The organism is Mycobacterium florentinum (genome assembly GCF_010730355.1).
GTDB classification, from domain to species: Bacteria; Actinomycetota; Actinomycetes; order Mycobacteriales; family Mycobacteriaceae; genus Mycobacterium; species Mycobacterium florentinum.
Window position 1 is genome coordinate 6,003,464 of the sequence record NZ_AP022576.1, and the last position, 216,396, is coordinate 6,219,859.

198 protein-coding genes and 11 pseudogenes (1 of these 209 running past the window's edge) are annotated in these 216,396 nt (G+C 64.5%); 115 read left to right on the forward strand and 94 right to left on the reverse strand.

The window, feature by feature from the left end:
- The 4 genes from G6N55_RS28325 to G6N55_RS28340 all read left to right on the forward strand — a co-directional run.
- Positions 1-634, forward strand: partial view of a PEP/pyruvate-binding domain-containing protein gene (locus G6N55_RS28325; protein WP_085221575.1) — the final stretch only. It extends 2,129 nt beyond the left edge of the window; 634 of the gene's 2,763 nt are visible here — the last part of the coding sequence; its start codon lies beyond the left edge, outside the window; the stop codon is at positions 632-634.
- A gap of 65 nt (positions 635-699) precedes the next feature.
- A complete protein-coding gene (locus G6N55_RS28330; protein ID WP_264002046.1) occupies positions 700-1,413 on the forward strand; it encodes a tyrosine-protein phosphatase in 714 nt (237 codons plus the stop codon).
- A gap of 28 nt (positions 1,414-1,441) precedes the next feature.
- Complete coding sequence (locus G6N55_RS28335; protein ID WP_085221577.1) at positions 1,442-2,095, forward strand: TetR/AcrR family transcriptional regulator; 654 nt, start codon at positions 1,442-1,444, stop codon at positions 2,093-2,095.
- Entirely contained in the window at positions 2,041-2,712 is a 672-nt protein-coding gene (locus tag G6N55_RS28340; RefSeq protein ID WP_139826776.1) for a TetR/AcrR family transcriptional regulator, read from the forward strand. Before G6N55_RS28335 ends, G6N55_RS28340 begins: the two co-directional genes overlap by 55 nt.
- A 22-nt stretch (positions 2,713-2,734) precedes the next feature.
- On the opposite strand, the gene G6N55_RS28345 is transcribed toward G6N55_RS28340, so the two are convergent.
- On the reverse strand, positions 2,735-3,520 hold the full coding sequence (locus G6N55_RS28345; protein WP_085221579.1) for an enoyl-CoA hydratase/isomerase family protein: 786 nt from the start codon (positions 3,518-3,520) through the stop codon (positions 2,735-2,737).
- A gap of 156 nt (positions 3,521-3,676) precedes the next feature.
- Here G6N55_RS28345 and G6N55_RS28350 point away from each other — a divergent pair, with 156 nt between their 5' ends.
- The gene (locus G6N55_RS28350; protein WP_139826777.1) at positions 3,677-5,314 is read left to right on the forward strand and encodes a PEP-utilizing enzyme; all 1,638 of its coding nucleotides are present in this window, start codon (positions 3,677-3,679) and stop codon (positions 5,312-5,314) included.
- A gap of 32 nt (positions 5,315-5,346) precedes the next feature.
- Here the strand turns inward: G6N55_RS28350 and G6N55_RS28355 are convergent, their stop codons facing one another.
- A complete protein-coding gene (locus tag G6N55_RS28355; protein ID WP_085221727.1) occupies positions 5,347-6,132 on the reverse strand; it encodes an SDR family NAD(P)-dependent oxidoreductase in 786 nt (261 codons plus the stop codon).
- Between the two features lie 198 nt (positions 6,133-6,330).
- Between G6N55_RS28355 and G6N55_RS28360 the strand changes: the two genes are divergently transcribed.
- From G6N55_RS28360 to G6N55_RS28370, 3 genes are read left to right on the forward strand one after another with little or no spacing between them, the layout of a single operon-like run.
- Positions 6,331-7,461 (forward strand): acyl-CoA dehydrogenase family protein, encoded by a 1,131-nt coding sequence (locus G6N55_RS28360; protein ID WP_085221581.1) that lies wholly within the window; start codon positions 6,331-6,333, stop codon positions 7,459-7,461.
- A complete protein-coding gene (locus G6N55_RS28365; protein WP_085221582.1) occupies positions 7,458-8,450 on the forward strand; it encodes an acyl-CoA dehydrogenase family protein in 993 nt (330 codons plus the stop codon). Before G6N55_RS28360 ends, G6N55_RS28365 begins: the two co-directional genes overlap by 4 nt.
- A gap of 37 nt (positions 8,451-8,487) precedes the next feature.
- A complete protein-coding gene (locus tag G6N55_RS28370) occupies positions 8,488-9,252 on the forward strand; it encodes a crotonase/enoyl-CoA hydratase family protein (protein WP_085221583.1) in 765 nt (254 codons plus the stop codon).
- A 16-nt stretch (positions 9,253-9,268) separates the two neighbouring features.
- Here the strand turns inward: G6N55_RS28370 and G6N55_RS28375 are convergent, their stop codons facing one another.
- From G6N55_RS28375 to G6N55_RS28390, 4 genes are all read right to left on the reverse strand, one after another.
- Positions 9,269-9,571 (reverse strand): hypothetical protein, encoded by a 303-nt coding sequence (locus G6N55_RS28375; protein WP_085221584.1) that lies wholly within the window; start codon positions 9,569-9,571, stop codon positions 9,269-9,271.
- A 100-nt stretch (positions 9,572-9,671) separates the two neighbouring features.
- Positions 9,672-10,424: a hypothetical protein gene (locus G6N55_RS28380; protein ID WP_085221585.1), complete on the reverse strand. Its 753-nt coding sequence runs from the start codon at positions 10,422-10,424 to the stop codon at positions 9,672-9,674.
- Position 10,425: 1 nt separating this feature from the next.
- Positions 10,426-11,544: a phosphotransferase family protein gene (locus G6N55_RS28385; RefSeq protein WP_085221586.1), complete on the reverse strand. Its 1,119-nt coding sequence runs from the start codon at positions 11,542-11,544 to the stop codon at positions 10,426-10,428.
- Positions 11,545-11,585: 41 nt separating this feature from the next.
- Positions 11,586-12,632, reverse strand: coding sequence for a DUF7064 domain-containing protein (locus G6N55_RS28390; protein WP_085221587.1), 1,047 nt, complete (start codon positions 12,630-12,632; stop codon positions 11,586-11,588).
- A gap of 196 nt (positions 12,633-12,828) precedes the next feature.
- Here G6N55_RS28390 and G6N55_RS28395 point away from each other — a divergent pair, with 196 nt between their 5' ends.
- Entirely contained in the window at positions 12,829-13,506 is a 678-nt protein-coding gene (locus G6N55_RS28395) for a TetR/AcrR family transcriptional regulator (protein ID WP_085221588.1), read from the forward strand.
- A gap of 51 nt (positions 13,507-13,557) precedes the next feature.
- Here the strand turns inward: G6N55_RS28395 and G6N55_RS28400 are convergent, their stop codons facing one another.
- Positions 13,558-14,181, reverse strand: coding sequence for a TetR/AcrR family transcriptional regulator (locus G6N55_RS28400; RefSeq protein ID WP_085221589.1), 624 nt, complete (start codon positions 14,179-14,181; stop codon positions 13,558-13,560).
- Between the two features lie 66 nt (positions 14,182-14,247).
- Between G6N55_RS28400 and G6N55_RS28405 the strand changes: the two genes are divergently transcribed.
- Positions 14,248-15,516 (forward strand): hypothetical protein, encoded by a 1,269-nt coding sequence (locus tag G6N55_RS28405; protein WP_139826778.1) that lies wholly within the window; start codon positions 14,248-14,250, stop codon positions 15,514-15,516.
- Complete coding sequence (locus G6N55_RS28410; protein ID WP_085221591.1) at positions 15,513-16,769, forward strand: sulfotransferase family protein; 1,257 nt, start codon at positions 15,513-15,515, stop codon at positions 16,767-16,769. The genes G6N55_RS28405 and G6N55_RS28410 overlap by 4 nt, the downstream gene beginning before the upstream one ends.
- Before the next feature lie 44 nt (positions 16,770-16,813).
- Here the strand turns inward: G6N55_RS28410 and G6N55_RS28415 are convergent, their stop codons facing one another.
- Positions 16,814-17,566, reverse strand: coding sequence for a hypothetical protein (locus G6N55_RS28415; RefSeq protein WP_085221592.1), 753 nt, complete (start codon positions 17,564-17,566; stop codon positions 16,814-16,816).
- Positions 17,563-19,161, reverse strand: coding sequence for a phytoene desaturase family protein (locus G6N55_RS28420; protein ID WP_085221593.1), 1,599 nt, complete (start codon positions 19,159-19,161; stop codon positions 17,563-17,565). Before G6N55_RS28420 ends, G6N55_RS28415 begins: the two co-directional genes overlap by 4 nt.
- 70 nt (positions 19,162-19,231) lie before the next feature.
- On the opposite strand from G6N55_RS28420, the gene G6N55_RS28425 reads away from it, so the two are divergent.
- From G6N55_RS28425 to G6N55_RS28435, 3 genes are all read left to right on the forward strand, one after another.
- Positions 19,232-19,858 (forward strand): TetR/AcrR family transcriptional regulator, encoded by a 627-nt coding sequence (locus G6N55_RS28425; protein WP_232078857.1) that lies wholly within the window; start codon positions 19,232-19,234, stop codon positions 19,856-19,858.
- A 239-nt stretch (positions 19,859-20,097) separates the two neighbouring features.
- Positions 20,098-20,916: a hypothetical protein gene (locus G6N55_RS28430; RefSeq protein ID WP_085221594.1), complete on the forward strand. Its 819-nt coding sequence runs from the start codon at positions 20,098-20,100 to the stop codon at positions 20,914-20,916.
- Positions 20,917-20,921: 5 nt separating this feature from the next.
- Positions 20,922-21,638: a hypothetical protein gene (locus G6N55_RS28435; RefSeq protein WP_085221595.1), complete on the forward strand. Its 717-nt coding sequence runs from the start codon at positions 20,922-20,924 to the stop codon at positions 21,636-21,638.
- Position 21,639: 1 nt separating this feature from the next.
- On the opposite strand, the gene G6N55_RS28440 is transcribed toward G6N55_RS28435, so the two are convergent.
- Positions 21,640-23,250, reverse strand: coding sequence for a PEP-utilizing enzyme (locus G6N55_RS28440; protein ID WP_085221596.1), 1,611 nt, complete (start codon positions 23,248-23,250; stop codon positions 21,640-21,642).
- A gap of 45 nt (positions 23,251-23,295) precedes the next feature.
- On the opposite strand from G6N55_RS28440, the gene G6N55_RS28445 reads away from it, so the two are divergent.
- The 4 genes from G6N55_RS28445 to G6N55_RS28460 all read left to right on the forward strand — a co-directional run bounded on the left by G6N55_RS28445 (position 23,296) and on the right by G6N55_RS28460 (position 27,536).
- The gene (locus G6N55_RS28445) at positions 23,296-24,393 is read left to right on the forward strand and encodes a spirocyclase AveC family protein (protein ID WP_085221597.1); all 1,098 of its coding nucleotides are present in this window, start codon (positions 23,296-23,298) and stop codon (positions 24,391-24,393) included.
- Positions 24,394-25,014: a TetR/AcrR family transcriptional regulator gene (locus tag G6N55_RS28450; RefSeq protein ID WP_085221598.1), complete on the forward strand. Its 621-nt coding sequence runs from the start codon at positions 24,394-24,396 to the stop codon at positions 25,012-25,014.
- A complete protein-coding gene (locus G6N55_RS28455; protein ID WP_085221599.1) occupies positions 25,011-26,405 on the forward strand; it encodes a protoporphyrinogen/coproporphyrinogen oxidase in 1,395 nt (464 codons plus the stop codon). Before G6N55_RS28450 ends, G6N55_RS28455 begins: the two co-directional genes overlap by 4 nt.
- Before the next feature lie 258 nt (positions 26,406-26,663).
- Complete coding sequence (locus G6N55_RS28460; RefSeq protein WP_085221600.1) at positions 26,664-27,536, forward strand: hypothetical protein; 873 nt, start codon at positions 26,664-26,666, stop codon at positions 27,534-27,536.
- A gap of 46 nt (positions 27,537-27,582) precedes the next feature.
- Here the strand turns inward: G6N55_RS28460 and G6N55_RS28465 are convergent, their stop codons facing one another.
- Positions 27,583-28,470 carry a hypothetical protein gene (locus G6N55_RS28465; protein ID WP_085221601.1) on the reverse strand — a complete coding sequence of 296 codons (888 nt, stop codon included), beginning with the start codon at positions 28,468-28,470 and terminating at the stop codon, positions 27,583-27,585.
- Positions 28,471-29,125: 655 nt separating this feature from the next.
- Here G6N55_RS28465 and G6N55_RS28470 point away from each other — a divergent pair.
- The 4 genes from G6N55_RS28470 to G6N55_RS28485 all read left to right on the forward strand — a co-directional run bounded on the left by G6N55_RS28470 (position 29,126) and on the right by G6N55_RS28485 (position 33,742).
- Positions 29,126-30,322: an aminoglycoside phosphotransferase family protein gene (locus G6N55_RS28470; protein WP_139826779.1), complete on the forward strand. Its 1,197-nt coding sequence runs from the start codon at positions 29,126-29,128 to the stop codon at positions 30,320-30,322.
- A complete protein-coding gene (locus tag G6N55_RS28475; protein WP_085221603.1) occupies positions 30,323-31,237 on the forward strand; it encodes an LLM class flavin-dependent oxidoreductase in 915 nt (304 codons plus the stop codon).
- 104 nt (positions 31,238-31,341) lie between these two features.
- Entirely contained in the window at positions 31,342-32,913 is a 1,572-nt protein-coding gene (locus tag G6N55_RS28480) for a class I adenylate-forming enzyme family protein (protein ID WP_085221604.1), read from the forward strand.
- 16 nt (positions 32,914-32,929) lie between these two features.
- Positions 32,930-33,742, forward strand: a complete 813-nt coding sequence (locus tag G6N55_RS28485) for a hypothetical protein (protein WP_085221605.1) — start codon at positions 32,930-32,932, stop codon at positions 33,740-33,742.
- Between the two features lie 10 nt (positions 33,743-33,752).
- Here the strand turns inward: G6N55_RS28485 and G6N55_RS28490 are convergent, their stop codons facing one another.
- Complete coding sequence (locus tag G6N55_RS28490; RefSeq protein ID WP_085221606.1) at positions 33,753-34,529, reverse strand: hypothetical protein; 777 nt, start codon at positions 34,527-34,529, stop codon at positions 33,753-33,755.
- Between the two features lie 292 nt (positions 34,530-34,821).
- Here G6N55_RS28490 and G6N55_RS28495 point away from each other — a divergent pair, with 292 nt between their 5' ends.
- Entirely contained in the window at positions 34,822-35,838 is a 1,017-nt protein-coding gene (locus G6N55_RS28495) for a spirocyclase AveC family protein (RefSeq protein ID WP_163667621.1), read from the forward strand.
- Positions 35,839-35,869: 31 nt separating this feature from the next.
- Here the strand turns inward: G6N55_RS28495 and G6N55_RS28500 are convergent, their stop codons facing one another.
- Entirely contained in the window at positions 35,870-37,459 is a 1,590-nt protein-coding gene (locus G6N55_RS28500; RefSeq protein WP_085221729.1) for a phytoene desaturase family protein, read from the reverse strand.
- A gap of 238 nt (positions 37,460-37,697) precedes the next feature.
- On the opposite strand from G6N55_RS28500, the gene G6N55_RS28505 reads away from it, so the two are divergent.
- The 3 genes from G6N55_RS28505 (at position 37,698) to G6N55_RS28515 (ending at position 40,318) form a co-directional block, all read left to right on the forward strand.
- Positions 37,698-38,264 carry a TetR/AcrR family transcriptional regulator gene (locus G6N55_RS28505; RefSeq protein ID WP_085221608.1) on the forward strand — a complete coding sequence of 189 codons (567 nt, stop codon included), beginning with the start codon at positions 37,698-37,700 and terminating at the stop codon, positions 38,262-38,264.
- 93 nt (positions 38,265-38,357) lie between these two features.
- Positions 38,358-39,431, forward strand: a complete 1,074-nt coding sequence (locus G6N55_RS28510) for a spirocyclase AveC family protein (RefSeq protein WP_163667626.1) — start codon at positions 38,358-38,360, stop codon at positions 39,429-39,431.
- A gap of 215 nt (positions 39,432-39,646) precedes the next feature.
- Complete coding sequence (locus G6N55_RS28515; RefSeq protein ID WP_139826780.1) at positions 39,647-40,318, forward strand: TetR/AcrR family transcriptional regulator; 672 nt, start codon at positions 39,647-39,649, stop codon at positions 40,316-40,318.
- Positions 40,319-40,328: 10 nt separating this feature from the next.
- Here the strand turns inward: G6N55_RS28515 and G6N55_RS28520 are convergent, their stop codons facing one another.
- On the reverse strand, positions 40,329-41,033 hold the full coding sequence (locus tag G6N55_RS28520) for a TetR/AcrR family transcriptional regulator (RefSeq protein WP_163667629.1): 705 nt from the start codon (positions 41,031-41,033) through the stop codon (positions 40,329-40,331).
- 78 nt (positions 41,034-41,111) lie between these two features.
- Between G6N55_RS28520 and G6N55_RS28525 the strand changes: the two genes are divergently transcribed.
- The 3 genes from G6N55_RS28525 to G6N55_RS28535 are packed head-to-tail and all read left to right on the forward strand — an operon-like array spanning position 41,112 to position 44,091.
- On the forward strand, positions 41,112-42,467 hold the full coding sequence (locus G6N55_RS28525) for a protoporphyrinogen/coproporphyrinogen oxidase (protein ID WP_163667632.1): 1,356 nt from the start codon (positions 41,112-41,114) through the stop codon (positions 42,465-42,467).
- Complete coding sequence (locus tag G6N55_RS28530; protein WP_085221612.1) at positions 42,464-43,288, forward strand: hypothetical protein; 825 nt, start codon at positions 42,464-42,466, stop codon at positions 43,286-43,288. Before G6N55_RS28525 ends, G6N55_RS28530 begins: the two co-directional genes overlap by 4 nt.
- On the forward strand, positions 43,285-44,091 hold the full coding sequence (locus G6N55_RS28535; RefSeq protein ID WP_085221613.1) for a hypothetical protein: 807 nt from the start codon (positions 43,285-43,287) through the stop codon (positions 44,089-44,091). The genes G6N55_RS28530 and G6N55_RS28535 overlap by 4 nt, the downstream gene beginning before the upstream one ends.
- Here the strand turns inward: G6N55_RS28535 and G6N55_RS28540 are convergent.
- Together G6N55_RS28540 and G6N55_RS28545 are read right to left on the reverse strand one after the other, a co-directional pair.
- Positions 44,088-45,278 carry a spirocyclase AveC family protein gene (locus G6N55_RS28540; protein ID WP_085221614.1) on the reverse strand — a complete coding sequence of 397 codons (1,191 nt, stop codon included), beginning with the start codon at positions 45,276-45,278 and terminating at the stop codon, positions 44,088-44,090. The genes G6N55_RS28535 and G6N55_RS28540 overlap by 4 nt on opposite strands.
- Before the next feature lie 44 nt (positions 45,279-45,322).
- On the reverse strand, positions 45,323-46,819 hold the full coding sequence (locus G6N55_RS28545) for a carotenoid oxygenase family protein (RefSeq protein WP_085221615.1): 1,497 nt from the start codon (positions 46,817-46,819) through the stop codon (positions 45,323-45,325).
- 374 nt (positions 46,820-47,193) lie between these two features.
- Between G6N55_RS28545 and G6N55_RS28550 the strand changes: the two genes are divergently transcribed.
- Positions 47,194-47,724 carry a MarR family winged helix-turn-helix transcriptional regulator gene (locus tag G6N55_RS28550; RefSeq protein ID WP_085221616.1) on the forward strand — a complete coding sequence of 177 codons (531 nt, stop codon included), beginning with the start codon at positions 47,194-47,196 and terminating at the stop codon, positions 47,722-47,724.
- Positions 47,725-47,745: 21 nt separating this feature from the next.
- On the opposite strand, the gene G6N55_RS28555 is transcribed toward G6N55_RS28550, so the two are convergent.
- On the reverse strand, positions 47,746-48,381 hold the full coding sequence (locus G6N55_RS28555) for a TetR/AcrR family transcriptional regulator (RefSeq protein ID WP_179968105.1): 636 nt from the start codon (positions 48,379-48,381) through the stop codon (positions 47,746-47,748).
- A gap of 206 nt (positions 48,382-48,587) precedes the next feature.
- Here G6N55_RS28555 and G6N55_RS28560 point away from each other — a divergent pair, with 206 nt between their 5' ends.
- Positions 48,588-49,649 carry a spirocyclase AveC family protein gene (locus tag G6N55_RS28560; protein WP_163667635.1) on the forward strand — a complete coding sequence of 354 codons (1,062 nt, stop codon included), beginning with the start codon at positions 48,588-48,590 and terminating at the stop codon, positions 49,647-49,649.
- An 81-nt stretch (positions 49,650-49,730) separates the two neighbouring features.
- Positions 49,731-51,263: an AMP-binding protein gene (locus G6N55_RS28565; protein WP_232078858.1), complete on the forward strand. Its 1,533-nt coding sequence runs from the start codon at positions 49,731-49,733 to the stop codon at positions 51,261-51,263.
- On the opposite strand, the gene G6N55_RS28570 is transcribed toward G6N55_RS28565, so the two are convergent.
- Together G6N55_RS28570 and G6N55_RS28575 are read right to left on the reverse strand one after the other, a co-directional pair.
- A complete protein-coding gene (locus tag G6N55_RS28570; protein WP_163667640.1) occupies positions 51,248-52,177 on the reverse strand; it encodes an acyl-CoA thioesterase in 930 nt (309 codons plus the stop codon). The genes G6N55_RS28565 and G6N55_RS28570 overlap by 16 nt on opposite strands.
- A 16-nt stretch (positions 52,178-52,193) precedes the next feature.
- Entirely contained in the window at positions 52,194-53,024 is an 831-nt protein-coding gene (locus G6N55_RS28575) for a mycofactocin-coupled SDR family oxidoreductase (protein WP_085221621.1), read from the reverse strand.
- Between the two features lie 142 nt (positions 53,025-53,166).
- Here G6N55_RS28575 and G6N55_RS28580 point away from each other — a divergent pair, with 142 nt between their 5' ends.
- The 4 genes and pseudogenes from G6N55_RS28580 (at position 53,167) to G6N55_RS28595 (ending at position 57,810) form a co-directional block, all read left to right on the forward strand.
- Positions 53,167-54,369 (forward strand): cytochrome P450, encoded by a 1,203-nt coding sequence (locus G6N55_RS28580; protein WP_085221622.1) that lies wholly within the window; start codon positions 53,167-53,169, stop codon positions 54,367-54,369.
- A 29-nt stretch (positions 54,370-54,398) separates the two neighbouring features.
- A pseudogene (locus G6N55_RS28585) lies at positions 54,399-55,603 on the forward strand (alpha/beta hydrolase).
- 82 nt (positions 55,604-55,685) lie between these two features.
- Entirely contained in the window at positions 55,686-56,723 is a 1,038-nt protein-coding gene (locus G6N55_RS28590; RefSeq protein WP_085221624.1) for an LLM class flavin-dependent oxidoreductase, read from the forward strand.
- Between the two features lie 97 nt (positions 56,724-56,820).
- Positions 56,821-57,810: a spirocyclase AveC family protein gene (locus tag G6N55_RS28595; RefSeq protein ID WP_139826781.1), complete on the forward strand. Its 990-nt coding sequence runs from the start codon at positions 56,821-56,823 to the stop codon at positions 57,808-57,810.
- 18 nt (positions 57,811-57,828) lie between these two features.
- Here the strand turns inward: G6N55_RS28595 and G6N55_RS28600 are convergent, their stop codons facing one another.
- Complete coding sequence (locus G6N55_RS28600) at positions 57,829-58,446, reverse strand: TetR/AcrR family transcriptional regulator (protein WP_163667643.1); 618 nt, start codon at positions 58,444-58,446, stop codon at positions 57,829-57,831.
- 212 nt (positions 58,447-58,658) lie between these two features.
- Here G6N55_RS28600 and G6N55_RS28605 point away from each other — a divergent pair, with 212 nt between their 5' ends.
- From G6N55_RS28605 to G6N55_RS28640, 8 genes are read left to right on the forward strand one after another with little or no spacing between them, the layout of a single operon-like run.
- Positions 58,659-59,396, forward strand: a complete 738-nt coding sequence (locus tag G6N55_RS28605; protein ID WP_139826782.1) for a hypothetical protein — start codon at positions 58,659-58,661, stop codon at positions 59,394-59,396.
- A complete protein-coding gene (locus G6N55_RS28610) occupies positions 59,393-60,454 on the forward strand; it encodes a phosphotransferase (RefSeq protein ID WP_139826783.1) in 1,062 nt (353 codons plus the stop codon). The genes G6N55_RS28605 and G6N55_RS28610 overlap by 4 nt, the downstream gene beginning before the upstream one ends.
- Positions 60,451-61,554, forward strand: coding sequence for a TIGR03857 family LLM class F420-dependent oxidoreductase (locus G6N55_RS28615; protein WP_085221629.1), 1,104 nt, complete (start codon positions 60,451-60,453; stop codon positions 61,552-61,554). Before G6N55_RS28610 ends, G6N55_RS28615 begins: the two co-directional genes overlap by 4 nt.
- Complete coding sequence (locus G6N55_RS28620; protein ID WP_085221630.1) at positions 61,551-62,759, forward strand: cytochrome P450; 1,209 nt, start codon at positions 61,551-61,553, stop codon at positions 62,757-62,759. The genes G6N55_RS28615 and G6N55_RS28620 overlap by 4 nt, the downstream gene beginning before the upstream one ends.
- Positions 62,756-64,378: a PEP-utilizing enzyme gene (locus tag G6N55_RS28625; RefSeq protein WP_085221631.1), complete on the forward strand. Its 1,623-nt coding sequence runs from the start codon at positions 62,756-62,758 to the stop codon at positions 64,376-64,378. Before G6N55_RS28620 ends, G6N55_RS28625 begins: the two co-directional genes overlap by 4 nt.
- Positions 64,368-65,423, forward strand: coding sequence for a hypothetical protein (locus G6N55_RS28630; RefSeq protein WP_085221632.1), 1,056 nt, complete (start codon positions 64,368-64,370; stop codon positions 65,421-65,423). Before G6N55_RS28625 ends, G6N55_RS28630 begins: the two co-directional genes overlap by 11 nt.
- 4 nt (positions 65,424-65,427) lie before the next feature.
- Positions 65,428-65,835, forward strand: a complete 408-nt coding sequence (locus G6N55_RS28635; protein WP_085221633.1) for a hypothetical protein — start codon at positions 65,428-65,430, stop codon at positions 65,833-65,835.
- Complete coding sequence (locus tag G6N55_RS28640) at positions 65,823-66,158, forward strand: hypothetical protein (protein ID WP_085221634.1); 336 nt, start codon at positions 65,823-65,825, stop codon at positions 66,156-66,158. The genes G6N55_RS28635 and G6N55_RS28640 overlap by 13 nt, the downstream gene beginning before the upstream one ends.
- Here G6N55_RS28640 and G6N55_RS28645 read toward each other — a convergent pair.
- The gene (locus G6N55_RS28645) at positions 66,155-66,922 is read right to left on the reverse strand and encodes a hypothetical protein (RefSeq protein ID WP_139826784.1); all 768 of its coding nucleotides are present in this window, start codon (positions 66,920-66,922) and stop codon (positions 66,155-66,157) included. The two genes, G6N55_RS28640 and G6N55_RS28645, sit on opposite strands and share 4 nt — an antisense overlap.
- A 193-nt stretch (positions 66,923-67,115) precedes the next feature.
- Between G6N55_RS28645 and G6N55_RS28650 the strand changes: the two genes are divergently transcribed.
- From G6N55_RS28650 to G6N55_RS28660, 3 genes are read left to right on the forward strand one after another with little or no spacing between them, the layout of a single operon-like run.
- A complete protein-coding gene (locus G6N55_RS28650; RefSeq protein WP_085221731.1) occupies positions 67,116-68,333 on the forward strand; it encodes an enoyl-CoA hydratase-related protein in 1,218 nt (405 codons plus the stop codon).
- Positions 68,334-68,336: 3 nt separating this feature from the next.
- Positions 68,337-69,494, forward strand: coding sequence for an acyl-CoA dehydrogenase family protein (locus G6N55_RS28655; RefSeq protein WP_085221636.1), 1,158 nt, complete (start codon positions 68,337-68,339; stop codon positions 69,492-69,494).
- Positions 69,495-69,508: 14 nt separating this feature from the next.
- Positions 69,509-70,819: a phytoene desaturase family protein gene (locus G6N55_RS28660; RefSeq protein WP_085221637.1), complete on the forward strand. Its 1,311-nt coding sequence runs from the start codon at positions 69,509-69,511 to the stop codon at positions 70,817-70,819.
- Positions 70,820-70,867: 48 nt separating this feature from the next.
- Here G6N55_RS28660 and G6N55_RS28665 read toward each other — a convergent pair whose 3' ends face one another.
- The 4 genes from G6N55_RS28665 to G6N55_RS28680 all read right to left on the reverse strand — a co-directional run bounded on the left by G6N55_RS28665 (position 70,868) and on the right by G6N55_RS28680 (position 74,947).
- Positions 70,868-71,521 carry a TetR/AcrR family transcriptional regulator gene (locus G6N55_RS28665; protein WP_085221638.1) on the reverse strand — a complete coding sequence of 218 codons (654 nt, stop codon included), beginning with the start codon at positions 71,519-71,521 and terminating at the stop codon, positions 70,868-70,870.
- Positions 71,522-71,891: 370 nt separating this feature from the next.
- Positions 71,892-73,040, reverse strand: a complete 1,149-nt coding sequence (locus G6N55_RS28670) for an acyl-CoA dehydrogenase family protein (protein ID WP_085221639.1) — start codon at positions 73,038-73,040, stop codon at positions 71,892-71,894.
- A 3-nt stretch (positions 73,041-73,043) separates the two neighbouring features.
- Complete coding sequence (locus G6N55_RS28675) at positions 73,044-74,195, reverse strand: acetyl-CoA C-acetyltransferase (RefSeq protein WP_085221640.1); 1,152 nt, start codon at positions 74,193-74,195, stop codon at positions 73,044-73,046.
- Positions 74,196-74,254: 59 nt separating this feature from the next.
- Positions 74,255-74,947, reverse strand: a complete 693-nt coding sequence (locus tag G6N55_RS28680; protein WP_085221732.1) for a TetR/AcrR family transcriptional regulator — start codon at positions 74,945-74,947, stop codon at positions 74,255-74,257.
- 306 nt (positions 74,948-75,253) lie between these two features.
- On the opposite strand from G6N55_RS28680, the gene G6N55_RS28685 reads away from it, so the two are divergent.
- The gene (locus G6N55_RS28685; RefSeq protein WP_085221733.1) at positions 75,254-76,276 is read left to right on the forward strand and encodes a MaoC family dehydratase; all 1,023 of its coding nucleotides are present in this window, start codon (positions 75,254-75,256) and stop codon (positions 76,274-76,276) included.
- A gap of 40 nt (positions 76,277-76,316) precedes the next feature.
- Here the strand turns inward: G6N55_RS28685 and G6N55_RS28690 are convergent, their stop codons facing one another.
- The 3 genes from G6N55_RS28690 to G6N55_RS28700 all read right to left on the reverse strand — a co-directional run bounded on the left by G6N55_RS28690 (position 76,317) and on the right by G6N55_RS28700 (position 79,921).
- Positions 76,317-76,958 carry a TetR/AcrR family transcriptional regulator gene (locus G6N55_RS28690; protein ID WP_085221641.1) on the reverse strand — a complete coding sequence of 214 codons (642 nt, stop codon included), beginning with the start codon at positions 76,956-76,958 and terminating at the stop codon, positions 76,317-76,319.
- Positions 76,959-77,397: 439 nt separating this feature from the next.
- Positions 77,398-78,804, reverse strand: coding sequence for an aldehyde dehydrogenase family protein (locus tag G6N55_RS28695; RefSeq protein ID WP_085221642.1), 1,407 nt, complete (start codon positions 78,802-78,804; stop codon positions 77,398-77,400).
- A gap of 187 nt (positions 78,805-78,991) precedes the next feature.
- Positions 78,992-79,921: a LacI family DNA-binding transcriptional regulator gene (locus G6N55_RS28700; RefSeq protein WP_085221643.1), complete on the reverse strand. Its 930-nt coding sequence runs from the start codon at positions 79,919-79,921 to the stop codon at positions 78,992-78,994.
- 286 nt (positions 79,922-80,207) lie between these two features.
- Between G6N55_RS28700 and G6N55_RS28705 the strand changes: the two genes are divergently transcribed.
- The 4 genes from G6N55_RS28705 to G6N55_RS28720 all read left to right on the forward strand — a co-directional run bounded on the left by G6N55_RS28705 (position 80,208) and on the right by G6N55_RS28720 (position 86,177).
- The gene (locus G6N55_RS28705; protein ID WP_085221644.1) at positions 80,208-80,531 is read left to right on the forward strand and encodes a hypothetical protein; all 324 of its coding nucleotides are present in this window, start codon (positions 80,208-80,210) and stop codon (positions 80,529-80,531) included.
- Positions 80,532-80,670: 139 nt separating this feature from the next.
- Positions 80,671-81,531: a lytic transglycosylase domain-containing protein gene (locus tag G6N55_RS28710; RefSeq protein WP_085221734.1), complete on the forward strand. Its 861-nt coding sequence runs from the start codon at positions 80,671-80,673 to the stop codon at positions 81,529-81,531.
- A 180-nt stretch (positions 81,532-81,711) separates the two neighbouring features.
- Positions 81,712-85,848 carry a SpoIIE family protein phosphatase gene (locus tag G6N55_RS28715; RefSeq protein WP_085221645.1) on the forward strand — a complete coding sequence of 1,379 codons (4,137 nt, stop codon included), beginning with the start codon at positions 81,712-81,714 and terminating at the stop codon, positions 85,846-85,848.
- Positions 85,848-86,177 (forward strand): STAS domain-containing protein, encoded by a 330-nt coding sequence (locus tag G6N55_RS28720; RefSeq protein ID WP_085221646.1) that lies wholly within the window; start codon positions 85,848-85,850, stop codon positions 86,175-86,177. The genes G6N55_RS28715 and G6N55_RS28720 overlap by 1 nt, the downstream gene beginning before the upstream one ends.
- 14 nt (positions 86,178-86,191) lie before the next feature.
- Here the strand turns inward: G6N55_RS28720 and G6N55_RS28725 are convergent, their stop codons facing one another.
- Positions 86,192-86,905: a Type 1 glutamine amidotransferase-like domain-containing protein gene (locus G6N55_RS28725; RefSeq protein ID WP_085221647.1), complete on the reverse strand. Its 714-nt coding sequence runs from the start codon at positions 86,903-86,905 to the stop codon at positions 86,192-86,194.
- A 238-nt stretch (positions 86,906-87,143) separates the two neighbouring features.
- On the opposite strand from G6N55_RS28725, the gene G6N55_RS28730 reads away from it, so the two are divergent.
- Positions 87,144-87,881: a hypothetical protein gene (locus G6N55_RS28730; protein ID WP_085221648.1), complete on the forward strand. Its 738-nt coding sequence runs from the start codon at positions 87,144-87,146 to the stop codon at positions 87,879-87,881.
- Positions 87,882-88,084: 203 nt separating this feature from the next.
- On the forward strand, positions 88,085-89,686 hold the full coding sequence (locus G6N55_RS28735; RefSeq protein ID WP_232078860.1) for an MFS transporter: 1,602 nt from the start codon (positions 88,085-88,087) through the stop codon (positions 89,684-89,686).
- Positions 89,687-89,723: 37 nt separating this feature from the next.
- On the opposite strand, the gene G6N55_RS28740 is transcribed toward G6N55_RS28735, so the two are convergent.
- Positions 89,724-90,263 (reverse strand): GNAT family N-acetyltransferase, encoded by a 540-nt coding sequence (locus G6N55_RS28740; protein WP_085221649.1) that lies wholly within the window; start codon positions 90,261-90,263, stop codon positions 89,724-89,726.
- A 185-nt stretch (positions 90,264-90,448) separates the two neighbouring features.
- Complete coding sequence (locus G6N55_RS28745) at positions 90,449-90,610, reverse strand: hypothetical protein (RefSeq protein WP_163667078.1); 162 nt, start codon at positions 90,608-90,610, stop codon at positions 90,449-90,451.
- 376 nt (positions 90,611-90,986) lie between these two features.
- Here G6N55_RS28745 and G6N55_RS28750 point away from each other — a divergent pair, with 376 nt between their 5' ends.
- A complete protein-coding gene (locus tag G6N55_RS28750) occupies positions 90,987-92,792 on the forward strand; it encodes an N-acetylglutaminylglutamine amidotransferase (protein WP_085221650.1) in 1,806 nt (601 codons plus the stop codon).
- Positions 92,789-94,573, forward strand: coding sequence for an N-acetylglutaminylglutamine synthetase (gene ngg, locus G6N55_RS28755; protein WP_085221651.1), 1,785 nt, complete (start codon positions 92,789-92,791; stop codon positions 94,571-94,573). Before G6N55_RS28750 ends, ngg begins: the two co-directional genes overlap by 4 nt.
- Before the next feature lie 3 nt (positions 94,574-94,576).
- On the opposite strand, the gene G6N55_RS28760 is transcribed toward ngg, so the two are convergent.
- The 3 genes from G6N55_RS28760 to G6N55_RS28770 all read right to left on the reverse strand — a co-directional run bounded on the left by G6N55_RS28760 (position 94,577) and on the right by G6N55_RS28770 (position 106,290).
- Positions 94,577-96,412 carry an aldehyde dehydrogenase family protein gene (locus G6N55_RS28760; protein ID WP_232078861.1) on the reverse strand — a complete coding sequence of 612 codons (1,836 nt, stop codon included), beginning with the start codon at positions 96,410-96,412 and terminating at the stop codon, positions 94,577-94,579.
- Positions 96,409-105,513: a BTAD domain-containing putative transcriptional regulator gene (locus tag G6N55_RS28765; RefSeq protein WP_264002009.1), complete on the reverse strand. Its 9,105-nt coding sequence runs from the start codon at positions 105,511-105,513 to the stop codon at positions 96,409-96,411. The genes G6N55_RS28760 and G6N55_RS28765 overlap by 4 nt, the downstream gene beginning before the upstream one ends.
- A gap of 120 nt (positions 105,514-105,633) precedes the next feature.
- Positions 105,634-106,290 carry a glycoside hydrolase gene (locus G6N55_RS28770; protein WP_139826795.1) on the reverse strand — a complete coding sequence of 219 codons (657 nt, stop codon included), beginning with the start codon at positions 106,288-106,290 and terminating at the stop codon, positions 105,634-105,636.
- A gap of 191 nt (positions 106,291-106,481) precedes the next feature.
- On the opposite strand from G6N55_RS28770, the gene G6N55_RS28775 reads away from it, so the two are divergent.
- Positions 106,482-107,405, forward strand: coding sequence for a class I SAM-dependent methyltransferase (locus G6N55_RS28775; RefSeq protein ID WP_085221736.1), 924 nt, complete (start codon positions 106,482-106,484; stop codon positions 107,403-107,405).
- Here G6N55_RS28775 and G6N55_RS28780 read toward each other — a convergent pair.
- A complete protein-coding gene (locus G6N55_RS28780) occupies positions 107,377-108,672 on the reverse strand; it encodes a glycosyltransferase (RefSeq protein WP_085221655.1) in 1,296 nt (431 codons plus the stop codon). The genes G6N55_RS28775 and G6N55_RS28780 overlap by 29 nt on opposite strands.
- 288 nt (positions 108,673-108,960) lie before the next feature.
- Positions 108,961-109,731 (reverse strand): class I SAM-dependent methyltransferase, encoded by a 771-nt coding sequence (locus G6N55_RS28785; RefSeq protein ID WP_085221656.1) that lies wholly within the window; start codon positions 109,729-109,731, stop codon positions 108,961-108,963.
- Positions 109,732-110,094: 363 nt separating this feature from the next.
- On the opposite strand from G6N55_RS28785, the gene G6N55_RS29510 reads away from it, so the two are divergent.
- Together G6N55_RS29510 and G6N55_RS28795 are read left to right on the forward strand one after the other, a co-directional pair.
- Positions 110,095-110,376, forward strand: coding sequence for a hypothetical protein (locus G6N55_RS29510; protein ID WP_139826786.1), 282 nt, complete (start codon positions 110,095-110,097; stop codon positions 110,374-110,376).
- 9 nt (positions 110,377-110,385) lie between these two features.
- A complete protein-coding gene (locus G6N55_RS28795) occupies positions 110,386-111,018 on the forward strand; it encodes a class I SAM-dependent methyltransferase (protein ID WP_085221659.1) in 633 nt (210 codons plus the stop codon).
- A 15-nt stretch (positions 111,019-111,033) separates the two neighbouring features.
- Here the strand turns inward: G6N55_RS28795 and G6N55_RS28800 are convergent, their stop codons facing one another.
- Both G6N55_RS28800 and G6N55_RS29995 read right to left on the reverse strand, forming a co-directional pair.
- Positions 111,034-111,735, reverse strand: a complete 702-nt coding sequence (locus G6N55_RS28800) for a histidine phosphatase family protein (protein WP_163667802.1) — start codon at positions 111,733-111,735, stop codon at positions 111,034-111,036.
- A gap of 156 nt (positions 111,736-111,891) precedes the next feature.
- A complete protein-coding gene (locus G6N55_RS29995; protein ID WP_085221660.1) occupies positions 111,892-112,602 on the reverse strand; it encodes a chitin-binding protein in 711 nt (236 codons plus the stop codon).
- 376 nt (positions 112,603-112,978) lie between these two features.
- On the opposite strand from G6N55_RS29995, the gene G6N55_RS28810 reads away from it, so the two are divergent.
- Together G6N55_RS28810 and G6N55_RS28815 are read left to right on the forward strand one after the other, a co-directional pair.
- Complete coding sequence (locus G6N55_RS28810; RefSeq protein WP_085221738.1) at positions 112,979-113,764, forward strand: acyl-CoA thioesterase domain-containing protein; 786 nt, start codon at positions 112,979-112,981, stop codon at positions 113,762-113,764.
- Positions 113,761-115,317: a class I adenylate-forming enzyme family protein gene (locus G6N55_RS28815; protein WP_085221661.1), complete on the forward strand. Its 1,557-nt coding sequence runs from the start codon at positions 113,761-113,763 to the stop codon at positions 115,315-115,317. Before G6N55_RS28810 ends, G6N55_RS28815 begins: the two co-directional genes overlap by 4 nt.
- A gap of 87 nt (positions 115,318-115,404) precedes the next feature.
- On the opposite strand, the gene G6N55_RS28820 is transcribed toward G6N55_RS28815, so the two are convergent.
- A complete protein-coding gene (locus G6N55_RS28820) occupies positions 115,405-116,025 on the reverse strand; it encodes a TIGR03085 family metal-binding protein (protein ID WP_085221739.1) in 621 nt (206 codons plus the stop codon).
- Positions 116,026-116,096: 71 nt separating this feature from the next.
- Between G6N55_RS28820 and htpG the strand changes: the two genes are divergently transcribed.
- Entirely contained in the window at positions 116,097-118,022 is a 1,926-nt protein-coding gene (gene htpG / locus G6N55_RS28825; RefSeq protein ID WP_085221662.1) for a molecular chaperone HtpG, read from the forward strand.
- Positions 118,023-118,094: 72 nt separating this feature from the next.
- Positions 118,095-118,307 carry a hypothetical protein gene (locus tag G6N55_RS28830; RefSeq protein WP_085221663.1) on the forward strand — a complete coding sequence of 71 codons (213 nt, stop codon included), beginning with the start codon at positions 118,095-118,097 and terminating at the stop codon, positions 118,305-118,307.
- A 22-nt stretch (positions 118,308-118,329) separates the two neighbouring features.
- Here the strand turns inward: G6N55_RS28830 and G6N55_RS28835 are convergent, their stop codons facing one another.
- Positions 118,330-120,096, reverse strand: coding sequence for a DUF3556 domain-containing protein (locus G6N55_RS28835; protein ID WP_085221664.1), 1,767 nt, complete (start codon positions 120,094-120,096; stop codon positions 118,330-118,332).
- 417 nt (positions 120,097-120,513) lie between these two features.
- On the opposite strand from G6N55_RS28835, the gene G6N55_RS28840 reads away from it, so the two are divergent.
- The gene (locus tag G6N55_RS28840; RefSeq protein ID WP_197747375.1) at positions 120,514-121,707 is read left to right on the forward strand and encodes an MFS transporter; all 1,194 of its coding nucleotides are present in this window, start codon (positions 120,514-120,516) and stop codon (positions 121,705-121,707) included.
- Here G6N55_RS28840 and G6N55_RS28845 read toward each other — a convergent pair.
- Positions 121,661-122,341: a PadR family transcriptional regulator gene (locus G6N55_RS28845; RefSeq protein ID WP_085221666.1), complete on the reverse strand. Its 681-nt coding sequence runs from the start codon at positions 122,339-122,341 to the stop codon at positions 121,661-121,663. The genes G6N55_RS28840 and G6N55_RS28845 overlap by 47 nt on opposite strands.
- Before the next feature lie 69 nt (positions 122,342-122,410).
- Here G6N55_RS28845 and G6N55_RS28850 point away from each other — a divergent pair, with 69 nt between their 5' ends.
- Positions 122,411-123,490, forward strand: a complete 1,080-nt coding sequence (locus tag G6N55_RS28850; protein ID WP_085221667.1) for an NAD(P)H-dependent flavin oxidoreductase — start codon at positions 122,411-122,413, stop codon at positions 123,488-123,490.
- 135 nt (positions 123,491-123,625) lie between these two features.
- Positions 123,626-124,009, forward strand: a complete 384-nt coding sequence (locus G6N55_RS28855) for a VOC family protein (RefSeq protein ID WP_163667646.1) — start codon at positions 123,626-123,628, stop codon at positions 124,007-124,009.
- A gap of 213 nt (positions 124,010-124,222) precedes the next feature.
- Here the strand turns inward: G6N55_RS28855 and G6N55_RS28860 are convergent, their stop codons facing one another.
- Positions 124,223-125,842: a GMC family oxidoreductase gene (locus G6N55_RS28860; RefSeq protein WP_085221669.1), complete on the reverse strand. Its 1,620-nt coding sequence runs from the start codon at positions 125,840-125,842 to the stop codon at positions 124,223-124,225.
- A gap of 128 nt (positions 125,843-125,970) precedes the next feature.
- Here G6N55_RS28860 and G6N55_RS28865 point away from each other — a divergent pair, with 128 nt between their 5' ends.
- The gene (locus G6N55_RS28865) at positions 125,971-126,588 is read left to right on the forward strand and encodes a TetR/AcrR family transcriptional regulator (RefSeq protein ID WP_085221670.1); all 618 of its coding nucleotides are present in this window, start codon (positions 125,971-125,973) and stop codon (positions 126,586-126,588) included.
- Between the two features lie 70 nt (positions 126,589-126,658).
- On the opposite strand, the gene G6N55_RS28870 is transcribed toward G6N55_RS28865, so the two are convergent.
- From G6N55_RS28870 to G6N55_RS28890, 5 genes are all read right to left on the reverse strand, one after another.
- Entirely contained in the window at positions 126,659-127,513 is an 855-nt protein-coding gene (locus G6N55_RS28870; RefSeq protein WP_085221671.1) for a GNAT family N-acetyltransferase, read from the reverse strand.
- 153 nt (positions 127,514-127,666) lie between these two features.
- Positions 127,667-128,284, reverse strand: coding sequence for a hypothetical protein (locus G6N55_RS28875; protein WP_232078862.1), 618 nt, complete (start codon positions 128,282-128,284; stop codon positions 127,667-127,669).
- 1 nt (position 128,285) lies between these two features.
- A complete protein-coding gene (locus tag G6N55_RS28880) occupies positions 128,286-128,792 on the reverse strand; it encodes a DUF2505 domain-containing protein (protein ID WP_085221673.1) in 507 nt (168 codons plus the stop codon).
- A gap of 84 nt (positions 128,793-128,876) precedes the next feature.
- Entirely contained in the window at positions 128,877-129,632 is a 756-nt protein-coding gene (locus G6N55_RS28885; protein WP_085221674.1) for a sensor domain-containing protein, read from the reverse strand.
- 190 nt (positions 129,633-129,822) lie between these two features.
- Positions 129,823-130,575: a sensor domain-containing protein gene (locus tag G6N55_RS28890; RefSeq protein WP_085221740.1), complete on the reverse strand. Its 753-nt coding sequence runs from the start codon at positions 130,573-130,575 to the stop codon at positions 129,823-129,825.
- A 95-nt stretch (positions 130,576-130,670) separates the two neighbouring features.
- Here G6N55_RS28890 and G6N55_RS28895 point away from each other — a divergent pair, with 95 nt between their 5' ends.
- The gene (locus G6N55_RS28895) at positions 130,671-131,030 is read left to right on the forward strand and encodes a bleomycin resistance protein (protein WP_139826797.1); all 360 of its coding nucleotides are present in this window, start codon (positions 130,671-130,673) and stop codon (positions 131,028-131,030) included.
- Here G6N55_RS28895 and G6N55_RS28900 read toward each other — a convergent pair.
- The 4 genes from G6N55_RS28900 to G6N55_RS28915 form a co-directional block, all read right to left on the reverse strand.
- Positions 131,001-131,912 (reverse strand): DMT family transporter, encoded by a 912-nt coding sequence (locus G6N55_RS28900; RefSeq protein ID WP_085221676.1) that lies wholly within the window; start codon positions 131,910-131,912, stop codon positions 131,001-131,003. The genes G6N55_RS28895 and G6N55_RS28900 overlap by 30 nt on opposite strands.
- Before the next feature lie 11 nt (positions 131,913-131,923).
- Positions 131,924-132,313 (reverse strand): DoxX family protein, encoded by a 390-nt coding sequence (locus tag G6N55_RS28905; protein ID WP_085221741.1) that lies wholly within the window; start codon positions 132,311-132,313, stop codon positions 131,924-131,926.
- A gap of 34 nt (positions 132,314-132,347) precedes the next feature.
- On the reverse strand, positions 132,348-133,406 hold the full coding sequence (locus G6N55_RS28910) for a cupin domain-containing protein (protein WP_085221677.1): 1,059 nt from the start codon (positions 133,404-133,406) through the stop codon (positions 132,348-132,350).
- A 201-nt stretch (positions 133,407-133,607) separates the two neighbouring features.
- Positions 133,608-134,738, reverse strand: a complete 1,131-nt coding sequence (locus tag G6N55_RS28915) for an NDMA-dependent alcohol dehydrogenase (RefSeq protein WP_085221678.1) — start codon at positions 134,736-134,738, stop codon at positions 133,608-133,610.
- 146 nt (positions 134,739-134,884) lie between these two features.
- Here G6N55_RS28915 and G6N55_RS28920 point away from each other — a divergent pair, with 146 nt between their 5' ends.
- Positions 134,885-136,060 (forward strand): thiolase family protein, encoded by a 1,176-nt coding sequence (locus G6N55_RS28920; protein WP_085221679.1) that lies wholly within the window; start codon positions 134,885-134,887, stop codon positions 136,058-136,060.
- Positions 136,061-136,137: 77 nt separating this feature from the next.
- Here the strand turns inward: G6N55_RS28920 and G6N55_RS28925 are convergent, their stop codons facing one another.
- A complete protein-coding gene (locus G6N55_RS28925) occupies positions 136,138-136,728 on the reverse strand; it encodes a hypothetical protein (protein ID WP_085221742.1) in 591 nt (196 codons plus the stop codon).
- A 159-nt stretch (positions 136,729-136,887) separates the two neighbouring features.
- Here G6N55_RS28925 and G6N55_RS28930 point away from each other — a divergent pair, with 159 nt between their 5' ends.
- From G6N55_RS28930 to G6N55_RS28940, 3 genes are all read left to right on the forward strand, one after another.
- Positions 136,888-137,616, forward strand: a complete 729-nt coding sequence (locus G6N55_RS28930; protein ID WP_085221680.1) for a 3'(2'),5'-bisphosphate nucleotidase CysQ — start codon at positions 136,888-136,890, stop codon at positions 137,614-137,616.
- Between the two features lie 161 nt (positions 137,617-137,777).
- A complete protein-coding gene (locus tag G6N55_RS28935) occupies positions 137,778-138,686 on the forward strand; it encodes a metal-dependent hydrolase (protein WP_085221681.1) in 909 nt (302 codons plus the stop codon).
- A gap of 10 nt (positions 138,687-138,696) precedes the next feature.
- On the forward strand, positions 138,697-139,827 hold the full coding sequence (locus G6N55_RS28940) for a DUF7802 domain-containing protein (RefSeq protein ID WP_085221682.1): 1,131 nt from the start codon (positions 138,697-138,699) through the stop codon (positions 139,825-139,827).
- Here G6N55_RS28940 and G6N55_RS28945 read toward each other — a convergent pair.
- Positions 139,799-141,055, reverse strand: coding sequence for a sulfotransferase family protein (locus G6N55_RS28945; RefSeq protein WP_085221683.1), 1,257 nt, complete (start codon positions 141,053-141,055; stop codon positions 139,799-139,801). The two genes, G6N55_RS28940 and G6N55_RS28945, sit on opposite strands and share 29 nt — an antisense overlap.
- Before the next feature lie 79 nt (positions 141,056-141,134).
- Between G6N55_RS28945 and G6N55_RS28950 the strand changes: the two genes are divergently transcribed.
- Positions 141,135-142,283 (forward strand): DUF1214 domain-containing protein, encoded by a 1,149-nt coding sequence (locus G6N55_RS28950; protein WP_085221743.1) that lies wholly within the window; start codon positions 141,135-141,137, stop codon positions 142,281-142,283.
- On the opposite strand, the gene G6N55_RS28955 is transcribed toward G6N55_RS28950, so the two are convergent.
- The 3 genes from G6N55_RS28955 to G6N55_RS28965 all read right to left on the reverse strand — a co-directional run bounded on the left by G6N55_RS28955 (position 142,280) and on the right by G6N55_RS28965 (position 144,606).
- Entirely contained in the window at positions 142,280-142,960 is a 681-nt protein-coding gene (locus G6N55_RS28955; protein WP_085221684.1) for a TetR/AcrR family transcriptional regulator, read from the reverse strand. The two genes, G6N55_RS28950 and G6N55_RS28955, sit on opposite strands and share 4 nt — an antisense overlap.
- 91 nt (positions 142,961-143,051) lie before the next feature.
- The gene (locus G6N55_RS28960; protein ID WP_085221685.1) at positions 143,052-143,507 is read right to left on the reverse strand and encodes a hypothetical protein; all 456 of its coding nucleotides are present in this window, start codon (positions 143,505-143,507) and stop codon (positions 143,052-143,054) included.
- A gap of 193 nt (positions 143,508-143,700) precedes the next feature.
- The gene (locus G6N55_RS28965) at positions 143,701-144,606 is read right to left on the reverse strand and encodes a haloalkane dehalogenase (protein WP_085221686.1); all 906 of its coding nucleotides are present in this window, start codon (positions 144,604-144,606) and stop codon (positions 143,701-143,703) included.
- 114 nt (positions 144,607-144,720) lie between these two features.
- On the opposite strand from G6N55_RS28965, the gene G6N55_RS28970 reads away from it, so the two are divergent.
- Positions 144,721-145,449: a DUF2652 domain-containing protein gene (locus G6N55_RS28970; RefSeq protein WP_085221687.1), complete on the forward strand. Its 729-nt coding sequence runs from the start codon at positions 144,721-144,723 to the stop codon at positions 145,447-145,449.
- 25 nt (positions 145,450-145,474) lie between these two features.
- On the opposite strand, the gene G6N55_RS28975 is transcribed toward G6N55_RS28970, so the two are convergent.
- Together G6N55_RS28975 and G6N55_RS28980 are read right to left on the reverse strand one after the other, a co-directional pair.
- Complete coding sequence (locus G6N55_RS28975; RefSeq protein WP_085221688.1) at positions 145,475-146,674, reverse strand: MalY/PatB family protein; 1,200 nt, start codon at positions 146,672-146,674, stop codon at positions 145,475-145,477.
- 33 nt (positions 146,675-146,707) lie between these two features.
- A complete protein-coding gene (locus G6N55_RS28980) occupies positions 146,708-147,805 on the reverse strand; it encodes an NAD(P)H-dependent amine dehydrogenase family protein (RefSeq protein WP_085221689.1) in 1,098 nt (365 codons plus the stop codon).
- 211 nt (positions 147,806-148,016) lie between these two features.
- Here G6N55_RS28980 and G6N55_RS28985 point away from each other — a divergent pair, with 211 nt between their 5' ends.
- From G6N55_RS28985 to G6N55_RS28995, 3 genes are read left to right on the forward strand one after another with little or no spacing between them, the layout of a single operon-like run.
- Positions 148,017-148,997 carry an LLM class flavin-dependent oxidoreductase gene (locus G6N55_RS28985; RefSeq protein ID WP_085221744.1) on the forward strand — a complete coding sequence of 327 codons (981 nt, stop codon included), beginning with the start codon at positions 148,017-148,019 and terminating at the stop codon, positions 148,995-148,997.
- Complete coding sequence (locus tag G6N55_RS28990) at positions 148,997-150,058, forward strand: NAD(P)H-dependent amine dehydrogenase family protein (protein WP_085221690.1); 1,062 nt, start codon at positions 148,997-148,999, stop codon at positions 150,056-150,058. Before G6N55_RS28985 ends, G6N55_RS28990 begins: the two co-directional genes overlap by 1 nt.
- A 19-nt stretch (positions 150,059-150,077) precedes the next feature.
- Positions 150,078-151,052 (forward strand): LLM class flavin-dependent oxidoreductase, encoded by a 975-nt coding sequence (locus tag G6N55_RS28995; RefSeq protein WP_085221691.1) that lies wholly within the window; start codon positions 150,078-150,080, stop codon positions 151,050-151,052.
- A gap of 82 nt (positions 151,053-151,134) precedes the next feature.
- Here the strand turns inward: G6N55_RS28995 and G6N55_RS29000 are convergent, their stop codons facing one another.
- Positions 151,135-151,920 carry a spirocyclase AveC family protein gene (locus G6N55_RS29000; RefSeq protein ID WP_085221692.1) on the reverse strand — a complete coding sequence of 262 codons (786 nt, stop codon included), beginning with the start codon at positions 151,918-151,920 and terminating at the stop codon, positions 151,135-151,137.
- Positions 151,921-152,128: 208 nt separating this feature from the next.
- Between G6N55_RS29000 and G6N55_RS29005 the strand changes: the two genes are divergently transcribed.
- On the forward strand, positions 152,129-152,770 hold the full coding sequence (locus tag G6N55_RS29005; protein WP_036470071.1) for a TetR/AcrR family transcriptional regulator: 642 nt from the start codon (positions 152,129-152,131) through the stop codon (positions 152,768-152,770).
- A 15-nt stretch (positions 152,771-152,785) separates the two neighbouring features.
- Positions 152,786-153,988: a cytochrome P450 gene (locus G6N55_RS29010; protein ID WP_085221693.1), complete on the forward strand. Its 1,203-nt coding sequence runs from the start codon at positions 152,786-152,788 to the stop codon at positions 153,986-153,988.
- 51 nt (positions 153,989-154,039) lie between these two features.
- On the opposite strand, the gene G6N55_RS29015 is transcribed toward G6N55_RS29010, so the two are convergent.
- The 7 genes from G6N55_RS29015 to G6N55_RS29045 form a co-directional block, all read right to left on the reverse strand.
- Complete coding sequence (locus tag G6N55_RS29015) at positions 154,040-155,254, reverse strand: MFS transporter (RefSeq protein ID WP_085221694.1); 1,215 nt, start codon at positions 155,252-155,254, stop codon at positions 154,040-154,042.
- A 54-nt stretch (positions 155,255-155,308) separates the two neighbouring features.
- Positions 155,309-156,808, reverse strand: coding sequence for a PPE family protein (locus tag G6N55_RS29020; RefSeq protein ID WP_163667649.1), 1,500 nt, complete (start codon positions 156,806-156,808; stop codon positions 155,309-155,311).
- A gap of 258 nt (positions 156,809-157,066) precedes the next feature.
- Positions 157,067-158,056, reverse strand: coding sequence for an alpha/beta fold hydrolase (locus G6N55_RS29025; protein ID WP_085224061.1), 990 nt, complete (start codon positions 158,054-158,056; stop codon positions 157,067-157,069).
- Positions 158,057-158,115: 59 nt separating this feature from the next.
- Positions 158,116-158,634 carry a lipoprotein LpqH gene (locus tag G6N55_RS29030; RefSeq protein ID WP_085224062.1) on the reverse strand — a complete coding sequence of 173 codons (519 nt, stop codon included), beginning with the start codon at positions 158,632-158,634 and terminating at the stop codon, positions 158,116-158,118.
- Positions 158,635-158,732: 98 nt separating this feature from the next.
- The gene (locus G6N55_RS29035) at positions 158,733-159,458 is read right to left on the reverse strand and encodes a hypothetical protein (RefSeq protein ID WP_085224064.1); all 726 of its coding nucleotides are present in this window, start codon (positions 159,456-159,458) and stop codon (positions 158,733-158,735) included.
- On the reverse strand, positions 159,455-160,336 hold the full coding sequence (locus G6N55_RS29040) for an LLM class F420-dependent oxidoreductase (RefSeq protein ID WP_085224066.1): 882 nt from the start codon (positions 160,334-160,336) through the stop codon (positions 159,455-159,457). The genes G6N55_RS29035 and G6N55_RS29040 overlap by 4 nt, the downstream gene beginning before the upstream one ends.
- A complete protein-coding gene (locus G6N55_RS29045) occupies positions 160,333-161,115 on the reverse strand; it encodes an SDR family NAD(P)-dependent oxidoreductase (RefSeq protein WP_085224068.1) in 783 nt (260 codons plus the stop codon). Before G6N55_RS29045 ends, G6N55_RS29040 begins: the two co-directional genes overlap by 4 nt.
- Before the next feature lie 172 nt (positions 161,116-161,287).
- Between G6N55_RS29045 and G6N55_RS29050 the strand changes: the two genes are divergently transcribed.
- Entirely contained in the window at positions 161,288-161,800 is a 513-nt protein-coding gene (locus G6N55_RS29050) for a TetR/AcrR family transcriptional regulator (protein ID WP_232078863.1), read from the forward strand.
- Positions 161,801-161,809: 9 nt separating this feature from the next.
- Here the strand turns inward: G6N55_RS29050 and G6N55_RS29055 are convergent, their stop codons facing one another.
- Positions 161,810-162,643, reverse strand: coding sequence for an alpha/beta hydrolase (locus tag G6N55_RS29055; protein WP_085224070.1), 834 nt, complete (start codon positions 162,641-162,643; stop codon positions 161,810-161,812).
- Positions 162,644-162,711: 68 nt separating this feature from the next.
- Here G6N55_RS29055 and G6N55_RS29060 point away from each other — a divergent pair, with 68 nt between their 5' ends.
- Complete coding sequence (locus G6N55_RS29060; protein WP_085224072.1) at positions 162,712-163,599, forward strand: 5'-methylthioadenosine/S-adenosylhomocysteine nucleosidase family protein; 888 nt, start codon at positions 162,712-162,714, stop codon at positions 163,597-163,599.
- Position 163,600: 1 nt separating this feature from the next.
- On the opposite strand, the gene G6N55_RS29065 is transcribed toward G6N55_RS29060, so the two are convergent.
- Positions 163,601-164,455, reverse strand: a complete 855-nt coding sequence (locus G6N55_RS29065) for a sulfurtransferase (protein ID WP_085224074.1) — start codon at positions 164,453-164,455, stop codon at positions 163,601-163,603.
- A 111-nt stretch (positions 164,456-164,566) separates the two neighbouring features.
- Between G6N55_RS29065 and G6N55_RS29070 the strand changes: the two genes are divergently transcribed.
- On the forward strand, positions 164,567-165,031 hold the full coding sequence (locus G6N55_RS29070) for a hypothetical protein (RefSeq protein WP_232078864.1): 465 nt from the start codon (positions 164,567-164,569) through the stop codon (positions 165,029-165,031).
- Between the two features lie 153 nt (positions 165,032-165,184).
- Here the strand turns inward: G6N55_RS29070 and G6N55_RS29075 are convergent, their stop codons facing one another.
- The 5 genes and pseudogenes from G6N55_RS29075 to G6N55_RS29095 form a co-directional block, all read right to left on the reverse strand.
- Positions 165,185-166,318: a glycosyltransferase gene (locus G6N55_RS29075; protein WP_085224075.1), complete on the reverse strand. Its 1,134-nt coding sequence runs from the start codon at positions 166,316-166,318 to the stop codon at positions 165,185-165,187.
- 199 nt (positions 166,319-166,517) lie between these two features.
- Positions 166,518-167,312, reverse strand: a pseudogene (locus G6N55_RS29080) (AAA family ATPase); the annotation flags it as partial.
- Positions 167,313-167,346: 34 nt separating this feature from the next.
- Positions 167,347-168,933 (reverse strand): Na+/H+ antiporter, encoded by a 1,587-nt coding sequence (locus G6N55_RS29085; RefSeq protein ID WP_085224077.1) that lies wholly within the window; start codon positions 168,931-168,933, stop codon positions 167,347-167,349.
- A 91-nt stretch (positions 168,934-169,024) separates the two neighbouring features.
- Positions 169,025-170,110, reverse strand: coding sequence for a DUF5685 family protein (locus G6N55_RS29090; RefSeq protein ID WP_085224079.1), 1,086 nt, complete (start codon positions 170,108-170,110; stop codon positions 169,025-169,027).
- Between the two features lie 50 nt (positions 170,111-170,160).
- Positions 170,161-171,615 carry a thioredoxin family protein gene (locus G6N55_RS29095; RefSeq protein ID WP_139826959.1) on the reverse strand — a complete coding sequence of 485 codons (1,455 nt, stop codon included), beginning with the start codon at positions 171,613-171,615 and terminating at the stop codon, positions 170,161-170,163.
- Positions 171,616-171,676: 61 nt separating this feature from the next.
- Between G6N55_RS29095 and G6N55_RS29100 the strand changes: the two genes are divergently transcribed.
- The 5 genes from G6N55_RS29100 to G6N55_RS29115 all read left to right on the forward strand — a co-directional run bounded on the left by G6N55_RS29100 (position 171,677) and on the right by G6N55_RS29115 (position 174,172).
- Entirely contained in the window at positions 171,677-172,120 is a 444-nt protein-coding gene (locus tag G6N55_RS29100; RefSeq protein WP_276072328.1) for a protease inhibitor I42 family protein, read from the forward strand.
- Between the two features lie 40 nt (positions 172,121-172,160).
- On the forward strand, positions 172,161-172,640 hold the full coding sequence (locus G6N55_RS29105; protein ID WP_139826960.1) for a hypothetical protein: 480 nt from the start codon (positions 172,161-172,163) through the stop codon (positions 172,638-172,640).
- A gap of 116 nt (positions 172,641-172,756) precedes the next feature.
- Positions 172,757-173,443 carry a mycothiol-dependent nitroreductase Rv2466c family protein gene (locus G6N55_RS29110; protein WP_139826961.1) on the forward strand — a complete coding sequence of 229 codons (687 nt, stop codon included), beginning with the start codon at positions 172,757-172,759 and terminating at the stop codon, positions 173,441-173,443.
- 113 nt (positions 173,444-173,556) lie between these two features.
- Positions 173,557-173,787: a FitA-like ribbon-helix-helix domain-containing protein gene (locus tag G6N55_RS30420; RefSeq protein WP_085224087.1), complete on the forward strand. Its 231-nt coding sequence runs from the start codon at positions 173,557-173,559 to the stop codon at positions 173,785-173,787.
- On the forward strand, positions 173,741-174,172 hold the full coding sequence (locus G6N55_RS29115) for a type II toxin-antitoxin system VapC family toxin (RefSeq protein ID WP_232078865.1): 432 nt from the start codon (positions 173,741-173,743) through the stop codon (positions 174,170-174,172). The genes G6N55_RS30420 and G6N55_RS29115 overlap by 47 nt, the downstream gene beginning before the upstream one ends.
- Before the next feature lie 5 nt (positions 174,173-174,177).
- Here the strand turns inward: G6N55_RS29115 and G6N55_RS29120 are convergent, their stop codons facing one another.
- The 4 genes from G6N55_RS29120 to G6N55_RS29135 all read right to left on the reverse strand — a co-directional run bounded on the left by G6N55_RS29120 (position 174,178) and on the right by G6N55_RS29135 (position 179,955).
- Complete coding sequence (locus tag G6N55_RS29120) at positions 174,178-175,194, reverse strand: TIGR03617 family F420-dependent LLM class oxidoreductase (protein ID WP_085224090.1); 1,017 nt, start codon at positions 175,192-175,194, stop codon at positions 174,178-174,180.
- Positions 175,195-175,219: 25 nt separating this feature from the next.
- A complete protein-coding gene (locus G6N55_RS29125) occupies positions 175,220-177,487 on the reverse strand; it encodes a putative bifunctional diguanylate cyclase/phosphodiesterase (protein ID WP_163667652.1) in 2,268 nt (755 codons plus the stop codon).
- Between the two features lie 237 nt (positions 177,488-177,724).
- The gene (locus G6N55_RS29130) at positions 177,725-179,110 is read right to left on the reverse strand and encodes an FAD-binding oxidoreductase (RefSeq protein ID WP_085224093.1); all 1,386 of its coding nucleotides are present in this window, start codon (positions 179,108-179,110) and stop codon (positions 177,725-177,727) included.
- Positions 179,110-179,955 carry a phytanoyl-CoA dioxygenase family protein gene (locus G6N55_RS29135; protein ID WP_085224200.1) on the reverse strand — a complete coding sequence of 282 codons (846 nt, stop codon included), beginning with the start codon at positions 179,953-179,955 and terminating at the stop codon, positions 179,110-179,112. The genes G6N55_RS29130 and G6N55_RS29135 overlap by 1 nt, the downstream gene beginning before the upstream one ends.
- Before the next feature lie 70 nt (positions 179,956-180,025).
- Between G6N55_RS29135 and G6N55_RS29140 the strand changes: the two genes are divergently transcribed.
- On the forward strand, positions 180,026-181,294 hold the full coding sequence (locus tag G6N55_RS29140; RefSeq protein ID WP_232078866.1) for an adenylate/guanylate cyclase domain-containing protein: 1,269 nt from the start codon (positions 180,026-180,028) through the stop codon (positions 181,292-181,294).
- Between the two features lie 60 nt (positions 181,295-181,354).
- Here the strand turns inward: G6N55_RS29140 and G6N55_RS29145 are convergent, their stop codons facing one another.
- On the reverse strand, positions 181,355-182,605 hold the full coding sequence (locus tag G6N55_RS29145) for a cytochrome P450 (RefSeq protein WP_085224095.1): 1,251 nt from the start codon (positions 182,603-182,605) through the stop codon (positions 181,355-181,357).
- Positions 182,606-182,652: 47 nt separating this feature from the next.
- Here G6N55_RS29145 and G6N55_RS29150 point away from each other — a divergent pair, with 47 nt between their 5' ends.
- The 9 genes from G6N55_RS29150 to dcm all read left to right on the forward strand — a co-directional run bounded on the left by G6N55_RS29150 (position 182,653) and on the right by dcm (position 194,135).
- Positions 182,653-183,105 carry a VOC family protein gene (locus G6N55_RS29150; RefSeq protein ID WP_085224097.1) on the forward strand — a complete coding sequence of 151 codons (453 nt, stop codon included), beginning with the start codon at positions 182,653-182,655 and terminating at the stop codon, positions 183,103-183,105.
- A gap of 427 nt (positions 183,106-183,532) precedes the next feature.
- Positions 183,533-183,793 carry a hypothetical protein gene (locus G6N55_RS29155; RefSeq protein ID WP_085224203.1) on the forward strand — a complete coding sequence of 87 codons (261 nt, stop codon included), beginning with the start codon at positions 183,533-183,535 and terminating at the stop codon, positions 183,791-183,793.
- A 53-nt stretch (positions 183,794-183,846) separates the two neighbouring features.
- Complete coding sequence (locus G6N55_RS29160; protein ID WP_232078867.1) at positions 183,847-186,462, forward strand: Z1 domain-containing protein; 2,616 nt, start codon at positions 183,847-183,849, stop codon at positions 186,460-186,462.
- Positions 186,459-187,454 carry a PD-(D/E)XK motif protein gene (locus G6N55_RS29165; RefSeq protein WP_085224099.1) on the forward strand — a complete coding sequence of 332 codons (996 nt, stop codon included), beginning with the start codon at positions 186,459-186,461 and terminating at the stop codon, positions 187,452-187,454. The genes G6N55_RS29160 and G6N55_RS29165 overlap by 4 nt, the downstream gene beginning before the upstream one ends.
- Before the next feature lie 44 nt (positions 187,455-187,498).
- A complete protein-coding gene (locus G6N55_RS29170; protein ID WP_139826962.1) occupies positions 187,499-189,445 on the forward strand; it encodes a hypothetical protein in 1,947 nt (648 codons plus the stop codon).
- 440 nt (positions 189,446-189,885) lie between these two features.
- Positions 189,886-190,335, forward strand: coding sequence for a hypothetical protein (locus tag G6N55_RS30000; RefSeq protein ID WP_232078868.1), 450 nt, complete (start codon positions 189,886-189,888; stop codon positions 190,333-190,335).
- On the forward strand, positions 190,332-191,540 hold the full coding sequence (locus G6N55_RS29180) for a hypothetical protein (protein WP_085224103.1): 1,209 nt from the start codon (positions 190,332-190,334) through the stop codon (positions 191,538-191,540). Before G6N55_RS30000 ends, G6N55_RS29180 begins: the two co-directional genes overlap by 4 nt.
- 52 nt (positions 191,541-191,592) lie before the next feature.
- Positions 191,593-192,099: a very short patch repair endonuclease gene (locus G6N55_RS29185; RefSeq protein WP_264002012.1), complete on the forward strand. Its 507-nt coding sequence runs from the start codon at positions 191,593-191,595 to the stop codon at positions 192,097-192,099.
- Positions 192,100-192,191: 92 nt separating this feature from the next.
- Positions 192,192-194,135, forward strand: a complete 1,944-nt coding sequence (dcm, locus tag G6N55_RS29190) for a DNA cytosine methyltransferase (RefSeq protein ID WP_085224107.1) — start codon at positions 192,192-192,194, stop codon at positions 194,133-194,135.
- On the opposite strand, the gene G6N55_RS30005 is transcribed toward dcm, so the two are convergent.
- Complete coding sequence (locus G6N55_RS30005; protein WP_232079118.1) at positions 194,132-194,557, reverse strand: hypothetical protein; 426 nt, start codon at positions 194,555-194,557, stop codon at positions 194,132-194,134. The genes dcm and G6N55_RS30005 overlap by 4 nt on opposite strands.
- Before the next feature lie 284 nt (positions 194,558-194,841).
- On the opposite strand from G6N55_RS30005, the gene G6N55_RS30010 reads away from it, so the two are divergent.
- A complete protein-coding gene (locus G6N55_RS30010) occupies positions 194,842-195,087 on the forward strand; it encodes a hypothetical protein (protein ID WP_232079119.1) in 246 nt (81 codons plus the stop codon).
- On the opposite strand, the pseudogene G6N55_RS30015 reads toward G6N55_RS30010, so the two are convergent.
- Positions 195,022-195,417: pseudogene (locus G6N55_RS30015) on the reverse strand (ATP-binding protein); the annotation flags it as partial. The gene G6N55_RS30010 and the pseudogene G6N55_RS30015 overlap by 66 nt on opposite strands.
- Positions 195,418-195,640: 223 nt before the next feature.
- Here G6N55_RS30015 and G6N55_RS29200 point away from each other — a divergent pair.
- From G6N55_RS29200 to G6N55_RS29230, 7 genes and pseudogenes are all read left to right on the forward strand, one after another.
- The gene (locus G6N55_RS29200; RefSeq protein ID WP_139826963.1) at positions 195,641-196,294 is read left to right on the forward strand and encodes a hypothetical protein; all 654 of its coding nucleotides are present in this window, start codon (positions 195,641-195,643) and stop codon (positions 196,292-196,294) included.
- Between the two features lie 253 nt (positions 196,295-196,547).
- Entirely contained in the window at positions 196,548-197,585 is a 1,038-nt protein-coding gene (locus tag G6N55_RS29205) for an EcsC family protein (protein ID WP_085224110.1), read from the forward strand.
- A gap of 64 nt (positions 197,586-197,649) precedes the next feature.
- Entirely contained in the window at positions 197,650-198,120 is a 471-nt protein-coding gene (locus tag G6N55_RS29210; protein ID WP_085224112.1) for an HD domain-containing protein, read from the forward strand.
- A 36-nt stretch (positions 198,121-198,156) separates the two neighbouring features.
- Positions 198,157-199,029: a dioxygenase family protein gene (locus G6N55_RS29215; RefSeq protein WP_085224114.1), complete on the forward strand. Its 873-nt coding sequence runs from the start codon at positions 198,157-198,159 to the stop codon at positions 199,027-199,029.
- Positions 199,026-199,547, forward strand: a complete 522-nt coding sequence (locus tag G6N55_RS29220) for a carboxymuconolactone decarboxylase family protein (RefSeq protein WP_085224116.1) — start codon at positions 199,026-199,028, stop codon at positions 199,545-199,547. The genes G6N55_RS29215 and G6N55_RS29220 overlap by 4 nt, the downstream gene beginning before the upstream one ends.
- A pseudogene (locus tag G6N55_RS29225) lies at positions 199,544-200,097 on the forward strand (carboxymuconolactone decarboxylase family protein). The gene G6N55_RS29220 and the pseudogene G6N55_RS29225 overlap by 4 nt, the downstream one beginning before the upstream one ends.
- 18 nt (positions 200,098-200,115) lie before the next feature.
- A complete protein-coding gene (locus G6N55_RS29230; RefSeq protein ID WP_085224120.1) occupies positions 200,116-200,715 on the forward strand; it encodes a TetR/AcrR family transcriptional regulator in 600 nt (199 codons plus the stop codon).
- On the opposite strand, the gene G6N55_RS29235 is transcribed toward G6N55_RS29230, so the two are convergent.
- Together G6N55_RS29235 and G6N55_RS29240 are read right to left on the reverse strand one after the other, a co-directional pair.
- Positions 200,716-201,885: an acyl-CoA dehydrogenase family protein gene (locus tag G6N55_RS29235; RefSeq protein WP_085224122.1), complete on the reverse strand. Its 1,170-nt coding sequence runs from the start codon at positions 201,883-201,885 to the stop codon at positions 200,716-200,718.
- A gap of 218 nt (positions 201,886-202,103) precedes the next feature.
- On the reverse strand, positions 202,104-202,868 hold the full coding sequence (locus tag G6N55_RS29240; RefSeq protein WP_085224124.1) for a cutinase family protein: 765 nt from the start codon (positions 202,866-202,868) through the stop codon (positions 202,104-202,106).
- Between G6N55_RS29240 and G6N55_RS29245 the strand changes: the two genes are divergently transcribed.
- Both G6N55_RS29245 and G6N55_RS29250 read left to right on the forward strand, forming a co-directional pair.
- Positions 202,827-203,084, forward strand: coding sequence for a hypothetical protein (locus G6N55_RS29245; RefSeq protein WP_163667081.1), 258 nt, complete (start codon positions 202,827-202,829; stop codon positions 203,082-203,084). The two genes, G6N55_RS29240 and G6N55_RS29245, sit on opposite strands and share 42 nt — an antisense overlap.
- On the forward strand, positions 203,081-203,857 hold the full coding sequence (locus G6N55_RS29250; RefSeq protein ID WP_085224126.1) for an Rv3717 family N-acetylmuramoyl-L-alanine amidase: 777 nt from the start codon (positions 203,081-203,083) through the stop codon (positions 203,855-203,857). The genes G6N55_RS29245 and G6N55_RS29250 overlap by 4 nt, the downstream gene beginning before the upstream one ends.
- 30 nt (positions 203,858-203,887) lie before the next feature.
- Here G6N55_RS29250 and G6N55_RS30425 read toward each other — a convergent pair.
- The 3 genes and pseudogenes from G6N55_RS30425 to G6N55_RS29260 form a co-directional block, all read right to left on the reverse strand.
- Positions 203,888-204,024, reverse strand: a pseudogene (locus G6N55_RS30425) (hypothetical protein); the annotation flags it as partial.
- A gap of 55 nt (positions 204,025-204,079) precedes the next feature.
- The gene (locus G6N55_RS29255; RefSeq protein ID WP_085224128.1) at positions 204,080-204,412 is read right to left on the reverse strand and encodes a DUF202 domain-containing protein; all 333 of its coding nucleotides are present in this window, start codon (positions 204,410-204,412) and stop codon (positions 204,080-204,082) included.
- On the reverse strand, positions 204,409-204,720 hold the full coding sequence (locus G6N55_RS29260; RefSeq protein ID WP_085224208.1) for a YidH family protein: 312 nt from the start codon (positions 204,718-204,720) through the stop codon (positions 204,409-204,411). Before G6N55_RS29260 ends, G6N55_RS29255 begins: the two co-directional genes overlap by 4 nt.
- Before the next feature lie 176 nt (positions 204,721-204,896).
- Between G6N55_RS29260 and G6N55_RS29265 the strand changes: the two are divergent.
- Positions 204,897-205,621 (forward strand): annotated as a pseudogene (locus G6N55_RS29265) (haloacid dehalogenase type II).
- Positions 205,622-205,625: 4 nt separating this feature from the next.
- On the opposite strand, the pseudogene G6N55_RS29270 reads toward G6N55_RS29265, so the two are convergent.
- From G6N55_RS29270 to G6N55_RS29280, 3 genes and pseudogenes are all read right to left on the reverse strand, one after another.
- Positions 205,626-206,121 (reverse strand): annotated as a pseudogene (locus G6N55_RS29270) (hypothetical protein).
- Between the two features lie 35 nt (positions 206,122-206,156).
- Positions 206,157-206,719 (reverse strand): annotated as a pseudogene (locus tag G6N55_RS29275) (ester cyclase).
- A 28-nt stretch (positions 206,720-206,747) separates the two neighbouring features.
- Positions 206,748-207,788, reverse strand: a complete 1,041-nt coding sequence (locus tag G6N55_RS29280) for a phosphotransferase family protein (protein ID WP_085224136.1) — start codon at positions 207,786-207,788, stop codon at positions 206,748-206,750.
- 87 nt (positions 207,789-207,875) lie between these two features.
- On the opposite strand from G6N55_RS29280, the gene G6N55_RS29285 reads away from it, so the two are divergent.
- Complete coding sequence (locus G6N55_RS29285; RefSeq protein WP_085224210.1) at positions 207,876-208,751, forward strand: alpha/beta fold hydrolase; 876 nt, start codon at positions 207,876-207,878, stop codon at positions 208,749-208,751.
- Here the strand turns inward: G6N55_RS29285 and G6N55_RS29290 are convergent.
- The gene (locus G6N55_RS29290; protein WP_163667655.1) at positions 208,711-209,268 is read right to left on the reverse strand and encodes a TetR/AcrR family transcriptional regulator; all 558 of its coding nucleotides are present in this window, start codon (positions 209,266-209,268) and stop codon (positions 208,711-208,713) included. The two genes, G6N55_RS29285 and G6N55_RS29290, sit on opposite strands and share 41 nt — an antisense overlap.
- Positions 209,269-209,354: 86 nt before the next feature.
- Between G6N55_RS29290 and G6N55_RS30020 the strand changes: the two genes are divergently transcribed.
- Positions 209,355-209,609 carry a hypothetical protein gene (locus tag G6N55_RS30020; RefSeq protein WP_232078870.1) on the forward strand — a complete coding sequence of 85 codons (255 nt, stop codon included), beginning with the start codon at positions 209,355-209,357 and terminating at the stop codon, positions 209,607-209,609.
- Positions 209,540-210,250 (forward strand): metal-dependent hydrolase, encoded by a 711-nt coding sequence (locus G6N55_RS29295; RefSeq protein ID WP_232078871.1) that lies wholly within the window; start codon positions 209,540-209,542, stop codon positions 210,248-210,250. Before G6N55_RS30020 ends, G6N55_RS29295 begins: the two co-directional genes overlap by 70 nt.
- 59 nt (positions 210,251-210,309) lie before the next feature.
- On the opposite strand, the gene G6N55_RS30025 is transcribed toward G6N55_RS29295, so the two are convergent.
- Together G6N55_RS30025 and G6N55_RS30030 are read right to left on the reverse strand one after the other, a co-directional pair.
- A complete protein-coding gene (locus G6N55_RS30025) occupies positions 210,310-210,531 on the reverse strand; it encodes a hypothetical protein (RefSeq protein WP_232078872.1) in 222 nt (73 codons plus the stop codon).
- Positions 210,532-210,549: 18 nt separating this feature from the next.
- Entirely contained in the window at positions 210,550-210,702 is a 153-nt protein-coding gene (locus tag G6N55_RS30030) for a hypothetical protein (protein WP_232078873.1), read from the reverse strand.
- Between the two features lie 200 nt (positions 210,703-210,902).
- Between G6N55_RS30030 and G6N55_RS30035 the strand changes: the two genes are divergently transcribed.
- Complete coding sequence (locus G6N55_RS30035; RefSeq protein WP_232078874.1) at positions 210,903-211,418, forward strand: hypothetical protein; 516 nt, start codon at positions 210,903-210,905, stop codon at positions 211,416-211,418.
- 44 nt (positions 211,419-211,462) lie between these two features.
- On the opposite strand, the pseudogene G6N55_RS29305 reads toward G6N55_RS30035, so the two are convergent.
- Both G6N55_RS29305 and G6N55_RS29310 read right to left on the reverse strand, forming a co-directional pair.
- Positions 211,463-212,739, reverse strand: a pseudogene (locus G6N55_RS29305) (cytochrome P450); the annotation flags it as partial.
- A pseudogene (locus G6N55_RS29310) lies at positions 212,739-213,079 on the reverse strand (MmpS family transport accessory protein). The pseudogenes G6N55_RS29305 and G6N55_RS29310, both read right to left, overlap by 1 nt.
- 92 nt (positions 213,080-213,171) lie before the next feature.
- Here G6N55_RS29310 and G6N55_RS29315 point away from each other — a divergent pair.
- Positions 213,172-214,237: pseudogene (locus tag G6N55_RS29315) on the forward strand (NAD(P)H-dependent amine dehydrogenase family protein).
- Positions 214,238-214,374: 137 nt separating this feature from the next.
- On the opposite strand, the gene G6N55_RS30430 reads toward G6N55_RS29315, so the two are convergent.
- Positions 214,375-214,611 carry a hypothetical protein gene (locus G6N55_RS30430; protein WP_163667659.1) on the reverse strand — a complete coding sequence of 79 codons (237 nt, stop codon included), beginning with the start codon at positions 214,609-214,611 and terminating at the stop codon, positions 214,375-214,377.
- A gap of 133 nt (positions 214,612-214,744) precedes the next feature.
- Here G6N55_RS30430 and G6N55_RS30435 point away from each other — a divergent pair, with 133 nt between their 5' ends.
- Entirely contained in the window at positions 214,745-215,188 is a 444-nt protein-coding gene (locus G6N55_RS30435) for a hypothetical protein (protein ID WP_163667662.1), read from the forward strand.
- An 8-nt stretch (positions 215,189-215,196) separates the two neighbouring features.
- Complete coding sequence (locus G6N55_RS30440) at positions 215,197-215,517, forward strand: hypothetical protein (RefSeq protein ID WP_163667665.1); 321 nt, start codon at positions 215,197-215,199, stop codon at positions 215,515-215,517.
- The last annotated feature ends 879 nt before the right edge of the window (positions 215,518-216,396 follow it).

Consider the following 216,396-nt stretch of genomic DNA (forward strand, 5'->3'; position numbering starts at 1 on the left):
CGAGCTTGCGCGTCGGGCCCGCGAACGCGGTCTGCTGGCCGGTGAAGACGATCACTTCTTCCTCACCAAGGACGAGTTCTACGAGGTCCTCGACCAGCGCGCCAGTATGCCGTTGGTACACGCGAAGATCACTGCGCGTCGCCATAACTGGGAACGCAACGAGAATAAGGTCGCTAATTTGCCGTTGTTCATGCGTCATGGCCGAGCAGTCGATGTCGGTGTCGAGGAAGTCCTGGTCGGGGACGGCCCGCTACAGGGAATCCCGACCAGCCGCGGCACGGTGACCGGCAGGGCGCGCGTGGTGCGCACGCAGAAGGAGATCGGCATCGTCCGGTCTGGGGAGATTCTGGTCTGCAACAGCACGGATCCGGGTTGGACGCCGGTGTTCGTGGTTGTCGGTGGCGTGGTCACCGAGACCGGAGGCATGTTGTCTCACGCTTCATGCCTATCTCGGGAGTATGGGCTGCCCGCGGTGCAAATCGCCTCGGCGATGCAACGCATCCCCGATGGTGCGACCATCACCGTGCACGGCGACACCGGTCAGGTTGTCATACACGATGCCGACGTGTCTGCCGCTGCCGATTCTCGGCCACTCACCGGCGAACCGGCATTGGCGTTGGAAGGTGTCTCCTGAGCGCGGATGCACGCTACGAAGGATCGGAGATCGGGACGGCTTCCGGCCGACCGTCGTTCCAAGACATAGGCGGGCAGCGGGTTGCGACGGGAGGGCTGGTCGCGCCGGGTAGCGTCTACCGTATTGGGGGTTCGTTGGTTTCCGACGACGATCTTGATGCGTTGGACGCCTTACGGCTGCGTACGATCATCGACCTTCGTGGATCGGGCGAAGACCGCTCGGTCATGCAAGGTTTCGCGTCGCAGCGATCGATCATGTATGGGAACATCCCGATTCGCGTCGCAACAGTCGGGCAACTCGCCTCGGTGCCAAGCTCGGTCGAAGGTGCACGCGCCTTCATGGAGCGCGTGTATCGACAGTTGGTCGAGACCCACGGACCACAGTTGGCAGCAGCTATATCCGCCCTAGACTCGCCGTCTCCCATCGGCGTCGGCTGTGCTGCCGGTAAAGATCGCACGGGTGTGTTGATAGCACTGTTACATGAAACGCTTGGCGTACCAAGGGAAGTCGCTTTGGCCGAATACCTTCGGTGCGCTCCCGACCCGGCCCTCGTCGGAGACCGGTTAGTGCGGTTGATGCCGGCAGGCTATCGGGTCACTCCCGGCTTCCGTTGCATTCTCGAACCTCGCCCGGATGCCCTCCTAGCGGCCCTGACCTGGATCGACGACACCCACGATGGCGTCGAGGGCTACCTGACCACCGTCGGCGTCGCGCCGGCCACCATAAAGCGTCTGCGCCGCACCATGGTGCGGCCTCCCGATGCGCCGCAGGCGGGATAAGCCGCCGGGCGCCGATACCCTTACGTGAATGAAGGAGAACCAGCTTCGTCGGCGATGGCGTGAGCACTCAGGTGACAGCAGCCCCGAGACGGCGATCTTCGCTGCCATGGAGCGTCTGCTGATCGACCAGCCGTTGCACGAAGTGAGCGTGGAGAAGATCCTGCAGGCTTCCGGGGTTTCACGCGCGGCGTTTTACTATTACTTCTCGTCGAAGTACGACGTGGTCGCCTCCTTGGCCGAGACGGTGCTCGACGAGATCTATCACCTGCTCGACGCGTGGGCTGACAGTGGTGGTGAACCCTCGCCGGCACTGTTGCAGCGTGGCCTGCGCAGCGGTGTGGATATGTGGACCACGCACGGTCCGCTGCTGGCCGCGATGATCGAGAACATGCACGCGGCAGGCGGTCTAAAAGAGTCCTGGGTGGGCTTTCTCGACCGGTTCACCCAAACAGTCGCCGCCAAGATCGAGGCAGACCGAAGAGACGGGACGGCACCTGGCGGGCTGCCGGCGGACGCTGTCGCCGGCGCCTTAGTGTGGTCGTCCGAACGCCTGCTCTATCTGGGGTTGCGCGGACTCGATCCCGCGATTCCGACGGTCGAGGCGGCCGGAAATGCGTTGATCGTCCTGTGGACCACGGCAATATACGGCGAAGTCGACATGCAGAACTCGGGCACCTCATGACGACGAAAACGAAGAATGGCAATCCGCAAACCCGCCAGGCCATCCTCGACGCGCTCGAGCGCACGCTGGAAAACCGTCCGCTGGGCGAAATCGCCGTCACCGACATACTTGCCGAGGCCGGCCTATCGTCGCGCACCACGTTCTACCAACATTTCGGTGGCCGCGACGAAGCATTCGTCGCGCTCGTTGGTCGTGCGCTCAACGAAATCGGCAACGAGGTCACGGCCGTCATCCACGATGCCAGCGTGCGCCGAACGCCGTTGCTGCGCAAAGCCGTCGATCGCTGGATGGTCCGCGGCGGTCGTCACTGGCACCTTGCCCGCAATATGCTGCTTGAATGGCCACGGATACCTGAATTCAGAGAGATCTTCGTGGCTTTCATGACCGGACTCTCTGAGCAACTCGCTGCCGCGATCGACGAGGATCGTCGGGCTGGACTGGTCGTGACCGCCGCACCGAGCAGCACGGCCGCGTCGATGGCGCTCTGGTCGGCCGAGCGCGCGATGCATGCGACGATGGTTGGTGCCTATGGCTTTGCGAGTTCCGCGGCCACCGCCGATGCGCTGGTGGCGCAACACCTGGCGTTGGTCTATGGCGTCAACCCGACCGCGAAATAGACACGGACAATGGGGTTTTCGCCTAACGGCCGCGGAAAGCGGGCTTAGCGCCCGGCCCATGGGCGAGCAGCGTTTCGACGCCAATCGCCGCATCTTCGCTGCTGAGCACCGGTCCGGCCAGGTCGGGCGTTGCGGCGTCGGCCGCCGCGACGCCGCGATCGCGGGCCAGCTTGATGATCTGCTTGGCGATTCCGGTGGCCATGGTCGGTCCCGCCGCGAGTTCGGCAGCGAATTCGCGGGCCCGGGCGAGCAATTCGGGTCCCGGCAGCACCTTGTCGACAACCCCCCAGTCATGCAGCACAGACGAGTCGTACGTGCGGCCGGTGATGACCATTTCGGTCGCGTGCGCCACCCCGGCGCGGGCCACCAGGCGCTGAGTGCCCCCGGCGGCGGGCGTGATGCCCACCCGGGCCTCGACAAGCCCCATGCTCGCCTCCGTGGCTGCCCAGATGAAGTCGCACGCCAACGTCAGTTCGAGGCCGATGGTGAGGTTCAATCCGTGGACGACGGCGACGGTGGGCAGCGGCAGCTGCTCGATCCGCTGAATCAGGCCGAGCAGGCGGCGACTGAACTCCGTGCCGGCCGCCGCATCCATCGTGGTGAATTGCTGCGCCTGCACCCCGGCGCAGAAAACCGTGCCTTCGGCCCGCAGGATCAGCGCACGCACGCCGTTGGGAAGTTCGTCCAGGACGGCGTCGTACGCGTCGGCGACGTCGGGGGTGAACAGGTTGAGTGCTGGCGCCGCCCATACGATCTCGGCCACGTCGCCGTCGCGGTCTAGCCGAAGATCGCCGTGCCGGATGGTCATGTGCGGAGCGTACTGACGTCGGACGCAGTTAATCAAGCACTGTTTGTATAACCGGACCGAGTAGCCATCGAACGCCATGTACAGTCATTCGGACACTGTGTTCGACCGGGGGGTGAAGACGGAAGCGGGTAGCAGGTGGCCGTAACCAACAGTCCGGTGAACAGCCGATCCGGCGCGCAGACCGCGTGGTCGAGAGTCAACTTCTCCGAGGCGATCCAGGGTGTACAGACCCCGCTGAGTTGGACCTTCTGGCAGCTTGCGATGGAGACTGCGGTGCGCCGCGGGTTCGGGGCGCTGGGCGTGCTCACTCGCGCGGAAGTTCCGCCTCCAGTCAGCCCGGACGATCGCATCAGCGCGGCGTTCTATGGACTTCCGGCGGGCAACCTCAACACGTTTCACCGCATCGGCCAGCGGATGCCCGGTACCGATGGCGACACCGTTGTCCAACAAATGTTCGGTGAACCCCGCGGCAGCGTCGGTGCGAGGCACTCCGTGGTTGCGCGTGTACGCGCCACGCTGCGGTATCCGGCGATCCTGGCGGGCACGGTCTCCAGTGCTTACCTGCATCGCAAACGAATCCGCCCCGCCCGCGAGAATATTCGGGTCTGGTGGCGGCGTCGCACCGTCGATGCTCCACCCGCCGACATCGCCGGTGCCCAGCGGCTGCTACAGGAGGCGGCCGAGAAATTCGTCGAGATCGGCACCATGCACACCACCCTGTCACTGGTGGGGCAGGCGCTCGGCGAGCAGGTGGAGTTGCTCGCGTTGGCCGCATTCGGTACTCGCGAACGAGCGGCCGAACTGATGACGGGCTACGGCCGCGTCGATGAAACGGAGGTCATCGCCGACCTGTGGTGCTTGGCCAACGGTGCGCTACCAATGACGGAATTTGTTGCGCGGCACGGCTATCACGGACCGAGTGAAGGAAATCTGCCCAGTCGGGTCTGGCGTGAAGACCAGACACCGGTGTGGTTGCTGGCCAACCGCTACCGCTGCCGTGATGCGGTGCACCCCGACGAGGTATGGCAGCGCCAGCGCCAGATTCGGCTCATCGCGGAGCGCGACGTCTTGGCAAAACTCAACGTCATCAATAAGATTCGCGCTCGGTTGGTGCTAGCGCTGGCGGCCGAATACATTCCGATCCGCGAAGTCGGCAAGGCCGGCTTTCTGCACTGCGTTGACGCGGCCCGGTGCGCGGCCCGCGTCATCGGGGACACCTTGGCCACCACCGGCCAACTGGCGGATCCCGAAGATGTGTTCTTTTTGACCTACGACGAACTGGTCGGCGACGCCCCGGCCCGCCCGGCGGGAGAGTTGCGCGCACTGGTGCTGGCCCGAAAGACCGACCACGAGTACTTTCGGCGCCTCGATGTGCCGGACCACTGGGTCGGCAATCCGGTGCCGACCCAGACATCGACGCCCGTCGAGGAGGATCGACGCGCGGTGGCCGAACTCACCGGCATCGGCGTCTGCGGTGGCGAGGTGACCGGCACCGCGCGGGTGATCTTTGATCCCGACCACGCCGACCTCGAAGACGGTGACATTCTGGTGTGTCCAACTACCGATCCCAGCTGGACGCCGTTGTTCATGCTGGCCGAGGCGTTGGTGATCGATACCGGTGGAGTGATGAGCCACGGTGCGATCGTCGCCCGCGAGCTCGGCGTCACCTGTGTGATCAACTCCAAACACGGCACCCGCGATATTCCGGACGGTGCGCAGATCACCGTGGACGGCACCTCGGGTCGTGTCGTCATCCACGAGCCACTGGGGGCCTCGGAGCTCAACAGCGGTTGACGCCGCGCAATTCGCCGGTGCGCGAACGGGTCTCAACGAGGGAATTGCCCGTCGTCCACCTTGACGATGGTCCCGGTGACGAACTCCGAGGCCGGCGCGGCCAGGTAAAGCAGCGTGCTGTCGAGCTGGGCTGGATCCCCGATGCGCTTGCGCGGCAGGTCGTCGGTGAAATCGCCGACGCGTGCGATCCGCCCTTCCATCATCTCGGTCATGAACGCGCCGGGAGCGATCGCGTTGACATTGATTCCGTAGCGGACCCACTCGACCGCGAGCGCCTCGGTCATCCGGTTGATGGCGGCCTTGGTTACCGAATACAGCGCGGCGCCGTCGCCCTGGTAGTGATATGCGCCCATCGACGAAAGATTGATGATCCGCCCCGGTAGCTTTTCGGCCATCAGGCGCCGAGCCACCTCGCAGGTAAGTACGAATGGCCCGCGCAGGTTGGTGTCGATCACCGCATCGATCAACTCCAGCGACATCCGATGTGCCCGTTGGGCATCCGGGATCGCTGCATTGTTGACCAGCGTCGTGATGGTCCCGAATTCCTGCTCGGCACGATCCAACGCGTCGCTCAATACAGCGGGCCGCGACACATCCATCGCCACCGCCGCACAACGATGTCCGCGCTCGCTGATCGCCGTGGCGACCTGCTGGAGGAGTTCGAGGCGGCGGCCGGCCACCACCACGGCCGCACCGGCGCCGGCGAGCACCGCGGCGAAGCGGCGTCCGAGTCCGGCGCCGGCGCCCGTCACCAACGCCACCTGGCCGTTGAGGTCGACCGAGTCGTGCGGAAGCGGAAACCTGTTGGGCGGGTTCATGATGGGCACCATCGCTATTTCTCTTGTCATGCTCCGGGATCGAGCGGGCCGAACCTAAGCCACCAGCCTAGTGGCTTTAGGTTACCGCTCTGGTTTCGGCCCGCGGGGACTGATTTGAGACACTGAAACTCAAAATGCTATGGTGGCGTCCGTGCGCCACTCGGAGACGGGCCCGCGGGCATGACGGACACTGCCTCTATGACGGAACATGACCTGCGAGCCGACGACGACGCGACGCAGCGGCTCGCCGCGCTGCGTCAACAGGTGCGTGAGCTGACCGCTTCGTGGCTGGCTGAGGGCCGTTACACGCCGCGCAGCGATTGTTGGCTGCGCTCCTTCGATCTCGAGTTCAGTCGCGCACTCGCCGCGCGTGGGCTCATCGGCATCACCTGGCCGGTGGAATTCGGAGGGGGCGGACTCGACGCTCGCTCACGCCTTGTGGTTACCGAGGAGCTGCTCCGTGCCGGAGCGCCCGTCGCGGCCCACTGGATCGCCGATCGTCAGATTGGTCCGGCCATCCTGCGCCACGGCACCCCTGAGCTGCAGAAGGAACTGCTGCCGGGCATCATCCGTGCCGACTACATCTTCTGCTTGGGCATGAGTGAGCCGGAGGCCGGCTCGGATCTGGCCGCCGTGCGCACGACCGCGAAGAAGGTCGACGGCGGCTGGGCGGTCACCGGTCGCAAGATATGGACCAGCGTCGCGCATCGCGCGACGCACGCCTACCTGTTGGCTCGCACGGATTCAAGCGGCAAAAAGCACGAAGGCCTGTCGGAGTTCGTCGTGGACATGTCCACTCCCGGGATCGAGGTTTCGCCGATCGTCGACATGTCGGGGGAGCACCATTTCAACGAGGTCACCTTTACCGACGTCTTCGTTCCTCACGACCGACTGCTCGGGACCGAGGGAAACGGCTGGCGTCAGGTGATCGAGCAACTGTCGTTCGAACGCGGCGGTCCTGAGCGGGTGTTGAGCACGTATCCGCTGCTGGCCGAAACACTCGACCACCTGCGCCGTACGTCTGATGACCGCCACGATGTGGAACTCGGCGCGCTGATCGCCCGTCTGGCCACGCTGCGGCGGCAATGCTGGGAGATCGCCAACGCCATGGATGCCGGGCGCGCGCCTGTCGTGGAGGCGGCGAGTTTGAAGTATCTCGGCACGGAGTTCGAGAACGACGTCATCGAATTCGCCCGACGAGTGGGGTTGCCGACCTCACGCACCGATCCATTGGCGGAAGCGCTTTTGGCCTCACCCGGGTTCACGCTGCGCGGCGGCGCCTCCGATGTGCTGCTTTCGATCGTGACGAAAAGCGAGACCAGGCCATGAGTGAATTTGCCCGCGAATTGACCGACCTCATCGCCAACGTCGCAGCGGACGCCGACGATCCGGGTTCAGTGTGGGGCCAGGTCTGCGAACTGGGGCTCGCCGGTATTGGAATGCCCGAGGACAAGGGCGGTTCGGGCGGGAGCCTGGCCGACCTGGTGGTCGTCGTTCGTGAGTTGGCACGTGCCGGACTGAACACTCCGATCGTCGAGGCGTCGACGACCTCGTACGCCGTTGACTCCGTAACCGGTGGAGAAGGTTACGACACCATCGTCGTCGTTCCCGAGCTGGATGTCTCGTCAAAAGCCGTCACCGCCAACTTCACTCAGGTGCCGTTCGCCGATCGAGCTGCCGGGCTGGTGATCGTGACGACATCATCGGTCGTGACCGTCCCGCTGGCGGGGGAGTCGGTCGCCGTGGAGCCCAGCCGCGACATCGCCGACCTGCCCGGCGCACGGGTAAATCTTGCCGGCGCCTCCGCCGCGCATATATCGGGCGGACCTGGTGTCGCGCAGGTCATCGACCGACTGGCCCTGGCCCGGTCGGCCGCATTGCTCGGCACCGCTTGGGGGGCTTACGAACTCACCCGTAAGTACGTGACCGAGCGTGAGCAGTTCGGGGCGCCGCTGGTGAAGATACCCGCCGTGTCGACCGCGTTGGCGCAGATGGCGGTGCGTACCAGGTTCGCCCAGTCGGCGCTCGACCGGGCAACGGCGGCATGCGCGGATGCTGGCACGCCCGAGCCGCACCGGTTCGGCGCGGTGTCGGCGGCTCGCATCACCGCGGCGACCGCGGCGACCCTGGTGGCACGGACCTCGCACCAACTGCACGGGGCGGTGGGCATCACCGCCGAGTACGACTTGCATCGCTACACCAGCAAGTTGTGGGCACTGCGGGACGCCGATCAGTCGGAATTCGCCTACAGCCGCCAACTCGGGGCGCGGGTGCGCGACGAAGGCGAAATTGAGCTTTGGGAAAGCATCTCGGCTTGACAAGCCGCGGCGCCGGCGAAACTTCAGGAGGCAAGCAATGACAGACACCGTCCTGGTCGATACGGCCGATCGCGTCATGGTGATCACGATCAACCGTCCGCAAGCCAAGAATGCGATCGACAGCTCGGTCGCCACCGGTATCGCCGCGGCGATCGACGACTTGGAATCCCGCGACGATCTTACGGCGGCAATCCTGACGGGTGCCGATGGAACATTCTGCGCCGGAATGGATCTCAAGGCATTCCTGAGAGGCGAATCGCCATCGATCCCGGGACGCGGTTTTGCCGGGCTCACCGAAAGTCCCCCGACGAAGCCGTTGATCGCGGCGGTGGAGGGCTGGGCGCTGGCGGGCGGCTGTGAACTGGCCCTGAGCGCCGACATCGTGGTGGCCAGCACGGCCGCCAAATTCGGTTTGCCCGAAGTCAAGCGAGGACTGGTCGCCGCTGCCGGCGGGCTGCTGCGGCTTCCGAAGGCATTGCCCTACTCCCTGGCGATGTTGACCGCGTTGACGGGCGAACCGATCACTGCCCAAGACGCCGAGCGCCACGGGCTCGTCGCCGTGCTCACCGAGCCGGGCCAAGCGCTCGCGACGGCGCGTGAAGTCGCGACCAAGATCGCCGCGAATGGGCCACTGGCAGTCAAGGCGACGAAGAAGATCCTTGCGCATCAAAGCAACTGGACTGATCTCTCCGCGTTCGAGTGGCAGCTTGCAATCACTTCAGAGGTGCGGAAATCGGCCGATGCCAAGGAAGGTGCGCTGGCCTTCGCGGAGAAGCGCGCACCACAGTGGCAGGGCAAGTAACTTTGGGCCGAGCGTCCTAACCGCCGCTTTGGCTGACACCGGGTTGGCCACCGGGCCCACCATGCCTGGTGTCAGCGGGCCCACCTTGCCTGGTGTCAGATTGTGTGAAGGCGCTTTGCCCGTCGGTGGGTCCGTTGGGATCTTGGGTCAGATCAATGTCGTGGTCAAGGTCGGGCATCATTGGGACCATCCGACAGATCGGATTGAACATCGAGTGACACGGGTCGTAGCCAGGATCGGCGCCCGCGGGAACCGCGAAATTGAGACCGGCCACCACGGTGCCAAGCAGCACGATCGCGGTCTTCCGCAAGGTGGGCATGAAGCCTCCCTCCCCGTCGTCTCAGTGGCAGGCTGACCTTCTCTATGAGATCGGGCCAGTATATTGAGACGTCAAATCTCACACAACCCCGCTGGGTGAGCTACCTGGGCGTCGTTTCGCGAGTCAGCGACTCGTGGCGCTGGGCCTCATCGGCAGCCTGAGTTTCGCGGGCCTCGGAGTTGATGGCCTTGATGAGGAATGTCGTGTTGACGATGAACAGGGCAGTGAAAACCGTCGCCGGCATCCAGAAAACGAACAGTCCGTTCCAGGCGAATGGGCCGGACTTGAAGAACGGCAGCACGGTCGCGGGAGTGAACATCAGCTCGACCCAGATGTTGAAATACGCGAGCCACCGCGGGAACAACGGCTGCGGCCTCTGATCGGACAAGATCGCGAAGGCGAAGGAGAAGTACTGGGGCATGAACGGCGTCCAGGGCATCACCAGCATGATCCAGCTCATGTCATTGAGCATCAGGGTCGCGTCGGGTGAGCGATCGGGACGAAACGCGGTGATCGCGAACATCAGTGCCGGCACCAAAAATGTCACTCCGGCGAATGCGCCGGCGGCCAGCGACGCGTTGACCACCGTGGGATGTACCCCCGGTATCCGCCGCATCTGTCCGGCGATCACCGCGGTAAACCACACATAGAACATCGAGCTGAGGAAGATCAGCCCCGCGCCTAACCTGATGCCGCTGGTGTGAGCCTGATAGTGCGCCGCGATTTGCGCCGCGGACATTCCCGGGGATAGCGGCGGCAGAAAGCCGGCGGCGACGAAACCGCCAAAGAACAGCAGTACACAAATGATGCCACTGAACGCACAGAATTTCTGAAAAGCCGCCTGAGCGTTCACTTTATTGGCCTCGGTTGCCGATGAAGCTGGTCGTGTCCCCGGTAGGGGCCGGCAGGTCAAGGAGCTTCGCAACAAGCTGGCTAGCCGGATTACTTTGCGACATAGGGGATTCCGGCGGCAGCAGTCCGGCGCCGATCATCATGTGCGCGGCGCGGACCATCAGAATGGAAAGTCGGGTGCCGGCCAGCACCTCGTAGTAGTCGAGGTCGCGCAGTGTGTGACCCGTCGTCTGCTCGTAGTAGGCGATCGTCTCGTCGCGGTCGGGAATGCCTGCCGGCAGCTCGAGGCCGACGCCCTCGGTGTGGTGGCGCATCAAGAACAGCCACCAGCCGAGGTCTTGCTCGCGGCTGGCCAGCGTCACCATTTCCCAGTCGAGCACGCCCGCGGCGGCGAGTTCGGCGGAGAAGATGATGTTGCCCACCCGGGCATCGCCCCAGTTGAGCACCTTGGGTTCGTCATGCTCGGGACGGTGCTCGTCCAACCAGCGCAGCGCCGCGTCCAGCGTCGGGTTCGGCTCGCCCTCGGCGGCCCAATCGAAGGTGCGTCGCCAATGGGCGAGGCCCGCGTCGAGACCGCTTTGGTTTTCCGGTGTATCAAGGAAATCCAATCCGAGCGCTCGCCAGTCCACGTGGTGAATCTGTGCCAGCACGTCGAGGCTGTTGTGCCACATCCGCTGTCGCTGATCCGGTGTCAGGTCGAGCACCCATCCGGCCGCGGTGAACGGCGGGTCGTCGGCGGGGATGCGGCCGTCGATCCGCTGCATGACCAAGAAGGGCGACCCGAAGACGGCGGGGTCCTCTTCGTAGAAGTAGACCTGGGGCACCGGTACCGGCGTGTGGTCGGCAAGCGCTTTGATGACGGTCGCTTCCTTGCTCAAGTCGTAGTCGGGAAACACGCCGGGGCCGTCGGGCTGTACGCGCGCGACCATGCCCCGCGTCTGCTCACCCTCGGCGTCGCGCCAGTTCGCCGTGAAAAGAACCGTCTCATTGGACAACCCCCCTGCGCCGGGTACCTGGACATCGGTCACGGTGATGTCCTGTGCATCGGGATGTTTCGATGCCAGCCAATCGGCGAGCCGCTTGGCGGCCAACTCGGTGTCGATAATGTTCTTCAGGGCCATTGCTTGCTCCTCTTTGAGTCAAATGCCTGCGGGACAACGCGTCATGGATGAACGGTGGCCAGCGCTCGGCGCTTCATCTTCCGCTGGTATTCGTCGAACCAAATCTCTTGATACGTCGAGTGAGTGGTGCGGCCTTGTTCGTCGGTCCAGCGGTACACGCTGTCGTGGAACGAGGTGTTGGGCCAGGCCGGCAGCGGCGCGCACGCGATTGCCTCACCCTCGAACCGGTACAGCTCTCCGGTTTCGTCCTCGGCGGCGATCTCCTGGCGCATGGGGAGGTGAATGCGTGGGTGATACTCGAAGACGTTGCGGCGCACCCACTTAATCGATCGGGTTTCCTCGCCGCGCTGAATCCAGGCGTAGTGATGCGATGGACGATCCCCGACGTCATAGAGGCCGGCCCAGGCGGGGTCCGTATCCAGCGGTTCGAAACTGATTTGGTTGAAGATGAGATCGGGGCCGAAGTACATCGGCGACCAGCCGACGGGCGGAACCGGCACCGCGCCACGGCGTTCCACCCGGATCTGGCGCCAGGAGCGGTCGCGCGGGGCGTAACAGTCGACGGGATAGGTCGTGCCGTCCAGCACCAATTCACCGGTCATGTGCATGAATTGCTCGGTGCCGCCGGGCTCGCGTGCCACGTCGTGATGGTCTTCCTCGCCCGGCATCACATGTCCTCGGGCCAGTAGCGGGGTTACGGCTTCGGCGACGACGTCGACGGAGGTGGCACCGTCACCGCTGCGGTAGGTGATCCGCGCGGTCCGGCCCGGCTCCAGGAAGTCGATGGTCAGGCCGTTGTCGGTGGTGATCGTGTTGCCCTCGATCCGCGGCCACGGCATCGTGACCTCGTAATCGAGGAATGCCATGTCGGTGTGTTCGACATTGTCGGTGCCCTGGAAGATGCAGACGCCACCCTGCGACAGCGGGAACGCCGGCTGGTAACGAATGTAAAGGAAGGCGCCGATCGCCGCTTCGGGAATGCTGAAGCCGAAGTAGTGGGTATGGATCAGATGCGGATCCCAGTGCTCGCCGGCCGCCGGCAGCGGCAGCAGCAGGTCGGTGTCACCGGAATGTGTGCCAAGCGCCATGCCTGTTTCGCTCCTATGCCTTGACGGATTGCGGAATTGTCGGCTCCGCGGGCGATCCCGAGATTGCTTTGGGCTTGTGCCACAACGCCTCCGACTGCGGGTGTGTCGGCTCGCCGCGACCGCGCATCGTCACATCGCCGCTCCGTCAGCTGTGAGCCAGTTCACCCCCGTGGGTCTAAGCTAACAAACAATGAATATGATTTCAAGGGTGAAACTTAATTCATTCGGTAATAATCCGGGTGTGAAGTCCGAGACCGAGGCCAAGGCGACGACGCGCGTCGAACGCCAGCGGCTGCGCACCCGCCGCCTGCTGCTGGACGCCGGCCGGACGCTGATCGCCGCCAAAGGGGTTGCGAGCCTGCGCATCCAGGACATCACCGAAGAGGCGGATGTTGCGCTGGGCTCCTTCTACAACTACTTCCAGTCCAAGGAGGAGCTCCTCGAGGCGGTGATCACCGAGAGTTTGTCCGACTTGACGTCGGCGATCATCACCGATGTCGAGGACGACACCGACCCGGCCGAGGTCGTGGCACGGGCCAATCTTCGCGTCATTCGGCTCGCCTACGACGAGCCCGACTTCGCCCGGTTGATCGTCAACATCGGGCACTCCGAGGAACTGTTCGGCGACGCCGTCCACAACCCCGCGCGCATCGCGGTCGAGCGCGGAATCGAAAGCGGCCGTTTCGTCGTCGCCGACATCGAGGTCTTGCTCACCGCGGTGATCGGCGGCGCCTTCGCCCTCATTCGGGAAATACTCAACGGTCGTCATGGCGCGAGCGCCCACCAGGCCTTTGCCCGTCATGTGTTGGGATCACTTGGGTTGTCACCAACAGAGGCCGAAGCGATCGTCACCGCGGCGGCCGACCGGGAGTAGCTACGCGCCGCGGCCCCTGAATTGGTGGACATCGCTTCTACTTTTAGCGGCTCAAGCTTGGCCACGGGCGGATCCGTAGATCAGCCGCCAGCCGGCCTCTGAGATCGACCGAGCGAACTTTTTGTCGGCCGAAGCGGGGGCGGTGGCTATGTGCTGTGCGGTGAGCCGTTCGAACCCGTAGACGATGAACTTCGCGATCGTCTGCGCATCGAGGTCAGCGGCCACCGAGCCATCGCGCTGCCCGTTGCTGATCCTCGTCTGCATCACGGTGACGACGGCTTGCATCCGATCGTCCCAGATTGCTGCTAGTTCGGGTTGGTATGCTGCGGCTTCAAAATAAGCCCGCAACAGCGGCGCGTGCTCGCGCCAGACCCGCACGGTGTTCCAATGCGCGGCGGCCATGGATTCCAGTCCGCCCGTACCGGCGGCCCAGGCGCACGCCGTGTCGAACAGGTCGGCCGTCGCGTCGGCAACGACCCTGCGCAACAGATCGGTCTTGTCGGCAAAGTTCTTGTAAAACGCCGACCGTGCGACACCGGCTTCCTCGCAGATCCGCTGGATCCCCAAGCTGGTGACGCTCTCCCCGGCCGAGAGGCAGCGCACGGTTGCGTCGATGACGTCACGGGTAACACCGTTGCGGCGAGTCCGGCCACTGGAAACCTTGCGCGTTGACACCCGGGAATTTTAACGTGCCCCTCCAATTAATAGACAGTATGTCTCTTTATGGGTAGGGTGACGGCCATGTTCCCTTCTGTTGCGGGCAATCCGCTGGCCACAATTGAGCAGCGTGACGGCGAAGCTCTTGCCATGCGCGCCTTTGCAACTGATGCGGTAGCCCAGGCACGCGAGCTGGTGGCAATGCGCTGGAAAACCCTCGCCGGGCGAGGCGCTCCGCAAGAGGCGTGGGGACTTCGGTTCGACGAGCTGGTCGACGAGTTCGCGTTCAACTACTGCCTCAAGGCGGCTGCCGGGGACGCCAACTACCCGATCGCGTTGGGGATGCACTACTGCCCTCCACACGAGTGGTTCGGCACGAAGGTGCCCGGTTCACGCGGTTCGGGAGGCGATGGGCCCGACCAGCACTACGTGCTGGTGCCGGTCAGCTACGGCGCCCATTACGAGATCGAGGGCCAACGTTTCGACCCAGTGCCCGCCGACATTCCCTTGACAGTCATCGGAAACCCCTCGATCACAATGACATTGGGCAGTCTAGATCTGTTGGGCATCAAGGTCGGCGACGACGGCCGGTATCGATTGACTGTTGGCCCGGAACCGGCGAATGGCGATCCCAACCACGTACACGTTCCTCCGGGCGCCCTGTACCTGTTCAATCGGGAATGCCGATCGGATTGGCGCCAGGTGCCCGGCAGTTGGACCGTACGCAGGCTTGACCCACCCAGTGCGCCGCAGTGGACCGAGGAGCAAGTGGCCGCCCGCGCGGCAGCCATGATGGTCGAAGACGTGCCGCCCATGTACTGGTTCCTCAGCCTCTTCGACAACATGGAACCCAACACGGTGTCCCCGCTGTTCAATACCGGCCGGGTTGGCGGGCTTGTCTCGCAGACAATCATGTTCGCCCGCCTGCTGATCGACGAATCGCATGCTTTCGTCTTCACGATCGGCCCCGCTGATGCGCCGTATCGCAACATCGTCCTGCACGACTACTGGTTTCGCACCATCGACTATTGGGAGCGGCAGAGCTGCCTGAACAACGGGCAGTCGGTGCCCAACTCCGACGGCTCGGTCACTTACGTTGTCGCTCAGGAAGATCCAGGAGTAGCCAACTGGCTGGACCCCTGCGGCTACTCGCACCTGCTGGTGGTCAACCGCTGGCAGGGCATGCGCGGGGGAGAAGAACCGACCGCCGCTGGCCGGCATGTCCCGATAGCCGACCTGGAATCCGCGCTGCCCACCGATGTGCCTCGTGTGACACCGGAAGAGCGAGCCGCGCACTTGCGTGAGCGACGCGAAACTTTTCTGCTGCGTTTCTCCAGTGAAGGGGCATCATGAACGAACGAACCTCGCAATGGGAGCCGCCGGCACGGCCCGAGTGGGTTCAGCGCATCAACGAAGAGGGTGCGCAGATGAACATCAAAGGCGTTGTGCCGCTGGATCCGGAGTCGTTGATCTCCGGCGCTCAACGCACCACCGGACTGACCGATTTCGGCGATGATCTCTGGCGCGAACCGCTCGAGATCTTATGCAAGTCGATGGACGAGGAAGCCGACCTCAATCTGATGGGCAGGTTGCGAACCCGTTCTGAGATGTTGCAATTGCTCGAGGGGCGATTGCAGATCGAGGACTGGTACGCCCGGCATCCCGAAATCGACGACGAAGTGGTCAGCGAACCGATCTTCGTGATCGGACAGGGTCGCTCGGGGACCACGATGCTGGTGAACATCCTCGATCGCCATCCCGACAATTGTGCGCCGAAACACTGGGAGATCATCTTCCCGTGTCCACCTCCGGAAGCCGCCAGCTACGAGACCGACCCGCGGATCGAGCGCGGGCATTTCCTGATCGACCAATGGAACCGAGTCACGCCGACCATAGTGTCGATGCACGAATTTGCCGGCTGGCTGCCGATGGAGTGCTGCCAGATCCTCGGATTCGCCTTTCGTTCCTCGACGTGGTTCGACAGCCTTGGTCAGGTACCCAGCTATCAGGCGTGGCTGGCGGGCCAGGATCCACGTATCGCGCTGGCTTATCACAAGCGTGTCCTCAAGCTCTTGCAGTGGCGAAATCCCCGCCAGCACTGGGTCTTGAAAGACCCCATGCACCTCGATCGCATGCCCGAGATGCTCGAGGTATACCCGGATGCCCGGTTTGTCTGGCCGCACCGCGATCCGACCCGGGCGCTCGCATCGGCGGTCAGCCTGCTGGGGACCGTGCAATGGGGCCGAACGGACCATCCGTTCCAGTTCGGTGCGTTCGACTACGTCACCGACCCTAACCTGTCCGCAACGCGCTTCAACGCCGTGATCGATCAGATCGATTCCGGTGCCATCCCGAAAGATCGCTTGCACCACATGCTTTACGCCGATCTGGTCGACGACCCCATTGCCGCGATCGCTGCGATGTACGGTGCGTTCGGTCTGGAGCTGACCCAGGCCGGTCGCGACGCGATGCAGCACTACGTCGATACCAATCCCAGGGGTACCAGGCCGGTGCACAAGCTGAATCTCGGTACCGACGAGATGAACTCTCGCGACCGGATCGCATTCGCGCGCTACCAGGAATACTTCGCAATTCCGTTCGAGTAGACCGGAATTCAGGCCTGACGCCTAACCGGTGCTCACGCGAAATGCTAAGCGGCTGAACGTGCCGCACCTGCATCGGATGCCGCCTCGTCACGAATGGCCCGCAATAGGACGATGGTCATCACGATGTACCAGACACCAAAGACGGCCGCGGGTATCCAGAACCCGATCACGCCGGTCCACGCGAAGGGACCCGTCTTGAAGAAGATGATCATGCTCGCCGGAAGCAGCAACAGCGCGACCCACAGATTGAAGAAACCGAGCCAGCGCGGGAACACCGGCGCTGCGCTGCGGTCGTGGAAGATCGCCACGATGAGCGCGCCGAGCTGGCCGAAGATCGGGGGCCACGGGAGGATGAGCATCACGTAGGACAGATCGTTGACGAGCTTCGTCAGTTCCGGTGGGCGTTCAGGCCGAAACAACCCACCGATGAACAACAGCATCGGGATGATCAGCACGACGGTGACGATGATCCCGGAGGCGAACTGCAGAATTGCCAGACTGGGCACGCGCAACTCGGTGCGCCGGATCTGCATGCTGATCGCGAAGAAGAAGGGGATCGTCAAGAAGATGCCGATCAACGCGAGCAGCGTTCCAAGCCGGTGGACGCTGACGCTCTCGCCGTAGGCCGCCGCCACCTGCTCAGCTTGGTATGATGGTGGTATGAGCGGAATGAATCCGCCCATCAAGCCCCATCCGCCGAACAACAGGACCACAAACGCGGGACCACACCACGCGCAGAAAGTCTGGATCCGGCGCGACAATTCGATGTCACGCAGCAGCGCATCGGGCGCTGTCATTGCTTCCTTTGGTCCCGAATCGCTGTCTGGGCGGCGAGCTTGCCCGGCAGTGCGCACACCCCGCCCACGGGGTGGGTGCCGGCGCCACTGAGGTAGAGCCCCTTGACCGGTGTCCGATAGCCGCCCAGTCCGGCTGCGGGCTTCAGCGGCCCGAACCGCGTGATCAGCGGGTCGACGTGGTAGACGTTGCCCGCGGGGGCATTGAACCTCGTTTCGAGGTCGGGTCCGCCGAGTACGGCCCGATCGATCTCGAGCTTGTCGAGTCCCTCGTAATACTGTGCGGTATCCCGCAATACAGCGTCGCCGACCTTGTCACGGACGTCGTCCCATGGCTCTTCCGGTGTCACCGGGATAACGCCGGACCACAGCCACAAATTGTCACGTCCCTCGGGCGCCTGGGTGGGATCCACCGCGGTGGGGATGATCGCGCAGCTCACCGGCACCGGGTCGGGCCATTGGCCACGAACAACGGCGTTCCAGGCATCGTCCTGTTCCTTGAGGGTGTGCCAGGCAATGAGGTACTTGCGGAGGTCCAGGCCGTCGCCGCGCCAATCCTCATGCTTCTTCATCGTCACGCGGCCCTCGAGGGCGACGTTGATCTTCAGCGACGTCGCATGCGTCTTCCGAATCGGAATGTCCTTGGCGCGCGCGGAAAGTTTAGTATCCAGCGTGCCTTCCGGCAGCAGTTCGTTGAGCGTGACGACCGGGTTGCAGGTCGTCAGAACGCCCTTGCGCGCCGCGACGAACTGGCCGGATTCCAGCTGCACGCCCGTCACCCGGTCGTTGGATACGGCAAGCTGCTGCACTCGGGTATCGGTGTGTACGGTGCCGCCCAGCGCGGTGAGGCAGCGATGCAGCGCAGCGGGCAGCGCGCCGGTGCCGCCGACCGGCATTGCGTTCGCAACCTTTTGCACGACACCGAGATAGATCATCGCCCAGGCGGTCGCGTCGAGGCGCATCTGCGAGAAGGCGGCCATGGCTGCCAGCGCGCCCTTGGGCAGTTCGGTTTCGAAGGTTTCCTCGAGGAATTCGGTGTGTGACGCGGTGATCATGTTCCGCAGCCCGGCGATCTTCTTGAGGTGGCGAGTGGCGCCGAACAAAGAGCCGGCCATCTCGCGATTGAACGGGCGCAGTGGATGCGACTTCATGTAGGCCACGACCACATCCATGATCGGGTCCAGCGCATTGGCCATGTCCAGCCACGCTCGAGCGTCTTTCGGTGAAAAGCGCCGCAGTTCGTCGGCGGTGCGACTGGCGTCCTTCCAGATCGCCAGCGAGCTTCCATCCGGTGCCAACTGGATGTGTGCGGGGTCCACCGAGATTCGTCGCAGCCCGTACTTGTGTAGCTCGAGGTCCTCGGCCACGCCGGAGAGCTGGAAGATCCCGGTCAACTGGATCGCGCCCTCGTTGAAGTAGTGGCCCGGAGCCTTCGCCAGGGTGGCGTTGGTGGAGGTCATGCCGCCAACGGTGGGCGACGCTTCCAAGACGGCCACCCGAAATCCAGCCCGGGCCAGGTAACACGCGGCAGTCAACCCGTTGTGTCCGGCTCCGATGATCAAGTAGTCGGCGTCGGTGGGCAGATTATTTTCCGTCATATCTGTGATCCTGATCGAACTCGATTACAAAATCAAGATTGAGATAGCGATCGAATGCGATACTGCTGTCGTGACACTTCCCGCTGCCCCGATGGGGCGCCGCGATCGGCGAAAGGCCGAGGCCCGGCAACGGCTCCTCAACGCGGCCCATCGGCTGATCGCCGAGAACGGGGTGGCGGACCTTCGAATCGGCGATGTCACCGATCTTGCCGATCTGGGCTTCGGCACCTTTTACACCTATTTCCCGTCCAAGGACGCGCTCCTCGAGGCGGTCGTGGCCGACTTGCTGGCGGGCCTGGCCGCGAGGATTGGTTCCGACGCGCTCGAGTTCGCCGACCCCGCCGAGGCGGCGTCGGCGTCCTACCGGCGTTTTCTGCGGTTCAGTCGGGACGAACCCGAACTGGCCCGGGTGTTGGTCGAGCTCGACCGGGTCAATGCGATTTTCGAGGACGCCGTGACACCGTGGGCGATGGAGACCCTGGCCCGCGGCCGCAAGTCTGGCCGATTCGCTATCGACGATCTGGAGCTGGCCCTGACATCTATTGTGGGTGCCGCGCTGGCCGCCATCCGGTCGATCCTGGCCGGCCGATTGCCCCCGGGCCCCAAGACGGAGTCGCGCGGCGCGGAGATGATGCTGCGCGGCTTCGGCGTCGACCCGGCCTCCGCGCGAGAGATCGCGCGCCGGAAGCTGCCGTAGCTGGACGTCCGCCGCCTTTGGCGATCTGCCATACATAGTGGTTCTAACGCACGGGATTTCGAGTTCATCGGCAATGATGACGCCGTTGCGCAGTGGTCCGTCTGCCGTGCGCGCGGCACGGTCTCGGCGGCCCCGCCCGATCGTTCGGCAGCGGATTGGGCACTGAAATCTATTTCAGGATTGAAAAAAATTTCAGCGAGGATTAGTTTGGTAGTCGCCGTCCTTAAGGAGTCGCCGTCATGGCAGTGCAACACGACCTTGGCCACGAGACTGTCCGTGAAATGGCGAAATCGGCAAGTTCGGGCGACCCGCTCAGCGCGTCGGGATTGTCCGCGACCGGGGTCCAGCGAACGTTCCAGCGTGTATGCGCTCTTAGCGGAATCGTCTGCCCGCTGTTGTTCTTTGGCGGCCTGCTGCTGTGTGCGTTCTTGCCACCACTGCGGCCCGGCGCATCGGCGATCGAGATCGCCGCGCACTACCAGCAGCACGCAACCGGAATCCGGTTTGGTACGGCGCTGATCCTTCTCGCGTCGATGTTCTACATCGCCTACTCGGGAGCGATTTACGGTCAAATTCGCCGTATCCCCGGCTCCGGTCACACCGCGGCCGGCATTGCTCTGGCCGGGGGAGCGGTGGCCGCGGTGACGTTCATGATCCCCGCGATGTTGTGGGCGGTCACCGCGTTTCGTCCGGACCGGTCACCGGAGGCCACGCAGACGCTGAACGACGTGGCTTGGTTCATCGTGGTGATGCCGTGGGCGCCGTTCATGGCGCAGAACTTTGCGTTCGCGTTTGCGATCCTCACCGACTCCCGACAGAGGCCCCTGTTTCCGCGTTGGCTTGGTTACCTCAACATCTGGGCCACCCTCGTCTATACCCCGGCAATCGTGTTGCAGTTCTTCAAGGACGGTCCGTTCGCGTGGAACGGCATCTTCGTATTCTGGTTGCCTGCGGTGGTATTCGGCATTCAGTTCGTCGCAAACACTGTCTGGCTGCTCAAGGCGGTGACCTATCCGACCTCCTCGGTCGGCGACCACGTCGACCGCGATAGCGCCTGACTGCAATGAACGATGCGCGGCTGCTGAAGGTTGGCATCTGGAGCGGGCCCGCGATGGCAGTTGTCACCCTGGTCGGCGCTGTCCTAGTCGGACGATTCATTCCGCCGTTCATGGAACCGTCGAGTGCCGCGGCCGTGGTAGCGGCAAAGTACGCCGAACACGCTACGAGCGTGCGCATCGGCGCGATCGTCTCGGCCATCGGGCTGGCGCTCATCGCACCGTTCGGTGCCGCGCTGGCGGCGCAGACGCGGCCGGCCGAAGGTGCGCGTCCGTTTCTCACCTACGTACAGATCGCGTCCGTCGCGGTCGCCAGTGTCTTTGTCGTACTGGCCTGCACGATCTGGGCGCTCACCGCGTTTCGCCCCGGCGACTATCCGCCCGAGATTGTGCGGTACAGCAACGATCTCGCGTACTTCCTGTTCATCTTCACCTGGCCTCCGTTCACGGTCTGGTTTATCGCGATCGCGCTTGCGGCGTTCAAAGACGGCGAGCGGGCGCCGTTTCCGCGGTGGTCCGGGTATCTGTGCCTCTGGCTCGCGGTGCAAATCTCGGCGGGCGCCTTGATCGCGTTCTTCAAGGCGGGGCCGTTCGCGTACAACGGGCTGTTCGCTCTCTACCTTCCCGTCGCACTCTTCTTCGTCTGGGTCGTCGCGATGACCTTCGTGATGCTGCGGAACCTCTCCGGCGAGCGCCGGGTCACCGAATACCAAACAGGACCTTAGATTACGGCCGCACCCGGACGGTGCCCGCATCGCCGTCGACCGTCACCCGGTCACCGGTGCGCAACCTGCGGCTGCCGTCCACAGTATTGATTACACAGGGGATTCCGAGTTCGCGGGCGACGATCGCGCCGTGTGATAGCGATCCGCCGATGTCAATGACCACCGCCGCGGCCACCGAGAGTAGCGGAGCCCAAGACGGATCGGTGATGCGGCACACCAGGATTTCTCCGGGTTCGAATTCATCAGCCTGGTCGTCGTCCGCGTCGTGGACGACCCGCACCGTGCCTTCGATTGTCCCGGGGCTGACACCCATGCCCGAGACGATCTCAACACGTTCGGTCGACGGGGCGCCGCGGTCTAACGGCAGCGGTGTGGGGTTGCCCTGCCAGGTCGGCGGCAGATCCAAGCTCCGGTAACGGGTGTAGAGCTCGCGGCGCTCCGCAATCGCATCGCCGCGCGGGACGCGGGGGTCGGCGAGCAGTTCGTCGAGGGTCAGGAAGAACACGTCCTCGGCATCGCCGAGCACACCCTCGTCGGCTAGCGACGCGCCGATGGCTCGGGCACCCGCGCGCATCCCGTCCATGGCCAACAGGAACCCGGCCTTTCCGACCTCGCGGCCGAGTACGAATCGTCGTGTCAACGCCAGCATCGGCGCCAGTAGCGGCCGGCGCGACCACGGGAGGCGTTCCCGCAGTTCGCGTTCGGCGGTTTCCCGTGATGTCCGAGTGGACGCCGCGTTGGCCAACGGATCTGCGCCGGACTTGCGGTACGACTCGGCCAAAGCCCGGATCGGTGTCAGGTCCTCACGCCAGGAGCGGCTCGACACGTCGCCCTCACCGCGGCCATGGTAGCCGTGGCGGCGCACGAACTCGCGCTCCGTAAGCTGCCCGCCGGCCACCTCGCGCAGGTCGGCGACCACCGCCGACTCTTCCATGCCGCCATAGCCGCTCACCAGAGCCCTCTCGCGCCCGTCCATCCCCGCCGCCGCGCACAGCTTGGCGAGCTGGTCGTAGCAGGCCTGGGCCAACAGCGTGACGATGCAATGCGCACGCATCACCGGGACGTAGCGGCGGCTGCCTTCGGAAAGCAACGCGAGCCCCTCGGCCACTCCGTTGGGGGGGCGGTCACAGACGTTATCCGTCCACCACGCGTAATTGTCTGCCCGGTAAGCGGCGACCTGGCGCGGTGTCCGGGCCAGGTTCCAGGGCATCTTCGCCACTACTATCGGATAGCGCTGGGGCACAGGACGATTGGTCTCTTGCGACATTTTGGCACCAAAGAACTGGATCTCCACCGCGTCACCGGAGGTGCCGGGCATCCGGTCGCCAAAGGCACGAAATGTGTTGACATTGGCCGCGTATCGGCCGTAGAAGATGCAGCCGAACCGCCGGTTGACGTCGGATACATCGGGCGGGCGGGGCCACGCGCCCAGGGCAACGACGACTTGCGAAAGCACCTGTTCGGTCAGTCCGCCCCAGATGCTCCAGCCCAGCGGCGTGTGCACGCCGGGGGCCGCCTCGGCGACATTGCCCGTCGAAAAGAAGGTCGTCGGGGAGCTGACCATGTGCAACAGGTTCGCCTGCTCGGCGATCGGCGCGATTGGGTTACTCATCGCGGTTAATATACGACATGTGGAACATGGTACAAGAAGTGTTCCATGTGCTATGTTCCAACGATGGACGCCGGCGTCGACGTGGTCGTGCCCATCCACCGCACGGGCGCACGGACCGCCAACCCGGTCCGGCCGTCCGGCAAGGTGTGGCTGTGGGCCGCTTTGGGTCTGGCGCTGGTGGGGCTGGCAGTCAGCTGCTGGACCAGGTGGCTGCTGTCCCCGCAGGCCACCCCCGTTGATCCCGGCCCCGACCCGTACCCCTTCGGCTGGGTCATTCGGCTGACGGAGGCGATCAGCCTCTCGGTGTTCGCCTTCTTGCTCTGGTTCACGCTGTTGCGACCGGCGTATCGGCAGCGGGCCATCACCCTGGACGGAAAGCTGTTCTTGGGGGGCCTGTTCGCGTCGGTCCTCGATGTGTTGTGCCAGATGTTCAACCCCACCTGGGCGATGAACGCTCACTCGCTGAACCTGGGCACGTGGGCCGGGCAGTTCCCGGGGTTCGCGGCACCCCAGGCCGACCGATGGGCCTGGAGCCTGGGCTGGTGCATGCCCGCCTATATCTGGTTGGGGGTGGGTGCGGCGATTGTGGGCTGCGCGTACTTGGACATGTTGCGCCGGAGGTTCCCCCGGTTGAGCACGGTCGCGCTGTACGCGGTCGTGCTGGCGACTTTCATGACGGCCTTCGGGTGCCTGGCCACCGTATGGAACCGCACCGGCGTCTATACCTACGTATCGTCGCCGAACGCGCTGACGCTGTGGGCCGACACCACCCACCGGCTCCCGCTGACCGAGTTGCTGTTCATCTCGTCGTACTGTCTGATGTTCACCTGGTTGCGCGACGGACGCGACGCCAACGGGCGTTGCGCGGTCGACCGCGACGTCGACGCATCGGCGCTGGGCCCCAGGTTCAAGACGATGCTGTCCAGCCTGGCGGTGTGTGGTTGGGCGGGCTTCACCACCCTGGTGGCCTACCAGGTACCCAACGACTGGGTGGCCATGACCGGCGGCGTGAACAGCATACCGGTGCTGCCGTCCTACCAACAGGGCAGCATCTACTGTGGTCAGCCCGGAAAGCCGTTATGTCCCAATCAGTATCTGAATCAGCTGAAGCGGACCCAAAGCACCACATCCGGAGGCGGTTAGATGGTCGCCATGCTTCCGGAAAACATCGGCCCCGCCGTCCCAGAGCAGGTGCTGGCCGCTGCCCGTCGTTGCTTCGCGCGCTACGGCGTCGACCGAACCACGATGGACGACATCGCCAAGGAATCAGGCATCGGGCGCACCGGTTTGTACCGGCTCGGGCTGACTCGCCCCGAGATCACCGAGGCCGCGATCGTGACCAGGCTGCGGGAACTCGGGGAGGGCATTCGGCCCATCGCCGACCGCGACGCCCCGTTCGACGAGCTGCTGCTGGAGACCTCGATCGCCACCGTGGATGCGGCCCGCTCGGATCCGGAACTGCGCCACCTGCTGGACACCACCACAACCGTTTCCCTGCACCGGCTGATCACCGGCCACGAATCCTCCATGCAGGGAATCGTTTTGGATGTCTTGGGTCCGATGCTGCGGCGTGCGCGTGAGCGCGGCGAGATCCGGCCCGAAGTCGACGACGACCGCGCCGTCGAGTGGCTGCGTGGTGTCTACCTGATGTTGATGCTGCGGGAGGACCTCGATGCCGAGGCCGAGAAGGCGCTCGTCGCCGATTTCGTGCTGCCCTCCCTGGTCGCAAACCGCACGACTCCGAGAAAGAGAGCGAAGAGATGATCTCCAACGCCCATGACGAACTCGCCGATCGCGGACCGGTCTACATCGTCGGTGCCGGGCCGTCCGGCCTCACCGCCGCCTATCGGATACGGGCGCAAGGGATTCCGGCCGTCATTCTGGAGAAGCGCGATCGCACTGGCGGCATGATCCACACCCACCGCGAGCAGGGCTACCTGATGGAGGAGGGGGCCACGATTTTGCCGAGTGCCTACGAGCCGGTGGTCAAACTCGCCCACGAGATCGGCAGTGGCGATGACCTGATCCCGGCCGGGTCGATCATCGGTTTCGCACGCGACAACGTTATTCACAACCTGCGGTCGGATCACCTCTTTCTCGACGTCCTCAAGACGCCGCTGGTATCGCTGAAGTCCAAGGCGTTGATGGCCCGCTTCGGTATCGACGCGACCCGAGCAAGCAAGCTACTCAACTACGAAGACCTCTCTCGCGCTTCAGCGTTCGACACCATGACACCGCGCGAATACTGCTCGTTGCACCTCGGCCTGTCCGGGGAGGTTTACGACTACGTCATCAATTCGACGGTGCGCGGAGTGCTGGGTGTGCGCGGGGACGCCATCTCGAACCTGGAGCTGTTCTTCATGCTCTACAACATCTTGGGCAGCAAGCTTTATGCGTTCCGCGAGGGATACTCGACCTACGTCGACCGCCTCTCCCAGGGCATGGACATCCGGCTCAATACCACCGTGCAAGAGGTCAGAGAGGGCGTCGACGGCGTGACCGTCACCTGGACGGGCGCCGATGGTGTCACGCACACCGAATCCGGTGCGGGCGCGGTGATTACCGCTCGCGGCGACACCATCCCGGACCTCGTGCCCGGTCATTTCGACGCCGCTTCGGAGGCATTCCTGCGTGGTCTGCGCTACACGAAGTGCGTGGTGATGAACACCGGTGTGACTCGAAAGCCCAAGGGCATCGTGGCATCGGTCATCAACATCCCCGAACCGGTCGATCCCGATCTGATGGGCTTCACCTGTGAGCACAACAAGGCGCCGGGCCGTGCGCCGGAGGGCCATGGCCTGCTCGACATCCTGACGATGACCGAATTCGCCGAGCGGATCATCGACGAGGACGACGACACCATCCGCACCGAAATCCTGCGCAGGATGGAAAAACTCATTCCGGGTGTCACCGACACCGTGGACTACACCCGCATCGCCCGGTGGAACGAAGTTATCGTCTACAGCAGGCCCGGGCTCTACAAGGAACTCGGCCAGTTCCAGGCGCGGCAGGCGGCGACCACTTCTCGCATCCAATTGGCCGGGGTGTTTCGGTCCTCGTCGAATATGTGCACGGCGACGGTATCCGGCGAACGTGCGGCGGCAGAGCTGTTGGCCCAGTTGCGCGCGCCGCTCCGGCGCTTTGTCGCGGTGTAGCGAAACGTTGCGCCCCACGGCAGGCCGTCCTGAGGTCTGAAAGCCGTTGTGCAGCTGAGGCATCGGTCGCTGTGTTCAACAGCTGCCGGAGTCATCAGGAGGCACGGGACTGAGGCCGGCAATCGAATGAATATAATTTCATTCTTGAAATAGCATTCATATCCCGATAGGCTTTGCAGTGTCCTAGTCCGGGCTCGGCGGATCGCCCGGGCAAGTGGCGTGCGGAGTGCGCGCTGTGGTTCGAAGCAAAGGGAAGAGATGACGGCGTTCGTTCCTATGCACATGGCCCCACCGATCCCGGCGCATCCGACGACGCCGATGCCCTTTGTGCCCGAGGTGCTGTTCACGATCTTCCTCGGAATTCCCGTGCTTTTCGGTGTCTTCTTCGCCATCAAACACCTGGTCACGGGCCGTGGCCCATTGCTGGCGTACTGCCTGATCGGGGGCGGCATCGCCTGCCTATTCGAACCGATCGTCGACACGTTGGGCCTCTGCTACATACGTCAGGGCGCGGTCACGACCACGTTTTCGTCGATGGGCCGGGACTTCCCGTTGTTCATCAACTTCGTTTACATCTGGTACGTCGGCGGGCTGGCCTACCTGGCTTGTCGCATCTATCAGACGGGCGTCACGCGGAAAGCGGTTTTCCAGCTGTATCTGATCGATGTGTTCATCAACATCTGGCTGGAAAGCCCCGGCGTACTGATGGGCGCCTACGAGTACTACGGTCCGCAACCGCTGAACTTCTGGGGTCTGCCGCTGTGGTGGGTCTGCGTCAATCCGCTGATGCCGATGACGGCCGGGGCCTTGATCTACCGGCTGAGCCCCCACCTCGACCGCTGGCGGCTAGCCCTGGTCATCGCATTCATTCCGATGTCCGACGGGATAGCCAATGGAGCCGCCGCGTGGCCGGTGTGGACGGCGCTGAACCTCAACGCCCACGTGGGATTCACCTATCTGGCGTGGCTGATCACCCTGGGATTGGCGTTGACGTGCGTGTGGATTCTGTCGTTCGTTGTTGGACGGCCCGACGACGAGGTTTTCATCACCTCTAAGGTCGGCATCATCAAGGCCGCCATCTTCGGTGCCCCAGAACAAGACAAGGTCCCGGTCGCTGTATCCGCTCCCTGAGCGGTCAGCGAGATCGATTCAGCGAATAGGCTTACAGCGTCGGCGATCAGTGGACGCGGTGCACGACCCCTTGTTCGAGGAGCCCGCCCCCACGCAATCCGGACGACTCGACTTGCATGAAGTCGTCGTAGGTGCCGAACGCGGGCCCGTCGGTCTCGAGGCCCATGGGGACGAAGAATCCCGCTGCGCGCTCTACCAATGAGATCTCGGTTGTCGTCCCGTCCTTGAGTTCCAGTCGCGCCCTGACGAATTGGGCTGCGGCATTGCGGCGAATGCTCATGTTCACCACCGGCGTGGACGTCGTCGACGTGTTCCAGAATCCGTCCGAGACCTGGGTCCCGTCGGTGCGCAGGAACTTCATCGAACTCACGAAGACATCGTCGAACACGGCCGCCAGCGCCGCGTACTCGACCCACATGGCGGCTTCGTCGCGGAACCCCCAGGTGCGGTCGCGCAGTCCCTGCGCGGCAAAATTACGCTGCCCGTTTCCGGTGGTGACCGTGCCCTCCACCCGGCAGGCGCACTGGAAATGCTGCAGCGGACGCCCCGGAACGAGATCCGGGATCAATCCTGTCGAGGAGTAGTCGGCGGGCAAGTACAGGGGAGTGTTGACGAAATCCGCGGTGAGGTCGGGGTGGTCGATGCGCACGGCCCCGTTGAGCCCGAAATCGATGTGGTCGCCGGCGAAGCTGCCCTCGGGAAGTGGTTCGATGATTTCGACCGTCTTGCCGTCCACCGAGAAGCTGCACCGCGCCCGGCGTGAACCCGGCGCATTGGGCGACGTCGAGACGTGAACGCTGCCGAAAATAGCGGAGCCCAAATCCCAGAACGCGAGATACGCGTTGTCCTTCCAGGTCGGTTCGGCGTCGGTTGCGGCCCCCGCATGTACCGCGGTGGCCAAAGGTCCCCAGCTGTCGACGGTGACTGCGGTCATCGATCGTTCCCTCCTCGATTCGCGGTAATGCTCAATCAAATTAGCACGTTTGATAACGATCGTTCATGAATTTTGAGGCGGATTCCCGTCTTATGATCGGGCTGAGTCGAGCAATAGGAAGCTGAGTTTAACGAGCCGATGTGTCATGAAATGGAGAACGATCGCTAGCGCATAGTCGATGATCCGCGGTGCCGTCACCGCGCGCAAGTTGAGGCCGTCGAGACCGGCCTCGGCCAGCAACGACAACGTTGCGTCGAGGACGTCATCCTCGGTCAGCTTGCGCGGTGGTCCGGGTCGAGTAGTGATGAGCCAGCAGTGTAGTTAACGCCCAGGGTGTGGTGGCGGGTGCGGCGGGGCCACGGTCCGCGAAGAGCCGATAGTCACCCGTTCCGCTCCGTTTCTAGCTGCGAACGATCGTTCGAGCAAGGTCGGCCCCGGACGCGTCACCACCAGGCTTGACACGAGACCTGTATGACGCCAATCATGACCAAGGACTCAGACTCGATTCCTAGTGAAGTGGCGCTAAATATGCAGGCAGTAGATCGAATCCCCGGACGGCCGGTGGGTGAGCATCCGCCCAACGCGCCTCACGCGAATTGGTCGGAGCGTCTTGCTGTATTCGGTGTACGAGCGTTCGCAGAATAAAGGATTGTCGATGCCGTCGATCGCAGCAGTTGCCGAAATCGGATCCGCGGTGGCCAGGACGTCGGCCGCCATCGTCTACGAGAAGATCGCCCGGCCGCGACCGACCACCCTCGACCAGGTGCCACCGTCACCGGCGGCGCTGACGACCGAATGGCTCACCGCCGCATTGTGTTCCGAGACGCCGGGCGCACGGGTAGAGCGCTTTGCCCTGGGACCAAAGAATGACGGCACTTCCGCCCGTCGAACCATCGAAGTGGTCTACAACGAGGCGGGTAGCCAGGCCGGACTCCCGGTCCACCTGTTCACCAAGTCCTCGCCGACCCTATTGACCCGGCTGGTCACGACCACGGGCAACCTGCTGCCCGCCGAGCATGCGTTCTACAGCGTGATCCGGCGTGAACTCGACATCGAGGCGCCGGCCGGCTACTACGCGGCCTGGGATCCCAAATCCAACCGATCGCTGTTCATCATGGAAGACGTGACACGAACTCGGGGCGCCAAGACCGACACGATCCTCACCCGGCACTTCACCCGGGAGCAGGCCCAGGACGCTATCGATCTGCTCGCGCGACTGCACGCCAACTACTGGGATCAGCCCGGTCTGGCGAGCCGGTTCCGCTGGCTGATGGACCCACACTCGTGGCAGCTTCGACTTCACAAGCTGATGCTGATGGACCGCTGCGCTGTTGTCGGGTTCGATCGCTCCGAGCACGTGATGCCGCGTGAGATCTTCTCGCGCAGAGATGATTTCGTCGAATTGCTGCTGCGGAGCAGGCGCATCTCGGCCGACGGACCACGCACCATCGTGCACAGCGACGTCCATGCCGGCAACTGGTACCTCACCGGCGACGGGCGGGTGGGCCTATTCGACTGGCAGTGCATGCTGCACGGCTTCGGCGCCCAGGACATCGCGTACGCGCTGATCGGCAACCTGACGATCCCGCACCGACGAGCCTGGGAACGCGACCTTCTGGAGCTTTACCGCGACCGTCTGCGCGCCCACGGCGTAACGGATGTGCCCGACTCCGAGACGCTGTGGCTGCGCTATCGCCAGATGATCCCGCACGCGATGTTCATGTGGCTCGGCACCATCGGATCCAACAAGCTGCAGCCGCAGATGCAGAAGCCGGAGATCAGCCTGGCCAATATCGAGCGCTCGGCGCAGGCCTGCGCCGACCTCGACGTGTTCGCCGCCTTGGACATGTAGATGAAAGTCGGTATCACCGTCGATAATCCGGACACGGTGGTGGCTGAGGCTCGTCGTGCCGAGGAGCTCGGCTTCGATATCCTGGGCTGTGGCGAGCACCTGTTCTTCCATGGCCCGACGCCGAACTCGTTCGCGATGCTGGCCGCCGCGGCCGCGGTGACGTCGCGCATTCGTCTGGTCTCGTCGATCGCGTTGCTGCCGCTCTATCCCGCCGTGGTGGTGGCCAAGATGGCGAGCGTCATCGACTGCATCTCGGATGGCCGATTCGAATTGGGGGTTGGTGCCGGTGGTGAGTATCCTGCCGAATTCGCCGCCGCCGGAATCGATCCGGGCACTCGGTTTCGCCGTCTCGACGAAGGCCTGGAAGTCATCAGGAGGCTCTTCGAAGGCGGACCGGTTGACTTCCAGGGCAGCTACGCGACGCTGTCCGGCGTTGCCCTGGACCCACCGCCCCGGCAGCCCGGGGGCCCACCGATCTGGTTGGGAGGGCGTAAGAACGGCGCGTTGCGCCGTGCCGGGCGCTACGCCCGAGTATGGCTGCCCTACATGGTCGAACCCAAGTACGTCAGCCACGGACTGGCCACGATTCGTGGGATGGCCGCTGAACAAGGACGAGTTCCGGACGCGGTTTCGGCGGCGCTCTTCGCCTGGACGGCGGTCGACGCGGACTCGTCCTGGGCGCGAAGCACCGGTGTCGGCGCCGTCAGTGCGGCCTACAGCCAGGACTTTTCGACGCTTGCCGATCGTTACCTGCTGATCGGTACGCCCGAGGCCGTTGTCGACCGGCTGGCGCAATTCGCCGCGGCGGGGGTGGACACGGTGCTGATCCAGGTCGCCGCGGGTTCGGCAGAGCATCGATCGCGGATCATCGAAACCTTCGCAACTCGTGTGCTGCCCGGTGTCAGAGATCTTTAGGTGACGCCGTTGCGGCGTTGCCGACGTCGTTGACCCCGTTGCACGACCTCTTTATATTGATATAGCTGGGCTCAATAATACGAGACTGGGAGCGAACACAGGTCATGCCGACCATCGGCGGAACGGCATTGTCGAATGCCAACCGGGTGGGCGAACGCGAGGCGATCGTCACCGCGGAACGGCGGTGGACTTGGCGTGCGCTGGAAAGCGACATAGCCGCGACGGCGGCGGCGCTTGAGTCGTTCGGAGTGCGCAAACATGATCGAGTCGCCATTCTTTCGGCGAACTCCGCGGAATTCATCATTGCGTCGCACGCCGCGTCGCGCCTCGGCGCGATCGTCGTCCCGGTGAATACCAGGTTGGCCGCGCCGGAGCTCGCCCACATCCTGAACGATTCGGGTAGCGCAGTATTGGCGTTCAGCCCGGCCGATGCCCATCTGGCCGAGTCCGCAAGCCGGCTCGCCGTGTCCGTCGCCCTGCTCTCATTGGGACCGTCGCCACGCTATCCCGACGTGCTGGCCGGCGGATACGGCGATCCCGTACACGAAGATCGCGCCGTCGAACAAGACGACGCATTCATCCTGTACACCTCCGGTACAACCGGGAAACCCAAGGGCGTACTACTCGATCATCACCGCGCGGTATGGGCCGCGATGGCCCAGATTGTCTCGCTCGGCCTGCGCGACGGCGATCGGTACCTGCACTTGGCGCCGATGTATCACTCGGGCGGGATGACCTATCTGAATGCCACCACTCTGCTGGGTGGAACTCACATTGTCGTGCCGAAGTTCGATGCAGGCACCGTGCTCGAGCTGGTGGAACAACACCGTGCCACTTGGTTATTCGCCGTTCCGACCATGTATCAGCGAATCCTCAATACCTATGCGGGCGACGCCGCCGACCTGACGTCATGGCGCGTCGGCATTTTCGGCGCGGCGCCGATGCCGGCGGCGGCCATCGAGCGGCTGCTCGCCGCGTTTCCTCGCGTCTCTTTCTTCCAGCAGTGCGGCCAAACCGAGGCCGGACCAACCGGCATCTACTCGACGATGGAAGAGGTGCGGTCTCGGCCACAGTCGTCCGGTCACCTTGCACAGCCCTTCGTCGAGGCCCGGGTTGTCGACCCGAGCGGCAACGACACACCGCCGGGACAGGTGGGAGAACTGATCTTTCGCGGCGAGGCGATCACCAAGGGGTACTGGAACCAGCCCCAAGCCACCGCAGAAGTGATCCGCGACGGCTGGCTACACACCGGAGATTTGATGCAGGTGTACGACGACGGTGCCATGCGTCTGGTCGACCGGCTGCGCGACGTGATCATCACCGGAGGGCGCAACGTGTACTCGGCCGAGGTCGAACTGGCCATCGCCGACCACCCCGAAGTGACCGATGTGGCGGTGATCGGCCGACCCGATCCCGAATGGGGCGAAACGGTGGTGGCGTTCATCACCGCCGCCGATGGGTCCGAGGTCACGCCCGCCTCGATACGGCAGTACTGCGCTTCTCGGATCGCGGATTACAAGATCCCGCGCGAGTTCATTTTCGCGGTCGTACCGCGCAATGGGGGCGGAAAGCTTCAAAAGCATCTGTTGCGAAACCAACTGAGCCTCAATGCGTCACAGCAGAGGGATGTTCCGTCTTGCCGCCCGGCAGACGATCGCTGGCCTGCCAGCACCTAGTAAGTGGAGGATTCTCATGAACAGAGCGGTTCATCGATTCTGCGCCTGGAGTGGGATCGTCTGTCTTGTGCTGATGGTCGCGGGATTTATCGGGCTGGCCCGGTTCTTTCCGCCGCCGTCTCCCGCGCTGTCGACGGCTGAGACGACGCGCCTCATCCTCGACCACGCCACCACGATTCGGTGGGGCATGCTCGTGACGATGGCCGCCGCGGTGTGCCTGGGCATATTCGCCATCGAGATCGCGGTTCAGATGCGCCGCATCGAGGGACGTTTCCCCGCACTGTCCATGATCGAGTTCGGCTTCGGCATGTTGTTCGTGCTGGAGTTCCTGTATCTGCTCTTCTTCTGGCAGACCGCGACGTTCCGCGCCGACCGCGATCCCAAACTCGTTGAGCTGCTGAATGATATGGCGTGGATCCCGTTCGTCGGCATGACCGGAACGGCGGTTGCACAGGTAGCCGCGTTCGGTGTTGCCATCCTGATCGACCGTCGCTCCACACCGGTGTTTCCGCGCTGGCTCGGCTACGTCAACCTGTGGACCGCCACGATCTTCTGCGCGGGCACCTTCAACGTCTTCTTCAAGCACGGGCCACTGGCGTGGAACGGGATCCTGGCGTGGTGGGTACCGGTCATCGTGTTCGGCATCTGGCTGGCGCTCGTCTCGGTGTATCTGCTGCGCGCCGTCAATAGCCACGTCACCGAGGTCGACGCGGCCGGGGCATCCCTGGCTCTCGGCGTGGTCACGCCGACACGCGCGGAGCTGGCCGCCCAAATCGCGCAGTTACAAGCACAAGTCGGTGAGTTGCACGGACAGGCCGCCGCGCGGTAACCCCGACGTCCTAGCGTGCCGCCGCGGTGGGGCTGCGCAGTGGCGGGCCGCCGACAAGGGGCTGATCGTTGGCGCGTTCCTGGGCCTCGGCGTTGATCGCGCGCAGGGTCAGCACCGAGAACATCACGATCCAAACAAAGAACACGATCATCGGGACGTAGAAGACCAGCACCCCGTTCTGCGAGAAGGGGCCCGTCTTGAAGAACAGCAGTAGCGAGGCCTCGCACATGAAGAACGCAGAGAAGAGGTTGAAGTAGGCCGACCATCGCGGGTAGGTGGGCCGGGCGCTCTTGTCGAGCAGGATGGTCACGGCAAGGCAGATCTGGAAGAGCGCGAAGGGGGCACCGGTGAACAACACGCCCAGCCAGCCCAGATCATTGAGGGCCTGGGTGACGTCGGCGCTGGTTTCGCCCGGACGCCACGACGCCGCACCGAAGAAGAACCCGATGAACATCACGACGACAACTTCGCAAGCGACCGCGACCACCATGATGTTGAACAGGATGGGCCACTGTCGCTCGCGGCGGCGCACCATCTGGACGATGCTCATGCTCCAGGTGGTGTAGAGGATGCTCGAGAAGATGAAAATTACTGTGGCGATGCGTATTCCGGTGGTATTGGCCAAGTACTCGGCGACCACTTTGGGCGCTGGATCGGCCGCCGACGGCGGCAGGATGTACTGATAGCCCGAGACGACGGTGGCCGCGAACGGCCAGAAGAACGCAAATGCAAAGCCGGTATAGGCGCAGACTTTCAAAACCGTGGGGTGAAAACCGTCAGTGCGCATCGGTGCGCTCCAATCCTCGTTATGACCGGCGTGAACCCCGACCTGAAGGGCGATGGTGAGCGTAACGGTAGTGAGTACCGCTGTGGTCTGTCAACGCTCTTAGCTATCGGCACTTATTAACGAAACCGTCTAGAAGTGCGTAAATAGCTTGTGGAGATCGCGTATCTCAAATTACAGTGGACGGGCGGCGCACGCCAAGGAGCCTGCGCTGACTCGTGATGGTCAATGAAGTCGAGGGGTACCGATGGCGATTGTGGACCGTCCCCCGAGTGGGCCTCCGGCTGGCGGGCTGATGACGACCCACGTCGTGCAGAAGCAGTCGCGTCCGGTGCTGATGTGGGCGGCACTCGGCGTCGCGCTGCTGGCATTTCAGGCTTTCGTGTTGGCACGCTGGATTTTTGGTCCGCATTTCACCCCAACGCCGACGGGGTCCGACGCACTGCCCAGGTGGCAGGCGGTGATGTTCACTGCCCTGCAGATCGGGGTGCCGGTGGCCGCGGCGGTGTTGTTCTACCTCTGGGTGATCCGCCCGTTGCGGCGCTACCGCAGGCTGACCACCGATGCGATGATCGCCCTGAGTGCTTCGACGGTGTTCTTCTGGGACATGGTCATGAACTACACGTCGGTGTCGTTGCTCTACAACTCGCATTTGCTCAATCGCGGTGCGTGGGCGAACGGCTCCTGGCCAACCTGGATCAGCCCGAACGCAAACCGGCTGCCCGAACCGCTGCTCATCGTGCCGCCGGCTTACACGGCGCTGGTGTTCTCCCAGGTGATCATCGTGTTGTGGGTGGTGCGCAAGCTCAAGACGCGGCAGCCGCAACTGGGGGTCCCAAGCACCATCGCGTTGATTTTCGTCGGCCTGGTCATCACCGACACCGTCATCGAAGGACTCGTCTTGCGCACCGGCGCCTACGCGTATCCCGGCGGGATCAGGGCGATCACATTGTTCGCCGGTCAGACGTACCAGATTCCGATGTCGGAGACCGTGTTGTTCGGCGGGCTGGCGCTGGGGGCGATCGCCTGCCTGAGTTACTTCCGTGATGACCGCGGCCGCACCATTGTCGAGCGCGGCATCGACCGGCTCAACACCGGCAACAAAGCCAAGCAGGCGCTGAGGTTTTTCGCCATTTACGGCGCGATCCATGTCGGCTTTGTGGTGCTGTACATGATTCCGCAGCAGTGGTTCGCCACCCACGCCGACCCGTTTCCCGCCGGGTATCCGTCCTACATGATCAACGATATGTGCGCGTCCGGCGCCGACGGCAAGACGTGCCCCGGTCCGGGCGTACCGATGCCTCGCCCGTAGGCAAAAGCATTGAATGCCAAAGGAATAACGATCAGTGTTGTCCGAGCGCGGTTTGGGCGGCAAGCCGGCCGGGCCAGCCGCTGACCCCGCCGCCGGGATGCGAACCCGCTCCGGCGTGGAAGTAGTTGTGCACCGGTGAGCGGTAGCCGCCGAGGCCCGGTGCGGGGCGGTTCATGGCCAGCCGCAACGGGGTCATGTCCACGTGGAAGTAGGAGCCGTTCGGGGTAGCGAATTGGTCGCCGAAATCGGCGGGGCTGGTTTCGATCCGCCCGATTTCTGCGTCGAAGCCGTCCATGTGCTGGGTCACCGATTCCATGATCGCTTGCGACATTTGCGTTTTCGTCTTCTCCCACCCATCGCGGGGTTGGGCCGGGACATTAGCGGCCAGATAGACGACGTCCTGGCCCTCGGGCGCCAAACCGGCGTCGTTGGCCGAGAGGACGGCCATGTAGACCGGGGGCTGTTGCAGCGATTCACCGGCCCGGATCGCCTGCAGTTGGCGGATGTTCTCGTCGAACGTCCCGGTCATGAGGGCGGTCTTGCGGATGTCGAAGTCGTCGATCTTGCGTCGCTGCGCGGCGCCTTTCGGATAGGTGGCCCGCCCGGAAAGGGCGACATCGATTTTGAAGGTGGCCGAGTTGTTGCCGCTGGCCGGCAGGATCGCGACCTTGGCCTTGGTTGCCGAATCCAGCACACCGTCCGCAAGCAGCCCGCCGTAAGCCAGCTGCGGGGGCACCGCGGCGAGTACCCCACGGGTGGCGCGGATCTCGGTGCCGTCGCGGAGTACTACACCGGTGGCGCGGTTGTCGGTGACCGCCACGCGTTGCACCGGGGTGCTGGTGCGGATGTGGGCGCCGCGTTGGGTCGCATACGCCGCCATCGCGGCCATCACCGCGCCCATGCCGCCGAGGGGACGAATGACGCCGGGTTTGCGGTGCACCGCGGCAAGGCCGACGCAGTAGAAGCCGCCGCCGTCGTGATCGATCGGCCCGATCATGCTGCCCCAATACGTGGCAAGCGATCTCATCTGGTCGCTCTCGAAAGTATCGGCCATCAGGTCGACCAGGTTGTGCGACATGATCCGGCCGAGCTGGCGGCGAATCGCCCGATTCGGCGCGAGTTTGAGCATCAGCTTGCCCAACCCCGCTTTCGGCAGTTGCGCGGGATGATGCGGCATGACCGTGGTGAGTGCCTCGAAAATCCAGGAGAGTGCGGGCTGTAGCTCCGCGTAGGTACGGGCATCTTTGGCCGAGAACCGCCGCACCTCGGCCAGGGTGCGATCCAGATCGTGAAACAGCAACAGCGTGGCGCCGTCCGCGCCGATCCAGCCGTACGGCGCCTGTACCGGTGTACTGCGGTAGCCATACCGGTTCAGGCTGAGATCGGCGATGAACGTCGTGCACGACATGAACATGTCGTCCATCGCGCCCAGGCTGAGGATGTGGTCGGGAGCCTCGGCCAGAAACGGTCCGCTGTTGGCCAGGCCGCCCAAGTGCGGGCGCTGCTCGAGGACCAGCACGGTGGCCCCGGAACCGGCCAATGTGCAAGCCGCGCTGAGCCCGTTGTGACCGCCGCCGACCACAACGTAGTCGTAGCTGTCTTGGAGTTCGGGTGTCGTCATCGTGTACTCCATCGGTGCGCGCTGATCAGTGGATTGGGATGCCGTGGAAACCGCTGTGCTGCTCCGGCTACGGCCACCGGACCACTAACCACTGAATTAATTGACAGAGCTGTCTCAAAATAGACACACCGTCGCGGGCCTGTCAATGATCGGTCGGGTGTGATTCCCCGCGATCGCACTGGTCATAGAATCGCCGAATATCGATCGGCAGGAGCCGCGACGCCAGACAGGACATTCGATGGATGCCACCACCGCCGGGATCGTCAGCGCCGCACGGGCGGTGTTCACCCGTTACGGGGTGGCACGCACCCGGATGGCCGACATCGCCAAGGAAGCTCAGCTGGCGCGCCAGACCCTGTACGACTTTGTCAGCGGCCGCGACGAACTCATCGGGCTCTCGCTGGTCGCCTGTTGCGGCGAGTTGCAGCAGCGCCTGGATGCGGCCCTGGTCGACGGGCCGTCCGACCTACGTGAACGTTTCGTCGAAGTCCTTGCCCGCGCCGTCGAAATCGCCAGCAGTGATGAGGAATTCGGGGCGCTCGCGGACGCGCTGCCGACCGAGACCGTCGATCGCATCATTGGTGGCGCCACCGCTGTCCAGGCGCTGCTCGCCAAGAGCCTGCGACCGGTGCTCGAACAGGCCGCCGCTGCCGGACAACTGCGTCACGGTGTCGTGGTCGACGAGGCCAGCCAATGGTTGCTCGGGGTGATCAGCTTCGCCCTGCTGCGGGAAAACCACGACGCCGCGGCCCTTCGCAAGGAGTTTCGGACCTACGCGGTGCCGTCCGTCTTCGCCGACAGCTAGGCGACACGGCGACATGTCTTGTCATGGTGTCGCCTCGCGTTGTACGGTGAGCGCTACATCGTGTTTCCGCGTGGGCTTCGAATGGGAGGCATCATGTCCACCGTCGCAGCGGATCACCGCAAACCCCTTGCCGTGGCGGCACCGCCGCGACAGGTACCGGTTCCGGTCATCTTGGCCGTCGTCGGCGTCCTGATCGCCGGGTACGCGCTCTGGACCTGGGGCTCCTGGCTGGCCTCGGGCCCGACCCAGATCACCGCGACCCGCGACCCCGGTGCGCCGTCGTGGTGGGTGGCACGCAGTTACGAGACGATCATGGCTGCCGCCGTGGTGGTGATCAGCGTTTACGTTGTGCGGCAATGCGTTCAGCAGCGGCGAGTGGTTTTCGACGCGGTCTTCATCGTCGCCGGATTCTTCATGCTGTTCTGGGACCCGATGGTCAACTGGATGCAGCCGAACTTCATGTACAGCTCGCAATGGCTCAACCTCAACACCTGGGTGGCCCAGGCCCCGGGCGTGGTCAACCCGACCGCCGGGCTGATGCCGCAGCCCGTGTTCATCATGTTCATCTACCCGTTCGGCCTGTTGGGCTTCTCGATCATCCTCAACCACGGCATGGGGGCGGTGCAGCGACGGTTTCCGCAGATCAGCACCTTGGCGCTGCTGGCATGCGCCTACGTCTACGGACTGTTACTCGGCTTCTGCCTGGAGGCGCCCATTTTCCTGTGCAATTTGTGGGGTTTGCCGGGTGCGCCCGCGTCGTTCTCGCTGTTCTCCAACGGTCAGCGCTACGCGTGGGCCGAATACCTCACCACCGGAATAGTTTTCACGACCCTCGGCGCCGTGCGGTACTTCCGCAACGATAAGGGCCAAACCATCACCGAACGCGGCCTGGAATCGCTGCGGCCGCCGGCGCGCACCGCCGTCAGCGTCTTCGCCACCGTCGCGGTGTTCGCGATGTCGATGTGGGCCCTGCTGCTGGTCCAGATCCCGGCCGGGCTGCACGCCTCGCCCTATCCGACCGACTACCCGGCCCACCTCATCAACGGCCTGTGCAACATCCCGGGCAATCCACACTCGACGGCGCCCACCGTCTACGGTCCATGCCCTGGCTCTCCGGGATTCCGGATGCCGGTCGACAACACCTTCATCCCCAACACCGGTCGCTGATCCCCGCGGGATGCCGGCGCTCGCCGGTGCCCTCGGCTGAGAATCAAAGCGGCTCGGGGAGAAGCAAATCCGCGACAATCGAATGCCGCCCGGGCGCCGCGCGCTGACGATTGGCCGAACCGGATACGCGGCGGTTCGCCGGATCGGCAGCCGGGTCAGGCTACCCTTTGAGCAGCCACGCAGGCGGCGTGGGCGGGTGAGAGGGGTGAGCGACGTTGACGACCGAATCCACTGCCATGCGCAGGGGCGCGCGTCGCGCACCTGACACGGTCAGGGAACTCATCCTCAAGGCCGCGCATCGTCTGTTCTCCGCGCACGGCTACCACGGCACCCTCACCCGGCACATCGCCGAGGAGGCCGGTGTCGGAGAATCGGTCATCTTCCGCAACTTCGGGTCAAAGGCCGAGCTGTTCGAGACGACGATCCTGGCCCCGTTCTCCGAGTTCGTCGACAACTGGGCCACGACGTGGGATGCCAAAACGACCGCAGCCGCCGATCCGATGCAGGTGGCCGAGGCCTTCGTCAAAGGGTTCTACACCCTGGTCGACGAGCACCGTGAACTGCTATCAACGCTGGTCGCCGCTCGTATCACCGGCAGCGACCCGGGGCTTGCCGAAGTTGCTACCCGGGTCAGCGAGAGACTGGCCAACAACCTGAGCACGCCACGACGAGTGCTGCTGGAACACAGCGAAGCTCGGCATTTCCGTAACCTCGACGCCCCGGTGAGTGTTGCCGTGTCGGTGGGATCGGTTCTGGCCCTGGTGCTACTCGACGACTGGGTGTTTGCGCCCGACCAGCGCCGCCCGGGCAAGGTGCGTCAGATCAACGAAGTCACCCGGATGCTGCTCTACGGTGTCACCGGATCCGAGCCGCCGGCTCACGGTTGAGATAAGCGACCTATTTCGCTGATTTCCGCTTCGTCGGGGGGAGCGGTTTAGGACTGGGCGCCTTCGGTCGCCGGGTTGCCGCGCCGCGGCCGCTGAGATACACCACCCGCCAGACGATCTCGACGAGCGCATCGAGCTGACGCTCGACCTCCTCGTCGTCGGCGGCACCGACCAGTTGATAGAGCCCTCGCTCGATCATCCAGATGAGCCACTGCGCGGTGCGTGCGGCGTCCAGATCGGCATCGGCCACTTCGGCCTGCTGCGCCTCACCGATGTAGTTTCCCAGTGCGCTCACCACCTGGCCGATCAGATGCTGCTGTTGTTCGGATGCCCGCGGGTCGTAAGCCGCGGTCTCGGCGATGGTTCCCAGAATGGTGCGGTGCTTGCGGTAGGTGTCGATCGGCACCCGCATGGCCTTGTGCAGATCCTCGCGGGTTGCGTCGACGGGCAACTCCCACCACGAGGCGCCATCGGCGAGTAGGTCGCCGATGACGTCTTGGGCCATCGCGACGAGGAGATCGCCCTTGTCGTCGAAGTAGACGTAGAAGGTGGACCGCGAAATCCCGCCGGCGGTGATGATCGCCTCGACGCTCAAGTCGGCGTACTTGGCCCCGTCCGCCACTAATTCTTCGACGACGCCGACCAAATGGCGGCTGAGCATACTGCGGCGCTGAGGCCGAGACAGCTGCAACGGTCGGGGAGGAGATGCGTCCACGCTCGAAGTATATGCACTGTCCAGCAGATCATACAGAGTGTCTGTCTACCAAACTACGTGTTTGATACAGTGCACAACATGTCTGACCTGTCGAAGGTGTACGTCGTTGGTGCGGGCCCGTCCGGGCTCGCTGCGGCCTGGCGGCTGCAAGAGGCCGGCTACGAGGTCGTGGTGCTGGAATTCCGGGATCGCGTTGGTGGACAGCTGCTTTCGATCAAGCGCGACGGCTATCTGATGGAGGCCGGGACGACGATCTTGCCTGCCGCTTACGACAGCGTGATGCGGCTGGTCGAGGACATCGGAATGACGGACGAACTGATACCGGCGAACTCACTGATGGGTTTCATGCGGGGCGATCAGATGCATTACCTGCGGGCGAATCGACTCGTGCTGGATGCTGCCCGCACCAAGCTGTTGTCGCTGCGCTCGAAGTTGAAGGTTGCCCGCCTGGCGCTGGATTCATTCAAGCTGCGCAACCTACTCAGCTACGAAGACTTGTCCATTGCCGGCGCGTACGACACCGAGACACCCGAGCAGTACTGCCGGCGACGCGGTCTTGACGGCGAGCTGTACGACTACCTGATCGAGCCCACCGTGCGCGGCGGAGCCGGTGTTCCGGCCAGCGTGATCTCGGTTGTGGAGTTCTTCTTTCTGTGGCAGAAGGTGCTGGGTACCAAGCTGTATGCCTTCCGCGACGGGTATTCCTCGTTCCCCGAACGGCTGGCCGCGGGCATTCCCGACGTACGCCTGCGCACCGATGTGGTCGAAGTCGTCGAAGACGCGCGCGGCGTGACGATCACCTGTGTCGGACCCGACGGCAAGCAATACACCGAGCGCGGTGCCGGCGCGATCGTCAGCTCCATGGGTAATCGGGTCCCCGACATCGTGCCGCAGCTGGATCCCGACCGCGCGAAGTTCTTGCGGGAGCTGAACTACACCTCGACCATGTCGATCAACCTGGCGCTCAACCGAGTTCCGGACTGTCCGGCATCCTTTGTCGTGGTTCCGCGGCCGGTGTCCGAAGGGCTGTTCGCGGTGATCCTGGAACACAACAAGGCGCCCGGGCGCGCACCCGCGGGCAAGGGCCTGGTCTCCCTGTTCATGATGAACCAGTGGGCCGTCGACCACATGGATTCCACCGACGACGAGATCTTGGCCGATGTCTTGCCCGACGCGGAGAAGGCAATTCCCGGATTGGGCAACGCAATCGAGTTCGCGCGCGTCAATCGGTGGTACCCGGTGCTGGTCTACAGCCACCCCGGGCTGTATCGCGAGTTGGGTCGTTTCCACGCCGCGCGAGATCTGAAAAGTCGTATCCACCTGGCCGGGTCGTACAATTCGTCAGGCAACGTCAACACGGCCACTACCGCCGGTGAGCGCGCCGCCCGCGAACTGCTACAGGCACTTTCGCCGGCCGCCGCACTGACTGCGTGATCGCCGTGGCCCAGTTCAACATCCCGACACCGCCGGACATGGTCTTCCCGCGGACACCTCAGACGGTCGCCGAAATCGTGCTCTGGTTGGTGGTGGTCGCGTTCGTGGCATTCGCGGTGCACCAATGGCGCCGGACTGGATCGCCGCTGGGACTGGTGATGCTGGCCGGTGGCGGGATCGCGTTGTTGAACGAACCGCTCGACGACATCTTGGGACTGGTGCATCACCCCAGGCCGGGTCAAGATGTGGTCTTCGAGACCATGGGCCCGATACCGCATTGGGGTCTGCCCACCTACATCATCTTCTTCGGCGGCATCGCGTATGTGCTGCTGTTAGAGCTGCGCAGGCTGACCTTCACCCCGCGGGCATTCTGGACCGGCATCGCGATCACCTTCGTCGCTGATCTGCTGATCGAGTTGCCGTTGTTGTACTTTCACCTCTACACGTACTTTGGCTACGGTCAGGTGCCGATGAGCATCGGCGGATTCCCGTTGTACTGGCTGTTCATCAATACCACCGGTCCAATCCTGTGCGCGGCCATCCTGTTTGCCGCGCCGGGCTATTTCACCGGCTGGCGAACTGTTCTGGTGCTCTTCCTACCCGTGGTTACCGACGCCGGCTGCAGCGCAGCGGTGGGTTTGCCCGTGTACAACGCGCTGCACACGCCGGGCGCTCCAGCGTGGATAACGTGGGTAGGCGCATTCGCCTCCTGTGCAATCGGTTTGGTCATACTCGATGCGTCGGCACGCTGGATCTATGCCCACACCTTGAAGATGCAACAAGGCGTGGAATCGGCACCGGCACTGCAGGAGCAGGGATGACCTGGGTCCGTGGGCATTTCGATTTGCCGGCGACTCCCGATGGCACGGCGATGCCACAATCCGCTCAGCTCGTCGCGACCGTGGCCATGGCGGTGCTGGTGGCGGGTTTCGCCGTGTACGCGGTGCGCGAGATTGCCCGATCGCGATCGGGCACGCTGGCGTTGTTGCTAGTCGGGGGAGCGATATCGTATTTCAACGAACCGATCGACGATGTGCTGGGACTGGTGTGGCATCCGGTCGTCGGTCAGTGGACCGCACTCGACACATTCGCACGTGTTCCGTTGTGGGGCTTGGGTATTTACATCGTTTTCTTCGGCGCGATGCCGTACGTCATATTGCAGAGTCTGCGGCGTGGCGTGAGCCGTCGCCAGCTGTGGGGTTGGGTGGGTGTGCTGGCGGTGGTCGACGTTGCCGTCGAACTGCCCGTTTTGGCGAGTGGCATTTACAGCTACTACGGTGACGCGCCGATGCAGATCGGCGGCTTCCCGGTGTATTGGATCGTGATCAACGCGGTGGGTCCATTGGCCCTGGCCGCCCTGCTGATGGCCGCCGGAAACACCTTCACCGGCTGGCGGGCGCTGTATTTACTGTTCCTGCCGATGATGTCGGATGCGGCCGGCAGTGTCGCGGTCGGGTGGCCGATCTTCAGCGCTCTCAACGCCCACGCTTGCGCGCCGGTGCGATGGCTGGCGGCGGTGCTGACCATCGCGGTCGGCCTGGGGACGCTCGACCTGCTGATCAATTACGCGGCGCGGATGTCGTCGGCACTGGTGCGTGATAGCGCTGTCGACGCCCTGCCCTAAGGATTCGACCTGAATGGGTACTGCGCCGGCAAGTTGGTGTGGGGCGGTACGACCGCCTTCCCATCGGGTGTGATGTAGGCAGAACCCTTGCCGGAGTGGGTGTTGTCGTTGCGGCTCAACGGAACACCGGGGCCCGGGCATGCGCGATCGGTGCCCTGGCCACACAATCCATCGGTGAAGTAGGAGCGGTCGAGCAGGTCGCGCTGCCATTCCTTCGAATGGATTCCGATCCAGTAGTTTGGCACGTTGTAGGTCATGAACAATGCCACGTGCACACCGGCGAACACGGCCAGTGCGCGAACGACCGTCTGCGCCCGGTCGGACATCCGAAGGCGCTCGGCACCGCGTTCGACGAGGGTCTGGCCTCTGTCGTTGCGGAAGTAGCGCAGGCAAGCGACGGCAGTGAATGTTGCCGAGACGGTGACGACTTCGTTCAACGGGAAGGCATGGTAGGTCCCGCTGAAGATCGCAGGGCCGCGCCCACCCGGGTATTCCCAGATACCGAGCGGCATGAAGATGACACCCTCGAGGATGATGTCGAAGCCGACCATCGCGACAAAGCACACGCCAATCAGGCCGACCGTGCCGATCTGTGGCCATTTGGCCTTGGCCCGCCGCATGGCCCAGCATCCGAGGAACATCGTGATGACGAAAACGTAGACGTATAGACCGGGCATGATCAGGATCGGTTCGACCAGCATCGCGCCCGGTTTACCGTTGGATAGCCAACCCGGAACGCTGTGCACCCATGCGCCGTAATTGATCGCCCACGAGTTGTAGGTGAACCAGTGCCCCCCGTAGGCCGACAAGGGGTCTTGGAACCACAGCGTCGAAAACGCCAGCACCAGCATGCCGTCCAGAGTCAACCGGTGCTGCCGGATCAGCGGACGCACCACGAACCAACCGATGAGGCTGAGGCCGGCAGGAATTGACGCGGCCTGGAAAAAGACCATCGCCACCTTCATGTATGTCGGTGGGTCCGTCGGACCGGTCGGGACTCGCTGGAAGAACGGACCAGTTGCCCAGTCGATCAGGACGTACGCGATGAAGGCCAGGATCGCCGCGCCCAGGGCGGCCCACCATTTCACCGGAACCAACCGGCGTGCTTCCGGCACCGCCGGGTTCAACTGAACGTCGGCATCGGCCGTTCGCAGTTTTCTGGTAGCGGTGGGAGGTGTCGTTACCATGAGCCTAATACTGAAACTCGGCGTATCAAATTGTCAACGATCGCCTAGCGGAAGTCCATCCAGTGACCATGCGGCGTCCAGCCCATGTGGAAGGGCAGCTCGATCTTGCAGATCGGACCGGCGGTGATGTCGTCGGTGTCGAAGATCTGGAACTCACCGCGCCGGTCAGCCCACCACGACACCGGCACGATGATGTAGCCGTCGCCCTCGGGAGCGTCGATGGTGCGCGGTGCGAATGAGGCCTCGAGCACCGCGGCCAGTTCGCCCTGACCCCGGATCTGGTAGATCTGCTCGCTGACCTTGTCGACGTCGTTGCGGATGAGACTGTCCATCCGCATGCCTCGCTTCTTGGGCTGGCCGCCGATCTGGAAGCCGTAGCGGTGCCCCTTTCCGTAGAAGCGCTGGTCGACTTTGCAGATCTCGGAGGGTAGTTCGGACAGCTGCTCGGCCTTGGTGTTTCCGGTGGTCAGGTTGACGGTCCAGCGCCCCAGGTAGCTCGCGGCGTTGCTGAAGAACAGCGCGGCTTGGTCGCCTTCCTGGAACTCGTTTTCCATCGGGAAGGGCGGCGTGTTGAAGATCGGCGCGTCGAGGATGAGTTGATCGCCCTTGATGTTGGCCGTCATGGTGTGCATGACATATTGCGCGGGCAGCTCGGTCCGAATCCACCGGATCTCACCCTGCAGGTTGTGCCGCGGGATCAGTGCGATGGTGATCGGCAGCTCGGGTTCCCACCCAAAGACGGCGTATCCCTTGCTATTGCGCTTCAGGTCGATGATGAATGGCTGGAACGGCATCACAACCCATTCCGGGGTGAGCCAAATATCATGTGCCACCGTGTTATACGGCGCATCCCAGAGGTCACGGGATTCCACCGTGCCATCGGGGTGCACATACTTCATCGACACATAGGGTGCGGTATCGCTGTACGACCAGCCGTAGAGGATGCCGGTGTCCTCATCCCATTTCGGGTGAGCGCAGAACGTTCCGTCTCCGAAGCACACGGGTTCATGTGGGCCCCTGGACAAAGCCGGCGCCCATGGCACGATGCCCTTGGTCTCCAGCGTGATCGGATCGATGACCTGGGGTGGAGCCCCCAGTTCGCCCGACACGATCAGCTCGCCGGCGAACGGGAAGATGTTGATGCTCGCGGTGCCCTGCGGGGTGTGGGCGTTCTCGGGGGTGCGCACCACGGCGCCGTAGCCGTAGTCGCGGTAGTCGCCGAATCCACCGTCGGAGTAATCGAACATGCCACGGCCATACTTGTCTTCGAGGACGTACTTGGGCGTGCGTACCCAGCGGTTGCGGAAGTCGGCGCGGCCGTTCTCGAAGACCAGGCCCTGCACCATGCCGTCCATCGCCAGCAGCGGCGTCGTGCCCTGTTTGGCCGGTCGTTTCCAGCAGGGGCCGGTGCGGTAGATGCCACCCGCCAGGTCTTTCGGGATCTCGCCGTGCGTGACGATGCATTCCTCGACCGTGGCTTCGAAGCGCATCGGTTGGAACGGTCCCTTGGTCGTCACCGTGTCCGGAACGGAGTAGCTCATGTTGCTCCCTGGTCCCTTTCTCTCGGGCTGCGCGCCCAACGTGCGGGCTGCGATATGGCTGATGCTAGTGCTGAAGCGCTCTCTTGTAAACGATCACTTACATCACAGTATAGGTATTACCGGTGACCTGACACACATCCGGATGTGGTGATCGGACGGCCTGCTGCATGCACGTATCTTCGTCAAATAGCCGGTAAATGGCTGTTGACCGGGCCGACAGCAGTTGCATTCGAGGTGGGCTGGTTGGTGCGTATTGCGTGCGCCGCCCCACTCAGTATGTAAACGATCGTTAGGCAAATCTTCGATCGCCCCCGCGGAAGTGAGTGCTGGCGCGTCGACGGAGTGGGGAACCGTGCGGTGGTCCATAATCGGACATGGCTATCCAGCACCCGTCGGCTCGGACGATCACCGTCGAGGAGTACCGGGAACTACTGGCCGAACGGCTGGGCGCGGACGACGTGGTGGGCCAGGATGCGGCAGAGCATGCCGAGCTCGTGTTCAACCTGAGTCGGTTGCACTATCGATTGTCCCGGGACTTCGAGGGGCTGCACCGCCGCCGCGGCTGGACGTGGGCGGGCTTTCGCATCATGAATGTGTTGTGGGCGATCGGCGCTGCCGAACTGCGCGATGTTGCGCGATTGTCCGGCGCGTCGCGGGCCGCCGTCTCGAGTGCGCTGAACACGCTCGAGCGCGATGGCCTGGTTCACCGCGTGCGCGACGGCGCCGACCGTCGCTTGGTCCGCATCCAGCTCACCCAGGAGGGCAGCGGTGCACTTCGCGAGGCGATGCGCGAGCAGGGCGACCGGGAGCGTGCGTGGCTGTCGGAGCTTGCCCCCTCCGACCAGCAGCGGCTGAGCCGGCTTCTGGGCGCACTAGCAGACCGTCAGGCCCCACCAAAGCCATGAGTCGGGCGCCCACCGTCGTGGTCACGGGGGAGCGAGCGTTGCCCGGACGATGCGGCCGATTTCCCGCATGGTCCGTTGCGCGCGTTGCTCATCGGAATAGAAGCCGATGTCCATTGCCAAGCCCCACAGCAGGTCCATGTAGACCTGCGTGGTGGCCTCGGTGTCCATGTCGGTGTCGATCTCGCCGGCACGCGCCGCGTTGGCAAGTAGGTTGTCGACGTAGTTACGTACCGAGTCGATCGGCAGCAGCGCCTTGTCACGAAGCTCCGGATGGGTGATCGCGTCGGCGGTGGAGATGACGAAGAACCGGACGAATGTCTCATCCGTCTGGCTGAACTCGACGGCACTTTCGAACACCGCTAGGACGCGACTGTGGACGGGGCCGATCTGTCCCTCGGCATTGGTGAGGATGTGGCCGGCCACGACATCGTGGACCGACGCCAACGCGGCACCGTAGAGCTCGATCTTGCTGGAGTAATAGTGCGCGATGGCATTGCGGGTGATCCCGGCGTCCTCGGCGATCTGTTTGAGGCTGGCCCGCTCGTAACCGGTGGTGGCGAACACCTGTCGGGCGCTGTGCAGGATCTTGGCTCGCGTCTCGGCGCCGTCGGCCCCCAACGGGCGGCCTGGTCGGCGCCGACCGGCGGGAGAGCTCATCGGAAAGACTCTACGAGCGGGACGCGCCACGTCGCCCGATAGTGCCGTACACAGCACGTTGCTCTTCCCAGCCAAACACTGTTCGATTAATGTGAATGGGCTACGGCCGATTCGCATCGTCGAGCTTCAGGGTGCTCCACCGGCGGGATGCCGCGTCGCCGCGGTCGCGTTGGCAACGACGGTTCGGCCTGGCGGAAAGGCGCGATATGTCAAGCGGTCTCGACAAAGTGGATGCGGCGCCGCCGGGGCTGGTACCCATTCCGGCGGCCAAAGTCCCATGGCGCCCGCAGCACTACCTGGCCGTGATCGCGTGCTTGTTTCTCTTCTGGGGCGCGTGGACGCTGGTGGCCTGGGTTGCGGCGGGACCTCGACCGGTTACAAAGTATCGGGATCCCGGCTCGTCCGCCTATGCCATTGCGACGGCGTACGAAGTCGGCACGGTGTTGTTGGTCCTCGGCGTTGGCGCCTACGTCATCCGGGGATGCTTGCGACAGCGTCGCCTCACCTTCGACGCCCAGCTATGTATCGCAGGGCTGTTGGCGTACTGGCTTGACCCGTTCTACAACTTCATCGTTCCGATGAATCTGTACAGCTCGAACTTCGTCAATGTCGGCAGTTGGTGCAGCTATGCGCCGTTTGTCGTCAACAAGGCCTGCAGTGGGTCGCCCGAGCCGATCCTGGTCATCGGCGCCATCTACCTGGTGGGGTTTCTTGTTCTCGCGATGCTGGGCGGGCGGATCCTGCGGTTTGTCGAAGCGCGGCATCCGGGTGCCTCGCGGGCGAGGATGCTGTTGGCCGTTGCTCTTTTCGCGATCATCGTCGACCTGTTGATCGATGGCATCTCGAGCCAGTTGGACCTGTGGAGCCAGTTCATCCCCGCCGGCCTCAACATTGCTACCGACGCGCGGCCGTTCCCCGCGACGCTGCCGGCGTCGGCAATTCTGTTCTTCGGCGCACCGACCTTCGCCCGATACCTACGGGACGACAAGGGACGCACGCTTTTTGAGCGCGGCCTCGACCACCTGCGACCGGCCGCCCGAAGGACCTTGTCATTCCTATCGCTCGTCGGGTACATGCAGTTGATGGTGGCCGTAACCATCTTGCTCACCATCGCTCCGGTGGGCCTCTACGCCAACAACTCTCCGGTGTACCCGGCCCACATCATCAACGGGCAATGCGACATTGGGTCCGTGCACGGCAGCGCTTATGGTCCATGCCCCGGAACGCCGGGCTTCACCGCGCCGCTGCGACATCTGCCCCATCCCTAGGGCGTCTCTAAGCCGCCCAGCGAGGGCGGCCTAGGATTTTTAAGCACACTTAGATAACGCCGACGATCGGAGCGCAGATTGGTGTTTGCCGCAACTGACTGGGTGGCCTATCACGCGCAGCATCACGGTGAGTCCCTTGCCCTCGGGTGCGCCGAGGACGGGCGGCGAACGACGTGGGCGCAATTGGAAGCCCGGGTCGCGGGCGTGGCCGCCACCCTGCACGACCTCGGGGTCGGACCCGGCGATCGGGTGGCGATGATCAGCGAGAACGACCCGCGCGTGTTCGAGGTGCAGTTCGCCTCCATGCGCCTCGGTGCGTTGTTCGCGCCGCTGAATTGGCGCCTGCACGTCAGCGAGATCCAGGAGATCTGCCTTGACGCCCGCCCGAGTGTGATCGTTCACGACGATCGGTGGGCAGAGGTTGCGGTTGCCGTAGCCGCGAAAGCCGATATCGGACAGCGCGTGTCGTTCAACGGGCCGCACGACGCGGTGGATTACGAGTCGGCTCTCGCGACGGCGGTCCCATTCCATGCGACGGGTTCGATTGCGATGGATCAGCCCACTCACATCCTGTACACGTCCGGCACGACCGGGCGGCCAAAGGGCGCCCTGTCGACCAACGCCACCCTGGTGTGGCAGGCCCTCAACACGGCCCACACCACGGGGTTCTCCCAACCCGGATGTCACCAGCTCAATCCCATGCCGCTGTTCCACGCGGGCGGGCTGAACGTGATGGCCAACCCGATCCTGTACTTCGGCGGCGCGGTCACGACGATGGCCCGCTTCGACCCCGAAGACGTCCTTCATCAGTTGGTCAGCCGTGACCCGCCGATCACCCATTTCGCCGCCATCCCGATGTTCTACCAGCGGATCGCCGAGACGACCGGTTTCGCCGCGGCGGATCTATCGCGTCTGCGCCACGGGATCATTGCCGGAGCGGTCGCATCGCCCGAACTCCTGCAGTTGTGGGCCGACCGCGGTTTCGCCCTGCAGCCCCAATACGGCGGAACCGAGATGGGCCCAATGGCAACGGCTCTCGATGACGAGATGGGACATCTGGGCGATGCGAAGAGAGGCTCGACGGGTCGCGCCGCGCCGCATACGCAGATCAGGCTCGTCGACGCCGCGGGTCGCGACGTGGCGGACGGCGTCACGGGTGAAATCTGGTTACGGGGCCCGAGTATCACGGTCGGATATTGGGAACGCGATAACGCCGACTATTTCACCGAGGACGGCTGGTTTCGCACCGGCGACTCGGCGTACCGCGACCAGGCTGGCTTTTACTATCCGGTGGGACGCGTCAAGGAGATGTTCAAGTCTGGCGGGGAGAACATCTATCCGGCCGAAGTCGAACAAGTACTGTCGCTGCATCCCGATGTGCGTGACGTCGGCGTTGTCGGAGTCGCCGACGAGCAGTGGGGCGAGGTGGGATTGGCCGTGGTGGTTCCAGAACCCGGGACCACCGTTACCCTCGACGCTTTGAATACCTTTGCGGCACAACGGCTAGCGCGTTACAAGCTCCCGAAGCGACTGGCCTTCGTCGAGGAACTTCCTCGCAACGTCACCGGCAAGTTGTCTCGCGAGCAACTCAGGTCGGATCATCGCGGGGTCTGAGCGTGGACATCGGGTTTGCGCGGAGCGACGAACACCATCTCTTGGGCGACGCTCGCCACGAGCTGTCGTGACCGGGAACGTAATTCGCCACGGCAGAACGCCCGGTATTCGTGGGCGATGGGGGCGAACTGCTCGAGCAACAGCCAGTCGTCAAGGCGCGCCGGACGATGGAACCAGACCGAGTGGTTGAGCGTGGCCCCCAGTAGCGTCGTGTGACCGACCATGTCGTGCCACGCCATCCCGGTGGGAAAGTACACCGGTTCGAACATCGGCAGGTCCGTTGCGAAGGCCACGGCTGCGGCATCTGCTCCGGAGATCTCGCGTGGATAGCCAATAGCCGTCAGCCAGATACGGTTTCGCGGCGGCGCTGTCGAATCGCTCCATGGTATGTGATCGACGTAGCGCAGATCGACTGGCCATCGCGGGCCGGCGTGGGCCGGAACCTCGGCTCCATACCGCGCCGACAGTGATGCACGGCGCGACGGCAGCGTGTCGGGGCCGGGCAGCGGGTTGGTCGTGTCGCCGCGCGGCCATTCGTGTTCGATCGGTGCCGGGGAATCGCAGCGCGCCGGGGTGTGAAACGAGGCGACGGTGGTGGCCAGCATTCGTCCGTCCTGGCGCGCCGTGACCACGCGGGTAGACATCGAACGCGAATCACGCACCCGCTCGACGTCGTAAGTGACGGGACGTGTGTCGTCGCCCGCGTGCAAGAACGATGTTTGCAACGAGTGCGCCGGCCGGGTGGAGTCGACCGTCGCGGCCGCGGCCAGCAGGCTCTGTGCTCCTACCTGACCGCCGTAGAGCCGTGGCAGGCCGGAGTGAACGGGTGCGGCTCGATAGGTATCGGGCGCGATTTCGTGCAGCGCGAAAACCGTTCGCCACCAGGGCACCGATTCGTCGATATCGGCGGTCACCGACCTAGAGTAGTCGTCAGCGTGCGGTCGCACCGGCATCGACGGGGATCACCGCGCCGGTGATATAGCGGGCTTCGTCGGAGACCAGCCACGCGATCGCATTGGAGACGTCTTCGGCCTGGATGAGCTGAACGGGAAGGATATTGGTCATCGCTTCGAACAGCTCGGGTACCTCGGGCGCGGCGCCCAGGAACGATTCGTTGTTGACCATGGGGGTGTCGGCACCGGTCGGGTGCAGCGAATTAACCCGAATGTTGTAGCTGCCCAGCGCATTTGCGTAAGCCCGCATCAGTCCCACGACGCCGTGCTTGGCGGCGGTGTAGCCCAACATCCCATACGTTTTGGAGCGCAGGCTGCGTGTTGTGCCCTTCAGGCCGGCAGCCGAGCTGGTGATGACGACGGCGCCACCGTGGTTCTGCTCGACCAGTGTCGGGATAGCCGCCTCGATTGTGTAGACGACGCCGGTGAGCATGACGTCGATGCAATCGTGCCAGGCTTGCACCACGGTAGAGGTGGGACCCAGCACGGGCATGATGCCCGCGTTGGCGATGACGATGTCTACCCGGCCGAACGCGGCCAACCCCTCATCCAAGACCTTGGTGACCGCTGCCTCGTCGCGCACATCGGCCTTGGCCGCCACGATCCGGCGGCCGAGGGCTTCGACTTCCCGGACCGTCTGGGCTAGCTCGTCCTCGGTTCCGAGCGGGTAGGGGACCGAGTCGATCTGCTCGCAGATGTCGAACGTGACGATGTCTGCACCGTCTTTGGCCAGTCGCACCGCATGCGAGCGACCCTGGCCCCGCGCGCCACCGCTGATGAAGGCCACCTTGCCGTCCAACGCTCCCATGCGAATCTCCCGTCCGGCGGCGACGTATGCCGCGGATCTCAATCTAACCGATCATTGTTCGATAATGTAGCGGCCAAATTTGCCCGGTCGTGGGGCTGTCGCGATTGACTAACCAAACGACGATGGATTAGTGTGTGACGACATGGGCGAGGCGCAGGCCGAATCCGACAAGGCGGCCGCGGCGATTCTGCCGCACTACAACATGTGGGATCCCGAGCACGAGAAGGTCAAGTGGGGTGTCTTCGCGCATGCGCGGCGCAGTTGTCCGGTCGCCCATACGGATGCCGACGGCGGCGGCCAGTACGTCGTTACCCGCTACGAGGATGTCCGCCGGGTTCTTGAAGACCCCCAAACGTTTTCGTCGACCGGAGTTTCGCCGCGCCCCTCACCGGTGCAGCTCAACCCGCTCGATTCCGATCCGCCCTACCAGGTTGAACTGCGCAAGATCCTCAACCCGCTGTTCACTCGCAACTTCCTCCTGCGTTTCGAGCCCGAGCTGCGCAAGAATGCCACCGAACTCATCGGGCGCTTTATCGACAAGGGGCGCTTCGACTTCATCCGGGAGTACGCGGGGCCGTTCGTAGGCAACGCGTTATCGCGGGTGGTGTTCAACGAAGACGATCCCGAGAAGATGGACCATGCGGCAGAAGTCGTGATCAAGGTCGCCATCGAGGCCACCGACGAAGCTTTTTTCGAACTCGCGGTACTGGCCGGGCAATACATTGCCGAACGCGAAGCGAACCCCGTCGACCGCAACGACGTGTTGAACGCCATCGCCACCGGAACGGTGGACGGAGGCCGGCCGCTGACCGATGAGGAACGACTCGGTGTGGTGACCGTCTTGTTTCTGGGCGGCCTCGACACGACCCGGGGCGCGATGGGCTCGATCGCCTACCACCTGGCCGGAGAGCCCGAACTTGAAGGGCGGCTGCGCGATCCGGCGTGGATTCGGCAGGACATGGATGAGTTCATCCGGTTGGAATCGCCGGTTGGCTGCCTCGGCCGAAGGGCTACCCGCGACGTCGAACTTGGCGGAGTGAAGATCGGGAAAGGCGAGCAATTGCTGGTTCGCTTCGATTCCGCGAATCGCGATGAGGCGCGCTTCGCAGATGCGTCGCGCCTGAGGTTCGATGTGCGTCGCAGTAGCTCGGCCGGCTTCGGACTGGGGATCCATCGCTGCCTGGGTTCGCACTTCGCTCGCATCCAGATTGCGATCGCTTTCGACGAGCTGTTCAAGCGGGTGACGAATTTGCGGTTCGCCGATCCGGGCGCCGAAGTGCGTTGGGCCCCAGGTATTGCCAACGGTCCAGAGGGTTTGGATCTGCTTTTCGATGTGATCGGCTGAGCGTGGAGGTAGCCGGAAGTGATACGCACATGACCGAGCCGACCGGCACCCCCGCGGCTGCCCCGCGTACCAAATATCGGCGCACTCCGTATCTGGTTGTGTCCCAAGAGCATGCGGTCCGCAAGGATGTCTACGGCACCGTCGAGGATCACGTGGTGCGTTACGCGCAGTTGCTTCGCGGCGAACGCGACTCCGACACGGTGATCGTTGCTTCTCATCCGATCGGCTCGCCGGCCTACCTGCCGCTGTTCTCCGAACTGGCACGCACCGGGTTGCACGTGATCGGTTACGCCAACCGGTATTCCGTTGGCGACTCCGCGCTCCAAATGGAAAACCACCTGGTCGACCTCGGTGCCTGCGTGCGAGACGCTCGCGAACGGCTCGGTTATCAGCGGGTCGTGCTGGCCGGTTGGAGTGGCGGGGATCGCCGATGATGGGTTACCAGGCGGAGGCCGAGAAGCCCACGATCACCCAGACCGCGGCCGGGGAACCGTCGTCGCTGGCCGAGACCGCACTCCCGCCGGCCGACGCCGTGATGTTGCTGGCGGCGCCGCGCAGCCGGCACCGGCTGCTGACCGAATTTCTCGACGCTTCGATCACCGACGAACTGCAGCCCGAGCGCAATCGGGACGCCGAGTTCGACCTCTATGACCCCGCGAATCCCAATCAGCCGCCGTATTCGGAGGATTTCGTCGCCGCCTACCGTGACCGGCAACGCGAACGCAATCGCCGAATCACCGCCTCGGCGCAACAGCGGTTGCAAGACTTCCGCGACGCCGGCAAGCCACATGCTGAGCACTCGTTCGTGGTCCACGGGACGATGGCGGACCCGCGCTGGCTGGACCCCACGATCGAACCGAACGGCCGCCGGCCGCGGTGGAGCTATCTGGGCGACCCCGAGGTGGCCAACACCAGCCCCGGCGCACTGATGCGATTCACCACCGCGCGCAGTTGGTTGTCGCAGTGGGGTCTCGACACCGCTCAGGTGGATGCCGGCGACGCGGCGCCGCGAGTTTCGGTGCCGGTGCTCATGGTCGTCAACGGGCGCGACGACGCGGTGCCCACCAGCCATCAGGCGCAGGTGTTCGATGCGATCGCACACCAGGACAAGGAGCGGGTGGACCTGCCCGACGCCAACCACTATTTCACCGGCGCAGACCAACGTTCGCATCTGTCGGGGGCCGCCGACCATGTATACGACTGGCTGCACCGCCACGGTTTCGACGTGAATTGACCACTCCGACAAGAAGATAGCCGGCCTCTCGCGCCGTTCGATAACCCAACAAGGATTGATATCCGGCATAGAAGGAGCCGACATGAAGCTGAGTCTGATGACGCTGGGAGACGTGGTGGCCGATCCGGTCACCGGGTCTACCGCCACGGCCGCCGAACGGCACCGGGCCATCGTGGAGGCGGCCGCGGTCGCCGACGAAGCGGGCTTCGAGGGCGTTCACATCGGTGAACATCACGGGTTGGAGTACACGACGTCGTCGCCGCCGGTGATCCTCGCGGCGATCGGGGAGCGCACGTCGCGGCTGCGGTTGTCGACCGCGGTGACGCTGGCGGCGAACTTGGACCCGATCCGGGTCGCCGAGGACTATGCGACGGTCGATGCACTCTCGGGTGGACGCTGCGAGGTCGTCGTGGGTCGCGGCAATTTCTTCGTATCCACCTACACGCTTTTCGGGCAGCGTCTGGAGGACTCGCACGAGTTGTTCGCGCAGAACGTCGAACTGCTCGCCCGGTTGTGGGCCGGCAAGGAGGTCAGCTGGCCCGGATCCCGTCATCGCGCCCCGATCAGCGAGTTCGTGCTGCAGCCGGTGCCGGTCGGTCCGATGCCCCTGTGGGTTGGGGGTGGAGCGTCGGAATCGTCGACGGATCTGGCGGCGCGGCTCGGCCTGGATCTCATGCTGCCCTCGGCCTTCGGTAACCCCCAGATGTTCAAGCCCGTGGTCGAGGCCTACCGCGAGAAGTTCGCCTCCTACGGCCACCCGCGCGAACCGCGCGTCGGCGCCTGCTGGCACGTCAACGTCGCCACAACGAGCCAGGCGGCACGCGAGCGGTGGGAGCCGCGCTACCGGGCCTACTTCGAGTTGATGAATACCGTGATCCCCCGGGTGAACCCGGACCCGCCGCCGTTCGTCACCAAGCCGTTCGATTTCGAGTTTCTCACCACCCGCGGACCGGCGATCGTCGGCAGCGCGGCAGAGGTGGCAGAGCGGCTCAACGCCTGGTCGGAGGTGCTGACCAGTGATACCAACTTGATCTATATCGATATGGGCGGTCAGCCCGCCGACGAATACCGCGACATGGTCGAACTCATTGGCTCCGAGGTTATCCCGCAGTTGACCTAGTTTGCCGGTGGCCGACGATCGAGGCCCGTTCGACGTTATTGCAACCCCCGACGAACAAGGTGTTTAATCTTAATTCAAAGAAAGGGAGGTGGTTGTCGTGGTGTCTGAATCGACGCTTCGGCGAAACGACCCGCGGGGGAGTACGAGCGCTGCCGAGTCGCGCTCCGGTGGAGTCACCGTTTGGGCCGCAATTGCGGTCGTATGGCTGGTGATCGCCGTTCAGGCACTGGTGCGATGGATAGCGTCCAGCGATTTCGCGCCCGCCCCACTGGTTGGCCAGGATCGGATGCCGCTGTGGAATTTGGTGTCATTGCGCATCTTCGAGGGACTCAGCATGGCGCTGCTGGTGTACCTGATTTGGGCTTACGTCGTAACACCCTGGCGTCGCACCGGCGCGTTGAGCCTCGACGGCAAGTTCGTCCTGGGCGGCGTGGCGGCTTTCGTCGCGGACGCGTTCCTGAACTGCTATACCTACCTGTTCGCGTGGAATGCCCACAACGTCAATATGGGTGTCTGGACGGCGTACCTGCCGTTCCACAACCCGGCGGCGTCGTCCCGCTATGCGGAGTCGCTGCTGTGGGGACCGCCGATGTACGTGTACTTCTGCGCCGGCGTGGCGATCGTCGGCTGCCCGGCCTATTTCGCCATGCGCTCACGCTGGCCAGAGCTTTCCAACGTGTCGCTGCTGGCGATCGTATGGGTCGGTGAGTTCGCGTTCGACTTCGTCGTGGAGAACCTGGCCATCCGGTTGACCCACGGCTACGCCTACGCGCAAACCTACGGACCGTTCACGCTCTGGGCGGGCAGCCAATTCCAGTTCCCGCTGTACGAGTCGTTCCTGGTGGCCTCGCTGGGGCTGCTTTACACCTGGATGCGGCTGCAGGCCGTGACCTCACCGGACGGGCTGTCGCCCGTCGAGCGTGGATTCGAGCGGTGGAGCCCGGCTCTTCAGTCGACGGTGCGCACGCTGGCGGCCATCGGATTCTGCTGCGCCGCAACCATATTGATCTACCATCTGCCATTCAACTGGCTGGGCATCATCGGGGCATCGCACGCACATCTGCCGACGTATCTGCTACCGGGCTGACCGGGTTTCGCCAGCGGCTCAGTCTGTTTCGGGCTCGTCGTATCCATCGGGCGGGCGACGAGCCAGCCCCCACACGGCGAGCTGAGTCAAGCTGTCCAGGAAGTTCTCCTGATCGTTGGTGGCGCCTGGGGGCAGCAGCCAGCGGTCGAACACGATCGACCCGAAAACCATTGCGGCGATTTGCCTTATCGCAAGATCGAGGCCCTCGCGGTCGTACCATCCGACGCGCTCGGATTCGTAGACGCCGATCAGCAGCACTTGGTCGAACAGCCGGTTGATCGCAGCGACGAGTTCCTCGACCAGGTCCGAGTCGAGCCCGTCGGCACTGACGAGGGCCACTAGTGCGTCCCGGTGGTCGATGAGGTTCACATACAGGTCGCGCAGGAACTCGCGCGCAAGCTGATACGAAGTCCACGGACGTCCACGCTGTGAGCGCCAACTGCCGGCGAACTCTTCGATCGCGCTGATCAGGGGTACGAGCGTGACCTCGCGGAATAGGTCGGTCTTGGTCGGGAAGTGCCGGTACATCACCGACATCGAGACCCCCGCAGCGTCGGCGATCTCCTTGGTGGTCACGTCGCCGTACGGGTGTGCCGCGAAATGCCTGGCGGCCGCGTCGACCAACACCGCCCGCACTTCGCTAGAACGTCGCCGAACTGCGCGGGGACGTGCGTGTGCGGGGTCCGCAGCCATCCGTCGATCTTAATCGGCGACGGCCGGTGTGTACGGAACCAGGCGATCATTGACAAGAGTGTCAGCTCTTAGTTAAAGAGATATTGACTCTTGACAGTCGGGATCTGTCATGCGAACTTGGGACCACACAATGGGCGACCGAATGGTGAGTCTCGATGGATACTTCAGTGCAGAAGGTTGCGGCATGGTGCGGACTCGCCTTTGCCGCCGTGTTCTGTTGCGGCTTCGCGATTGCCGGATTCATTCCGCCCCCCGCGCCCGGGCTGTCGGCGCGAGAGGTTGCCGCGCTCTACGCCGAACACCACATGCGCATCCGGTTCGGCCTGCTGATCGCGACGCTGGGGTCAGCCGTGCTGGCGGTCTGGGTTGCCGTCATCGGCGTGCAGATGCGTCGCATCGAGGGCCGTCAATCCGTGTTGGCATTCGCGCAGATGGTGGCCGGCGCCTGCCTTATCCTCGAGTTCCTCTTTCCGCTTCTGGTGTGGCAGACCGCGGCTTACCGGAATGACCGTGACCCCGCGATCGTCCAAACGCTCAACGATTTGGGCTGGTTACCGTTCCTCGGGATCGCTTGCACTGCAGTACTTCAGGGCGTTGTCATCGGCGTCCTGATCCTGCGGGACAAGCGCCAGGATCCGTTATTCCCGCGATGGGGTGGATATTTCAACATCTGGGTGGTGCTGATGTTCGCCCCCGCGAGCTGCGTGGTGCTCTTTCACGACGGTCCGCTGGCCTGGAACGGATTGATCTCTTGGTGGCTGGCCCTCGTCACATTCTTCGCCTGGATGCTGGGCCTGACCTGGATGCTGCTGCGTGCGATCAATCGCCAGGAACGAGATGAGCTGACAACCACGGTCGCGTCGGCTGTCCTGGCAGAAGGGGTCACCGGGTGACGCTGGCCCAACAACCCGTTGCGGTGCGGGTCCCGACCTCCTGGTCGTTCACCCCCCGATGGGCGTCAAAGGTGGTCGGCGCGTGTTGTCCTGGCGCGGTGGTCGACCGCGTCGTCGCGGATCCCGTCGATGCGGGCACCACCAGCAGGATGCGGCTGCACCTCAGCTATCGGCAGGGGGAAGGACCTTCGACGCTGTTCCTGAAGGCGCAGGGTGATCTCAGCCATCGCATGATGCTCAGCTCGCTGGGCTTGCTGACGCCCGAGGCCCGGCTGTTCGCCTCCGATGAGCCCCTCGGCGTGCGCCACCCGATTGTGTACGCGACAGGGGTGGACCGCTTACGGCTGAATTCGATGGTCGTGATGGAGGATGTCGCGGCGAGTGGCGCAACGACCAACATCGCGACCTCGCCGCTGAGCGTCGACGAGGTGGCCAACGGACTAGAGGGAATCGCCCACTTGCACAGCCGATTCTGGGAGCAGCTGCCGCCCACTCTCAGCTGGGTCAAGCCGTGGCGCATCCAGCACGGCTGGACGCTGCTCGCCCTGATTGGCGGAATCAAGGGCCCTCCGCGGCTCAGGGCGGCCGGGCACCTCGACGTTCTGCCCGTCCCCGCGCATCGGTGGTATCAATGCCTGCAGCTGTCCCGGCGCAGCGCCGCGCTCTCAGGCGGTGGGCCACAGACGCTGCTGCACGGCGACACACACATCGGCAACACGTACACGATGCCCGACGGCAGCGTGGGTTTCCTTGACTGGCAACTGGTCCGGCGAGGCAACTGGTCCCACGACGTCGGCTACTTCATCATCAGCGCGCTGACTGAAGCGGATCGGCGTCAGCACGAACGGGCATTGCTCCGTCACTATCTCGAAGCGCTGAGGCCTCCGCTGAATTCCGACGATGTCTGGGAGACCTACCGACGAACGCCGGCATACGGTTTGACGGCATGGCTGGAGACCTATGCCAGCGCCGACTACCAGTCCGACGACGTCAGCCTGACCCTGTTGCGTCGCTTCGGAACGGCGTTCGACGACCATCGCACCGGTGACCTGCTATGACAGCCGCACGCCAATCCACCACGCTCGAGCCGGTAGAGGATATGAGCGCGTACATCGCGGGGGGACGGATCCGAAACTCCGCGGAGGTGATCAACCAAGCCGTCGACGCCGAACGGGTTGGCTATCAACGTATCTGGTTGTCGGAGCGTTACGACCTCAAGGAAGCCGGAGTGCTGCTGGGGGCTATCGCCGCCAGAACCACGCGCCTCCAGCTCGCCACCGGCGCACTCATTCCCTCGTCGCGCCCACCCATCCTCACCGCGGCGCTCGGCGCCACGTTGCACTCCGCTTTCGGCCCCAGGCTCACCCTGGGTCTCGGACGAAGCATGGACGCCTACATCTCGAATGCCGGGCTGGCGCCGGTATCGCGTGCGGCACTGCTGGATTACGTCGACATCTATCGACGATTGTGGCGCGGCGAGGTGATCAGCTACGACGGACCCGCGGGCCGCTATCAGGGATTGCATATGGCCGACCGCTACGACGGGCCGCCGCCCCAGATCTGGGCGGTTCACTTCGGCGGGCCGAAGGCGTGCCGCATGTCAGCGTCGCCGCTGTTCGACGGTGTCTACCTGCAACCTTTCCTGACCTTGGAGGCCGTACACAACGCCGTGACATGGATGCGAGACGAATGTGACCGCATCGGACGCGATTTCGCGACCCTGCGGATCTGCCTGCCCCTAGTGTCGGTGCTCGGATTGCCCGATGACGAGGCTAGGTTGCAGATGCACGCGCGGATGGTCACCTACCTCGGACAGCCCCGGATGGCGGAAGTTTACTTGCGGCTCAACGGCTGGGACACCGCACCGGCGCGCAAGATTCGGGACCACACGATGTTCCGTGACGACCCGGATCGCATCGACCACCATTTCCATCGCTCGGACCTCGCCGAGGTGGCCAACATGGTGCCCGACGAGTGGATGTACCCAACCTCGTTGACCGGCTCCGTTGACGACTGCGTCGCCACCATGGCCGCATATCGCGCGCTCGGCATCGACGAAATATCCACCTACGGAACGAGTCCCGCTCAGAACGTCGACCTGGTAGCGGCGTGGCGCAAGCACTCACGTTTGCACAACGAGAAGGAGCGTGTGTCATGACCGCGGTTCAGTTCAACCCGCTGGCTCCAGAGATGGCGGTCGACCCTTACCCTGCGTACCGGGAGCTGCGCGAGAACAGCCCGGTCCACGAGGTCGAGGGGCTGGGCATCTACGTGCTCTCGCAATATGAATGCGTGGCCGAGTTCTACAAGGACCGTCGGCTATTCATGAAGTACAGCGATCGTGAAACCCTGCGGTACGGACCACAGGTCGTCGACGAACCGTTCTACGGATACTTCGTCCAGATGGCTCACGTCGCCGACGCCCCACTCCACACCGAACTGCGCCGGATGTTTCAGGCCGCGTTTACGCCCGGGCGCGTGCAGTCGCTACGCGATCGAATCAAACGGATCGCGGAAGCACTTGTCGACAAGCGTCTTTCGGATGGAGGAATGGAATTCATCTCTTCGTTCGCCGAGCCGTTCCCACGCATCGTGATCGGCGAGATGATCGGTCTGCCCGTCGAGGACAACGAAGTCATCGGGAAGTGGGCGTTGGAACTCGGCCCGGCCTTCGAATTCCTGCCCATGAGTCCGGAGACGAAGGCGATCGTCAACGACCGCGTGGTGCGGTTGATGGAGTACTTCATCGAGTTGGCCGACAAACGCGCTGTCGACCCGGTCGACGACCTATTCAGCGCAATGGTGCAATCCGCCGAAAACTCTCATGGCAAGATCACCCGTGAAGCGGTCGCCGCCAACGCCGTATTGCTCTATATCGGCGGGCACGAGACCACCGGCGGCGCCCTGGGCTTGTCGCTACTGGCCCTACACCGCAACCCCGATCAACTCGAACTATTGCTTGACGACCCGACCCTGGTGCCCCGCGCGGCGGAGGAGCTGCTGCGGTTCGACACGTCCGCGCAAGGGACGGGCCGCATCTCGGGTGAGGACGTCGTCTATGGTGGCGTCGAGATTCCCGCGGGGAGCATGATTCTGGCGTATATCGGCTCGGCCAACCGCGACGCGCTCGTCTATGACTACCCGGACGTGTTGGATCTCGGCCGCGAGCCCGGGGCCCGGCTGCTCGCCTTCGGTCCGGGCCCGCACCAATGCGTGGGGCACGCGCTGACCCGGCTGGAGCTCGAAGTCTTCCTCGAGGTGCTCATCGAACGGTTTCCGCGCCACCAATTGGCGACCCTGGATCCGCAGTTCCGGACATTCCCTTTGCTGCGCGGGATCGTCAACATGGAGCTGTACTGGTGAGCATCGACCGCGAGGTAGACGAGTCACTGCTGCACGAGTTGTCACCGCCGGGCGTGCGCTGGACCACCGTCAACATGGCCGAGGTGCTGCCGGGTGTGCTGACGCCACTGGGCTGGACGTTCTGGCGCGAGCCGTGCGAAAGCGGGTTGCGGGCGGCCTTCGCCGACGCGGGTCTGCTCAGCGACCGCGAGCGGATCCCACCGGCCGACCTGGCGGGCCGGTTGACCGGACTCTTTCACGGGCGGCTGGCCGGCAATCTGACCCTGGTCTGCAAGCTGTGCGATGCCATGCCGGGCTCGTCCGGCGCCGCTTTCGAGGAGCAAGTGTTCGGCTACGCCGACCCGAATGTTGAACGGCGGCGGTCATTTCGGCGCTACCCGGCGGTACTCGCCAAAATGCCGGTCGGCCTCGTGCTATTGCCCGGGCGGCTCCGGGCACTGCGGACCGAAATCCACCGGTGGTGGCGATCGGCCACCGGCACCGCGCGGATCGGCACTCCCGAGACACGCTTGAGCGAAGCCGGGGAGTTGCTGCGCAAGGCGATGCGCCGGCACATGCTCGCATCGCTGTTCGCGCAGGCCTGCTACGACCAGGTTGCCCGGCTTGCGCGTGCGGCGAACCACCCGGGTCTGGAGCTGGCGCTGGTGACCGGGTACGGCAGCATGGAGGAGACTCGGATCAGTGCCGACCTGTGGGCGGTGTCGCGGGGCCGGCTGTCGATGGCGGAGTTCTTGAGCCGGCACGGTTTTCACGGCCAGTCCGAGGGACAGTTGGCCAGCCGCTCCTGGCGCGAGGACAGTTGCGGCGTCGAAGAGATCTGCCGGCGTTACCGCGACATGCCCGACGACCAGGATCCCGTCCGGCGCGAGGGCGAGCAGGTGCGCGCACGCCGGGCTGCCGAGGCGACGCTCATCGCGTCGCTGCCGCGCGCTCGCCGCCCGCTGGCGAAACTCATCCTCGCCGTGGCGGCCCGCTATCTACCGCTGCGTGAAGTGGGGAAGGCGTCCTTTCTGCAGGCGATCGACGGCGCCCGCGCCGCCGCCCGTGAGATCGGAGACCGGCTGGTCGATCTCAGTGCGATCGACGATCGCGATGACGTGTTCTTCGCGACGATGGCCGAGATCACTGCAGCGCCAACGCGAGACCTTCGCGACCGCATTGCACGCCGTCGCGTCAAGAACGCCGAGTACGCCGGTCTCGAGCTGCCGGAGCGATGGACCGGAGCGCCGGTTCCGCGCCCGGTCGCAACGCCGTCGGTCGAACGTCCCGACGCAGGTGTGGTTGGCGTGGCCGTCAGCCCCGGTGTGGTCGAGGGCCGCGCCCGTGTCGTGCACGATCCCTTCGGCGACATTGACTTCTCGCCAGGCGACATCCTGGTATGCGAAACCACCGATCCGAGTTGGGTGGTGCTGTTCCAGCTCGCTTCCGCCGTCGTCATCGACGTGGGTGGAGCGATGAGCCACGGTGCGATCGTGGCGCGTGAACTAGGCATCCCGGCCGTCATCAACACCCGTGAGGGCACCCGAACCATCAAGGACGGTACCCGAATTCGCGTTGACGGGGCAGCCGGCCGCGTCGACATCCTGGCTTCCGAGACGAGGAATTCCGATGCCACTTGATCGCTATGGGCCCGAGGTCGATCTGCTCTATCCGCTACCCGCGGACGGTGAAACCTGGCATCACCACCGGGTCTACACCAATTACTTCGGTCTCACCGTCGCCGAACACGGCCTCGGAATCTTCTTCTATCTGCGCTGCCAGCCCGCGTTTCCGATGTCGCAAGGCGGCGTGATGATCTGGTCCGGCATGGACAACGTCGATGCGCTCGATGCCGACTTCTTCGACTACGAGATTTCGATGCCGTGGCCGACGGTGACGGCCGATTCGGTGACCACAGCCAACGGCCTGCGGCTGGAGTTCGTGCAACCCGGCCACACCATCCGCCTGACCTACGAAAGCAACGACGGCAACACTCGCCTGGATGTCCTCGGTGAAGCGGTGACACCGCTTGTCGCCCGGCACCACGTCACACCGGGGGAGGAGAACCACTTCAACGGGGAACGCACCCCCGGCGGCTTCGAACAATTCATGCACTACACCGGTGAGGTCGTCGTCGACGGACAGCCATTTGCCATCGACACCGTCGACGTGCGTGACCGATCCCTGCACCAGCTGCGCACCGAACGACAAGATGCGGTCAAGGCCCCGCCGGCGTGCTGGACCCCGATGTACTTCGGCGACGATCTCGCGCTGAACCACGTCGGCTTCGAATCGATTGCCAACAAACCGGTCTGGACCGAGGTGTACGACGTTCCGCCGGAAAAGCTCGGACCCGTCTCGGGTTGGGTCTACTCGCGGACCGCGGACGAGGCACTGGCCGTCGTCGAGACGCACCGTCAGGTGCTCGAGCACCATCCCATCAATTTCATGCCGATCCACCAGGAACTGGAGATCACCGACGAGTCCGGAACGGTGCGCCGGTTCATCGGGCGGGCGTTGTCCACTGCGGTCCTGCCGATGTGGCCGAACACGAACATGCGTGGTGCCGTCTACCGCTGGGAGGACGAGTCCGGCCGAACCTGTCACACCCTGACGTTCGATCTTTGGTTCGACCGATGGCAGCGTGCGATGAAACGCCGCCGCCCGGCGATGATCGGGTCGTGAATCCGTGAACACGCTGAACTATCGAAACCAATTGGTCTGTGCATGGAGCGGTTTCGTTTTCATCGCGCTGTTTCTCGGCGGCTTCTGGGTGATTGCCGGTTTCGTCCCGCCACCGTCGCCGGCCAATCCGGCCGAGGTGACGGCGACGTTCTTCGCCGAACACACGATCGCCATCCGGATCGGTCTCTGGGTCACCATGGTCGGCTGCGCGTTGGTTGCGTCGTGGACAGTGGCGGTCAGCGCGCAGCTCAAACGCATCGACGGCGCGGAGGTCCTTGCCCAACTGCAGCTCATCCTGGGCGCGCTGCTGACGATCGAATTCCTGATACCGGTGATGATCTGGCAGACCGCGGCGTTCCGGCCGGCGAGCAACCCCGAGACGGTCATGCTCTCAACGACATGGCCTGGCTGATCTTTCTCGGGCTGGTATCGACCGTGATCCTGCAGGAGGTGGTGATCGGTATTGCCATACTTCAGGATTCGCGCGAGAACCCCATCTTCCCGCGATGGATCGCATACCTCACCTTCTTGACCGCGTCGCTGACCATCCCGGGCGGCCTGATCGTCTTCTTCAAGACGGGGCCGTTCGCGTGGAACGGCCTTATCTCCTGGTGGATCCTGCTGGCGGCGTTTTGCGTTTGGATGGTCACCTTCACCACGGCGCTGATCCGCGCAATCAAGCGGCAGTCCGCAGCGTCGGCGACCGCGTTAGCCAGGGAAGTCGCGACGACTTAGCGTTCAGTGCTCTGTGCCCTGTCTTCGTCTTCAATGCGGTGCACCGCGCGGAACGCGTAGGGCGTGACCGCGACGATGAGGACGAAGAACATGACGAACACCGCCCAAAAGTTCAGCAGGCCATGCCAGGCGAACGGGCCGGTTCGGACAAAGGGCACCAGGCTCAGCGGTACATAGAGTGCTGCGGTCAGAAAGCACAGATAGCCAACCCACCGCGGAAACAGTGGTTGTGTGCGACGGTCCAGCAGTATGGCGAGCCCCAGTGCCACACTCTGCAGCAGCGAGAACATAAATGTCAGGTCGAAGAACAACCATCCGAAGTCGTAGAGCGTGTGTACGGTTTCGGGAGAGCGGGCTTCGGCCCGAAATGCCGCCGTCTGCCACACGACTGCCGGCACGGCGGTGACGAGGCCCGTCATCAAGCCACCGAGAAGTTCCGTCGTCGACAGAATTCCCATCGGCCCTTCCATCCGGCTGATCAGTTTGGAGATGGCCGCACTCCAGGTGTAGTAGCAGGGTGCGCCGACAACCATCAGCACCATCCCCACCTGAATGCTGGTGTGGTGGGTTTGGAAGTACCGCGAGATGGCCGCGGCGTCCATGTCCTGTCCCGGCGGCGGCCAGAAACCGGCGAACACCGCGAAGCCCAGTAGGCCCAAGCCCGCGTATACGCAGACGGACCATAGGCCGAGGCGAAGGGTCGTGTAGTCGGCGCTCGTCGTCTGGGCATTTCCAACCGTGGCGTGTCGCGCTGTTGTTGTCATCGTGCCTCCCGAGTGTCGGATCGTGAGTCGCGTCGATGGGATCACTTGCCGGCCGGGGCCGAGAGGACTAATTTAACACGTACTAGAAAACTCTGCTAGGGTGCGAATAGATCGGCCTTTAGCATGTCTAATGCCTATTTAATCAATATTAAATAACTAGCCGGTGTCGTTCATCCGAAGGGAAATGGAAGCCATGGCGCCTGACGCGCCGTCGCCGTGGGAGGCCAACGTCGCTGCCGTTCGCAGCCTGTACCGTGCGTTGGCCGCGGGCGACCGGGAAGCGCTGGGGAAGCTGCTGCACCCGGACTTCATCGGTCGCGCCACGACGGGGCTGCCGCTGGGAGTGGGGGGCGAGCACGTCGGGCCCGAAGCGATGCGCCGGCAGTTCTGGTGGGAACTGGGACGGCACTACGACGTGGCGGCCTATCCGGACGTATTTCACGCCCTCGATGACGGCCGCCTTCTGGTCGTGGGCCGATATCGTGGCCAGGCACGCCGCTCCGGCAAAAAGCTCGACGCCGCTTTTCACCACGTGATCGGTTTTGCCGAGGACGGCCGTATGACGTCGCTTGATCAGCTGACCGACAGTGCACTGTGGGTCGACGCGCTCGACGAGCGCGCCTCGCTGGAAACGATCGACTACCGCGTCATCGATGGTGTGGCGACCATCTGCTTGAACAGGCCCGAGGACCGCAACGCGATCGACTTGCGGATGGCAGACGAATCTCTTGTCGTGGCACGCCGAATCGCCGATGATCGGTCCGTTCGCGCGGTCCTGATCTGTGGTGACGGGCCGTCATTATCGGTGGGCGGCGACATCAAGTCGTTTCCCTCCGATCCGTCGACGGCATACGGCGAGCTGCTGGAGCGGATGACCACACCGTTCCACGAAGCCTTCCGCATACTCAGCAGGATCGACGCGCCTATCGTCACCGCCGCCCATGGCGCCGTCGCGGGCGGCGGGCTGGGCTACGTCTACGCGGCCGACCTGGTCGTCGCGGCCGAGGGCACCAAGTTCCTGACAGCGTTTGCCGCCCTTGGCCTTTCCGGAGATGGGGGCGGTACCTGGCACCTGCCGCGCCTGATCGGCGCGCGCCGCGCGGCCCAGGCGTACCTGCGCAATACGCCGCTCGAGACGAACGAGGCCCTGGAGTGGGGGCTGATCAACGAGATCGTGCCCGCCGACGAGCTGCGAACAAGGGCCCTGGCGCTGGCCACCGAGCTGGCGCAGGGCCCCACCCGAGCGTTCGCGAAAATGCGAACACTGTTACGCGAGTCCTGGCACAACGACCTGGCTACGCAACTGAAATCCGAGACCGACGCACTCAGTGCCGCCGCGAACACCGCCGATGCCGCAGCAGCGCTTTCGGCATTTCGGGCCAAACGCGCGCCGCGCTTCACGGGAGGGTAGGAGATGGGACTGATCAGTGATTCGCCCGAGCATGAGGCGATTCGCAACAGCGTTGCCGGGATTGCCGGTCGATACGGCCCTGCCTACTTTCTGGAGCGGGCACGTACCGGCGGGGGAATCGAGGAGCTGTGGAAAGACCTCGGTGCCGCCGGGCTGCTCGGCCTGCACCTGCCCGAGGATTACGGCGGCGGCGGGGGAAGGATGTCTGACGCCGTGGTTGTGGTGGAAGAGCTTGCCGCGCAAGGGATGCCGCTGCTGATCTGGGTCATTTCGCCCGCGATCTGCGGGAGCATCCTGGCGTGTCACGCGTCGGACGAGATGAAGCAGCGATGGCTGCCGGGTATCGCGGACGGCACCAAAAAAATGGCGTTCGGCCTCACCGAGCCCGATGCGGGATCCAATAGCCACAACATCAAGACCACCGCCAAACGTACCGAAACCGGCTGGACGATTTCGGGATCGAAGTACTACATCTCGGCGGTGGACCAATCCGACGCGATACTCCTGGTGACCCGGGACGCGGATCATTCGTCCGGACAACAGAACCGACTCTCGTTGTTCGCGGTGCCGACAAACAGTCCCGGCCTTACCTTTGCGCCCATTGACACCTCGATCGTGTCGCCGGACAAGCAGTTCACCGTCTACCTCGACGATGTCTCGGTCGGAGAGGAAGCCCTAATCGGGGTGGCCGGCAACGGGCTTCGGCAGGTTTTCGACGGCCTCAACCCAGAGCGGATCCTGGTCGGGGCACTGTCCAGCGGAATCGGACGATATGCGATCGGTAAGGCAGCGGACTACGCGCGGCAGCGCAGTGTATGGTCGACGCCGATCGGCGCCCATCAGGGCATCGCCCATCCGCTGGCCGAATGCCACATCGCGGTCGAGTTGGGCCGGATGGCGACGCTGCGAAGCGCGGAACTCTTCGATGCCGGCGAGCCCGCCGGGGAGGCCGCGAATATCGCCAAATTCGCCGCGTCCGAGGCCGCATTGAAGGCGCTGGACCAGGCGATTCAGACTCACGGGGGCAACGGCCTGTCGCACGAATACGGGCTTTCCGAGTTGTGGTTCGTCACCCGGTTGATGCGCACCGCGCCGGTTAGCCGCGAGATGGTGCTCAATTTCGTCGCCCACGCGTCACTCGGCCTGCCGCGGTCTTACTAGAAAGGGAAACCTAGATGAGCTCAACACAATTCGATGTGATCGTGATCGGCGCCGGTGCCGGTGGTCTGTTCACCGCGGCCCGCCTTGCCCACCGTGGCTATCGGACGCTGGTTGTCGAGCGCCTCGACAAGGTCGGTGGCCGGGCATCCACCGACGACATCGACGGGTTCAAGGTCAACACCGGCGCCATCGTGATCGAGGTGGGTGGGATCACCCAGCAGATCTGCGACGAGGTCGGCGCACCGTTTGATATCCGCGAGCCCAAACCCGCTCTGCTGTACCGGATCGGCGGCAAGAACGTCGACGTCACCGGTGGCGGGTGGGGCATGCTGCTGAGCAAACTGACCCGTCAGGGCGCCAAACTGGTAGCCGGCATCGGCGCTGCCCGCCACGACACCGGCCTGCCCGAAGATCAGATCAGCACCGCCGAATGGGTGTCTCGCTACACCAAAAACGAACGCGTACACGGGATTTTCCGCAACATGTGCGCTTCGATTTTTGCGGTCGGTTCCGAGGATCTTCCGGCGCGAGTGTTTCTCACCTACTTCACCCGAAAGAGCGCGTTCAAGCGGTTCGGGTTTCACCCCGAAGGCACGATTGGGTTGTGGCGCGGTCTGGCCGACGTCGTGGAGGCCCGGGGCGGCGAAGTTTGGCTGTCGACGTCCGCTTCCCGGATTCTTGTGGAGCGCGGTCGGGTGATCGGTGTGGAGGTGGTGCGTGCCGGCGAGGAGATCAGCGTCTCTGCACCGGTCGTCGTGAGCGATGTCGGACCCGCTGCCACGGTTGAACTCCTTGGCCAGCAGAACGTTCCATCCGACTATCGGGATCTGGTGAAAAAAGGAGATCGTCCGACGGCAATGATCTCGGTGAACTTCGCCAGTCGAGATCGCCTGGTCGATGTTCCCGGGATGCTCAGCTTCGCCGCTTCACGCCGGCTGGCCTACATCGCCAATTTCACCGATCGCTGTCCCGAGATGGCACCGTCCGGATGGCATCTTTACGTGGGGACGTCGGTGCCCAAGCCGTCCATCGGTGACTTCGACGAGTCGGCCGAAACCGAGCTGCTGCTTGAGGATTTGCGTGACAACATCGACGGCTTCGATGAGCGTGCGCGGATACTGAACGTCGCGGTCACTCGTGACGATTGGCCCCCGCAACGTGCGGTGGCGGGTTTCGATCTGCCGCACGACACCCCGTTCGCCGGCCTGTGGAACGTCGGTGACGGGGTCAAGGAGTATGCCAATGGGGGCACCACGGCATGCGCCGAGACGGCTGCGCTGGTGAGCGACAAGATCATTGCGGCTTACCCGCTTGGGGCCAATTGACCAAAGCGCCGGAACAGGTTGGACGAGAACGGCTCCCGACGGTTTCGGTCAGCCGGCCGCTGTCTCGGCAAGGGCGTGCCGGACGAATGACTGCGCGTTGGCGACCACGGTGTCCAGCGAACCGCGCCGCGGGTCCCACCATTCGACCGCCCAGTTCAGCGCACCCAACACGAGCATCTGCGCGAGGTACAAGTCGAGGTCTGCGCGCAACGCACCCGAGCGTGCCATGTCGTTGATCAGCCGTCGCCAGATTTCACCGTAGCGTTGTTCTTCGAGGAGCTGACGCTTGCGGATCGCCGGCGGCACCTGGCCGGCGTTGCGGATGGCCGCGGTCGTGTAGTCCGATATCTCGAGTTCGTGCCGCAGGTGTGCCTCGACCGCGGCGAGCAACCGATCCAGTGCGCAGACGTCGTCCGGTAGGCCGTCAAGCATGGCGATGACGTGTTCTCGCATGTCGGCGATGCCGGCCCACATCACCTCCTCGATGAGATCATCCCGGGAGGGGTAGTAGTAATAGATCGCCGGCGCCTGCAGCTCGGCCTGCGCCGCGACGTCGTTGAGACGCAACCCGGCGTACCCTTTGGCACTCAAGACGTGAGCGGCCGCGTCCAGGATCCGCCGTCTGGTCAGCGCTGATTTGGATTCAGCGTTGTTGGCGGACGCCGGACCCCTTACGGCAGCTACATCAGTCGGCCTGGCCATCGACCAATTTTAGCCAGTTATCGCTGTGTTGCCGCAGTATGGTGACACAATTTTTATGTGACATTTGATCGTGTTTCCGGTCTCTTGGTGCAGTGTGCAGCGTAGATCTGGACGGTGCCAGCCTGACTTTCTATGCAGTATTAAGCACTGTCCGCCGACCGTGCCTGGGTAATGCCGTGGCGGGGGACAACTTCACCCCGCCACGGCAAGCTTGAGACGCTTCTCGCCTTCGCGGAGCTTCTGCTGCGGTGCGGCTGCTCAGATGGTCGGACCAAAGCGCTTTGATCGGCCGCCGGATATCTAACGCACCGATTTAATATATATTAGATTATTTGATCTTGCGTTTGTGACGGCTCGATGAAGGTGGTTGCTAGCCGGCGATCTCGCGGCCGATGAGTTCTTTCATGATCTCGGTGGTACCGCCGTAGATCGTTTGGGCCCGGGTATCCAGATAGGCCCTGGCGACGGGATACTCGACCATGTAGCCGTAGCCTCCGTGCAGTTGCAGGCAGCGGTCGATGACGCGGCGCTGCAGCTCGCTGACATACCACTTGCCCTTTGCGGCGTCGACGGGCGACAGTTCGCCGGCGTTGAAGGCCTCGACTGATTTGTCGACGTATGCCTCGGTGATGTCGAGTTCGGTGGCCATCTCGGCGAGTTCGAAACGGATGTGTTGCAGCGCGGTGAGCGGCTGGCCGAATGCGTTGCGCTGCCGACAGTAATCAACCGTCTGTTCGTAGATCGCGCGGGTGGTCGCTATCGCTTGAGCGACGACGCCGAGCCGCTCGCGAGGCAGATGGCTCATCAGATATTGCAGCCCGCGCCCTTCTTCTCCCAAGAGATTCTCGGCGGGAACCACCGCGTCGTCGAAGAATAATTCGGCGGTGTCTTGCGCGGGTAGTCCGATCTTGTCCAGTTGACGTCCGCGCCGGAACCCGGGTGTGTCGCGTTCGACCACGAACAAGCTGAAGCCCCGCGAGCCGCCCTCTTGGTTGGTGCGCGCGGCCACCACGACCAGGTCGGCCATGATGCCACTGGAGATAAAGGTCTTTTGGCCGTTGAGGATCCAGTTGTCGCCGTCGCGTTGCGCGGTGGTGCGAATCCCTCTGAGATCGCTGCCGGCGCCCGGCTCGGTCATGGCGAGGGCGCCGATCACCTCACCGGAGGCGAAGCCGGGCAGCCAGCGCTGCTTCTGGTCTTCGGTGGTGAGGTCAATCAGGTAGTGCAGCACCAGGTCGTCCTGGAGGCTGATGGTCAGACCGAACGAAAGGGCATTGACCTTGGCGATTTCCTCGCAGACCACCATGCGGTAGCGGTAGTCGCGTTCGCCGGCGCCACCGTAGCGTTCGGCGACTTCCAATGCGTAGACACCGGCCTTGGCGGCGCTGGCGAAGACGTTGCGATCGATTTGGTGGTTCTGATCCCAATCATGGTGGTGGGGAACGACTTCCCGAGCTAGGAACTCTCGGACAGTCTCTCGGTATGCTTCATGGTCGGGGCCATACAGGGTGCGCCGCACCGGTTAGATCCTCTCGATGATCGTAACGTTGGCCTGGCCCCCGCCTTCGCACATGGTCTGCAGCCCATAGCGGCCGCCGGTGCGCTCCAGTTCGTGCAACAGTGACGTCATCAGGCGGGCTCCGGTGCAGCCGATCGGGTGTCCGAGGGCGATCGCCCCTCCGTTGACGTTGACGCGCTCGGGGTCGGCTTCGAGCTCTGCCTGCCAGGCAAGGACCACCGGAGCGAACGCCTCGTTGATTTCGACCAGGTCGATGTCGTCGATCGACAACCCCGTTCGCTTGAGCGCGTGGCGGGTGGCCGGGATCGGGGCGGTCAGCATCATCACCGGATCGGAGCCAAGCGCCGACATGTGGTGGATCCGCGCTCGCGGCGTCAAGCCGAAGCGATTGACGGTTTCTTCGGACGCGATCAGCAATGCGGCGGCGCCGTCGGAGATTTGGCTGGCCACCGCGGCGGTCAACACCCCACCCTCGGTCAGGGGCGGCAGTTTGGCCATTTTTTCCAGCGAAGTGTCGGGGCGCGGCCCTTGGTCATTCACAACACCGGCATATTCGGTGATCTCACGGTTGAACCGGCCTTCTGCGATCGCCGCGGCGGCGCGTTGGTGGCTGGTCAGTGCGAACTGCTCGTTGTCCTCGCGGCTGAGCTTCCATTGGCTGGCGATCAGTTCCGCGCCGCGGAATTGCGAGATCTCCTGGCTTCCGTACCGGGCCTCCCAGCCGCGACATCCGGTCCAGGGATCGGTCGAACCGAACGGCTCACCTGCGGTGAACGCGCTCAAGATGGGGTACTGGCTCATCTTCTGCACCCCACCGGCGACGATCAGATCGGCGGTGCCGCTCATCACGGCCTGCGCGGCGAAATGCACTGCCTGCTGCGCCGATCCGCACTGGCGATCCACCGTCACACCGGGTACCGATTCGGGCAGGCCTGCGGCCAGGGCAGCCGTGCGCGCAATGTCGCCGGCTTGCGAGCCGATGTTGTCCAAGCAGCCGAGGATCACGTCGTCTATGGCTTCGGGATCTAGGTCGTGTCGCTCAACCACAGTCCGGATGACGTGGGCTGCCATGTCCGCGGGGTGCTCGTCGGCAAATCCCCCTCCGCGCTTACCCACCGCTGTACGAACCGCATCGACAATGAACGCTTCAGTCACCTACATAATTTAACATAGAATCAAAAAGTTAGGCCACCCGCGTCGAAGTGGCGGTCGTCTCAGCGCCTGCCGGTTGTCGTGCGCGCCTTCCTGGTGCCGCGGGCCCGCGATTGCCCCTGCGGGCTCAGCCCGTGACTCACCAACGATTGGGCGGTGGCAACGATGCCGTCGACGGAGTCGCGTTGAGGGTCACGCCATTCGGCCGCCCAGTTGAGTGCCCCGAGGGCCAGTAGTTGCGCGTAGCGGAGGTCGAGGTCGGCGCGGATCTGCCCATCGGCTTGGGCATTGTCAAATAAACGGCGCCATATCCGTCCGTAGCTCGCTTCTTCCTTGAGCTGTCGAGCGCGCAGATGCTGGGGGATCTGCCCGGAGTTGCGGATCGAGGCTGTGGCGTAGTCCGAAATCTCGAGCTCATGACGCAGATGGGCCTCGACTGCGGTCATGATCCGATCCAGCGCCGAGGTTTCCGGCGGCAACTCGTTGAGGGCGTCCTGCACATGTCGGCGCAGTTCGGCAACGCCGCAGTACATCACCTCTTCGATGAGTTCCTCGCGAGAACCGAAATAGTAGTAGATCGCCGGCGCTTGTATCTCGGCATAGTCGGCAACATCTGAGAGCCTTGTGCCGGCAAACCCCTTCGCACTCAGGACGTGCGCCGCCGCATCGAGGATGCGGGCACGCGTGCGGGCGGATTTAGAATCAGCGTCAGCGGCTGTTCCGCGATTAGAAGCCGCCGTAGATTTTTTAGGCACCGTCACATCGTAGACGTGGATTTGAATCTAGGATCAGGCACGCTGACTGTGTCGTGGAATGGCACTCCGCCCGACGGTAATTCGCGACCGGCCGCCAGCAGTTTGTTGTGGCCAGGTGTTGCTTCGACTGCCGCATGGCATATCGGGTCACGGTAATCGCAGCCTCCGGGTGCTGCGAGCGGCTGGGAACCGTGCGCCGGTGATCGAAGATACGTTGCGCAGCAGCTTGTTCCGGCAGACGTCATCGCAACGGGGCCGCACGTTGACCCGGAGATGGGCAACCTGCCAGCATGTGGCGTTGTGAACATCAATGGCGGTCGCGCGGGGTATCCGGGACAATATCAGGGCGGCCCGTATTTCGACGACCTGTCGATAGGTCAGGAGTTCGACTCGGCGCCTGCGATGACGCTGTCGTCCGGCTTGGCCGGCGCTCACCAGGCGATTCTGGGGGATCGGTTGCGGCTGGCTCTCGACGCTGAACTCTGCTTGAGAGTAACTGGCGCTCCTGGCCCGCTGGCGCATCCGGCGTTGGTCTGTGATGTGGCGATCGGGCAGTCGACGTTGGCGACTCAGCGTGTCAAAGCCAATCTGTTCTACCGCGGGCTCACCTTTCATCGATTTCCGATCATCGGCGACACCGTCTACACGCGAACCGAAGTCGTTGGGCTGCGTGCTAACTCGGCGAAACCTGGGCGCGCACCGACCGGAATGGCGGCGCTTCGGATGACCACGATCGACCAGGCCGACCGGTTGGTGCTCGACTTCTACCGCTGCGCCATGTTGCCCGCAAGTCCCGATTGGCGCCCCGACGATGATCCCGGCGATGACCTGTCCGCCGTCGGATCCGACGCACCGACGTCCGTGTTGGATTCGACCGCGCAATGGCAGGGGGAGGACTTCCGGAACCGGGTGCACGGTCCGCATTTCCACCCGGGTATGGCCGGGACGGTGCTGAAAAGCACCGGCGACGTCGTCAGCAACGCGCCTGAGCTTGCCAGACTAACGTTGAACATTGCTGCGGCACATCATGATTCTCGGGTGGGCGGCCGTCGCCTGGTATACGGGGGCCATACCATCGGGTTGGCGTTCGCTCAGGCCACGAGGCTACTGCCCAATCTTGCGACGATCCTGGGTTGGGAATCGTGTGATCACACCGGTCCCGTCTATGAGGGCGACACGTTGTATAGCGAACTGCACATCGACGCCGTGGAACCGATCGACAACGGGGGCGTGCTCAAACTGCGGTCGCTGGTGTACGCGGTGTGCGAATCCGCAGCTGAACCTGACCGCCAGGTGCTGGACTGGCGGTTCAGTGCCCTGCACTTTTAGACTGCCGGGGTAATGCCGCAGGTCAGCGCGCTGATGCGCGTTATCGTTTCGGCATGATGCCGGTCACCAGGTCGGTGAAGCGCTCAGTGATGAAGCCCAATTCGGTATTACTGCTGAGGAACACGATGTAGAAAACCATTCCCCACGTGATCGCCAGCAGTGACTCGACCAAAAGAGGGGCCTCGATATCGGTCCTCAGTTCACCCCGCTCGACCGCGCTGTTGACTGCCCATTGGACGAAGCTTCGTGTATGTCTCGTGGCGTCGTGTTCGAGATCTTCGTTGTGCTGCGGGCGATGGCACGGCAGCAATGAGGTAACCAGAAATGCGGCCGCTGAACGGTCCTCGGCGTCGACCTGGGCGGCAACATGAACGAACGCCATGAGCTGTCCGAACAGGGTTGCGGCCTCACGGCCCCTTTGGATCCCGGCGGCGACGACCAGGGCATCGGTATGGTCGACGACGGCGCGGTAGAGTTCGCGCTTGCTTTTGAAGTGGTAATTGAGCGCGGGGCGGGTCAGATTCGCGCGATTGGCGATGGTCGAGAACGTCGCGCCCTCGTAGCCGACTTCGCTGAACACGCGGCACGCATTGTCGATGATGCGTCCGCGTGTCTCGGCCGCGGCGGCCGCAGGCGGCCGTCCGGCTCGCCGTGTGACCGCTGATCGGCGCGGACCCGTCACGCGCCTAGTGCTCCCGTGCGCCGGTGCGGGTGTCGCTGATTGAGGTGCGAGAAGTACACGCCGACCCAGCAAAGTATCGGTGTTCGGGTTTCACCACGATCATCAGTTCCTCGACTAGGCGTCGCACTCGCCGCGGCGTTCTGCAGATTTTCGAGTTTAGAATAGAATAAGCGACTCGCTGCCCGCTAGTGCTGGGCTATTTCGACATCGATCCTCAATTTCGTTGAATGCAACTCAATTGCAGTCAGTCGCGAGCCACTCAAACGGGTTTTGAATCGACGTTCAACGACGCGATTGACCGTTAGACGCCTAGCCAAGCTAGCAAACAGATGTCGCCCAGTCGTGGTGCGCCGATGTGCGAAAACGGCTTTGGTGCGAGATTTTTGGAGGCCGTACGGCGGCTCCGGGCCGGAGGTGCGTCGGGTAGTCGTCGGCCTGATCAGAGGCCGATGTAGACCGCCTTGGTGTTGAAGTAGGCCTCGATACCCTTACGGCCGCGCTCGCCACCCCAGCCGGACTGCTTGTGCCCGCTGATCGGCATCGACGGGTCTGCCGCCAGCGAGGAGTTCACCCAGACCTGGCCCGCGCGAAGCTCATTGACGACGCGATGGGCGCGGCTGAGGTTCTCGGTCCAGATGGAACCGGCCAGCCCGTAGTGCGTGTCGTTCGCGGCGGCGAGCACCTCGTCCTCGTCGTCGAACGGGATCACACAGCCGACCGGGCCGAAGATCTCCTCCTTGATGAGCCGCATGTCGGGCGTGGTGTCGGTGACGATCGTCGCCTCGTAGAAGTAGCCCTTGCGGTCCATCGGCTTGCCGCCGGTGATCACCTTTGCGCCGCCGGCCACGCCCTCGTTCACAATGCCTTCCACGCGCTTGCGCTGCTTGTCGCTGATCAACGGCCCGAGTACGGAGTCGGGATCATCGCTGCCGCCCATCGGCAGCATTTGGGCGAAGCCGGCAAGGCTTTCCACCACCTGGTCGTAGATGCCGCGCTGGACGTAGATGCGCGAGGTGCAGGAGCAGTTCTGCCCCGAGCCGGCGAGCAGGCCCATGCCCGCTCCCATGATCGCCTTGTCGAGGTTGGCGTCGTCGAACATGATCAGCGGTGACTTGCCGCCGAGCTCGAGGGTCAGGCGCTTGAGGTTGCCCGCGGCGGCCTTCACGATCAGCCGCCCGACCTCCGTCGAACCGGTGAACGAAATCTTGTCGACGTCCGGGTGCGCGGTGAGCGCGGCTCCCGTCGTCTCGCCGTAGCCGGTGATGACGTTCAGGACGCCGTCGGGCAGGCCGGCCTCGCGGAAGATCTCTTCGAGCTTCAGCGCGGTGAGTGGCGTCTCCTCGGCGGGTTTCAGGACTGCGCTGCAGCCCGCCGCGAGCGCGGGCGCGACCTTGAGCATCGCGACGAAGAAGGGCCCGTTCCACGGGATGATCAGGCCGACGACGCCGACCGGCTCGAGCTGGGTGAAGGTGTGGTACGTCTCCCAGCTGCCGAGCAAGCCGTCGGAGACGAGATTGGCCGACTCGCCGTGGATCTTGCCGACCCAGCCGGCGTAGTACTTCAGCATGGCGACCGACACCGGGATGATGTGACGAGCGGCCGTCAGATTCATGCCATTGTCCTGGCCCTCCAGCGCGGCGAGCTCATCGGTGCGTTGCTCGATGATTTGCGCGGCGCGGAAAAGGACGTTAGCGCGGTGCGACGCGGGAGCCTTGCGCCACACGCCCGACTCGAACGTTTCCCGCGCCCGGGCGACGGCCGCGTCGACGATCGTCTGATCGGAATCGGGGACCTCGGTGATCAGCTCTTCGTTGGAGGGGTTGTAGACCGCGATGCTGTCAGTCAATGTCCTTCATCCTTTCGCCGAGCCACTCCGGTGCGGAGAAGCGCGATGCTGTCGGTTGCCGGGAACCCTGCGCTGTGCGGGCGCCGGAAGGAGCCGGCCGGGTCGCCCTTCGCTCGCGAAAATGGCGTCGTTGCTCGACAGAGGTTACGCGCGTAACTAGTGAGTGTCTAGTACGTGGGCGCGAGATTCAGGTGGATTGCCGGACGATCAGCGTCGCTATGTCGCCGGCGGCCGGACGCGATTCGTCGGGCAAGCCGAGTTCGGTCAAAACCGCGGATAGTGCCACTTCGGCAATCGCCGTGCGGTCGAACTCCACCGTGCTCAATGCGGGGACGCTGAAGGGGGACAGGGCCGTGGCGTCCACCCCAATCACCGCGAGATCGTCCGGGCAGCGGAGTCCGGCGCGCCGGATGCCGTCGAGGACGACGAAGGCCACCTCGTCGCTTTGTGCGCAGACCGCGGTGACGCCCGCTGCGTGCAATTCGCGGACCACCGTGGCGTTGTCGTCCGGCGTCAACGACTTCACGACGACCTCGGGCAGCCCACGCTGGTGCGCGGCGCGCCGGACGCCGTCGATCCAGTAGTCGCCAAGCGCGTGCCACCGGCGATCACCCGAATACGCGAACGCCAGATTCCGATGACCCCGCGAGACGAGATGGTCGACGCGCATCTGGCCGACCGAATACTGCGGGTCGCCGAGACCCGGCAGGGTGTGGACGCAGATGTGCGGGATGGCCGCGTCTTTGACGGCGCCAGATGCCTTGCGGCCCAAGGGGAAAAGGCTCGTCACCGCGATCGGCTGGAGGTGGTTGATGGCATCGGCGACGGCGTCGTCGTGCTCGGTCTCGAAGAGCTGCACCTGCATGATCCCGCGGCGGGTCAACTCGGTGGTCATATGAGTGCCGACCTGCATGGGCATTTCGCCGCCGGCGAGCTGCGGCACGATGTACAAGATCACACCACTTTTCCCACGGGCCAGATTGCGGGCGGCAAGGTTGGGGCGGTACCCCAACTCGGCGGCGGCATTGTGCACCGCGGCGCGCGTCTGCGCCGAGATGGTGCGCCCGACAGAGTTGTTCAGCACGTAACTGACCGTCGCGGTCGAGACGTTCGCCATTCGCGCAACGTCGGCCTTGGTTGGCCTGCCCTTCACGCTCAGTTCGACCTCCCGGCGCAGCCGTCTCGTGTGCCGACATACATTACGTGGCTCGTGGAGCAAGCAACCGACGATCGCAGCCGTCCGCGGGTGGCTTGGGGGCTATTCTTCTTGGCCCTGTACAGGCAAAATCGGACGGGCGGCGTGCAGCCGTCGTCTCGAGATTGGGATCCGTAGCGAACACGCGCCCGTGTGATTTGCGCCGACAACGCCGCGACAGGCGACACACCAGTCAGGAGAACACGACATGAAGCGACTCATTGCCGGCGCACTGCTGTCGGGCACGGTGGCCCTGGCCGGTTCGGCGTTCGGCGCGGGTACCGTCCAGGCAGACCCGGGAACGGGCATCTGCAACCAGTTGGCGGTGTGCAGCCGCGTTTGGTGTCCCGGCAGTCCGCTGCCGTGGCCGGACGTGGTGTGGGACATGAACAGGTGCCACCACTACTACGGCGGCACCGTCGGTGAGCGGGGAACCGCGGGCGGGATTCAGGTTGGGACGGGAATTATCGAGGGAGATCCTTCCCCGGCGAACACCTGCGCCGGATCGCCCATCTGCTTGCCCGGCCTGTAGGACGGAAAAGAATCGTTGAAGCCATGCGGTCGGATGCGAAAGACTCGATGCGGAAATCCAGCCGCAGACTTCAACCGATCGTTGATGGTGGGACGCAGTGAACCGTAGCCGGGTGCGCGCCGCGCCGTTTGCCCTCGCGATGATCGTGTTCGCGATCATCGGCTGTGCGGAGTCGACAGCGGCACCGGCGTCAACCACGAGGACGTTCGCCGAGGCGCCGCCACTGGGGGTGCAACCTCAACTGGCGTCCGACCCCGCGCAGTTGGCCAGCGATCTCGTCGCAGACGAACTCGCGCTGCGTGACCCGTCGACGCCGGAAGCCGCGCTGGCAGCGGCGGCGCACCGCGAGCAAGCGGCCTATCGGGCCATCGGGAGGCATCCGGAATGGGATGCGGTCACCCGACCGCGAGTCCCGTCGTCGTTGCTCGACGTCTACGACCGTAATGTCGACGCCCGTCGACAGCTCCAGGCGATGGCACAAGTGAGGGACACGGTGCCCGCCTGGCGCATCGACGCTCCTATTCCGGCCGACGAACTGATCGGTTACTACCACGCGGCGGAGGCCGAGTCCGGCGTCGGCTGGAACTACCTGGCCGCGATCAACCTGGTCGAGACTCGTTTCGGCAGCATCAACGGTGTAAGCACCGCCGGCGCGCAAGGCCCCATGCAGTTCTTGCCGTCGACGTTCGCCTCGTATGGGCAAGGCGGCGACGTCAATTCGCCCCACGACAGCATCATGGCGGCGGGTCGCATGCTGGCCGCCGACGGCTTTGCCAACGATCGCGATCACGCCATCTACGCCTACAACCACGCGCATCAATACGTGCAAGCGGTCGACGATTACGCCGCGTTGATCGGGGCCGATCCGGCCGCGTTCGCGACCTTCTACCGCTGGGACGTCTACTACGTCACGACCGCCGGTGACGTGTTGCTCCCCATCGGTTACGCCGCATCTGCACCGATCCCCGTCGCGGATTATCTGGCAGCCCACGCCCAGTAGTCGTCGCGGCGGGTGCAAACCGGATAGCCGACTTATCGAACCCGCCTGCCCGCGCAAACGTCGCAATTGTGGGCTATCCAGCGAAAAGCTGGCGACGAGACCGCGGTGAATGGTTCTCTTGTGGGGACCGCAACGGCAGCGGTAGGCGACCACCTCTGGGTCTGAGCACATTCGAAAGGGATGGCAGTGGTGTTCCGGGCAGACCAGGAGATCGGCCTCGACATGGCCGCCCTGGACTGGGCCGACACCCCGCTCGGACCAGCGGAGGTTTGGCCGCAAAGCCTCCGCACAGCGGTCAACATCCTGCTTTCATCGCGGTTTTCGATGTGGATGGCGTGGGGACCGCAGCTGACGTTCTTCTGCAACGCCGCCTATCGCCGCGACACCCTCGGCCGCAAGTACCCCTGGGCGCTTGGTCGCCCGGCCAGCGAGGTGTGGGCGGAGATCTGGGACGACATCGGTCCACGGATCGAGAGCGTGATGTCGACGGGCGAGCCCACCTGGGACGAGGCCCTGATGCTGATCGTGGAGCGCTCGGGCTACCCCGAGGAGTCGTATCACACCTTCTCCTACAGCGCGCTGCGTGACGAGGATGCACAGATCGTCGGCATGCTCTGCGTGGTCCGGGAAGACACTGAGCGGGTGATCGCCCAACGTCGCATGGCGACACTGCGTGACCTGGGCTCCGATCCGACCGTCGTGCGCACCGAACGCCAGATGCTTGATCACGCCGCACGGCAACTCGCGAGCAACCCGTACGACCTGCCCTTCACCACGACCTATCTCTTCGGCGATCACGGCCAGGCGTTGCTGGCCGGTGTCAGCGGAGTTGCACCCGGGCATCCCGCGGCGCCGCAAATACTGCCCGCGGGCGGCCTTTCCGCGTGGCCTGTCGAGAGGTTGGCGCGTGGTGCGAGCGAACTGATCGATCTCGACGGCGATTCGTTGAATCTGCCCACTGGCGCCTGGTCGGAGCCGCCCGTGCAGGCGCTCGTGGTCCCGCTCCTGCAGCAGGGCGGAGAACCGGTCGGATTCCTGGTGGCAGGGCTGAACCGGTACCGACCGCTCGACGACGGCTACCGCGGCTTTGTGGAGCTGGTGGCCGGTTACATCGCCGCGGGCGTGGGCAGCGCGCGCAGCTATCAAGCTCAGCAGCAGCGTGCCGAGGAGCTGGCCGAACTCGACCGGGCGAAGACGGCGTTCTTCTCGAACGTCAGCCACGAATTCCGTACCCCGCTCAGCTTGATCCTTGGACCCGTCGACGAGTTGCGCGGCCGGGCAGGCGGATTGGACGAGCAGGCGCGTCACGAGCTGGACCTCATCCACCGCAACGGCTTGAGGTTGGCGAAGCTGGTGAACACGCTGCTGGACTTTTCGCGCATCGAGGCGGGGCGAATGAAGGCCCGATTCGAGCCCGTCGACTTGTCAACTGTCACTGCGAATTTGGCAAGCGTGTTCCGTTCGGCGATCGATCGGGCCGGCCTGCAGTTCACGGTGGACTGCCCGCCGCTCGGCGAACCTGTTTATCTGGATCGCGAGATGTGGGAGAAGGTGGTCCTCAACCTGCTCTCCAACGCCTTGAAGTTCACCTTCGACGGCACTGTCGGGATCGCGGTGAACCGCGACCAGACCGATGCCATCATCACGGTCACCGACACCGGCGTCGGCGTACCCGCTGCCGAAATTCCTTGGCTCTTCGAGCGTTTCCACCGCATCGAAGACTCGCGCGCACGCTCCACCGAGGGCAGCGGTATCGGGCTGGCGCTGGTCAAGGAACTCATCGGGCTACACGGTGGCACCATCGCGGTCGACAGTCAGGAGGGCGTCGGCACCAGTTTCGTCATCCGCCTGGGCTTCGGCTCGGCTCATCTGCCAACCGATGAAGTCTCGGCGCCACCGGCGGACCGTCCGACGTCCGGTGTGATCGCCGAACCGTTTGTGCAGGAAGCCTTGCGGTGGCTGCCCGGAAACACCGACGCCACAACAGCGGACGCGAGTACCACGGCGATGATGACCGCCACCGCTCCCGCCGGGAAGGACGGCGAACGGACGCGCGTGTTGGTCGCTGATGACAACGCCGACATGCGTGAGTACCTGAGCAGCTTGCTGCAGACGTCCGGCTACCAGGTCACCAGCGTCACTGACGGGCAGCACGCGTTGGACACCGTCCGCGCGCAGATTCCCGACCTCGTCATCAGCGACGTCATGATGCCCCGGCTGGACGGTCTGCAACTGCTCGCGGCGTTGCGCAGTGATCCGCGCACCGCTGCGTTGCCGGTGTTGCTGCTGTCGGCACGCGCGGGACAGGAAGCCTCGATCGAAGGCTTGCTGGCCGGCGCGGACGACTATCTCGTCAAGCCGTTCGCCGCCGCCGAGCTGCTCGCCCGGGTGCGCGCCAACGTCGAGCTGTCGCGGATACGCAACCACCACGCGCAATGGCGCACCGCCATGGTGGATTCGCTGCAGGAAGGGTTCTTCGTCTGCGACGAACACGGTGCCGTCACCGAGATCAACGCCGCGTTCACCGAGATCCTCGGCTACGGCTCCGAACAGTTGCCCTATGGCCCGCCCCACCCCTGGTGGCCGGATGCCGAGACCTCCCCTGAAGCCCATCGGCAAGTCGAGGGGGTCTTCGAGCAGCTGCTGAACGACACCCAAGGTGCTGTCGCGGCTCCCGCCTTGCACCGGGACGGGCACCGATTATGGGTCGCGGCGAACTTCAATCATGTAGACGATCCGGACACCGGCCGCCGGATCGTGGTCGGCACCTTGCGCGACATCACGACCGAGCACTACATCGTGCAGACGCAGCTTGCCCTGGGAGCACTGAACCAGCAACTGGCACAAGCAGATACGCTAGACGACACCTTGCGGGGTGCTGTCGAAGAACTACGGCAGACCTGGAACGCGCGCCGGGTTCTGGCCGCGACGTTCGTCCGTGACGCTCCCCATGACGGCGCGCCGGTGCTTGTGTGTGCCGGCGAAACCTGCAGCTGGGACGAACTGCCGCCGCGCCACCGGCTGCTGCTCGAGTCGCTTCGCGATTCCGACCTGCTCACGACGGTCACCGGAGAGGCTGGTACGGCGGGCATCTCGCTGCAGCATCCCCGCGGAGTACTCGTCGTATGGATCGACTTGGCGGAGCAGCGCCCCTTTACGTCGGAGGATCACAATCTGCTGAAAGTGCTGGGCGGGCGGCTTAGTCAAGGCCTGCACCGCGTCTATCAGTTGGACGAGCAGCGCGAAACCGCCCTGGCGCTGCAGCATGCGATGCTCGGCCCGGCGACGCTGCCGGGAGGCTTTGCGGTCCGTTACCACCCGGCCAGCCATCCGCTGCAGGTTGGCGGCGACTGGTACGACGTTGTCGACCTCGACGACGGGCGCGTCGCCTTGATAGTCGGCGACTGCGTCGGCCACGGCTTGGCCGCCGCGACGGTGATGGGTCAGCTCCGCAGCGCATGCCGTGCGCTGCTGCTCGACCAGCTGGCTCCCAGTGCGGTGCTCGCCGGGTTGGACCGTTTCGCCGCGCGTCTGCCCGGCGCCCGCTGCACTACTGCATTCTGCGCGGTGCTCACCCTCGACACGGGGGAGCTGGTGTACTCCAATGCGGGTCACCCACCGCCGATCATGGTGCACGCCAACGGAACTGCTGAACAGCTCGATGGTGAACATGGCCTGCCGCTGGCGCTACGGCCGGACTGGTCTCGGCCCGAAGTTCGCGTGACGATGCCTCCGCGGTCGACACTGTTGCTATACACCGATGGTCTGGTCGAGCGCCGCGGTCGTTCGATCGATGAAGGTATTGCCAGTGCGACGGATCTGATTCAGGAGGGCCGGTCTCAGTCGCTCGATGAGGTGGCAGATGATCTGATGGTCCGGCTCGAGCCTGGAGGCGGCTACCTAGATGACGTGGCCATGCTGCTCTATCGGCAGCCCGCCCCGCTGTCGATGAAATTCGCCGCCGACGTCGATCACCTCGCCCCGAGCCGTGATGCGTTGCGCGGCTGGCTGGCCCGGGCGGGCGTCGAGCCCGATCAGATTCAATACGTACTCACCGCGGTCGGAGAGGCCGTCGCCAACGCAATCGAACACGGCTACCGCGATCAAAGCGCGGGTACCGTCTCGTTGAGCGCGACTGCGGTCGTTGACGCGCTGCACGTGACTATCGCCGATGCCGGCAGCTGGAAGACTCCGCGAACCGTCCCTGGAGCCAATCGAGGCCGCGGTATCACCCTGATGCGAGGCCTGGTGGAGGACATCACGATTCGCTCCACTGAAGCCGGCACCACAGTTCACTTGTACACGAGGATCGCCTAATGGCCGCAGAGCTCACGCTGAACACCGACCTCGGCCCAGACGGGACGCCCCGGGTGACTGCGACGGGGGAGATCGATCTCAGTAACGTCGCCCAGCTCGTCCAGGCACTCACCACCGCGAGCGCGGGGACCCGAAGGCCGATCACCGTCGATCTCAGCACGGTCAAGTATCTGGATAGCGCAGGCATCAATGCACTTTTCGACCATGCCGACAAAGTCGACGGACTGCACATCATCGTCCACCGCTTGCTGGTTCGGGTCCTCACGATCACCGGTCTGGATAAGGTTGCGACCCTCGAGGCTGCACCGGAAGTCGGCGATAACGCCTAAAATTGTTGCTTCACTTAGTATTCGGCATAAATCAGTGTGTCCGTGACGTGTGCACCCTCGAAACGGAATTGGTGCACGGGTCGGCGCAGCGGCTCGATGGCGCCGTCGGGGTGGACGACGACGCCACTCCCGGAGGGGATTCCGAGCCCGGTGGCTGCTCCCTGCAGTGACTGAATCGCGCGGGATAGCCGCGCCCAGTTGGCACGCTCGTCGTGCGTGTCGACGACCGTCGGGACGAGCTTGAACACATCGAACAGCTCGGTCGCGCAGGACTGCGACGCCTCGACAATTCCGTATTCCCCGAGCTGGACGGCGCCGGCCGAAATGCCCACCAGGATCGCTCCATCGGCGTACCGGCCGAGGATCGCCTCTTTCATCCCGGTTTTCTCGAACGTGGTCCAACCGAGACGCACATCGCCGCCCGCCAGGACGATCAACCGCGCGCCCGCCAAGAAGGCGCGGTCATCTGGGCCGAACGACGAGTCGATCATGCGGCGGTTGGTGATCCCAATCGCATCCATCGCCGCCTCGAAGATCTCGTAGAACTCGGGGCGGTCCCCATTAGACGCACCGATGTAGGCCGCGCTGAGTTGCGTGTCCCGAGCCGGCCCGTGCAGTGCCGACCGGAGCAGCGGTCGGTCGCGGTGCTTCCAGAACAGCAGCTGGCTGTCCGCGAGCAGATACAGCGGTTGCAGTGAACCGCTCAATTCCCGATAGGCGCCGGACATGGGAGTCACCCTATCGGCGAATTCGGGCGGCAAGCGTTGCGCGCTTCGCTGATGGGGCCGGAACCTTGTTCGTCTCAATACCACGAGTTACGGTAGTGATCGTTCACTTTTGAGTTTTGGAGATGCGGTTATGGATTCCGGCTTCCCGCTAATGTCCGTACGTCTATTCACCAATGCCGACGAAAGTGCACGCAAGTGATCGTTCGCTATCTGGCTTCAACTCCTTAGGAGCTCGCGAATGTACGACGGACGACAAACCCTGACTGCCATCGACCACCACATGGTCGGAATCTTGGCCTTATGCGCGTTGGCGATGATTTTCAACTACATCTGGTTCTTCGCCGCATACGTGATCGCCCGGCGCGAAAAGGTGTACTCGATCCCGATCTTTTGCACGCTGTTCTGGTTCGCCGGCGATGGTTCGTTCGTGGCTCGATACCACACCTGGTTCCACACGTACCACCACTGGTATGTCGAATTGTTCTGGTGTGCACTGGTTTTGACCGTCACATTCGAGATCGCCTACATCGTGCAGGCCATCCAGTACGGCAGGAAGGAGCTGCTGCCGTCAGCGACTTCGCGCCAGTTCGCGGCGCTGATGGTGGCCGGGGCGGTCGTTGCGGTCATCGTCTGGAATTTCCTCAACCACTTGATGACTGACCCCATTGCGATCGCCTATTTCTCCATCGCAAACACGGCACTCCCGTTGATGTACATCGGCATCCTGATGCGCCGCCGCAGTACCGCGGGAACCGCGCCAGTGGTGTGGTGGGGCTACCTCGGCATGATCAACTGCTGGTTCGTGGCCCTGACGCTGTTTTTCGGACCGGAGTTCCGGTCGTTCTGGTATCTCGCGTTGTGGGCGGTCTGCGTCGTCGCCGGCGTTGGTGTGCTGGTCGCGGTGCTGCGGCTGCCGAAGGCGTCGCCACAATCGGAGCCCGTACCGTCGACCTCCGGCGCCTCGCTGGCACGCTGAACATCGACCGCAAGCCTTTCGCGCTGCACGGGGAATCGGGCGGGGCCGGATAGGGGCATCCGTGCCGAGAGATACCGGCGTCGGTGTCTTAAACTTTTAATCCTTAAAACAACGCGACCGGCGTTGCCCGCCACGTTGGAGAGCGCCAGTCAGCTTTGTCGCTGGACACTGGCCGAGCAGAGGGGCTGTCGACCATCGACGGTGTGGTGATTCAGGACCAGGAGCGTAAGCCGTCGACGTGGGCGCCCTTGCGCAATCGCGTGTACCGGGGCCTGTTTATCGCGCAGTTCATCTCCAATATCGGAACCTGGATGCAGGCCGTGGCGGCGCAGTGGTTCCTGGTGGAAAAGCACAGCCCGGACGTCATCGTCGCACTGGTTCAGACGGCAAGCCTGGGGCCGACGCTGCTCTTGGGGCTGTTCGCCGGCGTGCTAGCTGACCTTTTCGACCGTCGTCGCCTGCTCATATTTCTGCAGACGTACGCCGTGCTGGTGGCGCTCGCTCTGGCGCTGCTGACGAACCTTGGTCGCCTCACCCCGACCGCGCTGTTGATGTTCACCTTGGCTATCGGGTTCGCTTCCGCGTTGACCGGACCGGCCTGGCAGGCGATTCAGCCCGAGGTTGTCCCGCGTGAACAGATACCGGCGGTTTCGGTGTTGGGCAGCGTCTCGGCGAACTCCACCCGAGCGATTGGGCCTGCGATCGGCGGCATCGTCGTGGCCTGGCTCGGCCCGTCGGCGGTCTTCGCGATCAACGCAGTATCTTTCTCGGCGATCATCGTCGCGTTGCGATTGTGGAATCGGCCGAAGCAAATCGTGCCGATCGAGCGAGAACGCATCGGCCAGGCCATCATCACCGGGCTGCAATACATCGAGAACAGCCCAATCTTTCGCCGGATCCTCTTGCGCACAGCCCTTTTCCTGTTTCCCGCCTCGGCCATACTGGCGCTTTTGCCGGTTGCCGCCGCGCACACGTGGCATCTGGGAGCGGGCGGCTACGGTGTGGCGCTGGGGGCCATCGGTTTTGGCGCCATACTCGGCGTCGTCGCTGCCGAGCCGTTGCATGTAACAATGTCGGACAACATGCTGCTGGCGCTCTCTGCCGCGGCGTATGGCCTTGCGCCGCTGGCGGTGGTCTGGCTACCTTTCGCGGCTGCGATTGTATTTTTGATGCTGTCGGGGATGGCGTGGCTCATCACTTTGACGACGTTGAACGCCGCGGCACAGCTGTCGCTGCCGCGATGGGTTCGAGCCCGTGGACTGTCGGTGTATCTGTTGGTCTCTACCGGATCTCAGGCGCTCGGCGCCTATATCTGGGGTGTCCTCGCCACGCGGTGGGGACTTGACGTCGCGATGCTGTGGTCGGCGGGGGTGCTGGGCGCTGTTGCGCTCAGTGTTGCCGTGCTTCCGCTGCGGCCGCGCACCGGAACGGTGAGTGTCGAGGTTTCCAGCGCCTGGCCGACTCCGACGCTCGTGTTCGAACCGTGCCCACAAGACGGACCGGTACTGGTGGCCGTCCGCTACCAAGTGCCGCCCGAGAACCTCGACGAATTCATCGAGGCGATGCGGGCTGTCAGGCGGTCACGGCTGCGGACGGGCGGCCACAGTTGGCGGCTTTATCACAGCGTCGAGGAACCCAACTCCTTCCTCGAGCGGTTCACCGTGACGTCCTGGAGCGAATTTGAACGCCAGCGCACGGAGCGCTGGGTGGACGTCGACCACGACGGTGTCACGAAGGCGGTCAGCTACACCGTCGACAACACCCGGCGGCACGAGTATTACGTCGCGTTGCGTACGCGCAAGTAAGAGCCGCTATATGGCTGCGGCGCAACATAATCGGTTATTAGCCGAGTGACCGCGGCGGGTCCTGTTGCTCGCCGGGGCCCAGATCGAGTTGCATCCATGCGACGTCCTGCCAGCGGTCGTTCTTGAAATAAACCCGCGGCCAGGCGCCGATGTCCTCGAACCCGAAGGATCGGTGAAATGCGTTGCTGACCTCGTTGGGCTGGGTGATGCCGGCGAAGACCCGCCGGTAGCCGCGCTCGGCGAGCCGGTGCAGCACTTCTGCGTAGAGTCGCCGTCCCCAGCCCGCGCGATGACGGTCGCCACTGATGTAAATGCCCGTCTCACATGACCACTTGAAGGAGGGCAGGCTGATCAATGCGTGGCCGTAAGCGAAGCCGATGACCTGATCGTCATGTTCGAGAACGAGCCATTCGTGGGCCTTTTGGGCGTTGGCGATCCGCGAAGCCATCTCGTCAGGGCTCGGGGCCTCGAGTTCCCAACTGATCGTCGTGTTCTCGACATAGGGACGATAGATCGCAACGCAGGCGGCCGCGTCCTGCGGAGAGGCCGAACGCACCGTGCCGCTGATCGCTTGCATGCCAGGAGTCTTCCACTCGCTCAGTACGCGGGTGAATCGCGGGTCAAGATTATCGGGACGTGCGGATGCGACAGCGCAGTCCGCTTAGGGCTCAAATGCCTGAACGGGACAAAGCGCAGTGCAATCCTCGGCGCCCCGCGATTGCGCAGTGAGAATTGAAGGGGCGCAGAGGAAACGGATTAGATTTAGCGGCCGCCGCCGGCACCGCCGCCGCGGCCACCACCGGCGCCACCACCACGGCCGCCGCCGGCACCGCCGCCGCGGCCACCACCGGCGCCACCACCGCGGCCGCCGCCAGCGCCACCGCCGTGGCCGATGAACATTGTCCCGATGCTGTTCTTGATCATGGCCCTTACCCTATCGCCGAATCCGGCGTGGCGGCAATACGATTCACGGCGCGCGTAGGGCTTCCATCAGCAGGTGAACGGCGACCGCAATTCGGTTTAACAAAAGGGGAACGCGGTTATTCGCACCGCCCGCCGATCGGCGTTGCTCGGCTATGTGAGCCCGCAGCCGCGCCCGACGCTTCGCGAGGTCGCGAGGCCGCTGGCGTTCGACGACCGCGGCAGTCACCACCTATACGGAGTGCCGGACGAGTCGCCCGTCCTCGCTGTGCACGACAACCCGCCGGGCCCGGGCTAACCGCGCGTCGGAACCAGCGGATAAGCCGGGCGCTGCGTTCCCGGCAACTCCTTTTCTCAGCAACGCGGTTAGGCTCAATTGATGTGCGGAGCCACCGGTGAGGTGCGACTCGACGATCGTGTGCCCGACGTAGCTGCGGTTTCGGCCATGGCTGCGGTGATGGCGCCAAGGGGGCCAGACGGCGCGGGGGTGTGGTCACAGGGGCGCGTTGCCCTGGGACATCGTCGCCTGAAGATCATCGATCTGACCGAGGCGGGCGCCCAACCCATGGTCGACGCTGAACTGGGCCTGACGATCGTCTGGAACGGCTGCATCTACAACTACAAGCAACTACGCACCGAACTCGAGGGCCACGGCTACCGGTTCTTCTCGACGTCCGACAGCGAAGTCCTGCTCAAGGCCTACCATCGCTGGGGCGACGACTTCGTCAGCCGCCTCAAGGGCATGTTCGCGTTCGCCATCGTGGAACGCGAGAGCGGCCGGGTGCTGCTGGGTCGGGACCGGCTCGGCATCAAGCCTCTGTATCTGACCGAGGACAGCAACCGAATCCGATTCGCCTCGACGCTTCCGGCGCTGCTGGCCGGCGGCGGCGTCGACACCCGGATCGACCCCGTCGCGCTGCACCACTACATGACTTTCCATTCGGTGGTGCCCGCGCCGCTGACGATTCTGCGCGGCGTGCGCAAGATTCCTCCCGGGTCGCTGCTGGCGATCGAACCCGATGGACGGCGCGTTGCCACGACGTACTGGAAACCGGATTTCACCCGGCACGCCGACCGGGCCGACTGGTCCGAGCGGGACTGGGAAGACGCCGTGCTGTCCAGCCTGCGCCTTGCGGTCGAGCGCCGACTCGTTGCCGACGTGCCGGTCGGATGCCTGTTGTCCGGCGGCGTGGACTCGAGCCTGATCGTCGGGTTGCTCGCCGAGGCCGGCCAACACGGGCTGTCGACCTTCTCGATCGGCTTCGAGTCGGTGGGGGGTGTCGAGGGCGACGAATTCCGGTACTCCGACATCGTGGCCGAGCGGTTCGACACCGATCACCACCAGATCCGCATCGAAACCGATCGGATGCTGCCCGCGCTCGACGGTGCCATCGGCGCGATGAGCGAACCGATGGTCAGCCATGACTGCGTCGCCTTCTACCTGCTCAGCCAGGAGGTCGCCAAACACGTCAAGGTCGTGCAGTCGGGTCAGGGCGCCGACGAGGTGTTCGCCGGTTACCACTGGTATCCGCCGATGGGTTCACCCGACGCCGCGACCCTCGAGGGTGCCGTCAGCGAATACCGCGGCGCCTTCTTCGATCGCGACACGGCGGGCCTCGAGGCGCTGCTGGCGTCGGGCTACGTCGCGCCCGGAGATCCCAGCGGGTTGTTCGTCAGTGAGCATTTCGCTCAAGCCGGCGCCGAAACCGGCATCGATCGGGCGCTGCGGCTCGATACGACGGTGATGCTGGTAGACGACCCGGTGAAGCGGGTAGACAACATGACGATGGCGTGGGGGCTGGAGGGGCGGGTTCCATTCCTCGACCACGAGCTGGTCGAGCTGGCCGCCACCTGCCCGCCGGAGCTGAAGATCGCGCACGAGGGCAAGGGCGTCCTCAAACAGGCCGCGCGACGGGTGATCCCGTCCGAGGTCATCGATCGGCCCAAGGGCTACTTCCCGGTTCCCGCGCTGACACATCTCGCAGGCCCGTATCTGGACCTCGTCCGCGATGCGCTATACGCGCCAATCGCCAAGGAGCGCGGGCTGTTTGACGCCGAGGCGGTCGACGCGCTGTTGGCCGACCCCAACGGCAAGCTGACGCCTTTGCGCGGCAATGAACTCTGGCAGATCGGCCTGCTGGAGTTGTGGTTGCAGCGCCACGGGGTGACGGGGCCCGCCGCATGACGGACCTCGATCCTTCAGACGACCATCCCGAGGCGATTACGCTCGGCCTGCACGACGCCTCGCCGCCGCACATGGTGGACGCCATGGCCAAGGACGTCGAGCTCGAATTGGGTTGGGGCAGGCTAATCTTCGGCCAGACGTTTGCCGATCCCGACACGCTGGCCGAGGCGCTACGACGAGAAGCGGCCGGTCGCCGCGACATCTGCATCTACGCCCGCGAGTCGCACGTGGTGGTCGCCAAAGCACCAACCGAGCTTTTCATCGATCCCAGTCACACCTATCGACTGCGCTTTACCCCCGAGCACGCGGAAGGCTTGGCGCCGTCACCGCTGGGCGTGACAGTGCGCACGCTGAATGACCCCGCCGATGCCGATGCGATGAACCGCGTCTTTGTGCGCTGCGGAATGGTTCCCGCTCCGGTGGAGACGATTTGGGACAACCACCAGCACGCGGATGCGGTGACCTACCTGGTCGCCGTCCGCGACGAGGACGGCGCGGTGGTGGGCACCGTGACCGGCGTCGACCACGAGGTGTTGTTCTGCGACCCCGAGCACGGGTCGAGCCTGTGGACGCTCGCGGTCGACCCGGCTGCTGGATTGCCCGGCATGGGCGAGGCCCTGACCCGCACGCTGGCTGAGCACTTCCGCAGTGCGGGTCGCGCCTATATGGACCTGTCGGTCGGCCATGACAATGCTGCCGCCATCGCGCTCTACGAAAAGCTGGGTTTCCGCCGCGTTCCGGTGCTGGCGATCAAGCGGAAGAACGCCATCAACGAGCCGTTGTTCAGCCCGCCCCCGGAGACCGTCGATGACCTCAACCCGTACGCGCGGATCATCGCCGATGAGGCGCTGCGACGTGGAATCCAGGTCGAGGTACTCGATGCCGAGACCGGCGAGATGCGACTGTCTCTCGGCGGCCGCAGCCTGATTACCCGCGAGTCGCTGTCGGAGTTCACCTCGGCGATCGCTATGTGCCGATGCGACGACAAGCGCCTGACTCGGCGCCTGGTCTCCGACGCCGGCATTACCGTGCCGCGTGCCCGCCTGGCCACGTTCAACGACGACGACTATGTGTTCTTGCACGAGGTCGGCGAGGTCGTCGTCAAACCGACTCGTGGAGAACAAGGTAAGGGCATCACCGTCGGCGTTGTCGCCGAAGACGAGCTCACTACCGCCCTGGCGCGGGCGCGCCAGCAGTACCCGGAGGTGCTGATCGAGCAGCGGGTAAATGGCGATGACCTCCGATTGGTTGTGATCGACGGCCGGGTCGTTGCCGCGGCACTGCGAGTGCCTCCGGAGATCATCGGCACGGGGGAGCACACCGTGCGGGACCTGATTGCGGCCGAGAGTCGGCGGCGTTCTGCGGCCACCGGGGGTGAGTCCCGTATTCCGCTCGATGACCTCACCGAGTCGACGGTCCGTGATGCCGGTTGGATGCTGGACGATGTGCTGCCCGAGGGAATTCGGCTGCGTGTTCGCCGCACCGCCAATCTCCATCAGGGCGCCACGATCCACGACGTGACCGCCCAGGTGCATCCGGACCTTTGTCGGGTCGGGGTGGCTGCGGCCGAGGCGATCGGCATCCCGGTGACGGGTATCGATTTGCTCGTCCCCGACATCACCGGCGTTGAGTACGCCTTCATCGAAGCCAACGAGCGGCCCGGGTTGGCCAACCACGAACCGCAACCCACAGCCACTGCTTTCATCGACTTCCTGTTTCCCGGGCAGCAAGGCGTGCCGACGGCGTGGAGTCCCGAAGAGCCTCCACCGCATCACGATTGAGGGTCAGCCGCGTACCGCGGAAGCGAGAATCCCTGGCAGCGCAGCAGGATTGCGGAGCACGGCGAATTTGACCAGTCGGCGTACCGTGGTCAAGGCCGTTTTGTTGGTTATGAAGAACACCGGTTTTGGTGAGAGCGTCAGCTCGCCGCCGAAGAAAGAGCGTGGCGCCGGGCGGAAGGGAACCTCGACCACGGCCTTCTGCGGCTTCGCCAGCATGAAAGCGTTGTGCACCATGCCGATACCGCTGCCGATGCTCTGCGGGGTGTTGCCGGGATAGGCGCCCCAGGGTGCGAGCGCGAAGACCATCCCGGTCCACACATTAATGCCGATGGCGCCGTAGTGCAGCCGTGCGATGGCGTCATCGAGCACTTCAGCATTGTGCTTGCGGGTCTTGGGGTCGATGGCGATGACGGCGCCGAGGGACCCGGGCAGTACGTCGTTAGCGAATGCAACGGCGTTGTCCAGGAATTGTTTTGGGGTCTTGCCGGGGAGGCGCACAACGCCGAGCACTCCTGCGAATACCTCGTCTGTCAGGATGCTGGCTCCACTGCCTGGGTCGACGTCGGGGATGAGGGCGCGAGTCTTCTGGTTGCAAAAAAATTCGGCGCCGGGCATACCGTCGCACGCTTTGGCGGTCCTCTCCTGCGAGTGTGGGTAGTACGGCGGTCGTGGTTCGGCATCGCGCATGACGGTGCGGATTTCGTCGATAAGTTTGTCGGCCAGTGGCCAGTCCTGCGGGATGACGAGGAGTTGGGTGGCGTTGCAATTGTGGCCGCAGTTGGTGAGTTTGGTCGTCGCGATGTGCTCGGCCTGGAACCTGAGGTCGGCATCGCTCCAGTCCCCGGGGACGACAATGAACGGGGTGACGCCGCCGAGTTCGGCGGTAATCGGCTTGCGTACAAGCGGTGTGTTGTCAGCTTTTCGAGCCGCGACGCTGTCGTCGGTGCCCCAAGTGACCGCGTCGTAGGTAGCCGCCGAACCCGTCATATGGATCGTGTCGATCTTCTGGTGTTGTGTTAGGTAACCACCAACATCGGCGCCGCCGTACAGGATACGAAGCCAGCCCCGCGAGATGAATTCACCGAAGATCTCTTCGTAGAACGGTCCGAGGTAGTCGTTGACCGGGTTCAACTTCACGGCGCAGACATTGCCCCGCACGTACAGCTGGTCGATGATATCCAGCGCCGTGATGGAGCCCAGGTTGCCGGCACCCAGTACCAGGCAGACTCCGGACCGGCCCGGGGTGCGACCGCGGTAGATCTGGGCGGCGTCCCTGCGCGTCTGCTCGGCGTCCGTAGCCGCCTCCATCCACACGGTGGCGTGGTAGCCGTGGAAGAACAGACGGTCGTACGGGGTGAGGGGGAAGATGTCGACGACGACCTGGCCATCGGGCCGCGTGTGCACGGCTCCGGCGTCGATCGGTTCCTTTCCGGCGAGAATCCGCTTGAGGACGCGTAGTTGCGTGTTGATGGCCTGGATGGACACCCAAATGTTGGTTGTCCACTCCTCCGCGGCCCAGGTGGAGTTCGACGAGATACCTTTGGCCTCGGCGGAAGCGGTCACCATCTGCGGGGCAACATCAAAGATCCTGTGGGGCAACGCTTCCAGCATCGTCACTTTGTCGGCCAAGGGCAAAGCCGCCCAGCTCGGAGCGCCGGAACTCAAGTCGTCGAGCGCCTTTTCGAGCGCTGGTGCGTCCATCGCGGTCCCCGCGGTCATCGTCGCCCTCCGATCGCCGACCCTATTATCTGCAAAGTAGGCTCGAGCTCGGACGAAATCCACGGTGCCAGCAAGTTGGCAGGCGCTGTTGTCAGAAGCTGGAGATCTCGGTTCGCTCACGTATCGAGTTCCTCGAAGCGCGCGAGCGCTACGTCGAGGTCCGCCTCGTCGAAGAATTCGTAACGTTTGATCAGGTCGCCATCAACGATGAAGACATCGGTCATGCGCCACTCGGCCTCGAAGCCCCCTCGCGACGTCCCCTGAGCTGCGTGGGTGACAACCGCGCCACGGTCGGTTAGCCGATGAACGCAGACGGGGTAGACGTGGCTGCGGGCCGAGTCATTCAGCGAGACGCGGAGGTATTGACTCAGGTCGCCCGGCGCCAGCAATGCCCCACGTCGATGATCGATGTCTTCGAAGTCCTCTGTTGTCGTGGGCATTTCCCCTCGATTGATCATTTCGAAAACCCGGGTTATGGCTGACCACGTACGCGAGTATGCGGCCGCCTCGCCGGCGAGATATCGTGCCTCAAGCTCTGCGAAGGCGGCGGCCACGTCGTCGGTATCGAAACTAATCTGGGCGACGATCCGATTGTCGGAGTTTGCCTCCACGACGCCGAGCGTCTCCGTGAAGAACGCGGGCCCTTGATCGCGGCCTGAGAACACGAATCGACCGAGGGCCAGGCGATCGCCGCGCGTCGCAATGACCGTCGACGAGATATCCGTCCTCCCGAGTTCGGCGATCGCCCGCATGTCCGCGATTGCGGCGTCTCTCCCGAGTCGCAGTCCCGTGCCCACTACCCGACGGCGATCATCGGCAGAAGTGTTGTCTGCTAATGTCTCTGACATGGCGGTCCAGTCGCCTGCCGCGTAGTACGCCTGGAAGCGCTCGACAAGCTGACTTGCCGTATTTTCTAATTGCGGCGGCCGCGAGCACAATTCGTCGAAGCGGGCAAGAGCGGCGTCGAGGTCCGCCTCGTCGAACATCTCGACGCGGCTGATCAAGTCGCCGTCGACAGTGATGACGTCTGTTACGTGCCACTCAGCATCGAACCCCCGGTGCGACGTATTCCTCGCCACATGGGTGACGACCGCGCAGGAGCCTGCCAGCCGATGAACGGCCTCAAGATAGATGCGGTTGCTTTTGATGTCGTCGAACGATGCACGAAGGTATTCGATCAGTTCACCGGGAGCCAGTGGGCCTCGGCGATGGTCAATATCCACAAAGTCCGTTGTTATCGCTGGCATTTCACCTCGACCGAGCGCAACAAACCCCCGGGCGATGATCGACCACGTGTGCGCGTGGGGGGCCGCCTCGACCGCGAGGTATTGAGCATCAAGTTCCTCGAAGGCCGCATCGATGTCTTCTGCGTCGAATAAGGCGGCGGTGGTGAGTCGGTTGTTGCCATCGGCCTGAACGATGCCAAGCATGTCTGCGCTGGTCTCCCCGGGTTCGAAGTCATGGGCCGAGGACCAAACACGACTGAGGGCGAGGTATTGCCCGCGCGTCGCGATCACGGTCGATGCGATAGCCTCGAACCCGACCTCGGCGACCGTCCGCATATTTGCGACATGGACATCACGACCGCGCATAACACCTGCGTTGACAACCCGGCGGTGATCATGTGACCAGAAGTCGTCAATCATTGTGTCGGCCAATGCGGCCCAGTCCTGGGTGGCGAAGCAGGTCCATAGACGCGCTACCGCTCGGCTTGCCGCGTTTTCCAGTGGCGGCGCCTGCGGCTGCAGTTCGTCGAAGCGGGCAAGAGCGGCGTCGAGATCCGCCTCGTCGAAGACCTCACCGCGGTTGACCAAATCGCCTTCGACCGTCAAAACGCTGACCACTCGCCACTCGGTGTAGAAACCCTCTTGCGAGGTCTCGTGCGCCACGTGCGTGATGACACAACCGAGGTCGTTCAGTCGATGCACCGACTCGATGAAGCTCCTCAGGTCAGATGCGTGTTCCCACGCGGCATTGAGGACTGTAGACATCTCGCCGGGCGCGATTGATGTCCCTCGTCGGTGGTCGATGTTCACCCAGTCTGGCGTAGTCTGGGGCATTTCGCGCCGATTGAGCACGGCAAAGCCCTGCGTGATGACCGACCACGTGTCAGCGTGGGCGGCGGCTTCGGCCGCGAGGTAGCGGGCATCGAGTTCGGCGAATGCTGCGTCGATGTTGTCGAGGTCGAATGCGACGGTCGCGGCGCACCGGCCGTCTGCATTCGCTTCGACGACGATCAAAATTTCTACGACGAATCCCTCTAACCCGTGTTCGTATGCGGCATACCGCAAACGGCTGAGGGCGAGGCGTTCACCCCGGACCGCAATTACAGTCTGTGATATTTGTGTGGTGCCGACGTCGACTTGTGCTTGCGCGCTGACGATCTCGGCGTCACGGCCGTAGACGCCGCCGCCTGTCAGGTGACGACGATCGTCGGTGTAGTAGTCGTCGGCCAGTACTTCCGCCGCTGCTTCCCAATCGCGGGCGACGACTCGTTCCAGATAGCGAGCAGAGGCGCGGCTGGCTGTGTTTTCCAGCCCTCGCGCGGTTGGGTGTAATTCCTCAAAACGTGCGATCGCAGCGTCGAGGTCTTCTTCATCGAATAGTTCGCAGCGGCTGACCTTTTCGCTGTCGATTATCGAAACGGCGATTGCTCGCCATTCGGCGTCAAAGCCCTCCTTCGAAGTTCCGTGGGTCACGAAGGTGATGACCGCTCCGAGGTTGCTCAACCTATGGACCGCCTCGGCATGAGTTGTGTCATGGTCGAGTTCGGAACCGGTACTGACAAATGCAAGCAGCTGACCGGGGGCGAATGCCACTGTGCGGCGGTGATCGACGCTCACGAACTCCGGCGTGGTCGGCAGCGGCTCGTGTCGGTTGAGCGCGGCGAAAGTTTCCATGATCACCGACCACGTGTGCGCGTGGGCGGCTGCCTCGCCGGCGAGGTAGCGCGCATCGAGTTCGGCGATGGCGGAATCGATGTCGTCGGGTTCGAACGAGGCGATTGCGGCGATCTGCTGGTTGGCGTCGATTTCGGCGATGCCGACTACCTCCGTGAGGAACTCCGCGGCGTCTTGGCCGCGGAATGCGAACCGGACACGCGTGAGGGCAAGGCTGTCCCCGCGGGTGGCAATGACGTGCGGCGCCACCGTGGTGAGCCCGATGTCGGCAATCACCCGCATATCGGCGATCTGACCGTCCCGACCATGCCGGATTCCCGCGCCGACCACAGCACGGCGGTCGTCACTCCAAAAGTCGTCGCTCATCATCTGCGTCATGGCATCCCAGTTTTGAGCTACGAGATGCCTCATGAATTGCTCGCCCAGTCGACTCGCCGTGTTTTCCAGCCGATACACCGGCCGGCTGAGCTCTTCGAACCGCGCGAGCGCCGCGTCCAAGTCTGCCTCGTCGAACAACTCGAAGTGATTGACCCTGTTGCCCACTAGCGTGGACACGATGACGTCTTGGAACTCGGCGTCGAAGCCGGCGTTCGAGGTTACCTGCGCCGTATGAGTGATGACCGTGCCGAGTTCATTCAGCCGATGCACGATCGTGGGATGGATGTTGGTTCTTTGGCTTTGATCGATCGCAGCGCGGAGGTATTGGAGGAATTCACCGGGCGCGAAAGCGGCGGCTCGGCGGTGATCAATCGTCACGGCGTCGGCTGTCATCGGGGGTAGCTCGTGTCGGCTCAGCGCGGCGTAGTTCTCAGTCGTTATCGTCCACATGTGTGCGTACGGCGCCGCTTCGCCGGTGAGGTAGCGCGCCTCGAGATCATTGAACGCCGCGTCGACGTCGTCCAGATCGAAGATATCGACCAGTGTGATCCGCTTGTCAGCGTCGATCTCGATGAGATTGAAGGCATCGTTTTGGACTGTCTCGGGGTCGCGACCGGCGGCGCGCACGCGTGTGAGAGCGAGGCGCCCGCCGCGGATCGCAACAACATCCAACATCGAAATCGAGAAGAGCTCGGCAGCCACCCGCAGGTCGTCGATCACGGCATCTCGGCCACCCCGCATCCCGGCATTGACGACCCGCCGGTGATCCATACCGGAAACGCTCTCGGCGAGAGTTTCAGTCACCGCATCCCAGTCGCGGGCCGCGAAATGTGACCAGAAGCGGTCGTATACGCGCGTTGCCGCGTTCTCTGGCCGCCGTGCCGGACGGCTGAGTTGTTCGAACCGCGCGAGCGCGGCGTCCAATTCCGCCTCGTCGAAGACTTCAGAGCGGCTGATCTTGTCGCTGTCGACCATCAATATGGTGATCCCTCGCCATTCGGCGTCGAAGCCCTCTTGCGAGGTCTCCTGCGCCGCGTAAGTGATTACCACCCCGAGGTCAGCCACCCGATGCACGGCCTCGATATAAATTCGGGTCTCTTGCTCGGCGTCCAGCCCGGCACGCAGGTACGCGACCAGGTCACCGGGCCCGAACGCTGCCTCCCCACGGTGGTCGATGTTGACCCAGTCCGCTGTAGTTGCGGGAAATTCGTGCCGGTTGAGCGCGGCGTAGGCCCCAGCGATGATCGACCAGGCGTGCGCGTTTGCCGCGGCTTCGCCTGCGAGGTAGCGGGTTTCGAGCTCGGCAATGGCAGCGTCGAAGTCGTCAGGGTCGAACACGACGTCGGCCGCTATGCGCCCATCGGTGTCGATCTCAACGACGTTGATGGCATCGCTTGCAATTGTCTCCGAGTCGCGGCCTGACGCATGGGTGTGTATAAGCGCGAGGCGCTCACCGCGAATCGCGATGACGGCCAACATATTTATCTCCATGCCGACGTCTGCCGCTGCCCGCAGCTCGTCGATGCCGGCGACTCGACCATATCTAATTCCGGTATTGACAACACGCCGTCGATCGTCGATGGAATAGTTATCGGCCACTACTTGAGTTATGACATCCCAGTTGCGCGCGGCGAAGTCGGAAAAGAGCCGTTCGTGTACACGGGTTGCGGCGTTTTTGAGCCGGCGGGCTGGTGGCTGTGCCTCTTCGAACCGGGCGTGCGCGGCGTCGAGTTCTGCAGTCGCTCCGTCGATGTCGTCGATATCGAACCACACGTCGAGCGCGAATCGACCGTCCTCGTCGATGCCGATTAGCTGTAACAACTCTTCGCGCGGCGCCCCGGGACTGACATCCGCGTTGCCCAATTCCGTTTTGTAGAGAGCCAACCGCTCGCCTCGCACAGCGACAAGCGTGCGACGGAGTTGAACCATTCCGTCCAGCTCGAGAGAACGTCGTGCGTCGTATGGCCATCGGCCAGACCGAAGATCGGCGCTTGCAAAACCGAGTATCTTGCGGCGACTCTCGAAGAAGATGTCGTCCGCGAAATATCCCTCGAACTCGTCAAAGGCCCCACGATGGAAAGCCGCATCTCCGCGGGCGACCGCTCGCACGCACGCATTGTCGAACTCGACGTGCGACGGCTCGGGTCGAGCGGACGGAGCGACGGGCTGCTCGACGCGCCTGCCGAGAAGACCCCGCGCCATCTCAGCCAGTGCCGCAGCGCCTTTGCGTTCGTACAAGCCAACCGCTTGCTCGGCGGAGGCTCGCGCTCCTGCGACATTCCCGGCGGCCGCCAAAACGGTTGCCAGCGTGAGGCATGCGTCGCCGTGATCAACCAGGGCGTCAGTGCGCTCGGCCAAAGTCACCGCAGCCTCCGCAACCCGGCGGGCCTCCTCGTGGTCACCGCCGCGCGCCAGCAGATGTGCCCGAAGCGTGCGCCAGCCCATCGACGCTTTCAGCGCGTGGCCGGCGAGACGCTCGCTCTCCGAGCATAATTCGTCCGACTCGGCGACGCGGTCGAGCGCGAGGCAGGCACGGCCCAGCAGCGCGGCGGTCTCGGCGGTGTCGGCGTCGAGGCCCATGCGACGAAAGCCGTTGTAGGCCTTGCGCAGAGGTGGCTCGGCCGCCGCAGGGTCGCCGACGATGAGCTCGACGATGCCGGCGAACTGCTCAACCTCGAGCCGCGCGTGACGTAACCCGAGTTCGACGACGGTGCGTCGGGCGGAGTCGATCATCCGCCGTGCCGCGGCGGCGCGTCCGCGGAAAGCCTCCAGCACGGCCTGACAACGGGTGGAAGTCGCTTCGACCGCGGGGGAGTCGGTGGTGATTCGGAGCAACCGCACCACGTCAAGACACCGCCCGCCCGCGCGCGGAACTGGGTTGGGCCCCCATAATGCCGCGAGCGGCGCCCCCGCCAAGACCGCGTTCACCCGCCGGTGTTCACGCGCTCGTCGCGCCGCGGTCAGCGCGTCGTCCAACGCGATTTCGCAGTCGCCGATTCGCCCGAGGCGGGCGAGGCATCCGGCGCGTACGGTATGCGCCTTGGCTTCTCCGTTGGCGTCGTCCAGTTGGGCGAGTTTGGCGGCGGCCGCGCCCAACGCAACCTCCGCCTCGTCCAATCGCTCGGGGTGAATCAACATCGAAAGTTGGCCGTCGAAGCATGTTGCCCATGCCGCCAGCCGGGCCGAATCGATTGTCGTTTCCTGCAATTGGGCGACCGCACCCGCCGCAGTAACCACATCACCCGCGGCCAGCAGGGCCTCACAGCGCGCAATCAACAGCTCGGCAGTTTGGTCGTCGCGATCGGGCAGCTCGTCGTCAAGCTCCTCGAGCGAGTGCAGGGCGTGACGGTACAGGTCGGCGGCTCCCTCATAGGCGAGTCGCGCCATCGCTTGGTCTGCGGCCCGCCGGCAGTAAAAGACTGCCTTGGCCGCGTTTCCCGCCCAAGCGCATTCGTAATAGTGATGAGCCAACTCGGCCAGCAGCTCGTCGTCGGCACCTGGCAGCGTCTCCAGAGTCGCGGCGATGCGCTGGTGCAATCGCATGCGCCGCACCGAGGCCAACTCGGCCAGTAGCGACTGGCGGACGATCGCGTGGTTGAACCGGTAGTTGCCGCCGGGCTCCTCGATGACGATGCCTGCTTGGCAGGCCTCGTCGAACGCGTCGATCAGGTCGCCCCCGACCACGCTCTCGACCAGTTCCAAGGCGAACCGGCTACCGACGACCGCGGCCGCCGCAAGGGCCTTGTTGGTCTCGACCGGAAGCCGGGAAAGTCGGCGGCTCACCGCTTCTCGTACGCCCTGCGGCAGGGTGCTCTGATCCCATACGCCGCCGCTCTCGTCGATGTGGCGCAGGGCCTCGATGAGGAAGAAGGGATTACCGCCCGTGACGGACGCCAACGCGTGGGCGAGTTCATCGTCGTCGTAGCCGGCTTCGGCGACGTACGTGGTCACGTCCTCCTCGTCGAGACCGGTCAGGCTCAGCCGGTTGGCCGTGCCGTCGCGGTGAAGGTCGGCGAGCGTCGCCGCCAGGGGATGGGAGCGGTCCAGGTCGGTGCTGCGGTAGGTGCCGACGATCTGCACCCGGGCGTGGTCGCCGAAGCGCAGCAGATGCCGCAGCAGCAGCAGGGTCGGCTTGGCCGCCCAGTGCAGGTCGTCGAGTATCAGCAGGACCGGCGCACTCTTGGACGCGATTTCCAACAGCGCAACCACGGCATCGAAGAGTGCGTAGCGCTCGGTGTCGGGATCCGGATGGGCCCGAGGGGAGAGATCGGGCACGACATCGCTCAGCCCGGGCACCAGTGCTAGCAACGCGTCGGCGCCGCGCAGTCCCCGCAACCGGTCGGCGCCCATGCACGGAACGAGCGAACGTAGCGCTTCCGCGAACGGCTGATAGGGCGCACCGAGGTCCTCGTCGCAACGGCCATACAGGACGACCGCCCCTTGCGCATAGGCCCGCTGCGACCACTCACCGGCCAGGCGTGTCTTCCCGACGCCGGGCTCGCCGGCGATCAGCACCGTGGGCACACCACCGGCAAGTGCGGCCTGCCACACCGACAGCAGGCGTTCCAGCTCGCGCCCACGTCCGACGAACGGCCCCGGTCCGACGAGTACCGCGGGCAGGCCGGGACGTTCCATCGGCGGTTCGGCGGTCTGCGATTCGGGTTGGGCCGAAGCGGTTTCCAGCCGCAGCTCGAAAACATGCTCGGGGCGGACAAGGTTCTTCAGCTGACGCATTCCCAGGTCGTTGAGCATGACGTCGTCGGCCAGCGAGTCGATGACGAGCTCGGCAGTCGCACCGGAGCACAGGATCTGACCACCCTCGGCCAGCGATCGCAGGCGCGCCACCCGATTGACCGCCCGGCCGAAGTAGTCGCCGTCGCGAAGCTCGGCCTCGCCGGTGTGTAACGCCATCCGGACACGAATGGGCTCGCGCGATGTCCATGGCTCGTGAGTGATCGCGTCTTGCAACTCAATTGCCGCTGCGGCGGCCGCGGACGGCCGTTCGAACACCGAGAAAGTCGCATCGCCCTCGCCGCGTGTTTTGATCAATCGTCCGCCCCGCGACGTGACGACCTGCTCGACCAGCTCGTCGTGACGCGCGAGTGCTCTCGCCATGGCATCGGCGTCGGCCTCCCACGCGGCAGTCGATCCCTCGATATCGGTGAGCAGGAAGGTCACGGCGCGTGTCACTGACGGAAGATGCTGTGTCACAGCAACATCCAGTGACGTATCTTGAGCGACGATCGCGGTTTCGAGCCGCCGAAGCTCCGGCCCGGGATCGACCCCCAGCTCGTCGGCCAGCAGCGACCGTGCTCGTTGATAAGCCGCAAGGGCTTCACCCTGCCGCCCGCCCCGGTATAGGGCGAGCATCAGCTGGCCCCATCGCCTTTCGCGCAGGGGAGCCTCGGCCACTGCCGCCTCGAGGTCGCCGATGACTTCGGCGGCCCGGCCGGTGGCGAGTAGCGCGTCAGCCCGATCTTCGACGAGCGCGGCGTGGCTTTCGATCCAACGGGTCTTCTCGGACAGCCCCCGCTGACCGTCGGGGAGTTCGGGGACTCCGCGCCAGAGGACCAGCGCCTCCTCCAATCGCACCGCCGCTTGATTGGTGTCGCCGACGGTGGCCGCATCACGCCCGGCCTTGGCCGCTAACTTGTAGCGCGACGCATCCACGTCGGCGCCGTCTAGCCTCCAGCCCGCTCCCTCGGTGACCACGAGGCCGTCGCCAAGCGCGCGGCGCAGCGAGGAGATATGGGTCTGCAGGGCCTTGGCGGCCGTGCGCGGCGGATCGTCACCCCACAGCAACTTGATCAGCACGTCGGCGGGCACGACCGATCCGTCGTGTAGCCCGAGCATCGTGAGGATGGCGCGCGGCTTGGCGCCCGGAATAGCGACGGGCGTCCCGTCCTGTCGGACCTGGAGAGGTCCCAAAACCCCCAGTTCCACCGATGAAAGGCTACTCACATCAGCCATCGTCGGTGGCGGAATTCAATACCTGGTCAAGATCGAGTAAAGGCGCCGCGCCCAATTCACGGCTGTCCGCAACCCTGCGCGCTGGCTAAGTCTTTACTCCGGCGGCGCGGGGGTCATCGAGGCGATGTAGTAAACCTCGTTGCCCTTGGGATATCCGCCGCCGCCGGTGGCGATGTGGACGTGGTCGTAGTGGTTGGCGGTTTCGTTTCCGAGGTCGGCGGTCCAGGCTCCCGAGTTGGGGCCCGGATAGATCTTCTGCCGCCAGATCACGTGGTTGATGCCCCACCGCTTCGCATTGGCCAGCGCATATCCGGCGATCTGGTTGCCGAGTTCGATGCCCTCGGGGCTGGCATGATTCGGGATCATCACGTCGATCGCCAGCCCATTGGGATGCCATGGCAGAGCGTCTTGCCGATACCCGTAGATGGTCTTGATCTGCGGGAACAGCACGCTGATGACACGGGCGGCCCAGATGGTCTTCACCTGCAACCGGTCCTCGGACGCGACACCGGCGGGCAACGGGAATTGGAAGCTCTGTGCCCCGGTCGGCGCGGTCGCCGCCAGCGCCGCCAACGACTCCACCTCCGACGGAGTGGCGACATGCGGGCCCAGTCCGGTCGCCGGGTCTTTCGGGGGCGGAGCCGCGGTCATGGTCGGGGTTGCGGTGGGGGGTTCAACAGGGAGCGACGACTTCGTTCCTTGGGCGTAAATCATTCCGGCAGAAACGACGAGCGAGGCCGCGATCGCCATCCAGCGGCTCCGGCCGATGGCTAACACGTTCCTGCTCACCCAGAGCACTTTAGTGTCGTGTGCGACGCATGTGGCGGTCTTTGTTGTTTCTTTTTGGTTCGCTACCTGCGGATCGTGGCGCTGCGGCTCAAGTTATGGTGGCTGCTATCGAATTTCTGCTCTCGCGGGCCGGTTTCAGGATGGGGGTAACGGTGTCATCGGATGGCGCAGCGCGTACCGAAGGGGACAGTTGGGACCTTGCCTCCAGCGTGGGAGCGACGGCAACAATGGTGGCGGCATCTCGAGCGTTGGCGTCACGCGATCCGGATCCGCTGCTTGACGATCGGTTCGCCGAGCCGTTGGTCCGCGCGGTGGGACACCCGTTCTTCACGCGCATGCTCGACGGCGATATTCCTCTTGACGACGCGGATGTACCCCTGACCGCGCGGCAGCGCTGCGAGCAGATGGCCGTGCGCACAAGGTTTTTCGATAACTTCTTCCTCGCCGCGACCGAGAGTGGGATCCGTCAGGTCGTCATCTTGGCGGCAGGCCTCGACGCGCGGGCATACCGGTTGCAGTGGCCCGAGGGCACGGTGGTCTTCGAGGTGGACCAGCCCGAGGTGATCTTGTTCAAGGACACCACGTTGGCTCAGATCGGCGCCGAACCGACCGCCGAACGGCGAGCGGTCGGAGTCGACCTGCGCGACGACTGGCCTACGGCCTTGCGCGACAACTTCTTTGACACCGCGGCCCCGACGGCCTGGATCGCCGAAGGCCTACTGCCGTATCTGCCGCCGGATGCCCAGGATCGGCTTCTGGACAACATCACCGCACTCAGCGCGCCGGGCAGCCGCCTGGCCACCGAAAACATCACCGACATGCGCGTGTTCACCGACGAGCGCGCGCGTGCCTTACGCAGCGGGTGGCAAAAGCACGGGCTCGATTTCGACGTCGCCGATCTGGTGTGGGTCGGTGAGCGTCGCCAAGCCGGCGAGCACCTGGCGGGTACCGGCTGGACGGTCACGCAGCATCCCACCGAAGACCTGTACGCCGAAAACGGATTTGCGCTTCCGGATCACGAGCTGCTGGCCGAGTTTCGGCGGACCATCAGCTACCTGAGCGCAGAACTGGGCTGACCGCCGATCGTTTAGGGCCGGCGAAATCCTCGAGCAGATCGGCCGCACTGGCAACGCTCGCGTCGGGTTTGCTCATCCGAGTGGCGAATTCTCGGGCTCGGCTCACGCATTCCGGAGTGAGGATCTGGCGTAGATCGGCGACCAATGATGCCCGGTTCGTGTTCGCAAACCGCCGCGCGGCACCGACCTTGAGTCTGGTGATCTGAGCTCCCCAGATCGTTTGAACGAGGTCCATCGACAGGACCAGCGTGGGAACTCCGGCGCGCAGGCCCGCGGCCGTGGTGCCCGTGCCGCCGTGATGCACGACCGCGCGGCAGGCGGGAAAAATTGCCGCGTAGTTGACCTCGCCGACCACCTTGACGTTGTCGAAATGTGGCACGGCGCCGAAGTCGCTCCAGCCCGAGCACACCAGCGCCCGCTCACCGAGTTGCGCACATGCCGCGCTGATCATCTTGACCGTGTCGACGGGAGACTCGACCCGCATGCTGCCGAAGCCGAAGCAAATCGGCGGCGTTCCCGCCGCAATCCACGACGCGACTTCCTCGTCGGCGTCTGTCGTCAGTTCCAAGGTCAGCGCTCCGACGAAGGGTCGCTGCCCCTTCCATTTCGCCCATTCGGCTTCCAGACCGGGAAAGCAAGCCTTGTCATAGGCCTGGATTTCCAGCGATCCACGATCCGCGATGCGTCGCGAGGCTGGACGCGTCGCGTCGGGAAGGCCCAGTTCATGGCGTTGTGCGTCCTCGAGATGCTTCGTCATCCGCCATGTCAGCAAGTTGGACACGCTCATTGCCGAACGGACCAATGGGGAGGGCAGGATCGGGACCAGTTGACCGTTGGCCCGGATCGGGACGTAGTGCAGGGTGGCCAGCGGCATGTCGTAGTACTCCGCGACGTTGGCCGCGGTTTCCATGAAGCTCTCGCCGGTGAAGAGCACATCGGCGCCGTCCGCCAGTGGGGTCAGCGTTTCGCTCATCTGCACCCAGCTCTGGACGACGGATTCGCGAAGTTCGCGCCACATCCTGATCAGCGAGGGGACTTTCCACGAGTTGTGGAAGGCGGACGCCCAGAAGTCGCGGTAGGTATCCAGCCATTCCTGTGTGTCGAGCCCATAGGCGACCGCGTTGAGCCCGGCCGCTTCGGCGAAGGCGACGAGGTCGGGCGAGACGGCCATCTGCACGTCGTGCCCTCGGCGCAGCAATTCGCGGCCGACAGCGACTGACGGCTCTATATCCCCCCGAGTTCCATAACTTGCGAGCACAAATCTCATTGCGGATCCCGGATCTTCAGTTGTGGCCTGCCTAGTCCGACCTCAGGGGGCATCGGTGGAAGTGGTGCTGCGGGCCCAGCGTAGCGTGCCTGGGCGGTGGTGTGAGCAAAGTCTGGATGCATCATGTTCGGGCTCTTCGAGACGAGGAATCTGCGCGTTAATCACTTCAGCACCAGCTGGGGCCGATGAAGTGGTTCTCAAAAGCGAAAACGCATGCGATATCACTTTGGCGAACAGCCACACCCCGCCTTTCCCGTGACCCGTGGGAATCGCGACGCAACATCCGGCTCATGACTCGGCACCGCGCGAAACGCGGTCGGCGCGCCAGCACCACGCGCGCATCGGGATGTCGATCATGTCGGCTCCGGGAAAGCGTGCCTCCATGGCCGCGCGCGCCGCGTCGAGCGTTCGGGCGCGATCCTCCGGGGAGGCGATGATCGCCCGACTGTAGGTCGCCAGCATCGCGACGGCGTCCTCGAGCGTCATCGTCCGCACGAACCGGAAGATCTCGCGCTCGATGTTGTGAAAGATCTGCGGTTCGGGAAGGTCGAAGTGCAGGCGCTGCCGGAAGCGGTCGACCGATTGGACCTCTTCGAGGTCTTGGCCGGGCAGCCGGCCCAGGTCACGCACCCAGTCCACCTCACGGTCGCGGCTCGTCCAGATCAGGCCGAACCGACCGCCGTCGCGCAGCACCCGACCGATCTCGGGAAGGGCCCGTTCGTGATCCATCCAGTGCCACGCCGACGACACGAACACCCCGTCGGCGGTGGCGTCGGCAAGCGGGATCGACTCGCCGCGACCCTCGAATGCGCGGACTCCCGGGGATCGCTCCGTGAGCACCTTGCGCATTCGTGCGTCGGGCTCCACCGCAATGACTTGAGCTGCCCTGTCCACGAGGGTGCGGCTGAACAACCCGGTTCCCGCCCCGACGTCGACGGCCACCTCACAACCGGGTGGCACCAGCCAGTCCACCGCCTCCTGCGGGGCCTGGGGCCGCAGTCCGTCGTAGTCTTCGGCAATCGATCCGAAGGACATTGCGCGTTCTTGGCGATCAGTCACACCGCCACGCTAATGCGCTTACCTGTGTCTGAACTTAGTGATTCCCATGTGCTGCAAGCGTTTCGTGCAATCGGCTAAAGGCCCGGTCAGTCGCCCGACGCGGCCACCAGACGTCGTACATCACGATGTCACCGTCATGCCGCAGGACTCGGTTGGGCCGGTCATCGTGCGGGAACCGGAACACCGCCCCGAGTTCGATCTTGGACGGGTCCAGGCGCGCAGCGTAGCGGCGATCTTCCGCCATCGCCTTCGGGCGAGTGCCCGCCTGAACGGAGCCAAACGAATCCGGACCGCAAACGGCTCCGGCGGCGCACAATGATGTGGCCGGCTGCCGGCTGGACGTTTGCGGGGAGGAGAACCGACATGACCGACACGACACCATTGCTACGGCGTTGCGCCGTAGGCGTGTTCGCTCTCGTGATGGCAGGGTTGCCGACGGCCTGGATCGCGGCGCCCGCGGTCAGCCGGGCCGACCCGTATTGCGCCCCGGGGTGGGCCTGGAGCGTCGAATTGAACCAATGCGTGTTTGTGCTTCCGGCCGCAAACGGGCCGGGCGGACCGGGTGGCCCGGGCGGACCGGGTGGGCCCGGCGGACCGGGCGGCCCCGGTGGACCCGGTGGACCCGGATTGCCGGGCCACCACTAGACATGACGTATGACCGCACCGCGACGTCGGGGGTTTAACAGCGCCATCACCGGGGTCTGGAGTTTCCTGGCCCCCGCCTACGACCAGCCAACTTTGCAGCAGTGGGTGTATCGCCCGCCGCACAACGAGGTGATCGCGCGGCTGCGTGACCATCAATCACGCAGGATCGCTGACATCGCTTGTGGGACAGGAATTCTCAGCGATCGAATCGAGCGTGAACTGCATCCCGAGGCGATCTATGGGGTCGACATGTCGGACGGCATGCTCGCCCAGGCGCGCGCCAGATCCGATCGGGTGCAGTGGTTGCGTGGCCCGGCCGAGCAGCTGCCCTTCGACGACGGCGCCCTCGACGCGGTCGTCACGACCTCGGCCTTCCACTTTTTCGACCAGCCGGCAGCGCTGCGGGAGTTCCATCGCGCCCTGGTGCCGGGCGGACTGGCGGTCGTCTCCGCACTGAGTGCGCGTCAAACGCTGCTGCATGTGTCGAGGAATAGGTGGAAACCGCAGCACAACGCATCGCCGGCCGAGGTGCGGTCGATCTTCGAGGGCGCGGGGTTCACCGTTGCCGATCAGCACCGCATCCCGCGGCCCTTCTGGCTTCGGTTCGTATCCGACGTGGTAACCGTCGGTATCAAGAGCTGAGGCCGCGTCGGGAAATCAGCACGGCGGCGGATCGGCATCCCATTCGGTCAACGTCCAGCCGTCGGAAGGATTTCCGGTGAGGACCACGTGGCCGACGTTGGTCAGCGACTTGGTTTTCAGCAACGACGGGTCGGCATTGCGCGCGTTCATCAGCACCCAGAACATGATCGCCGCGCTGTGCGAGAACGCGACTGGATTCTGCTCGCCGCTGTCGTAGATCCGCTGGACGGCTTCGGTGAACCGCGCGTTGAACTCGTTGCCATTCACCGAGCCGGGGATCCGAGCGCTGCGATCGCCCTGCAGCCAGCGCGCCGGAGCCGCGAAGTAGGTCTGGGGGATATCGGCCTCGGGGGTGCCCTCGAACTTGCCGGCCTCGATCTCCCGCAGCCCGGGCAGCACCGTGATCTGTTCACCCAGCACTTGTGACGTCGGTGTGGCCGTCTCCTGGGTGCGGATCATGGTCGAGGCGTAGACACCGTCGTAGTGGTTGGGCGCCAATTGCGCAGCCACCACGTTCGCCTGGCAGAACCCCCGGGGTGAAAGTTCGGGGCCCGGGACCGTGGTGTCGATCAATCCCGACGCGTTGGCCGCCGATTGGGCATGTCGCACCAGCGTCAGCGTGATAGTGCGATTGCCGGCGGCGTGTGCGGGCGCCCAGCTCGCGGCGAGCGCCGCGATGAGGGCGACGGCAACGAAACGTCGTACGTTCACGGCGATTTCACCAAAGCGCGAAGACGCCGTTGTCATCCGCAGATTCACGCGAGAAGTGTAAGACGTTGCGGCCAGCCGCGCCGCCCGAGCCCGCACAACAGCGCACGACGCCCGCCTCGCCGGGCGGCGAAACGGGCGTCGTGGTGGGTCGAGGTCAGCGATTTACAGCGGGATCCACACCCCGAAGAACCAGAAGCCCCAGGCGTTGAAACCGGGATCCCACACGGGGGTTTCCTGGTAGCCCCAGTAGTTGATCGGGCCATAGTTCCACGGACCGCCAGGCGGCGGGAGCGGTCGATCCCACGCCGGACGAGGCGGCTCACCCGGTCCCCAAGGGCCAGGTCCGTCGCCCCACGGCGCGTTGTTGAAGTAGCCGCGGTGCGGATCTCCGTGCCACGGCCCGCCGGGACCACCGGGTCCGCCCGGGCCACCCGGCCCGCCGGGACCACCAGGTCCGCCCGGACCATTGAAACCAGGGCCGCCGGGATGTCCCGGCCCGCCCGGGCCACCGGGCCCGCCGGGACCACCTTGAGGTCCACCTGGGCCGCCCGGGCCGTGTTCCCCAGGGCCGCCGGGGCCACCGGGCCCGCCGGGACCACCTTGAGGTCCGCCTGGGCCGCCGGGTCCACCGGGACCACCTTGAGGTCCGCCTGGGCCGCCGGGTCCACCGGGACCGGGGCCACCGGGTCCGCCAGGATCATTTGGCCCGGTCGGAGCGTGGCCGCCCCCGCCGGGTCCGGGAGCGCCATGGCCTGCCGGCGCCGAAGGTGGTGAACCAGGAGCGGCATTTGCCAATCCGGCGCCCACGCCCAGCGCTGACGCACTAAAGGCGCCGGCGAGCGTGGCCGCCGCAATCAATTGCTTGAGTTTCATATTCCCCCCACGTATTTGCTAGTGGATATATCGAACGTCGACCCCCAACCCGCTCAAGACTAGATAGCCTAGCTATGAGTCGGCTGTGACTTGCCACTGCGAAGGCCTTGGTGAATCCGTTGGCATTCGCTGCTCGACAGGTGGGCAAGGGGCCGCCCGTCTCGGGTACGAAAGTCAATACTGCTGTGCGCGTGGAGTTTTGACACCAACGGCAACGGCATATCGCGCGACCCGGAAGACGAACTGTAACATCTACTGTTGCTTACCTCAGAGGAGGAATCTTGATGAAAGCCCTGTTCGTGCGGAGACGCATGTGGTGACCGAGCCGAATATCCTGGCGGACGGCGTCGATTCGACGACGCCGATGCCGTACTTCATGCGCGACGAAAGCCGTTACGTGCCAACGGCAATGGCGCGCGGTGGGTGGGGCCCGTCCATGAGCGGACACGTGGTCGGTGGGATCCTGGCCGCAGCCCTCGAGGGTGTGGTCGACGACCCGGAGCTGCAACCTGCGCGGCTGACGGTCGACCTGCCCGCACCGGCGGCGCTGGAGCCGTTCGAGCTGCACACCAAGGTGCAACACGAACGCCGGCGATTACGGCTGGTCGAGGCGCTTCTCATCCAGCGTGGCGAACCGGTCGCGCGGGCCAGCGCGCTGTTGTTGCGGCGCGGCTCGCAGCCCGACGGCACAGTGTGGTCACAACCTTTGCAGATGCCGCGGCTGCCCGTCGAGCAAGACGGTGACACCCCCACGCTGTTCCTGCGGACCTACGGCTGGGGCGGAGACCTTCAGAATCCCGATCCCGAGTGGGACATGACCGGACCGAAGTACACCTGGCTACATGAAACGCGTCCATTGGTCGACGACGAGCCCCTCACGCCATTCACCCGCGCTGCGCTGTGTGCCGACGTCACTGCCGCCATCGCCAACTGGGGCAGCAAGGCGCTGGAGTTCATCAACGTCGACTACACGCTCACTCTGAGCCGACTGCCCGAAGGACCGCACATCGGGCTGGCCGCACTGACCCACTACAGCGACGGCGGAGTGGCCAACGGTTCGGCCGTTGTCGTGGACCACCTAGGCCCGGTCGGCAGCGCGGTGTCCGTGGCCATCGCGCACTCCGGATTTCGACCACCCTCGGACTTGCCGTCGGCCGGATGACGACCCGAGAGGACGTCACCTACTGGCGGTTGATCACCGAATCGGCTCAGCATCAGCCGAATCGGGCGCTTTTCGCCGACGACTATGGTCGGAGCCTGAGCGCACGTCAGCTTAACGACGCCGCATGCGAGACCGCGGCCGCGTTCGCCGACCGTGGGATCGGCGCGCAAACTGTGGTGTCCTGGCAGCTGCCAACCACGCTCGAAACCGTGGTGGTCATGGCGGCGCTGGCTCGACTCGGCGCCGTGCAAAACCCGATCATTCCGATATTGCGGGAGCGTGAGGTCGGCTTCATTACCGGTCAGCTGTCGACCGAATTCCTTGTGGTTCCCGAAGTTTGGCGTGGATTCCATCACGGCGCGCTCGCACGGTCGTTGGCGTCGGCTCAGGGCTTCGAGGTCATCACCGTCGACCTGGCGACACCCCCACACGCCGGTGAGCTACGGCTTCCGCGTGCCAGTGCCGAGACCCTCACCGCGGCGCCCGGTGGCGACAACCAGTGGATCTACTACTCATCGGGAACCACCGCGGCGCCCAAGGGGATTCGCCACACCGACAGCACGGTGATCGCCGGCTCGCGCGGGATGGTGGCGGCGATGGGGATCACCGCAGCCGATGTGGATCCGATCGCCTTTCCGATCGCCCATATCGGTGGGGCCGCCATGGTGGCCGCCTCGCTGATGACCGGCATGCGCCTGGCGCTCTTCGAGGTATTCGATCCGGCCACGACACCGCTGGCGATCGCGACACACAATCCGACCTTCCTGGGCACGGCCACGCCCTTTTTCGTCGCCTTCCTGGAAGCCCAACGGGCCCATGGCGATCAGCCCCTCTTCGGTGCGTTGCGGGGTTGCATCGCCGGGGGTGCGCCGATCACCGCCGAACTGGGACGGCAGGTCCGCGAAACCTTCGGGATGCCCGGCATCGCCAACGCCTGGGGGATGACCGAGTTTCCCGTGGCGACCTCGCCGCCGCTGAACGCCGCGCCCGAGGTGCTCGACTACACCGTCGGTGCACCGGTATCGGGCGTCAGCGTCCGCGTGGTCGACAGCCGGGAGAACGAACTGGCCGTCGGCCAGGAAGGGGAGCTGCGGCTCAAGGGGCCGCAATGCTTCCTCGGCTACGCGGACGCCACGCTCGACGCCCACGCGTTCGACGACGAGGGCTGGTTGCGCACGGGCGATCTCGGGCTGATCGATACCGACGGCAACGTCCGGGTCACCGGCCGAATCAAGGACGCGATCATCCGCAACGCGGAGAACATCTCGGCCCTCGAGATCGAAAACGTGCTCGCCACCCATCCTGCCGTCGCCGACGTCGCCGTCATCGGGGTGCCCGACCGCACCGCGGGGGAGCGGGTCTGCGCAGTCGTGATACCTGCCTCGGCCGACGGCGTGTCATTGGAATCCCTGGTACAGCACTGCCATTCGCGGGGCCTGAGCCGATACAAACATCCCGAACACCTCGTCATCGTCGACACCTTGCCGCGCAACCAATTCGGCAAAGTCATCAAGAAGGATCTGCGCGAGGCCTTCGGTCGAGGCCAGCTGTGAGGCCCCATCGGATCAAGAGTGCGGCATTGTCATTCCAGAAGGGTGTGGAAGTGCCGTTTGTAGCCGAGCCGTCGGCGTGACGGAGGGCTAAAGCCCCTTGGGCGCATCGCGGACGGCCTGCACCGTGGACGCGTCGCCGTCGAACTCGACCCGGGCCGCTCGCCCGACCGAGAACAGCAGCAGCTCTTCGGGCGCACCGGTCACGGTGACGGCCGGGCCGCTGCCCGCGATCAACACCGTCCTGCCCTCCGGGATGCGCAAGGCGACCCGGCCGGGAACCTTGGCAAGCGTCATCCGGGCCATCAGCGGAAGGGTGCGCCGCAGGCTGTTGGCCAGGGCGGGTTCCAGGGCTCGTGGCGTCCAGCTCGGCTGCGCGCGGCGGACGTCCTCGTGGTGGATGAACATCTCGCCGATATTGGCCACCGGGTCGAGCAGCTTCAGCGGTGAGTAGACGGGCGGACCGGACGCGACCTTGTCCAGCAGCGCATTCCAATCGGTGCGCTCCGCCACGTCGTCTTGCACCTTGGCGGTGTGGCCGGCGAAGAACGGGATCAGGATGCCGGGTCCGGCGTCGGGACGATATTCGCGAATCACGAGGTGGGCGGCCAAGTCCCGGGTGGTCCAGCCGTCGCACAAGGTGGGCGCGTCCGGCCCGACGCTGCGCATGGTGTCGACGAGGGCGGCACGTTCGCGTTGAGCAACAGACACCTGAATTCCCTTCACCGGGTGGGCTGACCTCTTCAGCGTAGAGCCGGAGCACAACGGTAGATTCGAATCCCATGAATGCGGGTGTTGAGCAATTGGAATTCCAGGCCGAGGCGCGCCAGCTCCTCGACCTGATGGTCCACTCGGTCTACTCCAACAAGGACTCGTTTCTGCGGGAGTTGATCTCGAACGCGTCGGACGCACTGGACAAGCTTCGGCTGGAGGCGTTCCGCAACAAGGACCTCAACGTCGACACGTCTGACCTCCATATCGAGATCGACGTGGACAAGGGCGCGCGCACCCTCACCATCCGCGACAACGGCATCGGCATGACGCGCGACGAGGTCATCGGCCTGATCGGCACCCTGGCCAAGTCGGGCACCGCCGAGCTGCGCCAGCAGCTGCGGGAGGCCAAGAACGAGGCGGCGTCGGAGGAACTTATCGGCCAGTTCGGGATCGGTTTCTACTCGTCATTCATGGTGGCCGACAAGGTCGAGCTGCTGACTCGCAAGGCCGGCGAGAGCGAAGCCACCAGGTGGGAATCGACCGGCGAGGGCACCTACACCATCGAATCCGTCGAAGACGCCCCGCAAGGTACCGCCGTCACCCTGCACCTCAAACCCGAAGACGCCGAAGACGAGCTGCACGACTACACCTCGGAATGGAAACTGCGCAGCCTCGTCAAGCAGTACTCCGACTTCATCGCGTGGCCCATCCGCATGGAGGTCGAGCGGCGTACCCCAGCCGAAGAAGAAGGTGGCGACGAGGTCGTCACAATCGAGACCGAGACCTTGAACTCGATGAAGGCGTTGTGGGCCAGGCCCAAGGACGAAGTGTCCGACGAGGAGTACAAGGAGTTCTACAAGCACATCGCGCACGCCTGGGACGACCCGCTCGAGGTCATCGTGATGAAGGCGGAGGGCACTTTTGAGTATCAGGCCCTGCTTTTCATCCCGTCGCACGCCCCGTTCGACCTGTTCAGCCGTGACGCCCAGATCGGGGTCCAGCTGTATGTCAAGCGCGTGTTCATCATGGGCGACTGCGACCAGCTCATGCCCGAGTACCTGCGCTTTGTCAAGGGTGTGGTCGACGCACAAGACCTGTCGCTCAACGTTTCTCGCGAAATCCTGCAGCAGGATCGGCAGATCAACGCGATTCGTCGCCGCCTGACCAAGAAGGTCCTGTCCACGATCAAGGATCTGCAATCCGAGCGGCCCGAGGACTATCGCACGTTCTGGACCCAGTTCGGCCGGGTTCTCAAAGAGGGTCTGCTGTCCGACGTCGACAACCAGGACACCCTGCTGCAGATCTCCTCATTCGCGTCGACGCACAGCGAGGAGGACGCCACCACCCTCGCCGAATACGTCGCGCGCATGAAGGAAGGACAGGAGCAGATCTTCTACGCCACCGGCGAGACGCGACAGCAAATCCTCAAGTCGCCGCACCTCGAGGCCTTCAAGGCCAAGGGCTACGAGGTCCTCATTCTCACCGACCCCGTCGACGAGGTCTGGGTGGGCACCGTGACCGAATTCGACGGCAAACCCTTGCAGTCAGTGGCCAAGGGCGAAGTCGACCTTGATTCCGACGAGGACTCGAGCGACGCCGAACGCGAGGAGCGGGAGAAAGAATTCGCCGACCTGCTGACCTGGTTGAAGGAGACGTTGAGCGACCACGTCAAGGAGGTGCGCCTGTCCACTCGCCTAACCGAATCGCCGGCCTGCTTGATCACCGACGCATTCGGAATAAGCCCGGCGCTCGCCCGCATCTATCAGGCTTCCGGGCAAAACATCCCGATCGGCAAGCGGATCCTGGAACTCAATCCGGATCATCCGCTGATCACCGGGCTGCGCCAAGCCCACCAGGAGCGCGCCGACGATCCCACGGTCGCCGAGACCGCGGAATTGTTGTACGGGACGGCGTTGCTGGCTGAGGGCGGTGCTCTCGAGGACCCGGCCAGATTCGCTGAACTCCTCGCGAATCAATTGACTCGCACGCTCTAAGCAGGCAAAACACGCCCCGTCGGTCGAAATTACGTGCGGTTGAAACTTGACCGAAGGGGATAATCACGTCGCATGGCCACGTTTCGGGCTATCGATCCACACGGCGAGATAGTCGCAACGAAGAGTTTCGACAGCGCAGAGGCTGCACACGCATGGTTTATCGACACCGTCGCGGGCAGTTCTGAGCTGGGTTGGCGCATGGAAGTCGACGACAACGGATCGTGGGCGTTCTTCGACGACACCGGCGGCTTTACCGCCCCGGCGAGTCGTCGTCCGCGCAGCTAGTTGTACTGCCCGGGCAGTACAACTAATCGGCGGTGGATAGCCGCTTGGTGGCATCGTGGGTGAGGTGGACGGGGAACTCGTCGCCGGGCTCGGGCCACGGCTGACGTGCCAGCATGTCCTCGACGGTGACGTAGCCCTCCTCGATCACGCCGGCCTTGGCGTCCGCGATCCGATACCACTGTCGTTGGGTCTGGATGGGTTGGCCTTCCAGAATGACCACCCGGACGTCGCCCTCGTCGAACTGACAGCGCCGCTGCAAGGCCTCCAGCAGTTGCTCGTTGTGCAGGTGGCCTTCGCCGAAGTTCCAGCCGACCAGGGGACCGGCGACGGCTTCGCCCTCGCGCATCCGGTACGCGGTTTCGTCGTCGATGGCGCGGGGCAGCAGCCCATTGAGCGCGCGACCATGAGTGTGCATCGACCGAAAGGCGCCGGCCTTGTCGATCGTGATCTCGGCGGTCGCCTCGTCGTAGAGCCTGGTCAATTGCTTCGCAGTGAGCGCAGAGCTTTTCACGACGTTGGTTTCGATCTTCTCTTCCGCACCGGCGCGGAAGCACCACACGCTGGTCGCCCAGTTACCGGCGTAGTAGCGCATCGCCGGTAGAAACGAAAACTGCTGGGGGAAAAGGTTTCCCAGAATCGGCACCACGGCCAGCGCGACGACGAGGATGGCCAGCAACAGCGGTGACTGAAGGTCCGTCGCGTGAATTGTGTTGTAGTGCCCGAACAAATAGAACAGCGAGAAGATCAGGAACACATTCCACTCCAACGGAACTCCCATCGGGAGGTTGGAAATGATGTTGAGGTGGAAGATCACCATGAAGGCGATCAGGAACCATGCCCAGCGATGACCGTCCGCGAAGAAGACCAGGACCAAGGGCACCAGGAATTCGGCCGTGGTGCCGCCCACGTGTGCCATGACTTTGGGCACCCACGAGGGACGTAGGTCATTGACCGGGTCACGGTAGAGCCGGTGCTTGACCCAGTTGAACAGTTTGCTGCGCAATAGCGGGTGATTGCTGGTCATCACCGCGACGACGTACGGGAAATGATGGTTGAGCTTGGAGGTCGCCGCCCCCCACCAGAGTCCGAGCATGATGATTTTGAAGGCGGCGATCTGGTCGGTGAAAGCGAAGAAGAACACGAACAGGGTCAGCCAGTAGTGTTCGCCGCGCGCCGCCAGGAACACCGTTTTGTCGCGCAGACCCAGCAGCGCCAGGGCGATGATCGCCGGCACCAGCAAGGCCGGATCGAGCAGGCCGACATCGCCCGACGCGGTGACCGGGCCGCCGCGGCCTGCCGAGAGCAACGACCACACACCGGAGGCCAGCACGATCGCGTAGAGGGCCACGTCGATGATCGAGCGACTGTCGCCGCGGGTGAAGGGAACCACGCGCGGCCAGGGTGGCAGACGAATCGTGTTGGGCCGCAACCAATAGAGGAAGCCCCCGATTGGGGGCCAGAATCGTGCCGTGAGCGGTCCGGATCCGCAGCCCAGGCCGAGCACCTCGAACAGCAGCGTGTAGACCACGACCTTCTGGTACACGATCGGTTGCGTCCACCAGTCTTGGATGCGATCCAGACCGCCCAGACCGGGGGTTAGCGAGATGACCGCCGCGGCCCCGCCGGCGTAGGCGGCCATCTTGAGTACATACAGCAGATAGATCGCATACGGGGTGCCGAAGCCGTGCTCCACCCAATGCCGTGTCACCACTTGCATCCGCGTGGACCGCGGCAGCGAGGGCCAGGTGTCGCGATCGACGTCTGGAAGGTCCGGCGTGATGAATCCCATGATGGCCTCGTTCCGCGTTGAACCCTAGTAGGCGATTACTAAATGTAGCGAAACCATGCGATTTAGTCGTGAGCTTGGGTCCGAATGCCGCAACCAAGACTCGACGACCGAAAGACAACACGCATTTCCTTCTGGCGAAGAGCTCATTGTGAGCCTTCGCCAGCGCGTTGTAACGAAATACGCTGTCGTGACACGTTTGCCATCGCAACCGTGCTCGAAGCGCGGAATGCCAAAGCGAATTCAGCTCTGCCACTTTGCTGGCTCACGCGATGGTCGTTCATGTGGATGGTTGTTCAGCGAGAGGGCGAAATGAGTTCAACGACAGAACAGGTAGTGCCCGCACGCCATCGGACGCCGCTCAATCGCTCACAAATCGTGGGTTTCTGGGGGGCATGGACCGGCTGGACGCTCGATGGGATGGATTCGTTCATCTACGCGCTGGTGCTCACGCCCGCGCTGACCGAACTGTTGCCACGGTCGGGGATCTCCGCAACGCCGGCCAATGTCGGGCTCGTCGGATCGATCCTGTTCGCCCTGTTCCTCGTGGGCTGGGGGCTGTCCTTCATTTGGGGACCGATCGCCGACCGGTTCGGGCGGACCAAGGTGCTGGCGGCGACGATCTTCACCTTTGCGATCTTCACCGGCCTTTCGGCCATGGCGCAAAACGTCTGGGAGCTCGCCACCTTCCGTTTCATCGCGGGTGTCGGAATCGGCGGCGAATGGGCCCTCGCCGGGACTTACGTGGCCGAGGCGTGGCCAGAGGATCGACGCAAGATGGGTGCCGGCTATCTGCAGACTGGCTACTACGCCGGTTTCTTTCTGGCCGCGGCGCTCAACTACACGATCGGTGTTCATTTCGGTTGGCGCGCAATGTTTCTGACCGGCGCAGTGCCAATCGTGATCGCGATCCTGATTCTGACGCGGGTAAAGGAGACCGAGAAGTGGCAGCGGGCCGAGGCGGGCACCTCGGTCCGGGTGAACCCGTTGCGCGAAATCCTCGGCGCGCGCTATCGGCGTCGCACCTGGGTGGCGTGTGCGCTGCTGACGATCGCGATCGTGGGATTGTGGGCAGGCACGGTATACGAACCGACGGCCGTGATTCAGCTTGCGCAGCATGCGGGTCTGGGCAAGGGTGACGCGACCAGAACGGCTTCGTGGGCGACCGGCTTGTTGTCGATCGGAACCATCCTGGGTTGCCTTGTCCTGCCGGCGATCGCGGAACGCGTCGGACGCCGGAAGACGTGCGCGATCTATTTCGCGGGAATGGCAGTCGCGATCACGGGCAGCTTTGGCTGGGCGTTCTATCTGCCCAACGGCCTCGCGCCGTTTATCGCGTGGCTGTTCGTGCTCGGCTTCTTCGGCGGCAACTTTGCGCTGTTCAGTCTCTGGCTGCCCGAGCAGTTCGAAACGCGGGTGCGTGCAACGGCGTTCGCGTTCTGCACCTCGATCGGCCGGTTTGTCGGTGCCGGCGTGAACTTCGTGCTCGGCGCCGCGGTACTGCACATGCATACCCTGGGCTTGCCGGTGGCCCTGACGGCGGTCGTGTTCGTCATCGGACTCTTCATCATTCCGCTGGCGCCCGAGACGCACGGCGAGACGCTGCCACAGTAGGGGAGTCGTCGCCATATTGCGAGGGCCAGCCGGCAGTAAACGCATGGGCTGGCACCCTGGCGCCGGTCGCCGGCGTCACGCCGGTCCATTCTCTGATCGCGTCTTCGGCCCAGCGAGCCCAGCGGATAACGGCCTGGTGTTGGCCCATCAGCAGCTTGCCGGTGATCGCGGCGACGGGCAGGCGGTCGGGGAATGGCCCGCCAGTGGTGTCGTACTCCGCTAATCTGTTCATGATCTCGGCGAGTCGCGCCTCGGCGTCGGCCCGGATTTCGGCCACCGTCGCGCGGAGCTGACCTACGTCGCCGGCATCGGCGAAGGCCAGTTTGATCATCGCTTCGAATTCCATCCGCATCCCGGCTGCGGGTGCATCCAGCCAGTCGCGCAACGCGTCGCGCCCGGCGTCGGTGATCTCGTACACGGTGCTACGCCGTTTGCCCGTAAAGGTGACCCGCGGGTCGGCCAGGCCGGCGGACGCCAGCTTCTTCGGCTCCTCATAGATCATGCTGGCCGCCCGCGGCCAGAACCAGCTCAGTGTCCGCTCCATCTGTTGTGCGAGTTCATAAGTCGTGAACGGCTGGATAGAGAGCAGCCCGAGGATCGCGAAGGATGTCGGGCTCAGCTGCCTGCGTGACATGGCTTGACAATACTCCAGAACGGACTAAGGTAAAGATGCTCCGATATGGAGTATTAGTTGGGAGGGGCGATGCCCGATTCGACCAGCAATTCTGCGATCGACGACGATCACCCCGGCCCGGTAGTTGTGCCGCCGGATACGACTGGATTTGAAACGCGGTTGACCCGCGAATACGGCCTCCGCCACCCGCTGGTGGGTGCGGGCATGGGATTCATCGCGCACGAACGGCTCGCCGCGGCGGTTACCAACGCCGGTGGATTGGGTGTGCTCGGTGCATCCCCGGACCCGGCCGAAAGCCTGGCCGTGATGGTGGAACGATTGCGCGCCTTGACGTCTGGCCCGTTTGGGGTGGACCTCATTTGTGCTGACACCGGGCTCGGCCCGGCCAGCACCGACAAGCACATCGACGAATGCATCCGGCTGGACGTGCCGCTGGTCGTATTTCACCACGACCCACCCCCGGCCGACTGGGTCAGGGCGCTCTGCACGGCGGGAATACAAGTGTGGATGCAGGCATCTTCGCCTGAGATCGCCGCGACTGCAATCGGATTCGGGGTCAGCGGAATCGTCGCACAGGGCAGCGAAGCCGGCGGTCACGCCCGCGGACGCATACCGCTGCACGCACTGTTGCGCACCATCCAACACAACTGGCCGGACATGCTTCTGCTCGCGGCCGGCGGCATCTCCGACGGTACCGCGGTGGCCGCCGCGTTACGCGCGGGCGCGGACGGAGTGTGGGTGGGCACCGCCTTGGTCGCTGCCGCGGAAGCCAATGCCCATCCCGAGTACCAGCGTCGGCTCGTCGATTCGCCCGGTAAGACGTTGCGCACCAACGCCTTCGGGCCCGAGTGGCCCGACCAGCCATACCGATTGCTGGCGACCCCCGCGGTGCACAGCGCTGAGGCAACCACGGCTCGGCAGGACGAGACCATCGGGGGCACGCGACTTTTTCCGCACTCCGCCAACATGGCGTACGACTTGCCGGTCAGGTCGGCGTTGCCCCCGACACCCGAGACCAGCGGTGATTGGGAGTCGATGGTCTATCCGGCCGGGCAGGGAGTGGGCGCCGTTCGCCGCATCGCGCCGGCCGCCGAGATCATCGAACAGATGATGGGCCAGGCCCGCGCATGTCACCCGCTCAGTGCTTGACCGTGGTAAATCCGCTGCGGTGCTGGGGATGTTGGCCTCGACACGCAATGATCGAGATTGCGCGGATGGGGCCGACGTCGGGCCATTGCCATCCAGATCAACGTCCAGAGGGTTTCTATGCCAACTTTCAGTAGGGTGTCGCACATTTCGTTCTCGGTTCGTGACGCCGAGGTCAGCGCCCGATGGTGGGCTGCGCTCTTCGACCTGACCGAAATCGACCGGGCCGCCGGCGATGGATGGCATGGGATCTTGCTGATGCATCCGAGTACCCGGACCATCATCGAGTTCCAGCAGCACGACGCGCATCAGGGTGAGGCCTTCGACCCACGGCGTACCGGGTTGGATCACGTGGCATTCAAAGTCGACACGCGTGCCGAACTCGACGAGTGGCTGGCACGTTTCGAGCAGCTGGGCGTAGACCACACCCCGATCGCCGACCGTGAATACGGTGCGGTCCTGACCTTCAGGGACATTGACGGCATTCAGTTCGAAATGTTCTTCAAGGCCGACCACCCGTAGACGTACGAGTAAGGCTGTGCCGCACAAACGTTCGCTGCTGACGGTGCTGCGCCGGGCCGCTACGGGGCGAGCCAGCACCTCCGATCTCAGTTGCGAGTCGGATTGCTATTTGCGGGCCAACATTCGTTGTTTGGCCTGCACACTCGCCCTGCTGGCCGTCGTCGTTCTGGCGGTGGTGTCGATTTGCAGGGGACCTTGACTCGTAGCGAGCCGTCAGCACCGTGTATCGGAGCCCGGGCGACGAGATTTCTTGATCAGGTCGGCGCCCTTTTCGGCGATCATGACCGTTGCCGCATTGGTGTTCCCACTGATGATGGCGGGCATGACCGATGCGTCGACGACCCGAAGTCCTTCGACGCCACGAACTTTGAGCTCGGGATCGACGACCGCTCGTTCGCCGACACCCATCGCGCAGGTGCCGACCGCGTGGTATTCGGTCTGCGACCAGTTCCTCGCGTGAGCGGCCAGGGTGGCCTGGTTCAGGTTCTCGTCAGTGGGGAGATTCATTCCCTTGAGGAACTTCCGCAACGAAGGCTGCTGCGCGATCTCGATTGCCGCGCGCAGGCCCGCGATGACGTCGTGAACATCTGCCGGGTCGGAGAAGTAGGCCGGATCGATGCGCGGAGGCTTCAGTGGATCGGCGTAGCCCAGCCAGAGCCGGCCACGGCTGCGCGGGTGGGTCGGGGCGGCATTCATCGTGAAATTCGGCAGTGGCGGACTGAAGTGACCGTGGTCGACGAATGACGTCGGCCCCCCGATGAATTGGATGTTCGGGATGCCGTCGCCAGCGGTGGACAGGAATCCACCGACCTCGCCGCCGTTGGAGGCGAAGGGGCCACCGCGCCGGTCCTGCCAGAGCGCAAGGTTTTCCGGGCTGGCCATCTCCAGCAGATCCGTCGAGTCCTGGGTTGCCCAGACAATGGGGGTCATCGTGTGATCGTGCAAATTCTCCCCAACACCCGGCACATCGGCTTTGACGTCGATGCCCAGTGCGCGCAGCGCGTCGGCCGGACCGATGCCCGACAGCAGCAACAGTTGCGGGGAGTTGATGGTCCCGCCGGCGAGAATGACCTCCGCCCCGGCATGGGCGGTCTTCTCCGCGCCATCGTGCAGGTAGGCCACGCCGGTGGCGCGCGTCCCGGACACGAGAACCCGGGTCGCATGCGCATTGACCCGCACGGTGAGGTTGGGCCGCGCGAGTGCCGGTCTCAGGTAGCCGTCGGCACCCGACCACCGCCAACCTTCATGGCAGCTGACTTGGTAAGCGCCCGAACCGATCTGGGAGGTGCCGTTGAAGTCTTCGGTGGTAGCCAGGCCCCATGCGCTGGCCGCGCTGACCCAGCCGTGCGAGAGCTCATGCGTGAACATCCGGTCCTCGACGTGCAGGGGACCGCTCTGGCCATGCAGCGGTTCACCGAGGCGGCTGTTGTTTTCGGCTTTGATGAAATAGGGCAGCACGCTGTCGTAATCCCAGCCGGTGCAGCCGCTTTCGCTCCAGCCGTCGAAGTCGCTGCGGTTTCCACGGATGTAGACCATCAGGTTGATCGACGACGAACCACCCAGCGTCTTGCCGCGGGGGTAGGTCATCGATCCCTGATAGTGCGTCTGCGGTTCGAGGCGATAATCCCAGTCGACTTCCGTCCCGAATAGGGAACTGAAGATGGCGGGGACCCGAATTGCGTCGTGGGTGTCCTCGGGGCCCGCCTCGAGTAGAAGCACTTGAACCGACGGGTCTTCGGAGAGTCGGTTGGCCAGCACGCACCCAGCGCTACCGGCTCCGACGATGACGTAATCGAACGAATTTTTTGGTGAAGCTTCCGGTGAAGATGTCATGCGCCGAACGTACCTCTATCTGAATGCAAGTGCAATCAGATGGTGACTGCCCTCACATACTCTGGCGGTAAGAGCGCAGGTTGGCTTACGCTTTGCATCATGGGACGCGTGCAATCAGAAGGTCTTGAATGAGGGATTACGACGGAAAGACAGCCGCGGAACGGGTCGCCGAGCGTCGTGCCCGATTGGTCGACGCGGGCATCGAGCTGTTCGGCGAGCTCGGCTACGCAGGCACCTCCATCCGGGCGGTGCTGCGACAAGCGGAGCTGCGCGACCGTTATTTCGGCGAGAGTTTCGCCGATCTGGACGCGCTGCTGGCGGCCGTCTACGACCAACTCATCGACGAGGAAGTCAGTGCTTGCCGAGCCGCGGTCGACGCCACCACCGGGGCCTCGGAAGGCGCGCGGGCGATGATCGACACGATCAGCCGGGGGCTGGACGGCAACCCCGGCCACGCGCGCATCAAGCTTCGTGAGGTGTTTTCCGGTGGGCCGATGGTTGCGCTCCAACGCCAGGAAGGACTTCGCAAGTTGGCCCAGCTCGTCGCCGACCTGCTGCCGGCGGTCGACGGCATCGACGATCGTCGGCGGCTGTTGCTCGGCGTCGGCGTGGTGGCCGCCGCCGACGCTTACTTACTCGCCTGGCTGGACGGTGAATTGGACGTCACCCGCGAAGACGTCGTCGACCTCGTGACGCAGGTGTTCGATTCGGTGGCGGCCGGCATGACGGTCAGCCCGTCGGGATAACCGTCAGATGCCCTCGCCCTGCAGCAGGGCGTGGGCTTTCAGCGCCGACAGGGCCGGTTGCAAGCGCTCGTCAGTACCCGATCGACGCCAGGGAGGAACCGCGCGGTTCTTGGTAGTACCCCATCGCCATCAGGTTCAGCATGTAGACGACGCGCAAGCCGTGATCGAAGCACCATCGCAAGAGCTCGGCGTTGCGCAACGGAACAAGAAATCCGTTCCAGGAGAACGCGTCTGCGTCGGCGATCAACGCCATCAGGTCTTCGTTGCTCACGGCAACAGAGTGGCCGGTGAACCCGACGTCGGTCGTGTACGCGGTGATTTGGCCGTCGCGTTCGACGACCTTCGCCGATCCGTGCGCGATCGCGTCGCGCAGCTCGCCGTTTCGGTCATGGCCATGCACCTGTAGACAGAGCTTGTCGCAGTCGGCCAGATCCGCTTCGTGAGCTGCGCGCACGTCGTATCCGCTGATTTGCATCGACAGTGGCCTGCCCTGGATTGCGGCGAGGGGTTCACGGACTTGAAAGCCGAGCTTGGTGTAGAGGCTCATCGAACGGTTGTGATACGCGACCTGTACCAGTCGCACTCCCAACGCCTGCTGCTCGGTGCTTCGGTCCAGCACGGCCTGCATCAAGGCGCGACCGATGCGGCCGTCCTGGACATCGGTGGCCACGCTGACCGGGCCCACGCCGAATATCGCCGAACGTTCGTCGAGAAAGTTGCTACCGACTACCCGACCGTCGGATTCGGCTACGACGCTGAAGTATCCGGGGTGCGGCTGCAATGCCGAGACGAGATCGTGAGCTTGCTGTACCGAGCGGAAGTCCGACGGAAAGTTGTGCCGGGCAGCGATGGCATTGAAGGCCTGGTAGCAGATGCGCGCGCACTCGTTGGTGTCTGCCTGCGTCATGGTGCGTATGCGGGTCATCTGGTGTTCCTTTATCCGTCGCCTGCACTAACGACGTAGCCTACCGAGTTGACCGACAGCTAAACACCCTGCGGCTGAAAGGCTCACGCTTCCAGCAAAGAGTTCGTGCCTTTCAACCGTGTGAAAACCAAAGGGGGAGAGCCGAGTACGTGTCTAGCCGCCGATCACGAAACAGCGGCCACTGCTCGATGCGAGCAGGACCTCTTGAACCGCGGACTTATCGATCGTCGGGAATTCGAAGCGATGGGTTTGTTGGCCGGCCTCGATGGCGGCATCTTGAGACTCGTTGGTGCCGTCTTTCTTTCGCACGATCGCCGTGACCTTGTCGGGCTTCGACAGGTTCTGCGGCTCGTGGAAATACCATATTTCGATTCCCGCTCCGGCTGAATTCGCTTGCCAGCCATCGGAGTAGTAGCACGCCGGATTGCCCTCGGCGTCCGGCGGAGGCGGTGTACAGATCGACAATCCGACGCAATCGGGCGGCGCACTGCTCGTCCCCGCCGGCGCGACGGCCGTGGTCGGAGACTTCGGAGCGACGGTGGTGCTGCTGATCGCCGCCGGCTGCGCTGAACTCGAGCCGGGAGCGTTGGGTCCGGACGCCTGATGCGAGCCGCACGCCGTGACGGCAATCGCTAGCGTAATTGCTCCTGGGGCGAACAAGCTGCGAAGCATCTTCTTGGCCCTTCTATGAGCGAAGCAGCGGTCGTTGCTGACGAATACAGAGCTAACACCTCGACGCCCTCGCATGGCAAGAGGCCCGGCAGTGGACAACCTAGGAGTGGTCGGCGATCCAGCTGGTGGTGAAGCGCTGCAGCGCGGGGATGCTCTCATCCAGGCCGGCGCCGAGGGTCTTCTCGAGCTTGCCACCGACCAGCGGGATCTTGACCTCCACTTTGCCGGCGAATCTCAGGTGTGTCCCGTTGCCGTTGGGTTCCAGCCGCGCATCGGCGCGGCTCCCTCCCACCCTGGGCGAGGCCGTGACGTTGACCTGCCCGAGAACATGACCGTCACCGGCCGGTTTCCAGGTCTCCTCGTGCACGAGTTTCAGCTCGCCGCGTGCGAATTTGGCAACCGGCCCGGGCAATAGCTGGCGACCGAGGTGCTGAGTCACCCGCACTGTCACCCTGCCGTCGGGATCGACGTTCAGTGAATCCAGGGTGGTGGTCGTGGTATCCCCGAGGGCGATGCGGGCCAGCCAATAGTCCTCGCGACTGAACGCCCAATAAATCTGTTCAACGCTGGCGGGCGATTCGGTCGAGACATCGAATGAGCGCGGCATAGCAACCCATTCTTACCAAAGTCGCGACTCTCGTGTCGGTCTTGCTCGAATCGATTGAACGCCAGGGGAACTGGCGCGCGACGATTACTGCTTGTCGACTTTGGCGACGATCTGTTTGGCGGCAGTGATGCCCGCGTCGCCCGGACCCTTCCCGCACGCCTCGGCGTCAATCACGACGTTGTTGCGCACCGTCAGGGCCCGTTGACAGGTCTGGGACATCGACTCGCTGCCCTTGCTCAGACTCACGCTCACGGTGGTGCTCACTATCCCGTTGGCGTTGGAAACCGGTCCCACTTTCCATTGAATTTGCGGGGCGTCCGCGTCGCTGCCGGGCACGGTTTCCTGGCGGTTCGCGCAGGAGGACCAGCGCTGCGACGACGTGTTGAAGAAGGTGCGCGCCTGGTCGGCGGACGGATACAACACCACGAATTGGGTGACGTCGGGGTTCGGATCATTCGAGTCCGGGGGTATGGGTGCAATGTCGCGCTCGCCGTGCACCGCGGTGTTGCCGCTGCCTGTGTAAATGGGTGCCAAGCCCTCGCCGGTGATGAAGAGGCACTCGGTGGGGAACTTGTAACTAGCGGGGAACACCTCGGCGCTCTTGTCCTCTTGCAGCGTGTCGAAAGTTTTGTCGGTCTTCGAACCCGTGACCCCGAGGACGCTGTCGACTTCGGCGGGAGTGAGCAAGAGGTTCGGCAGCGCGGCTTGCGCGAGGGGAGGCTTCGACGACGTCGTTGTCGTGGTCGAAGACGAAGCGGTGCCGCCCCCGTTGCCTCCGCCGCAGGCAGCGACCAGTATCCCGGTAGTGGCCACGGCGGCGGCGACTGCAAATTGACGCATCCTTGATGCCTTTCCTGCTCGACTCGACAGGGCACCACGCGCCCGCGTGTCAGTTGTTGAGAGATTGTTTGCGGATGGAGCATACGACAGCAGCGCGGGTCTCGCGGTGTTTGCGGAATTAAGGACGCATCCAAGATCGCAACCGAGATCGCAGCGCGAACTACCAGATTCACGCGGACGGGCGCAACCTCTACTGTTTGTCGACTTTGCCAGCGATCTGATTGGCGATGTCGACGCCCACGTCTCCGGGGATTGGGCGGCAGCCGTCGACGTCGATCGCGATGTTGTTGCGTGCGGTCAGCGCCCGCTGACAGCTCTTGTCGATCGTCTTGCCATCCTTGGTGAGGGTTATCGATACGGTCGTGCTCAGAACTCCGTTGGCACTCGACACCGGTCCCACCTTCCACTGAAAGCCCGGCGATTTCGCGTTGTCGGGAACGGTGCCTTGGCGGTTGGCGCAGGCGGGCCAGCGTTCCGACGACCTGGTGAAGAAGGCGCTGGCCTGCTGGGCGGACGGATACATCACCACGTATTGGTTTGCGTCAGGGGTCGAACCATCTGAGTCGGGCGAGGGGACGCTGATTCTCTCGCCGTGAACCATGGTGCTCCCGCTGTTGGCGTATACCGGCGCGAGAGCAGGACCGGTGATGTACAGGCATTCCTGGGGAAAGGTATATCCCGCCGGCCCCAGGCCCGCGGTCGGGTCTTCTTGCAACGAGTCGGACACTTTGTCGGTCCTCGCGCCGGTAACACCCAGGACGCTGTCGACCTCGGCCTCGCTGAGCAACAGATCGGTGAGTGCGGCCGGCGGGAGCGCCTGCTTGGTGGCACTCGTCGAGGGCGTGAATGCGGATGGGGGGCCGGTGCCGCCCCCGTTGCTGTCGCATGCCGCAACCAGCATCGCAGCGGCGGCGAGTGCGGCGACGGCTGGTAGCTGACGCATCATTGCGTGCCTTCCTGTCGACTCGGGTGGAGCATACGACAGCGTTCGCCGGCCCTTTCGGTACGAGCGAACTGACAGACTGTGGTGTGCCCGAAATCGGTTTCTCCTCGGTAGCCCCGATCGTTCCGGTTCGCGATCTCGACATCGCCCTGGATCGTTACCGCCGGCTGGGGTTCGATGCCCGCGGCTACGAAGGTCCCCAGCGCTACGGCTTTGTCGACCGCGGTTCGGTGTCGATGCACCTCAGCGAGTGGGCCGAGCACGATCCGCTGCGTACCGCGGCCAGCGTGTACCTCTACGTCAGCGACGCCGACGCCGTCTACGCGGAATGGGCGGCGCTCGAGGACCTCGACGGCCGCTTGGTGGAACCGGTCGATACACCCTACGGCTTAAGGGAATTCGCCTACATCGATCCCGACGGGACGTTACACCGCATCGGTTCGCGGGGAAGTTGATCGCACCTCGGTCGACGCGTCGGTGGCCGGGGCTCCAGCGGCCTGGCTGTGTGCCAGCGCGACCGCCGCCGCGATCATCACCGCGACCGAAACACCGAGCGCGAGCATGCCGACGTGGTTGGTGCTCAACGTCTCGCCCAGCACGGTGACGCCGAGCACCGAGCCGACGAGTGGCTCGGCGACCGTCACCGCGGGGAGCGACGCGGTCAGCGGGCCCGCCCGAAACGCCGACTGCTCCCAGGCCGTCGCGGCGATCCCCAGCACCGCCCACACGTAAAACTCGGGCGTTCGCAACAATTCCGGAATGCCGCGGCCGAGTTGGTCGACCACACCCTTCGTCAGCACCGAAAAAAGGCCCCACAGCACGCCCGACATGAGCCCCAGCAGCAATGCGCTGAGCCAACCCGAGGACAAGCGAGCGCCGATTACACACACGATCAGGGCTGGGCCCAGGATCAAGGCCACGATCGTCCATGTCTTGAATGACCCGCGGGGTGTGCCGGCCTGCGGGTTGCCGACGGTCACCACCACTGCCACGGCAGCAACGAGCAAGATTGCCCAAATGGCTTGCCAGCGTGATATTTTGCGGTGATTCGTGGTGCTGCTGATGAGCAATGCGAACAGCAGCGAAGTCACCGACAGTGCCTGCACGAGAACCACCGAACCCAGGCCGAGCGCCGCAGCCTGCAGCCCGAACCCGGCGGCGGCCACGAGACTGCCCAGCCACCAGCGGCGATCGCGCAGCAGCCGATGGAACAGTGCTGGGGTGCTGACCGGTTTGTCGGTGACCTGCCGAGCGGATTGCTGTTCTAGGACATCTCCGATGCCGATCATCAGGGCGGCCGCCAACGCGAGCAGCACCGCGATCCCAGTCGCTCCCATCGAACGCTCCGTTAGCTGTTGCGCATGATCTTCAACGCCGTGGTGATCATCGGAATCTGCAGCGGCAGCCGGGCGAAGGCGGCGATGCGCATCGGCCAGGGCTTGCTCCACCACAACCGGCACATGTTGACGTTGGCCGGGAACACCCCGATGAACAGCAGGGCGGCGGCCAGCGCGGCGAACCGCCGAGTCTGTCGCGGTACCAGCAGGGCGCCGGTGGCTATCTCGGCGACGCCCGAGGCGTAGGTGTAAAAGCGCGGGGTGCCGGGTAGCTCGGCGGGCACGATTGTGTCGAACGGTGCGGGGGCCAGGAAGTGCACGGTGCCGATACCGATCAGCATTCCTGCGGTGCGGTATGCGGCGGTCTGGACCTCACGCTGGGCGACGGGGGTGGTGGTCATGGACTCATTGTGCTCATGCCCGGCGAACAGCACTTCATCGCTCCCCAACGGCGTGGGCGTCCAGCGGGTTGATGCGGTTGACGATCAGCGGGTCGGCCTTCGTGAACGGGAAGTCGGGCAGGTCGTCGATGTGGGTGTCGAACGTCGCCGCGAGCACCTTGCGTGAGTAGGCGCTGATCGACGTCCGGTAGCCGATGTCGGCGGGCGTGGGCTGGTCGAAGAAGATGCAGAAGTGCATCTCCGGAGCGTCGAATACCTCGATGTGGTGGGGATAGGCGCGGGGAATGAAATACACGTCGCCCTGGCGCAGGTACCAGGTGTCGAGCTCGCCGCCGGGATTCATGACCGTCATGCGGGCCGCGCCCTTGTTGACGTAGCCCATCTCCGCGGTGAGCGGGTGCCAGTGCGGCTCGCGCATCCCATCCTCGCGGATGCGCAACGAGTACATCGACAAGTCCTTGAGCGCGGGCCAGTACTGCACGCGTGCGGTTCTCGCCGACCCGACCGCGCTGGTGACGGGCGGCGTCATCGCGTCGACGGAGAACTTGTGCGGGTCGTCGAAGTAGGCGGTCGCCGGCACATCGGGGTCGCCGTCGCGGCGGGCCAAGGCGCGGTCGACCGTGCTGCGGCGCATCGCGGCGAAATCCGAGGCCGGCAGGTCATAGGTGTTGCCCAGCACGGCGTCGGTCATCGCTGCGAATGCGGCGCCCAGCCCGAAATCCTCGGGCCGTTCACTGCGGAACGTGATCACGAATTCGGCGGTGTCCGTGCCGATGTTCTCGATGTGGTGCAGCGAGCCGGAGTCGATGTGGAACATGTCGCCCGCGCGAACCACGAAGGAGGCGAACCGGCTACCGGTGTCGAGCACCGAGACCAAGGCGGTGCCCGAAACGCAGTAGGTCAACTCGTTGGCATTGGCGTGCCAGTGCGGGGTCCGCATGGCGCCGGGGTTGATCAGCAGCCGCTTGATCGATAGCCCCTTGAGGATGGGAAAGACGTCGGCGGTCAGGCGCCGGATCGAACCCAGGTCGGACTCTTCGACGATTTCACCTTCAGTTAACGATGCGGCGTGTTTACTTATCTGCGTTGACATTTCGATCTCCTCGCCCGTCCCGGGTTTACTACCCTTACGATCCCGCCTCCGGGTGCCGCATGTCCAACATCGCTTTTAGATGTGCTGATTACCGCCGGTTATCAAGCCGGCGCGGCCACGCGGCTGGTCGAGTGTGAAGTTAGTTTCACGTTGGGTCGCGAACGTGAAGCTAGTTTCACGTTGGGGCCAGAAGGAGAGACGCTAAGAGCGGTCGGCGTCGGTGAATCGGATGACGCCGCGGATGTTGCGTCCCTCGAGCATGTCGCGATAGCCGTCGTTGATCTGCTCGAGGCGATATTCCCGGGTCACCATGTCATCGAGATTGATTTGGCCCAGCTTGTACAACTCGAGAATGGCAGGGATGTCGTATTGGGGGTTGCCGCCGCCAAATATGCTGCCCTGCAAGCTCTTCTGCAGCAGCGACAGCCCGCCGAGGTTGAGAGTGCATTCGTTGGACATGACGCTGGCCATGCCGGTGAGGACGCATACGCCACCCTTGGCCGTCAGCCCCATCCACGACTCGACGTCTTTGCCTTCCACGTGTCCGACGGTGACGATCACCTTCTGGCACATCAGGCCGCGCGTCGCCTCGGCGATGCGGGCCGCGGCTTCGGTGACGTCGGCGAAGGCTTCCGTGGCGCCGAACTTCAACGCCTGCTCACGTTTCCATTCGTATGGGTCGACGGCGAAGATGCGCCGGGCACCGGCGATGCGGGCGCCCTGCAGCGCCGCGGCGCCGACGCCGCCGATCCCGACGACCGCCACGTCGTCACCCGGCGTGATCGCCGCGCTGCGCACGGCCGAGCCGTAGCCGGTCGTCACACCGCAGCCCACCAGGCAGGCGACGTCGAAGGGGATCGTGGGGTCGATCTTGACCACCGACGTGTGGTGCACCACCACATACGGCGCGAAGGTGCCCAGCAGCGACATCGGAATCACGTTGCGGCCTTGTGCCGTCACTCGAAACGATCCGTCGGACACCGATTGGCCCGACAACAGGCCCATGCCGAGGTCGCAGAGATTGCGCAGCCCGGTCTGGCAGGGCTGGCATGTCCCGCACGACGGGATGAACGACATGACGACGTGATCGCCGACGGCCAGGTGCTCCACGCCCTCGCCGATTTCGGTGATGATCCCGGCGCCCTCGTGACCGCCAAGCACCGGATAGCTCGGGATGGGGAAGTCGCCGGTCATCAAATGGTGATCGGAATGGCACAGGCCGGCCGTCTCCAGCTGGACCGTCACCTCACCGCGACGAGGATCACCGATCTCGATCTCCTCGACCGACCACGGCTCGTTCAATTCCCAGACCAGCGCACCTTTGGTCTTCAACGGCAGGCCTCCGTCTTTACCCGAACCGCTTAATTGTTGGCGCCGTCACAGAGCCCGGCCTACCGAATTTAGACCATTACTATTGCCTATACAGTATTTGATACGATTCGCGTCGTCTGACCGCCCAACGCAGCGAGGTTGAGAACATGGCTACACCCGTAATTGTCGGAGCCGCCCGGACCGCGATCGGTCGGTCGTTCAAGGGGACGCTGGTCAACACGCCGCCCGAGACGCTGATCACCGCGATTCTTCCCGAGGTGGTGCGCCGCTCGGGTGTCGACCCGGCGGACATCGACGACATCATCTTCGCTGAATCTCATTACGGCGGTGGAGATTTGGCGCGCTACGCGGCCACGGCCACTGGCCTCGACCACGTACCGGGGCAGTCGGTCAACCGGCACTGCGCGGGCAGCCTGACGGCTATCGGCAACGCCGCGGCGCAGATCGGTTCCGGCATGGAGCGCGTCCTGATCGCCGGCGGCGTGCAGTCGCTGTCGATGACCCCGCTGACCAACTGGCGCATCCCCGGCCCCGAACTGAAGTTCGAGGAGCGCTGGATGCCGCCGACCCACGTCGAAACCCCGGACGCGCCGGCCAAGGACATGTCCATCACCGTCGGCTGGAACACCGCGCAGTCCGAAGGCATCTCTCGCGAGCAGATGGACGCCTGGGCGGCCCGCTCGCACGAGCGCGCCATCGCGGCCATGGACGCCGGTAAGTTCCTCGACGAGATCCTCCCGCTGAAGATCACTCAGATCGACGGTTCGGTGGTCGACTTCTCCGTCGACGAGCACCCTCGCCGTGACACCACGATCGAGAAGCTTGCCGGCCTCAAGGTGCTGCACCCCGAGATCGAGGGCTTCTCGATCACCGCGGGCAACAGCAGTGGCACCAATGACGCCGCCGCGGGGGTCGCACTCGTCGACGCCGACTACGCCGCGTCCAACAATCTCAACGTGATGGCCAAGGTCAAGGCCTGGGCCGCCGCGGGCGTGCAGGCCCGGGACTGCGGTCTGGGTGCGCTCGCGGTCATCGACAAGGTGCTGCAGCGCGCCGGTCTTTCCTACGGTGACGTGGCGCTGTGGGAGATCAACGAGGCATTCGCTTCAGTGCCCGTCGCGGCGTGCAAGAGGTTCGGTCTCGACGAGGAGAAGGTGAACTTCTCCGGTAGCGGCTGCAGCCTCGGCCATCCCATCGCCGCCTCGGGCGCGCGCATGGTGACCACGCTGATCTACGAGCTGGCCCGTCGCGGTGGCGGCATCGGCGTCGCGGCAATGTGTGCCGGCGGCGGCCAGGGCGGCGCCGTCGTCGTCGAGGTCTAAGCGGTCTTCTGCGCCGAACGTGCACTCATGGCGAGATTTCGCCGATTTTTCAACCCTGAGAGCACGTTCGGCGCTTCTCAGTTGCAGAACGTGTAGCCGATGAACTCGGTCTGGCGGGTATCGCTGGGCGAGTAGTTGACGTAGTGCACCGCGGGCATCCCGTTGTACTGGGTGTCGATTTGTTGCGCGTTGGGCGGCGGGACGTCTTTGGGGAAGGCCAGGATCATGTCGCCAAAGATCTTGAGGCCGACCACGCAAATCGCATCCGAGCGCGGCTTCTGCGCATTCCACGCATGCACGACGACCGGCTCCCTGAGTTGGGCGCCGGTGGCGCAATTCGGATCGCACAATTTGAAAACGGCGGTGCCGGTCCCGTCGGCGCCTTGTGGTCCCCACGAACTCCATGACATGTCTTGCAGCGCAACGGCAACGCTCGCGCAGCCCAGGACATTGAGCTTTTTCGGACGCGGGCTGGGTTGGACCGCCGGGTTGTAGCAGCCCGGAATGGCGTAGCTGTCCGGCGGCGGCGGTGGTTGGCTGGTGGATTGGGCCGTCGTGGTCTGCTGGCCCTGGGTCAGTTTCACTCCGGCGAAGATCAGCACACCGACCACCAGAAGGGCCACGACGATGCCGATCGCCGTTAGCCGCCCCCGCGGAATGTGCCGCAACCCGCCCGATTCGGGGACGTTGCCGCTCACGTTGTCCAGGTTAGGTCAGAACTCGGATGCCGGGGTGGCGTCCCGCAAAGAATCCTGGCACGGTAAATTTGGTCAACGCTACCAACATAAGGAAGTATCGAGGCTCTCGCGACGTGTTAGGAGTAATCGATGAATGACCACGCACTGGCTGCGCGCTTGGCCACCGAGGCGGGGCAGCTGTTGCTCGGGGTGCGCGAGGAATTCGCCGACGCCGACGCGAGCGAGCGGAAAGCCGCGGGGGACAAGCGATCCCACGACTTCCTGATGCAGGCGCTTGCCGCCGAGCGACCCCAGGACGCGGTGCTTTCCGAGGAGGGCGCCGACGACCCGGTGCGGTTGCGCTCGGAGCGGGTGTGGATCGTCGACCCGCTTGACGGCACGCGGGAGTTTTCCGAGCTCGGCCGCGACGACTGGGCGGTGCACGTCGCGCTGTGGCAGGCCGGTGAGCTGGTCGCCGGCGCCGTAGCGCTGCCGGCCCAGGACGTCACGCTGGCAACCCCGGAGGTTGCCGCGCCGCCCGCGGCCCCGGACAAGCCACGCATCGTCGTATCGCGTACTCGGCCACCGGCCATCGCGTTGGCGGTTCGCGACGCGCTGGACGGCACGCTGGTGGAAATGGGTTCTGCCGGAGCCAAAGTCGCGTCGATCGTGCAGGGTCTGTCGGATGTCTACGTCCACGCCGGTGGGCAGTTCGAGTGGGACTCGGCCGCACCCGTGGCGGTGGCCCGTGCGGCCGGTTTGCACACCTCCCGCATCGACGGGTCGGCACTTATGTACAACCAGCCCGATCCGAAGCTGCCCGATGTGGTGGTGTGCCGCCCCGAGCTTGCGCAAGCGGTGCTCGCCGTCACCGGCTAACACCCTCACGGTCCAGCGGAACTGATTGAACGCCAGGTGATCTCCACCTGGTGGCTGATGATTGCGCCCCATGAGGCCTTGACTCATCCTCATGAGGCCGCAACAATCAGATCTTACAACAGATGCAACTCTGTATAATCAAGTTCCGCGGGAATGGACCAGTGACTGATCTCGAGGTACGGCGGCCCAAGTTCGACTTCAGCGACGATGTTCCGTGGGTTTGGCATCCGCGCAACCCTGCATTTTCCTTCTTCATGAACGCGACATCGATCATTGCCATCTGCTTCGAGCAGATGATCGTGGCCGCGGTGCAAGAAGCCAAACCCCAGATGACCGACGCCGACGTGGCGGCGGAGGCAACCGCGTTCCTGCGCCAGGAGGCGCAGCATTCCAGCTCGCATCGCAAGCACGTCAACGCACTGATCAAGCGATATCCGGGTCTGCAACAGACCTTCGACGATGCGATGGCGTGCTTCGACACGCTTACCGCGACGAAATCACTGAAATTCCGGTTGGCCTACATCGCGGATTTAGAGGCCACCTTCACGCCCTCGTTCAAGCTCATGCTCGACAACGAGGCGACGCTGTTTCGCCCGGGAGACAATCGCGTGGCGTCACTTTTCTTGTGGCACTTCGTCGAAGAGATCGAGCACCGCAGCTCGGCACTGTTGATCTATGACGCCGTGGTCGGGGAGCACTGGTATCGCATCCGCGCCCTGCCCGGGGTGGTCAAGCACTTGCTGCGAGTCATGTCGGTCATCGCCGACGGCGTCAACGCCCACGTGCCGTCGAGCGATCGCAAGGTCGACGCGCGAACGCTGCTGCCCGCGTACGGGGCATGGGAAAATCTCAAGAGCAGGTTGGCGTCCGGCGCGGGTAACCAACCGGTGCCGTCGGCCTTCGCCAGTGTGTCGCGCAAGGAGATACTCGTTGCCGCGGGGCGGGTGCTGCTGAGTCAAACCCCGCATCACAAACCGGAACACGAGCCATTGCCGCGATTCGCCGATCAGTGGTTCGAGCGTTGGAAGCGCGGGGAGGACGTCGCCCGCTGGTACACCCCGGTCGGCTAGGGAGCAGACGATGTCTCAGTGCAATGCGCGATTCAACGAGATCGCCGCGACGCTAGGTCATTTCACGTGCACGGATGCACCCGCGGTCATCCACATCCGCAACCCGTTCGCATTGTCGAACCCGACGATGCCCGTGCTGGAACTGATGATGGTCGGCGGTGCGGGGCTCGCACTGTGGTGGGCGATACGACGGCTGCGGCGCCACAACGACCCTACCAACCTGGTGCTGTGGTTCGCGTCCATCGTGTACCTGCTCGTCACCGAGATTCCGCTGTACTTTCCCAACCTGTTCATGGTCGAAGATCAGATCGGCGTGGTCTTCGACCACAACGTCTTCACCGTCCAGTTCCTGTATGAACGTCTGCCGCTGTACATCGTCGCGCTCTACCCTGCGGTCACCACGCTGGCATTCGAAATCGTCCGCACCCTAGGGGTTTTCCGTTCGCGTGGCATTCTGGCTGGTTCGCTCTGCGTCGGCCTGGTGCACCAGTGTTTCTACGAAGTCTTCGATCAGTTGGGTCCGCAACTGCGGTGGTGGGCCTGGAACACCGAGAACCCGCTCAATCGGCCGATGTTCGCGTCGGTGCCGATGACGAGTGTGTACATCTTCGCCACCCTCGGCCCGGCCGTGCTCACCCTGCTGGTGATGCTGCTGGTCGGCCGCAAGGTCGCAAATGGCACACGTATGAGCGCGGCAAGCCTGTTGTGGCGCACCGTCGCCGCGGGGTTACTGGTCACCGTGGGACTCGCGCTGCTGAGCATCCCGTCCTCCATTTTCGGTGGCAGCCACCCGAACACGACCGCCCAGGCCGTTGTCTTCGTTGTCGAGCTTGCCGCCTTCGCGGTGTTCGCTATTCCGGCCTTGATCGGTGCGCGTCGGCGCGGCGAGGCCGACGACAAACCGAACCGATTCGTGCGGATCTTCGGGTCGATCTATCTGGGCGTGCTCGGAATACTGTGGCTCACAGCCCTTCCCGAGTATTTCGCCGCGAAGGGCGGCATCACCGGCCACGGCACCCCGACCGGAAACCTGCTGTACGCCGTGCTGTGCTTCACGCTGGCGGTGCTGTGGGTCGCGCTGGCCGGCACCGCGACGGTGTCACGCGACGTGGCTACGACGAACTTGCGGCAGCCGGCTTGACGAACCGCTCGACATACGGGGCGAAACGGCGACGCAGGTCGTCCTTGTCGAGCCCCAGGTCCTCCGGGTGGTACTCGACGCGGCCCAGCCTGCCGCGCTCGTGGCCGGCCATGTACCGTGCCACAGCCCTTCTCGACTCCTCGGACGGTGAGTAGCCGGCCGTGTCCCAGACCCGCTGCGCCATCGCCAGGTCGTCGGCCATGAACTCGTCGAAGCGGACGTCGATGGTGCGGTCGGCGGGCAGCCGATCATGGTCGCGCATGCACGCGGTGAGCAGCTCGTCGATGCGGGTGATCCAGTACTCGGCCACCGTGTTCACATCGACCTCATCGACGCTCATCCGCATGGTGTAGGTCATCATCGTGGCCATCGACACCGCGACATCGACGGGGTCGCGGTGGGTGACGATGAACGTTGCATCGGGAAATACGTTGAGGATTGGGATGAACTGCTCGAGATGCTGGGGCGACTTGAGCACCCAACGGCGCTCGTATCCGTCTTGGTGTTGCAGTACCTGCAGCATCATGCGCAGAAACTGGTAGCCGGGGGTCTGATCGTGCTCGCGCAGGTAGTCCGACCAGCGCGGCAGATGGGTGAGCGTGGTGAAGAAGCCGCTCGAAAAATCTTGGACCATCAGGCCGATGTCTTCGTGAATGTGATCGATCGTCATCTCATGCATCAGCGTGAAGTACGGCATCAGCGTGTTGGAGATGTTGAGCGCGTCGGCGGTGCGCTGGCGGCGGGGTTCGATGGTGCCTTCCTCGCCGGGCCCGGGCAGTGGTTCCTGGGCTTCCCAGTACGGAAGCGACCGCAGCGCGGGGTCGGCGGCCAACAGGCTGTGCAGGTGAGTGGTCCCGGTGCGCGGCAGGCCGGCGATGACCAGGGGCGCTTTGATGCTGACGTCGAAGATCTCGGGGTGGCGCTTGAGATGGTCGATGACGCGCAGTCTGCCCGTGAGGAAGGTCAGCATCAGCGAGAAAGCGTAGGTGCGGCCGAACGGGGTCAGCCGCGGCAACTCGTGGAACGCCTCGAGCAGCACCGCCATCCGCTCGCGGTAGTCCTGCTCGCCGAAGTCGGTCAAGCCGGTCTGCGCGGTGGCTTGCTCGTGCAGGGCGTCGGTGGTCAGCGGACAGTAATCGGCCATCGCGGCCATGCCGTCGATGATCGCCTGGGCTTCGGGCGTGAATGTCGGCTTGGCGAGATCGGTGATATGGATAGCGTCGCTCACATCCGGACCATACCTACGCCGTTACACATTTTACAAGAGACGTTGTGCTGTATTTTGATGCGCGCTTATGATGCTGCACATGGCGAATCCCCAAAGCTCAGCAGCATGGCGCGAACTGCTCACCGCCTTCGCGGATTTCGAGAATCTGTTCCTCGAAGGACCCAAGGCCGTGCGCGGAGAACCGGCCGTGGCCGAGGGCTACGAGTTCCTCGCCACGATGCTGGGTTTGTCGCTGGACGTGACGTTGTTCGCCGACCCGGTGGCGCCCCGATTCCACGATGTGCTCACCCCGTTTCGCCGTGACCGTCGCTGGGGCGGGGACAACACCGACGCGTACTACAGCTACGTCGTCATCGACCCGCGGCGCACCTACCGCATCAGCGGAACGCCGAACGAGAGCGTGATGTACTCCGTCGCCGTATACAACGAACCCGAACCCGGGGCATGGCCCAACCGCACCATCGGCGTGCTCTACGACGAGGACATGCCGCTCGATGAGGACGGGTGCTTCTCCTGCGTCTTGGGCCCCGAACGGCCGCGGGACTATGACGGGCCCTTTATCGCTCTCGACGAGGACGCGCATGGAGTGCTCACCCGGGATTACCACGAGGACCCCGCTCACAGCCGACGCGTGGACTGGTCGATCGAGGTCATCTACCACGGCGGCTTGCCCGTGCAGCCGCTGAAAACCGATGCGGGAGTGGCTCAGTCGCTGCGTGCGGCGCTGCGCTACACCCAAGACATGCTCGCGATCGTGCCGCTGGTAATACAGGAGCGCAAACCGGCCGAACTTGCCGACGGGCAAAACCTCTCGCACAATGTGTTCTCCCCGCCCTACCGGGCCGGCGCTGCGACGCACGGCTACTCGATGCAAAACGCCGTCTACAGCTTGGGTGCGTACGCCCTCGAGCCCGGCGAGGCGTTGGTGATCAGGTCGCACCACCCGAAGTCCCGGTTCTGGAACCTGACGCTGTGGAACCAGTACATGGCGGCGCCCGATCTCGAATACGGCCGTGGTGGAATCAATTCCGGCACCGCGGTCCCCAACCACGACGGCAGCATCACGATCGTGATCAGTCGCGAGGAGCTCGACCACCCCAATGCCGTCTCGACCAAGGATCACCCGGAAGGGCTGATGTCGTTCCGTTGGTTCCATGCCGACGACTTGCCCGAACAGCCGGCCACGGAGGTTGTTCCGGTCGGCGCGGCGCCGCGCGTGCTGTCCTAATCCTGGTGAGCAGACGCAGAATCGCCCGAAATGTTCCGTTTCTGTGCGATTCTGCGTCTGCTCGCGACTGGACGGGCCGGGGGAGTCTTCACCACCGGCCCGATCCAATGCCGCAGCACGGTCCGCAACTCCGACGCCGACCGTGGCGGATCCGGCGGAACCAGAACCATCGACTGGATGATGCGCAGTAGGTACTCGACGAGGTCGTCGAAATCCTTGCCGCGATAACCCAGTGCTGCCCAGTCGATTTCGGTGCGCTCGAGGATTACGCGCGATCGCCGGATCGATTCGCCCACGACCATCTGCCGGCTCATCGAGCGGCTTTGATCGGCGTCCAGCAGCATCATCAGCACCGGCTCTTGGGGTAGTTGCTCGACGAGATAGGCGACGGCCTCGACCAACAGCTCGACCGGGTCACCATTGCCCGCGGTGAGATCGGCGATCCGGGCGGTCCAGCCTCCGAGGGCGACGTCGCTTGCCGCCGTTACCAACTCGTCGAGGGTGGCGAAGTAGCGGTACACGGTGGGACGGGTGACGCCGAGGTCGCCCGCGATCACGGACAAGCTGGTGTGTTGCGCTCCCCGTCGCTCGATGCTGCGCAGGGCCGCGTCGATGATGCGCTTGCGCGCTTCCTCATCGTCGGCGGGTGGCGCTCCGCCCCAACCTTTTCGGCCCATCGCGGACGGTCCTAACGCAGTCCGGCACGGGGGTGGGTGATCATACAGAGAGTCTAATGCTGTCAAATGATTCTGGCCAACCGCGGGCGTGCTACTGGTTCCGGTTCCGCCTACGGCGCCGACGCCCCTTCGCCTCTTCGATCCACTCTTTTTCGACCCGTCCGATCTCGAGCGAAAGCTGCATGAGAGTCGGATTATCGCAGTGGACTTCGTGAGCGGTGCGAAACTTGGCCGCTTCGCCGGTGGTGGGTAGGTGGGGCCGCAAGCCCTCGAACCACTCGTCGCCGACGACGTTCGGCGGGTCATCGACGCGAGGTCCGCAGGACCACTGCCGGTAAGCATCACGAGCCCCGGCCAGGCCGCTCCGCCACTGCTGGATCGCGTCGCAGCGCTGGGAATGTATTTGGCTCCTCATCTGATGCTTGTTGGTGCCGCTTACCGCCATCCCGGGGAGCAGGTTATCGACGGTCGACTTTGCAATGCCCGCGATGCCCATGGCGGATGCGCCCACGACCGTGCCCATCAGGCCCATCGTCATCATGTCCATGGGCTGATCGTTGCACTTGGGGACCCCCGACAAAAGAAAAACTGTCGCTTGGGCGGGCGCGGACTATTGCTCGGCGACCATGCGGTAGCGAGGTCGTACAGGGCGGAGAAGTGCATTGCGTACAACGCCGGCACGCGGTCAGCAGGGCCGTCATGCGCGGTGTCGCGCGGCTAGCCAACACCCGGTGACGCGTTCATAGCAGGGGTTTTTGCCAGGCGAGGACGCGTTCGGCCAGTTCCGGTCCGCTGTCTTCCTGGATGAAGTGGCTGGCCCTGATGCGGGCGTGCGGCTGGCCGGCCGCCCCGGGAACGTGCTTGATCAGCGGACGGTCGGCCTGCCCCAGGATCGGGTCGCGAGCGCCAAAGATCGCGAGAAGGGGTTTCTCCCATCGGCCCAGCACGTCCCAGGCCGCTCGATTCGCCGGAATTGCCGGGTCGTCGGGGGAAGTCGGCACCAACTGCGGAAATGCCCGGGCACCGGCTTGGAACGTCTTGTCCGGAAAGGGGGCGTCGTAGCCGGCCCGCACCTTGGGAGGAACCCTGCGAACGGTGCCGGCTGCGACGATGCGACCCGCGGGCAGCACCGGGGAGTAGCGTGCGAAGGCCCGCCATGCGTGGAAGGCGGGAGGGGTGCGCCGCTGGGCGGTGGGCAGAAAGCCGTTTGCCACCACCACGCGCGCGATCCGCTCGCCCTGCTCGGCGGCGATGCGCAGCCCGATCAGCGAACCCCAGTCCTGGACGAACAGCGTGACTTCCTTCAGCCGCAGCCGCTCGAACCATGCCGTCACCCACTCGACATGGCGCAAGTAGGTGTAATCCTCCATCCGACTGGGCTTGTCAGAGCGGCCGAAGCCGATCAGGTCGGGGGCGAGCACCCGGTTTCCCGCGTCAACCAAGGGCGGAATCATCGTGCGGTACAGGTAGCTCCAGGTGGGCTCGCCGTGCAGCAGCACGATCGGCGGGCCATCGGCCGGTCCCTCGTCGAGAAAGTGCATGCGGACCGGCGGGGAGTCGCTTGCCGCCACGTCAATGTAGTTCGCTACGAACGGATAGCCTTCCAAGTTTTCGAATCGGGAGTCTGGGGTTCGCAGCACATCCATATTCAGCTCCTCCGGTGAACGGGCACCCCTGCAAGCCTCTCTCCGCGACGCCACTTCGTCTAGTACGAAATTTCATTGGGGAAGAACCCGGCAGGCCACTAAAATAGCGAAATCATGGCCATTCGTCGCGCCGTCCTGCTGATTGCCGATATCGGCGGCTACACCAACTACATGGCGTGGAACCGGACGCACCTCGCGCACGCGCAGCAGACGGTCGCGCAGCTGCTGGAATCGGTCATCGATGCTGCTAAGGGCCTGAAGTTGGCTAAGTTGGAGGGCGACGCGGCATTCTTCTGGGCGCCGGACGGCAACGCCAATGTGCTGGTTTCCGATCGGCTCTGGCGCATGCGCCAGTCGTTCCTCGCCCGGCGGCAGCGGATCAAAGCCGACATCGCCTGCGAGTGTGCGAGCTGTGGTCAGCTCGACAGCCTGTCGCTGAAGTTCGTCGCGCACGAAGGCGAGGTGGCCGAGCAAAAGGTAAAGCGCCACGTCGAACTCGCCGGTGTCGACGTCATCCTCGTGCACCGGATGCTGAAAAACGAGGTACCAGTGCCGGAATACGTGCTGATGACCGATGCGGTGGCCGCGTGCCTCGACGAGTCGATGCGTGGTCTTTCGATGCCGCTCACGCACGATTTCGAAGGTATCGGCGAAACATCCACGCACTACATCGACCTCGCCACGTCGGAGGCGCCACCGGCACCGCAACAGCGTGGTTTCTTCGGCCGGCTCGGAATGACGGCGATGTTCGAGCTGAACTCGGTGCCCTTCTTGCTGGGTATCAAGAAACCCGCCGAGGGCTTCCGGAACCTGGGCCGCGGCGCCGAGGAAATCCCGGCCTAGCGCTGACAGCTATTGTTGCGCAGCATTATTGGGTGCCGGCGAGCGCACGACCCATGCGCGATAAGGCTTCGGTGAGAATCGCCGGCGAGGTAGCGAAATTCAGCCGGACGTGCCCGGCGCCGCCGGTGCCGAAGACATGGCCGGAGCTGAGTGCGACGCGGGCGTGGTCGAGAAACCAGCGGGCCGGCCCGGACAGGTCGGCCACCACCGCGGGGCCGTCGGCCGCATCTTCGGTGATGCCGAGCCGCCGGCAATCCAGCCAGGCGAGGTATGTGCCCTGTGTGCCTTGATATTTCACGTGCGGAAGGTGTTCGGCCACCAGGTCGCCCAGTAACGTACGGTTGGCGTCCAGGCCCTGCAGCAGCGCGTCGAGCCAGTCGTCGCCGGTCCGGAATGCTTCCGCGTGCGCGATGACGCCCAGGTGGCTCGGCCCGTGGCTGACCTCCTCTGGCATCCGCCGCAGATCCGCGGCCGCCTCCGGCCCGGCGATCGCCAGGGCCGCCTTGAGCCCGGAAAGATTCCACGCCTTGGAGGCGGAGGTCAGCGCGAACGCGTCCTCGGCACCGGGGATGCTCAGGTACGGCGTGAATCGCGATCCGGACAAGACCACCGGTGCGTGAATCTCGTCCGCGACCACCCGCGCCCGCGACCGCCGGGCGCATTCGGCCACGCCGCGCAGTTCGTCGACGGTGTGCACCGTCCCGGTCGGGTTGTGCGGATTGCACAGCAGGTACGCGACCCTTCGTCCCGACGCCCGCGCCCGGGTGAACGCTTCCTCCAACGCGTCCAACGCAATTCGTCCTTCGGCGTCGAGTGGCGCCTCGATCACCCGCCGGCCCGAGTGCGTCACGAACGCGTAAAACGGCGCATAAACCGGAGGATTGACGACAACCGCGTCGCCCGGGTCGGTGATAAGCCGCAGCGTCTCAACGATTCCGAGCATTACGTCGGGAACGATCGTCGTGCGGCCGACGTCGAGTCCGTGCCATTGCCAACGCCGCGAAGCGAATTCACCGACCGCCTCGGCCAGGGCGGTGCCCGACGGATAGCCGGTATCGCCGTTGTCGATCGCCCTACGCAGCGCTTCGGCGACGGTGGGCGGCAGCATGACGTCCATCTCGGCAACCCACAACGGCAGGACATCGGCCGGGTGCGCACGCCACTTCATGCTGGTGCGCAGCCGCAGTTGCTGCAGCGTGAGTTCCTCGAGTGGATTAGGCGTCACTCCCGCAGACTAGGCCGCGCGGTTGGGTCCCGGTTACCCGGTCACAAACGCGCCCTTGGGGATCGTCAGGGGCAGGTCGACCGAACTCAACAGGCCCGGCTCGGCGGCGACGACGTAGGGCACGGCGTTGACGACGCGCATCGCGGTGGCGACCATGGCGCCCGCCCCGGACGTCATGCCGCCGACCCAGGCCCGCTGCGGATCCTTCAGCGTTGCCGCCAGCGTGCAGTCGATATCGGGATCGCCGCTGATCTGGACGCGGTAGGACAGGTCGCCGATGCCTTCCGGCCAATCCGGGGCGACGTCGTGTGCCAGGCGGGTGACGTGCTCGATGATGATCGCTTCGCGGCCGTCGACCACGCCGGTCGCCCGCATCCGCAGCGCGCCGCAGGTTCCGGCCTCGACGGTGCCCATCGCGACCTCAAGCGTCCGGTCGGTGACCGCGCGGTCGAAGAACTCGCGGACTTCCTGGACCTCGACTCCCAGTGCGTCGGCGATCAACCGGATCTGTCCTTGCCATTCGCCGGCGATCGCGCCCGGGAAGCCGATCCACGGTTGGTAGTCGAGCGGGCGGCCGAAACCCAATGCGTCACTCATGATGTCGGGCACGCCGTAGTCGTCGTACAGGCCGATCTCCCACGCGTGCACCTTGTCGATGGACGACGATTGGGTCGAGAGCACCAACGGCAGATAGTCGGCGGCGAAGCCCGGCTCGATGCCCGACGCGTAGAGCGACACCTGCCCTTGTTTGGCCGCGGCGGCCAGCTGGTCGCGCCACTCCGCGGGTTCGTAGGCGTGCGGGTTGACCAGACGCGTGGTACTCGTCGTGACGACGTTGATCCCGGCCTGGAGCAGCCGGACGTAGTCGGGGATGGCCAGGGCGTCGCGTTCCGGACCGCTGGCGGCGTAGATCACGCAGTCCGGTTTCAGGGCGATCAGCGCGTCGGCGTCGGTGGTGGCCTTCAGCCCGATCGGCTCGCCGTTGGCGAGTTCGCCGGCGTCCTTGCCGTCCTTTTCCGGGGAGTGCACCCACACCCCGACCAGATCCAGATTGGGGCGCCGATCGACGGCGCGGATGGCGATCGAACCGATTCCGCCCGTCGCCCATACCACTACCCGCTGAGCTGTCATGTTGCTCCTCCTCAGTTGCGTGCGCGATGAAAGCTGAGGCGGCCGTTGACCTTACGCCGGCGGTTACCCAACGTTCGACTCGGAAGCTAACAGCCGCGAGCCCGCACGGTCAAGGGTTTAAGAGAGTAACTACTATCCTAATGAACAAATTTTAGGTTAGGGTGCGGGATGTGAGGGTCGACGCCCGATTTGCCCGCCGCCGGACTCGATGATGTTCACGCTGAGGTTCGACATGCGCGCCCCGGCGTGGGCCGGGCCGGCCGCCGACCTGTACGCCGCGGCCATCGACATGTGCGCGTGGGCCGAGACCCGCGGCGCCGTACTGGCCGTGCTGTCCGAGCACCACGGTGCCGACGACGGCCACCTGCCGGTACCGCTCACGCTGGCATCGGCGATCGCGGCCAGGACGAACACTTTGGCGATTCTGCTGGCCGCCGTGCCGATTCCGCTGTGGGATCCGGTTCGGCTCGCCGAAGAGATGAGCGTGCTGGACCTGATCAGCCGCGGACGGGTGTCCTACGCGCTCGGCGTGGGACATCGACGCGAGGAATACGACCACTTCGGCATCGACATGAGCACGCGCGGCCGAATCGCCGACGAGATGCTGGACGTGCTGGGCCCGCTGGTGCGGGGCGAATCGGTCCAGTACCGGGGCCGTGAAGTTCGCGTCACCCCGCCGTGCGCGTCGCCGAACGGGCCGATGATGTTGATCGCCGGTGGCAGCAAGGCCGCCGCGCGGCGGGCCGGGCGCCACGGGCTTGGGTTCATCTCCCAGACCGCCTCGCCCGGGCTCAAGGATTACTACGAGGCGCAGTGCCGTGCGCACAGGCACCACCCCGGAATCATTCAGTTCCCCCAACCAGGTTCTCCGACAGCGGTTTTCGTAGCCGACGATGTCGATCAGGCGTGGGACGAGCTGGGGTCACACCTGCTGCACGACGCGAAAACAGCGGCGTCCTACCGGCCGCACGACGATTCGGTGGCCAGCATCACCCGCGCCGACAGCGTGGCGGCGCTGCGCGAGGACAACGGCCCGTACCGCATCTTGACGCCCGAGCAGGCGACCGACTACGTGCGCGGCGGGCAGCTGCTGCCACTGGCCCCGCTGTGCGGCGGCGTCGCGCCGGAGGTGGCGTGGCCGTATCTCGAGCGTGCCGCGGCCGCCGCCAAGATAGGTGAGGAGAACTCCTGATGCGGATCGTGGTGTGGTCGACCGGCGGAGTGGGATCGATCGCCATCGATGCCATCAGGCGTCGACCGGATCTGGAACTCGTTGGCGTCTGGGTACATTCGCCCGGGAAGGTCGGCAAGGACGCCGGCGAACTGGTCGGCGGCGAGCCGATGGGCGTCATCGCCACCAACGACGCCGACGCGCTGATCGCGCTGGCGCCCGACTGCGTGGTGTATGCGGCCAGCGGCCCCGACCGCGACGGCGCCGCCGTGCCCGACTACGTGCGGCTGCTGGCGGCGGGCATCAACGTGGTGTCGACGTCATCGACCGGCCTGGTGTACCCGCCGTCCTACTTCGCCCCCAACTGGCGTGACGATCTGGACGAGGCGGCCAAGGCCGGCCGGGCGTCGTTCTACGTGTCGGGCATCTTTCCCGGTTTCGCGTCCGATCAGCTGGCGTTGCTGATGACGACGCAGTCCAAGCGCATCCGCCGGATCACCGCCAGCGAGGTTGCCCTCAACGATCACTACCCGGTGGCCGACGTGATGATGGACGGGATGGGCTTTGGCCGGCCGCTGGATTTCGAGCCGATGCTCAAGACGCCGGGGTTCATCGAAATGGCTTGGAAAGCACCGATTTACCTGATCGCCGCGGGCCTCGGCGTCGAGGTGGAACAGATCCGCGGTTCGCTCGATCGGGAGCTGACGAATAGGGACATCGAGGTCGCGTTCGGCACCATCAAGGCGGGCAGCTGCGGTGCGGTCCGCACCCGGGCGGCGGGCGTCGTCAACGGTGCCGAGGCCATCGTCATCGAGCACGTCATCCGGATGGCGCGCGACGTCGCACCCGACTGGCCGACGTCGGACTGCGACGCCACGTATCGGGTCGACATCGAGGGAGATCCCGACATCCACTGCGAGATGACGCTCGGGGCGGCGGAGGGGCACGCCGCGGGCCACGCCGCGATGGCCGCCACGGCAATGCGCGTCGTCAACGCGATCCCGTACGTCGTGGACGCGCCACCGGGCCTGCTGAGCTCGCTGGACATCCCGACGACGCTTCCGCTTTACGCCTTCGGCTGAACGTGTAACGTGCATTGCCGTGTACACGCTGCGCTTCGACATGCGCGATCCCGAGTGGGCCGCGGCCCCGGCCGATCTCTACGCGGCCGCACCCGAAATGTGTGCCTGGGCCGAAGAACACGGCGGTCTGGCCGCCGTGTTGTGCGAGCACCACGGCTCCGAGGACGGTTACCTGCCGTCCCCGTTTCTGCTGGCCTCGGCGGTGGCCTCGCGAACCCAGCGGCTGGCGCTGAGCCTGATCCTGATCCTGCCGTTCTACGAAACCGTGCGCTTGGCCGAGGACATGGCGGTGCTCGACATCATCAGCAACGGGCGGGCGTCCTACATCCTGGCGTTGGGCTATCGGCCCGAGGAGTTCGAGCACTTCGGTGTGCCGATCAAGACCCGCGGTCGCGTCTGCGACGAGAAGCTCGCGCTGTTGCGGCGACTGCTGGCCGGGGAAACCGTCGAAGAAAACGGGCGGCGCATCGCCGTCACACCGCGGCCGCTGACTCCCGGCGGGCCGGGGCTGATGTGGGGCGGCGGAACGGTTGCCGCCGCGCGCCGGGCCGGCCGATACGGCCTGGGCATGCTGGGCAACGCCAACGAACCCGGCATGCAGGAAGCCTACGAGCAGGCCTGTCGTGAGCATGGCCATCAGCCCGGCCCGACGATGTTTCCCGACCGCAACACCCCCTCGGTCGTCTTCGTCGCCGACGACGTGGATCGGGCGTGGAAAGAGATCGGGGAGCATCTGCTGCACGACGTGAAAACCTATGCGGCGTGGAATCCCGGCGACGAGACGACGGCCGGCTTCTCGCACGTGAAATCCGTCGACGAGCTGCGCGCCACGCCCACGTCGCACATCATTATCTCGGTGCCAGAAGCGATTTCGCGGGTGAAAGCCGGCCAGGTGCTCAACCTGTCGCCGTTGTGCGGCGGGCTGCCACCCGACATCGCGTGGCCCTACCTCAAGCGGGTGGGCGAAGAGGTGTTGCCCGAAGCGCTCGGGTGACCGCTACTCCTCGGCGAGCGTCGAGTTGTTGGGAGAAATTCGCCAGTTTTGGCGCAACAACTCGACGCTGGGCGCGAGGGTCTTACTTGGGTTGGTTCGGGACGCCCGGATACAGCTGCTCCGTCGGGCCCGCGGTCACGTAGCCGCCCAGCTTTGTAATGAGGTGGGGCGCAAAGACCGACAGATACACCGCATGTCCGATGACGATGACGGCGACGATCGACAGCACCGCGGACTGCCCCGGGCTCTTCGATCGGTTGTCGGCCCACATGTCGATGACGTTTCGGCCTTCCGCATCGGTGCGGCCGAGCAGATAAGTGAAGACCATCATCTGAATGCCCATGGCGAGCGAGTCGTACAGCGGGTACTGGTGCCTGGTGCCTTCGAAGATCGCCAGGCCGGGAATCACGTAGCCGTAGTAGAAGTTGCCGAGCTGGGCCCCGGTGTAGGCGTTGAAGAACAACGCCCAGCAGAACCCGACGACGAGGCCGACGACGAGCAGGGTAATCGGCCTGCGCCAGTTGAACTTTCCGCTCAGCCAACGTCCGAGTGCCGCCCCGGTCACGGCCGGGATGATGAAGTAGGAGACGTAGCCGATCGGCACCGCCAACGGCAACCCGCCCCACGTGACATTCAGCGGCCACCAGGACGGCATGCGGGGCAGCGCCGGCGGAAACTGTGCGTACATCGCCCAGTCGTAGGGGGACTCGATCCAGGAGAACGAGATCGCCGAGATGCCGAGCAGCAACAGCGGATGGATGCGGCGGCGACGGTAGCTCAGGTAGATCCCGATAATCAGGAACGTGATGCTCGCGGCGTAGGAAAAGTACTGAGCCCCGGCCATCACCGGCGTCATTTCGGTGTTCACGGGCGCCCCTCGTCGCTGCGCCGCGCCTCGGGATCGAAGCGGAGTACCAGCCCGAAAATTAGGATGATCAGGCCGAACAACGTGCCGAGCATGATGACAGCGCCCATGGTGTCACCCTTTCGATGATGCGCCTTCTTAAGGTAGTGGATACTATCCTATCTGGATAGTGGATACTATCCCCAAGGCATTTTGGGAGGAGTGGACCTCGGTGTCCCAGCGAGCGATTAAGCAGGCGACGGTGGTGCGTCGGCCCCGTGGGGAGCCGCGCCGGCTGCTGCTGGACGCCGCCCGGGCGCTCTTCGCCGGCCAGGACTATCGCAGCACCACCACGCGGGAAATCGCCCAGGCCGCCGGGGTCACCGAGCACCTGCTGTTCCGAAACTTCGGGTCGAAGGCGGCGCTGTTCCGCGAGGCGCTCGTCGTGCCGTTCGTCAGTTTCGTCGACGAATTCGGCAAGACCTGGCAGGCGGTGGTCCCCGAGGAGACCGACGAGCAGGAGCTGACTCGGCTTTTCGTCTCGCAGCTCTACGACGTGTTCGTCGAGCACCAGGGTCTGCTGTTGACGCTGATGGCGGCCGAGAGCCTCAGCGAGGAGGAAAAGGCCGACGCCGGCATCGCCGAGATCCGCCGCGCCGTCACGGTGCTGGGCCAAATCAGCGTTGAGGGAATGCAATTGCGGGGGTTGCGATCCGACCACCCCGACCTGCCGGCCCACTCGACTGTTTCGATGATCGCCGGGATGGCCGCGCTGCGTTCCACCTACTTCGGGGATACGCCACCGCCGCGGGAGGTCATCGTTGAGGAACTCGTTCAAGCGCTCCTGCACGGCTTCTTGCACCGCAACGACTGAGTTAGGGATCCGACCATGACAAGCGCCAATGCCGTCGAGTTGTATTACGACCCATTCGATGTCGAGATCGACTCGAACCCGTACCCGGTGTGGAAGCGGATGCGCGAAGAAGCGCCGTTGTATTACAACGAGAAGTACAACTTCTACGCGCTGAGTCGATACGACGACGTGGTCCGCGAACTGCCGAACTGGGAGACGTACCGGTCCGGCCGCGGGACCACAGCCGACATCTTGTTCGCGAATATCGAAGTGCCACCGGGCATTCTGCTGTTCGAGGATCCGCCGCTGCACGATTTGCACCGCAAGCTGCTGTCCCGGGTCTTCACGCCCCGGCGCATGCTGGCGGTGGAGGACCTGGTGCGCGGTTTCTGCGTCCGCGAGCTCGACCCGCTGGTCGGCGGGAGCGGGTTCGATTTCATCGCGGACCTGGGCGCGATGATGCCGATGCGGACCATCGGCTACCTGTTGGGAATTCCCGAGGAAGATCAAGAGAAGATCCGGGACCGCAGCGTCGCCAACATCGAATTGTCCAGGGACAGCGACCCCGCTGCCGTCGACGCGAACGTCTTCGCGAATTCGATCGCGCTGTTCGCCGAATACATCGAATGGCGGGCCAGTCATCCGTCCGACGACCTGATGACCGAGCTGCTGCGGGCCGAGATCGACGAGCCGGACGGTACGCGCCGGCCGCTGTCGCGCACCGAGGTGCTGGCCTACACGGCCATGATCGCGGGCGCCGGCAACGAAACCACCGCTCGCCTAATCGGTTTCATGGGGCAACTGTTGTCGGATCATCCCGATCAACGCCGCGAACTCGTCGAGGACCCGTCACTGATCCCGGGCGCGATCGAGGAGACGCTGCGCTACGAGCCGCCGTCTCCGGTGCAGGCCCGTTACGTCGCGCGCGATGCCGAGCACTACGGTCGCGTGGTTCCCGAGGGGTCGTTCATGCTGTTGTTGAACGCGTCGGCCAACCGCGACGAAAACCACTTCACGGATCCGGATCGCTACGACATCCACCGCCGCGGAAGTCATCTCAGCTTCGGGCAGGGCCTGCATTTCTGTTTGGGCTCGGCGCTGGCCCGGCTGGAAGCCCGGGTGGCCTTCGAAGAAGTCCTCAAACGCTGGCCCGACTGGGAAGTCGACTACGCGAATGCCCAACGGGCGCACACCGCGAGCGTGCGTGGCTGGGCGCGCTTGCCGGTCGTGGTGGGCTAGCGGCGCTCGAACGTGAAACTGGCTTCACGTTCGAGCGACGAAGGCGTGGCGTCAGGTCCTCGCCGGACGCAGCATGCCCGAGGCGACGATCGCGAATACCATCCAGGCGGCGGCGTAGCTGAACGCCACCGCGGGCGAGGCCAGGGTGTAGAGCAGGCCCGCGACGACGGTCGCCACCACGTCACCGGCCGCCTGGACCGCTCCCAACACGCCGAACCCGCTGCCGCGCAGGCGATCCGGCAGTAGTTGAGACACGACGGCCGACTGGGTAGGCTCGGCCAGGCCGATGCCCGCCCCGGCCAGTGCGAAGCCGAGTGCGATGATCACCGCATGGTGCGCCCCCACCGCGAACGCCAGGTAACCGACGACATAGACGGCCGCACCGGTCGCGAACACCGCACGCGGCCCGGCCCGGTCGTACCAGCGTCCCGCGGCCAGCGAGGCAACCGTGGCGACCGCGTTGTGGCCCGCGTAGATCAGGATCGCCAACGACGTCGCCGCGGTCACGGTTCGCTCCGGGGTGGTCAGCAGTTGGGTGGAGCGCAGGATCAGCAAAGTGGTTGCGATGTTGCCGAATTCGAACAGCGCCACCGGTAGCAGCGCTCGCAGCATGCCGGCGTCGCGCAGCGCCCCTAAGTCGAACCGTCGCCGGGCTGCCGGTTGGCCCACCTGACGATGTTGGCGCGCTTCGCGGGCGGCGATCAGGATGGCCCCGGCGGCAAAGAGACCCGGGATCGCGGCCAGGCAGAGGGCGGGCCGAATGCCGACCCACGCGACAAGCCCGGCCGCAAGCAGCGGGCCCACCACCGCGCCTAGGTTGTCGCCGGCGCGCTCGAGCCCGAATGTCCTGCCGCGCGCCCATTCTGGGCTCAGGGATGCCAGCAAGGCATCGCGCGACGGCGACCGCACACCCCGAGACATCCACGCCAGCGCGCGAAAGAAGCCGGCCTGCCAGACCGTGGCCGTCACGCCGATCGCTCCGGTCGCCACGGCCGTGGCCAGATAACCGCCGGACGCGATCCGTCCGCGACGTTCGGGGTCGTTGGCCAATGGTCCACCGACCAGTTTCATCACGCCGATCAGCGCGTCGCTGATGCCGTCGACCACCCCGAGCGCCGCGGCGGACGCCCCGAGCGTTCCGGTGAGGAACGTGGGCAGTACCGAAGTGGTTACCTCGTGGCTGGCATCGGAGAAAAAGCTCGTCGCCCCGACGGCGCCGACGCCGCGGGTCAGCCACTTCCGCTCGTCATCGGCATCGACCGTCATGGCTGGCAGATAACCATGATTTGTTGGCTTCGGCCAGGGTTCGGCTCATGAATGCTATCCAGGCGGATCCCAGCTGCCCGGCAACATCGGAACAGTTGCGGCGCCGCCGAATGAGTCGTCAGCCAGTGTGGTCAAGCCGGCCGGCTGTCGTCCGGTTGTCCGGTTCACGGCCCCGGCGAAGCCGATCGTTCCCGCTCCGAGCTCCGAATCGATATTCGGTTCCAGGTATTCGTAACGACGGCCCGGCATGTCGACTCCTCGACGTCGTCTGGAGCCGGTGGGCTCGCGTGGGTTGGCGGCCGCTGCGGGTGTTTCGGTGCTGCGGACTTCCGCGGCCTTCTTGGACTTGACGGCAGCCCTCGACGGGGAAGGGGCAGCAAACTGAAACGCCCCGACGAGATAGGCGCTCGAAAGTCCCTCCGCACCGGTGACCGGTGCCGGTGGAGCCGGGGGAGGCGCGCCGTGGACGGACGTTGGGGCCGGGGCGGGGACGGGGGCGGAAGCCGCAGGCGGTGCCGGGATTGCCATGGTCGGCGATGCCGGGGTCACGACGGGAGCGAGGTGGGGAGCGGGAGGAACGGGAGCCGGCGCTACACCGGGTGCAATTGGATGCGGGAGCCCGGCCAAACCCGCCAGCCCCGCGAGTCCGCTCGCCGCCCCGGCGGGCACCGCCGCGAGCGGAGCGGCCAGCCCCAGGGTGTACACCGGGTTGCTGAGCAGGAAGGAGGGGATCAGGAAGGGGTCGTAGAGCACCAGCCAGATCAGGTACATGGTGCGGTGGATGACGAATTGGACGCCCAGGTAAAGAATGGTCTCGAGTAGTTGTGCGGGGTTACCCGCATAGTTGGCGAGCATCGCCTCCAGGCGCGGAATGAACATCGTCAAGCTTGGGTGCACCGACGGAGACGTCGGCGAGAACGGATCGAACGGGAACAAATCATTGAGCAGCTCTTCGAGATTGGTGGGCAATTGAGTGCCCATCGGTCCGGTGGGATCTTTGCCCATTCCCATGCCCGAGTTCATGATCTGCGGAGCCGGGTTGGTTTGCGGGGCAGCCGCCACCGCGCTGGTCGCGACTGATTGGTAGACGGTCATCGTCGTGGCAGCCTGGACCCACATGCGCGCATAGTCCGCTTCGTTGACCGCGATCGGGATCGTATTGATACCAAAGAAATTCGTCGCCATCAGCGCCGCATGGATGGCGTGGTTGGCCGATAGTTCCCCCAACGTCGGCATGGCGGCCAGCGCGGCCGTATAGGCGGCGGCAGCGGTCTCCAGTTGTGCGGCCATTGCGGCGCTGTCGATGCCGGCTTGCTGTAGCGATGCGATATACGGTGCGTGCGCGGCGACGTATTGCGCCGCACTCGGTCCCTCCCACGCCGCGGCCTGGGTCGCGCCCAGTAGCGCGGTGAGTTCGCCTGCCGCCGAGTCATATTCAGCGCTCAGTGAGCTCCACACGCCTGCGGCGGCCGTCAATGGCCCGGGGCCGGGTCCGCTGGACAGCAGCGCCGAATGTACCTCTGGCGGAAAGGCCATCCAGATCGGCGAGGTCAAAGTTAACCCCGCACAACCAAACATGGCTCATTTCGGAAAGCAGCTATCGGAAGCTCCTTTCGGTGAAAGCGTCACGGGCCCAGGGCTGTTGGTAATCGGTCCGTTGCCGCGAGCTTAAGCGATCGTGAACCCTAGAAATAGATGCATTAGTGTCCTATACGGATTCGCACAGGCATCCACCAGGTAGCCACATCGTCGAGCGTGAAGCTACTGTCACGCTGGGCGTCGAACGTGACAGTAGCTTCACGCTCGAGCAGGTTATGAGATGCTCTGATCCACCAGCACCGCACCGTCGGGCTGGTTTCCGAGCGTGTGCAACGGAATGTCTTCTTCTTGGACGGTCAGAAGAACGATCTGAGCCAATTGCCGGGGCGCGTCGCATTGCACGTAGTGATCGGCGCCCGGGATCACCCAGTAGCGATTTCGGCCGGGCTTGGCCTTGAGGTACATCTCCCAGACGTGGTTCGAGACGCGCAACGGCGCGACGTTGTCGTGCAGTCCCCACACCACGGTGGTGTGCACCTGGCTTTTGGAAAGCGCTTCAAGCCAATTGGTTTCGTCGGCGGCCCGCTCGTTCAGATACTGGATGGTGTCCGGCAGCACCCGGATTCCGTCGTTGTGGGCAAAGCACTTGGCCAGCGCGTCGATTTCGGGGTCGGTCAATTTCCTCCTCGGCATGAAGGTGCTGGCCCCCATGCCGGCCGCCAGGGTCTCCGGTGTGGTCGCTTCCGCGGTGGCGCGCCCCGTTTCAGGGTCGAGCAGTGCGGTTTGGAACAGCGTCAGATTCGCCAGCGGAAGGTAGATGTTGGCGTTGGTCAAGATGAGGTCGAGCGGGGCCACCGGCGGGTCCAGTGCGGCCAACATGCCCAGCGCGATCATGCCGACGCTGCTGCCGCGATCATGGGTGAGCATGCGAAATTCGCTCAGCTTCCACACGTCGGTGATCGCATGCACGAGCAGGCGCGCATCGTCGTACAACGAATAGACGTACGGCTGCGGTGGCTTGTCCGACAATCCGTAACCCGGAAAGTCCAACAGGTAGATGTCGAAATCGGAGCTCAGCTCACGCGTCAACTCGTAGAAGTCGATGCTCGACGTCGGAAAGCCGTGCACGAGCACGAGTGGCGGTGCCCCGGCCGTGCCGAAGCGCCGACTGAACACCCCGACTTCCTGTCCGTCGTTGGCGGCGGTGGTCGACCGCCAGCGAAGTTCGGTACCGCCCTTTTGCCATTCCGCGAAGATGTCCAAGCTGCCAGCATCTCAGAGGCGATCGTGGTTAGACAACCGATGTTTCGCCGCACGGGCGTTCACGGGCAGGTCACATGTATCCCGAATGTGATCTGTCGCATACCGGTTTGGCCCGGCATCGTCCCTTGGCCGGTTCCGGTGATCGTGTAACTCTTGCCGTCCTTGTCGACCATCACCTGGTTCACGGATTGGGTCGGTTGATAGGGCAGCTGGTACTGCCCGTTGCCGACTTTCAGGGAAATCGAAAAGCCGTCGACGCTTGGCGGCTTTTCGTCCGACAGGGCGAAGGACAGCGACGCTGAATCGTCGTGAACGGTGATGCGTGTCGTCAGATCGCCCGACTCGGGAGGCGTCGCGTGGGGCTCCGCCGCCGAGCTGATGCAGTTGACCTTGCTGGTAATCGTGTGCGAGTGCTGATCCAGCATCACGGTGGTGTTGGACGGAGCCGGACTCGAGCTCGCAGGGGACGCGGGTTTGCCCCCATTGCTGGAACAGGCCGACAGGCCGGCCACCAACACCACCACGCCGACGCCGGCGACACGGCGGCTGATTCGCCACCGGGCGTCCGGATTCTTCATCGCAAGTCCTCCTAGAGGTCTTTCTCCGAAGGCGCGCACCGCGCCGTGCCTACCGTAGCCGCATCGGCGCTGCTCAGCGCGTGCCGGCCCACCTCGGGCTACGGCCAGGCTTCCCAATGGATCATCGTGCGCAGCGGACCGGCGAATACGGGTCGCACCGCGCCCGATCGCCAACGCTCTTCGACGAGCGGCGCCAGGGCAGCTGTCGTGCGCAGCGGGTCGCCGTCGAGGTAAACGACGGTGATGTATTGATGGTCGGCCCGCCAGCCGCGGGGTAAATGGCTCCATCCGGTGCTCGAACCGAACGTCCAGGCGCCCGCGGTGCCGGGGGTGGCGAGCAGCGCCGGAAAGTGTTCGGCGTGCAGCCATTGCAGCCATTCGTTCGAGCGGCCGTCGGTGGGCTCCTCGACGATCAGCAGGATTCCGCGGTGCGGCCGGAACGGCACCACCTCGGCGGAGACGAGAGCGTGCGGTGCGGAGTGCCACTGCAGCAGGCGCAGCCCCACGATTTGCAGCAGCGGCCGTGCGACGGGAAAGCGACCGTTCTCCCGCAGTTCACGGCCGAGTGTCACGAAGTCGTCGAGCGTTTGTTCAACGGGGTCGCCGACCAGATAGTGCACCACGTTGCCGATATCGCTCAATGGTCCGTCGGCCGCTAGGCGCTGGTGGAGGTATTCGCCGTCGGCGATCCAGCGCAATCCGTGCACGATGCCCGGAAGTTGATATTGCTCGGGCATGTGATCCAGCAGGTGCCAACGCAGATAACCGCTTTCGTCGTCCGATGGCGCGGTGAGGCTGAAAATGCCTGCCTTGACCCGGTTCACGCGGAACCACCGGCGAGATGAAGCTCGGCCAGCGCCTGCAGATTTTCCAGGTAATGCTGCAGCGATTTGTGCCTGAACCACGCGCTGATGATGGTCGCGCCGTGCGCGGCGGTGTCGGCGAGTATCTCGCGGGTGCGTTCGGGATCGTTGATCGGGTCCAGCGGTGCCGGCGGCGGCAGTACCACCTCGAAGCCATCCGGAAATTCGAAGCGGCCCAACCATTCTCGGGCCTGCTGCAGTGTCACGTTGAAGGGAGCCCACCCGTCGGCCAGGGTCGCGGCCCGGCGCAGCGATCGCAGCGTGCGTCCACCGATCCAGATGGGCACGTGGTCCTGGACCGCGCACGGGTTGACGATCATGCCGTCGAACGAATAGAACTCGCCGTGATAGGCGGGTTCGGGAACCGACAGTGATGCGCGCAGCGCACGCAGCGCGTCGTCGCCGCGCGGTCCGCGGTCGTCGTAAGGAACTCCGAGCAGGTCGAATTCCTCTTCGAGGCTGCCGACGCCGACGCCGAGGATGAGCCGGCCATTGCTGACTTTGTCCAACGTGCCGTAGCGCTTGGCGATTTCCAGGGGGTGGTGATAGGCCAGCACTAATACGTTGGTGGCCAACCGTATTCGCTGAGTGCGCGCGGCCAGGTAGCCCAACGTCGCCAGTGGATCCCAATAACGGGTGCCTCGGTGTTGCTGCTCCAGCACTGCCGGCAGTGCGATGTGCTCGCTGCAGGTCAGGTGGTGATAGCCCAGCCGGTCCGCGGTTTCGGCGATCTGAGCCAGCTCCTCGATCGACGCGTCCTGCTCCCAGGCGGCACTGAGCTGGGGCATCGTGATCACGACGGGTGTGGACACCGACAGCTTCGCGGGTGGGGTGCTCATCCCTGCATGTACCCTCCGGCGTCGACAGGGATCGATTGCCCTGTGATTGTTCGGCTCTCGTCACTGGCCAAAAACAGCGCCAGGTTGGCCACGTCGCCCGGCGACGAAATATCGCGCAGGGCAACGTCTTTGAGCGACTTCGCGCGCACCGCCTCGACCTCGACACCCTGCTCGGCCGCGGTGCGCTGTAGCCAATTGCGATATAGCTCTGTATCGATCGCGCCCGGCACGATGCAGTTGCAGCGGATGCCGTGCGGACCGACTTCGAGCGCGACGGTCTTGGTGAAGGCCCGCAGCGACGCCTTCGCGGTGACGTAGTGCGTCTTGCGCGCGATGCCGTGGTAGCCCGCGGTGGAGGAGAAGTTGAGGATGACGCCGCTGCGACGTTGCAGCATCGACTGGTTGAGAACCTCGCGGGTGCACAACATCGCCGCGGTGACGTCGATGGCGATCGTGGCGTTCCAGTTGTCGAGTGTCTGCTCCCAGATCCAGTGGTCTTTTCCCGGCGCCGCGGCGTTGTTGCAGAGGATGTCGACGTGCCCGAATTCGTCGACCGCGCGCGCCACCATCGCCGCGACGTCCGCCTCGTCGGTGACGTCGGCGCGCATCGCGATCGCGCCGGAGCCGGCCGCGGCGGCGGCCTCGCGGACCAGCTCCTCGCGCCGGGCGGCGAGCAGGACCCGCGCGCCTTCGCGGACGAATACCGAGCCGAGAACCGGTCCCAGGCCGGTGCTTGCCCCGGTGATAATCGCCACCTTGCCCGCTAGCCGGCCCGTCATTGCGCAAATATTACATAGCGGATTCATCGATTACGCCGAACCGATGCCGGGTAAATTCGAACGGTGCTCGAATAAAGGCTGATTGGGGAATGACGTAGTGGTAGCAACGGGGAATGAGGTCACGGCGCCGGCCGGCGCACGCCGCACTTACGGGGGACTCGATCGCGACGAGGTGGTGGTCGCATTGCGTGACCTGGCGAAGCGCGTGGGCGTGCAGCGGGTGACGATGCGCGAACTCGCCGCCGAACTCGGAGCCGCCGTGCCTTCGGTGTACTACCACGTCCCCAGTAAGCAGACCGCTTTGGAGCTTGTCGCCGAGTCCGTACTGGAAGAAATCCCGCTTCCGGATAAGGGACGATGGGATACCAGGCTCATCGAGCTTTATTGCGCTGCCAGGGAAATCATCCTGGGTGTCCCCGGCGTCGCGAGCATCCTGCAAAACAGCGTCGGGAACGAAACGGCCCGCCGGCTGGATCGGCACAGCCGCGGCCTGCTCGCCGAGGCGGGCCTCGCGAAAGCCGCTGCCGCCGCGGCTCATACGGTCTTGTACACCTACCTGCTGGGCTCGATAGCTCTGGAGGAAACCCGCGCCGCCGAGGCGACGCCTCGCGTTAAACGCCAGTTGGCCACACACTTTCGTGCCGGGCTCGATGTGATCGTTGCCGGAATCAAGTCATCGTCGTAGTCGAGCCGGCTACGCTCGTCGTTCTTCCACGGCATCGAGCGCCTGCCGTGCAGCACGCGGTGAGGTTTGGAGCCAGGCATGAATTCGTTCGGCCACCGACGCCCACTGGGGCTCGACCATCATGTTGTGGCCCATGCTGGGAAAGATCTCCGCTCGGGTGCGATAGGCACGCGCGGTGGCGTGGACTTCGCGCGGGGTGAAACACCCGTCGTCCTCGGCGCCCAGCACCAATACCGGGGTGTTGACGCGATCGGGTTTGGGCAGGTTGAGAAACAACATGTCGAGGAACCATCTGCCCGCATATTCTTCCCCCAAGGCCGCGGTGTAGCGCACCACGTCGTCCTGCGGCGTGTATCGGGAATAGAAATGCTCGCGGGCTAATTCGGGTGTGCCGCCTATTCCGTGTAAAGACTTGGTAGTCAGCAGGGTTCGTGCGGTGTGCCATGGGTGTCGCCTGCCGATGCGCAACATGAATCTGGTGACCCCGCTGGGCGGTGCGGAGGCAAGCAACACCGCGGCCGGTGCATCGTGTGACTCCAGGTACTTCTGCACGACGAAACCGCCCAGCGAGTGGCCGACCACGATCGGCGGGGTGGGCAGGTCGTTGGCGACGGATGCGACATCGTCGACGTAGTCGGCGATCGAACAAAAGAGATTTCGCTTCGGCTCGGCGCTCTTGCCGTGGCTGCGCAGGCTTAGCGCGAGCGACCGATAGCCCCGTTCGGCGAAGAAGTCCAGGAAGTGCTCGTCCCAATACCAGGCGCCGTGCCAGGCGCCGTGGACAAACACCACCGGTGGTTTTGTCGAATCGCGGCACGGTCCCTTTTCGATCACCTCAAGCATGGGCAGACTCCTTTGTCGCGCCTTGAGATTAGCTTCTGGCCACCCGCGACGAGGGAAAAAGGACGATAATGGTGGTCGCCACCGAACCCGAGGAGTTGCCAGACGTGACGGTGGATTCGTCCGAACAGCGCACCCTGGTTTTGACGGCGTTTCCCGTCGAGGCCGATGAGGTGCTGTCCCACACCACGCTCGAGGCCGACCCCGTGGTGGTCGCCGACGGTCGGCATTTCTATCTCGGCTCGATCCGCGGCAAGAAGGTCATCGTGGCCATGACCGGCATCGGCCTGGTCAATGCGACCGATACCACCGAGACCGCGTTGACCTACTTCGCCAGCACCGTTGGCGCTGTGGTGTTTTCGGGTGTCGCGGGCGGTGCCGGGCGCACCGGCATCGCCGACGTCGCGATACCGGCACGCTGGACGCTGGACCACGGCAAGACGTTTCATCCGGTCGACGCCGGCATGTTGGCGGCGGCCGAGACCCTCTCCGTCACACTGCAAAGCGCCAGACGGATGCGCCACGAGCCGCTGCTGCTGGTCGGTGGTGACGGCTGCAGCTACGACAACAACAACGGGCGAGCATTCCCGGGTATCCCGCACGGCGGCGGGGTGTTCGGCTGCCAGCCGCGAACGGCACCCGATCGCTCGTTCTTCTGCACCGGCAACTTCTTCAGGGCGGCGTGGCCGTGGCTGAGGCACGGCCTGATCAGCAACGCGAAGGTGGTGTCGGCGGCCGACCCGGCCTTCGATGCGACCGACAGCGAGACCGCCGCGGCGCAGGCCGTCGCGGATGCGCGTGGCGTGCCGTTTTTGGGGATCCGCGGAATGTCGGACGGCCCGGGTGATCCACTTCGCCTGCCGGGCTTCCCATTTCAGTTCTTCGTCTACAAGAAGGTCGCCGCGGTCAACGCCGCGCGCGTGACGGCGGCGTTTCTGCGGCGCTGGGCCGGCCCCTGATTTACTCGGCGCCGCGAGCGACGGGATGGGTTGGGTCCGAAGACCACTCGGACCACGACCCCGGATACAGCGCCGCCTCACATCCCATCGCCGCGAGAGCGGCGACCGCGATGGTTGCGGTCACGCCCGATCCGCAGTAGGCGCCCAACGGGGCGTCGCGATCGATGCCGCGGTCGGAGAGCTGCTGGGCGAGCGCGTAGTCACCGAGGAACGTGCCGTCGGCGGCCAGCACGGAGCCGCTGGGCAGATTCCGGGCCCCCGGGATGTGACCGGCGACGGCGTCGACGGGTTCGGTGTCGCCGCGATAACGTTCCGGCGCACGCGCGTCGAGCAGGGTCACGACGCCCGCGCCGGCTTGTTCGGCCGTCAGGGTGGGCCGAGCACCGGCATACAGATCATTATGGGGCACAACGACATTGCCTGCCGCGGGGGTGACCCCGCCGGTCTCGAGGCCACGCCCGGCCGCCCGCCACGCGCCCAGTCCGCCGTCGAGGATGCGAACGTTCGCCAGGCCCGCCGCGGTCAGCACCCACCAGGCCCGCGCGGAACCCGCCCGATTCCAGTCGTCATAGACCACGACCAACGCGTCCTGCTGGACACCCCAGCGGCGGGCGGCGGCCTGCAGGCTTCGTCCCGACGGCAGTGGGTGGCGGCCGCGACCGGTGACGGTGTGATCGCTGAGGTCGTCGTCGAGGGACACATAGACCGCGCCGGGGAGATGACCGTCGAGGTAGGCCGCTCGCCCGTCGGGCTCGTCGATGCGCCAACGGACATCCAATATGGTCGGCGGATCGTCGGCCTCGATCAGGTCGGCCAGCTCCGTGGCGGTGATCAGCACCCGGTCGCGCGTTTCCACGGTCCACCTCCTCGTCGTCTCCGACGAGCCTAGTCCCCGGGCCGAAAGTGGCTCGGCTCAGCAAACAACGGCGTAGGGTCCGATCATCACCGTCCGTCGATGGGAGGCTGCATGGGCAACGTCTATCGAGCAGCGCTCGTGGCGGGCGTCGTGCTCGCGGTCGTGACGGCGATACCGGCCGACGCGATGCCGAATACGCAATGCACGCTGGCGACTCCGGTGACCGAAGTGCACAGCCTGTCGCAGCTACCGCCGGCGCTCGTCAAACTCCTGCCACCCATCGCGGACATCGGCGCGCCGTTCAACAAGACGGATTCGGTCAACGATCCGACGTTGCCGTTCCGGCGGCTGATCCGGGCCGGCAACCGGGACGCCGACTGGTTCGTCTGGTACGAGCACGGCGGCGTGGGCTACTTCTGGCAAGCGGTGGTGGCGCGCGTCGTACCGGGCAGCCCGCCGGCGGTGATCGCGAATGCGGGAACCATTACCGACACGCTGTGCAGTCTCACCGACGGCGCGTTCGCCGGCCACGTCCCGCCGTACCCGCCGGGCTCCTGGGGCGCTTCCGACTTCTAGTGGCTACGCGGCTTGCTTTGGCTCGCCGAACGTGGGTGATATGCACGAAAAGTGCTGGAATTGAGTGCATATCACCCACGCTCGACGTTGCTTGCGATGCCGCTGAACGGTATAAGCGGCCAATCGCGGATTAACGACCCACGACGCTAGCGGCTACGCGGCGTCGTTGTCCGGCCCGTCGACGGCGGGTCCCAACGTCGCCAGCATGCCGGCCGCTGCCCGCTGCCAGGTGAAGTTCTCCGCGCGGCGCCGCGCGGAGGTCCGACGGTGATATTCGGGCAGGCTGATGACCGTGCCGACGGCCCTGGCGATGGCCTCCGGGTGGTTGTCCGCCGACGCACCGCTGTCCGGGGTGATGATCTCGGTGAGCGCCGAGGTGCGGGACACCACGGCCGGCGTGCCACAGGCCAGCGATTCCAGCGCGGCCAACCCGAACGTTTCGTGCGGCCCCGGTGCCAGCGTGACGTCCGCCGAGGCCAGCAGCCCGGCGACGGTGTCCCGGTTGGAGACGAACCCGGTGAAGTCGATCGGCAGTCCGGTGGCCTGTCGCTGCAGCTTGGCCCGCATCGGTCCCTCGCCCATGACGACCAGTCGGGCGTCGACGCCGAAGTCGCACAGCGCGGCCAGCGCGTCGATGCTGCGATCCGCCCGCTTCTCCACCGACAACCGGCCGCAGTGCACCAGCAGCAGCTGCTCTGGGGTGGCCCATTGCCGGCGAACCAGGGGAGAGTGCCGACTCGGGTGGAAGGTCTTCAGGTCCACGCCCAGCGGCACGGTGACGACGTTCGTGGCGCCGATGCGGTCGAATTCTTCGCGCGCGAAACCGGTAGTGCAGACGACGGTGTCGTAGTCGGCTGCGGTGCGGCCGTTGGCAAAATCGGCGAGGCTGCGCGCCGGCCGACGCGGAAGTATTTGGCCCGCAAGGCGATCCAGGCGTTCATGCGAAATCATTACGGTGGTGGCGCCGTGATCGCGACCCCACCGTCCCAGTGACCTCAGCGTGAGCCGGTCGGAAACTTCCAACGCGTCGGGTTGCAGTGCTTCCAGCAGCGCCTTGACCGGGCCCGGCATCACCGCGCGGTAACCACCGGTGAAGGGAATCAGCCAGGCGGGCATGGTGATTCGCACCACACCAGTCGGCAGCAGGGTACGTTCTGCGCGCGGACCAGGGACGATCAAAAACACTTCGTGGCCGCTGGCGCTGTATTCGGCGCCCAATCGATCCACCGCGGTGCGAAGGCCGCCGGACCGCGGGCCATAGAAGTTAGCGACCTGTACAACGCGCATAAGCTGAGGACACGTGGCGCTTGTGTGCACTCAACGATGCAGACCTGACGTGTGCCTTAACACTCCATGAATTCGGCTGATAGACGGCGGTAATGAGATTGGCTGTGCGTTCGCGGCGTTGAGTGTGCGGCTGCGGCGGCGAGTGTGCGTTCGCGGCGTTGGGTGTGCGGCTGCGGCTGCGACACGCCGAGCGGCCGCGCCCACGATGCACACGCAAAGCCGACGATGCGCACGCAAAGGCTAGGGCGTCTGCGATGACACGGCTTAACTCGTCGGACCCCGACTCGAGAATCGTCTGAATCGCCGCGGCCAGGTCGCTGCCGTCGTCGGAGAGCACCGGGGTACGGGTGCCCACCTGCGGGTGCCGGGCCGGCGCCCGGCCGTCGACGCGGAAGCCGTCGTAGAACCGCCACCCGCGCAGCCGTTCCCGCACGGCGGCGAGTTCGGGAAGGGCGTGCGGATTGGCATACTCGGCGAGCACGCTGCGGTACAACGGCAACGAGCGGCTCAGCTCGTCAAAACCGTTGCCGGAGTTGACGGCTTCGGCGAACCCCCGCGACCGGCGCACCAGCGTCGCGCTCGGCCGCAACACCGGCCCGGCGAACAACACCTCCCGTTTGATCTCGGGATCGCGGGCAAAGACGGACTTGCCCGCCGACTGTGGGAGGCCCAGGTCGACCAGATATCCGAAATCGTGTGCAGCGAAGCCCATTTCGAGCGATACCGGCCGGGTGTGGACCGCGCCTTCGGTCCGCTGCGTGCGCCGCGCGCCATCCAGTCGCTCGGGCCCGGCCCACAGCACCGATTGCAGCCCGCCCTCGCGGGCCAGCGAGCCGATGACCTCGCCGCGGCCGCAATCCGCCAGCAGCCGCAGCGCGCGGTATACCGACGACTTTCCCGCGCCGTTGGCCCCGGTGATGATCGACAGCCGCCCCAGCGGCAGGATGACCTCGCGCAGCGACCGGTATCCGCGGGTGGCGACCGTCTGCAACATGTCGCCGACTGTACGGTCAACGTCCGACGCGTTGTCAGTTGTCGGCGGTGTCGAGCAGTTGCACCTCTTCGAGATCCATCTCGGCCTGCAACTCGCGCAGCACGATGTCGTCGATGACCCGTTGATTGCGCAGCCTGGTGACGGCCCGGCGCTTGTGCTCGAGCACTCCGAGGCGCACCCGTCGCACCAACTCGTTGCGCTCGCTCAAGGTGTTCGTCGAATCGTCGCCGTTCTCCGCGATCAGCGCGGCGTGCTCTTCGTATTCCTTTTGCAAGCGGGCCAACAGCTTTGGGCTGGCTCCGAGCTCGGCGGCCACCACGGGTAAGGCCTCGAGGGCCGCTTGAGTCCCGCGACAGCGGGCCAGCTGCAGTTCGCTGGCGTACGCGACATCGTCGGGCATCCGCGCCCAGCGAACGACCGCGGGCAGCGTGATGCCTTGGACCAGGACGGTCGTGAGGATGACGACGACCACGATGAAGATCAGCAGGCTGCGGTCGGGGAACGGCGCGCCGCTCAGCGTGGTCGTCGGCACGGCGAGTGCGGCCGCCAGCGATACGGCGCCGCGGAATCCGGCCCAGGCGGTCACGAAGCGCTGGCGGAACGGCACCCGGCGTTCACGCTGCACCTGGCGGCGGTCGATCAGGCGCAGCAACAGCGTGGTGATCTCGCCCCAGAAAATCCGGGACAGGACGACTACGGCGGTGACGGCGAGGGCGATGAACAGTGCGTGGCGGATGCCGCCGTCGACGCCGTTGATGCCGCGCACCGCGCCCGGGATCTGCACCCCGACGAACACCCACAGCGAACCGTTGATCAGGAATGTCGCCATGTCCCAGAATCCGTAGGACAGCAGCCGGGAGCGGGCGCGGATCACCAGCGGCCCTGCGTAGGCGAGCACCAGGGCCGATACCAGGACCGCGACCACGCCGCTGCAGCCCAACGCTTGGGCCAGCAGGAACGCCGCGAACGGCGTCAGCAGGCTCATGGCTCCTTCTTCTTGTGGTGCGTCGATCCGCTTGCGCGCCAGGGTCACCAGCCCGCCGACCAGCAGCCCGACCGCGATACCGCCGAAGTAGGAGGTGACGAAGCGAAGGACCAGATCGGGCGGGCTGATCTCGGCGCCGCCGACGGCGACGTGCACGGTCACGAAGAACAGCACCAGCGCCGTTCCGTCGTTGATGAGGCTTTCGCCGCGCAGCACGGTGAGCGTGCGGCGCGGCAACTTTTTCGCCAGGCCGGCGACGGCGGCGGCGTCGGTGGGGGAGAGCACGGCGCCCAGGACCGCGGCGGTGTGGGATTCCATGCCCAGGGCGCGCGCCGTCCAGGACACGCCGAGCGCGGTCACGATCACCAGAAGGACGCTCAACAAGACGATGATCCGGGCATTTGCCCGCAGCTCCCGGATGCTGGTGCCCAGGCCCTCCCAGTAGAGGATGGCCGGCAAGAACAGCAGCAGGACGATCTCGCCGTTGATGTGGATATGCGCGAAGGCCGGGATCAGGCCTAGCAGCGTGCCGAGAAAAATGAGCAACACCGGCGGGCCCACCCGATAGCGCCGGCCCAGCACCGTTCCGACGATGACGGCCGACACGAGCGCAACGATGACTTCGAGCCCAAACACGAGCCCATCCTGCCGTACGAGACGGCGTCTGGTTACCTGGGCCGAAATACGTCACAAACACGTAATGGCGCAACGGGTTCGATGAGCTGCCCTACGAGCAGTCGCAGCAGCCGCCGCAATCACAGCAGTCGCCGCAGTCGCAGCAGCAGTCGCAGCCATCGCAGCAGCAGACGCAGGAGCCGTCGCCGCGGCCGCCCTTGCGCTTCACGCCCGCGCCGGGTGTTTCTTCGGGGATTTCGCCCATCGGGTAACCGGCCCCGACGGGCTGATTGCCGAAGTTGATGGGCTCCTGCTGGCCGTGCGGGGTGCCGCAGGTGGTGTGGCCGGACCGGCTGAAGGTGCGCGAGATCGCGCGTCGCACCTCGCGGGTCAGTAACTTGTTGGCCAGCCGGCCGTCGGTGAATTCGACGTCGGCCAGCGCCAATTCGATGCCGAGTGCCGCGTCGTCGCACAGTGCGCGGGCCTGGTCCATCGGAGTTTCGGTGGCGGCCAACGGGTTCCACTTGCCGCGGGCCAGGTCGTCGTCGTAGTCCTCGACCGCGTCGAGCAGGTGCGCCACCCGCCCGAACAGCCGACCGATCTCGCGCAGCGGCGCCTGATTGTCGGGGCGGCCGGCCAGCACCGCGGTGTAGGCGAATGCCTCGGCGACCGCGGTTTCGGTGGGCTCGGTCACCAGCAGCAGCGAGCTGCCCGGCCCGGCCGTCGCCTCGAGCTCGGCCTGGCGGTCCATCGCCGCGACGAGCACGCCCGTGTCGAAGCCCAGGGTGTGACCGGTGTCCGTGCCCTGGCGCACCCAGCGCTCGGCGATGCGTCGTGCGGCCGGTCGGATGCCGGCCGCCCCGACCACGCCGTCGTGGTCGTCGACGTGATCGCGGACCCGCGCCGCGGCCAGGGCCAGCGACACGACGGCGGCCAGTCGCGCGCAGTCGCCGGTGGCCACATCGGCGCGACGCATGCCGCGCCCCGGGCAGGGCCCGGCCTTGCGGCGGGTGGGCTGCTCGGGTGACTGCGCTTCGACCAGAAGCGAGACCACCAGGCCGTCGTAGTTGGTGGCTATCCGCGCGGACTGGCCGTAGTCGTCGCGCAGGGCCAGGCACAATCCGCACAATTGAGCGGTCCAGGCTGCTGCGAGCTCGCTGCCAAGTCGATGACGGCAGGGCCGGATGATGCCAAACATCTCACTGAAGCTACCGGACGTCCAGCAAACATGGGGACCGAAACGCTGGCCTACTTTGGCGCGGGGCAAGGCTTGGGAAAGGTGACCGGCTTACCCACCCGGTCCATCGCCGCGCGGAGCTGCCGCATGCCCGCCTGATACATGTCCGGGGTCGCGGCCGACCAGGTGGTCGAGGTACAGGTAGCGGTGTCGCAGCCGCCGCCGAACGTGATCGACGGCCCGGTTTTCACCGTCACGCACTGGCACTTGGCCCGGGCCGGGTTCGTGGCATCGATCTCGCATTCCACATCGAGGCAGTTCGCCCAGGCCGCCCCCGCCGGGCAGCTCAGCACAGCGAAGTTCGCGTTGATGTTGACCGTCGAGAATGCCGACCGGATCATGTTGCCGGATTGGGCCCGGTCGGTGCAGTTCTTGGATCCGATCGAGTTGCCGTTGACGACGACGCAGTCGCAGACCGAGATGTTGGGATCGGTCGGCGACGGTACACACGGCGCCGTGGTGCACAGCGCGAAGGTTTGGTCGCACATCCAGACGTCTTCGACCTGGAGGGCTTTGGCGTCGCTCGTGCCGCCGGAATCGCAGGCGGTGGCCGCGGCGACGGGAAGCACGCTCAACGATGCCCGGCGCAGCAGTCCGCGCCGGGTGAGCCTGGCCTGATCGGAGAGCCGTGCGGCGTGGTCGACGAGCTCGCCGATCGCGGTGGCGCCGCGCGCGATCTCGGACCGTCGACCGTCGTCGATCAACACCGCGCTGGGCGTGGCGGTGATGCCGAACGCGGCAAACGCGGCGCGAGACTCGTCGACGAGTTCGAGCGGGACGCGGTGGCCGGCGGGGCCGCCGTTGACGAGGGCGACGCGGACGCGACCGTCGAGGTCGTGCTGCCATCGCGCCACCTCGGGCAGCAACAGATCGCACGCCCCGCAACCGGGCTGGCTGAAGATGAGCATGAGCGGTCGGCGGGGTTCCAGCAGCTTGTCCAGGGTCCAGACGTTGCCCGCTCGATCCGGCAGCGCCAGGCCGTCGGCGGTCCCCGGGCGTGCCAGCCAGCGCCGCCGCGCCGCCGGGCCCAGCCACAGGGCAAGCATGACGATCCCGAAACCCGTTAAGGGCCAGCCAAACTGACCGCCGCATGCCACGAACGTGGCGAGTGTGGCGAAGCACCCGTTGCGGGCCAGCGTCGGCCACCCGAGCGGGCCCGAGGACAGCCGGCCAAAACAGTGACAGTCCGGGCGTCGGCCACGCACAAGATTCGCGAGCGCCGCCGCCGCGAATCCCGCAAGCACGACCAGCGCCGCGCCTGCTCCGGCCCGCGGCTGCGTTATCAGAAGCGCCGCGACGCCGAACTCGGTTGCGATCATCGCCGTCGCCACGAGGGCCGCGGCGGCCCGCGGCACGCCGAATGCGGTGACCGCTTGCCGTGCGCCGCCGCGGTCGGCCACCTTCGCCAGCGCGGCGACGGCAAACATTCCCGCCAGCACTAGTCGCGCTGCCGACATGGTGATCATCACAAACCTCCGGTGCGGATGGCCGAACGGGAACATTCTGCGCCCCGCCATAATGGAGGCGATGACTTTCGTGAAGATCAAGCTCTCCGTGACCGTCGCGATTCTCGTCTCGTCGATAGTGGTGGGTTGCCACTTCGAGAGCAGAAACCCGCCGACGTCCAAGGCGCTTGTGGTTCCCATGGAACAGGTGCTGAAACAGAACAACATCACCGAGAACGTCACGCTGGCGGTGGGGAACACGCTCAAACTGCAGTTGGGCTCGAATTACAGCACCCCGTTCCGGTGGCAGGCCGACGCGAAGATCGGCGACGGGTCGATCATCGAGCAAACCAGTCACCAGTACGTGCACCCCAGCACCGACGCGTTGGGTGCGCCCGGTAACGAGGTGTGGATGTTCACGGCGCTGAAGCCGGGGACAACGACGATTTCCACCTATTACTCCAGCTTTGTGGGCAAGAACGCCGCGCCGGTATGCCAGTACACGGCGATCGTGACTGTGAAGTAAAACGACGACAGACAAGCAGCGCCTCAGCTACCGTCTGGCTGTGCTTGCCTTTCTTCGCAACTGGTCTCAATTGACCAATGTGCCTGCCGAGCTGCACGACCAGCTCGAGGCGGAGGGACTCATCTTCCTGGCCCAGCGGGTCGGCGTCGTGCGGCATTTCAGCGGGCATGTCCCGGGCGTCTTCTCGGCGTCGGGCGTTTCGCGCTATATGGGGGCGTTCGCGTTCAGCGCCGCCCGGGTCGTCGCCACCTTCCCCACGCGTGGGGACGCCAATCTGCGGTCCATCGACTGCTCCTGGGATGTTGCGCGGGGCCCGGCCGCCGCGACGATCACCAAGAAGGGGCTGCTGATCGACATCGACCTGCGCGGTGTGGACCGGGCCTTCAGTGGATCGATGAAGCTGCACTACAAGAGGCAGATCCCCGACGAGGTGCTGGAGCGACTGCCCGTGACTTCGCTGCGGTTTTCGGTCGACCCGGTGTTCGTGTACCGCGCCGCGGGAGTGCGTCCCAAGACGTAGGGCCGTCGCGGGGCGTGCGGTCTCGCTTCGACCAGGTACGTCGCCTCGAAGGCGATATCGGGTTTCCGCAGCACCACATGGTTGAGAGAACTCCCCAGTCGGAGAATGCTGTGGGGATGAACGTCGATTTCCACTTCGACCCGATGTGCCCCTTCGCCTTTCAGACGTCATTGTGGATCCGCGACGTCCGCGAACAACTGGGCATCACCGTCGACTGGCGGTTCTTCAGCCTGGAAGAGATCAACCAGGTCGAGGGTAAGAAGCATCCGTGGGAGCGGGACTGGTCGTACGGCTGGTCGTTGATGCGGATCGGCGCACTGCTGCGTCGCACCGACATGGCGTTGCTCGACCGCTGGTACGCCGCGATAGGCCACGAACTGCACACCCTCGGCGGAAAGCCGCACGAGCGGGCGGTGGCGCGAAAGTTGTTGAGCGACATCGGTGTCGACGACGCGATTCTTGATGCGGCACTTGACGATCCGAGCACCCACGACGAGGTTCGGGTCGAGCATCAGCGGGTGGTGGACGCCGGCGGTTACGGTGTCCCGACGCTGTTCATCGACGGGCAATGCCTGTTCGGCCCGGTGTTGGTGGATCCCCCGACCGGTCCGGCCGCGCTGAAACTGTGGGACGTCGTGATGGGTATGGCCGAGCTGCCGCATGTCTACGAACTTCAGCGGCCGAAGGCGCCCGCCGATGTCGAGCTGATTGCGCAGAGTCTGCGTCCCTATCTCGACGGCCGCGATTGGGTCAGCATCAATCGCGGTGAAGTGATCGACGTCGACCGGCTAGCGGGGCGCTGAGGGCGCACGCCGGGGGCTGATGTCCCGCCGGAAGCCGTTGTAGCGGCGCGTACCTGCAGCGGGTCGAAGCGGTCACACTTGTGTTTTGGCGCCAGTGGCGCCAAAATGGCGCCATGCCTAGTGTGCAGATCAAAGACGTTCCCGAAGACACCCATCGAGTCCTGCGGGAACGAGCCGCCCGCGCGCATCAGTCCTTGCAGGAATACCTTCGAAGCCGGCTGATCGCCGACGCGAGTCAACCCACTCTGGACGAGGTTTTCGTCAGAGTCGCTGCGCGTCGTGGCGGCCGGGTGTCTTTTGACGCTGCCGCCGAACACGTTCGGGCAGACCGTGATCGTCGTTGACGCGAGCGTGCTGGCGGTCGCGCTGGGCGATGATGGCCCAGACGGGCAGCATGCGCGGGAACGTCTGGCGGACGAAACGTTGGTCGCTCCCGAACTGATCGACCTCGAGGTGGTTTCGGTGTGGCGCCGCCATGTTGCTGCAAAACTAATGCCTGCCCGGAGAGCCGTTGGCGCAATCGCGGACCTGGCGGAGTTGCCACTGCGTCGGTCCTCCCACCGATCATTGCTCGAGCGCATATGGGAGCTGCGGCATGTCGTTACGCCCTACGACGCCGCGTATGGTGCGCTGGCCGAGGCCCTGGATGTCGTGCTGGTTACTGCTGATGCACGTCTTTCACGCGCTTCGGGACTCCAATGCGAGGTCGAGACCATCGACGGAGCCTAGTGTCGCTACCTGCCGCTGAGCCGGCGCGCGACCGCTCCATACCGCTCGAAGTGCTCGTCGTCGCCCAGGGCGTTGTAAAGGGCTACACGCGTGGCGATTCCGCCGTACTTCTGCGTCAGCGCGTCGGCCAGGCCGTCCCACGTCGACTCGGTCGCGAACGCCGCGATGTGCTCGTCACTGATCTGGGCCGCCATACCCGCGAAGTCGCCGGCCTTCTGCTTCTCGCGGATGCGGGCCGTGGTGCCCTCGAACCCGGCCTCGTCCCAGATGAACGCGTAGTTGGGGGTGCTGCCGTAGAAGGCCATGCTGATGCGCACCGTCTCGCGTTGGGCGTCGCGCTCCTCGTCGGTGTCGCCGACGATCGTCATCGCCGGGACGATGACCGCGACGTCCGCCGGTGAGCGCCCGGCCTTCTGCGCCCCCGCGGCGATGTTCGGCAGCACGTGACGTTTCAGATAGCCGAGCTCGCCGAGCGGGTGGACGTGCACGCCGTCGGCCACTTCGCCGGCCATCCGCAGCATCCACGGATTGACCGCCGCGACATCGACTTTCGGATCCGGTTCGTCGATCGGGCCGGCGCTCCACTGCGGGGTGATGAAGTCGAGGTCGTAGAACTCGCCGTGGTGATCGAGCGTGCCGGTGCGAAACGCCGAGAAGCACGCCTTCACCGCCAGCACGTAGTCGCGCAGCCGCGGGCCGGGGCGTTCGAACTCGACACCGTAGCGGCGCACCACGTGCGTGCGCACCTGGGTGCCCAGGCCCAGCCGGAAGTTACCGCCGGTCGCCTCCTGCAGCTCCCACGCCTCGGCGGCGGTGACGAAGGGACTGCGCGGGAACGCGACCGCGACACCGGTGGACAGCTCGAGTCCGGGAGCGGCTTGGGATGCCACGGCGGCGTTGAGGTAGGCGGTGCGGCCGGTCTCGGTGAACAGCAGGCCGGAGAACCCCGCGGCCTGCGTGCGCTGGGCCACGCCGCCGATCTGAGTCAACGGTTGCGGAACCGTCATCACATCAATGTGCACGGCGCCACCCTATGCCCTGGCGTGATTACTGGGCCGCGAGCGTCGCGTTCTGCGGAACATGCGGAATCTCGGAGGCGGGCACCGGCGGGCAGAAGAAGTTGCCCTGCACGGCGTCGCAACCGTATTCCTTGAGCCGGCGGGCCGTTTCCGCGTCGCCGACGCCCTCGGCGATCGTGGCGATGCCGAACGTCGTCGTCAACTCGATCACCGATCGCGCAATCGTGGCGGCGCGTTCGTCGTGCAGAATCGGCGCGATGAACAGCCGGTCGAGTTTGACGTCGTCGATGGGCAGTTCGCGCAGATACGTCAGCGAGGCGTAACCGCTGCCGAAGTCGTCGATCGCCACCCGGATGCCGGACTCGCGCAGCCGATTGAGCACCGTGCGGGCCTTCACCAGGTCGGCCACCAACAGGTCCTCGGTGATTTCGATCGTCAGCGAATCAGCGGACACGCGGCGCGCCTGGAGCACCGACAGGATGCGGTCGGGCAGGGCGTCGTCGTCCAGGGAGGGCGCCCACAAGTTGACCGCCACGGGGATGGCGGCGCCGGTCGCGTACCACGCCGACGCGTCGGCGACCGCCCGTGACAGCACCAGGTCGGTGACGGCGTTCATCAGCCCGTGGTCGCGGACCAACGGTAAGAACTCGCCGGGTTCGAGCGTGCCGAGTTCGGGGTGTTCCCATCGCACCAATGCTTCGGCGCCACACACGGATCCGGTCGCCATATCGAATTTCGGTTGGTACAGCAGGGTCAGCAGCCGGTCGTCGATGGCCCGCCGCAGTTCGCCGAGCAATTGCAGACGGGCCATGCTGTCGTCGTGGGTCGGCTGTTTGCTCCGCTGGGCAGCCATGCCGGGGGTGAACGTCTGCACCTCGGTCGAGCTGGCCTGCTGCGCCCAGCTGCGGGCCGCGGCGGCCTGCTCGAGCAGCTCGCCCGGCATCAGGGCCGAGCCGCCTTGCGGCCCGGCCGAGGCCACGCCGATGTTGAGATGTACGTGCAGCCGGTGATTCTCGAGGTCGAGCGGTTCATCGAAGGCATAGACGAGTTTCCGGGCAACCTGTGCCGCGACTTCGGGGCGGTCTTCGACCAGGATGGCGAAGTCGTCTCCGTTTATTCGCGCGACCGTGTCGGGGGAGCGGACATTCGCTTGGAGCCGCTCGCCGACGCCGCGCAGCAGCTCGTCGCCGACGGCATAACCGAGCGTGTCATTGACCATCTTGAAATCACTGATATTGAGCGCAATTACGCTGACCGGGATGGCGTGATGAATGTGCAATCGGACCGCGTGCGCCAGCCGATCGCCAAATAGTCGCTGATTGGCCAACCCGGTCAACGAGTCCCGCAGGGCGGCATCGGACAGTGCGGCGGCCAGATGTTGCTTTCGGTCGAGCAGCAACAAATGGCGGGCGACCGTGGTGATGAAAAGCACCACGCAGACCAAGAAGATGAACGCGTCGGCCCGGTCTGCCGGCCAAAAGTGCACCGCGCTCACCGCAATCGCCAACAGCACCGGGCCGTACGGCAGCCACAGCGATGCTCGCGACAGTGGCTGGGAGAAACCGAGGTCGAGGTCGGGGCCGGGCCGAGACGCAATTGCGGATAGCGCGACGAAGTAGATGCCGGTAGCCCAGCCAATAATGACGAGGTTATTCGGCACTCGATCGGGGTGGCCTTCGCAGACGCGCAATACCCCGGCTGCCGCAATGGTTGCCCACCCCAACGTCATCAGCGTGGGCGAGAGTTTGCGGCGCGGCTCGGCTTTGCGCACGGTGATTATCGATATGACGAAAAGCCCGACATACACGGCGGACGCGATGGCCAACATCAACTCCGGGAGCCTGACTAATTGTGCGGATGGGTGGAAGTGGCCGAGCACCAGAATGGCCAACACAATCAATAACGACGCGGCGACAAGGATGCCGTCGAGCAGCAGGCCAATCCCGAATCGGGAGTCGTCCCGGCTGGGAATGGTCACCGCGGTGGCCAACGCGCAGACGGGCAACACGATGAAGCCCAAGTTCGCCGCCGAGTTACCCGCCATCGGCGGAATGCCGCCCAGGGCGACGTACCACCACACCGCTTGGCCGGCCGTCCAGGCGGCCAACCCGATGCTCAGTACGGTCCACGCGAGCCGTTGGCGACCTCGGGCCATCCGAGCGGCGACGACGGCGCAGCCGTTCGAAAACACGCTGAGGATCCAGAGCCCGACCGGGGCGGCAAGCGCTCGATCCGAAGCGCCACTTCCGGTGAACAACAACACGCCGTACACGAGCAGACCGACAGTAGCCGACACGGCGACCACAGTGCGGCGTGGTGTCAGTGAGAACATTTCTCCTGCCCTGTCGTATGCGGTTGTCCGATGCAGGATAAGGCACGGTGCGGGCCGACGGGATCTCTATCGTGGCCCTTTTCACAATTTCGGGGAAATGTCTTCGGGTTGTTACGCGGTCGGCTCTCGCCTATATCAGAACTGCTCCCGTGATGGCGATTAAAAAACGCATCCGAATTAGTGATGCGGTGTCCGGCCGGGTCACTCGGGGTCTGCGGCAAAGACAACGTCGGGGTTCAGGATGCCGGCCGGGTCGAAGGTCTGCTTGATCCGGTGCAGCAGGTCGACCTTGACCGGGTCCTCGAGCTCGCGCCAGTACGGGGCCTTGGCGCGGCCGAGCCCGTGTTCGCCCGAGATCGCACCACCCAATTCCATTGCCAGCGCGAAGATGTCGGTCAGCAGCTTCTTGCGGATGTCGGGGTCCTGGCAAAAGATCGCCAGGTGCACGTTGCCGTCGCCGGCATGACCACAGCCCGCGGCACCGCCGCCGACCGCCGTCGCCAGACCGCGCACGGCCTCCAGGAACTTCGGCATCGCGCCGCGCGGCACGACGGTGTCGATCAGGTCGTCGGCGCCGATCGCCTTCAGCGTCCAGAACGCGTTCTCGCGCGCCTCGATCAGCTTGCGTGCCGAACCGCCTTCCAGCACATAGGCATCCACGGCTCCCAGATCGGCGAGCAGCTCACCGGACCGCTCGACGTCCTCGTCCAATCGGTCCGCGGTCCGGTTCTCAAGTCCCACAACGAGATACGCCTGACAGCTGTCGCGGATCTTGTCGGGGATGCCGAGTTCGAGGTTTTGGGTGTGGACCAGTGCGGCCATCGTCAGGTTGTCGATGTATTCGAGGATGTAGGGCCCCAGGCCGCTGGAGATGACCTGCGGCACCGCCTCCATCACCTGGTCGAAATCGGCGAACGGCGCGAGCACGGTGGCGCTGTGGTCAAGGCGCGGATGGAGTTTGACGATCACCTCGGTGGCCAGGGCCAGGGTTCCTTCGGAGCCGACGATGAGTTGGGTCAGGTCGTAGCCGGTGGAGACCTTGGCGATCTTGCCGCCGGTGCGGATGACCTCGCCGGTCGGCAGCACGGCCTGCAGTCCGAGCACGTTGTGGCGGGCGATGCCGTACTTGACCGCGCGCATGCCACCGGCATTGGTGCCGACATTGCCGCCGACGCTCGACGACAGCTCGCCCGGTTGAACCATGTAGCGCAGCTGGTGCGGGGCGGTGGCGGCGTCCAGCTCGAGCAGCGTCACGCCGGGTTGGACGACGGCGACCTGATTGGTGGTGTCGACCTCGAGGACCTGGTTCATCCGCTCGAAGGAGACGACCAGCCCGTCCTCGCGTGGCAGTGCCGCACCAGACAAGCCCGTCCCGGAGCCGCGGGCGGTCACCGGAACCCGGTGCTCCGTGGCCACTTTCAGTAGCTGCGAAACCTCCTCAGCGGTAGCCGGTTTCGCGACGTACGCCGGGCGTTGCGGCGGATGGTTCAATTCCTCGTCGTGCCAGTAGTCGTCGGGGATGGCATCGCCCGCTAGGAGGTTGTGGCTCCCGACGATTTCGGTGAGTCTTTCGGTGATGTCGCTCATTACGGCTGCTCGAGCAGCCGCAACGGGTGCAGGCCGTCGACGGCGCCGACGAACGGCGGATGGATGCTGTAGCCGATCATGCGTCGAATGTCGTCGGAGACGGTGCGGGCGACGTCGCGCGGGATCGACAGGGTGAACGATTCCATCGGCCGCAGCCACGGTTGGCAGTACTGGGCGGTGACGGCCAGCCGGGCGCGGTCGGTGGTGTTGGCGCCACCGCCGTGCCACAGCGTGCCGACGAAGAAGACGCACGAGCCCGCGGGCATGACGACGGGTATCGACTTGTCGTCGGGTCCGGGTGGTCGGGCGGGCCAGCGGTGGCTGCCGGGGAAGACCACTGTGGAGCCGTTGTCGGCGGTGAAGTCGTCGATGGCCCAGATGGTCGCGGCGGCCAGCGGCGGCCGGGGCCGCGGGATCGGGTAGAACCCGTCGTCGTGGTGGGGCAGCTGCGCGGCCTCGCCGGGCTGAATGTTGATGGCCTGCAACGCCGAAAGCAGGTAGTTGGGCATCAACAGCCGATCGAGCACCGCCAGCACCCGCGGGTGATCGACCAGCCGGTCGCAGGCCCGGGTGCGGCTCAGCACGCTGTAGATGCGCTGGGTCTTATGGCCTTCGAAGGCGTTGCGGCCGGTGTGGTCGAGCCACGGTGTGACGACCTCGCGGATCTGTCGGCATTCGTCGGCGCTGAGCAGGTTTTCCCAGATGAGGTAGCCGTCGCGGTCCAGGGCGGCCATGTCGGCGTCGACGGTCGCCGGGTCGACGGAGGCGCCGCTGCTCGGGGTCCACTTGTGCCGGCCGGCCAGGTCGTTCTTGAGGTCGTCCAGCGTCGTGACGGGGTCGTTCATGTATCCGACAGTGGCCCTGCTTTGACCGCCGGTCAAGGACTTGACGTGGCGCGGTGGCATGCTTCTGTGCATGGCGACCGTCCCCGAAACGGTCTACGCGCGAGACGGCGATGCCCATCTCGCCTATCAGGTCGTGTCCGAAAACGGTCCGGATCTGATGTTCGTCCCCACCGGCACGTTCCCGATCGACTTGCTGTGGGAGGAGCCGACCGTCGCCGGGCACCTGCGTCGGCTGGGGTCGTTCAGCCGGCTGATCATGACCGACCTGTTGGGGGTGGGCAGCTCGGATCCGGTGCCGATCCATGACCGTCCGGCGATGCAGGCGTGGACGGACGGGCTGGTCGCGGTGCTCGACGCCGTCGGCAGCGAGTGCGCGACCGTCTTCGGGATGTCCGAGTCGGCGCTTCCGGTGATGCTGCTGGCCGCGAGCCATCCGCACCGGGTGCGGTCCTTGGTGTTGTGCAGCGCGTACCCGCGGTTCCTGCGGGCCGACGACTATCCGCACGGGATGTCCGAACCGGCCTTCAGCCGGTATGTCGATTCGTTCGGCGACACCGTCGGCAGGGGTGGGGTGGCGGATAACTTGGGGCCCAGTTTTGCCCGCGATCCCGGCAAGCGGCGCTGGTGGGCGCGCGGCGAGCGGTTGTCCGGTGGGCCCGGATATTTCAAGGAGATCTTCGATCTCTTCCTGCGCACCGACGTTCGGCCCGCGGTGGAAAGCATTCAGGCGCCGACGCTGCTGCTGCATCGCAGCGGCGACCGGCATACGAGGGTCGGCCACGGTCGGTACCTCGCCGAGCGGATCCCGCAGGCGCGGTTGGTGGAGCTCGACGGCGACGACGATGTGTGGTTCGCCGGTGACGCCGATCGCGTGATCGACGAGATCGAATCCTTCGTCACCGGGGGTCGTGCGGCCGCGCCGACCGACCGGGTGCTGTCGACGGTGATGTTCACCGACATCGTCGGGTCGACCGAACGCGCTGAGGCGCTGGGCGATGACGCGTGGTCGGCCGAGCTGGATGCGCACAACGAGATCGTTCGCAAGCACGTCGTGAGCGCGCGGGGTGAGGTCGTGAAGTTCACCGGCGACGGCGCGTTGGCGACGTTTGACGGGCCGGCGCGAGCTATCAACTGCGCGTGCGCGATTCGCGACTCGGTACAAGACCTCGGGCTCACTGTCCGCGCCGGTCTGCACACCGGCGAGGTAGAGATGGGTGACGGCCGTGCACGGGATCGCGGTTCACGTCGCGGCGCGCATCATGGCGATGGCGGGGCCGGGGGAGGTGTTCGTGTCCGGCGTGGTGCCGCCGTTGGTGCTCGGATCACGGATTGCGTTTGACAGCCGCGGGACGCACGAACTGCGGGGCGTGCGGGGTCGCTGGCCGGTGCTGGCGGTGGTCTAGCCCCTCGGCGTGAACGTGACCGGGAGTTTGGCGAGGCCCGTCATGCTCGGGTTGCTCATGTACTGGTGCGAGCCGTCTGTGACCTGGTAGTCGGGGATGCGGTCGAGGACGGCCTTGACCATCACCTCCGACATCAGCCGCGCCAGGTGCGATCCGATGCATCGGTGGGGGCCGAGCCCGAAGGCCAAGTGGCGGTTGGGTGTTCGGTCCAGGATGACCTCGTCGGGTCGGTCGAATTCTTTTTCGTCGTGGTTGGCGGAGAGCCAGCTGATGATGAGCCGGTCGTTCTTGCGGAGCTGTTGGCCGTTCAGTTCGACGTCTTTGGTGACCGTGCGGCTCAGGGAGCGGTTGACGCTGAAGTAGCGCAGGAATTCGTCGGTGGCGGTGCGGTAGAGCCCGGGGTTGTCGATGAGCTGTCGCCGCAGGTTTTGATGCGTGCCCAGATGTCTTAGCGTGAGCGCTGTTTGGGAGGTGGTGGTGTCGACGCCGCCGGCGATCAGGTTCCACAGGATATTGAGCAGCTGTTTGTCGTCGAGTTTTTGGCCGTCGAACTCGAACTGGATCAGGAAGCTGGTCAAGTCCTCTTTGGGCTTGGCCCGTCTGGTGGCGGCGTACTCGAGGACTTCTTGCATCATGGCCGGGACTTTGCCGATGGCGTCGGCGTATTCGGGGCTGTCTTGCGGGACGGCCATGACATTGTGAAAGAGCGTGGCGTAGAGGTGCCAGTTGTCCAGCGGCAGGCCCATCAGCTTCATCGTGAGGATGGCCGGGACCGGGCTGGCGTAGTCGAGGACGAGGTCCATCTCGCCCTTGTCGATGTGCCGGTCGAGGAACTCGTGCGCCTTATCCTCCATGAACGGCTTGAGCTTGTCGACGGCGCCGGGGGAGAAGAACGGGGCCAGCGCGTGCCGTAGGGCGAGGTGGTACGGGCCGTCTATTTCACCGATGCCCAGGGCCGGTTGGCCTTCCGGGCGCGGGACGCCCATCTCGCCCTGGTAGTTCACGCCGTTGTCGGCGTTCGGTTCGTACTTGTGGGAGAAGGTGGCGTCGTCTTTCGCGGTTTGGCTGACGGCGTCGTAGCTGGTGAGATACCAAAACCCGTCGTAGTTCGTGTTCCAGGCGACAGGGCATTTTCGCCTGAGGGTGGCGTTGACGGAGTCTTGGTTTTCGTTGAAGGCGTCGGAGTGGTGGTCGAAGTCGACGATCGCGTCTTCGGCGACGTCGAGGCGGGACGATTGCTTTCTCACTATCTTTGCATTATTAAGCTTCTGGGCCCGCAACTGAAGTAGGAGCGATGACTGAGCATCGAACGGTTTTCAACCACGTCGGCCTGTGCGTCTCCGATCGCGAGCGGTCGCGGCGGTTCTACGAGGGCCTGCTCGGTTTCCAGTTCTGGTGGGAGCTTGACCCACCCGACGGCCCGACCGCCAAACTTGTGCAGCTCCCGGAGCCGTTGGGTGTGCACGCGACCTATCTGGTGCGGGATGGCTTTGTGCTCGAACTGATGGACTACTCCAAGCGGGAGGTTCACACTGGGTCCGAGCGGGTCATGGATCAGATTGGGCTGACACACATTTCACTCTCGGTGTCGGATCTTCCCGGTGTGCTGGCTCAGGTTGCCTCGTTCGGGGGAGCGGTGGTCGACGGGACAGTGACCGACGCCATGGCGATGATCCGGGATCCCGACGGGCAACTGCTGGAACTGCTTTCGGACGGGTGGCTTTCGGCTCTGCCGCCGCGGCCGTAGTTTGTTCGTTCCTAAAAAAGATGTGTGTGTAGCGCGGTTGCTTCGCGCAGGCTGGCTACGAATTCATTCTCCGTTTGGGTAGTGACGGCTGACGGGTGCGCATTAAGCAGGATTGTCGACTCTCGGGTTATCGTGCCGAGACATCGCTACTCCTACGTGAAGATGGGGAGTGCCATTCTGCCGAGATACCTGCTGAACTTTGCATAAGCGCCTCGGCATACGGGCTGCATTGCTACCTACCGTTGGAAGGCAGCTAATTCGGCGGCGGGCTCGACCGACGAGCGGGTTGCAATACACCCCGAAGTGACCCCATTCGGGGCTACTAATCGGTATCTTGCTCATGGGCCGGGGTGCCAACCACGAACGGGCGACGCGGTAGCCACCAGCTGGCCTGTCCAATGATCACGTGGGTATGGAGAGGGCTTCGATGGCGCTCATCACCAGCTTTAGATTTCGTACTGACCGAACTATCAGCTTCAAGACGAAGGTCGAATGTGGCTGGACGTACGATCGATCCGTCGGTTCCTACCGGCTTCTCCAGCTCGAGACCTATGCCTCCGACGGCACGACAAGTCAGGTGCTTCAGATGGATGGGGATCGGGCCGCCGAGCTCTTGAGAATTGTCGAAGAAGTGTTCCCAGGTCTAGCGAAGGCTACGCTCTCGTGCGGGGTCGGCGACGGGCAGTGACGGACACGATGCAAACGACTGATTTGGACACTCTCGCTGCTGAGGATCCGTACGTGAGGCAGCTTGCCCGAATCATCCGCGATAGCCCATCGTCGACGCTCGATGACGCGGTCGCAGAGCTGGCCCAAATCGGCGACATCGCCAAGATCAACGAGGCTGCTGCACGCATACGTAAACTCAGCGACCTCATAAAGAATGCGCAAGTCCCAACTTCTGTTGTCGCCGGCAATATCGAGACGTGGTACCCAGGCCCTCGCGAGGAAGACCGGAATTGGTCCGCACTTGTCGAGATTCTGCGCGCTGACGGCTGGGATGACGAGATGTTGAACGACTTGAATAACTCGTCAACGAAGGTCGTGGCGAATCTGCCAAACCCTGCCGGTCGGGGCGAGTATCACTGTCGTGGACTGGTCCTCGGGTACGTGCAGAGCGGCAAGACCACCAACTTCACTGCGGTGATCGCGAAGGCTGCGGACGCTGGCTACCGGCTTTTCATCATTCTTTCCGGAATTCACGATGCATTACGCCAGCAAACGCAAGACCGCCTTAACGAACAGCTCTGGGAGCCTCACAGCAATATTTGGCACCGCTTAACCGACGACGAAGACTTTAGGCCGACGGCCAACGTCGACGCGCTGCTATCTATTCAGCGCCAATGCGTGCTCGCGGTCGTCAAGAAGAATGGGGCACGGCTTCGTGCCCTCAAAAATTGGTTGTTTGGCGCCCGGCCGGAGGTCCTAGCGGCGTGTCCTGTGTTGATTATTGATGATGAGGCCGACCAGGCCACAGTTAACACTTCGAAGCCCGATCGGCAACCAACTCGGATCAACGGCCTGATACGCGAGATCGTCAACAAGGTCCCAAAATCGGCGTACGTGGGATATACGGCCACGCCGTTCGCAAACGTTCTTATCGACCCGACTGACTACGAGGATCTCTACCCACGCGATTTCATCGTCGACCTTCCTCGACCGCTTCCATACATCGGCCCCGAAGCAATATTCGGCCGCGAAACGCTTGACTTCGACGACATGGATGTCGGCGACGATGGGAACAATTTCATCCGCACGGTACCAGAGGATGAACTCGATGATCTCCGGCCCAAGGGCGCTGCGAAGCGCTACCAATTCGAACCACGGATCACAGACAGCCTCGACGCGGCATTGCGGTACTTTCTGATGAGCACCGCAGCTAGGCGGCTGCGCGGCAAAGGGAATCGGCATGCCACGGCCCTAGTCCACACCTCCCAACACATCGATGTTCACGAGCGGACAGCACAGGCGATTACTGAGCACCTTGTTTCACTGCGCGCGCGGTTATCCCGCAGAGACACTGTGCTTTTGGAGTCGCTCGAGCGCCAATGGGCTGATGAGTGTGCGGAGGTTCCCGCGTCCAATTTTCTGCATGAGGCCGTGGCGTGGTCGGAGCTCGTAGAAGCGTTGCCAGCGGTTGCTGGTGATGCCAAAGTCATTACTGATAACTCTCGAAGCGTCGAAAGGCTATCCTTCGATGACTCGAACCCGCGCGTACTCATCGCTGTCGGGGGCAACACACTTTCACGAGGGCTGACTCTCGAGGGCTTGGCGGTCTCCTTCTTCGTTCGTAGCGCCTCCGCTTACGACACCCTGTTGCAGATGGGGCGTTGGTTCGGATATCGCAACGGGTATGCCGATCTGACCCGCATCTGGATGACAGACGAGATGCGGGCCTGGTTCCATCATTTGGCGACGGTGGAACAGGAAATTCGTTACGACGTAGAGAGATTGGAGGTCGAACACCTGACTCCAGAGCAGTTTGGTGTACGCATCCGTACCCACCCAACCCTCGCGATTACCTCAGCTGCCAAGATGCAGCACGCAAAGACGGCACAAGCCTCGTACGCGGGACGTCGGTTGCAGACAATTCTCTTCAATCACAAAGACGTCGAATGGCTTGGGGACAACGTCAGGGCAGCACGCGACCTTGTCTTTTCGGCGGCATCACTGCCGCGGTGGCACCCGAGACATGGGATCACCATCTTCGAGGGCATCGATTCACAGAATGTAGTGAGCTTTCTTTCGGCATATCACTTCCACGAGAACAGCCGAGACCTTGACAGCCAGTTGATAAGCCTCTATATCCTGGACCGCTGCGCGGAAGGTGAACTGCTGCGATTCAACGTCGCGGTGATGGGACGCAGTTCAGACTCGGAGTATCTCGGCGCAGTCGATCTAGGCGTCGAGGGCACCGAGACCGGTTGCATAAACCGTGCTAGGTTACAGCAAATCGGCGGTGCGACCTATGCAGATATTAAGGCCCTCATGAGTCGCAATGATCGGGTTATCGATCTGAGGCTTCCTGATGGAACGCTGACCGCGGATACGAAACCTGCTGACCTGTCTAGGTTTCGGAACACGCCGGATAGCGGGGGTTACGGCGACGGGTCTGGCCTCATCCTCTTGTATCCGGTTTCGAAAGACAGCCGCCCAGTGCGTGGTTCTGTTAAGACACGCGAACCTCTGCACGCGGCAATGCACGTCATCGGTGTAGGGCTCGTATTTCCGGAGAGCAGTAACAGCAGAGCCAACGTCGAATACCTCACTGCGGATGTCGCGTCAATGCTCGATATCGAAGTTGAAGTGCCAGACGACTCCGATGAACCTGTTGAGGCTGAAGTAGAGCCGGCGTGATCGACGAAGTCAGACTCGCATTCAGCGCCCTGACCACGCATGGTGCGCCCAGTCCCACAGGACTTGCGGTCCTGCCCGTCAAATGCGGAGAAGGTGTGCTCGTTGGCCTCGACGATCAGTCGCGCCAGCACCTTTTACTAGCGACGAACGCCGGAATCGGTAAGACGCCGAATGTTACGACCCTCTCATTCACGACTAGAAGCCTTGTTATCGAAGGCCGAAGCGCCCTGTTCTTGGACATCACGTGCCTGTTCGCAGCGCTTTCGGAGGTTTTTGATCATTTCGCGGCAGCGGTGATCGAACGGATATCAGTTGGTGGTGAGGTGCCTGGGCTAGCGGTCGAGCATGTTGTTAACGGTTGGCGCGAGTTCCTCGTTCCTCCAACCGGTCCGCCGAGCCGGGACAAGTTAGCGGCAACCCTCGGAGAGCTGCTCGTTGTTCGAGATGCGATCAAAACCGGACGGAATCCTGATATCGGTTCTTGGGTGGGTCCTTTCGGTCAACGGCATGACTTTCGAAGCGGACCAACGGCTATCGAGGTCAAGACGATACGTTCGCACTCTGGGTACCGCATAACAATCCACGGGGAGGACCAGATGTTGCCTCCTGACGGGGGCACCCTACATCTGCATCTGGTGCGGCTCGAGGAAGTCCACGGGGGGAGCACAAGCGTATCTGCCGTCGTCGATGAACTTCTGGCAGCAGGAGTTTCAGCGCAAAAGCTATTTTCTGCACTGATGGCTAATGGCGTCGCGGCCGCAGACCTACCAGATACCGATAACGTGACATTCGAGGTTCGAGAGCGGGTGACTCTGCCGGTTGATGATCGCACCCCACGAATTGTGCCTGAGACGTTCGTTGGGGGTAAGCGTCCGAATGGCGTAGTGGACGTGAGCTATGTCGTCGATTTGGCCAGTGCGCTTGGTAATTCGCTCGCGCCAGTCGAGTACCAAGCACTCGTGGCCTCGCTAACCTTAGGAACCGCGACGTGATTAGGCTTCAGCGATACTCGGAACCGTACAATGCGACGGGCGGCTTGGCGGCGATCGGCATCCTAAACCAACTTGGGCGTCCTGACACAGAACCGCTAGAAGTGCTGATTCGCGAGGCCGTTCAGAATTGCTGGGACGCGAAGCGGCCCGATTCACAAGGCATCCGTGTTGAAATCGGCCGCTCGACGCTCGACAGTGAAATGGTCACCCGATTGCGAGACAACGTGCTCGTGGATCCGCCCCCTGGTCTTGCTCTTGCGAAAGAACTTCGCGATGGCATGTGCACTCTGTATGTCGCCGACTTCGGCACGCACGGTCTTGCCGGGCCGACTCGAGCGGACCGACAGGGCGAGCCGCGTGACTTCGTCGATTTCGTCCGCAATATTGGTCAGCCGCCCGACAAGGACTTCGGGGGTGGGTCTTTTGGCTACGGAAAAGCCGCCTTTTATATCGCAAGCACAGCTAGGACGGTCGTGATCGATAGCCTGTGCGAAGTGGCCTCCGGGAAGTTTGAGCGCAGGTTACTTGGTTGCGCTCTTGGTGACACATTTGATGTCAATGGCGTTCCGTACACCGGCAGGCATTGGTGGGGCCGCATGGTCAACGGAGCGCCAGAGCCCGTCACCGGCGACGAGGCCGACGAGATCGCCGACTTGCTTGGCCTCCCCGCCAGGGCTGGTGCAGATGGCAGAGGAACTACGGTCCTCGTTGTGGCGCCCTCCGTCCACATCGAGACGGATGACGGCGTCGACGCCACGATGGACTTTATCGCCGAGGCAATCGCTTGGAACTTCTGGCCCAGGATGATCGACACTTTGGGCGGCGCAAGGCGAACCATGGAGTTCGTACTTCGCGACAACGGCAAGCCTATTCGGATACCCAACCCGCGATCACATCAGCGCTTGCGTGGGTTTGTCGAGGCGATGGACCGTCATCGCCAGGAACCCACAGATGATGTCGACGACCTGACCATTGACACCGAGATTCGCAGCCTTCGCCCAGTGAGACGGCTGGGCCGCTTGACCATACAAAAAGGTCCGGTAGCACCTGCGGATTTGGCTGACCGACCTGTTCCCCGAGGGGCCCGGATAACCGCGACTAGTGTCCACCACGTGGCGCTTATGCGAACCCCCGAATTGGTCGTGAATTACTTCGCCGGCGCGGCGCCGGCCAGCGGCAGGCTGGGTTATTCGGGCGTGTTTAAGTGCGCGCTCGATGTTGACGATATGTTCAAAGCTGCCGAGCCTCCGACCCATGATGACTGGATCTATCGAGCTGTGCAGGATCGGCAGTGGAGATCGTTCGTGAAGATCGCGTTGGAACGCGTCGAGCGCCATTGCCGGCTCGCGGCTGGCTACGATGCTTCGGTACAGCAACTGCGAGAATCAGACGCAATTCCGCTTGGCGAGTTCGCAGATGCGCTTGCGGCACTTATGCCCGGCCAAGATGGGCCGGGGGCTAGAAGACAAGGGCCCAAGCGCGATACCAAATCCGGAACCCGCCGCCGGGCGCCAGGTCGAAGGGTTGTCGACAAAGTCACCGAAGACGCGTGGGTCGACGCCACCACGTCGCGGAACGCTGAACAAAACGCTGGTAACACCGGGGATCACAGCGGGCGAGACTCGGCAACGCGGCAGCGGCCGCGGCCTCTGCCACCGCCTCAGACTCGGGTCGCAGGTGACCCTAGTCCCGTAATCTCCTTGGACGGCACGCCCGTCATCGCATACCCATTTGAATTGCGCACCAAAGGGAATCGTGTCCGACTGACCGCAGACGTAGAGATCATGACCAACGATGGTGCGCTCGTCGAGCTAGAACCCCCTATCGGATACGTGAGGCCTACCGTGCATTGCTGGGTCGACCCTTCTGGATCGCGTTATGCAGCAGCTGAATTGACGGTCGGTCCTGATGGCGTCGACGGTGAGTGGGCGGTCGAGATTGAGCTCAGAGACGAAATGATGAGAGTGGACTTGGCAGTGGAGGCGATTTGAAGACTGCGGGAGCCACCCCATATTTGTTGCCGCCGGACTCGGTAATGGTCACTCAACCTTGGTGTGTTGCCGATGGCGTAGAAATCGGTGACCGAGTTGATCATTGGGATCCCTTTACGGATCTTCAACTAGTGCGCGTCGTAGAGGTGGACCTCGAGGGTGTGCGCGACGCTTGCGCGTTGCCAAATGACGCAGCATTTGCGATCGCCACGACGTGGTCCTCGAACAGAACTCGGACCACGGGCGACGGACCCGTGGTCGAGCTGGGATCTCTGCGCGGACTGGCGCGAACTGCTTTAACACTCTGTGTACCTGGGGCCTTGTCTGGAGGTCGATTGGCCCTGCGGACGCGATTGGTTCTACGCAGCCCCGGTAGGGCCCCGTCGCCAATCTCTCCCCGCCGGTTCGGTGCAATCCTGTGGGAGGAGGAGACGCAGATCTTGCTCGAAGGTGGGGCGGCGCGATTCCCAATCACGGCAGCCGATTTCAAGGCACTGCCTAACTATCCAGACAATGCGGCTTGGGTACTGGACTGGGATCCCGATGAACTCGAAGCGCCGGTGCTGGGCGGTATGCGACTCATCGTCAACAGCAGCCACGAAGTGATGCCCGAGCTGCTGCGCTCAGGCAGCTCAGACCCAAGAGCCGGGCTCTTAAGGTCGTTCGTAACGTTCGATGTTGCTAGATCGCTTATTGCTGGCGCGTTGCGTAACGATCGTTTCGTGGACGAACCAGAGGCTTTCGACGACGGCACTGTAGGCCGGATGCTGTTCGAGCTCATTTCGATGTGCTGGCCGGGCATGCAACTGCCAGCCCTCCAGTCGCGCAGTCTTCAGGATTCAGCCCGGCTGTTTGCCGAGTTGCAAGCAAGGTTCGGAGTAGTCGGGTGATCGTCCTTCCGCGCATCGACAGACAGACTGCGCTTGAGCTACTTAATAGCCACCTAAGCGAAGACTTGCTCGAAATCAGCAGTCGCATGCCCGACCAAACTCCGGTTGTCACGTTCACCCCAGTAGGGGGTTTGCGGATTGACGACCAGCAACTTATCGATCTCCGCAAGGAGGTGGTGGAACTCGCCTGTCGGTACGGGATGCCGGGCCGGATTACCAGCCTTTCTGTGTTCGAGGGACGTTTAGCTCGCCTGCTGCACGAGCGTATTCCGATGTCTCTCAACGAGGCTTCACATGAAGAAGTGTGGAGCTACCTGACCTGCTGCTGGCTCCTCGACATAGCAGTCTGGAGATTCGGCAAAGACGCTGATGCGCGTAGGTTCATCGGTGATGTTAACCGCAATACATTTAGGCGGCTCTGGTGGAGGGCCGCAATTATGGGTCCTCAGGTGGATCTCACTCGTCTAGGTGAAGATGAGCTAGTGAACATTACTGAGCGCCCCACAATCGCAAGCGATCACAGGCTGGCACGCACGGTTGCGTTCGAGTTTCTGGATCGCGTTGACCGCGGTGAGGCCGAACCACGCATGCTGCTGATGCGTGACGCTATGAAAAGATTGCTCCGCCTGACGCCGTTTATTTCCTTTGCAGCACTGCGCGATAACGAGGTTCGTGAGGTCGTTGAGGATTGCTTCGACGCAGCAGCTCTAGCTCTCTCGCGCGAGTCCGGAGATACCGGTGGGCGTCACCGCAGCTTGTCGAAAGTCGAAGCTAGGGGCGCGCACCGCGACGTGCCGCCAGTTAGCCCCGGCGTCGTCGCGATTGAACGAATGACGATGACAGAAGACGAACCCGCGAAAAATCCTTCTTCTACGGGTGTGACGCCGGATTTCGAGAATGTTGCGCAGACAGCATTGGGGATTGCCCGTCGGGTGGGTAGCGTCACGAACAGCAATTTGCGAGAGATAGTGCCGATTACGTCAGGTGAGGCAAGGGAGGTACTGCAAACGCTGATGAAGGAAGGGCTGCTGGCGCGGCGGGGTGTGAGACGTGGAACTTACTATGTGTTGGCGGAGTCGGCGGCCACCCCGGACACGGCTTGGCCCCCGCAAACACCAACGGAAACAACTGAACTCGGAGAAATGGATGTCAGTGCTGCGAGCAGTGAATCCGCCTTGCGCCGACTCCTTCGCAGAGTCAAGTGAAGATCAAAATTTCCGTGGCGGTAGGCGTCGCTCCGACGATAAAGGATAGTTAATGGGTTCGCAGGAAGCGCCGCGAGCAGCCGACTCGTCGCCTCCACCGCTCAGCGAGAGCGTCCGCCGCCAGATGAGCGCAATGCCCACGAGAGACACCGGCACAGAGATGGCTCTCCGGAGAGAGCTTCACAGGCGGGGGTTGCGTTTCCGTGTGCAAGTCCGAACACTTCCTGGGCGGCCCGACGTCGCCTTCACGCGTGCGCGGATAGCGGTGTTCGTCGACGGCTGCTTCTGGCATCGCTGTCCCTCACACGGCACCTCACCAAAAAACAATGCGGAGTGGTGGGCCGCGAAGCTTGAGGCGAACGTGATCAGAGACAAAAAGAAAGACGAGATGCTGCGGTGTCTCGGCTGGCTACCCATCCACATTTGGGAACACGAAGACCCTGGCGAGGCTGCCGAGGCGATTCACAATCTTTGGCGAATGCGGGTCCATCCTCCGAAAGATATGGTGGATGGGTCCGCTAATGCGTGTTCGTGGAACGACATCCAGCGGCCCGAGTGACTGGGCACCTTCGACGTGGGCGGACCACCGCGGCTTCGGCGCGCAACGGCGCGCCTCAGTACTGTGTCGCCCCCCTCACTTAATCTGGCTGTATGACCGCGCGCCAAGTGACGACTTCTGGATCGTCGTATGCGGTTAAGCAGATTCGTGGGCCGTTCGTCGAGCTTGATCCGCACCCATGCCACACGCGTTCGGATACGGATCTCGCCGCGCTCTGCACCGATCTGCGGGCTCACGGTGTGCCGTTGGTGGCAGACCTGTTCAGTGGAGCCGGTGGTATGAGTCTCGGTTTCGAGGAAGCCGGTTTCAGGGTGGTTTTGGGGGTCGACCACTATGGCTTTGCAGTGGAGACGCATCGGCATCATTTCGCCGGGATGTCGTTGGACGACGACCTAGCGGACCCAGCAATGATTGAGCGGGTCGCAAAGCTGTTAAAGCGCAACAAAATCGACGTCCTAACCGGCGGCCCGCCGTGCCAGCCGTTTTCTAGGGCGGGACGGTCGATGATTCGGCACCGCGTTTTGACGGGCGTAGCCGATCCGCATGACGAACGTCGTGACCTGTGGCGGTCCTTCTTGGAAGTTGTTCAGTTGGCACGCCCTCGGGCAGTAGTCATGGAGAACGTTCCTGATATGGCGCTAGACCGCGAAATGTTCATCTTGCGCAGCATGACCGAGGAACTCGAACAAATCGGTTATTCGGTCTCCGCGCGCGTGATAGATAGTTGGCGCTTCGGCGTACCCCAAATGCGGCAGCGCTTGCTATTGGTCGCCCTCAAAAGCCGCATCCGTTTCACTTGGCCGGCAGAATCAGAGAAGCGGGTTACTTTGTGGAACGCTATTGGTGATATGCCTGAAGTCGAAGGTGGATGGCGTCCGGCCGGCGGAGCTTTCGGATGGGCGAATTACGTTGGGCCTCGTACTGAATACCAAACGTGGATGCGACGAAACGTCTCGGCGGCAGATGCCTGCAAACTATTCGACCACATTACTAGGCCCGTTCGCGAGGATGACCGTGCCGCATTTGAATCTATGACCCACAAGACGAAGTACACGGACTTAGCGCCCGAGTACCAGCGCTATCGCAAAGATATCTTTGATGACAAGTACAAGAAGCTCGATGAGAACGATCTTTCTCGCACAATAACAGCACACATTGCGAAAGACGGTTATTGGTATATCCACCCCAGACAGCCGCGTACACTCACGGTCCGTGAGGCCGCTCGGATTCAAACTTTTCCGGATGATTTTCGTTTTGCTGGGCCACCGTCGGCAGCTTTCAAGCAGATCGGTAACGCGGTCCCACCCCTAGTCGGAGAGGTGATTGCTAAGGCGGTAAGGACTTCACTGGCGTCAGGAACGAAGGCTGGGCTTTCCACTCGAGAGACTTCCGGGAAGTTGGCACGTTGGTTTCAACAACAGTCTTCCATCGCTGCGATCCCGTGGTTCAAGACTGGGAACCGTTGGAAGTTCCTTCTAGCCGAACTTCTTCTTGACCGCGCGACGCCGACTGTCATGAACGCGGTGTGGCCGATCATCGACAAGCGGCACGACATCCGCCCTGGAGAGTTGCCCGATGACGAGGCGGTCGATCTCCTCGACGAACTCATGTCGGGAGTGGGCCGCGGCCAGCGGATTTCGGCGGTGCGTCAGCTTGTTGCGCAGTTGTCTGCTGCCCCAAATGCGTTGTGGGAGCCAACAATCGACCGCACAGTACTCTCGGTCATACCGTCTGCAGTGGCGGACTTACTGGAGCTCGCTTTGCCAATCAGCCACGAAGGGCGAGATAGCGAGGAGCCTGTACTAATCACTAAGGGTGTTTTGCGCGTCACCAGCCGGTTCCAAGGCAACGACGCCGACAAGAGAAATGTGCAGACTGATGGGCGCATCGCGGTGGCCAGCATGATCGGCTTCGGCGACGATTCGCGGCCTGCGCACTTGGGGCTTATCGCGTTGGCGGCTGACATTTGTCTGGTGGAAAAGCCGCTGTGCGGCGATTGTCCCCTAAGCAGGTGGTGCGCGGCAGCCGGCGGTTAGAAACCTAGCCCCCGGGCAAGCTCGGGGTGTTGGTCTTGCATGAAGGCCATTACCTTCTTGAAGGCTTCGTAGTGACCTGACTGAATTGCCGCTGATTTAAGCGCTAACCCGATCTCCGGCAGCGAGCCGGTGGCTGGTGCTTTGTCGTCGTTCTCAGTCCCGTCGTCAAGGTCGTCAGTTGTGTCCGCGTTGTGGCGGCGGTAAACACGGTCGGCAAGAATGCATAACTCACTGACGGGTCGCTCCAACATCTGTTTGAGCTGGGCAGGTACCGACACCCGCATCTTTGCGACATTGATATTGAAAACCTCATCAAGACTGCTCGTGAAGTCGAGACTCGCGCGGGCCAGCTTTGTGTGTTCGTCGATGCCACGGGTACCCGCCCAGCTACCCCATTGCACCAGCCGGTTCTCCCGATACACATAGAGGCCCTGCTGCCGGTTCCAATTGAGCGGTCCGGCCGCGTTCTCGAATGCGTCGGGAGAGCTAAATGTTCTTTTCCCAGGGGAGGATGTAGCGACGGAGCTCGACTGCTCCAACCCCCCGTTGCGCTCTCCAACTCGAACTGCTGGGTCGACAGTTGCTGCGTCCCCGGTTCGTGGCGAACGAATGGGTCCCACGCTAAGAGCTTGTCACCATTGACGCTGATAGAAATCCTGGGAGCGTTGTTCTCGCCGGTTATGAACCGGTGGAACACCATCGCCAAGTGACGCTTGGTCTTCTCGACCAGCACCTCGAAACGTCGCTTAGCCCACCCGCCGGCGGCACCAGAAGCGGGAAGTACGCGGTCCAGATTCTGCCATACGACGACGGTGCCCGTCCCTGTGCCGAGCAACTCTTCGCTCCTAGCGACAGCATGATCGCGTGGGTTCTCGGCAAGGACCCAATCGTCCAGCTCGGCAATGAGATCCAAATCCAGCGATCTCCACAGCGGACGTTTGCGATCGGCTGATCTAGAGACAACAGTCACGCAACGAGCTTGGGACAGCGATGCCGTCTTAAGTCCAAGTCCGTATCGCCCAAGGTCGCCCGAACCGTAGGTGCGGCGGCTACCGAAGCGGAGGGCCTCAAGCATGCCCCGCGCGTTCAGGCCAGCACCATTGTCGGCAACATAGACGGTGGAGGCCTGACCAGCGAACTCGATTTCGACTCCCACATCGGTCGCGCCGGCGGCGATACTGTTGTCTATAAGGTCGGCAACCGCGCTGACGAAATCGTACCCAATGTCCCGCAACGACGATGTGAGCCGAGCGGCCGATGGCGCGGCATTGGAAAGTTTCATCGATTCAAGGCTCCAGGTTCCGTCCTGACGTTGGCCTTAAGTTAAACAGCAGGCACAGACAATATCGGACCGACTCGCGCGGCACACCCCAACTTTCGGCGTCTGCTGCGTACCGGGATTTGCCGTAGCGCAGACCACGGCGCCAAGGCCCGATCGGCGCTCCATGTCAAGTCTCGCAAGTTCTAAGAGTAGAAATGCAGGGCCGTCGGTTACGTTCATCGCTGTGGAAGCCAACGACCGAGCGCACGCCTTCGTACAGTGGTTGTCCAGCCTGACGCTACTCACTCGAACGTTCGACGCGTCTAAGGCGTGGCGGGAGCACCGCTATCAGTTCGCCTACCGTTTAGGAGAGCTGCTCGCCGGCGCGACCGATACTGCTGGGGCTGTCCAGGGACCAGTTGTTTACGGTATTTGGCTCGATTGGGGCTGCCTATATATCGGACAGACGACGGAGGCGTCGCGCCGGCTCCGCGACCTACCTGTTGGCGAAAGTCATCACCTCGCCACAACATTTCCTCCCGAGATATGGGATCGCGTGGTCGTCGTGGCCTGGCCAGCCTTGCCGGAAGCCGAAGTACTGATGGCCGACTTCGATTCGAACAGGATTGGTCTAGCGCTCGAGTACCGGCTGCAATCTCGGCTGAAACCATTGGTAAATTCCTGGCGCCGGACACCCAACGGCGGTTGGCGCGCTGTCGACTGGTCTAGAAGTACCTCGGTGGGAGCCCGCGCAGCAGCGCAGATCGACACGCTGTCAGAACGGCTGGATGAGCTCTTCGACCGCGCATCCACCGATGAGATCGGGGACGCGCCATTGGCAAGCCATGTACGTTGCGTAAGACCAAGGCGTCTTTTGTATGGTGAGCTGGGTTTGTAGGTGCTAATAAGTCGGCGCTCGATGAGATGATTTGCGTCGCGACCCGGTTGGAAGTCGCGACCCGGTTGGAAATTGTGAAATCAGGTTCCGATCAAGCGGCACGGCCCGACACATGCCGTGGCTGGGAGCGCGGCTAACCGGCTGCCTGCTGTTACAGGCTTCGACTCGGGACAAGCTTTCGATGTCGACACCCTGCCTACTCCTCGCCGCTGTGCTGTGATGTTGCTCAGAAGAATCACGTCGGGAGCATCGGGTGGCGCTATCTGAGTACGAGCAAGAACAGCTGACGAAGGTCAACGCGTACAAGCACCGCACCCTGCGGCGCCCGGAACGGCGCCTGCTTCCCTTCACGGTCGGTGGCCTGGGCTCGGGGGTGGTCAACACGCTGCTGAAGCTGCCGGTACTGCGCGAGGTGAAAAAGCCAGGCGCGGCGGTGCTGGACACCGCGGCCGCGGGCGCCGCCAGGTTCATGACCAAGACGGGTCAACTGGCCACGTCGGAGGCGCGCGTCATCGGCGCCTATGCGAAGAAAGGCCACCCGGTCGAGCATCTCGACGACATCAGGAAGCTCGACCTGCGATCCATCGACGAGGTCGCGTCCTTCGGTCTCCGGCATCGCGCCTACTCGGCATCGGCGGCGGCGGAAGGCGCGGCGGCCGGCCTGGCCGTCAGCAGCGGTGAGGCGGCGGCAACCGCCGGTGCGGCGGCCACCGCGGGCGCCGCGGCGGGGCCGGGATTGGGCACCGTCGCCACGGCGATGGGCGTCGACGCCGCGGCACTGTTGACCGCGTGCAGCGCGGTGGTGGCTCACGATGCTCTCTATTACGGCTACGACCCGCTCGACCCCGCCGAAGAGATCTTCATGATGCACGTCATCGCGTTGGGCCTCGCGGAGACGGAACCGGCGAAAGTCGCCGCCTACCAACAGCTTACGTTGTTGACCGAAAGCCTCGCCCGCAACGCGGCGTGGCAGCAGCTCGACCGGCAGGTGGCCGTCAAGGTCATCCAGAAGTTCGCCGTCAAATTCGCCCAGGACCTGACGCTGAAAAAGCTGGTGCAGCTGGTACCCGGCCTCGGCGTCGGACTGGGCGCGGCCCTGAACTGGACGACGGTCGGCGAGATCGCCGACGCGGCCTACTGGGCTTACCGCGAGCGCTTCCTGTACGAAAAGGGCGCCGAATTCGAGCCCATCGCAACCGATATCGAGGGCGCCAAGAACGACGATCGACTATCGCTCGATCTCGAAGACATCCTCAAGTCGGAAGGCGTCCAGCTCGACGGCGAACGCTAACCACGGTGACCCGACGGCGCCCACACATTATCGTGACGGTCAAGCAAACAAAGGACGGGCGCCCGTGGACCACATCGCAACAGCGGACGCGATCGCGGCCGCCGCCCACGCCGGCCAGGTCGACAAGGCCGGCATGCCCTACATCGGACACGTCCGCCGCGTCGCCTCCTACGTCGATCCCGCCAACACCGACGCCGTGGTGGCGGCCCTGCTGCACGACGTCATCGAGGACACCGGCCTCACCGCGGCCGACCTGGCCGAGCGCGGCATCCCGCAGGCCGCGATCGACGCGATCGAGCTGCTGACCCGCCGCGACGACCAGCCGTCGGCCGATTACTACCGTCGCATCAGCGCGCACCCGACCGCCCGGGAAGTCAAGCTCGCGGACCTGGCCGACAACACCGATCCCGAACGGATGGCAAACCTGACCGAGTCCGACCGGGCACGGCTGACCCAGAAGTACGCGGGCGCCTACGCCGCGCTCGGCGCCGACTTCGACGACGGGGCCCGGCGCAGAACCCGTGCGGCACAGTGAAACCCGCCGGTTAGCCGTCGACGTGAAAGGCAGCCCATGCCAGATCTCAACGAACACACCATTACCGAAGCCGTAAAGAAAACCTTCGACACGTCCACCGACGACCGGTTCAGGCAACTGCTCCAAAGCCTGGTTCAGCACCTGCACGACTTCGCCCGCGAGGTGCGGCTGACCGGCGACGAGTGGTTCACCGCAATGGATTTCATCGAACGGCTGGGCAAAATCTCCAGCCCCACCCGCCAGGAGGTGGTGCTGGCCTCCGACATCCTCGGCCTGTCGATGCTGCTGGACACGATGAACGAGAGCCCCGGCGGCTCGGCCACCGCCTCGGCGCTGCTGGGCCCGTTCTACGTCGAGGGCCGACCGAGCGCCCCCAACGGCGCCGACATCTCCAACGGCGTCGCGGGCACACCGATGTTCGTCACCGGCCGCGTCGTCGACGAACACGGCGAGCCGGTCGCGAAAGCGCACGTCGACATCTGGCACAGCGACGGCGACGGCGCCTACGACGTCCAGCTGACCGAGCAACTGCACGGCGAGTTCGCGATGCGCGCGCTGCTGACCACCGACGCCGACGGCCGATTCTGGTGCCGCTCGATCACGCCGCGCTACTACCCGGTGCCCACCGACGGCCCGTGTGGGGAGATCATGCGCGCCGCCAACCGATCCGTGATGCGCCCGCAGCACGTGCACTTCTGGTTCCAGGCCGACGGCTACCACCCGCTGATCACCCAGCTGTTCCTCGACGACGACCCCTACATCGGGCGCGACGCCGTCTTCGCCGACCGGGCGTCGTTGCAGGCCGACTTCGTGCGCCACGAGCCGGGCGTCGCGCCGGACGGAACAGAAGTCGACGAACCGTTCGTCGCGCTGGACTGGACGTTCACCCTCGCGGCCGAGCGCCCGTGACCCGCATCGCGCTCGCCGACCTCGACCGGCAGCCCGAACCGATCCGCGAGTGGGCGGCCCGGCGCGGCAACCTCAATGTCTTTGCGCTACTCGCCAACGCGCCCAACGTATTTCCCGGTTGGTCGCAAATGGTCGACGAGCTGTACGCCAGCCCGACCTTCACCGCGCGCCTGCGGGAAGTGGTCGTCGTACGGGTCGCGCACCTGCAGGGCTCACCGTATGAGCTCGCCCAGCACGTGCCGCTCGCAACCGCCGCCGGGCTCACCGAGCACGAGCTTGACGCCCTGGCCACCGGCGACCTCGAAGGCTTCAGTGCCGACGAACGCGCGGCCCTCGACGTCGTCGACGAGTTGTGCACCACCCGCCACCTGACCGACGATTCCTTTGCCGCGGCCCGGGCCGTCTTCGGCGACGCGGCGCTCACCGAATTGCTGATGCTCGTCAGCTGCTACTACGGGCTGGCCCTGGTGCTCAACGCCGCCGACCTGGAGATCGACGTTCCGGGCCCGAGCCGATGACCCGGATTCCGTACCGCCGCCCCGAGGACATGACCGACCGGGCCCGCGAATTGACCGAGGAGCGCGGCAATCTCAACGTCTACCGCACGCTGGCCAACGCCGAGCACGTCTACACCGGCTGGATGCTGGCCGGTCGCGACGCCCTGACCAGCCCGGTGCTGACCCGGCGACTGCGCGAACTGGTGACCCTGCGCACCGCCTATCTGATGGACAGCGCCTACGAGCTGGGCCAGCACCGCGACATCGCTCAGACGGCGGGGGTCGGCGTGGCCGAGATCGACGCCGTCACCTCCGAATCCGATTGGCAAACAAGCGATTTCAACGCGACCGAGCTTGCGGTTTTGCGGTTGACAACCGAGCTTGTCACCACCCGCGCCGTCGCCGCCCCGCTCGTCGAACAGGTGCAGCAGGCCCGGGGCCGGAGGCCACCGTGGAGATACTGCTGGTCATCGGCCGCTACGCCGGTCTGGCGCTGATGCTGAACGCGCTCGACGTCGACCTCGACGAGACTGCCCGTCTACCTACACTGCCAACTGAACGCCGGCGTTAATTTCGCACAAGTCTAACGATGCGGGGCCGATTCCCCGTAACGTTGCACGACGTGGCCGCGCGTAAGCCCTCGACGCGCCTGTCAGCCGACGACTGGCTGCAGGCCGGCTATACATTGCTCGCCGAGGAGGGCGCACGCGCCCTCAAGATCGAACGGCTCTGCCAGCAGGTCGGCGCCACCCGGGGCAGCTTCTACTGGCACTTCGAGGACATGGACGGCTACCGGGCCGCGCTGGTCGAATCGTGGAAGACGTTCCGGGAGCAGGATCGACAATCGTTGAACGAGATCGACACGCTGCCGCCGCGAGAACGGTTGTCGGCCATGATGATTTCCTTGGTGCGGCCGCAACACTGGATACTCGAACGCGCGATGCGGGAGTGGGCCCGCACCGACGAGGCCGCCGCCGCCAACATTCGCGACGCGGATCGGCGCCTGCTGCGTTCGGTCGCAAAGGCCTACGGCGACTGCGGATTCAGCCCCGAGGACGCCAAGCTGCGCGCGGAGCTGACGTTCGCGGCCGGAATCGGGCTGCTCCACCTCACCGGCTCGGCCACCCAGGCGCAAAAGCTGGCCAACCACGAGCGCTTCCTGGACCTGATGCTGGGCGAATCGAAGTAATCACACCATCGCGATCGGCGATACCTTGGCGCCAATCGCCAACGCCCCGGCCAACTCCCGGCTCACGTCGTAGTCGAACACCACATGGCCCGCGGCGATGTCCACGTCGCGCTTGGCGCGCTGCAACGGGCTGGACAAGTTATGGGCACTGGCACCGGCGGCCTCCAGCAGATCGGCGATGATCGCCCGGGACTCGTGCACGGTGTACGCCGCGGCCAGCCGGGCGTTGGCCCGCACCGATCGCCGCACGCGTTCACCGCTGACCACGAGTTCGTCGATCTCGGCGGCGGTCTCGGCGACCAGCGAACGCAGCGCGCGCAGCCGCACCGTGGCGTCGGCGAGCCTGATCTGGGCGGCCGGCTGATCCTTTTGCGCCACACCGCTATACGCCAGCACGCGGTCGCCGAGCCGCTCGGCGAACAGCTCGGCCACCCGTTCGGCGGCACCGAGCACCGGCATCGACGCCACCAGCGCCAGCGCGGGCACCAGCGGCCACCGGTAGCTGGCCACCCCGTGCACCTGCGCGCCCGGGGCGGTGCCGCCATAGATGTCGGCCACGCCGGCGATGCGATGCGCGGGGACGAACACATCGGTGGCGATCAGATCGTGAGAGCCGGTGCCGCGCATGCCCGCGGTGTGCCACACGTCGTCGACCTCGACGTGGCCGGCGGGCAGCACCACCAGCGACGGGGTGATGGCGTCGTCGCGCTCGATCAGCGCGCCCACGATCACCCAGTCGGCATCCATCGCACCCGTCGCCCAGGACCATCGACCGGTCAGGCGCACGCCGCCGTCGGCCGGGGTGCCGCGCCCGGTCGGGGCCAGCGGAGCCGGCGCCAGCACCGGGCCCGAGGCGAACACTTCTTCCTGCAGCTGTGGGTCGAACAGCGACAGCAGCCAGTTGTGCAGCGCGTAGAACCCCAACGTCCACGCACTCGACGCGCAGCCGTGCGCCATCAACCGAATCGGTTCCAGCAGTTCGGGAAACGCTGCTTGCAGACCTCCGAACCTGGCCGGCAGCAGCAGCCTAAACAAGTCCGTCTGCCGGAATTCGCTGACCGTCGCCGCGGGCAGCCGGCGCAGCCGCTCGGCTTCCCCGGCGCGCTGCGCTAACCGCGCGACGAATTCGTCGGTGATGCCGTGCAGCGAGCGGCTCGCGACCGCGGACATGCGGCCACCGTAACATACTTTTTAGTACGCAAAGGCGGGCTACGTCGCGCTGTGGGCATGGTTGTGCGGAACCCTTTCGACGTCAGCCTGTCACCAGGCAGACGGCCGGCGCGCCGCGGATGTGAGGCCCGGATCGAAAATTCTTCTGCTACAGCGCAAGACGCATAGAAACACGGGCCACGGCGAAGGGGGACTTCGCCGTGGCCCGTTGAGGGGTTTTAGTTGCCGAAGCCGCCGCCGGTGGGCGGGTGCACGACTACTGCCGGTCCGCCGGAGGCCGCGTCGATTCGGGCGGCGGCAAAGGACGCGCCCTTGTCGATCATGGCGCCGTCGTCGGCGTAGGTGTTGTGGGCGGCGAAGTCCATTCCGTCCGAACACACCGGGTCCTCGTTGGCGCAGACCTTGATCGTCTTGCCCGCGTAGGCCGGTCCGATGACCAGCGGCGGTTGACCCAAGAAGTTCATCGCCCGCGTGTTAGGCGTTCCGAAGAGCACCACCGCGGCGACGTGGTCGGCGATGTCGGGTGACAGCGGCTTGGGCACGGTCGCGGGGTCGTACCCGTCGGGCACTGACGCCGAGGTGACGAAGCCCATCACGGCTGCGCCCTGCGAGAAGCCGCTGAGCACCATCTTGGTCTTCGGGCAGCTGTTTGCCATCGACACCACATGGGCACCGGCGTCCCTGATGCCATCCATGCCGGTGGACCATTCATCGCTGGCGGGGTAGTTGACGGCATAGACGTCGACGGACTTTCCGGCTTCGCGCCCGCGCAGGTTGTCGACGAAGGCCTGCCCCGTCGGGCCGATGCCTGCCGGCTCGCCGGTGCCTCGCGCATACACCACTTGAACGTCGGGGCATGGCTCGGCCGATGCCGAGGGAGTAGGGGAGATAAGGAAACTAGTGCCAAGGCCGACGGCTGCTATTGCCGTGGGTTTGACGAGTTGATTGATGTGACCGGCGATCATGCCGAAATATCTGCCCATCGGTGTCCATCCCAAACCTTTGAGTTCCAAAACCAGTTCACCACCGTTGCCAAAGACCGCAAAAGCGACACGCAGAAGATTGACGCTGGTCTTATTTGGCCTGATATGTCCCCGGTCAATACCGATGGACTGCTGGCCGGTCCCGATGTCGTGCCTTTGCAAATCAATCGGCTTGATCCCGAGGATAGCAGGGAGATTGTTACCATCGCGCGGTGAACGATCCTGCGCGACGAGGGTTCGGCCGGCTGAAATCTGTTTCCAGACGCCAGGTCTTGAAACTTGCCGGTTCCGCGCCGGTGCTCCTCGGTGTGACAACGCTTGTTGCCCCGCGCGCATCCGCCGGCCTTGCCGGGGCGTCGGTCTTCCTCGACGCGGGCCACAACGCCGTGAACGACGCCTCGATAAACCAACAGGTTCCGAACGGCCGGGGCGGCACCAAAGCCTGCCAAACGTCGGGCGCCGCGACCAACGACGGCTACCCGGAGCATGCGTTCAATTGGGCCGTCGTCGGCCTCGTCAATGATTCGCTGCGGCAAATGGGCGTTAATACCGCGTTGTCACGCGACAACGACAGCTCCGTCGGTCCTTGCGTCGACGCGCGTGCGGCGCAGGCCAATGCGATGCACCCCAATGCGATCGTCAGTATTCACGCCGACGGTGGTCCGCCGTCCGGCAGCGGATTTCACGTCAACTACTCCAGCCCGCCGCTCAACGATGTCCAGGCCGGCCCGGCCGTGCAGCTGGCGCACACGATGCGTGATGCCCTGGTACAGGCTGGTTTTCACCCGTCGACCTACGTCGGGTCGGACGGCCTGTACGGGCGCGCCGACCTCGCCGGCCTGAACCTGGCGCAGTACCCGGCGGTGCTCGTCGAACTCGGCAACATGAGAAACGCGGAGGAAGCGGCGCTGATGGAAAGCGCGGACGGCCGGGCGAAGTACGCCGCGGCCGTCACCCAGGGGATCGTCGCGTTCCTGAACGGCCGCTGAAACTCAGCCCGGGACAGCCTCTTTGGGGACATCCGTCGGCCAATCGGCCAACGTGTCCAGATAAAGCTGACGCACCTCGGCAAAATGCGATCCGGCAACGTCTCGAGTGTCCAGTCGTCGACCGGGATCGGCGGCAGCACCGCGATTTCGACTGTGCCGGGCGTGATCTTGAGCAACGCGTCGCAAACAGCAGGTTTGACGGTTGTGAACGCTTGGGGTGGCTTACAGCAGCTGCGCGGCCGTGGCCATCGTGATCAGCAGCATGGTGGCTATCCCGATGATGTACACGGGGCGACGGGGGCCGATGTGCGCCGGGAGTGGCCGCCGCTGCAGTAGTGCCTGCCGCCGGAACGCAATCAGGTAGGTGCACAACGCCGCCAGGAGCGCCATGCCCGCCGGGATCAACGGTGCCCATCCGTGGGCGCTGTGAATTTCCTTGATGGCCAGCAGTACGCCGTTGGCCAGGAATGCGAACGACGTCCGGCTCCAGGCGAGTACCGTGCGTTCGGGCTGGAGCCCAGGGACCCGGGTGCCGTGCGCCGCCGCCTGGGTCAACGCGAGACCACCTTGAGAATGATCAACCCGAGCGCGACCAGGCCGACGATGCAGAGACCCACCGCGAGGTAGGCCGGCGAGGGGTGCCGGGGCAAGGCGTCGCCGCGGCGCATCGCGTGATCGGCCTGCTGCCAGCGCAGCAGCCCCATCCCGCTGGTGAGGATCGCGAGCACCACGAGACCCAATCCGATCAGCCGCCGGGCGCCGGGCACCGTCATCTCGGGAACGAGCTGCACCAGGGCGACCGCCGCGGCCAGCAGTCCCAGCGCGGTGCGCTGCCAGGACAGGAAGGTGCGCTCGTTGGCCATCGTGAATCGGTAGTCGGGTTCGAGCTCTTCCGCGCTGAGCGCGTGACGTTCGTCGGCGGGCGTGATGGTGTTATCGGCCACGGGTACCTCGCAAGACGTATGAGAACAAGCATTTTTATACCGTTGATTTTAACTGACCGCGTGCGCCGTGCTGCCGCGGTCTCGAGCCTGGCGGCATGATGAAGGTTGTGGTTAAGGCGTTGTTGTTCGACGTGCAAGGCACCGCGACGGATTTCTTCTCGACGGTCTGCGACGAGGCGCAACGGATCAGCGCTGGACGTCATCCGGATGTCGATTGGCCCGACCTGGTGCGGCGTTGGCGTGCAGGCTACTTCACCGCTCTAGAAGCGGCACGCAGCCGACAGAGCGGATGGGTGTCGGTGCACTCGGTGTACCGCTTTGCTTTGAGGCTCTGCTGGAGGAGTCCGGCATTGACGGCTTCACCGATGCCGAGCGCGAGGAGCTCACGCTGGCCTGGCAGCGGCTCGAACCCTGGCCGGATGTGGCGCCCGGGCTGTCCTGGCTGAAGAGCGACTTCACGTTGGCGACGCTGTCGAACGCCGACGTGTCCGCGGTCATCAATATCTCCAAGCGAGCGCGATTGCCCTGGGATGCGATCTTCGCCGCGGAGATGGCCGGGGTGTTCAAGCCGGATCCGGCGATCTATCGGATGGCCGCGACCTACCTGGGTCTGGAACCCGCCGAGATCATGATGGTGGCAAGCCACAAATACGACATCCGCGCGGCGGCGGCCCTCGGCTTTCGCACGGCGTTCATCGCGCGTCCTTTGGAGTTCGGGGCCGACGGCGATCCCGATGTGGAGTATTCGGACGAGTTCGACATCAACGCGTCCGATTTTCTCGACCTCGCCGATCAGCTGGGCGTCTGGTGGCCGTCTTAAAGCGTCAGCGATGCGCGGATCCGGTCAGCGGTTGACCGGTGGCGGATTGCAGCAGGCAGATCAGCGTGCTGGGCGTCGGATCGGCGCCGGTGCGATCCTGGTTCGAGTCGATGAGGTACGTGATCGAAAACGCGCTGCCGGCCAGGGATTTGCCGGTGTAGGGCGCAAACCCGGCGGTGCAGTCCCGGTTGGCGACGGTGGAGATGGCGGTGTCCACGGCCATCGGGGCGCGCAGATAGACCTCGGCCAAATGTGCTGTGGCGCAGTCGACGACGGTGATGGTGACGCGGCTGAGGTCGGCCGGCGGAAGATCCGCGGTGCAATCGCCGACTTGAAGGTTGATCCACTTCTCGGTGTGCGAACCCAGCGGGATGGCCGCCATTGTGGAGGGCTTAGCCGTCGCGTGCGGGGTGATCGTGCTCGGCCGGCTCTGCACCGCACCCGGTGAGCAGCGAAAGTGCGGCCAGGCCGCATACGGTGTGAAGGCTTCGCGTCCGCATGGCGGCCTCCTCGAGATCTCGCTTAGCGGAGGAGTTTAGCCCTCGGTGAGCGCCGGCGGCACGGTATTGGTCAGCGCCGGGTCCGGCTTCTCCGCGGACATCGACAACAGCCGCGCACGGCGCGGGCGGCGAGTAGCCAGTTCGACGGCTTCTTCAGGTCCAGCCCGCCGAGGAGCTGCTTGATCATGGTCAGGGTGTCGAAGTAAATACGTTCGCAGACAAGCGTTTCGGCGTCGTCGAACACGAAGTAGGCGTTCATCCGCACCCGGAAGCGACTGCCGGTGGGCGGAACCTTGCCGAGGAAACCCCGATGCGTGCCCATCAACCAGAACTCGACGATCACCGCGTCGGCGCTGTGCCGCAGCGCGATGATTTCGTGGTCCTGATCGGGAAACGCGGTGCGCGTGTAGTTGTAGTAGCCACGCACCGCGTCGTTTCCGTCGTGGATGACCATCTGCGGGATCAGCTCATAGTGGGGGTGCGGGAACGTCGCCAGCACGTCGTCCCAGTCCTGGCGGACCTCGTCGTGAAAGTGGTCGAGGACGAGTTTTTGGCGCGCGGCCAGCACTTCGGGAGCGGGAAACGCGGGGGCTGTCATCTGGTCAGCGTAATCCCGGGGCGTGCTGCTAATCCCGGATCGCCTCGATGGCCCACGCCGGCATGATCGGCGCCCGGGTGAGTCCGTGGTCGCCCTGGCCCATGCTGCGCAGCAGCCACTGCACGCGCAGAATGCAACAGCCCATCCGGACCATCGCGAAGATCTCGTACCACTTCAGGTCGACCAGCGGGCGCCCGATCAACTCCTCGAAGCGACGGACGATCCGCTCTTGGCTGTCGAAGCCCGGTAGTTCGGGGTCGGCGTCGATCCCGTTGACCTCCATGGTCTGACGCCGCGTGGCCAGCCACCAAGCGAAGTCGGTCTCGGCCGGGCACAGGCAGGCCTGCTCCCAATCCAGCACGCCGATGACCTGACCGGCGTCGTCGAAGATGGCGTTGGACAGCCGGGCATCGCCCCAGCAGATCGCGAGTTCCGGCTGCTCCGACGGCTGGTGCCGGTAGAGCCAGTCGAAGGCATCGGTGATCAGCGCGGGCACCTGCTTGTCGGTCGCCCACTCGATGTAGTCGCGCCACCAGCCGAGCTCGCCGTCATTGCCCACACCTTGCGCACGCTTGAGCCACGGCGCCTCGTCGATCGGAACCCGTTGCAGCGCAACGAGTGTGTCGAGGAAGGAATCGTGCACTCGGCGCTGCACATCGACGCCGGCCCCGTGCAGCCAGCCCTTCGACGCGTACGACGTGTCCGACGGGGTGTGTCCGACGATGCGGGGCATCACCAGAAAGGTCGACCCCAGCCACGAGGTGTCGGCTTCGTAGTAAATGGGGGAGGGAGTCGCGATCCCGTGGTGGTTCAGCAGCTGCTGGGTTCGGGTCTGACCGGCCAGGTCGTATTCGGCGTAGATGCCGCCACCGGTCGGCGGGATGCGCACGACGAACTCCCTTGCGTCGTCGACGCTGAACAACAGGCTTACGCTCGACCACCCCGCTGCCCGGTTGGCTGGGCGCATTTCGCCGATGGCGACGGCATTGCCGAACTTGTGCTCGAACCACCGGCCGAGTTGTAGACGAGTGGTGGCCAAGTCGCGTTGGCCCAGAGACAGTCCAGCCATGGACAAACATTTACATATGGATTATCAATTGTAAACACAACTTCTCTTACATCTACGATGTCACATGTCAACCCAAAGGAGATCGCGATGGCCATAGACGTTCCGCTGACGTTCGGGGACATCGCTGACACCACGCGGCCGCTGGCCATCGCCGTCCACGGTTTTCCGGACACTCCGCACACCTGGCGGCACCTCGGTCCGGTGCTCGCCGACCGCGGTTACCGAGTGGCGGCCCCCTGGCTGCCCGCCTATGACGCACCGGCGAGCGGGCCGGTCAGTGTCGGCACGTATGTGCGGCAGATCCGCGCCGTGCGCAAGGCGTTAAAGGCTGACGACCGAGCAATATTGATCGGCCATGATTGGGGCGCGCACGCTTCGTACGGACTGGTGGCTACCGATCCGACCGCCTTTAGCCGGCTGGTGACATTGGCGGTGCCGCCATCGGCGGCGCTGGCGGAGTCGATGTTCAGCTATCCCCAGCTCAAGCGGTCGTTCTACATCTGGCTCATCCAGCAGGTGGGACTGGCCGAGACGCTGGTGCTCGCACCAGGGTTCTGGGAGTCGTTATGGGCGGATTGGTCGCCGGGATACGATGCCCACCAAGATATTTCGTGGCTACGCGAACACGTCACCGCCGAGAACATCGCCGGGGTGATCGGTCCCTACCGCGCCACATTCAACCCCGAGTTCGCCGACCCCCAAGCGGAAGCGGAAGCCGCGGCCACGCTGGTCCCGCCCTCGATCCCCACCCTGTACCTGCACGGCACCAATGACGGCGGGCTGGGCGCGGAGGTCGTCGCTGGCGCGGCCGAGTACCTACCGGCGCCTGGATCGTCATTCCAAATGATCGACGGTGTTGGCCATTTCCTGCATCTCGAGCAGCCCGACTTGATCGCCGAACGGATCTGCAGTTGGCTGGACGCTAAGCCGTCGCAGACCGCGACGCCTGGCGCCGTGGACTGATCCCGGCGGCATAGCGCAGCTCGGCGAGAAATCGTTCCCGGTCGTCAGCGCCAACCAGGTAGTGGCATACCGCAACTCGCACCACCGTCGCCGCGGCCAGATCGGCGTTGTCGCCGTCGATGAGCCGCTCGATGCGCCCGTGCAGGATCGGCATCACCCGCTTCATCTGGAACAGCACATGCTCGGGCTCGGTGTCGACCAGGAATCCCAGCGAGTAGGTGCGCTGGAAGTCGACCACGAATTGTAAAGCCGCATCTAGTCTTTCCACACCGCGCAGGCCCGCCATCGCCGAGGAAATGCCGGCATCGAAGTTGTCCTGCTCGTAGAGGCCGAACGCGTCGAGCAACGCCTCCGGAGGAAAGTACCGGTACAGCGTCGGCCGCGACACCTTGGCCTCGGCGGCCACTTCCGACAGCATCAACTTCTTGCGCCCGGCACGGGCCAGCACCACGAACGTGGCGGCCAGGATGCGCCGCCGGGTCGACTGCTCGGCGCTGGGTGGTACGCGGGTGGCCACACCGAGTACTTTACATCTTGAGGTCTAAATGTCACACTGCAAATCGTTACAGCCGGACCTTGAACGTCAACACGAGGCAGTCACCGATGACAGACCTGGTCGTCCGCAAGATGGCATTCCGGTTCGACGCGACCGTGCCGTTCCTATGGCAACCGGCCAATCCGCAGTTCGGGATCTTCTGCAACGCCTTCACTTTCATCGCGGTGCCGTTCGAGAAATACATCATCGCCGCACTGCGCCAGGCGCAGGACCGGCTCAGCACCGACCGGCCGTGGCCGAGGAGGCCGAGGCCTTCCTGCGGCAGGAGGCCCAGCACGCGGCCGCCCACCGCAAGCACATGATCGCGCTGATCGAGCAATACCCGGGCCTCGAACAGTGCTACGACGAAACGGTCGCGTCCTACAACGACCTGATCGCGACGCACCCGGTCGAGTTTCACGCCGCCTACATCGCCAACCTCGAAGCCACCTTCACGCCGATGTTCAAGGTGATCCTGGACCACCGGGACTCGCTGTTCGGCGGCGCCGACCCCCGGGTGGCCGCGCTGATGATGTGGCACTTCGTCGAGGAGATCGAGCACCGCAGCTCGGGGCTGAGGCTCTACCGCCATCTGATGCCGGATCCCTGGTATCGCGTCAGACACGTGCGCCAGACGTTCCGGCACGTCGGCGCCATCTCGGCCACGATCGCGAAGGCCATCGACGAACACGTTCCGCCGGCCGAGCGGGGCGCGTGCGCACAGGACGTCATGGAGTCGGCGCTGCGCAGCGAATTCCGGTACCGCATCGGCAAACGCTCCGGTCCGCCGCCGGCTCTCCACGCGGTGCCCAGCGCGCATCTGCTGAGGATGCTTTGGGGCCTGGCGCTGTCGCAGCTGCCTCACCACGATCCGGCCGACCAGCCGCTGCCCGCCTGGGCGGAAACCTGGATGCGCGAATACGACCGCGGCACCGATATGACGACCTTCGTTCCGAAAGGCTGAACGCTTGTGCTGTCCACCAACTACGGCGGTTTGGTCCCCGAAGACGAGCTCCTGACGCATCAGATCGTCGACACCTTCGCGACGGTGAGCCAGTCGGATCCGTCCTGGACCGAGAAGATCTGGAGCACGGCGCATGCGCGCGACAACTCGCTGCAGGTCGCGCTCGGCGTCGGGAAGTACACGAACAGAGGTGTTTTCGACGGCGCGGCGGGGGTGTGCCGCGGGACCGAGCAGTGGACCGTGCGCGGTGGTCGCCGGCTGTCCTCCGACCCGTCGGGCACCGAGGTCGGGCCGATTCACTACAGCGTGGTCGAGCCATTGAAATCGATCCGGATCCGGCTCGACAAGAACGAGCACGCACCGATCGCCTTCGACGTCGAGATGCGGGGCAGCTTTGCGCCGGCGTTGGAGGATCCGTGGCCCGACCGCAGTCCCGACGGATGCCGGGTCACGCATAATGTGTTGCGCTATCACCAGATTGGCGTGGCATCGGGCTGGGTCGAGCTGGACGGTGCGCGCACCGAGATCGTTCCCGACGAGTGGATCTCGATTCGCGATCACTCCTGGGGCTGCGTCCCGGCGTGGGCAAGCCCATCCCGGGCTGCCGCGCGGCGGTCGCCGCATCGACCAGATGTTCATGACATGGTGCCCGATGACGCTGACCCGGCCCGACGGCTCGGCCTACTCGCTGTTCGTATTCCTGCAGCAGGAAAAGGGCGACGGATTCGAATCCACCCGCTACCAAGCCGAGCAACAGAACGGCGACGGCACCGCCGTCCGATTCGCCGCCGTCGAGCAGGACCTGCACTTCGAGGACGCGAACCGGCGCCTCACGCATGGGACGATCACGCTCACCGAAAGCGACGGAACGAAGCGGCCGTTGACGATCACCGCCGCCGGGCCGACCGGGTTTCACCTCGGCACCGCGGGATACTACGGCTGGAACGACTGGGTTTACGGGCAGTGGGTCGGCGACTTGAAGGTCGAGGGATACCACACGCCGAACTGCGACCATCCCGAAACCGCCCGCAAGGTGCACCAGCTGCGGGACCTGCTGGTGCGGGTCGAAGATCCCGTCGGCGGTGGAGTCGGGGTGGGCAACGCGGAGACGTTCGCGTTCGGCGCGATTCCCGAACTTGGCCTCAGCGCCGAGAATTCGTTCCTGTAAGGACACAGCCGGGCAAGGGCGACCCTAATGGCTCGGCGAAGTCGGGACACCGGCAGGGTCTTGATGCCGTGAATGAATTGCGACAGCAGTCGCGACGGCTTGCCGGTGACGGTGATGTCGGGGATTTCGCGGCGCAGTTCGTCGAAGACGACCCGGATCTCGCGTCGAGCCAGGTTGGCGCCCAGGCAGAAATGTGCGCCGCCGCCGCCGAAACCCAGATGCGGGTTGGGATTACGGGCGACGTCGAATGCCCACGGATTGTCGAACCGTGTTTCGTCGCGGTTGGCCGAGTTGTAGTACAGCGCAACCTTGTCGCCGGCGGCCATCTTGACGCCGCTCAACTCGAAGTCCTGAGTCAGGGTGCGGCGCATGTAGATCACCGGGGAGGCCCACCGCACGATCTCCTCGACCGCGGTCGGGGTCAGCTCGTCGAAGCGGGACCACCACTTGTCCCGCTGCTCGGGAAAGCGCGACAAGGCCAGCACGCCATGGCTGATCGCATTGCGGGTGGTCTCGTTGCCGGCCACCACCAGCAGAATGAAGAACGACGCGATCTCCTGGGAGGTGAGCCGGTCGCCGTCGACCTCGGCTTCGACCAGGGCGGTGGTCAGATCGTCGTGATGATTGGACCGGCGGTCCTCGGCCAGCGCGGTGGCGTAGGCGCCGATGTCCATCGACACCTGCATGAACTCCTCGAAGTCCAGCGTCAGATCGGGGTCGCCGAAACCGAGAATCACGTTGGTCCAGTGGAAGACTCGCTGATGGTCTTCCTCGGGAATCCCCATCATGTCGCAGATCACCTGCAGCGGCAGCGGCCCGGCGAGCTCGGTGACCAGGTCCGCCTCGCCGTCGGGATGGTTGGCCTCCAACGAGGTGACCAGCCGATGGGCCGCTCGCGCACCGAAGCCTCAATGCGGGCAACGACTTTCGGGGTGAAAGCCCTACTGACGATCGAGCGCAGCCGCTGGTGTCGCGGATCGTCGAGCACGATCATCGAGCCGAAGTACTCGGCCAATTCCGGTGTCTGGTCGTTGACCGTAATTCCGCCGGCGGAGCTGAAGATGTCGGGATGACGGCTGGCGAAGTGGACGTCGTCGAGCTTGGTCAGCGCCCAATACCCGTTGCCGGTCTCGAATCCTTCGAACTCGATCGGCGGCCAGAACGAGATCGGGGCCTCGCGGCGCAAGGTGGCGAAAACGGCGTCGCGGACGTCGTCGTTGCGGACCCAGAAGTCGAGCGATTCGAGATGGATATCGGCGAGCGGGATCTCGGGCGGGGGCGTCCCATTGGGACGCGTCACGAAGCCCGCGTCGAGGCTCATCAGTGCGCGCAGACGGTTCTGGCGGGCGCGCCCGTCGTCGCGGCGCTGACCAGGTTGCCGTCCATAAAATCTTGCAGGAGATGGGGCCCGGCCCACGGGCGCTGATCGTGAAGACCTGCCCGCCGAACGCGGTGAACTCCGTCGACCAGGGCAGCGGCGCATTCACCTGGTGCAGTTGCCCCGTGTCGGTTTGGTAGTAGATGAATTGGGCGACCGCGGGCCCGTTGACCTCGTAGCGGATCTGGGGCATCTGCGGTATCGCGTGGGCGACGCCGCCGGCATTGGCGAACCCGAGCCCGACAGCCAGCAGCATCGATGGTGCGGCGAGGTGCTTTTTCATGAATTGCATCGTGTCACCTAGCGGGACGGGGTGCTAGAGGTCACATTGGGCGCGCTTACTGTGAATCGAAGTGGGGGCCGGCGAACGGAAGGTTGGGCATGACGGGCTCAAAGCGTGTGGTGGTGTTTGGTACCGGCTTCGTGGGCAGGATGGTGATCCCCGAGATCGTCAAGCATCCCTTGTTCGAGCTGGTGGGCGTCGGCGTTAGCAATCCCGACAAGGTCGGCCGCGACGTCGGCGACATCTGCGGGATGTCCGAGAAGGTCGGCGTGCTCGCCACCGACGACGTCGACGCGCTGATTGCGTTGAAGCCCGACGCGCTGGTGCACTACGGCCCGACGGCGATGCACGCCAAGGAGAACATCAAGCTGATCACCGCGTTCCTGCGGGCCGGCATCGACGTATGTTCGACGGCGATGACGCCGTGGGTGTGGCCGACGATGCACCTGAACCCGCCGAACTGGATCGAACCGATCACCGAAGCCTGCGAGCTGGGCGAGTCGTCCTGCTTCACCACCGGCATCGACCCCGGATTCGCCAACGACCTGTTCCCGATGACGCTGATGGGCCTGTGCTCCGAGGTGCGCAAGGTGCGCGCCTCGGAACTGCTCGACTACACCAACTACGAGGGCGACTACGAGTTCGAGATGGGCATCGGGCGCGAACCCGAGTTCAAACCCATGCTCGAGGACCGCGACATGCTGATCTTCGCGTGGGGTGCGACCGTTCCGATGATCGCGCACGCCGCCGGGATCATGCTCGACGAGATCACCACGACCTGGGACAAGTGGGTGACCCCGACCGAGCGCGCCCGGGGCGTCATCAAGCCGGACACGTCGCCGTTCACCATCAACGGCGTCTATAAGGGGCGAGACCCGCATCCAGCTCGAGCACGTCAACCGCATCGGGCTCGATGCCGCCCCGACTGGCCGACGGGCCACGACAACGACGTCTACCGGGTGGACATCGAGGGGACGCCGAGCATCTTCCAGGAGACCGCGTTCCGGTTCACCGACGGCTCGGGCCGGGACGCGCGGCCGGTGCCTGTCGACCGGGCTGCGGGCGCTGAACGCGGTGCCGGCCGTCAACGATCTGCGGCCCGGCTGGGTGACCCCGCTGGATCTTCCGCTTATCGCCGGAGCAGGCAATATACGGTGACCTGCGCTTATACTGTTCCCGATTCGTTATACAGCTCACGCATAGCCAGCGCAGAGATTGGCTATAGGTATAACCGACAAAATCGGGGATAGGCGGATGCGGGGGTATTCCGCTGGATAACGGGGATTGGGGCCATGTCAGACGGAGCTACGCCCGCGCTGGGGCTCTCGATCGGTGCCACCAACTTCGCCGCGGTCACCGCCGATCACGGCATCACTCGTAAGCCCGTCATGACGCTCTTTCGCGAGCGTCTGCCCGAGATCGGGGTGCCCGCCGAGAACCCGCGGCTGGACCAGCCGGGGCTGGTGATCACCGACTTCGTGGATCGCGTCGGCGACCCGATCGGCATCGTGGCGGCCGACGGCTCGGTGCATCGCAGCGAGGTCTTGCCGCCGACGGCCTGCGGCCCTGGCGTGGCATGCCGCCACCACCAACGGCGCCTGCCGGACAACGTCGCGGTGACCCGCACTGGGCGTCGACGTCGGTCGACGCCCTTCGCTGAGCCGGGTGCCCGAATGGGCCAGCCGCGACCGCCCGCTGACGTTGATCCCGGATGCGGCCGCGACGCTGTTCGCCGCGCGCAACCCGGGCATCCCGGCGCGCGGGACCGTGGCGGTGTGCGACTTCGGCGGCAGCGGCAGCAGCATCACGCTGATGGACGCCGCGGGCGACTATCAACCGCTTGCCCCGACCGTGCGGCACCTCGACTTCTCCGGCGACCTGATCGACCAGGCGCTGCTGACGGCCGTGCTGGCCAACCTGCCCAGCCGACTCCTTCGACCCGTCCGGCACCTCGGCGATCGGACCGCTGAGCCGGCTGACCGGATGCCGCAACGCCAAAGCAGCTCTCGTCGAGCACGGTCGCCACGCTGGCCGAGGGATTGCCGGGCATACCCGGCGAAATCCGGCTCACCAGAAACGAACTCGACGACGCGATCCGGACATCGCTGACGGGCTTCGTGGCGGTCCTGGATGAAACGCTGGCGCGCAACGGAATTCGCGATCTGGTCGCGGTAGTGTCGGTCGGCGGCGGCGCGAACATCCCGGCGGTCACCACGATGCTCTCCGGACACCTGCGGGTTCCGGTCGTGACGACGCCGTCCGCACCTGGCGCCGGCCATCGGCGCGGCGTTGCGCGCGACGCGTGGACCGGGGAGACCAGCGCGACCATGCTGACCCCGGCTGCCTCGCGCGCGACCGCGCCGTTGCCGCCGCACCGGCGGCCGTCGAAGAGCGCAAGTCCGTGCTCACCCACGCGTCGGAGCCGGTGTCGAGCCTGATGCCCGCGCTGGCCTGGTCGGAGGCCGGCGACGAGTCGCGCGTGATGCCCGCCGTCGGTGGGCAGATCGGTGGGCAGATCCCGAATCATGTTGGCGGGTCGGGCTATACGTCGGCGCGGCCGGCCTTGAGTTTCGATCAGCCTGCCGTGCGGCCACGCCGGGACAAGAGACCCCCGATCGTGCCCGGTCGCGGATTCCGGGCATGGTCATCATCAGCACGGCCGTGGCGGTGCTGCTGGTCGGCATCGCGTTGGCGATGGCGCTCTCCGACAAACCGGCGCCCGCCGGGCGTCACCGACTCCGGCGACCGCGCCGCCCGCCAACGGCGCAGCTCCCTCATCCACGCCGCCGGGCCAAGCGCCGATCACGGGTCAGGCCGCGACTCCGGCGGCGGCAGCTCCGGATGCGCCCGCTCCCGGGGTCGACACACCTCCGCCCGCGGTCGGACACACACCTCCGCCGGTGGCGGTGGATACGCCGGTCCCGCGGCGCCCCGCCACCTCCAGCCGTTGAGGCTCCGCCGCCGGTACCCCAAATTCCAGCACCACCGCGCCGTCCCGCAGATCCCGGCGATTCCGCCGATGCGGATCCCGGAATCAGCTTGCCAATTCCGGGATTTGGCCAGTAGAGGATTATCCGGGTCGCTTCGCCCTAGTTCTCCTCGGCGGCTTTGTGCTTCGCGTCCTGCTTCGGCTTTTCTTGCTGATCGGCTTCGTGACCAGCTGTTCTGTCGTCCTGCACGCTCGGTGTGCCCCTTGTCGAGTTGCAGTCCGATTTCGGTTTCCCTGGCCGCGCTGTTCGAAACTCTCGTTACCGCAATCTTTCTGCCTGACTGCCGGTCAGGGGCCATCTGTCGTCAGGTGGTTGCCGGATAGGTGA

Coding starts and splice junctions, on each gene's coding strand:
- G6N55_RS28965 (WP_085221686.1), bottom strand. CDS start 144,606: ATGGATGTGCTGCGAACCCCAGACTCCCGATTCGAAAACTTGGAAGGC.
- G6N55_RS29070 (WP_232078864.1), top strand. CDS start 164,567: ATGGGCAACGTCTATCGAGCAGCGCTCGTGGCGGGCGTCGTGCTCGCG.
- G6N55_RS28560 (WP_163667635.1), top strand. CDS start 48,588: ATGTCAAGCGGTCTCGACAAAGTGGATGCGGCGCCGCCGGGGCTGGTA.
- G6N55_RS29110 (WP_139826961.1), top strand. CDS start 172,757: ATGAACGTCGATTTCCACTTCGACCCGATGTGCCCCTTCGCCTTTCAG.
- G6N55_RS28580 (WP_085221622.1), top strand. CDS start 53,167: ATGGGCGAGGCGCAGGCCGAATCCGACAAGGCGGCCGCGGCGATTCTG.
- G6N55_RS28900 (WP_085221676.1), bottom strand. CDS start 131,912: ATGGGAGCGACTGGGATCGCGGTGCTGCTCGCGTTGGCGGCCGCCCTG.
- G6N55_RS28730 (WP_085221648.1), top strand. CDS start 87,144: ATGTACGACGGACGACAAACCCTGACTGCCATCGACCACCACATGGTC.
- ngg (WP_085221651.1), top strand. CDS start 92,789: ATGACGGACCTCGATCCTTCAGACGACCATCCCGAGGCGATTACGCTC.
- G6N55_RS28640 (WP_085221634.1), top strand. CDS start 65,823: ATGGCCTGGCTGATCTTTCTCGGGCTGGTATCGACCGTGATCCTGCAG.
- G6N55_RS28500 (WP_085221729.1), bottom strand. CDS start 37,459: ATGACGACACCCGAACTCCAAGACAGCTACGACTACGTTGTGGTCGGC.
- G6N55_RS29510 (WP_139826786.1), top strand. CDS start 110,095: ATGACCGACACGACACCATTGCTACGGCGTTGCGCCGTAGGCGTGTTC.
- G6N55_RS28930 (WP_085221680.1), top strand. CDS start 136,888: ATGAATGACCACGCACTGGCTGCGCGCTTGGCCACCGAGGCGGGGCAG.
- G6N55_RS28510 (WP_163667626.1), top strand. CDS start 38,358: ATGTCCACCGTCGCAGCGGATCACCGCAAACCCCTTGCCGTGGCGGCA.
- G6N55_RS29095 (WP_139826959.1), bottom strand. CDS start 171,615: ATGATCACCATGTCGGCAGCGCGACTAGTGCTGGCGGGAATGTTTGCC.
- G6N55_RS28485 (WP_085221605.1), top strand. CDS start 32,930: ATGAACAGAGCGGTTCATCGATTCTGCGCCTGGAGTGGGATCGTCTGT.
- G6N55_RS28385 (WP_085221586.1), bottom strand. CDS start 11,544: ATGGCCCTGAAGAACATTATCGACACCGAGTTGGCCGCCAAGCGGCTC.
- G6N55_RS28365 (WP_085221582.1), top strand. CDS start 7,458: ATGAGTGAATTTGCCCGCGAATTGACCGACCTCATCGCCAACGTCGCA.
- G6N55_RS30420 (WP_085224087.1), top strand. CDS start 173,557: ATGCCTAGTGTGCAGATCAAAGACGTTCCCGAAGACACCCATCGAGTC.
- G6N55_RS29055 (WP_085224070.1), bottom strand. CDS start 162,643: ATGCTTGAGGTGATCGAAAAGGGACCGTGCCGCGATTCGACAAAACCA.
- G6N55_RS28650 (WP_085221731.1), top strand. CDS start 67,116: ATGGCGCCTGACGCGCCGTCGCCGTGGGAGGCCAACGTCGCTGCCGTT.
- G6N55_RS28480 (WP_085221604.1), top strand. CDS start 31,342: ATGCCGACCATCGGCGGAACGGCATTGTCGAATGCCAACCGGGTGGGC.
- G6N55_RS28420 (WP_085221593.1), bottom strand. CDS start 19,161: ATGACGGAAAATAATCTGCCCACCGACGCCGACTACTTGATCATCGGA.
- G6N55_RS28465 (WP_085221601.1), bottom strand. CDS start 28,470: ATGACCGCAGTCACCGTCGACAGCTGGGGACCTTTGGCCACCGCGGTA.
- G6N55_RS29010 (WP_085221693.1), top strand. CDS start 152,786: ATGACAAGCGCCAATGCCGTCGAGTTGTATTACGACCCATTCGATGTC.
- G6N55_RS28345 (WP_085221579.1), bottom strand. CDS start 3,520: ATGACCATCCGGCACGGCGATCTTCGGCTAGACCGCGACGGCGACGTG.
- G6N55_RS28980 (WP_085221689.1), bottom strand. CDS start 147,805: ATGACAGCTCAGCGGGTAGTGGTATGGGCGACGGGCGGAATCGGTTCG.
- G6N55_RS28445 (WP_085221597.1), top strand. CDS start 23,296: ATGTGCTATGTTCCAACGATGGACGCCGGCGTCGACGTGGTCGTGCCC.
- G6N55_RS29240 (WP_085224124.1), bottom strand. CDS start 202,868: ATGGGCAGATATTTCGGCATGATCGCCGGTCACATCAATCAACTCGTC.
- G6N55_RS28415 (WP_085221592.1), bottom strand. CDS start 17,566: ATGACAGCGCCCGATGCGCTGCTGCGTGACATCGAATTGTCGCGCCGG.
- G6N55_RS28545 (WP_085221615.1), bottom strand. CDS start 46,819: ATGAGCTACTCCGTTCCGGACACGGTGACGACCAAGGGACCGTTCCAA.
- G6N55_RS28950 (WP_085221743.1), top strand. CDS start 141,135: ATGGCGAATCCCCAAAGCTCAGCAGCATGGCGCGAACTGCTCACCGCC.
- G6N55_RS28440 (WP_085221596.1), bottom strand. CDS start 23,250: ATGAGTAACCCAATCGCGCCGATCGCCGAGCAGGCGAACCTGTTGCAC.
- dcm (WP_085224107.1), top strand. CDS start 192,192: ATGACCGCGCGCCAAGTGACGACTTCTGGATCGTCGTATGCGGTTAAG.
- G6N55_RS28970 (WP_085221687.1), top strand. CDS start 144,721: ATGGCCATTCGTCGCGCCGTCCTGCTGATTGCCGATATCGGCGGCTAC.
- G6N55_RS28615 (WP_085221629.1), top strand. CDS start 60,451: ATGACAGCCGCACGCCAATCCACCACGCTCGAGCCGGTAGAGGATATG.
- G6N55_RS28590 (WP_085221624.1), top strand. CDS start 55,686: ATGAAGCTGAGTCTGATGACGCTGGGAGACGTGGTGGCCGATCCGGTC.
- G6N55_RS28375 (WP_085221584.1), bottom strand. CDS start 9,571: ATGCCCACCTTGCGGAAGACCGCGATCGTGCTGCTTGGCACCGTGGTG.
- G6N55_RS28870 (WP_085221671.1), bottom strand. CDS start 127,513: ATGACCCGCATACGCACCATGACGCAGGCAGACACCAACGAGTGCGCG.
- G6N55_RS28835 (WP_085221664.1), bottom strand. CDS start 120,096: ATGGGATTCATCACGCCGGACCTTCCAGACGTCGATCGCGACACCTGG.
- G6N55_RS28660 (WP_085221637.1), top strand. CDS start 69,509: ATGAGCTCAACACAATTCGATGTGATCGTGATCGGCGCCGGTGCCGGT.
- G6N55_RS28830 (WP_085221663.1), top strand. CDS start 118,095: ATGGCCACGTTTCGGGCTATCGATCCACACGGCGAGATAGTCGCAACG.
- G6N55_RS29185 (WP_264002012.1), top strand. CDS start 191,593: ATGGGTTCGCAGGAAGCGCCGCGAGCAGCCGACTCGTCGCCTCCACCG.
- G6N55_RS28940 (WP_085221682.1), top strand. CDS start 138,697: ATGTCTCAGTGCAATGCGCGATTCAACGAGATCGCCGCGACGCTAGGT.
- G6N55_RS28885 (WP_085221674.1), bottom strand. CDS start 129,632: ATGCGTCAATTTGCAGTCGCCGCCGCCGTGGCCACTACCGGGATACTG.
- G6N55_RS28780 (WP_085221655.1), bottom strand. CDS start 108,672: ATGAGATTTGTGCTCGCAAGTTATGGAACTCGGGGGGATATAGAGCCG.
- G6N55_RS29155 (WP_085224203.1), top strand. CDS start 183,533: ATGGCGCTCATCACCAGCTTTAGATTTCGTACTGACCGAACTATCAGC.
- G6N55_RS28645 (WP_139826784.1), bottom strand. CDS start 66,922: ATGACAACAACAGCGCGACACGCCACGGTTGGAAATGCCCAGACGACG.
- G6N55_RS29235 (WP_085224122.1), bottom strand. CDS start 201,885: ATGTCCGCGGTCGCGAGCCGCTCGCTGCACGGCATCACCGACGAATTC.
- G6N55_RS29140 (WP_232078866.1), top strand. CDS start 180,026: ATGGCGACCGTCCCCGAAACGGTCTACGCGCGAGACGGCGATGCCCAT.
- G6N55_RS28495 (WP_163667621.1), top strand. CDS start 34,822: ATGACGACCCACGTCGTGCAGAAGCAGTCGCGTCCGGTGCTGATGTGG.
- G6N55_RS28410 (WP_085221591.1), top strand. CDS start 15,513: ATGAACGAACGAACCTCGCAATGGGAGCCGCCGGCACGGCCCGAGTGG.
- G6N55_RS28405 (WP_139826778.1), top strand. CDS start 14,248: ATGTTCCCTTCTGTTGCGGGCAATCCGCTGGCCACAATTGAGCAGCGT.
- G6N55_RS28890 (WP_085221740.1), bottom strand. CDS start 130,575: ATGCGTCAGCTACCAGCCGTCGCCGCACTCGCCGCCGCTGCGATGCTG.
- G6N55_RS28450 (WP_085221598.1), top strand. CDS start 24,394: ATGGTCGCCATGCTTCCGGAAAACATCGGCCCCGCCGTCCCAGAGCAG.
- G6N55_RS28910 (WP_085221677.1), bottom strand. CDS start 133,406: ATGTCAACGCAGATAAGTAAACACGCCGCATCGTTAACTGAAGGTGAA.
- G6N55_RS28955 (WP_085221684.1), bottom strand. CDS start 142,960: ATGGGCCGAAAAGGTTGGGGCGGAGCGCCACCCGCCGACGATGAGGAA.
- G6N55_RS28665 (WP_085221638.1), bottom strand. CDS start 71,521: ATGGCCAGGCCGACTGATGTAGCTGCCGTAAGGGGTCCGGCGTCCGCC.
- G6N55_RS29130 (WP_085224093.1), bottom strand. CDS start 179,110: ATGAGCGACATCACCGAAAGACTCACCGAAATCGTCGGGAGCCACAAC.
- G6N55_RS28865 (WP_085221670.1), top strand. CDS start 125,971: ATGAGGGATTACGACGGAAAGACAGCCGCGGAACGGGTCGCCGAGCGT.
- G6N55_RS29040 (WP_085224066.1), bottom strand. CDS start 160,336: ATGAGCACCCCACCCGCGAAGCTGTCGGTGTCCACACCCGTCGTGATC.
- G6N55_RS28920 (WP_085221679.1), top strand. CDS start 134,885: ATGGCTACACCCGTAATTGTCGGAGCCGCCCGGACCGCGATCGGTCGG.
- G6N55_RS29995 (WP_085221660.1), bottom strand. CDS start 112,602: ATGAAACTCAAGCAATTGATTGCGGCGGCCACGCTCGCCGGCGCCTTT.
- G6N55_RS28770 (WP_139826795.1), bottom strand. CDS start 106,290: ATGGCGATCGCGGCCTCGCTCGTCGTTTCTGCCGGAATGATTTACGCC.
- G6N55_RS28575 (WP_085221621.1), bottom strand. CDS start 53,024: ATGGGAGCGTTGGACGGCAAGGTGGCCTTCATCAGCGGTGGCGCGCGG.
- G6N55_RS28810 (WP_085221738.1), top strand. CDS start 112,979: ATGCGCGACGAAAGCCGTTACGTGCCAACGGCAATGGCGCGCGGTGGG.
- G6N55_RS28435 (WP_085221595.1), top strand. CDS start 20,922: ATGAACGATGCGCGGCTGCTGAAGGTTGGCATCTGGAGCGGGCCCGCG.
- G6N55_RS28795 (WP_085221659.1), top strand. CDS start 110,386: ATGACCGCACCGCGACGTCGGGGGTTTAACAGCGCCATCACCGGGGTC.
- G6N55_RS28455 (WP_085221599.1), top strand. CDS start 25,011: ATGATCTCCAACGCCCATGACGAACTCGCCGATCGCGGACCGGTCTAC.
- G6N55_RS28750 (WP_085221650.1), top strand. CDS start 90,987: ATGTGCGGAGCCACCGGTGAGGTGCGACTCGACGATCGTGTGCCCGAC.
- G6N55_RS28850 (WP_085221667.1), top strand. CDS start 122,411: ATGCCCGATTCGACCAGCAATTCTGCGATCGACGACGATCACCCCGGC.
- G6N55_RS28525 (WP_163667632.1), top strand. CDS start 41,112: ATGTCTGACCTGTCGAAGGTGTACGTCGTTGGTGCGGGCCCGTCCGGG.
- G6N55_RS30020 (WP_232078870.1), top strand. CDS start 209,355: ATGACAGACCTGGTCGTCCGCAAGATGGCATTCCGGTTCGACGCGACC.
- G6N55_RS29030 (WP_085224062.1), bottom strand. CDS start 158,634: ATGAAGAATCCGGACGCCCGGTGGCGAATCAGCCGCCGTGTCGCCGGC.
- G6N55_RS29060 (WP_085224072.1), top strand. CDS start 162,712: ATGGTGGTCGCCACCGAACCCGAGGAGTTGCCAGACGTGACGGTGGAT.
- G6N55_RS28335 (WP_085221577.1), top strand. CDS start 1,442: ATGAAGGAGAACCAGCTTCGTCGGCGATGGCGTGAGCACTCAGGTGAC.
- G6N55_RS28655 (WP_085221636.1), top strand. CDS start 68,337: ATGGGACTGATCAGTGATTCGCCCGAGCATGAGGCGATTCGCAACAGC.
- G6N55_RS28960 (WP_085221685.1), bottom strand. CDS start 143,507: ATGGACATGATGACGATGGGCCTGATGGGCACGGTCGTGGGCGCATCC.
- G6N55_RS28705 (WP_085221644.1), top strand. CDS start 80,208: ATGAAGCGACTCATTGCCGGCGCACTGCTGTCGGGCACGGTGGCCCTG.
- G6N55_RS28550 (WP_085221616.1), top strand. CDS start 47,194: ATGGCTATCCAGCACCCGTCGGCTCGGACGATCACCGTCGAGGAGTAC.
- G6N55_RS29015 (WP_085221694.1), bottom strand. CDS start 155,254: ATGACGGTCGATGCCGATGACGAGCGGAAGTGGCTGACCCGCGGCGTC.
- G6N55_RS30035 (WP_232078874.1), top strand. CDS start 210,903: ATGACGCTGACCCGGCCCGACGGCTCGGCCTACTCGCTGTTCGTATTC.
- G6N55_RS29075 (WP_085224075.1), bottom strand. CDS start 166,318: ATGCGCGTTGTACAGGTCGCTAACTTCTATGGCCCGCGGTCCGGCGGC.
- G6N55_RS28360 (WP_085221581.1), top strand. CDS start 6,331: ATGACGGAACATGACCTGCGAGCCGACGACGACGCGACGCAGCGGCTC.
- G6N55_RS28540 (WP_085221614.1), bottom strand. CDS start 45,278: ATGGTAACGACACCTCCCACCGCTACCAGAAAACTGCGAACGGCCGAT.
- G6N55_RS28430 (WP_085221594.1), top strand. CDS start 20,098: ATGGCAGTGCAACACGACCTTGGCCACGAGACTGTCCGTGAAATGGCG.
- G6N55_RS28630 (WP_085221632.1), top strand. CDS start 64,368: ATGCCACTTGATCGCTATGGGCCCGAGGTCGATCTGCTCTATCCGCTA.
- G6N55_RS30430 (WP_163667659.1), bottom strand. CDS start 214,611: ATGCACCGAGCCGTCGGCCGCCACGATGCCGATCGGGTCGCCGACGCG.
- G6N55_RS28725 (WP_085221647.1), bottom strand. CDS start 86,905: ATGTCCGGCGCCTATCGGGAATTGAGCGGTTCACTGCAACCGCTGTAT.
- G6N55_RS28860 (WP_085221669.1), bottom strand. CDS start 125,842: ATGACATCTTCACCGGAAGCTTCACCAAAAAATTCGTTCGATTACGTC.
- G6N55_RS28370 (WP_085221583.1), top strand. CDS start 8,488: ATGACAGACACCGTCCTGGTCGATACGGCCGATCGCGTCATGGTGATC.
- G6N55_RS28620 (WP_085221630.1), top strand. CDS start 61,551: ATGACCGCGGTTCAGTTCAACCCGCTGGCTCCAGAGATGGCGGTCGAC.
- G6N55_RS28720 (WP_085221646.1), top strand. CDS start 85,848: ATGGCCGCAGAGCTCACGCTGAACACCGACCTCGGCCCAGACGGGACG.
- G6N55_RS28840 (WP_197747375.1), top strand. CDS start 120,514: ATGGATTCGTTCATCTACGCGCTGGTGCTCACGCCCGCGCTGACCGAA.
- G6N55_RS28715 (WP_085221645.1), top strand. CDS start 81,712: ATGGCAGTGGTGTTCCGGGCAGACCAGGAGATCGGCCTCGACATGGCC.
- G6N55_RS28815 (WP_085221661.1), top strand. CDS start 113,761: ATGACGACCCGAGAGGACGTCACCTACTGGCGGTTGATCACCGAATCG.
- G6N55_RS28845 (WP_085221666.1), bottom strand. CDS start 122,341: ATGTCACGCAGGCAGCTGAGCCCGACATCCTTCGCGATCCTCGGGCTG.
- G6N55_RS29280 (WP_085224136.1), bottom strand. CDS start 207,788: ATGGCTGGACTGTCTCTGGGCCAACGCGACTTGGCCACCACTCGTCTA.
- G6N55_RS28470 (WP_139826779.1), top strand. CDS start 29,126: ATGCCGTCGATCGCAGCAGTTGCCGAAATCGGATCCGCGGTGGCCAGG.
- G6N55_RS28905 (WP_085221741.1), bottom strand. CDS start 132,313: ATGACCACCACCCCCGTCGCCCAGCGTGAGGTCCAGACCGCCGCATAC.
- htpG (WP_085221662.1), top strand. CDS start 116,097: ATGAATGCGGGTGTTGAGCAATTGGAATTCCAGGCCGAGGCGCGCCAG.
- G6N55_RS28355 (WP_085221727.1), bottom strand. CDS start 6,132: ATGAACCCGCCCAACAGGTTTCCGCTTCCGCACGACTCGGTCGACCTC.
- G6N55_RS28505 (WP_085221608.1), top strand. CDS start 37,698: ATGGATGCCACCACCGCCGGGATCGTCAGCGCCGCACGGGCGGTGTTC.
- G6N55_RS28990 (WP_085221690.1), top strand. CDS start 148,997: ATGCGGATCGTGGTGTGGTCGACCGGCGGAGTGGGATCGATCGCCATC.
- G6N55_RS29135 (WP_085224200.1), bottom strand. CDS start 179,955: ATGAACGACCCCGTCACGACGCTGGACGACCTCAAGAACGACCTGGCC.
- G6N55_RS28555 (WP_179968105.1), bottom strand. CDS start 48,381: ATGAGCTCTCCCGCCGGTCGGCGCCGACCAGGCCGCCCGTTGGGGGCC.
- G6N55_RS28475 (WP_085221603.1), top strand. CDS start 30,323: ATGAAAGTCGGTATCACCGTCGATAATCCGGACACGGTGGTGGCTGAG.
- G6N55_RS28985 (WP_085221744.1), top strand. CDS start 148,017: ATGTTCACGCTGAGGTTCGACATGCGCGCCCCGGCGTGGGCCGGGCCG.
- G6N55_RS28535 (WP_085221613.1), top strand. CDS start 43,285: ATGACCTGGGTCCGTGGGCATTTCGATTTGCCGGCGACTCCCGATGGC.
- G6N55_RS28605 (WP_139826782.1), top strand. CDS start 58,659: ATGGATACTTCAGTGCAGAAGGTTGCGGCATGGTGCGGACTCGCCTTT.
- G6N55_RS28460 (WP_085221600.1), top strand. CDS start 26,664: ATGACGGCGTTCGTTCCTATGCACATGGCCCCACCGATCCCGGCGCAT.
- G6N55_RS28490 (WP_085221606.1), bottom strand. CDS start 34,529: ATGCGCACTGACGGTTTTCACCCCACGGTTTTGAAAGTCTGCGCCTAT.
- G6N55_RS29045 (WP_085224068.1), bottom strand. CDS start 161,115: ATGACGGGCCGGCTAGCGGGCAAGGTGGCGATTATCACCGGGGCAAGC.
- G6N55_RS28700 (WP_085221643.1), bottom strand. CDS start 79,921: ATGGCGAACGTCTCGACCGCGACGGTCAGTTACGTGCTGAACAACTCT.
- G6N55_RS28710 (WP_085221734.1), top strand. CDS start 80,671: ATGATCGTGTTCGCGATCATCGGCTGTGCGGAGTCGACAGCGGCACCG.
- G6N55_RS28740 (WP_085221649.1), bottom strand. CDS start 90,263: ATGCAAGCGATCAGCGGCACGGTGCGTTCGGCCTCTCCGCAGGACGCG.
- G6N55_RS28745 (WP_163667078.1), bottom strand. CDS start 90,610: ATGATCAAGAACAGCATCGGGACAATGTTCATCGGCCACGGCGGTGGC.
- G6N55_RS29260 (WP_085224208.1), bottom strand. CDS start 204,720: ATGGCCAACGAGCGCACCTTCCTGTCCTGGCAGCGCACCGCGCTGGGA.
- G6N55_RS29150 (WP_085224097.1), top strand. CDS start 182,653: ATGACTGAGCATCGAACGGTTTTCAACCACGTCGGCCTGTGCGTCTCC.
- G6N55_RS29090 (WP_085224079.1), bottom strand. CDS start 170,110: ATGTTTGGCATCATCCGGCCCTGCCGTCATCGACTTGGCAGCGAGCTC.
- G6N55_RS29285 (WP_085224210.1), top strand. CDS start 207,876: ATGGCCATAGACGTTCCGCTGACGTTCGGGGACATCGCTGACACCACG.
- G6N55_RS29215 (WP_085224114.1), top strand. CDS start 198,157: ATGCCAGATCTCAACGAACACACCATTACCGAAGCCGTAAAGAAAACC.
- G6N55_RS28390 (WP_085221587.1), bottom strand. CDS start 12,632: ATGGCGCTTGGCACACATTCCGGTGACACCGACCTGCTGCTGCCGCTG.
- G6N55_RS29100 (WP_276072328.1), top strand. CDS start 171,677: ATGACTTTCGTGAAGATCAAGCTCTCCGTGACCGTCGCGATTCTCGTC.
- G6N55_RS28880 (WP_085221673.1), bottom strand. CDS start 128,792: ATGCCGCGCTCATTCGATGTCTCGACCGAATCGCCCGCCAGCGTTGAA.
- G6N55_RS28395 (WP_085221588.1), top strand. CDS start 12,829: ATGATTTCAAGGGTGAAACTTAATTCATTCGGTAATAATCCGGGTGTG.
- G6N55_RS29230 (WP_085224120.1), top strand. CDS start 200,116: ATGCGGGGCCGATTCCCCGTAACGTTGCACGACGTGGCCGCGCGTAAG.